The sequence below is a fragment of the Tateyamaria armeniaca genome (genome assembly GCF_045797845.1).
Classification (GTDB): domain Bacteria; phylum Pseudomonadota; class Alphaproteobacteria; order Rhodobacterales; family Rhodobacteraceae; genus Tateyamaria; species Tateyamaria armeniaca.
Genome location: NZ_JBHDIY010000002.1, coordinates 1,250,063 through 1,476,441 on the forward strand (window position 1 = coordinate 1,250,063; position 226,379 = coordinate 1,476,441).

A 226,379-nucleotide genomic window follows, 5' to 3' on the forward strand; every position below is an offset into this window, starting at 1 on the left:
TGAGGCCGATCTTGTCTCGGCAACCAAGTCCCGCTTCATTGACAACTGCTCCGTCCATGATCGAGTCCAATCCAACACTGTCATCGCCGACACCTGCATTGACTGGCGATGTGAGCAATTTGGCCTCCGACTTTCCAGACATTCCCATGAACAATGACAGTGGCGACTTTGGCGATTTGCCAGCTTTGGATTTTGCATCTGCATCAGATGACAAACCAGCAGTATCATCTGATCCGGTCGAACGACTGCGCGCGATGATTGGGGAACGCCAAGAAGAAACAGTCGAAATTCTCAGAACCTGGCTTGAAGACAGCGAAGAGAGAGCCTGATGTCGCTGACCCACCTTTTCCAGGATTTCGGTACGTTGAAGCCAGCCAATGTTGGCAAAAAATCAATGAGCACGGAAGAAATCGAGGATCTGAAACTCCAGGCTTTTGAAGGGGGTTTTCAGGCGGGCTGGGACGAGGCCGTCAAAGCGCAATCTGACACGGTCACGCATGTGTCTGCTGGGCTTGCGGCCAGTCTCCAATCCGCGTCTTTCGAATATCATGAATTGAGAGGGACGTTGCACGCATCCGTCCAAAGCATAATGACCGAAATAGTGGAAACCATTCTACCTGTGGCGGCACATGCAAGCCTAGGTTCACATATCAGAGATTTGGTCGGTTCCATCTCTCAGGATGCTCTCGACAGGTCGATCGAAATTGCAGTAGCACCCGGGCGGGACGAGGCAGTGCGTAACCTTTTGTCCGCAGAACTACCCGAACCATTTGAAGTGATCGTCGATCCGATGATGTCCCCAAACCAAGCGACCCTTCGCATGGGCGCGAAAGAGATCGACGTAAATCTTGACAAGACCGTGGCTGAAATCGCGTCAGCCCTGACAAACTTTTTCGAAACACAGAAATCAGAGGTGAACAATGGCGGAACTGCCTGACACACAGACATTGGCGTCTGACACACATAATCCGTTTACTGCTGTTCCAATTGAAATCACCGTGTCTGTCGGGCGCGCCCGGCCGTTGGTGCGTGATCTGGTTATGTTGGGATCCAATGCAGTTTTGACGCTGGACAAGAGTGTTGACGATCCTGTCGATCTGTTCGTTGGTGACAAGCTGATCGCGCGCGGTACGCTTGAAGAGGCGGAAGACAGCGATGATGGCCAGCTGGTGGTCCGGTTGACCGAAATCATTGATCTGGGTCCGGGCAACTAACGCCGTGTGCCCCAGACTTTTGCTTCTGTTATTGCTTTTCTTCGCGCCTCAACAGGCGTTTGCGCAGGACATCGCAATTTCATTTGGTGACGAAGGTTCCTTGAGCGCGCGCACACTGCAGTTGATTGCTCTTGTGACCGTTCTCAGCCTGGCACCGGGTCTGGCCATCATGGTGACCTGTTTTCCATTCCTGGTCACTGTCTTGTCGATTTTGCGCCAGGCGATTGGTCTTCAGCAGTCTCCTCCCAACATGCTTATCGTCAGCCTTGCGCTGTTTCTGACGTATTTTGTGATGGAGCCGGTTTTCACACAGGCGTGGACACAAGGTTTGCGACCTCTGACCAATGACTTGATTGATGCAGAGACTGCCTTTGTTCGAACTCTGGAACCATTCCGAGACTTTATGGCGGCACGGTTGGATTCCGATACTTTCAGCGCAATGGCGGACTTGCGCCCGGACACCCAAGGTCTGGACCTGAGCCCAGATGCGCCGCTCTCCGTTCTCATTCCCAGTTTTTTGTTGTCTGAGATCTCGCGTGCGTTTCAGATCGGGTTTCTGATCTTCTTGCCATTCCTGATCATCGATCTGGTGGCCGCCGCTGTCTTGATGAGTATGGGCATGATGATGGTGCCGCCAGCCATTGTGTCGCTACCGTTTAAACTTGCATTCTTTGTTGTTGCAGATGGGTGGAGCCTTATTGCTGGAAGCTTGGTTCGAAGTTACTTTTAGACGGCGACCAAATCTGGGGGTCGAATTCTGAGAAATACTATTGTGATTTATCCGCAGTATTCCGAATCATTAATCTTGCAGCGAGTCAAAATTGTAAGGCACGCAGGCTGTAGATTAAGATGACATTCAACAGTTGCTTATGATTTCTGATGCGTTCGTTTTCATACAAAGAATTGTTCGCTGTGCGCTTTTGCGAGACGCCAAAACTTCATTTATTTCCAGATATTTGGGCAATTTTGAATCAGTATTTATGAGGGTACCGTTTCCAAAAAAATTGCCACTTGATGCAGGTTTGGTGTGCGTATGAAGTTATATCTCTGAATTCTATTTTGCGAAAGAGTAAAAGCAGTATGCTTTTAACAAAAGTAGCCGCCGCCAATCTCATATGGTAGTTTGCTACATAGTCATATTTTATTTTCAGAAAACAATTGTTGTATTAAGGAATGAACTTCAAATGACATTGAGTTACCAAATCCATGGCAGAATTTTTCCAAATAGTATGTTTCTCTGCAAGGCCGTAGAAATCTGCTAATTTTATTTCAAGCAAGGTAAGTTTGAGACGCCAAATTGTTTTTACTACTAGCCAGGCCGGTCACGGAATATGGCCTTGGCTAATGCAAGATGTGCAATGGATCGTATTTCGAGGAGTTGCTCTCAATCGCGGTCGACATATGCGTTTCCGTATGATTGAAATTGCTCAAGTTTATAGTCTTTGGCATCCCTGCCAACTGCGCGGGCATTCAAGCCGCTGAACAGGTCAACGAACGACAAACTCTGCGTGCAATGCGCCAGCAGCCTTTATGCTTTTGAGAATGTCGATCATATCACGTGGAGCGACACCAAGAGCATTCAGACCAGCAATGACTTCTGACAAGGACGCGCCTTCAGGAACTTCGGCAAGACCGATGCCCTCGTCGTCCTGAATGTCGGCAGTTGTGCGAGGAACAACCACTGTACTGCCTTCCGCAAATGGATTTGGCTGTACGACCAGTGGCTGTTCCTGGATGCGCAGTGTCAGATTTCCTTGCGAAACCGCTACGCGCGAAATGCGCACGTCGTCACCCATCACGATTGTACCAGATCTTTGATCTACCACCACACGTGCTTTGCGCTCCGGTTCGACGGTAATGTTTTCCACTCGCCCGATTGCGTGAGCCACAGAGCGCATGCGAGATGCTGCAATGTTCATACTGACGGTTCCGGAATCGAGCATTGTTGCGATGCGCCGGCCAAAGTCTGCGTTGATTGCCTCTTCAATTCGGGCGGCGGTTGTGAAGTCCGCATTGCGCAGGGCAAGGCGCACATCGGTCAAACTGCTAAGATCGAATTCAATCTCGCGCTCAACGCGTGCGCCGGAAGGAATGACACCAGCCGTTGGCACGCCTTGGGTGACACGCGCACCGTCACCTTCAGCGACAGCCCCTCCGGCGATGATTGTACCTTGGGCGACAGCATAAATCTGGCCATCAGCCGCATTCAAGGGCGTCATGATCAACGTGCCACCCAAAAGGCTTTTGGCATCTCCGATGGCGGACACAGTGACATCGATCTGCGAACCGCTCCTTGAGAATTGAGGCAAAGTGGCTGTCACAAACACGGCAGCGACGTTTTTAGGCCGGAACTGTTCACCAGTGACGTTCACGCCAAGACGCTCAAGAATGTTGGTCATTATGTCTTCGGTGAAGGGCGCGTTTCGCAGGCCATCTCCTGTACCGTCCAGACCAACGACCAGCCCGTAACCGACAAGATCGTTGCCGCGAACCCCGTCGAATTCAACCAGATCCTTGATACGGACCGGACCAGCCACAGCACTTTGGGCCCAGAACGCGAGGCCGATGAGCATCATAAACCACCTCATCGGATAAAGTTCACAAATGACAAATCGGACATACGAGCGGTAACAGTGTATAGACTTTGAAGTTGAAACTGAACGGCTTCTAGTTCTGTTGCCGCTTCATAAGGATCGACCTGGAGCAGCGCGTTCTTGGCACTTAGCAATGCATTTTCCTCGGTGGCGTTTCGCGTTGCAACGGAGTCAATTCTGGCTTGAGATGATCCGACAGACGCGCGTACCGCGGTGAGGTCAGCTTGTGCTTGAAACAAGCTCTGGCCAGTTTCTTGTAACAGTTCTCGCCGGTCTGCGTCGCCGAAATTGAACGTTGCGTCTTTGCTGATCACGGCTACGGAAATATGCATCAGAAGATCCTGGAAGGTTTGATCATTGGCTGTCAGATTAAAATCGATGGTTTCATCCTTGCCCACGCGGACGGGTGCCAGCGCATCGTCAGATCCGTTGTAAGCAACTGCTGCAAAACCATTGGGATCATCAAACCACAGTTGAGCGGCCTGTTTTAGATCAGCCGTGTTTGTCACACCGACTGTCGCAGCGCGCAACCCATCCAGTATGGTCCCGGCGTCCTGCAACGCAGACTGATCTGTGGCGCGACCTGCAAACAGGCTGCGACCACCCGCAGTAGTGTTCAGGGCGTTAACAATGGCAGACATTTCCGCTTTTGCATCTTCAGAAAACTGGTCCAGAACGGGACCCAGAGCATTGGGAGCCAAAGCAAGGTGCATAGCGCTCAGGCTCTCAACCGTTATGCCTACGCGTTCCAGAGCAAACTGTGCAGCGTCTGTGAATTGCGCCGCCTCCGTAGTGGAGACCCCATACCCTTCTAGGGTCTTCAGGTCTTTTTCAATCTCGGACAAGTAGCTGGTATTGCCTGCCAGCACCGATTTGATGTCGCTGATCCGTCCTGTAACCAGTTCGTCACTGGCACGGTTCATATCCGCTTTCAATGCTGCCCCACGCCGCTGAAGCATAAATGACTGCGCAAGATCGCCAAGCGAAAAACTGTTCATCTTCAGATCCTTAGAAGTGTGTCAAACATTTGATCGACAGTTTCGATAACGCGTGCATTTGCCGCGTAGGCCTGCTCGATAATCATCAAATTCTGCAGCTCGACATCGGTGTCGACGCCGTTTGCCAATTCCAATTCGGTAAGTTCGTAAAACTGTGCGGAAGCAAAGCTGAGCTGCTCGTCTTCCCGCAGGCGACTTGCGCCAATTTGCGACGCAAGGCGCGCCGTCACGTCCGTGGCTGAAAGCGCAGCCGTTCCGAAAGACCCCGATGAGGTCAACCGTGTCTGCGTCAGCGTGTCAGAAAGCGCGTTGATCAGCGTAGCGTCGCCTGACAATCCCGGTAATGTTGCACCAAGACCATCCCGAATGCGCCAGGTTTCACCATCCCGAGCGGGATCCACCAGAGCATTCAGGGACAGCCGGTTGGCAAGACCAAGCTCGAATGCAGGATCAAGGACCGCACCGGCATCTGTGAACAACCCAGGCTGACCAGCCGCGAGTGTTGGATCGACAGTGTTTGATTCAAATCTTTCGATCATATCTCGTGCAAGCGCATCGATCTGCGTTTGCGCATCAGGTGCCAGCTCATCACGGATTTCGAATTGCGCGCCAAGCGTGCCCCCGTGCAGGCGACCAGATGTCGACGTCGTGTTGACAGAATATCCGTTGATGGTCAGGCCGGACAGCGATCCATCTGTAATAGACATAAAGGGCGTGACGACATTTGACGGTTCAAAGCCAATTTCGGCAGCGCGCCCGTCCAACAAGATCGCGCCACCCGTTGTATAGAGTGCAACTGCGCCACGATCCCTGTCCAGCATACGTACAGGTACCATTTCGCTGATACTGTCGATCAGCACCTGACGCTGGTCTTGCAGCCCCGATGTGTCATTGTGACGTCCATTGGCAGCTATGATTTGTGAATTCAGTTTCTGAACGGATTGCAGCGCATCATTAAGGCGCGTGACTTGATCAGCGATGCTGCGGTCCGCGCTGGTGCGCGAAGATTGGATGCCGTCTGCAATCGAGTTGATCGTATGGGCAAGGTCACGGGCGCCCAGTGCGGCACTGTCCAAACGCTCAATCGCATCAGGGCGGCTGCTTGCGACGATCAGATTGTTTTCGAAACCGGCAAGCCGGCCGGCGAGTGAGTCCTGCTGATCCGGGGTGCCAATTAGGTTCTCTATCCGGTTCATGTAGTCGGAAGTGGCCGCGCGATACCCGAATTCCGATCCCGCTAGCCGACGATCTGCGATGACCTGGGCGTCGATCTGTCGATTGATGCCATTGATCTGAACGCCGCCCGTGTTGCCAACAGTGCTTGAACCGATGGACAGGGTGCGGCGGGCATAGCCGGGCGACAGAGCATTCGCGATATTGTTCGAGACCAGCCCGGATGCACGGCTTGCGGCGTGCAGGCCGGACATGGCCGAGTTGAGAGCGCTGGAAATGGTCATGTGTCGACCTTTTTATTGTGGCCCAAGACTGGCCTTGAGCTTTGATTATCGTTTGATATTGGTGGTTTCCTGCAGCATTTCGTCGACTGTCTGGATGACCTTTGCATTCGACGAATAGGCGCGCTGTGTTTGAATCATCGCCGTCAATTCACCCGCAACATCAACTGCAGATTCTTCGCGTGCGTAAGAGACGATATCGCCTGTCGGTCCATCGCCTGCGTCCCACAGAAAGAAGCTGCCGCTTTCTGGTGAGGGCAGATACGTCTGCTGATCAAGCGCCACCATTCCGTTGGGGTTGGGCAGATCAACAAGCGGAATCTGGTAGATCGTGCGATTGATGCCGGTGTCAAAGAACGCTGTTACGAACCCGTTCGCGTCCACTTCGACATTCGTCATGTTCCCGACGGGAGAGCCATCTTTGGAAATGGAGACTGGCGCGAAACTGTCGGACAGTTGGGTGATACCATCATTGTCCCCGAGCGTGCCGATGTTGATCTCCAGCGGTCCACCCTCTGCGTTGACGATCAGGTTGCCAGTGGCAGGATCGTAAGTTCCGCCGCTCACTGTTGTCACACTCGCGAGCGTGCCACCCGATGTACGGCTGTTGTCAAAGGTCAGCACGTATTCACCGATGACGGCGTTATTGAGGGCCGAATCCGTCATCTGGATCGTCCATTCATTGGAAGAGCCGGTTGCGGGAACAGTCGGCACAAAACTGATGTTGATGTTTTCCGACGTTCCAAGGTTGTCAAAGTATTCGACCGACAGATACTGAGTCTCCCCCAGCGAGCCCGCGTCCGTGTCTGTCGCTGGCAGGTTGACCCCAAGCGACAGCGCCGTAGTTGGTTCGCCTGAAAACTGGTTGACGTTGATCTGGACAGGTTCAAGCCCATCGGACGTATCGCGTGGGAATGTTGGTACGGTGCCATCAGGCAGTGCAGGCCACCCAAGCAGCACAAGACCTGAGTCGGAACGCAAGAATCCCTCGGCATCTGTGCGGAATGACCCTGTGGTTGTGAGGTTCATCAGCGGTGCGCCATTTGACACCTCTATTTCGCTGGCTTGTGCGACCGGAAGCATACCGCGCCCGCGCACTGCCAGGTCCGTCGCATTGGATGTGGAAACGAGCGATCCGCTTTGGTCGATCAGGCGCGAGGTCGTTGCACGCACACCACCGGCCGAGTAGGTGCCGCCATTGGATGAGATCACCAGTGAATGGAAATCCGTCTGTACCCGCTTGTAGCCGTACGTGGATGAGTTTGCGATATTGTCCGAAATCGACGCAAGGCGCGTCGCATTCGATTGAAGGCCCGCAACACCTGCATTTAGCGACGAAGAGATGGTCATGGACACGCCTTTCTGCTGTATCAACCTGAGTTGAGTCACAGATAGGGACGGTCGCTTAACGTCAGGCTAACAGATAAAATTCAATCTATTCGCCCTCGCTTTGCCACTATCTCAGCAAAATGACTTCGAGGCGGTTGTTGCGGATCGACATGGGGTTGCGTGCGGTCGCAGGCTGGCGATCGGCATGACCCGTCACGCGCTTGATACGTTCCGGTTCAATCGCGGACTGTTCAAGCAAAACCCGCATCACACTGGCCTGATCCGCAGACCGATCCCATGTCAGGTTATTCGCCAGAACAATGGGTTCGGCCGCAACGTGACCTTCGACGGCGATACCGTTGGACACTGTGCGACTTGTTTCGGCAATCAAGGACGCAAGGCTGCGCAGCAACGCAGTGGGCGTGTTTGTCCTCGGTTCAAACAATTGCGCATCTTCGGTCGAAAACAGTTCGATCACCAATCCTTCATCGGTGAGCCGTGTCGTGACGTGGCGCAATTCGTTTTCCATGACCTTGGATTCACCGCCGTGACCGACCAGCAACGCCTCAAGCGATGAAAAAACCTCGTCCTGTGCTGCAATATCGCCTTCATCCGACATTCCGGAGTCTCCGCGTGCCTGTTGCGATTCCGTGGGGCGCTGGGCCGAAGCACCAGTGCCGTTTTGCGGCAAAGTGTCTTCGGAGAAGACGGTGCTTCCGCCAAAATTTCCGTCGCCGCCACCGGACGTCCGACTGATTGGAATCGTTGGTGAAAAGTAGTCCGAAAGCCCCTTACGCTGCTGTTCGGTTGTCGCATTCAACAGCCACATCAACATGAAAAAGGCCATCATCGCGGTTACAAAATCCGCATAGGCCACTTTCCAGGCACCACCGTGATGGCCACCGCCGCCGACGACTTTCTTGCGCTTGATAATGATTGGCCGCGCATTGGCTTGCACGCTCATGTCCCACACCTCGTTTTCACCCAAAACAGACATAGCGGGCATGCGTTTCTTCGCCCTTAACAGATACAATTTTCGTGATTTACCCTTCTGTCTTGCGCTGGTCGTGCGAACGCGCGCAGATATGGAAATGACGTCCGTTGATCATGACAGCGCTTATTCGTGGCTCAGGCTGGTCCTGACCCTTGCCATCGCCATGGTGGCGAATGTGGGCATGTGGGCGATCATCGTGATCATGCCTGCGGTTGAGGCTGAATTCGGCGTCGGTCGCGCCGAAGCAAGCCTGCCCTACACGCTCACCATGATCGGATTTGCCGTTGGTAACTTTGCTGTCGGGCGCGCCGTAGACATATGGGGGGTCACACGTGTGCTGGTCGTCTGCGCCTTTGGAATCGCGGCAGGTTACGGGTTCGCCATGGCGAGCGGATCAATCCTTGCCCTGTCGCTTGCGCAGCTTTTGGTGGGATTTGGGACGTCGGTTGGTTTTGGTCCGCTGATTGCAGATATCTCGCACTGGTTCATGAAACGTCGCGGAATTGCTGTCGCCTTGGTGGCCAGCGGAAATTACCTGTCGGGCGCGATCTGGCCCATCCTGCTGGCCGGTATTCTTGAGGACAGCGGCTGGCGCACGGCCTATGCGGTGCTGGCCATTGCGACACTGGTGACGGTGATCCCGCTGGCCTTTGCGCTGCGCCGCCAGGTCCCGCAAAGCGCACATGATCTGGCAGAAGCGGCCTCGGTCGCGAATGCGCAGTCCTCGGGTCTGTCGCCGCGTGCGTTGGCGTGGCTGCTGGGGCTGGCCGGAGTGGGATGCTGTGTGGCGATGTCGATGCCGCAGGTGCATATAGTCAGCTACTGTGTTGATCTTGGCTATGGTCCCGCTGTCGGGGCCGAGATGCTGGCGCTGATGCTGCTGGGCGGCGTGGGGTCGCGCATCGTTTCGGGGCTTTTGGCGGACCGGCTTGGCGGGGTGCGCACCCTACTCATCGGTTCGGTCCTTCAGGCCATCGCTCTGGTGCTGTACCTGCCCTCCGATGCGCTGATTTCCCTGTATGTGGTCAGCCTTGTCTTTGGGCTGAGCCAAGGAGGCATCGTGCCGAGCTATGCGCTGATCGTGCGTGAATACATGCCTGCGCGCGAGGCCGGTGCGCGGGTCGGTTTCGTGCTGATGGCGACCATCATGGGCATGGCGCTGGGCGGATGGATGTCGGGCTGGATCTATGACGTCACCGGCAGCTACGAAATGGCGTTCTGGAACGGGATTGCTTGGAACGGCCTGAACATCGCAATCATGCTGTGGCTTCTGGGGCGCAGCCGCCCGCGCCGCGTGTTGCAACCGGCCTGAAGGCGGCACAAAGCGCTGATGTCGCCACCATCAGCGCTCCGCTTTGTCCGGCACCATCTTTCCCGTCAGGTGATCGGTCCCGCGGGCGCGGGCGAGCGCGACTTGTTTCTGGCGTTCACGAAAGCGGGCCTTGTCGGCCTCTGATGTCTCGTGCGCGCAGTGATGACACGCCACGCCCTGTTCGTATTCCGGGCGATCACGATCTTCTGGCAAAACGGGGCGGCGGCAGGCATGGCACAAAAGGTGCGGCCCGACTTCCAACCCGTGACCCACGCTCACCCGTCCGTCAAAGACAAAGCATTCGCCGTCCCAGGTGCTGTCTGCCTTTGGCACCTCTTCTAGGTATTTCAGGATGCCGCCCTTGAGGTGATAGACATCCTCGACCCCTTGGCCGAGCAGGTAGTTGGTGGATTTTTCGCAGCGGATGCCGCCCGTGCAGAACATCGCCACCTTTTGCCCATGAAAACGATGCTTGTTGGCCTCCCACCACGCGGGAAACTCACCAAAGCTGGTGGTTTTCGGGTCAATCGCACCTTCGAACGTTCCGATGGCCACTTCGTAATCGTTGCGGGTGTCGATGACAGCGACGTCCTCACGCCCAATCAGGTCGTTCCAATCCGCAGCCTCGACATAGTGGCCGGTGCGCGCGGCTGGATCGACGTCAGGCTTGCCCATGGTCACGATCTCGCGTTTCAGGCGGACCTTCATCTTGCCAAAGGGGGTGTGGGGCTGTGGCTTTCCTTCCATTCCAGATCGGCGCAGCCGGGCAGGGCCCGGATATGGGCCAGCACGGCATCAATACCGGCGCGCGGGCCGGCGATGGTGCCGTTGATCCCCTCGGGCGCAAGCAACAGCGAGCCCGTCACGTCCCGCGCTTGACACAACGCAAGCAGCCGCGGTTTCAGCGCGGCGGGATCGGAAAAGCGCGTGAAGTGGTAGAGGGCGGCGATGGTGAACATGCGCGCTCAGATACGCCTGCGGGCTGCGTCCTGCAAGCCTTGCCCGTGCGCTCGGCATTCGAGCTGCGCCGGTTCAAAGCATCGTATACCCGGCCTGCCACCATCAGCGAGAAAGGACTGGTATTCCAGACTATGAAGGCAGTGCCAGACCTGTGATCGTCGGATAATTCAAAGAAGGTATTTTAAGTGATTGATTCAAAAACCCTACTTCTTCTGGCGACCATCGGCCTGCCCTTGGGGGCCTGCGCGCCGTCCCCGGACAACACCGCGATTGTTGCGCCACCATCGCTGCTGTCAGCGGAATCGACGAACCCGGAGCCGGAAAGCACGAAAGTGTTTGATATGAACGAAGATGGCTCTGTGAGCGCAGGCGAGGTGGCGGGCGGTGTTTTCGGCGCTGCGGCCTTGATCGCGGTGTGTCCGTTCTGCGTTCTGGGGATGTGAGCGGCCGCTGATCCTGAAGCCGACATGTTATCGGCATTTCGTTTGGCCTGAAGCGGGTCTAGTCTGGGGCAACAGTCTGAAACGGAGCCCCACATGACCCATGCGCTGATCGTGATTGACGTCCAGAACGACTTTTGCCCTGGTGGAGCGCTGGCGGTGCCCGAGGGCGACGTGATCGTGTCCGGCATCAACGCACTGATGAACGAGGCTGAGGCGGTGATCCTGACGCAGGACTGGCATCCGGGCGGACATTCGTCTTTTGCCAGCAGCCATGCGGGAGCCAGCCCTTACGAGGTGATCGACATGGATTATGGGCCGCAGGTGCTGTGGCCGGATCACTGCATTCAGGGCAGCGACGGTGCTGCCTTTCATCCCGACCTGCACGTGGACCGCGCAGATATGATCGTGCGCAAAGGGTACCGCCCAGCCATCGACAGCTATTCAGCCTTTTTCGAGAACGATCACACTACGCCCACTGGACTGGAAGGATATCTGCGCACGCGCAGCATCGAGAGGCTGACGCTGGTGGGGCTGGCCACGGATTTCTGCGTGAACTTTTCGGCTGTGGATGCGGCCAAGCTGGGCTTTGACGTCACCGTGCGCACGGATCTGTGCCGCGCCATCGATCTGGACGGATCACTGGCGGCGGCACGGGACGGCATGGCGGCGGCGGGTGTGAAACTCGGCTGACGACGGGTTTAGGCAGGCTTGAGCTTGTTGGCTTCCTTGACCATCTCGGTCACCTGCTTGGCCTCTGCCTTGAGCAGCTTGAAGGATTTCTTGATCAGAGCCTTGGCCTTTTTCACGCCGCTGGTGATGCCGCCGACCTGGGTGATCCAGCGGAACACCAATTGCAGCATCATCTTCATCGTGTCGATCAAGCGCAGAACCATTTCGATAGGATTGATCGCCACCATGATTTCCACCACCTTGGCCAGTATCGTGCGGAACAGTTTGGCCAGACGGGCGACCATGGCCTTGACCACTTTGAACGCTTTTTGAGGCTCCTTGGCGGCCTTCTTGATTACGCCAAGCACCTTGGCGGCGAAACGGATACCTTCAATCACAAGTTTTTCAACGAAAGCGATGACCTGGATCAGCTTGGTGCCCAGCTTGATCACGCTGTCGACGGCCGATTTGCCCACTGTCTTTGCGATTTCCTTGGCGGCCTTTTTGACGTTCACCAGAAAGCCCTGCAGTGACACGATCATCGGTTTGATCTTGACCAGGACATTGCGAAAGAAATCAAGCAGTCGTGAGTGTATACGCACGACCTTGTCCTGAATGGGGATGAGGGGATTTTCTGCCTGTGCCATCGTGTTTCCCTTGAAAAATGTCTTTGTCAAAATGCTGCGGACAACCGTCCATGGCAGTAAAGTGCAGCGAAACCGGAATTTATGCAAGTTTGGCAGCGTGCGGCCATGCCCTTGCCCCTCGCCTTGGGAGTTGGCACAACGGGCGCGCCGTCACCTTTGAAAGTGCACCCATGGTCGACATCGCCACCCGCGTCTGGAACCACAAGTGGAAGATCGACCCGATTGTCCGGTCTCTGATCGATACGGATTTCTACAAGTTGCTGATGTGCCAGTCGGTGTTTCGCAACAAGCCGGACACGCAGGTCACATTCTCGCTGATCAACCGTTCCAAACACGTGCCCTTGGCCCATCTCATCGACGAAGGTGAGTTGCGCGAACAGCTGGATCACATCCGCTCACTGTCTCTCAGCCGGGGAGAAAGCACGTGGATGCGTGGTAACACCTTTTATGGCAAGCGGCAGATGTTCACGCCCGAATTCATGGACTGGTTCGAGACGCTGCGCCTGCCGCCCTATCATCTGGAACGGCGCGGCGATCAGTATGAACTGACTTTTGAAGGCTCCTGGCCCGAGGTCATGCTGTGGGAAATTCCTGCCCTTGCTGTTCTGATGGAATTGCGGGGGCGCGCCGTGCTGAACAGCATGGGCCGGTTCGAACTCCAGGTATTATACGCCCGGGCCATGACCAAGCTGTGGGAAAAGATTGAGCGACTGCGGATGCATGACGGGCTGCGTGTCGCCGATTTCGGCACACGGCGGCGGCACAGCTTTTTGTGGCAGGATTGGTGCGTGCAGGCGATGGGCGAGGGGTTGGCCGGGGCTTTTGCCGGCACATCGAACTGCCTGATCGCCAAGAACCGGGATCTTGAGGCCATTGGCACCAACGCACACGAATTGCCCATGGTGTATTCCGCGCTTGCCACGGACGACAACGCCTTGGCCCAAGCCCCTTATGACGTACTGAGTGACTGGCAAGAGGAACATGACGGCAATTTGCGGGTCATTCTGCCGGACACCTACGGCACGCAAGGGTTCCTGGACAATGCGCCGGACTGGCTCGCGGGCTGGACCGGCATTCGGATCGACAGCGGTGATCCGGCAGCGGGGGCAGAAACAGCCATCGACTGGTGGAAGCAGCGCGGCGAGGATCCGCGCGACAAGCTGGTGATCTTCTCGGATGGGCTGGACGCAGACAAGATCATCGAGCTGCACACACAGTTCGCCGACCGCGTGCGGGTCTCGTTCGGCTGGGGCACCATGCTGACGAACGACTTCAAGGGTCTCACCAAAGATGACCGGCTGGCTCCGTTTTCGCTGGTCTGCAAGGCGGTATCAGCGGACGGGCGCGCAACGGTCAAACTGTCGGACAACCCGAACAAGGCCATGGGGCCAGACGACGAAATCGAGCGCTACAAACGCGTCTTTGGCGTCGGCGCGCAGGACGCTCAAGCTGTGATTGTTTGAACACAGTTTTTTCAAAGAAGGCAATTGTGGCAATTTATGGGCAATTTGCCTCAAAGTGGTCACAATTGCTTTTTACGCCTCAGACAACAAAACCATAAAAAATCTGAGGCAGAGCAAATGAAGCGTTTTTCAACACTGTGTTCGTCGTTGTCCGTTGTCGCAATTTTGGGGGCATGTGCCCCAGCCAATGAAATGACCACGCGGGCGGAACTGGATCCGCTGAATTTCCGCGACGGCCAAAGCCTGACAGTGGTTGAGGTTCAGGCTGATGCGCTGAACAACATGGCCGATCAGTTGGCGCGCGATACACGTGTCCGCCGCGCCTCCAACAGCGCCATCATCGCCTGCGGGCGCGCCATCTTTACCCCCGGCCGCAGCGCAGCCTGCGGGTTCGGAGCGGAGCGCCGCGGCCTTTTTGGGCAGGATCGCACAGAGCCAGTTGAACTTGTGCCCGCCGTCGCATTGGTCGACAGCATTCAGGACATGACCGGTCAGATGGACACATTGGAAACGGGCCTGCCCGCGATGATCGTGGAACAGGACGCCAAACTGGCCGAACTGAACCAGCGCCGCGCCGAAGGTGCCGTGTCGCAAGCCGAATTCGATATGGAAGTCGCGCAGATCAACCGGACCCGCGCGCGTATCGCCGACGCACTGGCCGTGACAGCAGCGCAGGCTGAACAGGCCAACATCAATATGCAAACTGCCAGCCGTCGCGGACAAGTTGGACTCGGTTGGCACTTGAGCGCCACAGCACAACTGGCGCAAGAGGCAAAGGTCGCCCGCGCGCAATTGGGTTTGCTAGAGGGACCCGCCCCAGCACCGCAGGACTATGTGGCGTCCAACCTGAATGCATATGCCTCGGATGCGGCCATCACTCATGTGCCGCGCTCGGGTGAATTCCGCTGATCCGACTGCGCTGTCGTTCGCGCCAGACGATCAACAAACCCCCGGCTGCGATCAACAACGCGCCGGGGAACAGAGCGTCCCAAGGTGTTTCGTCGAAAAACAGCCATCCCAGCAGGAATGCGAGCGGGATGCCGAAATAGCTGAACGGGGCAAGGTTGCTTTGCTCGGTCATGCGGTAGCTGATCACAAGGAACAGGACCGCTGTGCCGCCAAAGCCGCCCATTGCCACGATCCATGCTAAGTCGGTGCTGCTCTGGACCGGCGTGAAGCCGTCAAAAGCCAGCGCGATCAGGAACGCGCCGACCAGCGCAGTGCAGGATGAATAGAGATTGACCAGCGCGCTGGGCACATCGTCATCCATCATCCGCGCAGTGACCCCGACCAGCGCATAAATGGCCGCCGCACCCAAGGGCAAAAGCGCGACCGCGCTGAACGTGTCAGACCCCGGCTGCATCACCAGAACAACGCCGACAAAGCCGATGAGAACCGCGCTCCACCGCACCCAGCCGACCTTTTCGCCCAACAAAGGCACCGCCAGTGCCGTCATGAACAACGCGTTGGCGTACGTGATGGTCGAGGCGGTCGCGAACGCCATCTGCCCCAGAGCGAGATAAAAGCAAAGCTGCGCAAAGGTGACGAAAGCACCACGGGCCAACGCCAGCCTCCACTGCCTCATCCGTAAGCTGCGCCCCGCGCTGTGCCACTGCCGTGACAGCGCCAGTGCGATCACCGCTGGAATGATCCCGAACAGGTTGCGCCATGCCGACAGCTCTGCCGCACTATAGGTCACCGACAGGTGCTTGATCACCAGCCCCATCGCATCAAACAGGGTCAGCGCGACAAGGCTGAGAAGAATGGCCAGGCCGGTGCGATCAGTGGGGCGCAAGGGGGACTCAATTTGCAAGAAGGTGTACGGGGCGACGTTACGCTGTTTGCATCCCAAGTCACGCTGGAACTTGAGGGCGAACATGCCTCGCGCAGATACATTGTTGCCGATTTGCGGACAATCGCCCCATCTCTGCCACATTTCACCAGTATACGTCAGCGTATTGGGTGGGAGAAAACGTATTGGATTAAGACATGAAACGCATCATCATCCTTGCCTTGCTGAGCCTTGCAGCGGCCTGCGGCACATCGCAAGACAACGTCTCGCGCTCACAGGCCGCGCCGCTGGGCATCTTCGGGCCGGGCCCGGATCACAGCGGTGCAACATCGACGCGATCCTCGGTCGACCTTTTGTCACTCAGCTAATCGGTCGGATCAACGCGACCGCGCATCGCCTTGACCTCTCCGCGCACTTTCTTGGCCTTGAGCCTGCGTTTCTTGGACCCCAGTGTGGGGCGCGTCGCAATCCGCCGTTTCGGGGCAACCAGCGCTTTTTCGATAAGGTCTGCTAGCCGCTTGCGCGCAATGTCGCGGTTGCGGGCCTGTGATCGGGTTTCATCGCACTGGATGATCAATGCGCCGTCTTGCGTCCACCGCCGCCCCGCCAATCGTTTCAATCGTGTTTTGACCGGACCCGGAAGGTTGGGCGAACGCGCGGCCTCGAACCGCAATTCCACGGCAGTGGCGACCTTGTTCACATTCTGCCCACCGGGGCCCGAGGCGCGCACGAATTGTTCGCTCAGTTCCCAGTCTTCGATTGCGATGGTGTCATTGATCCGCAGCATGCACCTTAACTCCCACGGAACTTGGACCGGTGGAAGTGTGTTGGGGATGTGAACTGCAAAATATCATGGAGAATGACAATGTTGAAGACACAAGGCATTACCCAGATCGCAACAGACCGCACCGACCTTTTCGCATTTCGGATCAGCGGCAAGATCACCGACGACGCCATGGAGGATATGGCCGAGTACATGAACGACGTTTTTGACGCACATGCGGAGAAGGTCGACATGCTTATGATCTTTGACCATTTCGACGGCTCGGAATTTGGCGCGAGTTGGGATTGGGACGTGATCAAAAGCCGCTTCAAGGCGATCAGCAACGTGGATCGCTATGTGGTCGTCGGCGCGCCGGACAATGCTGAAAAGATGATCAGGTTCATGGACAGCATATTGCCGGTGAAGGCTGAAACCTTTGATGATGAGGCCGTCGCATGGCGGTCATTGCAGGCGCAAGCCACCGCTGCCTGATCTCGCAAATTGAAAAAAGGGCCGCCCATCATAGGCGGCCCTTTTCGAAATGTTTCGGAGGTTGTGTCGGTTAGGTCAACCGACCAACTTGGCGGTCCTCACCGCGCGGGGCTGCCCTAGCAGGCGACCTCCCAAGTTGTTCCGACACCTCGCTCCAATACCTTTCTTGACACTGGATCACCTCCTTTTCATTTGTTGAACTCATCTCCAGCTTTGCATAGCCGGGGAATATGTCAACGCATTTCAGCAGGTGCAGCCATGCGCGCGGTGATTGCGCGAAATGGTGCCAAAGCAATAAGCGCGAGGGTCAATTTGACCGCCCAGTCAGCGATAGCCAGCGACACCCAGAGCGGCGCCAACGGGCCAAAGCCGAGAACGGGCAGGATTTCCCCGGCCCAGGACACGTCATTGCCCGGTTCGATGAAGGCAAGGCTGGCCGAAAAGGCGATGGAAAAGAACAGGGCTGTGTCCACTGTGCTGCCGATCAGGGTCGAGACCAGCGGCGCCTTCCACCATGCGCTACGGCGCAGTGCGGCAAAGATACCAACGTCGAGCAGTTGTGCCGTCAGGAACGCAAGGCCCGAACCAATGGCGATGCGCAAAGTGACCGCCGGATAGGTGTAACCATCGCCCTGCAGCATGACCTGCGTTCCGATTAGCGAACAGATGACCCCGACAATGAAGCCCGCGAACACGACCTTGCGCGCCGCCTGCGCGCCGTAGACCCGGTTCATGATGTCCGTCACCAAGAACGCCAGCGGATAGGTGAACGCCCCCCATGTCAGCCAGTTGCCGAACAGGAATTGGACGAGGATGTTTGAGGCCACAACGATAATGGCCATGGCAATGATGCCGGGAAGATGCGCGCGTGTCATAATGTAATGCCCGTTTTTTGCAAGGTTGCGGCGACTTGGTTCAGATGTGAACTCGGGCGTCTTAGTCGCAGCGCGCCCCGCCCGCAAGCGTTTCCGTGAGGGCATATTCCACCAGTTCACTGCGCAGCACCGAAAGGAAATTGTCGTCAGACACCATGGTCAAGCAGGTGGCACCACTGTCCGATCGCCAGACCGACAGCCCTTCGAGGTTGTCATGCGTGCCGAGTTTTGTCTTGAGCAGGGTTTCCGCAACAGGCGGTTCCACGCCCAGATCGATGCGGCGAATGCGGGTACGGAAGCCCAGGGCCGAAAAGCTGCGTTCGAGAATGTAAAGCAGACCGTCAGGTCCAAAGTCCGCGCCGGTTGGCATGAAGCCGTCCGAGCGGGGCAGGTGTGCCGCCACGCTCCACCGCTTGTCCTGATAACGGTAGATCGGGATGGGCTGGCCCTTGTTGCGCGGGTTTTCGGGCAATGTGTACACCACGCCGTCCCGCGTGACCGCCAGTGCCTCAAGTGCACTGTTGGAGGGAAGGGCGTGGAATTCGCGTGGGCTGGGCAGGATTTGCCCACCCAGCGTGCTGATCTCGGCCGGGTCTTCGTAGCTGATGAAGGTCTTGCCGCCCAACACAGCCAACCCCTCGGTGTCACGGTCGGGAAAGGGTAGTTTCACGCGCGCCACATCCTCAATGCGACCCGTCTGCCCGTCACGAAGAATCGCAAAGCGGTGGGCGGTCCCTCGATCGGACAGAACAAGGGCGGCGTTGCCATCCGCCTCCACCTCGACTGCCGACACTCCGCCCAGACCTGCCAGCGGAACGCTGCGCAGGTAAGTGAGGGGGTCGGCCAGCGACGCGGAGGCGGACAGGATCAGCGCGAGGCTAAGACGCCAGCGCATTGTTGCGGCAAATCACCGACGCGCAATTCGCGACGGGGTTGTGGGGCCGGCGCGTTTGGGTCGCGCGGCTTGGGGGGCGGTGGATTGAGGATGTTGTTCACCCATTCCTGCGCATCTGCACACCCGTCGCCCGGCGGTGGAGCGGCCTGATCCGTGCACCCCCGCGCACTGCGCGGGCAGGCGAGGCGGACATGGAAATGGTAATGATGGCCGTACCACGGGCGGATCTTGTTCAGCCAGGCGCGGTCGCCTTTCTCGTCCTTGCACATCTGCACCTTGGCCCCGGGAAATACGAAAATCCGCGCCGTGCGTTTGTCCTGTGCCGCAGCCTTGATGATTTCGTGGTGCGCGCGCGTCCAGTTCGAGTTGGTGAAGGCGCCGCTTGCACGACGGGTCGAAATCGAGCTGATGTTTTCCCGTTCGCTCACCGAAAGGCCAAGGTTGCTGGCAGGCAGCATCCAGATGTCGGCGTCCAGCCCGATCTGGTGGCTGCGGTGCCCGGTCAGCATCGGACCCCCACGGGGTTGGCTCATGTCCCCGACATAGAGCCCGTTCCAGCCCGGTTGCTGTGCCGCTTTGACGCTGAGTTTTTGCACGAAGTCCACAAGCTCGGGATGACCCCAGTTGCGGTTGCGACTGAGGCGCATGGCCTGCCATGTCGGCCCGGTTTCAGCCAGTTGCTCGGCCCCAGCCAGACATCCACGTGCATAACCGCCTAACGGGGCCGGGTCCTGGATCGAGGCGCGGCGCTTGCCACCGAACTGACCCTTGGCAATGTTTTGCAAGGTGGCCGGGTCGACATCCGGGCGGGTCGTGCCGTCGATGTCGACTTCTGCTGTGCTGGCGCAGGCGACAATGAACAGGGCGGTCACGAGGCCAGTGATCAGGGCAAGGTTGCGCCGAACGAGGGTCATGTTCAAATCTCCCCTTTTGGATTGACCCAGCGTAGCATGATCAGCCCCAAAAGAAAGAGTGCCAACAGGGGAGATACGCCCAATTGCGTGCTGCCGGTGACAGTTGTGGCGACGCCAATCAGGAACGGGGCGACGAAGGCCGTCGCGCGACCGGTCAGACCATACAAGCCAAAACTCTCGGTGGGGGCAGCGGGATCGCAATGGCGCACCATCAGCGTCCGGCTGGCCGATTGCATCACACCGCCCATGCCGCCGATCAGCACACCGCAGATGTAGAATATGATGTCGGGTGCCATGGATCCTTCGGCCAGCGGGATACCGAACATGCTGTCACGCGACAGATTGACCAGCATGAAACAGACGCCCATCAGCACAAGGATCGTGGTGATGACAACCGGCTTGGGTCCAAAGCGTTTGTCTGCGTGTCCGCCCACATAGCTGAAGACCGAGGCCCCGATGGCCGCGATAATCCCGAACACACCAACTTCGACAACACTGAAATCCAGCACCAGCAGCGCAAAAGTACCGCCAAAGCTGTAAAGCCCGTTGAGCGCATCGCGGTACAGCATGGATGAGCCCAGATAGGTAAACAGACTGCGTTTAGCAGGCAGGTTGCGCACAGTGTTCCAGAGCCGGGACAGGGCGGCCGCCACGGATGTGCGCGTGCCGGTCGGGCGCACCTCACGCACCCAGAGGAAATAGGGGATCATGAACACCGAGAACCAGACCGCCACAAATGGACCGGCAAAGCGCGTGCCTTCGCGGCTTTCGGCATCAAGCAGGCCAAAGAACGGATCAAGCCCGATCAGGGTTTTGCCGTTCCCCTGTTCGGCAAACAACAGCAGGATCAGAAACAGGGACAGAACCCCGCCCGCATAGCCGAAACTGAAGGCAGAGCCGGAAATTTGCCCAATCTCTTCCTCGGTGCCTAGGGACGGGAGCTGGGCATTGATGAAGATCAGCGCGTATTCGGCACCGATGAATCCGAGGGCGAAGACCATCAGCATCCATGTCAGGTTGCTGCCGTCCGGTTCCGTGAACCACAGACCCCCGGCGCCTGCCGCCAGCATCAGCGAAAAAGCGATAATCCACGGCATCCGTCGCCCGCCCGTGTCGGCCATGGCGCCAAGGAAAGGGGCGCCAAAACCGATGATCAGACCGGTGATGGTCAACGTGAACGACCACATCGCCTGTGCGTTGGCCTTGGCCAGTTCCGTTTCGACCCCTTGCGACAGAAAGCTTTCGCTCGCAAGCGAGACGAAAAACGGCCCAAAAATGAAGGTCAGAAGGACGGTGTGATAAGGCTGGCTGGCCCAATCAAAAAAGAACCAGCCCCAGATACGCTTTTTCAGACTGACTTCGGCCATGCCCTGTCCCCCGCCTTCTTTTTGTTTGGGGGACCAAAGCAGGCTGCAGGCTATGTGGCAAGGAAAGGTTGTTGTATCAGGCGACTGCGCGCAGGCGGGACTGTGCGTGATCCTGCATCGGGGGCCATGGGCGCAGGGCCTCTGCATTGATCCAGGCGGCAATCCATTCGGGCGTTTCGGGCGATTGAACGCTTTCACCCAATGCATCCAGCAGCCGGTCTGTCGTCACGATCCCGTTCTTGTCCGTCACCGCGGCACGATAGAGGACGTGGCTGGCGCATTCGCCGTTCGATTTCCACATGGATTGTTCGATGTAAATGAACCTGTCATCCCAGCAGACCGCGCGGCTGCGCATCTCGAACCGCTCAAATGCATGCAACCGGCGACGATAGCGCACCGACGAACCGGCCATGGTCAGCCCCCATTTTTGGGCCTTGAGCGTTTCCATCAACCCGGCGCGCACGCCCATGCCCAATCGACCAAGATCATAAAGCGTCAGCGCACGTCCGTTGTTCAGTTCAAGGAACCCGTCCAGATCCCACGGCCACACGATGTGGTGCGAGATGTGCATTTCCGTCATCCCAAGCGCTGGCTGGCGGCTGGCAAGAAACAGGTCTTTGGCAAGGCGAACGAAAGGAAACATGGGTTTACACTCCTGTTCGGCTTAGATGCGTCGGCGGCACGAAAGTTCAATGGCCGTGATCATGTGACCTTGCGCCACTTCGCGCCGCACCCTAGGTCTGGGCAAACAAAAAGGACGCAGCATGCTGGCCATCTACGAATTGATCCAACTGATCCTGAGCGTTGTCTACATGATAATGATCGTGCACATCATCATGAGCTGGCTGATCAGCTTTCAGGTGCTGAACCTGCATCAGCCGATCGTGGGCCAGATCTGGCAGGGCTTGAACAAGCTTCTGGAACCGATCTATCGCCCGATCCGGCGTTTTATGCCGGACACGCATCCGCTCGACCTTGCTCCGCTTGTGGCCTTTGTCGCGCTCATCGCGCTTCGGTCGATCATTCTGCCTGCGATCTTTGGTCTTCGCTGATCTGAGGACTTGTTCACGGCCTGTTAAAATGTGAATCTGTATCAAACGAGCAGAACACATAAAATTTGACAGGGTTTTGAGACATGACCAGCGCTGCCACGCTGTTGCGGGACGTATTCGGTTTCGATGATTTCCGGCCCGGTCAGCAAGAGATCGTGGACGCCGTAACCGCAGGGGAAAATACCCTTGCGATTATGCCCACGGGTGGTGGTAAATCCCTGTGTTTTCAATTGCCTGCGCTGATGCGCGATGGGGTAACGGTTGTTATCTCTCCGCTGATTGCGTTGATGCGGGATCAGGTGCGTGCGCTGCAAGAGGCGGGCGTGAATGCGGGGGCGTTGACCTCAGGGAATACGCCTGAGGAAACGGATGCTGTCTGGACAGCGCTTGAACGGGGCGAGTTAAAGCTGCTCTACATGGCGCCCGAACGTCTTGGCGCCGGATCGGCGATTGGCATGTTGCGCCGGATCGGCGTCAGCCTAATTGCGGTCGACGAGGCGCATTGCGTCAGCCAGTGGGGCCATGATTTCCGCCCCGACTACCTGCGGATCGGAGAGTTGCGGCGCGCGCTGGACGTGCCCTTGGCGGCCTTCACCGCGACGGCAGATGCCGAAACGCAAGTCGAGATCGTGCAAAAGCTGTTCGACGGTACGCCGCCCCGCGCATTCCTGCGTGGCTTTGACCGGCCCAATATTCACCTCGCATTTGCCGCCAAAAACGGGCCACGCGCGCAGATCCTGAACTTTGCCGCCGCGCGCAAGGGACAGTCGGGCATCGTCTACTGTGGCACACGTGCCAAGACCGAAACGCTTGCTCACGCGCTGCGCGAGGCGGGGCACAGCGCGATCCATTACCATGGGGGGATGGAGGCTGAAGACCGGCGCATCGCCGAGCGCCGCTTTCAACAGGAAGACGGGCTGATCGTCGCCGCCACGGTTGCCTTCGGCATGGGTGTGGACAAACCCGACATCCGTTGGGTCGCTCATGCGGACCTGCCCAAGAGCATCGAGTCGTATTATCAGGAAATTGGCCGCGCCGGGCGTGACGGTGCGCCTGCTGAAACGCTGACCTTATTTGGCCCCGAAGACATCAAGCTGCGCCGGTCCCAGATCGATGAGGGCTTGGCCCCGCCCGAACGGCGCATGGCAGACCACGCGCGCCTAAACGCGCTGCTGGGACTGGCCGAAGCACTGGAATGTCGGCGCAAAACCTTGCTGGGTTATTTCGGTGAGGCCGAAGTGAGTTGCGGCACCTGCGATCTGTGTGACGCGCCCGCCGACGTGTTCGACGGCACGACGGCGGTGCGCAAGGCGCTTTCAGCGATGCTGCGCACCGATGAATGGTTCGGCGCGGGTCACCTGATCGACATTCTGCTCGGCGCGAAGACAGAAAAGATCAAGCAACGTGGGCATGACAGCCTGCCGACATACGGGGTCGGCAAAGAGTATTCCAAAGGACAATGGCAGGCCGTGTTCCGGCAGATGATGGGCCATGATCTTGTGCGGCCCGACCCGGACCGACACGGCGCGTTGCGCATGACCGATGCGGCGCTGCCGATCCTGCGGGATGAAGCCAAGATCACGCTGCGCCGTGACACGATTGCCGCAGCCGTGGAACGCAGACCCGCGATCAAGGAGATGGTCTCGGAAGAAAACGCGCCGCTGCTCAGTGCACTCAAGGCCAAGCGTCGTGGGCTGGCGGAGGCGGCACGGGTCCCGGCCTATGTGATTTTCCCGGACCGCACGCTGATCGAGATGGCCGAGAAGCGGCCCAACAATCTCGACCAGATGGCTCAGATCAGCGGAGTTGGTGCGAAGAAACTGGACAAGTTTGGTGATGCGTTCCTTGAGGTGATCAATGGCGAGGCGGCGGCCCTGCACCCGACGCGGCGCAAGCTGGCCGGAAAGGACGCGGGCGCGATTTACGATCAACTGCTTGCAGTACAGGCGGACCTGGCGCGCGGATCAGACGGGACGGACAAGCCGTTGAGCTGTTCGGCGTCTCAACTGGCAAAGGTCGCACAATTGCGCAACGGTGATGACGCCGCGCTGGAACGTCTGCTGGGCGATCGCAAGGCAGAGCGGTTTGGCCCTGCATTTCTGGACGTGTTGCGGGACGCGGGCTAAGTCTGCCTGAAACATATGGGGTGATGACATGTTGGTGGTGATTTCGCCGGCCAAGCGGCTGGATTGGGCAGAGCGGGATGTGGCGACGACCGCACCTGCGATGCAGGACGATGCGGTGCGTCTGGCGCGCACGGCCCGCAACCTGACACTGGGCAAGCTGAAGTCCCTGATGGACCTGAGCGACGATCTGGCTCGGCTGAACCGGGATCGGTTTCAGGCATTCGAAGATGCACCTGAAGCCGAAGTAACCCGTCCGGCCATGCTCGCCTTTGCAGGTGACACGTATCAGGGATTGGACGCGGCATCCCTTTCGGACGAAGACACGGCCTATGCGCAGGACCATCTGCGCATCCTTTCTGGTCTTTATGGCCTGTTGCGCCCGCTTGATGGGATCCAGCCCTACCGACTGGAAATGGGCAGCCGTTTGAAAACGCGTCGGGGCACGTCCCTGTATGATTACTGGCGCGGAGACATTGCCAAGGCACTGAACACACAAGCCGAGGCGACGGGCACCGACATGCTGGTGAACTGCGCCAGCCAGGAATACTTTGGCGCGGTGCCGGATAAGGTTTTGAAGCCGCGGATCATCACCCCCGTATTCATGGAAGACAAAGGGGCTGGCCCCAAGATTGTCAGTTTTTTGCCAAACGGGCGCGGGGCGCGATGGCGCGGCATATCGTTCAAAACCGGGTGCGCGATCTGGATGGATTGCGCGCCTTTGATGCGGATGGATACCGTTATCAGCCCGATGCATCTGACGATCAGCGGCTGGTTTTCGTGCGCCCTTACCCAGCCTGACGCGGCTCTTCATCGTCCGGGAGTGGGGGGCTCGCCTCGGGTGGGCAAAGCTCTCGCAGCTTGCCGTGAATTTCGGGTTTGCGCAGCGGTTTGGTGAGGTAGTGATCGATGCCGCTGGCTAGGATACCCTGATCGTCCCCATCCATCGCATGCGCGGTCAATGCGACAATGGGAATGTGGCCGCCACTCTTTTGCTCAATCTCGCGGATTTTCATGGTCGCTTCTTTGCCGTCCATCTTGGGCATTGAGATATCCATGAAGATCATGTCCGGCTCAAAGCTCTGGAATAGTTCCAGCGCCTCAAGACCGTTGGCGGCAAATTTGAGGTCAATGTCGGCATCCTTGACCATTTTGCGGAACACCAACTGGTTGGTTTTGTTGTCTTCTGCGGCCAGCACCCGCATTTTTCGCACGTCTCGGGTGCCGGACGTGTCAGTTTCGTCCTGCCGCGTGACCAGCGGGCCAACCGATTGCAACTGCGTGAACAAATCCGCGCGCGGCAAAGGTTTTTGCAAAATGGCGTGCAGATGCTTGGCCCCGGGGTCGTTTGCTGCAAAGCTGGTATTGGAGCTGAGCATGATGACAGGGGTTTGGCAGCCGTCGTTGCGAATGGTTTCAGCAAGCTCCAGACCGTCCATGCCCGGCATGTTGTGATCCGTCAGAACAAGGTCGATTCCTTCGAGTTGCTTCAGGGCGTCTTCACCGCTTGCGCAGGTTACGACGCCCAGACCGATCTGCTCCAATTGTCGTTGCAAGATCATGCGGTTGGCCTCGACATCATCGACAACAAGAACACGGCGCAGACCTTCGGGCACAGGCGGATGCGCTGGTAATTCGTCGGCCCCCATCGCCAGCGATATCTTGAACCCAAAGCAGGATCCGACACCGTCTTCGCTCGTGACCCACATTTCGCCTTCCATCATCTCGACCAGACGCTGCGAGATGGCAAGCCCCAGCCCCGTTCCGTCGAATTGCCGGTTGCGTTCATTTTCGACCTGATTGAATTCGCCGAATATGTGGTCGATCTTGTCATCCGGTATGCCGATGCCGGTGTCTTCGATGGCGATATTCACGGTCGCCCGCCCGTTTTCGATGTCCGGCACGCCGGTCACGCGGACCAGTACATGCCCTTCAGAGGTGAACTTGACCGCATTGCCCATCAGATTGGTCAGGACCTGCCGGATACGCCCCGGATCGCCGACATATACCGTTGGCAGGAACAGGTCGTAATCCACCAGCATGGTCAGTTTCTTGTCCCGCGCCGAAGGCTGCAACAGCATGATCACTTCGTGAATGCAGCGTTCAAGGTCAAAGGGTTCGGGGTGCAATTGCAGTTTCTTGGCTTCGATTTTGGAATAGTCGAGGACGTCATTGATGATGACGAGCAGCGCCTCGCCCGAATTCTTGATCGTATCGACATACAGTTGCTGTTCTTCGGTAAGGCCAGTGTCCCCCAGCAATTCGGCCATCCCCACGACACCGTTCATCGGGGTTCTGATTTCGTGACTCATGTTGGCAAGAAAGGCTGATTTGGCACGGCTTGCCGCTTCGGCTGCTGCCCGCGCGGCCTTCAGTTTCTGTTCATACTCGACGGATTCTGTGATGTTCAGTCCGAGTGAGACGATGTCACCCCCTTGCCCGCGCCGGTCCACCAACTTGATGTATTGATCGTTCCAAAGCCGGATCGTGATCGGTTCCGGCTGGGGCTGCATCCAGCGTTCCGTCATCATCTCGCGCCAGTCCTGCGCGGCCAATTTGCCGGTGTTCACGATCCCCTCATCCGTCAGAACCTGCAGGATTGTGACATAGTGCACGCCCGGGCGGATGAGTTCGAGTTTGTCAAAAATCGCGAGATAGCTGCTGTTGGCCGCGATCATCCGGTTGTCGGAATTGAAAAACGCAAAGCCGTCGGTGATGGTTTGAACAGAATGCCACAACCGGCGTTCTGCAATCTCGACCTTCTGGTTGGCTTGCCCGAGCTCTGTTTTGACACGTTCGTTTTCGGTTTTGACATTGGCCACTTCGGCCCGTGTTTCCACGATTTCGCCCTGTAGCGCCGCCGCATGTCGTCCAAGCTTGCGATTGGCTGCTGACAGTTCGGCCTGTTTGAGCTCCAACAGCCGTTCCGCTGCCAGTCGCCCACGCCGTTCCAGCGCCAGCTTGTTTGCCAGGCTCATTCCAGTGCTCCGCCAACATCTTGTTGTCCGGTTTATGTCACCGTGATGGTGAAGATCGACTTAATCCCGCCCGTCGAAAGGTTTGCACGGCCACCACCCGTCATGGCAGGCTGGACTCGCACCTGTTCCCTGTTGCCCGGAGTCTTGCCATGTACCGTTTCCTGCTGACCTGCCTTGTCGCCATCTGGTCGGGGGGCGCATTCGCCCAGCAGATTGTGCCGGATCAACGATATGTGCTGACGCAGGACATGGACTTTTTCGGCGCAGACCGAACCGCCCTTTTTGACACGACCTTTGAGGCCTGCCAGCGCGCCTGCAATGCGGATAGGCAATGCGTCGCTTTCACTTTCAACAGCCGGTCGAACGCGTGTTTCCCGAAATCCGCGATCACGGACCGCCAGCCCTTTATCGGCGCCCTCTCTGCCGAGCGTGTGCGCACGGATCAGGGTCTGCAACGGGCAGCGATGGACCGCGCCAATGCCCTTGGGATCAGTGACGATGACGCCCGCGCCGCGCGCGCATTGGCAGAGGCCATCGGACCGCGGCACGCCGTGAACGGCCAGACGGTCGAGGCATTGCTGGGCGCATCCCGCGCGGCATGGGATCGTGGGGATCGTGCTGCGGCCCTGAACTGGACGGGGGCAGCCGTTGCACTCAGCGACGCGCCCGATCTGTGGTCACGCTATGCCTATATCGCGCTGCGCCTCGGGGACAATGTCGCGTCGCGTTTGCGCAATTCAGCGCGCCGGGATGCGGTGCCTGCCGCCCTCAACGCCTATGTGCGCAGCGCAAATACAGGTGGACAAGCCAGCGCGTTGCAGGGCCTTGCCGAAGCGCTGGAGGCCAACAGGCGTGGTCGCGACATGATTCCTGCTTTGCGCATTGCGCAATCCTTGCAGCCGCGTGACGACATTGCTGCGGCTCTGGACGAAGCCATCGGAAAGTATGGTTTCCGGGTCGTTGATACGCGTGTGGACAGCGAGTCTGCCCAGCCACGCATCTGTGCAACATTCTCTGAACCGCTCGTTCAGGCTGGTGTGGACTACGAACCGTTCGTGCGCAGTGAGGCGTCGGGATTGGTTGTACAGGTCTCTGGCAGTGACTTGTGTCTGGACGGGGTGGCCCATGGGGAGCGGTATCGCGTGACCTTGCGTTCTGGCCTGCCGGGCGCGAGCGGTGAAGTTCTGCACAAGGACGTGCCGCTGACACTCTATGTGCGAGACCGCGCGCCCCTCGTTCGCTTTCCGGGCCGGGCCTATGTGTTGCCGCGCAGCGCAGGGGCCAGCATTCCGGTCGAAACGGTCAACCTCGACATCGTCGATCTGGTGCTGAGCAGGGTCAGCGACCGCAATCTGGTGCAGTCGCTCAAGGGAGATTTCTTTGGCCGGCCACTGTCGGGCTGGCAACAGGACCAGTTCAACGACGACATCGCGCAGGAAGTCTGGCGCGGTACCGGCGACGTTCAGATCGAATTGAACCGGGAAGTCACGACGCGCTTGCCATTGGGCGATATTCTGAAGGATCAGCCAACAGGTATCTACGTTCTGGGCGCGCGCGCACCGGGCAGTGACAGCTATGGCTCCCTGACCGCGTCGCAATGGTTTGTTCTGTCCGATCTCGGGATCAGCACGTGGCAGGGAAATGACGGATTGACAGCGGCGGTGCGCGCATTGGGCGATGCCAGCGCCGTTGCGGGCGCCCAAGTGCGCCTGATCTCGAACGCAAATGCCGTTCTGGGCACGGCAGTGACCGATGGCGAAGGGTTTGCGCGCTTTGATGCCGGACTGACGCGGGGGCGGGGGGCCGCAGCGCCCGCATTGGTGCAGGTCGAATCCGGGGATGATTTTGTCTTTTTGCCGCTCACTGATCCTGCCTTTGATCTGTCTGACCGCGGGGTCGAGGGGCGTCCGCCTGCGCCGCCGATCGACGTTTTCCTGACCACAGATCGCGGGGCCTATCGCCCCGGTGCGACGATCTTTGCAACCGCACTGGCCCGGGATGCGCGTGCGGGCGCGATTTCCGGTCTGCCAGTGACAGCGATCCTCAGCCGCCCGGACGGTGTGGAGTATTCCCGGGTCGTAAGCGCGCAAGGTCAGGCCGGTGGCCACGTCCTTGAGATACCGCTGGCCGCGAGTGCGCCGCGCGGAACGTGGCGGATTGCCGTGATGGGCGATCTGAACGCGCCACCGCTTGCCACCACAACAGTGCTGGTCGAGGATTTCATCCCCGACCGCATTGCTGTCGATCTTGAGATGAACGAGGGCCCGCTGTCACTGTCTGCACCCGGCCTTGTGCGGGTTGATGCGCAATACCTGTTCGGCGCGCCGGGAAGTGATCTGGTGGTCGAGGGCGATGTGCGCCTGCAGCGCCGCGACAGTATCGAAGGCTGGCCTGGTTATCGCTTTGGTCGCCATGACGCGCAGTTTTCGGCGCAAAGCAGCTACTTTGATGGTGGGCGTACAGATGCGGAAGGAAAGGCGCAGGTGATGCTGACCCTGCCAGACGTCGAGGCCGAAGGGGTTTTGCTTGAGGCGGTTGCCACTGTGCGGGTTTCTGACAGTGGCGGACGCCCCGTCGAACAGTCTGTGACCCGGCCCGTCGCGCCGACAGGTGCAGTGATCGGGATCAAGCCCGGCTTTGATGACGTCCTGCCCGAAGGTGGCACTGCTGCATTTGACCTGGTGGCTGTCGGGGCCGCGCCACTGCCCGTGCAATGGACCGTAAACAAGGTCGAAACGCGCTATCAGTGGTACCAGCTTTACGGCAACTGGAATTGGGAGCCTGTGACCCGGCGCATCCGCGTGGCTACAGGACAAATCGTGTTGAGCGAGACGCCACAAGCGCTCGAAGTCCCCACGGAATGGGGCGATTACGAATTGGTCATCGAGGCACAGGGCGGAGCCTACACCGCAAGCTCCGTCGGGTTTTCTGCGGGTTGGTATGGTGGCGTGGACAGCAGCGCCACACCGGATCGCCTTGAACTTTCGCTCGATGCCAAGAGTTATCGGGTTGGCGATACTGCCCAAGTGCGCCTCGTTGCGCCCCATGATGGCGTCGCCCTGGTGTCCGTCCTGTCCAGCGACGTGATCGCGCGGCAGGTTGTCTCGGTCACCGCGGGCGAGGCTGTCATACCCGTTGAGGTCAGCGGGTCGTGGGGGACGGGTGCGTATGTTACGGCATCTGTCTTGCGCAATGTCGCTGGCCAGCGCGGCCCGGCGCGCGTGCTGGGACTGGCCCATGCCAGCGTTGATCCCGAAGAAAAGGCATTGCAGGTCAGCATTGATGCGCCTGACACCAGCGATGGGCAGGCAGGCAGCACGGACGTGGTTGTTCGTGTCGATGGCCTTGGCGGTTCAGAGGGCTTTGTCACCTTGGCGTCTGTCGATGTGGGCATCCTGAACCTGACCCGGTTCGAGCCACCTGACCCGCAAGCCCACTATTTTGGCCAGCGTCGGTTGGGTGTCGAGTTGCGCGACATGTATGGACGTCTGATTGACGCCAGCAACGGCGCGATGGGTACCGTTCGCTCCGGCGGCGATGCACAACGGGGTATGGAGCGGGCAGGCCTGCCGCCGACCGAAGCAGTCATGGCGGCCTTTTCCGGCCCGGTTGCCGTTGGCCCCGATGGGATGGCGACGATCACTGTGCCGCGCCCAAATTTCAACGGCGCAATCCGGTTGATGGCTGTCGCGTGGTCGGACACTGGCGTCGGTCAAGCCTCACAAGACATGCAGGCGCGCGACCCGGTGGTGATCTCTGCCGCACTGCCACGGTTCCTTGCACCGGGCGACAGCACCCGCGTGATGCTGGAATTCGTACACGCGGCGGGGGCCGCAGGTGTCATGCCTCTGTCGGTCAGCGCTACGGGCCTCGATATGGGCGACGTACCGGACCAGATCGACATTGCCGAGGGCGCGACTGTGCGCCTTGTCGTGCCGGTCGACGCAGATGCAGTCGGGGATCACAGCATCGACGTGGTACTCAGAACACCGGACGGAACGGAGTTGCACAAGACACTCACACTCGGCGTGCGCGCCAACGATCCTGTCACCGCAACCACGCGCCGCTTTCAACTTGGCGCGGGCCAGGTGCTGACCTTTGACGACAACGTTTTGGCCAACTTGCGACCAGACACGGCGCGCGCAACGCTCGCCGCCGGTCCGCTCGCACGTTTCGACATGCCGGGACTGTTGCGTCAGCTTGACCGCTACCCCTATGGCTGCACGGAACAGGTCACTTCGGCCGCCTTGCCGCTGTTGTATGTGCCGCAAACCGCGTCTGCGGCAGGAATCGATGGGATCAGGGACCGGGTCGAGTCTGCCATCACGCAGGTTTTGACGCGACAGGCCAGCAATGGCGCCTTTGGTCTGTGGCAGGCACAATCGGGGGATTTCTGGCTTGATGCCTATGTGACCGATTTCCTGACGCGGGCGCAGACAGAAGGATATGATGTTCCGGACGCATCCGTACGCTCTGCCCTCGATAATCTGCGCAACCGTATCAATTACGCCCCCGACTTTGACAGCGGCGGCGAAGACATTGCCTATGCGCTCATGGTTCTTGCCCGCGCCGGTGCAGCGTCCATCGGCGACCTGCGCTATTACGCGGACACCAAGGCCGAAGCGTTTGCGACACCACTGGCGCGCGCGCAATTGGGCGCAGCACTTGCGAGTTACGGAGAGCAGGCGCGCGCGGACCGGATGTTTGGATTGGCGGAGAATCTGGTGCTGCGTGCCCCGGGTCGTGCGGCCGGATGGCGTGATGATTACGGGACCCCGTTGCGCGATGCCGCCGGTCTGTTGCACCTCGCCGCTGAGGCGGGCAGTCGCGCCGTCGATCAGGCGCAACTTGCCACAGGGATTGCGGGCCAATCTGGACGTTACTCGACGCAGGAGGCTGCGCAGCTTTTGATGGCGGCGCAGGCTTTGCGCAGTGGAGCGGGGCCCGCGGTGCTGAGTGTGAATGACGTGCCGGTTGCCGGACCACTCGTCCAGACACGGGCGACGGGCGATGCCGTGTCCACCATTCGCAACGTCTCTGGCGTGGCGCAGGACGTGACACTGACCAGCTATGGCGTGCCCCTGACTCCCGTCGAAGCGGGCGGCTATGGCTACAGCATCACACGCAATGCATACGATCTGGAGGGCAATCAGGTCACCGGACCATGGCGCGTCGGTGAACGCCGCGTGATCGTGCTGCGCGTCACTCCCTTTGAAGAGGTGGGCGCACGCTTGATGGTGGATGACCCGCTGCCTGCCGGGATCGAGATCGACAACCCCAACCTCCTCCGTTCCGGGGATGTGCGGGGCCTTGAATGGCTGAGCCCAGCCACGCCACAGCATGCGGAGTTCCGAAGTGATCGTTTTCTGGCGGCGGTCGATCACCGCAGTGCTGATCCGTTCGAACTGGCCTATATTGCCCGTGCGGTCAGCCCGGGCGACTTCCACCACCCAGCCGCTCTGGTCGAGGATATGTACCGCGCCGAATACCGCGCCGTTACCGACACCGGGCGCACCGTGGTGACCGAGTGAAGCGGCCACATCGCCCCTTTTTCTGGACGGCCATGTTGCTGTTCAGCGCTGGCCTGTTGCACGACAGTTGGGATGGGTGGGTGATCCGCACCGACGTTCCTTCCGTCTTGGCGACGGCGTCAGTGGAAATGCAGGATCGCAACGGGACGCTCATGCGCGCCTTTGCGGTTGAAGACGGGCGTGTGCGCTTGGCGGTCGCGCCGGGATCTGTGGATTCAACCCTGACGGACATGCTGATCCAATACGAAGACAAGCGGTTCTATCAGCACAATGGTGTGGATGGGCGCGCGATGGCACGCGCGGTTGCGCAGGCGCTGGCTTCGGGCCGTGTCGTTTCCGGCGGATCGACGCTGACGATGCAGGTAGCGCGGTTGCTGGAGAATTCGGGCACCGGATCGTTGTACGGCAAGCTGCGTCAGATCCGCCTCGCATGGGCGCTGGAACGGCAATTGAGCAAGGATGAGATCCTGCATCTCTACCTGCAACACGCCCCCTATGGTGGTCGGATCGAAGGCGTGCGCAGCGCCGCCTTTGTATGGTTCGGCAAAGAGCCAAAGCGCCTGTCACCTGCGCAGGCCGCGTTGCTTGTGGCCTTGCCGCAATCCCCCGAAACACGCCGCCCTGATCGCCATCCAGAAGCGGCCCGCGCTGCCCGTGATCGTGTTCTTGCGCGGGTTGGTGCCGCCCCAAGCGTGGCTGATGTCCCCCGTGCGATGCGCCCAATGCCACGGCTTGCGCCGCACCTTGCGGATGCCCTGCGTGCAGAAAATTCTGCAAAGCAAAGGTTTGTCACGACGCTAATCGCGCCGCTTCAAACCCGGATGGAGGGCTTGATCAGAACCCATGCGGCAGCTCAGGCCACGGGTGTGTCCATGGCGATGATTGTTGTGGATCACCACACGGGCGATGTTCTGGCGCGGGTTGGTGCGCCCAACTACTCAGATGCGGACGGGAACCTTGGCTTTGTTGATATGACACGTGCCAAACGCTCGCCCGGATCAACGCTGAAGCCGCTGATCTATGCACTGGCCTTTGATCGGGGGCTGGCCCATCCGGACACGATTTTTGCGGACCGTCCGACTCGATTTGACCGATACGCGCCGCAAAACTTTGATGGGCAGTTTCGAGGGGATGTGACTGCACGCACGGCCCTCGCCCAGTCGCTGAACATACCGCCCGTTGCGCTGACCGAAGCACTGGGACCATCGCGCCTGATGGCCAGCCTGCGCGCCTTTGGGGCAAAGCCGGTCCTCAAGGGTCAACCGGGACTGGCCGTGGCGCTTGGTGGCGTGGGGATGAGCCTTGAGGATATTGCACGCGTATATGCAGGGTTGGCGCAGTTGGGAAAGACTGTTCCGATCAGCGACCAGAGGCAAAAGGCACTGGCACCGCGACAGGTGATCGCCCCGCGCGCAGCTTGGCAGGTGGGGGACATCCTGCGCAGTATCGCGCCGCCTGCCGGTGCGCCAAGTGGCCTCGCCTACAAGACGGGCACCTCTTATGGCCACCGCGATGCATGGGCGTTTGGATATGACGGGCGGCATGTGATCGGGGTGTGGATCGGCCGCCCTGATGGCACACCAGTGCCGGGTGCCTTTGGCAGCGATCATGCAGCCCCTCTGTTGTTCGAGGCGTTTGGACGATTGAAGTCGAAACTTGACCATGCGCCCCCGCCCCCCGCAGATACGTTGATTTTGACGACGGCAGAGCTGCCCTTTCCCTTGCGCCGGTTTGGCCCGGCCAAGCCTGCCGCGTCCGGGCCGGCAGTGGCCTTCCCGCCAGACGGTGCGGTGCTGGAAAATGCGGATACCGTGATCAAGGTGGAGGGCGGCACGCTGCCACTGACTGTCCTGCTGAACGGTGCGCCGGTTGCGTCGAACCTGAGAAAGCGCCATGTTTCCGTCGGGCTGCGATCACGTGGATTTTCCGACATTTCGGTGATTGATGCGGCCGGTCGGTCTGCCCGTGTCGCGGTCGAACTCCGCCCCTAGCGGCGGCCCTCGCGCAGCCATGCACCAGTGATCAGACCCGCGGCCATCAACAATACCAGCCAGGGCGGCAGCAAGGCCATCTGACGCACATCCTGCGTTTCATATGCGCCGCGCGGCGTGATCCCGATCCAGCCGCGTCCGGCGGCGGGACGGCCCTCGCGCACCGTGCGGATACGGGGTGTGCCTTCTTCGATCCGCAAAACACCGCCACGCGTGCTTTCGACACGTTCCTCCAGAATGTCAGCCGTTGCGATGGTGGCCTCGAATTCCTTGGGGGCTGCTGGGCCAAGCCCGATCACCGCGCTTTGCTCACCGTTCTCAAGGCGGTACAGCCCAATTTCCGGTCCATCGAAGCGCGTTTCAAACTGGCCGGGGGCGACTTCGTTCAGCGTGAGTTCGGTGGTCGTGCCGTTTGGATCGGTAACGGTGACCGGTGGCACGCTGTCCGACAAGGTGCGTCGCTGAATGCGCATCGACTGGCCGGTGGCAATGGCGGTCAGCGCCTCTTCTTCCAGCTCGGGCTCTTTCATCATCCAATGTGCAAGGCGGCGCAGCAATTCGAGTTGCGGGCCGCCGCCCTCATAACCGCGGTTCCACAGCCATGCGTGGTCAGAGGCAAGCAGGGCGACACGGCCCTCTTCGACCCGCTCAAGGATCAGAAGAGGGCGGTTGTCTACGCCTTCCATCACAACCACGCTGTCGTCGCGCGCCGCGACATCCACCTGTCGCAGCCAGCGGCCCCAGTCGCCTGCACCCGGCATTTCTGTTGTGACGGGATGGCGGTTGCCGATTTCAGATACGGTCGGGCGATACGCTTCTTCCAGCACCCGCGCCGACGGCTCGGCTGGCATAACGGCACCAAGCGGTGAGCGATAAAGGCTGTCTGCACTGGCAAAGTCCGGGCCGGCCGCGACCAGCACAGCCCCTCCATCACGGATATAGCGCGCGACATTGTCGAGATAGAGCGACGGCAGGATGCCGCGTCGCTTGTATCTATCAAAGATGATCAGGTCGAAATCGTCGATCTTTTCCAGAAACAACTCGCGCGTGGGGAAGGCGATCAGGGACAGCTCGCCCACTGGCACGCCGTCTTGCTTTTCGGGTGGACGCAGAATGGTGAAGTGGACGAGATCGACGGAACTGTCCGATTTCAGCAGGTTGCGCCATGTGCGCCCGCCAGCATGCGGTTCTCCGGAGACCAGCAACACGCGCAACCTGTCCCGAACACCGTTTATCTGAATCAGGGCCGTGTTGTTGCGGTCAGTCAACTCACCCTCCGCTTCGGGAACGGTGAACTGGATCACATTGCGCCCGCCGTGGGGCAGCGTGACGGGCAGGTCGATATCCTCGCCAATGCGTACGTTGAAGCGTTGCGGTTCCGCCCCGTCCACCGAGATATCCAAGGGCGCAGTTCCGTTGTCGACAGGGGCCGCGCCGCTGTCTTCGATCCGCAAAGTCAGGGTCACCGGTTCTCCGATGATGGCAAAGGCAGGTGCGTTCTTGACCAACAGGCGGCGATCCCAGTCGGTCTCTTTTCCGGTCAGCAGCAGGTGCATCGGGGCAGGCAGGTCGAACGGCAGATCGGCGTCATGCACTTGCCCGTCACTGATGGCGATAAGGCCAGCGATGCGCGCGCGCGGCTCTTCGGCGAGTGCGTCGGACAATGCCGTCATCAAGCGCGTGCCGGTGTCTTCGTCGCCGTCCGGTACGGTGATGCGCCGCACTTCGGTGCCTTCGCGTGCGCTCAGCGATGCCTCGATTGCATCGGCAGCACTTGCCGTCTGGTCGGGCCGGTCGCGCAGACGCTGGCTTGCGCTTTGGTCTTCGGCAAGGATCACGATGTCGCTCAGCGGCGCGCGGTCTTCCTCCTGAAAGGCGGGACCTGACAGGGCCGCAAGGATCACGAGACCGGCAGCCCCCCGCAAGGCCCACCCATTGAGACCGCGCATCACGGCCAGAAGAACACCGCCCGCGACGACAACCGCCAGGACGGCCAGCACGGGCCAGGGCAGCAATGGGTCAAACAGAATGGTTCCGGTCATTGTCCCAGCCGATCCAGCAACGCAGGTACGTGGACCTGATCGCTTTTGTAGTTGCCCGTCAGCACATGCATCACAAGGTTCACGCCAAACCGGTAGGCCAGCTCACGCTGTCGCTCACCGCCAAAACCGCGCCCGACAGGCAGCATGGCCTGACCGCTTGGTGTCACGGCCCACGCAGCGGCCCAGTCATTGCCGCCAATGACCACCGGCGTGACCCCGTCATTCAGATTGCGAAAAGGCATACCCTCGACCTGCTCTGCGCCGGGTGGTGCGGCTTCGACCCAGACTTCTCCGTTCAGATGCCGCCCGGGGAAATCCTGCAGCAGGTAAAAGGTACGCGTCAGAACGTGATCGCGCGGGATCGGTTCAAGCGCGGGAATATCCAATGGTGCTGCAAGGTCTTGCAGCTTGCGCCCGTTGGGACTGGCCGTGCCAAAGCCCGCAATGTCACCGTCGCGCGTGTCAAACAGGATCAAGCCGCCCGAACGCAGGTAGTCGTTCAACTTGGCATAGGCTTCACGCGAAGGGCGTGGTTGATCGGGTGTGACGGGCCAATAGAGCACTGGAAAGAACGCCAATTCATCGACTTCCAGATCCACGCCGATGGGCGGTGCAGGCTCGACCGACGTGCGGAAAAACAGCGTGTCGGACAAGCCGCGCAAACCCGCCTCGGCCACTTCATCGACTTGGCGGTTGCCGGTGATGACATAAGCCAGAACAACCTCCGAGGCGGCGGAGATCTCATCCTCGGGGCTTTGCTGCGCCTCTGCCGGGCCATAGGGTGCCGCGGCAAAGAACAGCGCCGCAACGACCGCAGAGGTCCGGCTGGCACGCATCCCGCCCGTCAGGCGACCCGACAGGGCAAGGGACGCGATGACATCGGCAAGCAACAGCCCAATGGCGGCGGCCAGCAATATTCCCCCAAGCGGTTGTTCCGGAATAATGGCAAGGCCGGACACTTCGATGCGGGCCGGCCATTCTGCGGGTTCGAGCGTGGCATCCGCCGTCAGGACATTGCGCGCAAGGCTGCGATCCCCTGAGACATAGACACCGGGCAGCAGGTCAGGCCCTGCCGCGTCCGTCACCAGTCTCGGGCCGGGAACGCCGGGCATCGCGCCTGCATCCCGCAACGCACCAAAGCCGTCCATGACGATTTGCGGCGTCCAGATCGTGCCCTCAAGATCGTCTGCCGAGGGCGCAGAACTGGTGGAAGACACAGCAAGCCGTTCAAGCATTTCGACAAACAGGCCAGAGAGGGGCAGAGACGACCATTCAGCATTGGCAGTGACGTGAAACAGCACAATCTGTCCCTGTCCTAGCCGTTTCCGGGTCACCAGTGGTGTGCCGTCGCTCAGCTCCGCTATGACCCGCTCGGCAAGGGTCGGATCGGGCTGCGCCATGACCTGCGCGGTGATCGCCACATCATCCGGTACGGCAAGGCCAAAGAAGGGCGAGTTTTCCTTGAACGGCGCAAGCGTTTTGGGCGATCCCCAACTCATCGCACCACCCACGCTGCGCCCGCCAGAGCGCAGGCGCACAGGCATCAAGGGATCTTCGTCGATGCGCGAAATGTCACTGGCCGCAACGCGCGGACCGGCGAACCGCAACAGCAAACCACCCTGATCAATCCATTCCGAAATCGCCTCGGCTTCACCTTCGGACAGGGTGGCGACATCGGCCAGCACGATCACATCCGGGTTTGCAGGCAGAACATCGCTGAGTGCACCACTTAACAAGTCAGCCGTGGGTGCAAGCGCGCGTTCCAGGTAGTGCAGCGGCGACAGCAGTTCGAGCCCTTCGCGACCCTCCCGCCCCGCGATGAGCGCGATTTCGCGGCGGCGCAGGCTGTCATCGACCAATGTCACAGCACCCGAAGACTTCGCACCCTGCACCTCGAACCGGGTCACGCGGGCGCGCAGTTCGGCAGGCAGGGACAGGGCAGTGTCCGCCGTCGTGTCGCCGGGGCCAAAGACGGCATTGGCCGATGCCAGAATTGCTGCATTGCCTGCTGGATCGCGCCCCTGTGCCAGCACAGTCACACCGCGCTCGGACCCGGGGTTTACCCGCAGCGCCGTCAATTCGATCAATCCGTCTACATAGGCGGCAGGGGTCAGCGCGATCACGTCCGTGACCGCCTGGGTCACACGCACGGGGCCGCGCGCTTCCAGCGTTTCCAGCACGGCGTCGTGGCCCGGATAATCCAGACCGTCGCTGAACCAGACAGTTTCAAACGCGCCTTCGGGCAGGCTCTCAATGAGGGCTGATGTGTCACCGGGTTGCCACGGCGCGGGGGCGATGCCGGGCAGGCGTGTGGTGATTGTGTTGGCAGCCTGAAACACGGCTGGTTCCGGATCGGACAGGTGCAGCAGCGCCACTTGCCGGTTCTGCGCCCCGGCGCGGCGCAGCTCGCCCTCAACCGCTTCGATCTGGCGCGCCCATTGGGCCGCCCCCGCCCAGCTGCCATCCATGACGACCAGCAGTGGCCCATTCCCTGCCTGTCCGTCATCTTCTGGGTTCAGCACGGGTCCGGCCAGACCAATGATCATCGCCGCAACGGCCAACATGCGCAGCAACAGCAGCCACCAAGGGGTCCGGTCCGACACGGATTCGTCGTCCTGCAACCCCAGCAAAAGCGCCACACCGGGAAAGCGCTGGCGGATCGGCGCAGGCGGGATGGCCCGCAGGATCAGCCACAGGATGGGCAAAGCGATCAGCGAGACCAGCAACCATGGCGCAAGAAAACCTATCGGGCCAAAGACCGTCATGACCGTACCCTTCCGCCATCAAGCGCGCGCCAGATCCAGAGCAGGCCCGATTGGGCGGAGGTGTCAGTGTGGTGCAGGCCATATTGCCAGCCCGCCACAGAACACAGGTGCTGAAGCTCGGCCTTGCGCGCGGCGAGGCGGTCCAGATACCGGTCCTTCAGGTCGGACGCCTTGAGGGTTTCGTGTTCCAGCGTGCCGCCCATGCTTTGGAACACCGTGCGCCCGCGAAAGGGAAATGCCTCTTCTGCCGGGTCAAGTACGTGCAGCAGCACACCGCGCACGCCACGATCTGCCGCTTTGGTCAGGGCTGTGCGCACCGCCTCTATGTCGCCCATGAAATCCGAGATGAACAGCGCGCGCGCATGGGGCACCATGGCCCTGTGTTCGGGCGGGGCATAATCCTCTTCAGCGTCTTCGGAAAACATCTCTGCCAGACGCAGGATTTGCATATTGCCGCGGCGCGGGGGCAGGCTGGTGCCTGTCAGGCCGACGCGTTCACCACCACGCACCAGAAGGATAGCGGCGGCCAGACCCAGTACGCGGGCGCGTTCGGCCTTGGTCGTCAGGTCTTTGGTCGAGGCAAAACGCATCGATGCCCCCTGATCGATCCACAACATCACGGACTGTGCAATCTGCCATTCGCGTTCGCGCACGAACTGCACGTCCCCCATCGCGCTGCGGCGGTGATCGATCAAACGGCGGCTGTCCCCGATCTGGGCGGGGCGGTATTGCCAGAAATCATCGCCCATGCCTGCACGGCGACGCCCGTGATCGCCCAGCAGAACGGCGCCTGCCAGATGCTCTGCCCGCGCCAGCAGCGCAGGCAGGCGTGCGGCCTGGGATTCCGCCTTTTCGCGTAGGGCGAGGGGGTTGTCACGCGGCCGCCTCTTGGCGGCTGAGGGTTGCGGCGGTTTCCTCGATCAGGTCAGACAGGCTGTCGCCTCGGGCACGGGCGGCAAAGTTCAGCGCCATGCGGTGGGACAGAACAGGCCGGGCCATGTCTATGACGTCTTCGGCCGAAGGGGCAAGGCGGCCCTGCAACAGGGCACGTGCCCGCACCGCCAGCATAAGCGCCTGCGCTGCACGCGGGCCGGGGCCCCAAGCCACGGTTTCACGCACACGCGCAGATGCATCGGGTTCATCGGGTCGGAAGGCGCGGACGAGATCGAGAATCATTTCGACCACGCTGTCGCCCACCGGCATCCGGCGCAGCAGCGTTTGTGCCGCCAGCAATTCCCCATCCGAAAAGACCGGCTCGGATTGCGCATCCTCAACGCCAGTCGTGGCGAGCAGAATGTCCCGTTCGGTGCCACGGTCCGGATACAGCACATCGATCTGCACGAGGAATCGGTCAAGCTGCGCTTCGGGCAGCGGATATGTGCCTTCCTGTTCAATCGGGTTCTGGGTGGCAAGCACGTGGAAGGGCACGCCAAGCGGGCGATCCTGCCCGGCGACGGTCACCGTCTTTTCCTGCATCGCCTGCAGCAGCGCGGATTGGGTCCGCGGGCTGGCCCGGTTGATCTCGTCCGCCATCAGCAACTGGCAAAATACCGGCCCCGGCACAAAACGGAATGACCGGGTGCCGTCATCATCGGTGTCCAGCACTTCGGAACCCAGAATGTCGGCAGGCATCAGGTCAGGCGTGAACTGAATGCGGCTGCCATCAAGGCCCATCACCGTGCTGAGGGTTTCAACCAGCCGCGTCTTGCCCAGCCCCGGCAGACCGATCAGCAAACCATGCCCGCCGCACAAAAGAGCGGTTAGCGTCAAATCCACAACCCGTTCTTGCCCGATGAAGCGTTTGGTGATCGAGGCTTTGGCCTCGGCCAGTTTGCCTCCCAAGACTTCGATTTCGGCAACAAGATCCTCAGCGTCGGTCATGACTTCTCTTTCATTCGGAATATACTCTATCTGATAACCTATTGCCTCAGGATGGAATGGCAAAACATATGAGTGGACAAAAAACCGTGACACCGGATGCCGAAGGGCTGGTTGCATCGATCACTGCCGCAAAAACACGCGGTTTACCGCCAGTGCACCTGTGGAATCCCCCGTTTTGCGGGGATCTGGACATGCGGATCGCGCGGGACGGGACGTGGTTCTATCAGGGCACGCCCATCGGGCGGCCCGGTCTGGTCAAGTTGTTTTCATCGATTCTCAAGCGCGAGGACGGCAAATACTTCCTCGTCACCCCGGTGGAAAAGGTCGGGATCACCGTTGATGATGCCCCTTTCGTGGCCATCGACTTTGAACCGGATGGCGAGGGTGAGGATCAGAACCTGACCTTTACCACCCATGTGGGCGATGTGGCGGTGGCCGGGCCGGACCACCCGATCCGCGTGGAACGTGACCCGGAGACGGGCGAGCCGTCCCCCTATATCCTGATCCGCGCCAACCTTGAGGCGCTGATTGACCGCAAAAGCTTTTACCGGCTGGTCGATCTGTGCGTGCATGAGGGCGAGTGGTTCGGGGTCTGGTCGGGTGGTCAGTTCTTTGGCGTGATCCCGTCGGCCGATCTGCCCTGAGGACGGCGCACAGGATATGTGCGGGCACGCATCTAGGAAAAGTGCCTGTGTCGTGCAGTTCTATCAGCACTGAACCCCACACTATCTCATCGGAGGCGTCATCATGAGCAAAGGCACAGCAGTGATCATCGGCGCGGGCAGCGGGCTGTCCGCATCCCTTGCCCGGCAGTTGCATACGCGCGGCCACTCCATCGTGCTGGGTGCCCGGAGTACAGACAAACTGGCAGCACTCGCCGCCGAAACCAGCGCGCGCACCGTCGCGCTGGACGGAAGTGATCCGGCGGATGTGGACGCGCTGTTTGCCTCGATTGAGGGGCGTCTTGATGTGGCGATCTACAACCCGTCTGCACGCAGCCGCGGCCCGGTGGCCGAGCTTGATCCCGAACAGGTGCGGCGTGCAGTGGAAATCACCGCCTTCGGTTCATTTCTGACAGGGCGTGCGGCCGCCAACGTGATGCAGGCCCAAGCCGAACAGGACGGCAAGCGCGGGACAATCCTGTTCACCGGCGCATCGGCGGGGGTCAAGGGATTTGCCAACTCTGCACCTTTCGCGATGGGCAAGTTTGCGCAACGGGGCCTTGCCCAGTCCATGTCCAGAGAGCTGCATCCAAAAGGCGTGCATGTAGCGTGGGTCAATATTGATGGCGGGATTTCAAACACGGCGCGCGCCGAACGCACCGATGACGGTACAGACAGGATGCTGGACCCGGATGCGATTGCGACGGCCTATATGCAACTGATCGACCAGCACAGATCGGCCTGGTCCAACGAAATCACCCTGCGCCCCTGGGTCGAGACGTTTTGATGGCACTTGTTTTGCACGCGGGTTAGCCTGACCGGAATGCCGAAGTTTGCCGCCAATCTCACACATCTCTGGGCTGATTTGCCCTATCTGGACCGCTTCGATGCCGCCGCCGAAGCGGGGTTCAAGGCGGTCGAGGTGCTGTTTCCCTATGATGCCCCGGCCCCTGAAACGCAGGCGGCCCTGCAGCGCAACGGCTTGCAGATGGTCCTGCTGAATGCTCCGGGCCCGAATTACACCGGTGGCGCGCGCGGCTTTGCGGCGGTCCCGGGGGGCGAGGCGCGGTTTGATTATGACATGCGCCGGGCTGTGCGATATGCGCAGGCGCTTGGTGCCAGCATCATTCATGTGATGAGCGGGGTGGGCGAAGGTGCTGCCGCCAAAAAGACGATGATCGACAATCTGAAACGGGCCGCAGACACACTGCCCGAAGGATTGTGCCTGACGCTCGAACCGCTCAACCAGATGGCGCAACCGGGATACTTCCTGTCCAGCTTTGACCTCGCCGCCGACATCATCGAAACCGTGGGCGCGCCAAATGTCGCGCTGCAATATGACAGTTACCACGCACAGGTCATCACCGGCGATGCTTTGGCCACGTTTCAGGCCATGCACCGACTGATCCGCCACATCCAGATAGGGGACGCGCCCGGCAGGACGCCCCGGGCACTGGCGAGATCGATTTTACTGCGCTGTTCGCGGCGATTGATGCCAGTGGCTACGATGGTTGGGTCAGCGCCGAATACACGCCAAATGGGCGCACCGAGACCGGATTGGACTGGATGCCGTGACTGCTTTCATCCGGAATAAGAAATCTGCAGAAACCGAAAGGCACACACCATGATCCCCGCCCGCTACGCCCACATCGTCTTTGGCCTGCTGCTGAGCGGGATGATGTCGTTCATCGTATCAGGGATTTCGACATTTCTGGCCATCGGCATGGTATCCGGTTTTTTCAGCCAATGGATGGGGGGCTGGCTGCCCAGCTGGGCCGTGGCCTTTCCGGTCGTCCTGTTCGTGGCCCCATTGGCCCGCCGCATGGTTGCCGCGCTCACGATCAAAGAGGAGTGAGAGCTCAGCGATGCGCCAGCTTACGTCGCCCGTTTCCTTTTGCGGCCAAACAGCGCTGCAACGCCGAAGCCGGACAGCAACAGAATGCCCCCAGCAGGCAGTGGGACCGCTGGCGGGGGAGCATTGACCAGCGTCAGGAACGCATCCGGTGCCTTGAACAAGAGCAGATCAATCGCGTTGCCATCTTCCAGAAATCCGCTGAGGGATCTGGTGCCGCGATCAAAGACCAGATCGTATCCGCGAACGGTCAGCGATGCGTTGTCGGACAGGAAAAAGTCGCCGCCGAAGGTTCCCCCCGACACAGTCAGGTTTGCCATGGCGCTTATGCGCAGTGAATAGGCCATCGATCCGGACTGGCCTATGCCCCCCGCGACTGTGCCGCCAGAAATCGTCCCCACTGCTGTGTCAAAGATACCCAGACCCACACCACCTGTGGAACCGTTGCCACCGGTCAACGTGCCGCCAGTCATGGTGAACAGGTTTGTCCCGGTGATCGTCGCACCGCGCCCGCCATTGCCATTGATGATGCTGTCGCCGCCCGTGATCGTTCCGGCAGAGAATTCGAACACGCCGCCGTTGATACCCACGCCACTGCCGCCATTGTTTGTGTCACGGCCCTTCACGGTGCCACCGGCCACTTCCACATTCGATCCGCCGGTGCCAAAGATACCGTCCCGTCCCGGCTGTGTTCCGGTGTTGATGGCCGACCCGCCTGTGTTGATCACCGCGCTGGATGCATTGAACAAAACGATTTCATCCGTGCCATCCGCAGAGGCCGACCGTGTGAGTGTCGACCCATCGTCCAAAGTCGTGACAGCCTGTGCCTGCAGCGCTGGCATTACGGCGATCATGCCGGCGAAAAATATAGAATGCGGGAAGCGTAGAAACATGAATCGGTCCAATCAAAAAAGGTGATGGTGTAAGTCGGGCGTTACTATGCCCTGACGCTAACACGCATCTAAAGCTCAATTCAAATTATTGATACATCAAGCAGAGGCTGATCAGTGCGCTTCGGCCCAGTTTTGCCCCTGACCCGCATCCACCGTCAGTTTGACGTCCAGATGTACAACCGGGTCAGCCGCGCCTTCCATCACAGTGCGCGCCGCGTCGATCAGATCATCGACGGCACTGTCTTCGACCTCGAACAACAATTCATCGTGCACCTGCAACAGCATGGCAGCGGGCAAATCGGCAATCGCATCCGGCATGCGGATCATGGCGCGCCGGATCACGTCGGCCGCGGTGCCTTGGATCGGTGCGTTGATCGCGGCCCGTGCCGCAAAGCCTGCGTGCGGCCCCTTGGCCCCTATGTTTGGCGTGTGAATCTTGCGCCCGAACAGCGTCTGGACAAACCCATGTTCCTTGGCGAACGCCTTGGTGTCGTCCATATAGGTGCGGATGCCGGGGAAGCGTTCGAAATAGCGGTCGATGAACCCCTGCGCCTCGGCCCGCGGAATGCGCAGATTGCGCGCAAGGCCAAAGCCGGAGATGCCGTAGATGACCCCAAAATTGATCGCCTTGGCCTGACGTCTGATCTCTGGTGTCATCTCGTCCAGCGGCACGTCGAACATTTCCGAGGCCGTGAGCGCGTGGATGTCGATGCCATCGTCAAAGGCCTGCTTGAGTTCGGGAATCTTCGCGATATGCGCCAGAATGCGCAGTTCGATCTGTGAATAATCCAGCGCCACCAGCGTCTTGCCCGGCTCAGCAACAAAAGCCTCGCGGATGCGTCGCCCTTCCTCAGTCCGGATCGGGATGTTTTGCAGGTTCGGATCGGTCGAAGCGAGCCGCCCGGTGGACGCGCCCGCAATCGAATAAGACGTGTGGACCCGTCCCGTATCGGCGTTGATGTGATCTTGCAGCGCGTCAGTATAGGTCGATTTCAGCTTGCTGAGTTGCCGCCAGTCGAGGATGCGGCGTGGCAGTTCGTGCTCGGTCGCAAGATCTTCGAGCACATCGGCACCTGTGGCATAGGCCCCGGTCTTGCCTTTCTTGCCGCCCTCAATCCCCATCTCGTCAAACAGGATTTCGCCCAACTGCTTGGGCGAGCCGACGTTGAACTTGCGCCCCACCAGTTCGTAAATCTCATCCTCAAGCCCCGCCATTTTTTGCGCAAAGGCGTTGGACATGCGCGACAGCGTATCGCGGTCAACTTTGATGCCGGATCGCTCCATCGCTGCCAGTACTGGCACCATGGGTCGTTCGAGCGTTTCATAGACCTTTGTGACTTGCGCGCGGTGCAGTTGCGGCTTGAACTGCTGCCAGAGGCGCAGCGTGATATCCGCATCCTCAGACGCATATTTCACCGCATCCTCGATCGGAACCTGATCGAAGGTCTTGGCAGATTTGCCAGACCCCAACAACGGTTTGATCGGGATTGGGGTGTGGCCCAGATAGCGTTCGGACAGGGTATCCATGCCGTGATTGTGCAGCCCGCCATGCATCGCATAGCTCATCAACATGGTGTCATCGATGGGGGCGACGGTGATGCCGATCTGGGCAAAGATCTTGGCATCGTATTTCATGTTTTGCCCGATCTTGAGAATGCTGTCGTCCTCCAGCACAGGTTTCAGCATCTCAAGTGCAGTCTCCAGCGGCATCTGCCCATCGGACAGCGCGTCAGAGCCAAACAGATCATCCCCACCCTGTTTGTGGATCAACGGGATGTAACAGGCATGACCGGGATTCACGGCCAGCGAAATCCCAACCAGATCGGCGGTCATTTCATTGAGGCCGGTTGTTTCCGTATCCACGGCGACATAGCCGCGCTCGTAAATTAGGTCGATCCAGGTTTGCAGGGCCTTCGCGTCGCTGACGTGCTCATATGTGGCGGCCTCGAACTCCGGCGCATCGGGTGCATCCTCTGCTTCGGGCGCGGTCGGTTCCTTGATCTCGGGGGCTTCCACGCCAAGCTGGTCCGCAATCCGCTTGGTGAGGGTGCGAAATTCCATCTCGGCCAGAAACGGCATCAACTGATCGGGATGCGGGTCGCGCACCTCAAGATCGTCGAGGGTAAAGTCCAGCGGCGTCTCTTCATCAAGCAGGACCAGCTTGCGCGACAACCTGATTTGATCGGCATGTTCGATCAGCGTCTCACGGCGTTTGGGCTGTTTGATTTCTTCGGCCCGCTCCAAAAGCGAATCCAGATCGCCATATTCGTTGATCAGCAAGGCGGCGGTTTTGACGCCGATGCCGGGCGCGCCGGGTACGTTGTCAACGCTGTCCCCCGCCAGGGCCTGCACATCCACGACGCGGTCTGGATAGACACCGAATTTTTCGAACACGCCGTCGCGGTCGATCCGCTTGTTCTTCATTGCGTCCAGCATCTCGACCCCGTCGCCGACGAGTTGCATCAGATCCTTGTCCGACGAGATGATGGTGCAACGCCCCCCGGCGGCGCGGGCCTGCACCGCCAAAGTGGCAATGATGTCGTCGGCTTCGTAACCCTCTTTCTCCTTGCAGGCGATGTTGAACGCTTCGGTCGCCTGACGGGTCAGCGGAATTTGTGGGCGCAGGTCCTCGGGCATCGCATCGCGGTTGGCCTTGTACTGGTCGTACATGTCATTGCGGAAGGTGTGGCTGCCCTTGTCAAAGATCACAGCCACATGGGTGGGTGCATCCGGGCCAGTGTTCCCTTCGACGTACTTGTAAAGCATGTTGCAAAACCCGCTCACGGCCCCGATGGGCAGCCCATCGGATTTGCGGGTGAGGGGGGCAGGGCGTGGTAGGCGCGAAAAATAAAGGCCGACCCGTCGATCAGGTGCAGGTGACATCCCTTGCCGAAACTCATGTGCAAAACCCTCAAGTTCAAAAGCGCTGACCCATGATGTGCCACGAATCCGGTGGCGGGAAAAGCGGAAGGGTTTTTTAATCTGTTTGAGGCAAATGTGCGGTCATGAATGTGCAAATGCCGATCAGCGACATCACTGACATCCTTGGTCAGCAGGCGGATGCGACGGGCATCCCGGCGCGGGTGGAATTGCTGCGCGGGGTTGAGATGTTGCGCGCCAACTGCGCCCGCGTCGGACTTTATGCGGCATTGGGGATGCTGGTTGAGGGCGAAGCCGATTTTGACCACTGCACGAATGGTATCCGGCGGGCAATGCCGGGTGTTCACGCGGCGCTTGATTTGCTGATCGGTACGCAACCCGTGCCAGGAATTGATCCGTCGGCACTCGAATGGGTGCGCAGTGTCGGGGTTGAGATGAAGGAAAGCTGCGACACGATGCGCAGGTTTGTTGCCGCGACCTCCGATCTTGAACAGCGGCACCTCGACCGGTCCATGACGATGGAAATCGTGTTGCACTACACCCATTTCGCCGCTGGGGATTTCAATGCACATTTCGCCGCCCTGGTGAACCGTCTGGGCGCCGATCTGCGGTCGATCCGCGAGGCGCGCCAGAACGGAGCAGAGGCAACAGGGGAAACCGCCCGTGCCGCGCTGAAAGAGATCAGCGAGATTTCACGCCATGTCGGTCTGATCGCGATCAATGCCTCGATCGAGGCGGCGCATGTCGGCGATCAGGGCAAAGGATTTGCGATCATCGCATCCGAAATCCGCGAGTTGTCCTCAAAGATCGAAGAGGCCAATACGCGCGTTCAGGGACAGGTGGATGCGTTGATTCAGACCATCGAACAGTCCTGAGGCAACTTGTTTTCAGGCGTCTTCGCTTAGCACGTATTTGCAATCGCAATAAGGGCATTCAACCCACCCGGTATCTTCCGGAATTTGCAGCCAGACACGCGGATGCCCCAGCGCCCCTTCGCCGCCGTCGCAGGCAATGCGCCGGGTGTCGACAGTCTTGGTCTCGGGGGCGTCGATGGTCATGGTGTCGATCCTGTTTGCGGCGCATCTGCGCGAATGTTTATGCGCCAAGCCAAACAGGCAGGCAAGGGCTAAGCGTCGCGATCCACCCGTGCTTGATAACAGTTGTTGCGCGCCGAGCGGACGTGGATATAGGCCACGTCGGGATTTGCAAAAATGGCGTCCAGCCGGTCCTGCAGTTCTGGTGTCGGGCTGACCACGCCCGTGCCGTAGACGATGCGATCATCCTGCGAATACCCCTTGATCAGGTAGTCGGGCGAAGTGCGCAAAACTTCCGGCAAAATGTGGCCACCGCCACGCGCGCAATCCTCAGCACATAAGAAGATCGGGCCGACTTCGGCATACGGATGCGTGCCGACAAAGGGTTTATGGGCGAGAACCAGCATCTCGGCACCTTTCGGAATGTCGCGCAGGCAGTGTCGGCAGGGGTTGGCGGCCCCATCGCTGATCTTGCGTTCAGGCATGTTGCCAAAGGCATCCAGACCGCCTTTGCGATAGGCGGTGACAACGTCAGTGGGCAGTGCGGTGAATACGGGCATGATGGATCTCCGTTTCAGACAATTCTGTCGGATCACCGGTGCCCGTGCGACCCGAATGATGCGCAACCCTGTTTCTCTGATCAAGAAAGACCCCGGGGACGCGCGCCAGCGCGGGGCAGAGTCCCTCTGACACTTCAAATGAGAACAAAACAAGAATATAGTAGCCCTCTGCCACAGCCGAATCTGCAAAAATATGTTTGTCGAACTGTCTGCCACATCCAATTTTACCTTCCTCACCGGGGCGTCCCACCCCGAGGAATACATGGCCCGTGCGGCCCTTCTGGGGATGGAAGCGCTGGCAATTGCAGACGACAATTCGGTGGCCGGTATCGTCCGGGCGCACACGGAGGCGCGCAGCATCGCGCGCAGCGTGAAGGAGCGGCGGGATTTCGACGCGATCCACGGTCTTGTCGGCCCGCCGAAACCCGAACACCTTCCCGACCCGCCGCGCGCACCGGTCACGGCCACGCCACGTCTGATCCCGGGCGCGCGCCTTTTGTTCAGGGACGGGGCACCGGTCACGGCCATTCCAAAGAACCGGGCAGGTTGGCGCAGTCTCTGCCGCATCATCTCGCGCGGACGACTGGCGGCGGAAAAGGGGCACTGTGATCTCACCCTGCGCGACCTTGAGGATTTCGCGGACGGGCTTCACCTGCTCCTCTGGCCACAGGCGCAAACGATGACGGGCGGCGCGTGCGATTGGGTGACACAGGCGAAACGGCTGTCGCGCCGCTTTGCCGGGAACATGCATGTGCTGATGGTGCCGCGCTATGACGGGCGGGACACTGTGCACTTTGACCACATCACCGATCAGGCGCAGCGCCTCGGGTTGCAGACCGTCGCCTCGGCTGCGCCCCGCATGCACCATGGTGCCCGGCGCAAGCTGGCGGATGTGGTCACTGCTGTGCGCCTGAAATGCCGGGTCGACGATCTGGGTCGCAATGCCCTGGCCAATGGCGAAGGGCGCCTGCGCGGCGAGGCGGACATGCTGCGTATCTTTGCGGGCCACGAGGATGCGGTGCACCGCACGTCGGACCTGGCCAAAACGCTGACCTTTTCGCTGGACGAGCTGCGCTATGAATACCCTTCCGAAATCAGCGAGAATGAAACGCCGGGACAACGGCTTGAACGGCTTGCCTATGAGGGGCTCAAATGGCGTTACCCTGCAGGTGCCCCCGAAAAGGCACAGACCCTATTGCGCCATGAACTGACCCTGATCGGCAAGCTGAACTACGCGCCTTACTTCCTCACCGTGCGCGACATCGTTCATTTCGCCCGCTCCCGCAATATTCTGTGCCAGGGGCGCGGGTCGGCGGCCAATTCGGTGGTGTGTTACTGCCTTGGCATCACCTCTGTCAGCCCGGAAATGGGCACCATGGTGTTCGAACGCTTCGTCAGCGAGGCGCGCGACGAACCGCCCGATATCGACGTGGATTTCGAACATGAACGGCGCGAAGAGGTGATCCAGAACATCTATGAAACCTATGGTCGGGAACGCGCTGGCCTGTGTGCGACAGTTGTCCATTACCGGGGCAAGCGCGCCATCCGCGAGGTCGGCCGCGCCATGGGGCTCTCCGAGGACACGATTTCGGCGCTGTCCTCGCAGCTTTGGGGTTTCTTCTCGACCAAGGGGCTTGAGGCCGAGCGCATGGCCGAAATCGGCCTCGATTTCCGCGACAAGCGGCTGCGCCAGACGATCGAACTGGTCTATGAGATCAACGGCTTTCCCCGCCATCTCAGCCAGCATGTCGGCGGGTTCATCATCACCGAAGGGCGGCTGGATGAACTTGTTCCCATCGAGAATGCGACGATGGAAGACCGCACCGTCATCTGCTGGGACAAGGACGATATCGACAGCCTTGGCATCCTCAAGATCGACGTGCTGTCACTGGGCATGCTGACCTGCATCCGCAAGGCGTTTGATCTGCTCAAGATGCACCACCAGCGCGACTACACCCTCGCGACGCTGCCCCCTGAAGATCCGCGCGTCTATGACATGCTTTGCGAGGCCGACAGCATCGGCGTCTTTCAGGTGGAATCACGCGCACAGATGAACTTTCTGCCCCGGATGCGCCCGCGCAATTTCTACGATCTGGTGATCGAGGTGGCGATCATCCGACCGGGGCCCATTCAGGGCGACATGGTGCACCCCTATATCCGGCGCAGGAACGGAGAGGAGGAGGTGTCTTTCCCCTCGGACGAATTGGGCGCGGTGCTGGGCAAGACGCTGGGCGTACCGCTGTTTCAGGAACAGGCGATGCAGATCGCCATCGTGGGGGCCAATTTCACCCCTGATCAGGCAGATCGGCTGCGCCGCTCGCTTGCCACGTTCAAGAAACATGGGTCAGTCAGTGCATTCCGCGCCCTGTTCCTGCGCGGCATGCGCAAGAACGGGTACGAAGATGACTTTGCCGAGCGCTGCTTTTCCCAGATTGAGGGCTTTGGCTCTTACGGCTTCCCCGAAAGCCATGCGGCCTCGTTCGCGCTTCTGGTCTACGCCTCAAGCTGGATCAAATGCCACCATCCGGGCATCTTCGCCTGCGCGCTGCTCAATTCACAGCCCATGGGCTTTTATGCGCCCGCCCAGATCGTGCGGGATGCGCGTGAACACGGGGTGACGGTGCGCCCCATCTGCATCAATGCCAGCTTCTGGGACAACGTGATGGAACCCGACGGGCAGGGTGGGCTGGCCCTGCGCCTTGGCTTTCGCCAGATCAAGGGGTTAAGCGAGGAAGATGCCACATGGATCACAGCGGCGCGCGGCAACGGCTACCAGTCGGTGCGCGACGTGTGGCGGCGCGCAGGACTGGGGCCGCAGGTGCTGGTGCGGCTGGCCGAGGCGGATGCCTTTGGCACTGTGGGGATCAGCCGCCGCGACGCGTTGTGGGAGGCCAAGGCGCTGGCCCCGGGCGAGGCGTTGCCCCTGTTTGCGCGCGATATCGATGGTGAAGTCGTGGACGAACCCGCCGCGCTGCTGCCTGAAATGACATTGGGCGAGGAGGTGGTGGAGGATTACGTCGCAACCCGCCTGACCCTGCGCGCGCACCCCGTGGCCCTGCTGCGCCATGTCCTGACACCGGGGTCGGCAGAGGTGAAGGTTCTAACCACAGACGCCCGCGCACCGGACCTGTCCCGGATCAGCTTTACCCGCGGCAACCCGGATTGAGGTGAGATGAAAAGCGTTTACTTGAGAAGCTCTTGCAAAAGACGGATTTCCATCTCGATTTCTTCACGCACAGCATCTGCTACCTTTGATCCAGCTCGTCTGCGTTGTTTTACGGCTTCGCGAAAACTGTTTGTTGCCAATTCAATGTGCAAAAGAGTAGCAGCTTCGAGACTGTCCGCATCTTTGCCTTGAGATGCACTCGGTTCAAAACGCGGGGTATCTTTGCCCTCTGCAATGGCCTGACGTTCAGAGGTGTAAACATCCAACGCTTCATGCAATCGCTGGACAGTGCTTTCTCGCACCGAACCACCAGACATGTATGTTTTGATTGTGTTAACGCTCAGGCCGGTGCGACGGCTTAGTTCCGCGTTGCTCATCGCAACCTTAGACTTTCTAGCCGCAAATTGCGCAAGAGACCTGTCAAAAGACCTGTCAATATTAGGAGCCATGTTTGCCCTATGCCTCATTTTTTTTGCGCGTTTCGCGCTGTTTATATTCAAACATATAGAGGGTCAGCCGAATCGACATCCAGTCAAAAAGATGAATCTGGTGTAACTTTACTGCTGCTGTTGTCAAAATTCATCGCTGCGTCGTCTCTCTGGGCTACAATATGTAGTGATAAGCCATATGTAAACTGTATATTTGATACTGCAAAACAGAAAGTACTTTAAGTATCAGCAAAAAGAGGCCTATTTTTGCTGTACGGCCCAACGGTTCCACCTGCTAGGATTTTGCCGTCAGGCCGGCTGACGAAATCAGCGCTGACAGTGTAGCACGTTCCCTTTGATAAGGCACCTGCGTCGGCGCAAACCCGCGAAAGGGGTTTGACCATGAAACGAAATCGCTCACTCAATGCCTTAGCCTTTGGTGGTGCTGCCGCACTATTATTCCAAGCGGTGCAAAACTTGTTCCCTGAGTTGGTCAAGTACATACCGGTCAATGAAAGCTCCTTTGTCCAGTCGGCTGCTATCATGCTCGGGGCTTTGGCCATCAGCGTCATTGTCGAAACCATTTGGCCGCCAGCAGACGAAATGGACCAAGGCGATCAGGACGGCAAAAACGGCCATCCACCTGTCGTCTAAACAAGCAATTGGGGCGCCGTACAACTCGCGGGCGCCCCATCTTTTATTCCAAGTGCTCAACCTGGTGCAGGAAACCGCTGCCGCAGGCTGAACGCATCTGGCGACACCCCATTCCGACGCAGTCGCCCCAACCTGTCCCATGCCTCTTCCGGAGACACCCGTTCACCCCGGGGCACCCACCACAGGGCCAGCGTCGCTCCCTCTGAACGATCCACCCAGCCCTTGAGCTTGCGAATGCCCTCGGCATGCAGCGGCTCGCGATAGGCAAAGCGCTGCATCTCGGCCAGATCGCGCCACCCGGCCATGGTCATGATATGCAGATTGTCCTCGGTCGCGTGCGTCCGCTGCGCCAGAATGTCCGTCATCTCCAGATAGCGCCCATCGGGGCTGCGCGCGCCGTGGTTGTGCCAGAACATATCGCCGTCCAGCTTGGCCTGCGCGAACACCAATGGCAACAGGCCAAAGAAATACTGCGCATTGGGGTGATCCGCGCTGAACGGACCAATCGGGCGCACCACGTTCAGGTGTACCAGCATGTGTTCGCTCATCTGCACCCTCCTTGCTGCCGGGAAACTGTAAAGACCTTGCCTGATCGGGCAAGCGTTCTTCCCAAGCCTGATCCTGCACGCTAGAAGTCTGGCGATATGAAAAACAAAGGGCACTTTCGCATATGGCACCCCCGAAACCCGTCGTTTTGTGCATCCTTGATGGTTGGGGGCTGCGCGAAGAGACGTCTGGCAACGCCCCGGTGCTTGCCAACACGCCGACCTATGACGACATCATGGCAACCTGCCCCAACGCCACGCTGATCACCCACGGCCCCGATGTGGGCCTGCCCCGCGGGCAGATGGGCAATTCCGAGGTCGGGCACACCAACATCGGTGCAGGACGCGTCGTGGCCATGGACCTTGGCCAGATCGATCTGGCAATTGAGGACGGATCATTTTTTCACAACAAGCAACTGACCGCATGGATCGACTCGATCAAAGAGACGGACGGGCGCGCGCACCTGATGGGTGTGATGTCAGATGGTGGCGTGCACGGGCATATCGATCACATGGTTGCGGCGGCCAAGGCCTGCACGGATGCCGGGCTGACAGTGCTGATCCATGCCATCACGGATGGGCGCGACGTGCCCCCCAAGTCCGCGTTGAACTACCTTGAAGCGCTCAACACTGCCTTGCCCAAGGGCGCACGCATCGTCACCGTAACTGGGCGCTATTTCGCCATGGATCGTGACAATCGATGGGATCGCGTGGAAACGGCTTTTGCCGCGATGGTGCGCGCCAAGGGGACCGTCAAGGAAAGCGCGTCAGATGCGATTGAAGCGGCCTATGCCGACGACAAGACGGATGAATTCATCCCGGCGACGGTGATGGACGGCTACAAGGGGGCCAAGGACGGGGACGGCCTGTTTTGCCTGAATTTCCGCGCAGATCGGGCGCGAGAGATCATGGCCGCGCTGGGCGATCCGGGTTTTGACGCCTTTGATACGTCCGGACGCCCCGAATGGGCCGGATTGATGGGCATGGCGGATTACTCCGAAGCGCATCGGGCCTACATGACCACGGTTTATCCCAAGCCTGAAATCGTGAACACGCTGGGCGCTTGGGTCGCCAAGGCCGGTCTGCGCCAATTCCGCTTGGCCGAGACCGAGAAGTACCCACACGTCACCTTCTTTCTGAACGGGGGCGAGGAAACGCCCGAAGACGGGGAAGACCGCGCCATGCCCAAATCGCCGAGCGTGGCGACCTATGATATGCAACCCGAGATGTCGTCGGTTGAGGTCACGGACAGGTTCATCGACGCGATCAAGTCGGGGTATGATCTAATCGTGGTGAATTATGCCAACCCGGACATGGTCGGCCATACCGGTGATCTTGATGCCGCGATTGCCGCATGTGAGGCGGTGGATCAGGGGCTTGCCCGCGTCCTGCCGGTGCTGAAAGAGGCAGGTGGCGCGATGATCCTGACGGCCGATCATGGCAACTGCGAGGTGATGGTCGACCCGGACACCGGGGCGCCCCACACCGCCCACACCACCAATCTGGTGCCCGTCGCGCTGATTGGCGCTGAGGGAACGTTGAACGCAGGGCGGCTTGCCGATCTTGCGCCGACCCTGTTGCACCTGATGGGGCTGGAACAGCCTGTGGAAATGACAGGGCAAAACCTGATCGCATGAGACGCCTCGTTGTTCTTGCCGTCTGCTTGCTTGCCGCCCCTGTGTCCGCGCAGGACGAGGCGGGTGATCTTGCGCGTGCTGCGGGCAAATTGCTCGAAACGGCGTCGGTTCAGTTGGATGAGGCGACAAGTGCGCGGGACCGTGTGCGTGCCCTCACACAGACGGTTCAGGCCTACGAGGCGGGATTGTCCGCGATGCGCGCGGGTCTGCGCCGCGCCGCCATTCGCGAGGCGCAATTGCGCGGTCAGCTTGAATCGCGAGATGCGGAAATCGCGCAACTGCTTGCCGTTTTGCAGACCCTGACACCCGGGCAGGCACCCACTGCCTTCCTGCATCCCGATGGCCCAAACGGCACGGCGCGGGCAGGTATGTTGTTGGCTGAATTGACCCCTGCGCTCAACCAGCGGGCGGAACGCCTGCGCCGTGATCTGAGCGATGTCGAAGGGTTGCGCCTGTTGCAGCAGCAGGCTGCCGAGCAGTTGCAACTGGGGCTGAGCGACGTGCAATCCGCGCGTGCCGCCTTGAACCAGGCGATGGCCAACCGAACCGACCTGCCCCAGCGGTTTACCCAAGACCCGGTGCGCACCGCGATCCTGATCGACTCGTCCGAAACACTGGATGCATTTTCCAGCGGGCTTACCGAAATTGCGGCAGACGATGTCGGCTGGTCCCCACCCGATATCGACGATCAGATCGGATCATTGCCGCTGCCGGTGCGTGGGCTGGTCCTGCGCAGCGCAGGCGAGCCGGACGCCGCCGGGGTGACACGGCCCGGCATTTTGCTCGCCACGCGGCCCGGTGCGCTTGTCACGGCACCGACGGCGGCCACGTTGCGCTATGTCGGCCCGCTTCTGGATTTCGGATCGGTGACGATTCTCGAACCCCGACCCGGCACCCTGATCGTCCTTGCGGGCATGGGCGTCAGCTATGGTGAGGCGGGTCAAATCATCGCAGCGGGCACGCCTTTGGGCCTCATGAGTGGGCTTCCCGGGCAAGATGGCGCAGATGCATTGTCAACTCGTGGTGAAGGGGGTGGCGCTGACCGCTCGGAAACGCTCTATATAGAAGTCAGACAGGACGATGTGCCATTGGACCCTCAAACGTGGTTCAGCATTGACAAGGATGGATAAACGGGAATGAAAAAATTCGTTATGGCCGCAATGGGCGGTACGTTGGCAGGTGCCATCGCAACGACGCAGATTGCAGGACCATTGCTGGCCCAGGAAAGCAGCGCGAACGCCGGTGTCTACGAACAGCTTGATCTGTTCGGTGACATATTCGAGCGCATCCGCAGCCAATATGTCGAGGAAGTCGAGCCCGGCGAACTGATCGAAGCGGCGATTGACGGGATGCTGACATCGCTTGACCCGCATTCCAGCTACCTTTCCCCGGATGATGCAGCACAGATGCAGGTGCAGACCCGTGGCGAATTCGGCGGCCTCGGCATCGAAGTCACGCAGGAAGAAGGGTTCATCAAAGTCGTCTCACCCATCGACAGCACCCCTGCCGCGGAGGCGGGCATTGAGGCGGGCGATTTCATCACCCATGTGGACGGAGAGTCGATGTTGGGCTTTACCCTTGACGAAGCTGTCGAGCGGATGCGCGGCCCTGTCGGCTCCGAGATCATCATCACCGTCGTGCGTGAGGGCGAGACCGAACCGTTCGATGTGCCGATTGTGCGCGACACCATCGAACTGCAGGCCGTGCGCGCGCGCACCCAAGGCGAAACCGTTGTGCTGCGGATCACGACCTTCAACGACAAGACAACGCCCAACCTGATCTCCAAGCTTGAGGAAGAAGTCGAAAACCTCGGCGGCATGGACAATGTCGACGGCTTTGTCCTTGATCTGCGCAACAACCCCGGCGGATTGCTCACACAGGCGATCAGGGTGTCGGATGCGTTCCTTGAAAAGGGAGAGATCGTATCGACCCGTGGCCGTGCGCCCGAAGATGGCGACCGCTTTAACGCGACGCCGGGCGATCTGGCAATGGGCAAACCGATTGTCGTTTTGATCAACGGCGGGTCCGCGTCGGCCTCTGAAATTGTGGCTGGGGCATTGCAGGATCACCGCCGCGCCATCGTCGTAGGCACCAAGAGCTTTGGCAAAGGGTCCGTGCAGACGGTAATGCCGCTGCGCGGTGAAGGGGCGATGCGTCTGACCACGGCGCGCTATTACACGCCATCGGGCCGGTCGATCCAATCCCTTGGTGTCAGCCCGAACATCGTCGTCGAACAGCCACGTCGTGCTCCCAACACCGGGGAAGAGGATGAACCGGCAAGTGCCGTCGGCCAACGCTCCGAAGCGGACCTGCGCGGCAGCCTGAACAACGACAGTCTGAGCGAAGACGAAATTCGCCAGATCGAAGAGGACCGCGCCAAGGCCGAAGCTGCCGCCGCCCTGCGGGAAGAGGACTATCAACTGGCCTATGCCATCGACATCCTCAAAGGGCTGAATGCCCTTGGTCCGGAAGACTAGAGAGATCAACGGCGCGTCTTATCCGGGGCGCGCCGGGTTACAACGTGATCTCATGCGGGGTCAGTTGCGTCCAATCGAACTCCACCCCGATCCCCGGTATGTCCGGTGCGACCGCCATGTGATCCTCGATCACAAGAGGTCGTTTTGTGTAGCGGTCGATTGGAAAGCTGTGCACTTCCAGCCAACCGCCATGGGCTTGTGAGGACACCAGCGACACGTGCAGTTCCTGCATGCCATGGCTGCAGACCGGCACCCCTGCCTCTGCCGCCATCTCTGCTACCTTTAGCCATCCGGTGATCCCAAGGCAGTTGGACGCATCAGGCTGGATGAAATCCACATGCGGCAGGGCGCGCGCAAATTCGTGCATGGTGTGCAGGTTTTCGCCTTGTGACACCGGCACGCCGGTCGCCGCGCGGATCGTCGCGTACTCCCCGTAAGCGTCGGGGATGATGGGTTCCTCGAACCACGTGATGTCATAGGGTTTGAACGCCTGGGCCATCGCAATGGCCTGATCGACGGTCATTGAATAATTGGCATCGACCATGAACTTCACATCCGGACCAATCAGGTCGCGCACGGCTTTGATGCGTGTCAGGTCTTCTGCTTGCGTAGGCTGGCCGATCTTGATTTTGACCGCGTTGTGGCCGCGATCAAGGTAGCTTTGGATGCTGTCGAGTAGCTTGGGCAGGTCAAAGCCCAGATCAATCCCGCCTGCATAAGCACGGCAGCGATCCGACGCGCTGCCAGCGGCCTTGAGCAGCGACTGCCCTGCCCCTTTCAACCGCGCATCCCACAGCGCGATATCGACCGCTGAAAGCGCAAAGCTGAGGATGCCACCCCGGCCCACATAGTGCATGTGCCAGTCCATCGCTTCGGTCAACGCCTCGACGTTTTCAGCGTCCTGCCCGAGCAGAAATGGCGCAAGATCATGGGTGATCATCGCCGCCATCGCATGCCCGCCGCGCCCGCCATTATAAGTGTAGCCGGTGCCTGTGCGCCCGTCCGATAGGGTGACGGTCGCGGTCACCAGATGAAAATGGCTGTGGTCCCCGTGCTTTGCATCGACCAGGATTTCGTCCAGCGGCACCGCAAAAAGGCGCGCGGTGACGTCTGTGATCCTAGCCATTGAGATGCGCTGTTTCAGGCACCGGAGTGTGCACTTTATCAGTTGTCAAATGCGCGATCAGATTGTCCACGACCAGCGCGCCCATGGCCGCACGGGTTTCGTGTGTCGCAGACCCCACATGGGGCAACAGCACGACATTCGACATGGATTTGAGCGCGTCGGGTATCTTCGGCTCTGCCTCGAACACATCCAGCGCGGCATAGCCCAACCGCCCGTCTTGCAGCGCCTGCACCATGGCGGACTCGTCCACAACTGATCCGCGCGACACATTGATCAACGTGCCTTCAGGCCCCAGCGCATTCATCACCTCCTCATTGACGATCCGGTGGGTCGACGGACCTCCCGGCGTGATGCAGATCAGCACCTCGACTGCCGATGCCATTTCAGTCAGGCTGGCGTGATAGGTGTAGGGCACATCCTTCTTGGTGCGGGTGTGGTAGTGGATTTCGGCGTTGAACGCCTCCAGCTTGTCGGCAATCGCCTGCCCGATGCGGCCAAGCCCAAGGATACCAACACGCCGATTGTCCGCGCTGCGCGACAGCGGGGCACCACCCTTTTCCCAATCGCCCGAACGGGCGTGCGCCTCGTCATGCAGGAAATTGCGGAAACTGGCGAGCATTAAGAGGATTGTGGTGCTGGCCACTTCGGCGTTCAGCACATCGGGGGTGTGGGTGACCAGTATGCCGCACTCCGCCGCCGCCTTGGTGTCGATGGCGTCATAGCCAACACCATAACAGCTGACCATTTTAAGGTTAGGGCACGCTGCCATCACGTCTGCGGGCACCCCGTCATGGCCGTTTGTGGCGATATGAGTGATCGCATCCGCCGGATAGGCGCTTTCGCTCAGTTTGTGGATGGTGAAATGCTCGGCCAGACGGTCACGCATGGTATCGGTGATGCCACCGATTTGGAGAAGATCAGGCATCCATCTTCACTTCCTGGCGCTGGCGGCCCAGCCCCTCGATTTCCAACTCCATCACGTCGCCCACATTCAGGTAGGTCGGCGGCTTCATCCCCATGCCCACACCGGGGGGCGTCCCGGTGGTGATGATGTCGCCGGGATGCAGGGTCATCAGCCCGCTCAGATGTTCGATGATCTCAGCCACGGTAAAGATCATGGTGGCGGTGTTGCCGGTCTGCATCCGCTTGCCATTTACATCCAGCGACATGGCGAGGTTTTGCGGGTCGGACACCTCGTCACGGGTCACAAGATACGGACCCGTAGGGCCGAAGGTGTCGCAGGATTTTCCCTTGGTCCACTGACCTGTCAACTGGGTTTGGAAATGCCGCTCGGACACGTCATTGATGACACAATACCCCGCCACATAATCCAGCGCGTTTTCCTTGCTGACATATTTGGCCTCTGTGCCGATGACGACGCCCAGCTCGACTTCCCAATCGGTGTGAGTAGAGCCGCGCGGCTTCACGACATCATCGAACGCACCGACAACCGCCGAGTTAGCCTTGAAAAACAGGATCGGGTGTTCGGGGATCGCAGCGCCCGTTTCAGCGGCATGGTCGGAATAGTTCAGACCGATGCATAGGAACTTGCCGAAATGGCCAACGCAGGCACCAAGACGGGGATTGCCGCTGACCTCCGGCAAGGTGGTCGGATCAATGCTGCGCAACCGGTCAAGCGTTTCGTCATTCAGCGTATCGCCTGTGACGTCATCGATCACGCCGGACAGATCGCGCAGCGTGTCGCCGTCCATCATGCCCGGTCTTTCGCTCCCTACGTCACCGTATCTTACGAGTTTCATATGCGTGCCTTTCTAGTGATTGTCGCGCGGCATATGACGCCGCGATATGTCCTGATACTCCGCTGCTCCGCGCAGCGTCATGCCTTCGTCAAAGCGGCCAACGCGGTCGCGGAATATTTCCTGCCACGGGCTTTGATCAGCCGGAACCGGAAAGCCGCCTGCCGCGAGGATCGCTTCGGCGCGTGCCTGCAGCACTGTGTCATCAACAAGCATGTCAGCTGTGCATTTGCGCAAATCGATCCGCACAGTGTCGCCGGTCTGCAAAAGCGCAAGGCCGCCACCATCCGCCGCCTCGGGTGAGGCGTTGAGGATGGAAGGAGACCCGGATGTACCGGATTGCCGGCCATCGCCGACACAGGGCAGGGCCTTAATCCCTTTCTTGAGCAGATACGATGGCGGTCGCATATTCACCACTTCGGCGCCCCCGGGATAGCCCTTGGGGCCCGCACCGCGCATGAACAGGATGCAGGTGTCGTCGATATTCTCGGACGGATCGTCGATACGATGGTGGAAATCCTCGGGTCCGTCAAAAACGACGGCGCGCCCTTCGAACGCTTCGGGATCATCCGGGTTCGACAAATAGCGTTCGCGGAACGCGTCGCTGATCACGGAAGTTTTCATGATCGCGCTGTCAAACAGGTTGCCCTTGAGGTTGATAAAGCCTGCATACTCTTTCATCGGCTCGGACACGGGGCGGATCACGCGGGTGTCTTCGCTGCGCAGCGCGCCGCAATTTTCGCGCATCGTCTTGCCATTGACTGTCATCGCGTCTGGATAGGGCAGCACGTCAGCGGCGATCAGTTCGCCGATCACGGCAGGAACCCCGCCTGCGTGTTGATAGTCTTCGCCCAGATACTCGCCCGCAGGCTGCATATTGACGATCAGCGGCACCTTGTGCCCGACCTTTTGCCAGTCATCATTGTCGAGAGGGACGCCAAGGTGACGCGCAATACCATTGAGGTGGATGGGCGCGTTGGTCGAACCGCCGATGGCCGAGTTGATGACGATGGTATTCTCGAATGCCTCGCGCGTCATGATGTCGGACGGGCGCAGGTCTTCCCACACCATCTCGACCACGCGCCGCCCTGTTTCATAGGCCATCTGCCCACGCTCGCGATAGGGCGCGGGGATGGCAGCGGCACCGGGCAGTTGCATGCCAAGCGCTTCTGCAAGGCTGTTCATTGTCGTCGCGGTGCCCATGGTGTTGCAATATCCGACCGACGGAGCGGAAGAGGCGACAAGCTCCATGAAACCGTCATCGTCAATTTCGCCCGCGGCCAGCATTTCGCGCGCCTTCCAGACGATTGTGCCCGACCCTGTGCGTTCACCGCGGAACCAGCCGTTCAGCATCGGGCCGACTGACAGCGCGACGGCGGGGATGTTCACAGTCGCCGCGGCCATCAGCAGGGCGGGCGTGGTTTTGTCACAACCGATGTTCAGCACAACGCCGTCGAGCGGATAGCCAAACAGCGTCTCGACTAGGCTGAGATAAGCAAGGTTGCGGTCCAGCATGGCCGTCGGGCGCTTGCCCGTCTCCTGAATCGGGTGCACGGGCACCTCGATACACGTCCCTCCGGCGGCGATGATCCCATCGCGCACGCGCTTACTCAGTTCAAGGTGATGGCGATTACAGGGCGACAAATCACTGCCCGTCTGCGCGATGCCGATGATCGGTTTACCGGACTGCAGCTCCGCCCGCGTGAGGCCGTAGTTCAGATACCGCTCAAGATACAGTGCGGTCATTTCTGGATTGTCAGGGTTCATGAACCACTTGCGTGACCGCAGATCTTCGATTCCGATTTTCTTGCTCATTGGCCTGACCAACCTCCGTCGATGATGTGGGGATGCCCTGTGGTGAACCCGCTATCGTCACTGGCAAGGTAGACAACCAGCGCCGCGATCTCATCCGCCGTGGCGACGCGGCCCATCGGCTGACGCGATACGAATTGTTTCAGCGCTTCGTCGTAGCTGCCAAGCTCTTCACCCAGCGCCTTGACGCGATCATGCCAGCTGGGGCTTTCGACCGTGCCAGGGCAGATACAGTTGCAGCGGATGCCCTGATTGATGAAATCGAGGGCCACGGATTTGGTCATCCCGATCACGGCCGCCTTGGTGGTGCCATAGATGAACCGGTTGGGCGCGCCGATCACGGAAGAACAGGCGGACGACATGTTGATGATGGACCCTGCGCCGCGTTCGACCATGCCCGGCAGCGCGGCGCGTATCGTGCGCAGCATGGAGCGGACATTGAGGTCAAAGGCGAAATCCCATTCGGCGTCCGTGGCGTCTAGCACCGTGCCGTGGTGCACAAAACCGGCGCAGTTGAACAGAACGTCGGGTTTTGCCCGCGCCACTCCCTCTGCGACACTGGCGTCATCCAGCGCGTTAAGGGCAAATGACTCTACTCCGTCAGGCATGTCCGTTAGAAGATCGGCATTCACATCCGTGGCAAAGACTTTTGCGCCCTCTGCGGCCATTGCAATCGCGCTTGCGCGGCCAATGCCTTGCCCTGCGGCTGTCACAAGTGCGCGCTTTCCGTCCAAACGGCCCATAGTCTCCCCCATTCTCATCAGGTGTTGCGCATCGCCAATGGCTGCGTTTTGGTAGGACCGTAGGACAAGCCGTTCGCGTTGACCAGACGTCACGGCAAAATGGGAGGATGAAGGATGGCGACGCAAAAGGTGGCCCTGCTTGGGACCGGGTTGATGGGCTTTCCGATGGCGCGAAATCTGGCGCAGGCGGGCATCCCGCTGACTGTCTGGAACCGGACTCGGGCCAAGGCCGAACCGCTGAGCGCGTTTGGTGCAGAGGTCGTCGACACCACTTCCCAGGCCGTCACCGGGGCAGACGTCATCATCACGATGATGAGTGATGGGCCGACCGTTTTGTCCGTGATCGAAGAGGTGAAAGAGGCGCTGAGCGACGGTGCATTGTGGATCGACATGTCCTCGACCAAACCCGGCGAGGCCCGCGCGCAGGCCGAGGCACTGGCCGCCGCTGGCGTGGCGCATATCGATGCCCCTGTGTCGGGTGGCACCAAGGGGGCCGAGGCGGCAAGCCTTGCTATCATGGTGGGTGGTCCGGCAGATGCCGTGGCCCGCGCGACCCCTGTTCTGAGTGTGATGGGGCGCCCCGTCCATGTCGGTCCTTCCGGGACGGGTCAGCTGTCAAAGCTGTGCAACCAGACAATCGTCGCCGTGACCATCGGGGCCGTCGCCGAGGCGATGTTGCTGGCCGAGGAGGGGGCGCAGACCCTGCCGCCTTGCGCGCTGCCCTCAAGGGCGGCTTTGCCGACAGCACGATTTTGCAGCAGCATGGTGAGCGCATGACAACCGGAAATTTCGAACCTGGCGGACTTTCGAAATTTCAGCTCAAGGACCTCGACAATGTGCTGGTCGAAGCCGAATCAGCGAACCTGAAACTGCCGATGACCCAAGGGGTGCGCGACCGCTTTGCGCATTTCGTCGATAACATGGACGGTGCAGACAAGGACCATTCGGGCCTGTATCTCGAATTGCGTGCGCGCAACGGGATGGACACGTGATGCGCGTTCTCATTCTGGGTGGTGGCGGCATGGTGGGTCAGAAACTGGCTCACAAGCTTGAGGCCGAAGGGCTGGATGGAACCCCAGTGCAACTCACCTTGCACGACATCGCCTTTCCCGAAGGCGGCGCGGGTACTGACCGCCGTATGGGCAACCTTTCGGTGGCAGCGGAAGGGGCCGCGCTGGCCGCTGAACGCTTCGATTTGATCTATTTCCTCGCTTCCATCGTGTCGGGTGAAGCCGAGATAAACTTTGACCTTGGCTGGCAGACCAACCTCTGGCCGATGTGGCATTTCCTTGAGGCCTTGCGCGCCCAGCACCGCGCGACGAGGGGCGAGTATGTTCCGCGGGTTGTGTTTACCTCGTCCATCGCGGTGTTTGGCGGGCCGTACCCGGACAAGATCGGGGATGAGTTCCTAACCTCTCCCCAAACCAGCTATGGCGCCCAAAAAGCGTCCTGCGAATTGCTGGTGCAGGATTTCTCTCGCAAAGGGTTCATCGACGGGATGTCCCTGCGTCTGCCGACGATTTGCGTGCGACCGGGCAAGGCGAACCTTGCCGCATCGTCGTTTTTCTCGGCGATTATCCGCGAACCGTTGGACGGGATGGAGGCGGTGCTGCCCGTGCCGGATACCGTCCGTCACTGGCACGCTTCTCCAAAGTCGGCGGCGGGTTTTCTGACCCATGCGGCGGGCCTCGATACCGCCAAGCTGGACGGTCGGCGCGCACTGAACCTGCCGGGGATCAGTTGCACCGTGGCCGAACAGATCGAAGCGCTGCGCGATGTGGCAGGCAACAATGTGGTGGCCCTGATCAAGCCGCAACCGGACGCGGCCGTTGCCAAAATCGTGGAAGGCTGGCCGCGCAACTTCGCACCTGACCGGGCGAAGGCACTGGGATTCAAGGCGGAGAATACGTTCCGCGAAATCATAGATGTTTACGTGGCGGAGGATCTGCCGGGGCGCTGAGGGGCGCGCGAAGACAGTTGCCATCTGAGATCCAACATCTGGATCACCCGATCAAATGCCGTGCCAGATGATCGTGGATTTTCTCCCGTGTCCGCGCTTCGTCGCCGGACAGGGCGGCGTCCAGTATCTGCTGGTGGTGCCTTATGTTTTCCGAGATGAAGTCGAACGCCCGGTCTTCGACCATCAACTGTTGGCGGAAGCGGCAATAAATTCGGTGATGCGTGTCGCGTAACGTGTCCGACCCACAAGCCGAAATCAGGGTTTCGTGAAACTGACGTTCCGCCGCAAACCACAGATCGACAAACGGATCGATGTCCGTGGCTGTCTGCAATCGCATCTCAAGGTGGCTGAGTTGATGGTGGGCGGCGGTCAGCCGGGCCTCCCATGCCACGCCGCCAAGTCGGATCGACATGGCCGTCCCCTCGGCCTCAAGCAACACCCGCAAATGCGTCAGTTCTTTCACAACCTCCGCTGATTTTTCAGGGACGCGAAACCCGCGCTGTTCGCGAAACTCGACCAGACCCAGCGTCGACAGCCTGAACAGGATTTCGCGGATGGTGCTGGCCGAACACCCAAATTCCTGACGCAAATGCTCTGCGCGCACCTTCTGGCCGTGCGCAAATCCGTTCATCATCAGGCGACGCATCAAGGTGTCGTAGATGTCAGCGTTCTGAAGCATACCGCACCGTATTCCTGAATTCTGGGCACAATCAGTAAAACACAAAATCTCGAAATTACAATATAATCTCAAAAACTGCCCGAATTTCTCGTTTTTTGTTGTCGTGTGAGAAATCTCCGCTTAGCCTCACTCCTACAGAGCGTCAAAACGGGCTTAAGACCCATCCGTGCGCAATGGAAAATTTGTCTGGGAGGAAATTATGACATTCATGAAGAAGGCGACAACCGTCGCCGTCGCTGCCACGCTGGCAGCAGGCACCGCACTGACTGCGAGTGCGCAGGAAACCAAACTGCGGATTCAAACGCACTACGCCCCGGAAACCGTGTCCGGCAAGCTGGCCGCACAATATGTCGAGGACATTCAGACCATGTCTGGCGGCGGCATTCAGGTCGAAATGTTCTACAGCTCGTCTGTTGTGAAGTCGGTTGAAACATTCGACGCGGCTGCCACAGGCATTCTGGACTGTGACATGACGGGTGGCGGTTATCAGACCGGCAAAAACTCTGCGTTCCAGTTCGTCGGCGACATCATGGGCGGCTACGAAACCCCCTATCAACAGCTCAGCTGGCTGTACTTCGGCGGCGGCAAGGAAGCGGCTGCACCGCTTTACAACAAGTACGGCATGGAACTGATCGGCTGGTGGGTCTACGGCCAGGAATCCTTCGCGTCCTCGAAGCCAATCGAGAAGGTTGCCGACTTCAAGGACTGGAAATTCCGTTCGCCCCCGGCATGGAAACAAAGATCTTTGAAAAGCTGGGCGCCTCGCCCATCGTGATGGACTTCACCGAGATATTTACCGCGCTGGAAACAGGCATCATCGACGGCGCAGACGCATCTGGCCTCGCAAATAATGTGGGTCTTGGTCTGTATGACATCGTCAAATATGCAAACTTCCCGGGCTTCCACTCGATGCCTTCGGATCACCTGGCGTGCAACAAGGCCGTGTTCGACGCGATGCCCGAAGCGCACCAGACCATCATGAAGGTTGCCATGGAAGCGCTGGCACTGCGCACCGCCCTGACGTTCGAGAAGAAGAACGCCGAAGCGGCCGCACAACTGCGCGAGCAGGGTGTGACACTGTCCGCATGGGCGCCTGAAGAGCTGCAGAAGTTCCGTGACGCAGCACAGGCCACATGGCCCGAGTTCGCCGACACGCCAGAAGCCAAGGCCCTGGTTGACGCGCACCTCGCCTACCTCACTCAACTGGGCCTCGTGTCCGAATAAACGATCCTGGGGCCCTGTTCTTGCAGGGCCCCATCTTTGCCCAAGACTGACGGCAAGACCGGTCCGGGCATTTTCTTGAACAGGGGGACGAAAAGATGCAGGAGCGCTCTGGCACTCTGGTGGAATGGCTTGTGCCTTTGGCCTTTATCTTCGTCGCTGGCTGGGTCGTATGGCACATGCCCGCCTTCACCCTGTCTTTTTATCCACCAACTGACCCGTCCGAACACGATAAGCTGTCGGCATTGTTCGGGCGCGTCGATGTCACCCCCAATCTGGGTGGCCTGTTTGGCGGCACTGCCGATATTGCCGACTGGGCCGCACTGATCGCTATTCCCATCCTTGGATACATCGGCGTGCGCACGGTGCGCCGCGCCGGTATGGAGTTCGAAAGCTGGCGTCCGGCGGATCGCCTTGCTGTGTTTATCGGGCGCATCACCATGATGCTGATCGTCTGCCTGACCACAGTGATGCTCTACGAGGTGATGCTGCGCTATGTGTTCGAAGCGCCGACACTCTGGGCCAACGAAATGTCACTGTGGCTGGCCGGGTTCGTGTTCCTCTGCGCGGGCCTTTACGCCATGCAACAACGCAGCCACATCCGCATCGTGTTGCTATACGACGCTGTGCCACGCTGGTTGCAACGGGTGTTCGACACCATCTCGACCATCCTGATTGTCACCTTTGCCTTCTTCCTCATCTACGGCGGGTATGGAGAGGCGTTTGACAAGTTCTATCGCTGGGAAACCTTTGGCACAGCCTTTGACCCGCCGATTCCCGCCACGCTGAAACCGATGGTTCTGCTGGTCGTCGGACTGGTCGCCATTCAGTCTGTCGTGAACCTGATTTCCGACTGGAACGCCGAGGAAGTGCATTACGGCGGCGAGGACCTCGACGAAGAAGAAATCAAGCGCATCAAAGCGCAAGTGGCAGGGGACTGATCCATGGACATCGGTACGATTTCACTGGTCCTGATGCTGGGGTTGATGCTGTTGCTGGCCATTGGCATGCCGCTTGGGCTGGCCTCGGCCATCCTCGCCGTGCTGGTGCTGGTGATGAAGTTCGAGCCCGACCTGTTGCTGGCCCCATGGACCTTTGGCGATGGTATCCTGACCGGCAGGCCCGGATCGGGACCGCTGAACATTCTGGCGCAAAAAATCTACGGCCTCTTAACGGATTACGTCCTCATATCCATTCCGCTATTTATTTTTATGGCGGCCCTGCTGGAACGCTCGGGTATCGCCAAGGAGATGTATTCGTCCCTGAACGTCTGGCTGAACCGCACCCGCGGCGGCATTGCCATCGTAACCTCGATCATGGCGGTAATCATGGCCGCGATGTCGGGCATCATCGGGGGTGAGGTCGTTCTGCTGGGTCTGATCGCACTGCCGCAGATGCTGCGTCTTGGGTACAATCAGAACCTCGCCATCGGTGTCATCTGTGCGAGCGGCAGCCTTGGCACCATGATTCCGCCGTCCATCGTGCTGATCATCTACGGCCTGATCACCGAAACCTCGATCAAGGCGCTGTTCACCGCGTCCTTTATCCCGGGCTTCATGTTGGCCTCGTTCATCATCATCTACATCATCATCCGCACCCAGTTGAAACCCGAGGACGCGCCCCTGCCTGAACCGGTTGAAGGCGACCCGGCGGGCAGCGAAAAGGCGGGCCTGTTCTTTGCTTTCCTGAACCTACTGGTGGCCGGGTTCGGCACAGCCCTGTTCCTGCGCGCCTGCTTTTTCGAGTTCTCGGGGTCCAATGCGGCCAACACAGGCGCGGATGCGTTCTGGGGCACGTCCGAATTCATCTACATCTTTGGGATCATGGTGGCGGTCAGCCTCGGGCTGGCATTCTTCGTCTTTGGCAAAGAACGGACAGCGACGGGCTGGTCCATGGGCAAGGGGCTTGTGCCGCCCATCGTGGTGATCGGCGTCGTCATGGGGTCGATCTATGGCGGCATCACCGGCATCACCGAGGCGGCTGGTATGGGTGCATTTGCGGTCTTCGTGATCGCCCTGTTGCGCGGCGAGGCCTCGACCGAACTGGTCTGGGACGCGCTGATGCGGACGCTTAAGTCCACAGGCACGATCATCTGGGTCACCATCGGGGCGGCGACACTGGCCGGCGCCTATACCATCGCCGGCGGGCCAACTTACGTGGCCGACTTTATCGTCGGTTCCGAATTGCCCACGATGCTGGTGATCCTGCTGATGATGCTGATCCTGCTTTTCATGGGTGCCTTCATGGACTGGGTCGGGATCGTGCTGCTGATCATTCCGGTGTTCCTGCCGATCGTGCTGCGCCTGCCGCTGGACGAGATCGGACTGTTCGGAGAGTTGAACCCCCGCCACGTCGCGATCTGGTTTGGCGTTGTGTTCTGTATGAACATGCAGGTCAGCTTTTTGTCGCCACCGTTTGGGCCTGCGGCCTTCTATCTCAAATCCGTGGCCCCACCGCACATCACGCTGACTGATATTTTCAAAGGGTTCCTGCCCTTCATCGGGATTCAATTGATCGCGTTGTCGGTGCTTCTGATCTATCCTCCCATCATATCCATCCTGCTTTAGGAGCGGTCCAATGCTGACCGAGGCCCAAGTCACGCAGTTCTTTTCGGAGGGGTATCTGGTTGTCGAAAACGTCCTGCCCGGATCCGTTCTGGATGCGGTGCGGGCTGAATACAGCGATCTGATGGATGGGCTTTATGCCGGATGGCAGGCCGAGGGGCGCGTGCCGGATGGTGAGGGTCTCGATTTCTGGGGCAAACTGGGCGCGAGTTATGCTGCCGGATGCGATTGGTTCCAACCGATGGATATCAGTCTGCCCGGTGATCAGATTGCACCCGACACGCCCATGCACTTTGGCCCAGCAATCTTTGATCTGGTGATGCATGACGGCATCCTTGATCTGGCTGAGGCGTTGATCGGGCCGGAACTGACGCTCAATCCCATCCAGCATGTGCGGATCAAACCGCCCAGCCCGCAATTGGCACAGGATGAAACACGCGCACACATTACCCGCACCGATTGGCATCAGGACCGCGCCGTGGGGCTGGAAGAAGCAGACCAGACCGACATGGTCACTGTCTGGGTCGCCATCACCGATGCCACTGTGGAAAACGGATGTTTGCAGGTTGTGCCGGGGATCGAGGGCGGAATGCTGCCGCATTGTCCGCAGGTCCAGACGGCCATCGCGCCCGCGTTTCTGGACAAGGATCGCGCAGTGCCTTTGCCTGTGCGGGCCGGCGGCGTGGTGTTGTTTCATCCGCTGGTCCCGCACGCGTCATTGCCCAACACCTCAGATGGGTTCCGCTGGTCATTCGATCTGCGTTTTAGCAAAACCGGTCAGAACACCGGGCGTGAACACTTCCCCAGCTTTGTCGCCCGCAGTCCCAGCGCGCCGGAAAACGAGTTGCGCGATTGGCGTATGTGGCGCGACGGGTGGTTTGCGGCTCGCGACCGGCTTGCAAGCACACCGCATATCCCGATCCATCGGTGGGCCTCTGACGCGCCCTATTGTGCATAGAGGATACTATGGATTTCATTCGCCTTGATCCGACGGACACTGTTGTCACCGCCACCCGCGCCCTCGAAGTGGGCGTCGCGATTGAGGGTACGTCCACCCGTGCGCTGATCCCATCGGGGCACAAGATCGCCACCCGTGATCTCGCCCAAGGCGAGGCGATCCGCAAATACGCCCAAGTGATCGGATATGCGGCCGGTGCGATCAAGGCAGGCGATCACGTGCACACTCACAACGTCGAATTTCGCGCAACGGACGTGGAATATGAGTTCGGAACGAACCTGCGCCCGGTGCCACCCGCCAGCGGAGACACGTTCATGGGGTATCGCCGCGAAAACGGGCAGGTTGGTACCCGCAATTACATCGCAATCGTGACATCGGTGAATTGCTCGGCAACCGCCGCGCGCATGATCGCTGCGCATTTCACGCCTGACATTATGGCGGACTATCCCAACGTGGACGGGGTCGTCGCCTTTGTGCACGGCACAGGTTGCGGCATGGCGGATTCAGGCGATGGGTTCGAGGCGTTGCAACGGGTGATGTGGGGCTATGCCCGTCACCCAAACCACGCCGCCGTGCTGATGGTGGGCTTGGGGTGCGAGATGAACCAGATCGATTGGCTACTCGACGCGTGGGGGCTGAAACAGGGACCGACGTTCCAGACCATGAACATTCAGGCCGTGGCGGGCCTGCGTCAGACGATTGAAAAGGGAATTGAAAAGGTGGCCGCGATGCTGCCCATCGCCAATCAGGTGACGCGCAGCGAGTGCCCTGCCGCTGAACTGAAGGTCGCGCTGCAATGTGGTGGGTCTGACGCATGGTCGGGCATTACCGCCAACCCGGCGCTGGGCTATGCCACCGATTTGCTGGTGGCGCAGGGCGGCACTGGCGTTCTGGCCGAAACGCCCGAGATATACGGCGCCGAGCACCTGCTGACCGCGCGCGCCGCCGACCGCGTGACGGGCGAGCGGTTGATTGGCCTGATAAAGTGGTGGGAGGATTACACGGCCCGCAACAAGGGCAGCATGGACAACAACCCGTCGCCCGGAAACAAGGCGGGCGGGCTGACCACCATCCTTGAAAAGTCGCTGGGGGCCGCTGCCAAGGGGGCACAACCCCGCTAACCGGCGTCTACAAATACGCGGAAATCGTGAAGGCACGCGGTTTCACCTTTATGGACAGTCCCGGCTATGACCCGGCGAGCGTGACGGGGCAGATCGCGGGCGGGTGCAACCTTGTGTGCTTTACCACCGGGCGCGGCTCGGCCTTTGGCTCGAAACCCGCGCCGACAATCAAGGTGGCGACCAACACCGACATGTATAACCGCATGACCGAAGACATGGACGTGAACGCAGGCGCGATGCTGAGTGACGGCGTCAGCCTCGAAGAGAAAGGGCGCGAGATTTACGAGCTGTTTTTGCGTGTCGCCAGCGGAGAGCAGAGCAAATCCGAAGCCCAGGGCCTTGGTGATTATGAATTTGTCCCATGGCAGATCGGCGCGGTGATGTGATGGAATGTCTAAGCCAAGCGCAGAAAGACCATTTCGAAGAACACGGCTATCTTCTGGTCGAAAACCAGATCCCTGCTGACTGGCTGCAAAAGATCAGAGACGAGATCACCCGGTTCGAAGCTGAAGCGGCCACGATGACGGCCAGTAACGATCGCTTGGATCTTGAAGACAGTCACACGCCCGAAGCCCCCCGGCTGCGCCGGATCAAGCTGCCCCACACGATATCGGAAGTGATGCGGGACCTCATGTATTCTGACCATGTGCTTGCGCCTGCGCGTGACCTGATCGGGCCGAACCTGCGCCTGCACACAACCAAGCTGAACATGAAATCCGCAGGCTATGGCGCGGCGGTAGAGTGGCATCAGGACTATGCGTTCTATCCCCACACCAACGATGACATCCTGGCTATCGGCATCTGCATTGACGACATGGCCCCGGAAAACGGGCCGCTGATGGTCTATCCCGGCTCGCACAAGGGGCCAGTCTATGATCACCATGTCGATGGTGTGTTCGCTGGCGCGATGCTGCCGCAGGAAAACGGGCTGAACCCTGACGATGCGGTGCAACTGACGGGGCCAGCAGGCTCGATCAGCATTCATCACGGGCGGATCGTGCATGGCTCTGCGCTCAACACATCGGATCGCGCGCGGCGCATCCTGTTTTACGAGATGATGGCTGCGGACGCGTTCCCGATCATGGGCAGCATGACCAAGTGGGCGGGGATCGAGGATTACAACACCCGCATGCTTTGCGGTGAGCCGACGCTTACGCCGCGCCTCAAGGACATCCCGATCCGCATTCCGCAACCACAGCCGGATGTGCCGATCTCGATCTATGAAATCCAGAAGGGGCTGAAAAAACGCGCCTTCGATACCATTCCCCAGAAGGAGCAAGACACATGAGCAAACCAACAATCGGATTTATCGGCCTCGGGTTGATGGGTGGGGCCATGGTCGGGCGTTTGCAGGATCAGGGCTATGACCTCACCGTGATCGCAAACCGCAAGCGGACCTATGTTGATCAGGCTGTCGCGCGCGGCGCGTCCGAGGTCACAACCGCCAAGGCTGTCGCCGAAGCGTCTGACATCGTGATGTTGTGCATGGACACCTCGGCCAATGTCGAGGCGCGGATGCGCGGCGATGACGGGGTGATTGCCGGACTGAAAGACGGGGCGGTCGTAATCGATTTCGGCACATCGCTGCCCGCCTCTACACGCGCGCTGGGTGACGAAGTGGCGGCCGCCGGTGGGCAATACCTGGACGCGCCGCTGGGCCGCACGCCGTCCCATGCCAAGGACGGGTTGCTGAACATCATGGGGTCTGGCGACAAGGCCGCGTACGACAAGGTCAAACCGGTGCTCGACGATCTGGGCGAAAATGTCTTTCACCTCGGTGCGCTCGGGTCGGGACACACGATCAAGCTGATCAACAACTTCTTCGGGATGACTGTCGCCAACGCCATGTGCGAGGCGTTCGCCATGGCCGACGTTGCGGGTGTGCCGCGGCAGGACCTTTACAACGTGGTCGCCGCAGGGCCACTGAAATCCGGCATGATGGATTTTGTCAAAGGGTACGCCGTGGATGGCGATCCCAACCAACTGGCCTTTGCAATCAAGAACGCGGCCAAGGATGTCGGGTACTACGCCCAAATGGCATCCGATGCGGGGGTCGATTCAATCATGTCCAAATGCGCTTTGTCAGCTTTGAACGAGGCGCGCGATAATGGGCGCGCCGACGATATGGTTTCGCAAATGGTCGACTTTTACGCCGATCGGTTCAAAGGCTAACCCTTGGCGATAGCAGCCCGCGCACAGCAAGACCGCGCAGCCCTCGGTATCGTGATGACACTGGGGGCCTACGCGTTCTTTTCGCTGATCGACACGACAGTCAAATGGCTGGTGCTGGCGGGGCTGCCTGCGTTTCAACTGGCGTTCATGCGGTATCTGCCGCATTTTATCATCTCGACTCTGCTTGTGCTGCGTCAGGGCGCAAACTGGTCGAACTTCCAAACCGATCATCTAGGCCTCGTTATGCTGCGGGCGTTCCTGCTGGCCTCTGCCACATTGTTCAACTTCATCACGCTGAAATACCTGTCGCTGACGGTCACCGGGTCGATCATGTTTTCGGCCCCCATCATTGTCTGCGCGCTTTCATGGCCGCTGCTGGGGGAACGCGTGGGGCCTTGGCGCTGGGGGGCGATTGTTCTGGGTTTCGTCGGCGTGTTGGTGGTGATCCGCCCCTTTGACGCCGATTTTCACTGGATCGCGCTGCTTAATGTCTACAACGCCGTCTCACTGGCGCTTTACTCGATCATCACGCGCAAGATTTCGGGCGTGGTCGCGGCAGAGACGATGCAATTCTACATGGGCGCATTCGGTGCCATCATGCTGGCCCCTTTCGCACTCAGCGTTTGGGTGATGCCGGAAACCGGGTTTCAGTGGGCGCTGATGATCGGGCTTGGCATATGGGGCTGGGCCGGGCACGAAATCTTTTCACGTGCGCATGCCTACGCCCCTGCTAACACCCTCATGCCATACACCTACAGTTTCCTGCTGTATCTGGCCATTGCCAGCTATGTCGTGTTCAATGACGTTCCGGATGGCTGGACCCTTTTGGGGGCGGGCATCATTGTATGCTCTGGATTCATCGTGTGGTGGCGCACGAGCCGAAAGGAAATCACATGAAAGTCGCAGCAATTGGCGAGGCGATGATTGAACTCTCGATGGAGGGGGACACTGCCAAAGTTGGGGTCGCAGGCGATACCCTGAACACTGCGATCTATCTCAAGCGCAGCGCGCCTGACTTTGACGTGGACTATATCACACGGGTCGGCACCGATGCATTTTCTGATCGGATTGTCGATTTCATTGCATCCGAAGGGATCGGCACCCAGTCCATCCAACGAGACCCGGTAGGCACGCCCGGCCTTTACGCGATCACGACAGATGACAGTGGCGAACGGTCCTTTACATATTGGCGTGACAGCTCTGCCGCGCGCCTGACATTTGTGACGGACAAGGGCCCGGATTTTGTCGCGCTGGCACAGTACGATGTCATCTACCTGTCGGGGATCACGATGGCGATCCTGTCGCCCTCGACCCGTACAGCGCTGATGCGGTTCCTGCAGGCGTTCCGTAAATCGGGGGGCCGGGTTTGCTATGACAGCAACTATCGTCCGCGTCTTTGGCTCGATGCTGAAACGGCGCATACATTGAATGACGCGATGTGGGCCCTGACTGACATTGCCCTGCCGTCCATAGATGATGAGCATGAAATCACAGGCGAAAGCCCCACGGCCATCGCGCGTCGTTTCCTTGACACGAACCGGACCGGGGCGCTGAAGCGCGGGGCCAGTGGACCTTTGTGTTTGAAAACAGGGGCGACCTACAACTTTCCCCAGGCCGAAAAAGTGGTGGATACGACGGCGGCAGGAGACAGTTTCAACGGAGGGTATCTGGCCGCCTCGCTGACCGGCGCGTCACAGGCGAACGCCCTGCGCGCCGGGCACGATCTTGCGATGCAGGTGATCGGGCACAAGGGCGCGATTTTGCCCAAGTAGCTTGGGGCGCGTGGCAAAGGGGACTGAGGTCAGTATGGACGTGTTGCTGATAGGTGCGGGAATGGTGGCTCAGACCCATGTGCTTGCCTTGCGGGACAATACCGAGGATTTGCGTTTGGTGAGCGTTCTGGGACGTGATCAGACCCGGACCGCGGCGTTCTGCGCGCAGGCCAGCGAAACGATTGGCTCTCAGGTGGATGCGTTCATCGACCTGGATGATAGCCTTGCAACACGCCCCGACATGGCCATTCTGATCACCCCCCCGAATGCGCGGATCGACTATGCCAAAGCACTGGCGCAGGCAGGCATTCCGACCCTCATGGAAAAACCGCTTGAACGGACACTGCCTGCGGCCACGGAGGTTGTGGATGCCTTTGCCCGCGCCGAAGTACCTGCCGGGGTCTGCTTTCAGCACCGCACGCGGGCAGCATCGCAGGCGTTGAAGGCTCACCTCGATGCAGGCGATCTGGGGCAGATCGTGCACGTTGAAATCCGCGTGCCATGGTGGCGCGATCAGGCCTATTACGACGCACCAGGACGTGGGAGCTATGAGCGTGACGGTGGCGGTGTCATGATCAATCAGGCGATCCACAGCCTTGATCTGGCGCTTTGGCTGGCGGGACCGGTTGCACAGGTGCAAGCACAGATGCGAACGACGCCTTTGCACCAGATGGAAGCCGAAGACATCGCAACCGCCCTTTTGAAGTTTCGTTCCGGAGCAACCGGCGTGCTGAGCGCCAGTACCGCCGCCTATCCCGGTGGCCCGGAAAGCATCGCGCTGACAACCGCGCATGCACAGGTGCTGTTGCAGGGCGACACCCTGCAAATTGACTGGCACGACGGGCGACAGGACGTCATCGCGCCCGATGACAATACAGGCACGGGCGGAGGCGCCGACCCAATGGCCTTTTCACATGGCTGGCACCAATCGGTGATCGAGGATTTTGCCCGCAGTGTCAAAACCGGCACCTCCCCGCTCGCCCCGGCGCAAGAGGCGCTGCATGTCCATGCGGTCATTCACGCAATGGAACAGGCCACGCAGTCTGCCACGCTAACGAATGTGCCCACATGACCCTCAGCTTTGTCGCCCTCGGCCTTGATCATCGGCACATCTATGGCATGACCGAAAACATGATGCGCATCGGCGCGCGTTGCCTTGGGTACTGGACTGAAAGCGATCCGCAACCGCTGGCAGGGTACATCAAACGCTTTCCCGACCTGCAACGCTTTGGAACGCTCGACGAAGCGCTAGGGGCAGGGGCGGACCTTGCACTTGTGTCAGCAATTCCGGCTGAGCGGGCCTCGCTGTCCATTCGTGCCATGCAGACGGGCCATGACGTGATGACGGACAAGCCGGGATGCACGACGCTTGACCAACTGGAGCAGATCAAGACAGCAGTGGCCGAAACCGGTCGCATCTGGTCCATCAACTTTTCCGAACGGTTCGAGGTGCCGTGCGTCACGCTGGCGGACGAACTGGTCAAGAGCGGCGCGATTGGCCGCGTTGTGCACACTACCGGCCTTGGCCCGCATCGATTGAACCGCGACACGCGCCCGGGCTGGTTTTTCGATCGGGAAAGATACGGTGGCGTACTGACTGATATCGCATCTCATCAGATTGACCAGTTTTTGCATTTCACCGGTTCTGAAAGCGCAGATGTCACGATGGCCCATGTCGCAAATCATGCCAATCCGAACGACCCCGGCCTGCAGGATTTTGGAGAGATTGCGCTGCGCGCGCCCAATGCATCGGGATACATCCGCGTCGACTGGTACACGCCCGATGCCTTGCCCAATTGGGGCGATGGGCGGCTGACCCTGCTTGGGACAGACGGGTATATCGAACTGCGCAAATACGTTGACGTGGGTGGACGTGAAGGCACTGATCACCTGATCCTCGTGAATGGAACGGACTGTCGTTCGATTGACGCACACGACGCCGGTCTGCCCTATTTTGACCGCCTCACCCATGACATCGCGCACAGGACAGAAACGGCAATGACACAGGCGCATTGCTTTACGGTGATGGAACTTGCCCTGCAGGCGCAGGAAATGGCGGAAGGTGGGTCAACGTGATCCGGGTGGCTGTTCTGGGTGGGGGGATCGGTGCACAACACCTGGCGGCATACCGAACCCTTGATGCGTTCAAGGTCACGCATCTGGTTGATCAGGATGATCAACGGCGCGCCACTTTGTGCGGCGACACGATCACTGGCCTGACGGACTTCGAGGCGGCTTTGCGCGCGGATGTGGACGTCATCGACATTTGCTTGCCGCCGCACCTGCATGCAGAGGTGGCCATCCAGGCATTGCAGGCCGGCAAACATGTGATCTGTGAAAAACCACTTGCGACTTCGTTGGCGCAGGTCGATGCAGTCAGATCAGCGGCTGACGCGGCGGGCAAGCAGGTCTTTCCGGTGTTCCAGTACCGTTTCGGACCCGCCTTTGCGCAGCTTGCCGCGTTACATGACGCGGGGCTGACGGGCGCTCCACGCACGGCAGCACTTGAAACACATTGGAATCGTGGCGCGGATTACTACGCTGTGCCATGGCGCGGCACATGGGACGGTGAACAGGGTGGTGCGGTGCTTGGGCACGCGATCCACGCGCATGACCTGCTGTCCCACTTCACGGCCCCGATCACTGGGGTGACGGCACGTTTGGCCACCCTTGTGAACCCGATCGAGACGGAGGATACAGCCGCCTTGATCTTCGATCTTGCGGGGGGTGGCGTTGCGACAAGTTCTATCACGCTGGGCAATGCACATGACGAAACCCGGCTGCGGTTTGTGTACGAACACCTCACCGCGACGTCACATACGAATCCGTACGCTCCGGGGGAGGGAGAATGGGCGTTCATCGCACGCGATCCGGCGAAACAGGGAAAGTTGGATGAAGTGGTAAACAACGCGCCTCGATGTGCGTCGGGATTTGCCGGATTTCTGACCGAGGTTTCCAAAGCTCTGACTGGCGCACCGAATGCCGCTGTAACGCTCGAGGATGGAGCAGCCTCCATCGCGCTTGTCACGGCGATATACGCATCGCAGCGCAGCGGTATTCCTGTTGCGCTACCCCTGGGCGGCGACCACCCTCTTTACAACGGATGGCAGCCATGACGCGGATCGGAGTTGCCGGGGCGGGCCTGATCGGACGCCAGCATATCGCAGCCATCGCGCGCACGCCGGGTGTAACGCTGTCCGCCGTGCTTGACCCGGCGGCCGCTGATATCGAGGGGCCATCTGCGTGTGACTTGGCGGACCTTGCCGAGCAATCCGACGGCATCATCCTTGCGGTGCCAAATGCGCTGCACGCGCCCATGGCGCAGGAACTAATTGCTGTCAATTGCCCCATGCTGATCGAAAAACCCCTGACGGGCAGTGCTGTCGAAGGAAAAACGCTCGTCGATGCGGCCAAAGAGGCGGATGTACCCATTCTTGTCGGTCATCATCGCCGTCACAATCCACTTGTCGCCAAGGCAAAAGAGATTGTTGAAGGCGGCGGGCTGGGCACCTTGACGACAGTGCACGGCCAATGCTGGTTGCCCAAGCCCGACCATTACTACGATGCCGATTGGCGGCAGGGCGCAGGGGCGGGTCCGCTGTTCATCAACCTGATTCATGACGTTGATGTCCTCATGTATCTGTGTGGCCCAATCGCGCAGGTTCAGGCACTGGAAAGCAACCGGGTTCGCGGAACGGGTGCCGAAGAGGTCAGCGTTGCGATCCTGCGTTTTGCCAGCGGTGTGCTCGGCACACTGAACCTCGCCGACGTCGCGCTTGGACCGTGGAGTTGGGAGCTGACGGCTGGGGAAAACCCGGCCTATCCAAAGACCGATCAGTCGTCATACTTGATCGGCGGTACACATGGGTCTCTCGCCCTTCCAAACTTAACCGTATGGAGCCAGAAGGCAGGTCCGGACTGGTGGGCCCCAATCGACCAGACCCGCCTTCCAATTCCAGCAAGTGATCCACTATCAACGCAGATCGCCCACTTTGCAGATGTGATTGTGGGGCGTGCCACACCGTTGGTCAGCGCCGCTGACGGACTGCGTGCCGTGCAGGTGATTGAGGCGATCAAGCAAGCGGCGCAAACAGGCGTATCCGTCGACATCCCCGAAATTTAGGCCCTCGCCACGGCCAAAAGCTGTGCTAGCGTAAGGATGCGCGCGGTTGCGCGCCGCGATAGGGCAGGGGGTGTCTTTTGGACCTGCCCGGCGTCCGCGCCCGACGTGAAACCCCACCTGAAAACATGATGAGAAAAGGAGGCATCTGATGCCATCAGTGGGTGTTATTGGATTGGGAGACATGGGCAGCGGGTTGGCCAAGAACCTGATTGCAAACGGATTTGAAACATGGGGGCGTGACCTGAAGGACACGCGGCAACAGGCCTTTGGCGACATGGGCGGGCACTTGGCGACCTCCACCGCCGAAGTGGGGCGAAATGCGGACTACGTCTTTGTCATGGTCATGAAAGGTGCCGAAGCGCACGAGGTGATCCTTGGTGAAGGCGGGTTAGCCAGCAGCATGAAATCGGGCGGAACGATTCTGCTCACCTCCACCATCAAACCTGCCGAGGCGCGCGCCATCGGTGAAGGTCTGAAGGATACCGGGCTCAACCTGATCGACAGTCCGGTGTCGGGTGGCTATCCCGGCGCGCAGGCCGGTACGCTGACGCTGATGGCTGCGGCCCCCGACAATGTTCTGGGCGATGCAAGACCGGTGATGGAGGCGGTGTCGGCCTCCATCCATCAAGTCGGCACATCGCCGGGCGAAGGGCAGGTGGTCAAGGCCTGCCTGCAATCCCTGATCGGTTCGATCTTTTCAGCGACATTCGAAGCGGCAGTTCTTGCCGCCAAGGCCGGTGTGCCCGGTCAGGTGATTTTGGATGTGTTTTCGACGTCCTCCGCAGGGTCGGGCATCACCAACAACGCGCTGGAAAAGATTATTGATCGCCAGTTCGAAGGCACGGGCAGTCATATCAACACCATGCACAAGGATCTCACGATCTCTATGGCGCTTGGCGAAGAACTTGGTGTCCCGCTCCATACGGCAGCGTCTGCGATGCAGATTTTTCATGCCGGGCGAACGCGTTATCCACAGGGGGACAATTGGGTCGCCATCCGTGTGATAGAAGAGATCGTGGGTGCTGAACTGCACCGCGATGGCGCAAAGGCGACACGATGAAACTTGGGGTTATTACCGACGGAATCAGCCGCGATCTTGGCAATGCAATTGATGTGATGGATGAGTTCGGCCTTTCCTACGCCGAATTGCAATATATCGGTGAGACTGAAGTCGGCGATCATTCAGCCCATCAGATCAGGGATGTCGATACCCTTCTGCGTGACCGCGGCAAGCCTGTTTCGTGCCTGTCGCGCCACATCTTTGCAGGGATGACCACGGCCAACCGTGCTGGCGACCCCCTTCACACCCAGCACATGGATGCACTCAAACGCGTGATCGACATGGCGCATGTGGTTGACAGCCCGCTTGTGCGGATCATGACCCAGAAAAAAGAACAGATCCTGTGGGGCTCAGGCGGAGCTGAAAATTGGAATGTCGCCCATGGTGCGTGGGACACGATGGCCCCGATGATTGCGCCAGCCGTCGATCTTGCGCGCCGCGAAGGTATCACGCTGGTGGTCGAGACGGGCAATGGTACGATGGTCAACTCCAACTACACCGCCCGCCGGTTGATCGACGAACTGGATGCAAAGGACGTGCTGAAGGTGCTGTGGGATCCAGCCAACAATTGTTGGTGTCACGAACTGGCTTATCCGGACGGGTATGACGCGGTGAAAGATGGCTATCTTGGACACATCCATATCAAGGATGTTGTGGTCGATACACCGCGCGCGACGCTAGAAGTCAGGGAACTGGGGTATGGTCAACTTGGCCCGTTGTTCCAGCCGATGGCGGATGCGCTGCGCGCGGATGGATATGAGGGCGTGGTTTCTTTCGAAAGCGTCTATCACCCGGGAAACGGAGATTTCGAGGCCGGTTTTCGAGCCTGCGTGGAGCAGTTTAAAGCGATCTTCGGGCCTTAGCTGGCTGCACTGGAAGCAATTGAGACCGGCAACGAGAACTAGGGCGCGTTTCACTTGTCAGTGATTTGGCGCAAGTGCCCTTTCTTGACCCAAAGCCGCGCGCCATCCTTGCCTGCCGTCAGGTCAGACTTTGATCCGGGTGCGAGGCGCAACCAATCGCGTGGGCCCATCTTGTCCTCACCGGCGCAGATCGTGCCTTCCAATACGAGAATTTCGGCGCCGTCTTCGGCTGTAAACACGTGCCGTGTTCCACCTGTCCAGACCTCAAGGCGAACATGTTCGCGGGCGTCCTGAAACAGCGTGTAAGTCTCGACACCGGTCCGGGCGACATCGGGTGTCGTATCGACCGCGGTGGTATCGATGCGCACATGTTCGCGGTCTTCCGGATCGAATTGCCACAGCTTCACAAATATCGTCGCACCCGGTTCAGAGCGGGGCGTGTGGCGCGACGTGGGCGGATTGCGCACGTAGGTGCCGACGGGAAAGTCGCCGTCTTCATCCTGGAACACGCCATCGAGCACGATGTATTCCTCACCACCGTCATGGGTGTGTGCATCAAACGTGCTGCCGGGTGCGAACCGAACGATGGTCGTTGCGCGGGCCACCTCGTCACCGATGCGATCCAGCATCTTGCGTTCCACTCCGGCCCCGGGAGAAGCCCGCCACGGGTTGTCGTCATAAGCAACGCGCACATCTTCGGTAAAGTCGGCGTTCAGTTCCATGATGGGCTCCTTCAGTGTTGCCTACCAATAGGTAGATGTTTAGCGTAATTTGGCAAGCGGCAGTTCATGAGTTTTGCTTTGGGTGTACAATTTCCGGTCCATTGGGCGCAAACCAGTAAGTAGGCAAATAGAGTGGAAACGAAAACAAACCTCCTGATGTGTGCAGAGCATCTGGCCCGCAGTCGCGGATTCGACGGGTTCAGCTACAACGATCTTGCTGAAGAGGTTGGCATTCGCAAGGCCTCCATTCATCATCATTTCAAGACCAAAGGGGATCTGTCGCTGGCCCTTATCATCCGTTACCGGGATATGGTCGCCGATAGGTTGGCGGATATTGCAGCATGTCAACCGCGCGCCTCTGGTCGGCTACTGGCCTTTTTGAACCTGTACCGCGAAGCCATGGATGGCGGGCGCAGCCTGTGCCTGTGCGTGGCTTTGAGCGTAACGCAAAGCGCCCTGCCGGATGACACACGAGCGCAACTGGCTGGTTTTCACGCCGATGTCGCGCGATGGTTGGAGACAGTGTTCCGACTGGGCCTGCGCGATGGCAGCATCCGCTCTGTGGGCGCGCCAAGGGCCGAGGCCCACGCCGCGCTTGCCGTGGTGGAAGGCGCGCAAATCATGGCGCGCGCCGCCGGTGAAACGTCGCGTTTCGAAGCCGCCATCGACGTGCTGCGCGCCCGCACCATCTGACCCGGCCGCCCGAAAACAGCGCCCGAGAATTGTGATGTGCTTTGCCCACCCACCTGTGCAAGTCTGTCCGGGTGACTAACGGTGGGACGACAGAATGAAAAAAGAAATTGTGGCGCAGCTTTCAGAACTTGAGGATCGCAGCCCGGCTTATGCTCTGGTTGACGAAGTGGATCTGGTGGTTGTGCGTTTCGACGACGACATTTCAGTGTTCTATGGCCGGTGCCTTCACCGTGGCGCGCTGATGTCAGACGGGTTCGTACGTGGCAACAATCTGATCTGCGGCCTGCACGACTGGGACTACCGGCTCGACAGTGGCGTAAGCGAATACGCCAATGACGAGGCCCTGCCAAAGTTCAAAAGCTGGCTTGAAGGGGACAACATCTGCGTCGATGCGGACGAGATTTCAGCTTGGGCGCATGATAATCCGCAACCCTACAACCGTGATGCGTACCTTGGCCTTTATGCCGACACGTCCCACGGCACCGACGAAGAACCCTACACCGGCCTGATCCAGCAATATGCGCGCGATGGGCTGTCCAAGACGGGGCATCATGGCAAGGTCGATGCCATGGGCGTCCCGCGCCACACGCTTCCTGATTGGGATGACATCCAGATTCTGACGGCCCAACTGCACAAGCCCCCATTGCTGGACGATGATCCGGTGGGGACCGAAGTTGTCATCGGCCCGAACGCGCAAAAACCGCTGCGCCTGAACATCCCGCTGTTCGTATCTGACATGTCCTACGGCGCATTGTCCGAACCGGCCAAGGTCGCGTTGGCGCGCGGCGCGGAAATCGCGGGCACCGGTATTTGTTCAGGCGAAGGCGGCATGCTGCCCGAAGAACAGGAGGCAAACTCGAAATACTTCTACGAACTCGCCTCTGCCCGGTTCGGGTTCAGCTGGGACAAAGTGGCCAAGGTGCAGGCGTTCCACTTCAAAGGTGGCCAAGGTGCCAAGACCGGCACCGGCGGGCACCTGCCCGGCCACAAGGTCAACGGCAAAATCGCCGAGGTGCGAGGGTTGGACGAAGGCGACGATGCCATTTCCCCGGCACGCTTTCCCGACTGGACGGACCCTATCCAGATCAAGGACTTCGCGGACGAAGTCCGGGACCGCACTGGCGGCATTCCCATCGGCTACAAACTCAGTGCGCAACATATCGAAAAGGACATCGATGCCGCGCTGACCGTTGGTGTCGACTACGTCATACTTGATGGCCGTGGTGGGGGCACAGGGGCTGCACCCATCATTTTCCGTGACAACATCTCGGTGCCGACGATCCCTGCACTAGCGCGCGCCCGCGCACATCTTGATCGGCTTGAGCGGCACGATGTCTCTCTTGTCATCACGGGCGGACTGCGCAAACCGGCCGATTTCGTCAAGGCGCTTGCCTTGGGTGCGGACGCGGTTGCGCTCTCCAATTCGGCGATGCAAGCGATTGGATGTATCGCCATGCGCGCCTGCCACACCAACAACTGCCCCGTCGGGATCGCAAGCCAGAAACCACATCTGGTCAATCGACTGATCGTCGAAAAATCAGCCCGTCAGCTTGCCAACTTCTTTGAGGCCAGCACTGAACTTATGCAGGTCATGGCCCGCGCCTGCGGCCACGATCACCTGAACAAATTCAATGCGGGTGACCTCACCACATGGAAAAGGGACATGTCCGAGATCTCGGGTGTTCCGTTCGGAGGATTGACATGAGCGAGCAACTGGACTGGATCAGCGTCGGACACACAAGCGATCTGCCCGAAGGGCGGGTCAAGACCGTCACCGCGCGCACGACTTCAATCTGCCTGTCACATTTTGACGGGCAATGGGCGGCGATGAACAACCACTGCCCCCACCAGCGCGGGCCGCTGGGCGAGGGGTCGATCGAGCGTGGCGAAGGTGGAAAATGCTGGATCCGCTGCCCGTGGCACGGCTGGGATTTTGACCCGCTCACCGGTAAGCCGCCCGGCGGACACGAGGACAGCGGGCAGGACATCTACCCGGTCAAGGTCGAAGGGGACGAGATATTCGTCGGCCTTGAACCTGAACCACCGCATGAGCGCACTGTGAGTGATCAGATGGCCGAAAGCATGGTCAACTGGGGCATCAAGCACGTCTTTGGCATGGTAGGCCATTCCAACCTTGGTCTCGCGGACGCCATACGGATGCGTGTCGAAGCTGGGGAGATGAAGTACATCGGGATCCGTCATGAAGGGGCGGCGGCCTTTGCGGCCTCGGCCTATGGCAAGCTGACGGGCCATCCGGCGGCCTGCCTGACCATCGCGGGCCCCGGTGCCACGAACCTGCTGACAGGTCTGTGGGATGCAAAGGTTGATCGCGCGCCGGTGCTTGCGCTGACAGGTCAGGTGCAAACGCAGGTCTTTGGACCCGGCGCGTTTCAGGACATCGACCTCGCCTCGGCGTTTGCGGCTGTCAGCAAATTCAGCCAGACGGTCCTATCCACCTCAAACCATTCCGAACTTGTCTCGCTCGCGATGAAGAACGCGCTGGTGCAACAGGACGTCGCGCACCTGATCTTTCCGGATGATATGCAGACGAACCCGTCGGACAAACCCGCCAGCGCACCGGACGGGCGCATGGGACGCGCAGTTGTAAAGCCGTCGGATGATGACGTCGCGGATGCACTCAAAATGCTGAATGGCGCCAAGCGGCCCATTCTGGTCGTGGGCCATGGCGCGTGGGATCATATGGATGCGATCACGGCGCTGGCCGAAATCCTTGGCGCTCCGGTGTTGACCACGTTCAAGGGCAAGGGACTAATCGCCGACGATCACCCGAATGCGGCAGGTGTCTTGGGGCGCTCGGGCACGCCCATTGCAAGCTGGTTCATGAACGAGGCGGATTTGATCCTGACGCTTGGCACCTCGTTCTCCAATCACACTGGCATCGCGCCGAAAAAACCCATCATCCAGGTCGACTACGAACGGATGCAATTGGGCAAATTCCATTCGGTCGATCTGCCGATCTGGGCTGAAATCGGTGCGTTTTGCGAGGCGATCAGCGCCGATATCAACCGCCCTGCCGACGCGCCGGACCAAATCGGCGAACTGGCTGACCGTTGGCAAATCTGGCGCGACGAAAAGGAAACGCGATTGGGCGAGGCGGCTGGAAAAGGCATCCACTCGGCAGCGATCTTCAAGGTGCTGTCACGTATCGCCCCACCAGATGCGATCATCGCAGTGGATGTCGGCAACAACACCTATTCCTTCGGTCGCTACTTTGAAACCAAGGGTCAGCGGGTGCTGATGTCGGGCTATCTTGGCTCCATCGGTTTCGGCTTTCCTGCGGCCATGGGGGCGTGGGCGGCGACACAGGATTTCGATTGGTTGAAGGGTCGTAAAGTCATTTCAATCTCGGGCGACGGCGGATTTGGCCAGTACCCCATGGAACTGACCACGGCTGTTAAATACGGCATGGACATCACCCATGTGCTTTTGCACAACGGCGAGCTTGGCAAGATCTCGAAAGAGCAGCGGTCCGGCGAATGGCCAGTGTGGGAGACCAACCTGCACAACCCGTCCTTCGCTGCCTTCGCCAAGATCTGCGGCGCGCATGGGGAAAAGGTGGTGTCGCCAGACGCGATTGAGGCCGCGCTGCAAAAGGCACTGGATGTTGAGGGGCCTACACTGGTCGAAATTATGACTGACGCCGATTTGGTGTAAACGGGGTCAATCGCAGCACACAGATCGTTGTGCGGACGTTACCCGGTCCGCCCTTCGAACATTTTCACGCTGATCCCTTCGGCTTCGAGCGTCCGGCGGACAGAGGCTGCGATTTCCACCGCTTCTGGTGTGTCGCCATGGCAGCAGATGCTGTCGATGGGCGTGTCGATCCGAGTGCCGTCTTCGGTGATGATGGCCTGCGCTTTCACCATTTCGACCATTCGATTGCCTGCAAGATTGGCATCATGGATCACCGCACCCGGCTTGCGGCGGTCCACGAGAGTTGCATCGGCGTTATAGGCGCGGTCGGCAAATATTTCGCAGGCAAAGCGCGCGCCCAGACTGCGGGCAGCGCGTTCCTGAGCGGTGGCGGCCAGCACCATGATGATGGCGTCCGGATGGGCGGACAGCGCAGCCTCATAGCACCCGCGCGCCATTTCTTCGTTTTCTGACGTCATGTTTCCCAACGCCCCGTGCAGCTTGATATGGCGCACCTCTGCCCCCAACGCACGGGCCATGCCAAGGCTTGCACCCACCTGACAGCGGATCGAATTCTGAAGCGATTTCAGCGGTATATCGATGCGGCGACGGCCAAAGCCCTGAATGTCGGCAAAGCCGGGATGCGCCCCGATCCCAACGCCGCGTTCCAGCGCGATGCCCATCGTTTCCGCCATCACATCCGGATCACCTGCGTGTGCGCCGCAGGCAATGTTGGCAGAGGTTACTGTGTGCAACAGGGCTGCATCATCCCCCATGGTCCACGGGCCAAAGCTTTCGCCCATATCCGCGTTCAGATCGACTTGCATGTCACAACTCTCCTTCGTCCAGGGGGATTCCATGGCCGACACCATGCCACCAACCAGTTGATAACTCAGCAGGTTCTGCATCATGGCCGGATCACGCACCAGTGGTGTCACCGTGTTCGGCAGCTTGCCCAGTTCCGCAGTGGCGCGGGCCTGAATGGCCGCCCCTTCGTCGCGAGTCACAAAAGCAAAGCGCACGCCCGCCCCCGCTGGCGCTTGCGCTACACGCGGCAGATCGCAGGGCAAAACCGTACCGATGCGGGGGTATCCCCCGGTGGTCTGGCATTCGGCCATCAGCACAAATGGTGTTCCATCTCCGGTGATCTGTATGTCGCCGGGAACAATGACTTCGCTTACGACGCTCAGCGCTTTCGGGTTGGAAAATCCATCGCCGTCACTGTCCATCCGCACGCCTTGGCGGTTGGCACGCGGGTCGCGCCGAAACTCAGTGGCTTCAAAGCGGTCGCGGATATCGGGATCGAAATCCTCGGTCTGCATGCTTGGCACCACCCGCACGGTGCCGCCGTTCAGCCGCGCCTCGGGGGTGAGGGTCATGCCGGTTTCCCTGCCCTTGTCGGGACCGACCGGTAGTACATCACCCTTGCCGACCAATGTGCCCAATCCGCAGGACAGATGCGTGGCGCGAGATCCCAATACCGTGTCGGTGGCGAAACCACCGCCCACATGCAGATAGCCGTAAGTGCCCGACCGCGTCGGCCCAATGGTCAGTCGTGCGCCCTCGGGCACAACATGGCTGGCATTCCAGACCAGCGCGCGGCCATCGACCTGTGCGGTCATCACGGCCCCGGTCAACGCGATGCGCACGTCCTCGGTTGCCTCAAATGTGCCACCCGTCCCGACCATCTCAAGGACGCCAAGTTCCGGGTCTTGGCGCAAAAGGGCTGCACCCTCGTGGACCGCTGTTACATCCGCGGCCCCGCCGCGTGTCAGGCCTTTCGCCAGAAATCCCGGACGCCCAAGGTCTTGCAGCGCCATGGCCGGCCCGGCCTGATGCACGACCAGCCCTCTCATTCCAGTACCTCGCGCAGCGCGCCACCGGCACCGTCGGCATTGTGCACTTCGATACGGGCCAGCTCTTGCTCGGTGACGGCGGTGAACTGCACCTCGTCTCCGGGGGACAGGGGAAAGGGTGTATCGCTGCGGGGGCGGAAACAGGCAAACGCGGACTGCCCCACGTGGCGCCATCCGGTCGGTGTGTCCTTTGTAAACAGGCAAATCTGGCGGACGGCGGCGACCAAGGCACCTGCAGGGATGTTCGGGGACAGACCGACCTGCCTTGGGATATTCCATGCCTCGCCCAGAGTGCCGAGATAGGGCTGGCCCGGCGCAAACCCCAAGGTCAGAACGCGCAGTCGGGTGGAGGTCAAATCCGCCTCAGCCTGCGCGACGCTCAGGCCTGCCGCCTCTGCCGCCTCTGCGAGTTGCGGTGCGCGGTCGCCGCCAAAGACGGCCGGGATGGTCCAAAGGGTTCGGCCTGCAGGCAACTCGGCTGTCGTCCAGTCGTGCGCGGCCAACACGCCATCCAACTTGTCCTTGAGTCCATCAAAGCCGTACTCTGCAAGGTCCACGCGGAAAAAGGCGGACACCAATGTACTGCTGCTTTCGCTGACTTCCGGCCAATTCTGCGCATCAACGGCGCTGCGAAAGGCGATGGCGGCGCGGTTTGCCTCGTCCGAGGCTGTGTCGCCAAATGTGACAAGCAAGCCATTCAGACCAACGGATCGGATTGTCGGTATGAACGGTTCGTTTTGCATGGGCGCGACCCTAACGTGTCTGCATCTGTGCGCAATTGCTAAAGCGGGTCGCGCAGCCACCCATCTTCGAAGGCCAGTTGGGACACGCCCGCCAGCCGTTGCACACGTTCCAGTTCAGCCTCCAGGGCACGCTGCCGCCCCTTGCCCCAGCGCACCTTGCGTTCGGGCCACAGGGCACGCACCCGCAAGGTATCCTCGGCCCGGAACGCCTTCATATCAATGCGCCCGACAACCTTGTCGCCTTCCAGCAGAGGAAAGACATAGTAGCCGTATTTGCGCCTTGGCTCAGGCACGAAAATCTCGATCCGATAGGCAAATCCAAACAAACGCTCGGCCCGCTTGCGATCGCGCAAGGCCGGATCAAACGGGCTGAGAACCCGCAGGCGCGGCGTCGGATCAATGGTTTGTGTCGGGCAATTGGGCAGGTCCGGCCAGGCATAGGCGGGGCGTTCCGTTCCGTCCACACAGGTGACGCACACCTGAATGATCCGGCCTTCTGCAAGCGCACGCGAGCACCAGCCCTTGGCTTCGGCTGGGGTTATATGTGCCCAGAAGGCCGCCAACTCTCCGTGTGTGGCAAAGCCCAGACGGTTCAACGCCTCGCGACAGCACCAGTCTATCGTCTCTTCCTCGTCCGGTGCATTTCCAGCCGCGGTCTGGTCGATGACGCGTTCTGTCAGGTCATAGTATTTTTGAAACCCTTGCCGCTTGACCACACTCAAAGCGCCGGACCGCCACAGGTATTCGAGGGCCGTCTTGGACGGATGCCAGTCCCACCACCCACCTGACCCGCGCTTTTCACCCTCACCCACGTCGCCGGAACAGACTGGCCCACGTTCGCGGATCATGTCGAGCACGGTTTGAAACTGTGCCTCAAAGCCATCCCGCCGCCAGTTCTTCCACCGGCTGCGCAGCAGATCGGCGTCGCGCTGACGGCGCATGTGCCAATAGGGGTAAAAGGCAATCGGCACGATTGCGGCGTCATGGGTCCAGTGTTCAAAGAGCGCCCGGTCGCGTTCGTACAAAAGTTTGAGCGATTTCGGGCGATATCGCGGCCTGCGCGCAAACAGGATCAGATCGTGGGCGCGCGCCACAGTGTTGATGCTGTCAAGCTGCACAAAGCCCAGGCGCTCTATGAGGTGCAACAGATCGTGACCGCGCCCTGCACCTTGCGGTGTTTCCGACAAGGCGTGACGATCAAGGAAAACGCGCCGTGCCGCGTCATTCGTCAGGGTGAAATGGGTCAAGGCCGCCGTTGGCGACGCAATGTGTCGCCATAGGAAATCTTGGGTGAAAGGGTGATATGTTGCGGTTCTGTCGACCCGCCCAGACGTTCCAGAATGATGTTGGCCGCCGCACGCCCGATGTCGAGACGACAGGCATCCATCGTGGCAAGGCGGCGCGGCAAACCGTCCAGCAATTCAACGCCATTGAAACCCGCCAGACCAATCTGCCCCGGTATATCCACGCCTTGTTCGAACAGGTACAGAAGGCCACCAGCCCCGATCATGTCATTGGAGTAATACAGAAAATCGAGGTCTGGATTGGCATCCAGCATCGCTTTCGTCATCTCGCGCCCCTTGGCAAGGGCAGACCCACCAGAATAGAAATCGCGCGCCTCGATCTCGATGCCTGCCTTGGCCAGAACTTCGGTCAGACCTTCAAAGCGTTTGCGCGCCCTGTGATCGCGGGGCATGGACGTACCCATGAATCCGATCCGGCTATACCCTTGTTTCAGGATGGCGCGGGCCATCTGCTGACCCGCCGCGCGGTGGGAAATGCCGACCATGTTGTCGACTGGATTGCCATCGGTATCCATGATCTCGACGACCGGAATGGCTGCATTTTTCAGCATGGCCCGCGTTGCATCGGAATGCTCAAGCCCTGCGATAATCACGCCAGAAGGACGCCATGAAAGAATTTCGTAAAGAACGCGTTCTTCCTTGTCCCGCATGTAATCGGTGACGCCGAAAACCGGTTGCAAAGGGGTGTCTTCGAGCACTTGGTTGATGCCGGTCAGAACCTCGGGAAAGACCATGTTTCCGAGGGATGGGATGATCACGGCGACCAGATTGACCTGTTGCGAGGCAAGCGATCCGGCGATTTGGTTTGGCACATATCCCAGCGTTTTGGCCGCCTCCAGAACCTTGGCACGGGTGGCCTCGCTGACATCGCCCCGGTTGCGGAGAACCCGGCTGACAGTCATTTCGGAGACGCCTGATGCAGCAGAAACATCGCGCAGGGTCAGCGGGCGTGGGGCGCGATCAGTCAACGTCAATCCTTCGAATTAGCTGCGCTTCGAGTTATCGCCAAATGCCGAAGGAATTCAAGAGTCTCTGCACGCTTGTCCTGCCTGCTGCAGGTGACAAGGCGTCTGGGACGCAGTAATGGAAGGAACGCACGGCCCCGTGGCTCAACTGGATAGAGCAGCCCCCTCCTAAGGGGCAGGTTGCAGGTTCGAATCCTGCCGGGGTCGCCAGCGTGTTTGATTTTCCCCGTGATTTCTGCGCGGGCCAATGGCCAAAATCTCTTCGCGTCTTATCCATCACGACCACTAAATGAAACTCAGCCCAACCACGTACGATAGTCGCTGACCAAAAGATGAACTGGATCAACGTCTTCGTCCACATTCGCAAAACGGCCAATCGGTTCGCGAAAGATGTTGTCGGTTTCATCGTCGTTCACCGTTGAAACCTCCCCGATCAGAACGTCTCCGCCTTCGCCCCAGAAGGCGTGCCAGTCACCTGGCATCAACGTCACGCTTTCTCCGGGCGCGAGTTGCAGTTTCTCTCCGGGGGCAAAGTCGCGTTGGATGCCATCGCAAAAGACGGTGCCGCCCTGATCTTCGGCGAATTGGCCTTGTGCATCAGAACCAAACAACTCGATCACTAGAGTTGCGCCGCCGCGGTTGATGATATCTTCGGCCTTCAGGACATGCGTGTGCATCGGGCTAAGCTGATCCTGCTTGGAAATCAGCAGCTTTTCGGCATAGCACATCCCTCCTCCGCGCTGCAGATCGGCCAGTCGACCATTGCGCAAGGTGAACAGAAACAGCCCCATCGTGTCGAATTTACCAACGCCGTAATCGGTGATGTCCCAACCGCATCGGGCTTCAATCACGTTACGCGCGATGTCCTTGCGCGCCTTGAATTCGTCCGGGCTCCAATAGGCAAAGGGGGGCATGACGAACCCGAACGTACGCATGAAATCGTCGGATTCAGCGATGATGTCGTTGATGCGGGAGCGTTTCATTGGGTCAATCTCCGTAGTTAACGGTGCGTTGTTGGGCTCACGACATCCGAAGACAAGTGGAGACAGATCGCAATGGGCAAACTGCCGCTTGAGAGTGATTTTGGTCGGATGCGTTCTGGATCAGATGCCGAAATGCGGTTCGTCAGATCCGAGTGGCCGTTACATCAGGTGTAACCGAGATAAGCGCGTAACACGGCTCAAAACCCCAATTGCCGCCCTTGTTGGTTACAAAAACAACTATTACCGATGGCTGCAACGCAACGCCGGTGCCCTTTTGATGTCTTCATCCCAGATCAAGCTCTACAGCTATTGGCGCTCCACCACGTCCTACCGCGTGCGTGCCGCGCTGAACCTTAAGGGTGTAGGGTACGAAACAGTGCCCGTTGATCTATTGGCAGGTGATCAGCGCAGCGATGACTACGCCGCACTCAACCCCGGCAAAGGTGTTCCGACGCTGGTTTTGGCCGACGGTACCGTGCTCACGCAATCGCTGGCGATCCTTGACTACATTGAAGAAACCTGGCCGACCCCGCCTTTGCTGCCGGCGGACAAGCGGTTGCGCGCGCGGGTTCTGGCGGCAGCACACACGATGGCGGTGGATGTGCATCCGGTGAACAATCTGCGAGTGGTCACACATCTGCGCGATGCCTACGGAGTCGATACGGACGGTGCGATGGCGTGGATGCGGCACTGGATGGATCAGGGATTTGCTGCCTTTGAAACCCTTGTTGACGACACGACCGAATTTGCCTTTGGCGACACGCCGGACCTTGCCGATCTGTGCCTTGTGGCCCAAGCCTATAACGCGCGGCGCTGGGGCGTAGATCTGACCCCCTATCCCAACGTTGCGCGGATCGAAGCTGCGTGCCTTGCCGTTCCGGAAATTGCCGCCGCACATCCAGACCAACAACCCGACGCCCAGTAAGGAAACGATTACCATGGCCAAAGCCTTTGCCTCTCAGGGCGACTTGACTGAAAAAACGATCACCTTTGACGAGATTGGTGAGGGTCTGTGGGCCTTTACCGCCGAGGGTGATCCGAATTCCGGCGTCATCATTGGCGATGACAGCGTGATGATCGTCGAGGCGCAGGCGACCCCCCGCCTGGCCGCCAAGGTCATCGAAAAGGTACGTGAGGTGACGGATAAGCCGATCAGCCACGTGGTGTTGACCCATTATCATGCCGTGCGCGTGCTGGGGGCGTCTGCCTACGGCGCCGATCAGATCATCATGTCCGACACCGCCCGCGCCATGGTCGCCGAACGCGGGCAAGAAGACTGGGACAGCGAATTCCAACGCTTCCCCCGTCTGTTCGAAGGCCACGAGAGCATTCCCGGCCTCACATGGCCAACCACGACCTTTTCCCGAGGGATGACCGTCTACCTGGGCAACCGTCGCGTTGACATCAAACATGTGGGCCGCGCGCATACTGCGGGTGACGCAGTGATCCATGTGCCGGATCAGAATGTGATGTTCACCGGCGACATCGTCGAATACCACTCGGCCTGCTATTGCGGCGACGGACACTTTGCCGATTGGGGCACAACGCTCGACGCGATCAAGGCTCATGACGTTGATGCCATCGCCCCGGGGCGTGGGGATGCGCTGATGGGCAAGGATATGGTGAACAAAGCCATCGAAAGCACCCGCGACTTTGTTCAAAGCACCTACCGTCCCGCCGCCCGTGTGGCTGCGCGCAACGGAACACTGAAAGAGGCATGGGATGCGGTGCGGGCCGAATGCGATCCCAAGTTCCACGACTACGCCATCTATGAACATTGCCTGCCGTTTAACGTGGCCCGCGCCTATGACGAGGCGCGGGGCATCGCGCATCCACGCATCTGGACCGACAAGCGGGACATCGAGATGTGGGAACAGCTTCAGGGGTAAACAGATGGTCGATGTCCGCTACGATCTGGCGTTCAAGCTTTACCCATACGCACCCGTGCCGGCGCAATCACAGCCCACACAGCGCCATCCGGTTGTGATCGTCGGTGGCGGTCCCATCGGCATGGCAACCGCGCTTGATCTGGGGCGCAAGGGCACGCCTGTGCTTGTGCTAGACGATCACGAGGGGGTCGGGCAAGGCAGTCGCGCGATCTGTTTTGCCAAGCGCACGCTTGAGATCGCCGACCGTCTGGGTCCAGGTCAACGGATGCGAGAAAAGGGTGTCGTGTGGAACGTCGGCAAGGTGTTTCACGGCCCTGACAAGGTGTTTGAATTCAATCTGCAACCCGAAGACGGCCACAAGAACCCGGCCTTCATCAATCTGCAGCAACCCTATTTCGAAAAGTTTCTGGTGGATGAAATCCGCAGCGCGCAAGACGGCGGCGCACCCATCGAAATCCGCGGACGCAATGCGCTGACGGGCATGACTGTTCAGGATGATCACGTTGTGCTGGACATCGACACACCGGACGGCCCCTATCAGATCGAAGCAGACTGGCTGATTGCCTGCGATGGCGCTCGCTCGCCCATCCGCGACATGATGGGCCTCAGCTTTGATGGCCGTGTGTTCGAGGACAATTTCCTGATCGCCGACGTCAAGATGACAGCCGATTTCCCGACGGAACGCTGGTTCTGGTTCGAACCGCCGTTCAAGAACTCCGGCCAATCTGCGCTGCTGCACAAACAGCCTGATGACATCTGGCGCATCGACTTCCAACTGGGCTGGGACATTGACCGCAAGCTGGAACTAGACCCCGACCGCGTGCGCGCCCGCGTCGATGCAATGCTGGGCGAGGGGGCGGAATACGAGCTGGAATGGACCTCGATCTACACCTTCCAGTGCCGCCGGATGGAGTCCTTCCGCCATGGGCGCGTCCTGTTTGCAGGGGACAGCGCGCATCAGGTATCGCCCTTTGGTGCGCGGGGTGCCAATTCCGGAATACAGGACGCCGAGAACCTTGCGTGGAAACTGGACCTTGTCGTGCGCGGTCTTGCACCCGATGCGCTGCTCGACACCTATTCGACGGAACGCTCTTTTGCAGCGGACGAGAATATTCTCAACTCAACCCGCGCAACAGATTTCCTGACACCGAAAAGTGAGATCAGCAAAACCTTTCGCAACGCCGTGCTTGAACTGGCCGCGGATCATGCTTTTGCCCGACCACTGGTCAACTCAGGGCGTCTGTCGGTGCCATGTGTGTATGACGGCCATCTGCTCAACGGCCCGGACGTACTGGACGGCCCTGCACGCACTCGCGTCGGGGCACCTTGTGTAGACGCAGAGCTGGCCGACGGATTCCTGCTGGACCGGTTGAAGGGGTCATTTGCCATCCTTGCGATATGCACCGATCCCCCGGACATCGACAGCCTTGACGGCGTTCCGGTGCACCACGTGACGCTGAGCGCTGCGGATGACCCCAAGGGGATGGTGCGGGACCGCTATCTTGGCAGTGCCACGCAGGCGGTGTATCTGCTGCGCCCCGATCAACACGTGGTCGCGCGCTGGCCGTCTGCCACGGTTGAAGATATTCAAAGCGCACTGCGCATCGCACTTGGTAAGGAGGTGCGCTGATGGCGCTAAATCTTGAGCCCAACATCGCTGACCCGGATGGATTTTACGACGAGTTGCTGGGCGTCCATGACGGATTGTCCAAAGCAGACAGCGATGCACTGAACGCGCGTCTGATCCTGGTCCTCGCCAATCATATCGGAGATCGGGACGTGCTGCGCGCTGCCCTTGCGGCGGCCAAACGGGCTTAGGATGTTTCCGTGCAGTGACGGCGAAAGGCGCGTTTCAGCATGTCGAGTTCGGCGCGCAACAATTCGACCTCGGCGCGCAGATCATCGCCCAAAACCTCGCCCGCGATCAAAGTGAACTGACCTAGCGTTTCGTCGTTCAGTGCATCCGAGATCACAAAGACCTGCACGCCCTCGGAAATGGCGGACATCGGAATCGGCACCTCAAGCAGCCATTCGCCCGCGGTGCCGGTTTCGGTCAGGTCGATTTCAGGCACGGTCACGTCCAGATGGGTCACCCGGATTTGCGGAACGCCGCTGCCGGTCTGTTTGATCACCCCTTCCCAGATGCCTTGCCGCATTTTGGTGGGCGTCAGTACCAGAGTGCTCATCGCGCTTCCTCTCTCACAATGCGGCGCGCGGGCGGCGCGAGAACGTCAGATCGCGCAGTGTGATCTGGTTCATTTCCGGCCCTTCAAAGATCAGATCGATCCACGCTTTTTCGATCCGCTTTTCGTTCAGTTTGGAATAGGCGAGGTCGAATTCGACGGTCACATCCTGCTCATTCAGCGGCAATTCACGCACGATCTGTTCGGTGTTGGGCCCGTGCCGGATGTTGAGTCGCCCGAAGATTTCCAAGGGGTTTTCCATTTCGACGATGGTGTTCATGCCCAAAAGATGTGTTTTGCGCAGCCCCTGCACCGCGTCGGGGGGCAGGTCGATTACCAGCGAAAGAAAGGAACCATCAAACTTGAAAACATCCATGCGCAGACCGTAGGGGGCAATGTCACGCTCGCGCTGGTTGCGGATCTGGCGCAGGGTCAATTCGCTCAGGGCGCAGTCGTGAAAAACGGTCACTTCGCTGCCGAACATGGATTTCGTTTGCACGGATGACGCGCCCGCTTCGGGCAAAGACCCGCGCCACAACTCCGGACGCCACGCCCAGTCCGCGTTGTGCGGGCGGGCAAAGTTCGTCGACCCGATGGCAGGCAATGCCAGCCGTTCGTCGCCCACATGGATCAGACCGTCAAGGTGGCTGCGCAACAGACGCGCGGAACTGCGCAGGGCACGCAATTCGCCAAGGTCGGTTTCCTTTGCAGTGCGCGCCGCCCGCGCCCAACGACGCATTGCACGCCTATGCGCAAGTCTTTCGATATACCTGATCGTTTTACCTGCCATTTGCCCTGCGCCGTCTCTGGCTGCCCCTGCATGTGGGCTTTCTTATCTATGCCAAAGGTTTCTTTGAAATAAACCGGGCAAATGTCAGTTCTGAGCCGGTTTTGCCGGTGTCGTTGCAGAATTGTCCTGAGCGCTGGCGGCCAGCGCGGCCGTTTGCGCCCGGGTGCGGCGCATGGTTTGGGTCAGCAATTCTGGCGCGCGTTCGCCCAGTTCCGCGCTTTCGGCGGCCTCGTAAACGGCCAGGCCGACAACCTGATTGCCCACCTGACCGATCGCGCGCCAGAACACGTCACGCATTTCGGCGCTGGGGGTGTGCCCCTGACCTGCAACAGAGTCAGCGTGCCGGACTGGCGGCGGGTCAGGACGGTTTCGGTTTCTGGGCCTGCCAGTGACGCGCCACTGCTCTGTGCGACAGTCGCGGCGGTGATCAGGGCAAGGGGCGCGCCGAATGTCGCGGTACCGCCAAGCGTGTCGCAGCGTGCCATCAACGCAAAACTTGTGCGCAAGCTGCGTTTGTCGACGCAATACCCGAAAGGGGGCACCAGCGTGACGGCCCCACGCGCCAGCTTGGCAAAGGGCAACCCGCTGCCCTGTCCGCTGCCGCCCGTACCGGCCAACTCGTCACAACTGGCAAGGGCCAAGCACATGGCCCCTGCCGCGAGCGCCTTAGAGATCCATGTAATCATGGCGTTCGGCCTTGGCACCGGGATGAGTCACCGCCCCAAGATAGGTTGAGCCGACAAGCTGGGCGTATTTCCACAACGCGCCAGCACCATAAAGCGTCTCACGCGGTCCGGACCATGCGGCCTTGCGCGTCGCAAGCTCCTCGTCCGAAAGGGCGACATTGATTGACCCTTCGATAGCGTTGATGGTGATCACGTCGCCGTCCTTGAGCAGCGCAATCGGCCCGCCATGCGCCGCCTCGGGGCCGACGTGACCGACGCAGAATCCGCGTGTCGCGCCAGAGAAACGGCCATCGGTGATCAGCGCGACTTTCTTGCCCATGCCCTGACCGGACAGGGCGGCAGTGGTCGCCAGCATCTCGCGCATGCCGGGGCCGCCTGCGGGGCCTTCGTTGCGGATGACAAAGACATCGCCTTCGGAGTAGGTGCGGTTCTGCACCGCTTCAAACGCGTCCTGTTCACATTCAAAGATCAGCGCAGGGCCGGTGAAAATCTGGTGCTGAGGTTCGATCCCCGCCACCTTCACGATAGCCCCTTCAGGAGCCACATTGCCCTTGAGGCCGACGACGCCGCCAGTCTTGGTAATGGGCGTTTCGACGGGGTAGATGACCTTGCCGTCCGCCTCCAGCGTGTTCTTGTCCAGTTCTTCGCCGATGGAATAGCCGGTGGCGGTCATGCAATCCTCGTGCAGCAGACCGGCCTTGCGCAGCTCCTTCATGACCACAGGTACGCCGCCGACTTCGTAGAGGTCCTTGGCGACGTACTGGCCGCCCGGTTTCAGGTCGACGAAATAGGGGGTGTCGCGGAAGATTTCGCATACGTCCTCAAGGAAAAAGTCGATACCGGCTTCATGCGCCATGGCGGGCAGGTGAAGGCCCGCGTTGGTGGAGCCTCCGGTACAAGCAACGATGCGCGCGGCGTTCTCGAACGCTTCGCGGGTGCAGATATCGCGGGCACGGATGTTCTTTTCGATCAGATTCATCACCGCAGCACCCGACGCCTTGGCGTATTCGTCGCGGCTCTCGTAAGGCGCGGGCGCGCCGGAGGAGTTGGGCAGCGCAAGGCCGATAGCCTCGGACACGCAGGCCATTGTGTTCGCGGTGAATTGCCCACCACAGGCCCCGGCAGAGGGGCAGGCAACCCGTTCCAGGATTTCCAGCTCGGCTTCGGTCATGGTGCCGTTTTGCTGATGCCCCACGGCCTCGAACATGTCCTGCACGGTCAGGTCGCGGTCGAGATACTCGGCGGGTACGGCGGCGTTCTTGGCCACGCGGCCCGGCAAGATCGACCCGCCATAAAGAAACACGGACGGCACGTTCAGACGGATCATCGCCATCATCATCCCCGGCAGGGATTTGTCGCAACCGGCAAGGCCGACAATGGCGTCATAGCAGTGGCCGCGCATGGTCAACTCGACCGTGTCGGCAATCGCTTCGCGGCTGGCAAGGGACGAACGCATGCCCTCATGACCCATCGCGATGCCATCGGTGACGGTGATCGTAGTGAATTCGCGCGGCGAGCCATGGGCCGCCTTGACCCCGACCTTGACGGACTGTGCCTGACGGTTGAGGGCGATGTTGCAGGGGGCGGCCTCGTTCCAGCAGGTGGCGACTCCGACCAGAGGCTGGTGAATCTCCTCTTCGGTCATGCCCATGGCGTAGTAATAGGACCGGTGTGGCGCGCGTGCGGGGCCTTCGGTCACATGACGGCTGGGCAGTTTGGATTTGTCGAATTTGCCGTTTGGCATCGGGCCTCTCCCTCAAGACATTTGCACCGGAATAGCCATTGGTCCGCATCCCTGCAAGCGTCAGACGCGGTTGCATTGCACTGTGGGTGCCACTAGGTAAACCGAACGGTTCAGGCGGGGGCGCGGTATGTGCTAGACCACCGGGCACAGCCGATCAGGACAGACCAATGGATTCCAGCCTTTTCGCTTTCATCTGGAAGCATTCCAAAAGAGACCAACTGCTGTTGCTGGCGCTGACCGTTGTGACGTTCCCGTTTCTTTATGCGACGCTGGAATTGCCCAAGCGGATCATCAACGACGCCATCGGGGCGTCGAGCAATGTCATCGATCTTTGGGGCATTGAGCTGACCCAGATTCAGTTCCTTCTGGCCTTGTGTTTTGGATATCTCGGGGCGGTCGTGGCGCACGGGCTGCTGAAAATGCGCCTGAACACGATGAAGGGGGTGACGGCGGAACGTCTGCTGCGCCGGTTTCGTTATTCGCTGATCGCACGCATGCTGCGCTTTCCGCGCAGCTATTTCCGTTCCACCTCTCAGGGCGAACTGGTCAGCATGGTCACCTCAGAGGCCGAGCCGATGGGCGGGCTGATGGGCGATATGGTGGCCCAGCCTGTTTTCCAGGCCGGTCAGATGCTGATCATTCTGGTGTTCCTTTTCATTCAGTCTTTCTGGTTCGGGCTGGCGGGCATCGCACTGATCCCGTTGCAGGCTTGGCTGATCCCGATGCTGCAACGCCGGATCAACCTGCTGAACAAGGAACGGATCAAGGAAATGCGCGCCTTTTCGTCCGAGATCGGCGAAAGCGCGGCAGGGATTTCAGATCTGCGGACCAATGGCGGCCTGCGCTACCGTCTGGCGCAGTTCACCGACCGTCTGGGTCGCTTGTTTGGTATCCGCTTCCAGATCTACCAGAAGAAATTCTTCATGAAGTTCCTCAACAACTTCATCACGCAGCTGACCCCGTTCTTTTTCTATGCCGTTGGCGGCTATCTGGCCATTCAGGGCGAAATCACGGTCGGCGCGCTTGTCGCGGCTTTGGCGGCCTACAAGGACCTGTCGAGCCCGTGGAAAGAGCTGTTGATGTATTACAACCAGACACAGGACATGGCTGTGCGCTGGGAGGTCGTGACTGAACGGTTCGGCCCAAATGGCATGATCGACGAAGAGCTGTTTGACGGCGAACCCGAAGAGATCCCTCACCTGCAAGGCGATATCGTTGTTAAGGACGTCACCGTGCGCGCCGCTGACAACAACCCGATCCTTGAAAACATCGATCTGACGATCCCGAAGGGCGCGCGTGTGGCCATTCAGGCGCGCAATCAGACTGAACGCACAGCGCTGGCCGAATTGCTGACGCGTGAAGTGTTGCCGACGCGTGGCAAAATCGAGATGGCCGGATATGATCTGTCCAAGATGCATCAGGCGGTGATCGCGGCGCGGATCGGGTATGCCCACTCGCGCCCCTATTTGTTTGACGGCACGCTGGGGTCCAACCTGCTGATGCCGCTCATGACCAGCCCGCGAACGGTGGACTGGGTGCGCGACAAAAAGGATCGCGACCAGAACGAAGCGATCCGTTCCGGCAACAGTGGCGACAAGGTTGATGCGGATTGGGTTGATCCGTCTCTTGCCGGGCTGAACAACGCGGATGACATCCGCCAGTGGTGGTTCGAACTGGTGCAGGCGATGGGCATTGATGATTTCATGTTCCGTCGCATGCTGACCAGCCGGATTGACCCGGACATGCACCCGGAGCTTGCCAAGGCCATCGTGGCCATGCGCCCCGCGGTCGAAGAGTGCCTGCGTGAAAAGGAGCTGATCGACGAAGTCTACCGTTTTGATCCGGAGGCGTTTAACCCCGCCGTGCCTCTGGGAGGCAACCTGCTGTTTGCCTCGCCCAAGCGCGAAATCAGTCAGGAAGGGCTTGCCGCCAATACGGTGTTCATGAACCTGATCTTTGAACATGGGCTTGCGGAACAGGGCATCGCGATCTCTCAGACACTGATCGAAACGCTGCACCAGACATTTGGCCGGGACGGGACCAGTCACCCGCTGTTCACCGCTTTGAACATTGATGATGCTTTGTATGAACGGCTGGTTGATATTTCGCAGCGCCGCCGTGAGCGCGGTGATATTGCGCTGACCGATGATGAATTCGCGCTGCTGCTGACTGTGCCTTTTGCCTTTACCGCAGAACAGATCGGACCCGCCTTTCCCGAAAGTTTCAAGAAAGAGATCGTGGAAATCCGCAAGGCCAGCGGTGTCGCGTTGCGCACGCAGACCGAAGACTTCTTTGTTCCCATTGATCCGGAAAACTACCTGCCCCGCCTGACGTTGCTGGAAAACGCGCTTTATGGGCGGATATCCATGGTTGCAGGCCTCAAAGGTGAATTGATCGAAGACCTCGTGGCCGACCTGATCAAGGACGAAGGGTTACGCCGTTTGGTGGCTGAGACCGCCTTTGACATTCCAACCGGCCTTGGCGGGACAAACCTGCCGGCAGTGTTCCACGAACGCGCTGCGTTTTCGCGTGCCGGGATCAAGCGGCCTGATGTTTTGGTTCTTGACCGTGCCCTTGCGTCCCACAGCGCCGAGGAACGTCGCAAGACACGCAATGCCCTGCGCGGCCTGCTGCCCGATGCGACCCTGATCTTTCTCGAAGAGAAATTTGAAAACCCCGACGCTTACGATCTGTTTGTCGAAATCAAGGATGGCCGCATCGATGGTGTCCAGAAAAATGATGAAGAAGAAGGTGACGACCTAAGCCGGAAACTGCGGGTGATCGCCCGGACCGAGCTTTTTGCCGGGTTGAGCAACAGGAACCAGCGCCTGCTTGCCTTTGCTGCGAACTGGTACGAAGCCAAGAAAGATCAACGCATCTTTTCGATGAACGAAAAACCTGATGCGGCCTACCTGTGCATATCCGGCTCTGCCGTCATGACCTACAACACGGATGAAGGCGAAAGGCCTGTGACCACTGTGGAGCCGGGACGACTGATCGGTGATCTCGCGATCATTTCCAACGAACCGCGCCAGTTGAACCTGACGGCGACAACCAAGTCGACGTTTCTGCGGATTGGTGCGACCGAATTCCGCGCCGTCGTGGAAAACGACTCCACCGTTTTGCTCAGCCTGTTGCAAACCGTTGCAGGGCACCTGACGGGGGCAGCCGAGCTGTTGCGTCAGGCCAATATCGCCATTCCCCAGGACGAGGGGCCGCCTCCGCCGCCACTGGATGAATGAGCGTCTGGTCCTTTGACTATCACCCACACGACCGGTTTGTTGCGCCCGCCAAGGGCACGGCGCAGGTCTGGCGGCTGTGTTTTGGCATCGTTCTGGCAGCGGGACTGTTCCTTGTTCTGAGCCAGATGCTATTCGGCACGCTGTTTCAGGTGATGCCTCCGCACATAGTGAATGCGATCATCGCAGATGCGCAGTCAGGCCAGACAGTGGCGGGTATGCTGATCCTGCTATCCCAACTGGGTTTTCTGGCGGTGTCTGCCGCACTTGTGGTGATCATGGTGCACAAGCGCCGCCCGGTGACGTTGCTTGGTGAACCCGGTCTGGCGGGGCGACAGTTTATCGTCGTCTTCGTCGCCATGATGATCCTGACCGCAGTGATCTGGATATTGCCGCCCTACGGGATGGGCGAGCCGTTGCAGCGCAATATGGAATTGGGGCGCTGGCTGCTCTTGCTGCCTGTCGCCCTTATTGCGGTGTTGATCCAGTCGGGCGCCGAAGAAGTCTTCTTTCGCGGTTACATCCAGCAGCAACTGGCGGCCCGTTTCAGATCGCCCCTGATCTGGATGATTGCACCTGCCGCCCTGTTCGGGATCGCCCACTATCTGCCCGACAGCGCGGGCAGCAATGCGTGGACGATTGTCGCCTGGGCCACGATGTTCGGCGTTTTGATGGCGGACCTAACGGCCCGGTCGGGCACGCTTGGCCCTGCCATCGCCGTGCACTTTGCCAATAACCTGTCAGCCATGGTGCTGACCAGTGTGCCGGACGAGATGTCGGGCCTTGCGCTTTATGTCCTGCCCTTTGGTCTGTCGGATGAGGCGCAAATGGCGGCGTGGCTGCCTGTCGACTTTGGCTTTATGCTGGTCAGCTGGCTTGTGGCGCGTCTTGCGATCAGGGCTTGATTGCATTTGCGCCTTGGCCGGATTATCTGACAGTCAACGTCGCAGCAGGAAGACCTCATGAACTGGATCAGCAACTACGTCCGGCCCCGGATCAACTCGATCTTTTCGCGCCGCGAAACGCCGGACAATCTGTGGACCAAGTGTGACGAATGCGGCACGATGCTGTTTCACCGCGAGTTAAGCGACAACCTGAACGTCTGCACCAACTGCAATCACCACATGGCGATCACCCCACGCGACCGGTTCGGCGCGCTGTTTGACGGCGGCATCTATTCCGAAGTCGCGGTGCCTGCCCCCATCGCCGATCCGCTGCAATTCCGCGATCAAAAGAAATACCCCGACCGCATGCGCGCCGCCCAAAAGGCGACCGGAGAGACGGAGGCCATGCTGGTGGCCGCAGGCGAGATCGGGCGCACCCCCATCATCGCCGCCGCGCAGGATTTTTCCTTTATGGGCGGTTCGATGGGCATGTATGTCGGCAATGCCATTATCGCTGCTGCCCAGGAGGCCGTGAAGTTCAAGCGCCCGCTTATCCTGTTCTCTGCAGCCGGTGGCGCGCGGATGCAGGAAGGTATCCTGAGTCTGATGCAGATGCCCCGCAGCACGGTCGCCGTGCAGATGCTGAAAGAGGCGGGGCTGCCTTACATCGTCGTCCTCACGCACCCAACGACCGGGGGCGTCACGGCCAGCTATGCAATGCTGGGCGATGTGCATATCGCTGAACCCAACGCCCTGATCTGCTTTGCCGGGCCGCGCGTGATCGAACAGACCATCCGTGAAAAGTTGCCCGAAGGGTTCCAGCGCGCCGAATACCTGCTGGACCACGGCATGCTTGATCGGGTGACCAATCGCACAGAAATGCGCGCCGAACTGATCACGATAACCCGCATGTTGATGGGGCTCCCGCCTGCTGTGATGGGGGATTTGCCAGCACCGACCACGCCAGTCTCGGCGGCTGAGGCTGAAATCGACGGCGATCCTGCCAAGCCATGACGGCCCCGACATCCGACGCCATCCTTGCCCGGATGATGGCGCTGCACCCCAAGATCATTGACCTGACCCTGGATCGTGTCTGGCGCTTGCTGGAAGCATTGGGCAATCCCCAAAACGATCTGCCGCCCGTGATCCATATCGCAGGGACAAACGGCAAAGGCTCGACGCAGGCGATGATCCGCGCCGGGCTTGAGGCGGCGGGGCACCGTGTGCACGCCTACACCTCGCCACATCTGGCACGCTTTCACGAACGTATCCGCCTCGCGGGCACCCTGATCACCGAGGAGGCATTGACCGCGCTGCTGGATGAATGCTACGCCGCCAACGGTGGCGCCGACATCACCTATTTCGAGATCACGACCTGTGCCGCCCTCCTCGCCTTTGCCCGCACACCTGCGGATTACACGCTGCTCGAGGTGGGCCTTGGTGGGCGACTGGATGCGACCAATGTGATCGATGCACCCGCCCTGACAATCATTACGCCCGTGTCCATGGACCACGAGGCGTTCCTTGGCGATACGATCGAGGCGATTGCAGGCGAAAAGGCCGGGATCATCAAGCGGCGCGTGCCGGTCATTATCGGTCAGCAGGACGAAGCTGGACTTGAGGTGATCGAGGCACGTGCCAACAAGCTCGGCGCTCCAATCCTCGCCTATGGGCAGCATTGGCATGCCAGTCCCGAACGGGACGGGATGATTTTTCAGGATGAGACAGGCCTGTTGGATCTGCCGCGCCCGGTTTTGCCCGGCGACCACCAGATCCAGAATGCAGGGATGGCGCTGGCAGCGCTGCGCCATCTGGGCTGTGACGACGCGGCCTGCCACGCCGCCGTCACCGAGGTGACATGGCCCGCCCGCATGCAACGGTTGCGCAGCGGACCGCTGGCGGAACAGGCGGCGACGTCCGGCGCGGAGTTGTGGCTGGACGGGGGGCACAACCCGGCTGCGGGCAACGCGCTTGCATCAGTGATCCGCAGCCTGCCCAAACGGTCGACGCACATAATCTGCGGCATGCTCAACACCAAGGACGTGCGCGGATACCTTGCCCCATTGGCGGATGTTGCCGACAGCCTCACCGCCCTGTCGATTCCGGGCGAAGTGGCGACTCTGCCCGCTGTCGAGACCGCTCGGGCGGCGCGGGATGTCGGGCTGAAAGCATCCGACGCGCCCGATCTTTGCGCAGCGCTCACCGCGATCCTCAATCACAGCCCCCAAGCGCGCGTTCTGATCTGCGGCTCACTTTACCTGGCCGGAGCCGTGCTGCGCGAAAACGGTTAGGTCGCCCAACCGTCGCTTTGCATTTCGCGCAGGCGCGAGGCAGTGCGTTCGAATTCGAAGGTGCCTTCGCCTTCGAGGTAGAGCATTTCGGGGCTTGCCGCAGCCGAGCAGATCAGCCGCACGTGGGCCTCGTAAAGCGCATCGACCAGAGTAACAAAGCGCTTGGCCTCATTGAAGTTGCTGCGCGACAGGCACGGGATATCGTCGATCATCAGCACTTTGCAGGCCTCTGCGATGGCCAGAAAATCACCTGGGCCCAGTGGTTTGGCACACAGATCGAAAAAGCTGGCGCGCCCGACAGCATTTCGAAAGTGCGGGATTGTGACCGTGCGCCCCGTTACGGTGATGTCGAGCGCTTGCGCCTCCCCGCCGGACAGGTCGGACCAGATGTCATCCATCTGACGCCGCGCTTCTCCGCCCAGAGGTGTGAAGTAGGTCGGGCTTCCGGTCAGCCGGTCCTGCCGGTAGTCGGTGGGCGAGGCCAGTTCCCAGACCACCATCTTTTCTTTCAGCAACTCGATGAACGGCACGAACAACTGCCGGTTCAACCCGTCCTTGTAAAGCTCGTCTGGAACGCGGTTCGACGTGGTCACCACCACAACCCCTGCGGCAAACAGCGCCTCGAACAGACGGCCGACGATCATTGCGTCTGTGATGTCGCTGATCTGCATTTCGTCAAATGCGAGCAACCGGACCGAGTCGGCGACATCTGCAGCGACCGGCGCAATCGCATCGTCGACTCCAGTCTTGCGGGCTTCGTGCATTGCGGCGTGGACTTCCTGCATGAAGGCGTGGAAATGGACGCGCCTGGCCGGGGCCTCGACATGCGAGACAAAGAAGTCCATGAGCATGGATTTCCCGCGCCCGACGCCGCCCCATAAATAGAGGCCCTTGGGCGGTTCCGGGGCCTTGCGGAACAGCCCGCGTTTGACAGGTTCGGCAAGTGCAGCGCGGATACGTTCAAATTCCGGCAGGACCGCTTCCTGCGCGTCATCGCGTTTCAAATCACCTGCGGCCACAAGGGCCTGATATTCTGTCATCAAATCGGTCATACCATCCCGTGGTAACGCGCCACTGCCCGCCTGAAAAGCCAGCACAGTTCAGAGATTGTGATGCGACGGCAAAATATCCTGATTTGACGCGCCCGATTGGCGCGGTCACTCTGACCGGACGTTCCGGAGACATCTATGCAAACCCGTACACCCCTGTTCACCCCCGTCCTGATCGTCGGCTGCGTCATCATCATCGTCAGCTTTGCGGTGCGTGCGTCTTTCGGCGTGTTCCAGATCCCGATTGCGGATCAGTTCAGTTGGGCGCGGGCCGAATTTTCGATGGCGATTGCGATCCAGAACTTGGCGTGGGGCGTGGGACAGCCGATTTTTGGCGCGCTTGCCGAGAAAATCGGGGACCGCAAGGCGATTGTCCTTGGCGCACTGGTCTATGCTTTGGGGCTGGTGTTGTCAGCCTGGTCGGTGACGCCGCTTGAACACCAGCTTTACGCCTGGCTTGTGGGCTTCGGGATCGCAGGAACAGGGTTTGGCGTGATCCTGGCCGTTGTGGGCCGCGCCTCAAGCGAAGAAAACCGCTCGATGAGCCTTGCTATCGCCGCCGCTGCAGGGTCGGGCGGACAGATCTTTGGACCCCCCGTTGCGGAATGGCTGCTTGGCATCACCACCTGGCCCAGTGTCTTCATGATCTTTGCCGCGGCCATTCTGGCGACTTTGCTGACCCTGCCGATGATGCGCGTGCCGACCCCCGCGACCAAAGCGGAATTGGAAGAAAGCATGGGTGAAATCCTGTTGAGGGCGTTCCGCGATCCATCTTATTTCCTGATTTTCATAGGCTTTTTCTCGTGCGGCTATCAGATCGCCTTCATCACCGCGCACTTCCCGGCCTTTGTCACCGAACTGTGCGGCCCGATCCTGCCGGGCGGCACGCTCGACAGCATGGGCATATCGACAACATCTGCGCTAGGCGCTGTGGCGATTTCGCTGATCGGTCTCGCCAACATCGCCGGAACCCTACTGGCCGGGTGGGCAGGCAAGCGGTATTCAAAGAAGTATCTGCTGGCGGGCATCTACGCCGGGCGCACAGTTGTGGCGTCCCTGTTCATCCTGTTCCCGATCACGCCGACCTCTGTGATCATCTTTTCAGTGGCCATGGGCACCTTGTGGCTGGCCACGATCCCACTGACCAGCGGCCTTGTCGCGCATATCTACGGCGTGCGCTATATGGGGACGCTCTATGGCATCGTGTTCTTTTCCCACCAGTTGGGGTCGTTCCTGGGTGTGTGGCTGGGCGGTCGGCTTTACGACCTTTACGGAACCTATACGCAGGTCTGGTGGATCGGCGTCGCCATCGGAGCGTTCAGCGCCATCGTGCACCTGCCAATCCGTGAAAAACCCATGGGTCGGGCGGTTCCGGCCTAAGAGCCCCAAGCCCGGATAGCCTCAAGAACCTCATCGGTGTGCGTGTAGGTCACCCCGTGGCCTGCACCCGCAATGACAGACTGGCGCGCCTGCGGGTTCCATTCGGCCAGCTTGTCCTTGGCGGACAGCGGGATCAGCGCATCCGCTTCGGCCCAGATACTCAGAACCGGTATTCCTGCTGCGGCAATGGCGCGGTGCTGTTCCTGGGTCGTGTGGCGCAGCACACCGCGAAAGCTAGACAGGACGGCCGGAAAGTACCCACGCCGGTCCGTTTCAGCCCGCTGCATGGCGTTGATGTTCTCGGCGCTGCCGGGCAGGCCCGCCTCTGCCTCAAGCCCTTTGCGCAGGGTGAAGGGATAGAGCAGCAAAAACAGCCAATCCCCGATCACGGGCCAGTCGCGCAGAACCCTGACACGCGGGCCCGAGATGTCCTGCATGCCCGCAGAGGCCAGCAGGATCAGTCGCTTGATCCTGTCCGGTTGAGAGGCTGCAAAATGTGTCGCAACCGCCCCGCCCATGGAATATCCCAGCACGCTCACCGGTTCGTCGATGCGTTCATGGTCCAGCAGGTCCGTCAGTTGGCGCAGGAAAAACGCAGCATCCTGTTTGCCGCGCACCGTGTCTGACAATCCGCGACCGTAATGATCATAGATCAGCACCCGGAACCCCATCAGCGCCAGACCCTTGGCCATGCCCCGCCAGACATAGGACGATGTGGTCAGGCCGTGGATGCACACCGCTACGGGTCCACGTTCCGGCCCCAGCCACGCATAGTGGGTCGTGCCTTGGGACAGCAGGGCAAACTTGCCCGGTGCCTCGCGGCGCTGTTTGTCCGAGATGGGATTGCGCATCCATTCGATGGTCAGCGGTATCGCGAGAACCCCGAGCAGGATGATCACGGCCCACATCACCGGGCGCGCCACCGATCAAGGATGTAGCGGCTGGTCATCAGGTCCAGATGCGCGCCACCCCGTTCTTGAACAGTGTGATGTCATCGGGGTCGCGACGAAATGCGGCAAGGTCATAGTAGTCGGCCTGCAGGTGATCCCGGGCTATCGTTCCGGCCTCAAGCGGTATCTTGATCTCTCCGATATGGCCCACGGTCGTGTCGAAACTGTCCACGAAAACGCGGGATTTGAGCAGGGCTGCGTCGTCCACTTCGCGCATGTCGGGGCGGTACGCGCCGATCAGGTCGACGTGTTGGCCGGGGCGCAACCATGCGCCCTTGATCAGCGGGTCAGTGGACATGGTGGCGGATGTGATGATGTCGGCACTCTGCACTGCGTCTTCGAGACTGTTGGCGACAGCAAGGCCGGGGCGCTCGGCGGCCATCGCCTCGGCACTGGACCGCGTGCGGTTCCAGACGGTGAAATGCGCTCCGGGAAAGGCGGCGGAATAGGCATCGTGCAGCGCGCGGCCCACCGTGCCTGCCCCCACGATCAAGATGCTGCGGGTGCCGGGATGCGCAAGGCGACGTGCGGCCAGCAGGCTGTCCCCCGCAGTCTTCCACTTGGTCACAAGGTGAAAGTCGATGATGGCCTCAAGCGTGCCATCCGTGTCAGAGTAGAGGTTCACACCGCCATTGATCATCGGCGCGCCCTTGCCCGGATTGCCCGGAAAGACAGTCGCCGTTTTGACCGCCATACCCATGCCGTCGATCCATGCGGCCCGCGACAGCAATGTGTCCGGGTCACGGTAAAGGAACGTATCCCCGATCTCTGCCTTCGGCAGGTCATGCCCGGCGGCCAGCGCGTCCGTAAGGCCGATCCAGTCCAGCAGCGCCTCGCCTTCGTCAAAGCGAATGAACGGGATGCTCATGCCGCTTCATCCGCGCTCAGCAGCCCTTCGGCAACCAGACGATCTGCCCAGCCTTGCGGACCTTCAAACAGATGTGTGCGCCAACCGCGCGAGGCGGCCATGGCGATATTGTCGATACGGTCATCGGTAAAGATCAGGTCAGCCCCGCTGTGCCCGCTTTCCTCTTCGAGCATCTGGTAAATCCTGGTCGCGGGTTTGATCACCTGCATGTGGCCAGAGATGAAGTCACGGTCAAAGCTGCGCAAAAATGGATAGTGCGTGGCGGCGTAATCATAGCTCTGGATGCCGAAATTCGTGAGGGAGAACACAGGCACCCCCTTGGCCTGCAAGGCCCCCATCAGGCGCACCGAATGGTCGATCACGGGTGCTGCCATCTCGATCCAGCGATCGTGCCACATGCGGATTTCGGCGCGCCAGTCGGGGTATTCCTCGGCTGCGGCATAGATCGTTTCGGTAAAGTGGTGGCCCATATCGACCTTGTCGTTCATCGCATGCAAATCGACTGCGGCGAACATCTCGCGGCGGCGCTCCTCACCGATGACGGAGTCATAGAACCGCTCGGGTTGCCATTCGATCAGCACGTTGCCGATGTCGAAAACCACTGCCTTGATGCTCATCGTTTTGCCGCCCTCAGTTCCCGTTCCAATGCGTCCAGAAAACGCGATCTGTCTGCTTTGGTAAACCCTTTGCCCCCGCCCTGCCGGAACGGGTCGGCCGCGCGCAGATCAGCCATCAGGTCGCGCGTCGCCAATACGTTGCCGATATTGGCTGCTGTCAGCGCCGCGCCATTGTGTTTCAGCACGCGCGCGCCTGCCTCAACACATTTGGCGGCCAGTGGGATGTCGCCGGTGATCACGACATCACCCGGACCAGCCCGATCCGCGATCCACATATCAGCCACGTCGGGGCCATCGGGCACGATCACATGTTCGACCAGCGGGTTTTGCGAGGGGCGCAGGCCGCCGTTGGAAACAACTTTCATCGCGATCTTGTGCCGTGTGGCAACCCGCTCGGCCTCCGCCTTGACCGGACAGGCGTCGGCATCGATGTAGAGCGTGGTCACGCCCACGCCACTTTCCTGTGCGGGCTCATGCCCACAACGCCTCGGCATGGAACGCCACGTGGTCCTCCATGAAGGTCGAGATGAAGAAATAGGAGTGGTCGTAACCGGGCTGCATCCGGAAAGTCATTTGCTGGCGGCGCGCGGCGGCGGCCTCGGCCAGCGCTTCGGGTTTCAGCAGGTCGAGGAACTGATCGGACGTGCCCGTGTCGATCAGAACAGGGCCATCAAACCCATTGGCGCGCATCAACATGGTGGCGTCATGGGGTGACCAAGCCTCTTCATCACTGCCAAGGTAGGCGGTCAGCTGCTTGCGTCCCCAGTCGCTGGCGCATGGATCTCGCAATGGGCGCAAAGGCCGACACGGACTTGAATCGCCCCGGCGCGGACATCGCCATCGTCAGCGCGCCGTGCCCACCCATCGAGTGCCCGGTGATGGCCTGCCGCTCGATATCCAGATCAAAGTTGCGTTCAAGCAGTGTGGGCAACTCGTCCATCACATAGTCCCACATGCGATAGTGCTTGGCCCAAGGCTCTTCGGTTGCATTGACGTAGAAACCGGCCCCCTTGCCCAGATCATAGCCGTCATCGTCCGCCACGTCCTCGCCGCGCGGCGAGGTGTCGGGAAAGACCAGCGCGATTCCATGTTCAGCGGCCCAGGCCTGCGCACCCGCTTTGGTCATCGCGTTTTCGTGGGTGCAGGTCAGCCCGGACAAGTACCACAGCAGGGGCACCGGGCCCTCCTTGGCTTCGGCGGGCATGAACAGGCCAAAGGTCATGTCGCACGCGCAGGATGTCGAACTGTGGGAATAGACCCCTTGCGTGCCACCAAAACAGGCGTTCTCGGATTCGGTTTTCATGCGCGTGTTCCTTTCGTTTGTTCATCGCTAGCGGGCGCAGGCGCGTGCGGCAAGATTGAGGGGCCTCCGGCGGTAGTATTTCTGGTCAGAAGAAATCTAGCTGATCCACGCAATGACGGCCGTGAGGGTGACAACGCTGAGGGCGGTCGACACAAGGATGGCGGCAGAGACGCGCTGGGGCGCCACGCCGTAGTGCTGTGCCAGCATATAGATATTGCCGGCCACGGGCATGGCGGCACAGGCGATGATCATCGCCGCGCCAAACGCCTCGACCTCGAACAGGTAGAGGGCGCATATCGCAACGGCGACCGGATGCAGGATCAGTTTGCAAAAGCTGAGCCAGCCCGCGATCTCGATCCGTTCCGTGGATTTGCTGGCCAGTGACGCACCGATGGCGAACAGCGCCCCGGGTGTCGCAGCGCCACCAAGGATGCTGAGAAAGTCGTTCATCGGCGTCGGGATCGGTATTTGCAGGCCCGACCATGTGAGGCCAAGGGCCATCGCCACAATCATCGGATTCTTTATCAGCCCGCTGCCGATGGTGCGCAGGATCGACCATGACATGCGTCCGTCCCGGCCCGCAGTGATCAGGATCACGATCAGGCTGGAAAACACGATCAGGTCTGTGGCAAGCACCAGCATCACTGGCCCAATTGCCTGCGCCCCGAACAACAGCGCCAGCATGGGCAGGCCCAGAAAACCCGCATTGCCGATCACCGCGCATTGCGCCTCGACCGCCGTCGTGGGGGTATCAAGCCCGCGCATCCATCCGACACCCGTCGCGATCAGGTAGACCAACACTGTGCCGGACAGATAGGCCAGCACAAGCTGCGTATCCCAGACTTCGGCCAGTTCGAGGTTGGCGGCAAAGCGAAAAATCATTGCCGTGAGCGCAAAGTAGAACACGAACTTGGTCAGATATGCCGTCGCCTCTTCGGTAAAGAAGCGGGTGCGCCCGGCCCAGTAGCCCAAACCGATCAGAGCAAAAAAGGGCAGGGTTTTGAACAGGATCGCCAGCATGGATCAACCCATAGCGCGCACGCGCGCTGCTAGCCACTGCCGATCAGCACCCCGGCGGCAAAAACCAGCGCCCCTCCGACGACAACCTGCAAAGTTGCCCGCCAAAACGGCGTATCCATGTATTTATTCTGGATCCACGCAATGGCCCACAATTCAATGAACACCACGATGATGGCCGTGACAGTCGCCGTCCAGAAGTCGGCGATCAGATAGGGCAGGGCGTGACCCAACCCGCCCACCGTAGTCATGATGCCAGAGGCAAAGCCGCGCTTGATCGGTGAGCCACGCCCAGACAACTGTCCATCGTCGGACGCAGCCTCGGTAAAGCCCATCGAGATGCCTGCACCGACAGAGGCGGCGAGGCCGACAAGAAAGGTCGTCCATGTGTCCTGTGTGGCAAAGGCGACGGCAAAGATCGGCGCGAGGGTCGATACCGACCCGTCCATCAGGCCGGCAAGGCCGGGCTGCACATATGTCAGGATGAACTGACGGCGGTCTTTTTCGTCCTCGCTTGCCCTGGTCTCATCATCAAGGTGTTTGTCCTCAAGCTGGCCCGCCTTGCGTTCATGCCCCGCCTCTGCCGCGGCCAGATCACCCAGCAATTTGCGCGTCGCGGCATCAGATGTGCGCGCCGCGGCGGCAGTATAGAATCGCTCTGCATCCCGCTCCATCGCCTCGGCTTCGGACCGGATACGCTCAAGGCTGAGGTTTTTCATCAACCAGACGGGGCGGCGGGCATAATAGCCTGACACATGTTCGCGCCGGATCAGCGGAATGACCTCGCCAAACCGGGCGCGGTGCAACTCGATCAGGCGCTGGCGGTGGGAATCCTCTTCGGTCGCCATATCGTCGAAGATGGCGGCACTGGCCGGATACTCGGCGCGCAGACGCTCGCCATAGCCTCGATATATGCTGGCATCGTCCTCTTCCGAAGAAATGGCAAGGGCCAGAACCTCCTGCTCGCTCAAGTCACTGAACCGTTTGCGTTGTGTTGAAAATCGCATCTGTCTGCCATCAGTTTAGAATCGTTCCAAACTATGATGGTGTGGCTGGCACAACTTGCAACAGGGGAAAGGCGGATTTTTCTGTCAGAACTGAACAGATCGGTTTATAAAGCCTTCTGTCTTGGAGTGAAGGATGCCCATGAACGACGCCACACCCGTGGTCCGAAAGGGCCGGAAGTTCGATCAGGTCCTTGAGGGCGCGCGCAAAGTGTTCATGGCAGACGGATTCGAAGGGGCCAGTGTCGACGACATCGCCCGCGAGGCAGAGGTGAGCAAGGCGACCCTTTACAGCTATTTCCCCGACAAGCGCTTGCTGTTCATGGAGGTGGCCAACCAGGAATGCGCCCGTCAAAGCCAGTCTGCCATCGACAATATCGATATGAACGCACCCCCACGTGCCGTTCTGGCGCAGGCTGGGCGACATTTCGTGCGCTTCATCACCTCGAAATTCGGCCAACAGGTGTTTCGCATCTGCGTGGCGGAATCGGATCGCTTTCCCGAGATCGGACGCGCCTTTTATCAGTCCGGCCCGGCGCGAATGCGGGCCGAGATGGCAGAGTACTTTACCGAAGCGATGCGCCGGGGCGAGTTGCGCATTGACGATTTGACCCTTGCGGCGGATCAGTTTGGCGAGCTGTGCAAGGCCGATATCTGGCCGCGTTTGATGTTTGGGGTGATCGACAGCGTCGATGCGTCGGACATCGACCGGGTCGTTGACGGGGCGGTTGAGACGTTTATGGCCCGCTACGGCACCTGACACCGAAATTCACATTGCGACTGCCTCGACTCCGGGACGCGACTCATCGTATTTATGATGAGAACAAAATGTGAACAATCTGTCATGTCTGACCGCCGCATCCTGTCCCTGTGGTTTCCCCGACTGGGGGCCGAACGTCTGATCCGGCGCCAACCGGTGCTGGGCGATCAGCCGCTGGCGGTGGTGCAGGAACAGCAGAACATGCAAGTCATAACCGCTCTGAACGCTGTGGCACAGGCGCAGGGTTTGCAGGTTGGTCAGCCCGTGCGCGATGCCCATGCGATGTGCCCCGGTCTGCTCACCCATCCGCGCAGTGTTGTGGGCGAGGCGCGGTTTCTCGAAGCTTTGCAGCGCTGGGCGGGCAAGTTCAGCCCGTGGGTCGCACCCGAAGGGGGGACGCGCTGGTCGTGGATCTGACAGGCTGTGCGCATCTGTTCGGGGGCGAGGCGCAGTTGATGCAGGTGGTCGAAGACGATTGTACCGATCTGGGTCTGAGTGTCCTGATGGGGCTGGCGGACACGCGCGGTGCGGCCCGGGCGCTGGCGCGTTATGCGGGGCGGGCGACGGGGTCGGACCGGACTGGCGACGCGATTGATCAAGAGGCACGGGCCACACGCTCGCGTGCAGGCAAACGGCGGCACTGGACGCGCGGCGGGGTGGCCCCGGCGGTGCGCACCCAAAGGGGCAACACAGAGCGCATTGCACCCCCGGGCCAGACCTATGGCGCGCTCAGCCCCCTGCCCATCGCCGCCCTGCGTCTGGAACCGGAGATCACGGCCCAGCTGGGCCGCCTTGGCCTGCGGCGGGTGGGGGACCTTTTGGGCCAGCCCCGCGCAGGCCTTGCCCGTCGGTTCGGGCGGGGGCTGGTGATGCGCATGGATCAGGCGATGGGCAGCGCCCCCGAACCTGTCTCGCCCGCCAAACCGCCCGACCACTTTGCCGTGCGCATGACCCTGCCGGACCCCATCGGTTTGGCCGAGGACGTGATGGCGGGTATTGACCGCCTGTTGCCACGTTTGTGCAAGGCTTTGGAAGACAAGGGAAAAGGGGTGCGCCGCGTTGCCCTGCAGGCCTATCGCAGTGACCACGGGGTCGAGGTGATCGAGGTGGGCCTTGCCCGCCCCAGCTTTGATCCACACCGCATTCGCCCGCTGCTAGAATTGAAGATCGAAGAGATCGACGCAGGCTTTGGCATCGACATGCTGCGCCTTGTCGCTGTGCAGGTCGAACCCTTGCACGACGCAGTGGTGGTGGGCCATCTGCAGGCCGGGGATGCGGTGCAGGCACGGTTGAACAAAAGCAATGCGCTGGACGATCTTGTGGGACGGCTGGGCGCGCGGGTCGGGCTGGACGCGATCCGCCGCTATCACCCGGCAGACAGCCACATCCCTGAAAAATCACATCAAATTCTGGCTGCTGCATGGTCCAAACCGCATGAGGGGCCCCGGCCTGCCCCCACCAATCCGCGCCCACTTCTGCTGTGGCCACCCGAGCCGGTGCATGCACCCGCCGTGCCGCACCTGCCCGACACGTTCCGCTGGCGCGGGCGCGACCTGACCCGGATGCGCGCCATCGGTCCCGAGCGACTGGCCCCGGAATGGTGGCTGGACGATCCCAACTGGCGCTCGGGCACGCGGGATTACTGGGTCACTGACACAGCCTGCGGCGCGCGGCTGTGGCTGTTTTATGGCCACGGCGGAGCGATGTCGGCGGGGTGGTTCTGTCAGGGCAGTTTCGGTTGAGCTGGGCAACGGGTGCGCACGGGCGCTGGCCGTTTGCGGTGAAAGGGCAGGTTCACGCCATGAAAAAAGGCAAATCGGCGAGCGACTTCCCGTCACACGGCACAGTCAGCGCCCTGCAAAAGCAGCCTGAGTTTTGGCAACGAACGCCTCTACTGTCCGGCGGCTGTCACGTTCCTTTTCGTCCAGCATGTCGCCGACCTGGTCTTGGGTTGCGCGGGCATGATCCAGATCGTCGAGGCCGTAAGCGACGCCGTAACGCCCCATGGGGTGGGCCGCGACCCAGTCGGCGCGGGAGGCGTAAAGGCCGGGCACGATCACGCTCAGGCAACCGCAGATGGCAGCGAATTGCGAATACATCGTTGCCTCGTCATAGCTGTAGAACACGTCGCAGCGGTTAAAGACCTCAGCCACCTCGGCGTGGGACATTCCGTCGATGCAGATGGCATTTTCGGTTTCCGGAATGCGCGGTTTTTCGTGGCCCTTGCGCACCATGTAGCACGCGCCTGCGCGGTCGGCGCGTTGTTCGTTCCGGTAGACCCTGTTGCGATTCCAGACATAAAGGTCAGGCGCGCCGCCGGTCAGGTCTGGCAGGTCGGACATTTCGCCAGCGCGAAAAAACATCTCGTTTTCGGTGAACGCATAGGGGTCTTTCAAGCCGGGTCGGTACAACAGCCAGCGCACTACGTTGCGTGCGTGCAGCGGGTTGCCAAGGGTCACCTCGGGGTAGACGACGATGCTGTCGGGCCGCAGGTCGCTTGGCCGGGCGATGCGCGTGTTCAAGTCGGGGTTCAGATCGAACTTTGGATTTTTCCAGAGGGAGCTGGGCTTGCGCGACAGCTTTTTCAGCCATGCAGGCGCGCTGAGCTTTTCCATTGTCCAGGGCCACAGCCGCACATCCTCGCCCAGACTGTCCAGCACATGGGCGAGTTGATGCAGAAAGATCGCGCCGCCGCTGTCTGGGTCATAGGACGGAGCGTAGATCAGGTAATTGGGCCGCTTGTTCACGGGTCAGCTTTCTTGCTGGTCGAGGTATTTGCGTTCCAGGTCCAGCAAGTCCTTTTTGCGCGTTTTGATGCGCTTGGCGGGTGTGCCTGCGACGATAGTCCACGGTTCGGTTGAGTGCAGCACAACCGAGCCCGCCCCGACGGCTGAACCATCGCCAAGATCGACGCCTGGCCCGACCACCGCGTTGGCCCCGATAATCACATGCCGTCCCAGACGCACTGCCGCCATATGTTCGGTTTTGAAACCATCCGGTACCGTCGGGTTGGTCAGGCTCGCACCAGAATAGTCGTCTGATTGCGAAAAAACCTTGGCACCATAGGCCATGCCCGCGAAATCATCGAGGGTCACTCCGGGCGATCCACCCGCGACCAGACAAAGGGCTGCGACATGCACATTGCGCCCCATCGTGACACGCCCCGAAATGACGCAGAAATCGTCGATCCGTGTGTGATCACCCAGCCGCATCTTTTTCGGTTCATAGATCGACGCTTTTTCGCTGATGCGTACGTTTTGGCCCAGGGCGGCAAAGCCCATCCGCGCCAGATCATCCTCGCTGAGATATGCCATCGCCTACACCTGCCTGAACCAGTCGAGCACAACCGCGATGACCTCTTCGATGTCCTGATCCAGCGAAAAGAACATCGGCAGTCGCACAAGGCGGGCTGAGATATCGTCGGTGACGTTCATCGTGCCTGCAGTGCGCCCAAATTTCAGCCCCGCCGGAGCCGAATGCAGCGGCACGTAGTGGAACGGCGCCGTGATGCCGCGCGATTTCAGGTAGGCGATGAACGCGTCGCGCTGGTCGATGTCGTGCATCAATAGGTAGAACATGTGCCCGTTGCCCGTCGTCTCGGGCGGCACTTTTGGCAGTTGCACACAGCCCTCTGCAGCAAGCGGCGCGAAGGCGTCGTGGTAGCGGCTGTATTGGGCCAGACGGCGTCTGCGGATTTCGCCCTCTTCGGCGAGTTGGCCAAAGAGAAAGGCCGCGATTAGTTCGCCCGGGAGAAAGGACGAGCCGAGGTCGACCCATGTGTATTTGTCCACCTGTCCGCGAAAGAAGCGGGCGCGGTTGGTGCCTTTTTCGCGAATGATTTCGGCGCGCTCCACCAGATCTGCGCGGTTGACAGTCAGTGCGCCGCCTTCGCCGCTGATGATGTTCTTGGTCTCGTGAAAGCTGAAGGCGGCCATGTCACCCAGCGACCCAGCGGGGCGGCCCTTGTAGGTCGAACCATAGGCTTGGGCCGCGTCCTCGATCAGCACCAGATTGTGGTCTTTGGCGATGGCGGCAAGAGCGTCCATGTCGGCGGGAAAGCCTGCATAATGCACGGCGATGATGGCGCGCGTGTGCGGAGTGACCGCAGCGGCGACAGCGGCAGGGTCAATGTTGAGCGTGTCGGGGTCGATATCGGCAAACACCGGTGTTGCCCCGCGCAGGGCCACGGCATTGGCGGTCGACACGAACGTGAACGAGGGCAGGATCACCTCGTCCCCGACCGCGAGATCACACAGGATTGCCGACATTTCGAGCGCGGCAGTGCAAGAATGGGTCAGCAGAGCCGCTTTGGCCCCGGTTGTGCGGGCGATTTCGGCGTTGCAGGCCTTGGTATAATGCCCGTCGCCAGACAGTTGACCGCGCGCGATCGCGTCTTCGATATAGGCCAGTTCGCGGCCCACAAGGGACGGTCGGTTGAAAGGGATTTTGGGCTGTGCCACCAGAGGCTCGATTTCGGTTGCTTATGACTGGCGGTATTTAAGGGTATCACTATCAGAATGACCAGTGCCGTCATCGATCGCGGCGATCCAGAATGCGCACGGCCTTACCTTCGGATCGGGCGACACCGCCGACTTTGGCCACGTCCACGCGGACGGATATCCCGATGGTCTGCTTGATCTGTGCGGCCAGTGCCTGACCTGCCGCGTCGCGGTCGGCACTGCTGTCTGCGGCCTCACATAGCACGCGCATCTGGTCCATACGCTCCGGTCTGGTCAATTCGATCTGGAAATGGGGCGCAAGGCCGGGGGTGGCCATGATCGCCTCTTCGATCTGTGTGGGAAAGACGTTGACGCCGCGCAGGATGATCATGTCGTCGCTGCGCCCCGTGACCTTTTCCATCCGCCGCATCGACCGCGCCGTGCCGGGCAGCAGGCGTGTGAGGTCGCGGGTGCGGTAGCGGATGATCGGGAACGCCTCTTTGGTGAGGGAAGTGAACACGAGTTCGCCCAACTCTCCGTCGGCGACAGATGCGCCGGTTTCGGGATTGATGATTTCGGGAAAAAAGTGGTCTTCCCAGATGTGAAGGCCGTCCTTGGTCTCGACGCATTCCATCGACACACCGGGGCCGATCACCTCACTCAGACCGTAGATATCAACGGCGTGCATGTCGAACGCGTCTTCGATTTCGCGCCGCATCGCATTGGTCCACGGCTCTGCACCAAAGATGCCGACCTGAAGGGAGCTGTCGCGCGGATCGATGCCTTGCACATTGTATTCGTCCAGAATGGACAAAGCATAAGAGGGTGTGACCGTGATCCCCTTGGGTTGAAAATCGGTGATCAGGCGCACCTGTCGCGGGGTCATGCCGCCCGAAATCGGGATGGTCGTCAGCCCCAGCGCGTCCGCCCCCAAGTGAATGCCAAGCCCGCCGGTGAACAGCCCATAACCGTAGGCGTTGTGCAGCAGATCACCGGGCTGCATACCCGCCGCGCGCAAAGAGCGGGCCACGACCGTGCCCCAATGTTTCAGGTCATTTTCGGTATAGCCGACCACCGTTGGCTGCCCGGTTGTACCTGACGAGGCATGGATGCGCGCCACCTGATTGCGGGGCACTGCGAACATGCCGAACGGGTAATTGTCGCGCAGATCCTGTTTGGTGGTGAACGGGAATTTGGCCAGATCAGCGAGAGATTTGAGGTCATCGGGGTGCACGCCTGCACTGTCAAACGCCGTGCGATAATGAGGCACATTTGCGTAGGCGTGGGCGAGTGACCATTGCATCCGTTTAAGTTGCAGCGCCTCGATCTCGTCGCGGCTGGCGATCTCGATAGGATCGAGGGTGGTGCGATCCGGGGTAAGGTTCTTCATAAGGCGTCCTCGTCGAAATGCTGGCCTTGAATGGTGCGTGACAGGCCCCTGAACAGCGCAATTTGATCACCGGCAGAGGTCATAACGATGACGTCATAAGTGCCCGAGCGCCCGGCGCGCGCAACTTCATGCGCTGTGGCGGTCAGAGTCTCGCCAGCAGGACCCGGGGAGAGATATGTGATCTGGTTGGACTGCGCCACGGTCAGCGCATTGTAGGTGTTGCAGGCAAAGGCAAAGGCGCTGTCGGCCAAGGTGAAGATCATGCCGCCATGGCAAATACCATGTCCGTTCAGCATGTCATCACGCACGGGCATGGTCAGCGTTGCGGTGCCAGGCCCGATCGCGGCGATGGACATGCCAAGCGCCTGACTGGCGCGGTCTTTTGACCACATCAGGTCTGCGCATCTGCGGGCCCGTTCCTGGGGCGTCATCCGAGCCTCTTTTTTATCCCGATTTTGAGCAGTGTTGCCCGGATTTGTGAGCACGTTCAACCACACAACCCAAGTGGGCCTTGAATTTGGATCGCGCCCGCGCAACTGTGAGGTCAATGACGTTGCACACACCGCCCCCCTCAAACTCGGCACAAATGCCCAGCCCTCAGGTGGCGTTCCACCGCACAGAGCTGTCCGTGATCCTGTCTCTTTACGGGCGCATGGTGGCGGCCGGAGAATGGCGCGACTATGGCATTTCATGTTTGCGCGAGGTTGCGGTGTTTTCGGTGTTTCGCCGCACGGCGGAAAACCCGTTATACCGGATCGAGAAGCGGCCCAAACTGCGCGACCGGCAGGGTATGTACGCGGTTATCGGGATCGATGGTCAGATTCTGCGACGTGGGCATGACCTGAAAACTGTACTGCGGGTGCTGGAACGCAAGCTGATCCGCGCGGTGGAATGATCTGATTGTCCGCTGACGCGGGCGATATTTTTGCTGATGAAGGGGCTGTCTGCCCCTTCAAACTTCCCCGATGGTATTTCTGGTTAGAAGAAGATCACAGGCGTTTGTGGCTGGTGACTGGCCCGCCGCCGGTTTCGGAAATGCGTGCGAGCGCTGGTGCAATGTCTTCTTCGACCACGGACATGTGAAACGCGTTGGCGTGGATCATTGTGGTGGCGCTGGTAACCAGTGCCACATGCCCTTTCCAGAACAGCAGGTCACCTGTTTCATACGCGCTGGCCTCTGGCCGCGTTTTTCCCACATCATTTTCCTGCATATCGCTGTCGCCGGGGCAGTCGTGACCTGCACCAAGCAGTGCAACCTGGATCAGGCCGGAACAGTCGATCCCCGCCCGTGTGTTTCCGCCCCAAAGATAAGGCGTGCCCAGAAACAGACGGGCGGTCGCAACCGGGTCCGCAATGGGTGCGGGATGGGGGAAAGCTGTGCCTTTGGAACGTGGCCCAATTCAGTCTCGATGAAATCATCGCTTTCGCGTCGGGCAACGAGTTTGGCCCCAAAGCTGAGCGCCGCAGTCTCGGGCGCTTTGATCGAGGCCTGACGGTAGGCATGTGCCGCGGCCCGGCTGACGCAGTGGGTCGGGGTGGCCGGGCTGCCGACACTGCGCGCCGGGACAAACCCGATATATCCGTCATGTTCAGCGCGGACATAGGCATGCGTGTCGTCCTCGCCCATCACGGTGACATCTGCGCCTGCCAGCAATTGCCGGTCCCGCGCCCCGGATGGTGTGCGGCACAGATCGACATGAGGCCAGATGATCCGCCCCGGCCTATCGACGCCAAGGTAGTCGGTGTTGGGGGTGAGGCGCGGATCACTCACAGGTCAAGCGCGCGGGGCAGGGCGGCAAACAGGGCGCGGGTGGCCTGGCCAACCCCGCCCTTGGCGCGCGCGGGCGCATCGCTGGGCTGCCAGCCGTAAATGTCGAAATGCATGTACGGGCTGTGTTCGACAAAGCGGCGCAGAAACAGCGCGGCGGTGATGGTGCCCGCAAAGCCGCCCTTGGGCGCGTTGTCGAGATCGGCAATGCCCGGTTCAATCATCGACTCGTAAGGCGCATGGAACGGCAGGCGCCAGACCGGATCCGCCTGTGTCTGTGCGCTGTCTTCCAGTGCCGTCGCTACGCTCGCGTCATCGGTAAAATAGGGGGCAATGTCCGGCCCAACGGCGACACGCGCTGCCCCGGTCAGCGTGGCCATAGAGATGATGAGATCGGGTTTGCCCTCATCTGCCAGTGCCAGCGCATCGGCCAAAACCAATCGCCCTTCGGCGTCCGTGTTGTTGATTTCAACCGTCAGGCCCTTGCGCGAGGTGAGGATATCCTGCGGGCGGAATGCGTTGCCCGCGACACTGTTTTCCACCGCCGGGATCAACACGCGCAGACGAATCGGCATGCCTGTGGCCATGATCATGTGCGCCAGACCCAAAACAGCCGCTGACCCGCCCATATCCTTTTTCATCAACCCCATGGATGCGCCGGGTTTGAGGTTGAGGCCGCCTGTGTCGAAACACACGCCCTTGCCGACAAGGGTCAGTTGTGGTCCCGCATTGCCCCATGTCATGTCGATCAGGCGCGGCGCACGGTCCGACGCGCGGCCAACGGTGTGAATCATGGGAAAATTTGCGGCCAACAGGCCGTCACCCGTGATCACTGTAATCAACGCGCCGAATTGGTCAGCGAGAACCCGCGCGGCGGCTTCAAGGTCTGGAGGCCCCATGTCCGATGCCGGGGTGTTGATCAGGGTGCGCGTCAGCGCCTCGCCATGTGCCTGTGCCTCGACGCGGGTGGCGTCGATGCCTTCAGGGGCAACAAGGCGTGCACCCATGGCCGATTGGTCTTTGTAACGATCATAGCGGTAGCCTGCCAGAAGCCAGCCGAGTGCCTCGACCTCAAGCGTTTGTGGATCGAGATCGGCATGAAGCGCATAGGTGCCCGCAGGCAGCCGCGCCGCGCCGGCGGCCAGATGAAAACGGGCCCGACTGCGTGATTTGGGGGTGCCGTAACCGACAGCGGCCATCGCAACGCCGCCGTCACGCGGAAAGGTGAGGGCCTGTCCGATGGCGCCGGTAAACCGATGCGCCTTCGCCCATTTCCGCACTGCCTCGTCTTGCGTATCGAGCCAGCTTTGCACCACGTCTTCGGCCAGCAGATGGACCGGGATTGCGTCAGGATCGTGTGCGGCAAAGGCAAGCGTCATCAGGGGGCACCCAGTTCATGATGTGATGCCCGCGACCCTACCCGCTTTGCCTGCCGCTGCAAGGGCGGGATGGGCCCGCCCTGCGACCTGAACCTAAATCGTGACGTCCTGCAAATCCCAGATGGCGGTCAGCGATTCCTCGCCTGTCCGCATCAGCCGTGACAGGGTTGCAGCCAGGGCGACCGGGTCTTGCGGCCCTGCACAATCGGCCACATCGCGGGCCACACGGGCCATCATCGTCATCCCAATCTGATCGGCGATGGCCACAAGGGACCGGCTTGATTTTCGCAATTCGTCGAAATCGGCCGCCCGGTACAAACGGTCGCAATGCGCCATGCGCAGTGCCAATTCTTCCATTGCGCGGCATACCATGTCCTCGGCAGCGGCATGATCCATCTCTGAATAGAGCGAATCCAGACGGTCGTGATCGACCTGCACGTGTTCTGACAGCCGAAGCTGTGTGATGTTTGACACTTTACTCACCTCTTCTCACCCAATGTGGTGGACCCCCACGGTCCATCACTGGATCGCATAGGAGAGTTCCCAAATCGTTATGCCGGGACAGTCTTTTCGCTCGAATTTGCAGACAATTCCGGGTAATCACGGCCCCTAAAGCCACTGAATGAACAGGCAGACCTGCGCCATGCACCGGATCAAACCCCTTCCGACCTTCCTTTTGCAGCGATATCAGGGGTGGAAAGCCACGACCTATGCCGAAAACAGCGCGTGGTATCGCCGACTTGCCACCGAGGGGCAACGGCCGCGCGCGATGGTCATTTCCTGTTGCGACAGCCGGGTCCACGTCACATCGATCTTTGGAGCCGATCAGGGTGAATTTTTCATCCACCGCAACATCGCCAATCTTGTCCCGCCGTTTGAGCCGGATGGCGATCATCACGGCACATCGGCGGCGGTCGAGTATGCAGTCAACGTGCTGCAGGTCGCCCATATTGTCGTGCTTGGGCATTCCCGGTGCGGGGGCGTGCAGGGGTGTATAGACATGTGCGAGGGCCGCGCGCCGGAACTTGAGGAAAAGTCCAGCTTTGTGGGGCGCTGGATGGATATTCTGCGCCCGAAATACGATCAGGTGGCCGACATAAAGGCGGACGAGGACAAATCACAGCGCCTTGAACAGCTTGCCGTTGTGACCTCGATGGAGAACCTGATGACCTTCCCATTTGTCGAAAGCCGCGTGAACGACGGTTCGCTGTCCATTCACGGGCTGTGGACGGACATTGCCGAAGGTGGCATGAGCCAGTTCATGGGCAAGACGCTTGATTTTCAGCCCGTGTAACGCAGCACTTTGCCCGGCATTCCACGAGGAACATGAGTGATGGACCAGATCCTTGACCTTGCGGCGACAAACCTTTTGTCGCCCATCATCCTCAGTTTTGCGTTGGGGGTCGCAGCCGCGCTGGCCCGGTCTGATCTGAACATCCCCGAGGCGGTGGCCAAGGGCATGTCGATTTACCTGCTGTTCGCCATTGGCTTCAAAGGTGGGGTGAGCGTGGCAGATCACGGTATCGATGCGACGCTGGCCCTGTCATTGCTGGCCGGTATCGCGCTTTCTGCCGCGCTGCCCCTGATCGCGTTTGCGCTGTTGCAGGTGATGGGCAACCTCAGCCGTCTGGATGCGGCGGCAGTGGCGGCGCATTACGGCTCAATCTCTATCGTGACATTCGTGGCCGCGACATCGGTTCTGACCGGCAGCGGGATCACGTCCGAAGGGTACATGGTGGCCGTGGCCGCCGCGATGGAGGCCCCGGCCATCCTATCTGCCCTCTGGCTGATTTCGCGTGGCGGGGATGCGCGCCGCATGGACAACGATCTATTGCGTGAAATCCTGCTGAACGGATCCATTGTGCTGCTGGTCGGCAGCTTTTTCATCGGATGGATCACGGGTGTGGACGGGCTGGTCAAGATCGAGGCGTTCATCGTTTCCCCGTTTCAGGGTGTCTTGTGCCTGTTCCTGCTCGATATGGGGCTGGTCGCCGGGCGCGGCCTGCGCAGCAGTTCCGGAGTGTTGACCCCAGGCGTGTTGGCCTTTGGCGTGGTCATGCCGGTGGTCGGGGCCACATTCGGCCTTGTGACCGGTCTTCTCTTGGGCGTCAGCACCGGCGGTGTCGCGCTGTTCATGGTTCTGTCGGCCTCGGCAAGCTACATCGCCGTGCCCGCCGCCATGCGCGTGGCCTTGCCCGAAGCGAACCCGTCAATCTACCTGACCCTGTCCCTTGGGGTCACCTTTCCCTTCAACCTGACGCTTGGCATCCCGATCTATGTGGCCGTAGCCAGCGCCCTTACCGGAGGTCAGCCCTGATGAAGACCCACAAGGCCAAACGCGTGGCCATCATCATTGAACAAGTCATGCAAAGCCGTCTGACGGATGCGATGTCGAAGGCGGGTGTTACCGGATGGTCCGTTCTGCCCGTTTTGGGCGGGTCCGGCAGTTCCGGAGCATGGAGCCGGGAGGGTCAGGTCACGCGCGGTGCAGGAATGGTACAAGTGATCTGCGTCGTGCGTCCTGACCGCATCGATGCGCTGCTCGAAGAGGCGTTCAGCGTGGTCGAGCGTCACATCGGCATCGTGACAATCGGTGATTGCGAAGTGTTGCGGGCGGAACGATTCTAGGACCCCTCACGCGAAGTTGCGAAAAAAAGGGTGGCATGCCATTGCTGGCACACCACCCTGTCCACTCGTTACCGCACACATATCCGGCCACTCAAATCACTCAACTTACTGGTGAAACGCAGCGTTCGGATATTCCGACACCCTGCTGTTCAACGCAGATAGGGGTCGGCTGTTCCCTCATATGTGCGATTTGGCTTCCCTATGGTCCCTCGACCACTGCCTTCTTTGAGACAGAGAGGCATTCCGCCGGCACTCGCCGCTGGCGGCTGCCAACCTTGCGCGCTGTTCCTTACGTTACGCGGCACACAGGTAGCGGCCTGCCGTCAGGCGGCGCGGCTGTTTGCGTATGACCCGAGGACGCTTGCGCAGCGCAGGGCGTGCCAGATCGTCAGCAAACAACTGGGTCATTTCCTGACGCGACAGCACTGGCTTTTCCGAAGTGCTGTTCGCGTCTTCGTCCCGTACAGATCCATTGATCAGCGTTTTTACCCAATTCATCATCCCACTCACCTCATCTAAGTTGTCCAGCCCCCCGGCTGGTGTGTCTTGTCCGATCCCCCGATCGGTTGATGAGACAGTTATGAGGGCGACAAATTACTAATTTCTTGCTGCGAAAGCGGGGATTGTTCATACCTCTGTTAACCGCCGCACAAGACCTATAATATCAATGGGTTAGGCCGAAAAAATACATTGATAAAACTGTCTTGAACGCAGAAGCGGGGCCGCCAAACGTGTCGCGACCCCGATTCTGTTAGGGAGTTGGAAACCAGTTTTGGCCCAAAAACCTTACCGCAGGACCATACCATCAGGCCAGGTGAGGGTGGTTTCCAGCTCGATGATCTCGGATTCGCCTGCAGGCAGCGTGATTTGCCACTCCAGGATGCCGCGTTGGTCATCCACCGCCGTTACATCCGGTGCGGGTGTGGCTTCCCAGTCGATAACAAGGTCTTCCTGCTCGGAATAGGGCACCGCGTCCTGCAAGGTGACATCCCACGCCCGGTCAGTGATATTCTCGATCTCGATGCGCACCGCTTCACGCTCTTCGTTTGAACGGGTGATGATCCCGCGATCCCCTTCGTTGCGGTCAAGTACGGTACGGGTCAGGCGCAGCCCTTCGATCGGCCCAAAGAAGATCTCGGCCTCGGCGTTGGGCGGAAGGGTTTGCAGGGCGGTTTCCCCGACCAACTGCCCGTCCACGTACAGGACAGCCTGTCCCGGCAGCAGGATTTCGGGCGACGTGTTGTCAAACTCGACCAGTCGAAAGGCGGTCTGGTTGCGTGCAGGCACCGCGCGGGCCGATAGAGCGGCTTCAAATTCAATTGTGTCGAGCGCGATGCGCACCACGTCCTCGCCCGTGCGCACAGTGACCTTTCCGGGAAGGGCGTAAGAGACACCGATGCCGGACAGGTCGGAAGAGGCAGTGGCGGTTTCTTCGACGATCACCGGCGCTTCCATCGACATGGCCGAATCCGCCAATCCGCTTTGCGAGCGCAGGAGTGATGGCGAGGGCGCAGGTTTCACCGGGTCTTCGATCCGGCGCAGCAGCGGCCAAAGCGTGCCCGGTTCCGATCCTGCAAAGGGCGAAAGGGTCGAGAGCGTCAGATCGACATTGACCCAATCCTCGCTGGTATTTTGCGCGACATAAGCCCCGCGTTCGATACGCAAGGTGTCGTCTGCTTGAAGGAACACCTCATAGGTCGGTGCCCATTGCGCGTTGAAGTTCGGATAGCGCAGAGTCAGAGTCACAGGCCCTGCCTGTGCGGCTTCCACAATCAGGGTCAGTGCGGCCGGGTTGGTATTGGGGGGCGTCACCTCCTCAAGCGCTGCTGCGGCCTCCTGCATGGCAAAGGCCAGATCGTCGCGGCCTTGGCGCAAACTGCGCGCTTCGGCCTCGGCCGCGCGCATGGCCGACCGGGCGGCGGTGCCGTCGCTGGCGATCAACTGGCCGATGGCGCGCAGGGTGTCCACGTCTGTCGCGGCCTCGTCCGGCAGGCTGATGCCGTTCAGAAAGTCGATCTGGTCCTGTGCCGCCTGTGCCTTGGCCAGTGCCAGCGCAATCGCATCATCACGCTGTGCCAGCGCTTCGGTCGCCTGATCAAAGGCCGCCTTTGCCGCCAGCCACTCGGGCGTGCGCGGTGCGCGGTAGGGTCCGCTGCCATCACGATCCCAGCTGCGCGTGAACAGGGTCGCGCCGGACAGGGCGATGTCGATCATCGCCGCATTGAGGTTGCTGTCCATGTCCGCAATGCGCAGATCGTGCTGGCCCGTGGGTATGTCAAAGGTAACGGTGCGGGTCACGATGGCCCCTTGCGCATAGGCGGTCACGGCCACCGGTGGGGCGTTGAGCGTGATAACATCTGCAAGGGCGGGAAGGGGAAACAGGGCTGCGGCAAGGGCAAGGGAACGCATGGAACTACCTTTCTGACAGGACAGCCACAGTGTGCACCCACCCGCCCAAAAGAAAAGGGGCCAATTGGCCCCTTGTTCCCTGCTGGCGTGTAAGGCGGAGGTGCCCTCCGCCCCGCCGTCAGCCTTTTTTCAGCACCCGGTTGCCCAGCAGCTCGGCGATCTGCACCGCATTGAGCGCGGCACCTTTGCGCAGGTTGTCCGACACACACCAGAAGTTCAGCCCGTTCTCGATGGTCGAATCCTGACGGATGCGGCTGATGAAGGTCGCATAATCCCCCACGCACTCGACCGGAGAGACGTAGCCGCCCGCCTCGCGCTTGTCGATCACCATGATGCCGGGCGACTCGCGCAGGATGTCGCGGGCCTCGTCCTCGTCCAGAAACTCTTCGAACTCGACATTGACCGCTTCGGAATGGCCGACAAAGACCGGAACGCGCACGCACGTGGCCGTGACCTTGATCTTGGGGTCGACGATCTTTTTCGTCTCGACGACCATCTTCCACTCTTCCTTGGTCGATCCGTCTTCCATGAAGACGTCGATCTGAGGGATCACGTTGAAGGCGATCTGCTTCTGGAATTTTGCCGGGGGCACTTCGTTGATGGGGTTGTAGACCGCCTTGGTCTGATCCCACAGCTCGTCCATCCCCTCTTTGCCTGCGCCGGACACGGATTGATAGGTGCTGACGACGACGCGTTTGATCGTCGCGCGGTCATGCAATGGTTTCAGGGCCACAACCATCTGCGCGGTCGAGCAGTTGGGGTTGGCGATGATGTTCTTCTTGGCATAGCCCTCGATCGCCTCCGGGTTCACCTCGGGCACGATCAGCGGAACGTCCGGGTCATAGCGATAGAGCGACGAGTTATCGATGACCACGCAACCGGCCTTGGCCGCGGCAGGCGCGTATTTCTTGGTCGCGTCCGATCCGATGGCAAACAGCGCCATGTCCCAGCCCGTGAAATCGAACGTATCAAGGTCCTTCGTCTTCAGCGTCTTATCCCCGAACGACACTTCTGTCCCAAGCGAACGGCGGCTTGCCAGAACGGCCAGCTCGTCCACCGGGAACCCGCGTTCCTCAAGGATGTTCAGCATTTCGCGGCCCACGTTACCGGTGGCGCCCGCGACGACGACACGATACCCCATGATAGTCTCCTTTTTCGGGTAGGTGCGTGGCCTTTATACCCAAAGATTGCTGGGGGAAAGGGGCGTCTCAGCCCGTTGTGTCACGGCTGCGTGCGTAGATGGCGAGCCCGATGGCGAGGGCCACGGCGAGAAAGGCAAAGATCGCCACATATGGCGCGTCTGCCGCCCCACCCGACCAGTTGGTGTGAATGCGCCCCGAGGCGAATTGCATCACCCCGACGCCGCCGATGCCAAAGAGGTTCATCAAGGTCACGCCGCGCCCGGTCAGGTGGTCCGGAAAGAACCCGCGGGCATGGGCGATGATGACCGGAAAACTGGCCCCAAAGAACCCGATGCCCGCCATGATGGCCACTGACAGCCACGGGTTTGTGGCGCTGAACACGATCAGCAGGACCAACAGGGCTGTTGTCATCACATTGCCGCCAAAGACCACCCATTTGCGCGTGCCGAGGATGCGGTCAAGCGGCCCGTAGGCCAGTGTACCCGCGATCATCGCAAGGCTCATCACCAGTGTCGCGATGCCGACCTGCGACACAGTCAGGGCAAAGACATCCGTAAGGTAAGGCCCGATCCACAGACCCCGCACGGCCCCGATGGGCGCGTAGTTCACAAACATGATGGGCAACAGCAGCCACAGGACGGGCATGCGCAGCAAGTCGAGCAGCGATCCTTTGGCCTCGTCCTCGGGCTTGGCAGGGTCACGCACACTGATCAGGATGCCAAGAGCCACAACCGCGCACGCCGCCGCGAGAACCCACATCGCCGCGCGCCAGCCGATGGTATCCGCGGCCAAAGCCATGGGGTAAGACGAGATAAGATTGCCCACTGTCCCGATCCCGATCATCAGCGCAGCAAGTGTCGCAAAGCGTTCAGGCGGAAAGGTGCGGGCAAAGATGTAGAAACTGGCCATCAGAACCGGCGAGCAGCCGATGCCGATCAGTAACATAGCCGCATGTATATATAGCGGGCCCTGCGCCACCGCGAACAGTGCCGCACCCCCGGCCCCACCAATCAGCAGCAGCCACCCTGCCGTGCGCCGTGGCCCGATGGTGTCCAGCGCCCAGCCTACAGGGATCTGCATGGCTGCAAAGGACAGAAACCACAGGCCCGACGCGGTTGCCAACACGTCCGCGCCCACGCCAAGGTCGGCCCCCAGCGGGGCGGTCAGAACGGCCAGAAAGGCACGAAAAAACTGGCTGAGCACATAGGCGAGGCCCAGCAGGAACAATCCGATTTGCATGGGTCCTCCATCCTTGCCGCCTGCGTGACACGGGTGCGTGTGGACGCGCAAGTGTGATTGTTGCTTGGGGAGGCTGTGCTAGGGTCACATCAGTACGAAGGGGTATTTTATGTTTTATGATGCGATGCCACGGCGCGTGGCTTTTGAAGATATGGCGCAGCCTGCACACTATACTCCGTTGCCCGACGATTGGGTCGTGGGCACGTCTGACATCACTGGATCGACTGCGGCGATTGCTGCGGGCAAGTACAAAGTCATCAACATGATTGGGGCGGCCGTGATTTCGGCCCAGATCAATGCGGCTGGTGGCCGTGCCTTTCCTTATGTGTTCGGCGGGGACGGGGCGGCCTTTGCCCACCCGGCAGAGTTTGCCGAAGAAGCGCGGGCTGCTCTTGCCGCAGTTCAGGTATGGGCGCGCGAAGAGTTCGACATGGGCCTGCGTGTCGGTCTGTTTTCGGTCGCGGACATCCGCGCGGCAGGTCACGAGGTGGCTGTGGCGCGCTATCAGGTCTCGGACGGTGTCGATTATGCCATGTTCACCGGCGGTGGTGTGCTGTGGGCCGAGGCGCAGATGAAGGGCGGCGTTGAAACTGTGCCTGCCGCCCCTCCGGCACCCAGCCCGATCTGACCGGCCTCAGTTGCCGTTGGAGCCATATGAAAACGCGCAACGGAACCATCCTGTCGCTGTTGGTGCAACCCGGCAAAGGGGTGTCGGACGACGCCTTTGCCAAAGTGACAGGCGATGTGCTGCACGCCGTCAGCCATCTGGAACGAGACGGCCACCCAGCCCCCGAAGAAGGCCCCGGAACCGGCTGGCCACCCCCGGCGCAATCCTTGAGGCCCATGCCAGCCGTGGCGCCATGCCCGTGGCCAAGCGCAAGCGGCAGATCCTGTTTGAGACGGCCATTGCGTGGGTTCTGCTGAAGACCAAGATCAAGCTGGGTGGTTTCGACCCGGCCCACTATCAGCGGACAGTTGGTGGCAACGCCGACTTCCGCAAATTCGATGACGGGCTGAAGATGACGCTGGATTGCGATCCCGAGACAGTGGCGCGGCTCACGGACCTGCTGGACGCTGCGCAGGCCAAAGGCATCATCAGTTACGGTATGCACACGCAGGATGAGGCGATGATGACATGTATCGTGCCGTCCATCATGGACGACACACATGTGCACTTCATCGACGGGGCCGCGGGTGGCTACACCCAGGCGGCGATGGCGATCAAGGGTACTTAGCGTCCCTTGGGCACCCACGTGGCTGCCAGTGAGCGCAACGCTTTGGTCAGGATCAGCAGATCGAGCCCGGTGGCCACGAAGCGCGCGCCCCAGTCGAGACAATCCTGCGTGAACTCGGGTGTAGTGGCGAGAACGCCGGGGGCTTTGCCTGCCGCCTCGATCCGCTCGAAGGCGCCCTTGATCGTAGCCTGCACCTCGGGATGGGTGAGTTGGCCCATGAACCCCATATCGGCCGACAGATCAGCGGGGCCAATGAACACGCCGTCGATGCCATCCACTGCGAGGATGTCGTCAAGATTTGCGATGCCTGCGCGGTTTTCGACCTGAATGAGCAGGCAAATCTGGTCATCCGCAGTTTGCCCATAGTCGGTGATCGCCCCAAAGCGCGAACACCGTGCACCTGAATATCCCACGCCTCGGCCACCTGTCGGGGGGTAACGTACATCATGCACCAACTGGCGCGCCTGATCTGCAGTTTCGACCATCGGCACCAGTACCGTTTGGGCCCCTGCATCAAGGACCTGTTTCAAAATCCAGGTCTCGCCTACGGGCACGCGCACGGCGGCGTGGCTGTCCGAAGACTCAAGCGCCATCAACTGCATCCGAATGCGGGTGATGTCGTAGGGTGTGTGTTCGCTGTCGATCAGCAGCCAGTCAAAGCCTGCAGTGCCTGCAATTTCGGTGGACAGCGGATCGCCAAGGCTGAGCCAGCAGCCAATGACGGTTTCTCCGTTTTTGAGGGCGGCCTTGAACGGGTTATGGGGTGCGGGCATGGGGGACTCCTTTGATCTGATCGCACCCTAAACGCGGTTTTGCCCGGATTGCCACTGGCGAATTGCGGCGCTGACGCGCCACGCGATGTTTTGCAGTCGCGTCCCGCAGCTGCGTCCATGCGCTCTGCTCGGTGATATTTCTGGTCAGAAGAAGATCAGAGAACTTTGATCACATCCTTTTCAACGGCCAGCATATAGCCGCGTCGCGCGATGTTCTTGACCAAAAGCTCGCTGACGATCTGATTTCCCAGCGTGTCGCGCAAGCGCTTGATGCGGGTGGCCCCCGCGGCCTCGTCACAATCCGCCGAACTGCGCCCGGATATGACCCCTTCGATTTCTGAGCCGGACAGGACGTCGTCATCCATCCGCGCCTCTGCCAGAACGGACATCGTTTCCATGGCCGCGGCTGTTAGTTTGAAGCCAAGGTTGTTGAGATAGACCGTGTTTTCCTCGCGGCTGATCAGCAGGGAATTGACCTGAATGCCGACCCGTTCAATCTGCGCCATGCGGCGGTTGAAGCTGACCAGCAGCACGAGAAAGACGAGGGCGGCGATCATCATTGCGGTGGCAAAGACCAACAGAACGAAAATCACTACGCGGTAGCTCGCCAGTGTATCCGAAAAGGCGGTGCCCGATTGGGCTAGGATTTCCAGCAGTTTGATTTCGGCAGGGCTGGTGAGGTCGGAGTTTTCGATGAAGATCCGTTCGACGCGCGCATCAAAAGCGCCCGCATCGGGCAGCGCCAGAAACAGCAGCAACGCAGCCACGACCAGCAACAGTACGATCCCGGCAATGCCGAAAGTCACCAGCCGCCCGCCGGCGCGCCGCATTTCAGAAGCGGAGGTAGAATTGTCCTGCACTGGCTTTCCTTTGGTCGAGGCCTTCGGGGCCGAATACGGATTGGATTTGCAGCAGAGTCCAGCCGCTTGCAGCAAGGCGCGCCCCAAGTTGCTGTCTGGCGTTGCCTGCGCTGCAATTGCCCGAAATCTGCGCGACACCATAATGCAGACGCAGCGGGTTGTCCTGTTTGGCCTTGTAATCGGCATAGCACTGGGCCTGCGCCGCACTGGCGAGCGCAAGGATCAGGATGAGGGAAAGCGTGATCTGTTTCATGCGCCCAACCTGCGCTGATCGTGCGGGATATTCAATAACATCAGGCGCCTGACAGCGATGATATCCGATAACCGGGGGGCGATATTGCCTGTCTTGAGGGGGAGCCGCCAGATTGTTTGCATCACCACGACCTGTTGGTCCGCTCAGACAAAAGGAAGACGCCCATGACACTTCGTATTCACCGCCAGTTCATAGCAACAATTGCTGCTGTTGCCATTGCCATCACCGGTTTTTCCGCCGCGCCTGCCCGTGCAGGGGACGACGAACTTGCCGCGGCTCTTGCCGTCATTCTTGGGCTGGCTGTTGTGGGCACTGCCATAAACAAGCGTAACGATGAAAAGAAAGCGCGCCAGCAGGTTCACAATCCGCATGCAAAGCCGCGTCATATTCAGCGCAAACACGGCTATGTTCAGCCGCGCCCTCTGCCACGCCAGGTGAACCGCAAGCTGTTGCCGCAGCGCTGCCTTTACAACCTGCAAACGCAGAACGGGCGCAACATTCAGGGGTTTGGTCAGCGCTGTCTGAACCGGCACTATCATTTTACCAACTCGCTGCCCCAACAATGTGGTCGCCGGGTCTGGACCCGGAACGGGACAGGTTATGCCTATGCGGCGCGCTGCCTGAACAAACACGGATACCAATTGGCCCGTCGCTAAGAGCGGGGCAAGCGGCCACCCTTCCCCTTTCGGGTGGCCAGACTGAAAGGGCGGTGTTCGGGCACCGCCCTTTTTTATGTGCGGACTGTTGGCCGCACATGGCGTTTGCACTTTCCTGCGGAAAATGCGTTTTTCGCCTCCGGCAGTGGTATTTCCGGTCAGAAGAAGAGTGTGGCGTGCCTGATTTTGAATTCGAGACGCGCATCGGCGGACGGATTGCCGGTGTGGACGAGGTCGGTCGTGGCCCTCTGGCCGGGCCGGTGACGGCGGCGGCCGTGGTGCTGGATGTGGCACGGATACCGCCTGGTCTGGACGATTCAAAGAAACTGTCGTTGAAAAAGCGCGAGGCGCTGTGGGCTGACGTCATTGCCTCTGCCGATGTGTCCGTTGCCCATGCGACCGTGCGTGAAATCGAAGAGTTGAACATTTTGCGGGCGGCCCACCTTGCGATGGTGCGTGCAGTGCGTGGTTTGCGTCTGCCGCCCGATCACGTGCTTGTCGACGGCACCATGTTGCCGCGCGATCTGAACCTTCCGGCGACCCCGATCGTGCGTGGCGATGCGCGATCCCTGTCCATCGCAGCGGCCTCAATTGTGGCCAAAATATGTCGCGACCGGATCATGGTGGATTTGGCGCAACAGCATCCGGGCTATGGCTGGGAAACGAACATGGGATACCCGTCAAAAAGCCACAGGTTAGCGCTGCAAAATCTCGGGGTGAGCCCACACCATAGACGTACCTTCAAGCCCGTCCACAACATGTTGTGACAAGGATTTTTCTTAAGCACTTGATTCAAAAAGAATTTGACCGCGAATCGCCAATGACTCATCTTGGTCTCAACCAACGAGTGCACAAGCACCGGGGACAGAGGCAGATAGATGACGAAACACGTAAAGGGCGCCGAGGCGCTTCCCTTGAACCAAATCCTTGCGGGTGACTGCATTGACGTGATGAACAGCCTGCCCGAGAGCACTGTTGATCTGATCTTTGCCGACCCGCCCTATAATCTGCAGCTCAAAGGCGATTTGCACCGCCCTGACAACTCCAAGGTCGATGCGGTCGATGATCACTGGGATCAGTTCAATTCCTTCCGTGCCTATGACGAATTCACGACGGCCTGGCTCAAGGCGGCGCGCCGTCTCCTGAAGCCCAACGGCGCGATCTGGGTCATTGGCAGCTATCACAACATTTTCCGCGTCGGTGCCTCGCTGCAGAACGAAGGGTTCTGGATTCTGAACGACGTGGTCTGGCGCAAGTCCAACCCGATGCCCAACTTCCGTGGCAAGCGGTTTACCAATGCCCACGAGACGATGATCTGGGCAGGCAAGTCCGAAGACAGCAAGTATACGTTCAATTACGAGGCGCTGAAGGCCCTGAACGAAGGCATTCAGATGCGCAGCGACTGGGTTTTGCCGATCTGCACCGGGCACGAGCGTCTGAAAGATGATCAGGGCGACAAGGCGCACCCAACCCAGAAACCCGAAAGCTTGCTGCACCGTGTGCTGGTTGGATCGACCAATCCCGGTGATGTGGTGCTTGATCCGTTCTTTGGCACCGGCACGACGGGCGCTGTCGCCAAGATGCTGGGCCGTGAATTCATCGGGATCGAACGCGAAGCCGCCTATCGCAAGGTCGCCGAGAAACGCATCGCATCCGTGCGCAAGTTTGATCGCGAGGCGCTGAGTGTGTCCGCCTCAAAACGTGCGGAGCCGCGCGTGCCTTTCGGCCAGCTGGTCGAACGCGGCATGCTGCGTCCGGGCGAAGAGCTTTATTCGATGAACAAGCGTCACAAGGCCAAGGTCCGTGCGGATGGCACGTTGATCGGCGACGATATCAAGGGGTCAATCCATCAGGTCGGGGCCCATCTGGAAGGCGCGCCAAGCTGCAATGGCTGGACCTACTGGTGCTTCAAACGCGACGGGCAGGTGGTTCCCATCGACGTGTTGCGCCAGCAGATCCGGGCAGAGATGCACGACTAGAATTTCACCAACACCGCCAGGTGCCTGCGGCCTTTTCGGGCTGACATCGGCACTTCAACTATGCCCCGCCACTTTTGGCGGGGCTTTTTTGTTAATGGGCGTTACATTGAGCGGAGCACAGTCGAGGGGTGCCTGCGAGATGGTTGAAATCAGCAGTATAAGTCCGGTGGATGCACGCGGGTCAGACGAGCGGTCACAGCCCAAACACCGCCACGCCCAAGAGGCATTGGCCCGTAACAAGCGCGAAGGCATGGACCTTGCCGTCAAGGCGCGGGTTGCAGCGCTTTCGGTGACAGCCATCCTTCTGATATTTCTCAACCCCGACTGGGATGTGCTGTGGTACCTGTTTCTGCTCTTTTGCCTTGTTCTGGTGGGTCTTGCGCAGCGCCGTGTCGGGCGCGTGGGACAGTCGCGGGCCGAGCTGGCGCTGTTGTTCGTCGATCTGTCGTTGATGACGCTTGCGTTGCTCGTGCCCAACCCACTGGCCGATGAACGCGTGCCAACCACGCTGATCTACCAATTCGAGGTGTTCCAGTATTTCTACGTCATACTGGCGGCGGGGGTGCTGAGCTATTCCTGGCGCACCATCGTTGCGATCGGCAACTGGACAACGGTGCTTTGGTTGCTCGGAGCGCTCTTTGTCGGATGGTTCGGGTGGCAGGATCCGCGCGTGAGCGAAGGGGCCGCGCTGATGTTTCCCGACAACCCCGATCTTGGCACCCAGATGAACCCGAACCTTGTCCACTGGGATCTGCGCATTCAGGAAGTCGTCGTATTTCTGCTGGTCGCGGGCATTCTGGCGGTCACGGTCCGGCGTTATCAGAACCTCGTGCTCGACAGTGCCGAGATGGCGCGCGAGCGCGCAAACCTGTCACGCTATTTCTCGCCCACTGTGGTCGAGGAGTTGTCGCAAAAGGATGAACCACTGGGGCAGGTGCGCACCCACGAAGCAGCCATCCTGTTCGTCGATATCGTGGGGTTCACAACCTATGCCGATGGTCGCTCTGCCCAAGAGGTGATCGACACTTTGCGCGCCTTTCATCGCGAAATGGAAAGCGAAGTGTTTGAACATGGCGGGACGCTGGACAAGTACCTTGGCGACGGCCTGATGGCGAGTTTTGGGACACCACTGCCCAAGGCTGATGACGCGACCCGCGCACTGGCTTGCGTCGGGGCCATGGTGGGCCGGATGCAGTCGCTGAATGCCAGCCGCCGCGCAGATCACTTGCCCGAAATCGACGCGCGTTTTGGGCTGCATTACGGGCAAGTGGTGCTGGGGGATATCGGTGCGAACCGGCTGGAATTTGCAGTCCTTGGCGACACGGTGAACCTTGCCAGCCGCCTTGAGGCGCTGACCCGCGCTTTGGACGTTCAGGTGGTGGCCAGCGACGTGATTGTGCGTGCGGCAGGGGGCTCAAACGATATGCAGCGCGGCCCGGATCAGAAGGTGCGTGGCGTTGCACAGCCCGTTGCCATTTGGGTCCGCACCTAGCGGATTTGCGGGCATGAGCATGGCGGCATACGTGAATCCAACAAGTGATTCGGCGACAAATGATCAAAAAGCCTGCTACCTGTGATTGAGGATAACGCGCCGCGCCCAGTCGCGATTGTTGCGCTCGCGTAAACAGCCAAATGGGCGCCATCGGCGGAATATGGCCTGACAATGGATGATTTTTTGCATCACTTTCAGTGCAATCGCCATTCTGAATGGACGCCACAAGATGACTTGGCCCGTCATATGGGCTAATTCTTGCGCAATCATGCATCGCCATAAGTGGGAATTCACAGTTCCCCCAAGAGAAGAGTGAATAAGTATTATGTCTCACACATTTTTTGCAGCTGCCGTCGCAACCGCAATCGCACTTCCAACGCTTTCAATGGCCGGGGCCGGCATGGCGCCGGTCACCACGACCACCTTCGCCGAGCGCAGCGATACGGCCCTGTTTGCAGGCTTCGCTCTGACGCTTGGACCGGGCGGTGATGGTGCCGAAGCCATCCTTGGTGTGGCCCATGGTGAAATCGATCTGGACGGCGACGTCACAGGTGCCAAGGCCACACTGCATTTCGGTATTCTGGAAGGTTTCGAGATCAACAAGATCAAGCTGACCGGCCTGTTCGGCAATGACTCGGTTCAAGCCGAAGTCGGCGGTGGCTACAGCTTCAAGAACTCTTCTCCCTTTGCTGTCGTGGGCACAAACGGCGAGTACTTTGCCGCCGGGTCCGACATCTACTTTAACGGCACGTTTGAAGGGTATCTTGGCGTCCACACAATCGGTCAGATTTCGCTGGATACAATGACCACCACAACAACCGCACCCGTGATGAGTCCGGTTATCGTGTCGCCCGTAGCCGAATAAGGTTCGAACTGGTTGCACATGATCCAAGTCGCGTCAGCCAGGCCGACGCCCACGGGGTTTTGATGCTTTCGATGTCGCGCAGGCGCGTTTTGATCAGCGCGCTTGCTGCCAGTCTGTCAAGTCCCGCCATCGCACAGCAGACCGCTGCGACGGTCGGCCAGATCGACGCACAGACTCTCGCTGCCTATCTGGATGTGTTGTTGCCCGCGGATGAACATTCTCCGGCGGCCAGCACATTGGGCATCGAGGCGGATATCATCGACTTTGCCAAGCAGGTGCCGCAGTTTCAGCAATTGCTGGCGATTGGCACAGATTGGTTGAACACCACCGGGCGCGGCCCGTTTCACACCCTGTCCCTTGTCGATCAGCAGCGTGTGGTTGAATGGATGCGCACGGCAGACCGCAAATATGTGCCCGGTCGGTTCTATCTGCTGGTGCGACTGACCGGGGTGGAGTTTTACTATGCCCACGCCGAGGCGACGGGCGGGTTTGATCTGAACCCCGCACCGCAACCCGCCGGATATCCCCCGCCATGGCAATAGACGCACCGTTTGACGCAGTGATCGTCGGTGCAGGTGCGGGTGGGGCCGCCGCCGCGTGGCGGTTGTGCAGTCATGGTCTGAATGTCCTGATCCTTGAAGCAGGCCCGCGCTTTGACCCCGCGACAGACTATCCGCTGACGAACGCCGATTGGGAACGGCAGGGGCTTTCCCGTCAAGCCGGGATCGACGGGGGCCGTGTCCTATGGCGATCTTGGAACACTCGACCCCAAGGACGGCGATCTTGCTTCGTGGAATACGGTCAGCGGCAAGCGTGTCAACAGCCCGACGCGCGTGCCAAGTCCGGCGGGGTATTCCCATGTGCAGGGTGTGGGCGGCAGCACGCTGCACTATGTCGGCGAAGCGCATCGGCTGAACCCGGCCGCGATGCGATTGCGCACCGAACATCCGGCTGGGGCGGATTGGCCTCTGTCTTTCGCGGATCTTGAGTCGTTCTATGTGATATGTGAATCCGAGATCGGAGTGGCAGGTGCGCCACGCGCCGGACCGCGCTGGCCGTCCTCGACCCACCTGCAACCCGCACATCCGCTGAGCACGTCAGCGCAGGTTCTTTCGAATGCAGGCGCGCGCTTGGGCATGGATTGGGAAACAAACACCCGCGCTGCCCTATCCGAACCCAAGGACGGTCGGCCCAACTGCAACTATTGCGGCAACTGCTCGCGCGGCTGCCCGTTGGGTGACAAGGGGTCGGCAGATGTCACGTTCATTCGCAAGGCAGAGGCGACAGGCCGGTTGACCATACACACTGGCGCGCAGGTCACCGCCCTGATTATGGGCGCGAGCGGAGGGGTGCGTGCCATCAGCGGTGTCCGCGACGGCGCGGCGTTCGAGCACGAGACGCCGATTCTGATCTTGGCCGGTGGAGCTGTTCAAACTCCGCGCCTGTTGCTGGCCAGCGATATGGCGGCCGAGGGCTTGGCCAACAGTTCAGGCCAAGTGGGGCGGAATTTCATGGAAACGCTCGCCTGGACCAGTGCTGGCCTGCTGCCGGGCCTCACCAATTCTCACAAGGGGCTGCCTGCGGATGCGGTGTCGTGGTCGTACAATGCGCCGGGTGTTGTCGACGGTGTGGTCGGGGGTTGCCGCTTTACCTGCTCGACGCAAGAAACTGGCCTGCTTGGCCCGGTGGCCTATGCCAGCCGGATCGTGGATGGGTACGGGCCTGCCTTCAAAGCGCAGTTGCGTGATGTCTTGGGATCGGCCATCGCCGTGTCCGGCACGGGTGAGACGATCCCGGATGAGCGCAGCTTTGTCGCTCTGGACCCCGACCGCGTCGATGCAGTGGGGGTTCCGTTTGCGCAGATCAATGCTGTTCTGACCGAGAATTCGATCAATCTGTTGCGGTTCATGGCCAACACGTGCCGCGCGCTTCTGGCCGAGGCAGGTGTGAGCGAACTGGCCGAGGAAAGCAGCGTCTGGGACAGCTTCGCCTCGACCCATGTGTTTGGCACCTGTCGGATGGGTACGGACCCGGCCCAATCGGTGGTTAATGCCTTTGGACGGGCGCATGACGTCGACAACCTTTACATCGCCGATGCCAGCGTGTTCCCCAGCAGCGGCGGAGGCGAGGCCCCGGCGATGACAATTCAGGCCCTTGCCCTGCGCATGGCGGATCATTTGATCCTTTAATCACTTGGCAATTTCCCGACGCGATTTGACACGGATCAGGGTGCGTCCGCGCGCACCCCTTTAAACTGCGGTCATCAGTCAAAAAAAGGGAGACATCTGATGACAAGATGGTTTGCGATATTTGTCGCAGTCGGCGCCACGGCGGGCGCAGTATCCGCCGACGATGCGGAAAACGGGGCGGAACTCTACCGGACCCATTGTGCAGTGTGCCACGGCCTTGAAGCCTATGGCGACGGGCCGATGGCCGCTGCGATGGTCGTGCAACCACCGGACCTGACCCAGATGACCGCGCGCAATGGCGGTGTGTTTCCTGTCGCGCGCATCGTGATGCGCATCGACGGGCGCGATCCGCTTGTCAGCCACGGGTCTTCCATGCCGGTCTATGGCGAATTCTTCGATGTCGACTCCGTTCCGCTCAAGGCCGAAACCGGTCAGCCGATCATTACCAGCTCCCCGGTTGTCGACCTTGTGGAATACCTGCGGCAGTTGCAGGAGTAGCGCTTAGCGCGGCAGAGGATTGGCGGCCTTGTTATAGGCCGACCAGTCCGTGATCTCGGGGTAATACATGCCCCGCCATTTGCGCACGCGCGGGTTCATGACCCGCCGCCAGATGTTGGGCATCATCGCCGCGATGGTCATCACTGGATAGCCATAGGGCAGTTGTGGTGCGTCCGCCTCGGTATAGGTCTGGAGCACCGGAAAGCGGCGGTCGGGCTTGTAGTGATGATCCGAATGCCGTTGCAGGTTGATCAGCAGCCAGTTGGACGCCCTGTGCGCCGCATTCCATGAATGGCGCGGCTGGACATGCTCGTATTTGCCATCGCCAAGGTGTTTGCGGGTTAGTCCGTAATGTTCGATGTAGTTGACCAGCTCCAACTGCCAGATAGCGACGCCCGCCTGCAAGGCGAACAGGCCCACCCCGGCCCAGCCGCCGAGAGCAAAGGCCAGCACGACACAGAACAGTTGCAGACCGGCATATTTCCAGAACGGATTGCTCAGGTCGGTCGCGGGCAGGTTCTTGCGCGCCAGCATCGCCTTTTCGGCGTTCCATGCAGAATGAAAACACTGTTTCAGCACGCGCGGATAAAACCGGTAAAAGCTTTCGCCCATGCGCGCCGTCACCGGATCGCGCGGCGTCGCGACATAGCGGTGATGCACCAGCAGGTGTTCCGAACGAAAATGCGAATAAAGCACCATGGCCAGCAGGGCATCGGCCAGCCAGCGTTCGATCTTGTTCTTCTGGTGCATCAATTCATGGCTGTAGTTGATGCCGACCGTGCCGGTGACCACGCCCACGCCAAAGAACACGCCGATCTTTTCCCATGTGGCCAGATGCGTCGCAGGGGCGACATAGGCGATCAGGCCAAACAGCATCAAGAATTGCACCGGCGCCCAAGCGGTCGTGATCATGCGATACCAGAACATGTCGTCATCAGAGGTTTCCAGATCGGCATTGTCGGTGTTCAGACCCACCGCCAGATCAAGCAGCGAAAACAGGTACCACGTGACAACCGGCAACAGGATCACGGTCCAGCCGCCATAGGTCGCGGTGATGACGGCCAGCGGGACCAGCAGGAACGACATGGCAAAGGGCAGGGCGTTCGCCTGTTTGGCCACGGTTTTGGGGGGCAGGGTCATAGATCATCCTTGTTGCGCGCGCCGCAGATCATAAGGGTCGGGGACAGGCCATGCCAAGCGTGACGCTGCGCCCAACCCCTATTTGTGCACCAGATCGTAGGCTTTGCGCATCACCGTGGGCAGATCGGACGGGCGAAAGCGGTCGTGGGGCAGGAAGGTGCCGGTCGCATCATTGGCGACACGTGCAGTCATCACATCCAGCATCAGGTGGAAATGCGTAAAGGTGTGGCGCACCTCTCCGTCCACTTTGACCCAAGGGGCGTGTATGGGCGGCGCAACCGGGCGGGGTTCTCCAATATCGACCCAGTCCGAGCCCGGCCAGCCCAGCATCCCGCCCAGCAGACCCTTTTCGGCACGGGTTTCCAGCAACCACGCCCCATCTTCGCGCTGCGCAAGGTAGACAGTGCCATGGCGCACGGGTTTCGGCTTTTTGGCCGTTTTCTTGGGCAATTCTGCCGCAGTCCCGGCCAGACGGGCGGCACAGGGATCGCGCCATGGGCAGATACCGCAGGCGGGGGATTTGGGCGAACAAATGGTGGCTCCCAAATCCATCACGGCCTGAGCATAGTCCCCGGGGCGCTGATCGGGTGTCAATCGCTCTGCATGGTCCGTCAGGATCGGTTTGGCGGCAGGCAAGGGCGTGTGCTCGTCAAACATCCGCGCCATCACCCGCTCGACATTTCCATCGACAACAACATGGCGCAGATCAAACGCAATCGAGGATATGGCCGCCGCCGTATAAGGCCCGATGCCCGGTAGTTTCAGCAAGGCAGCGTGGTCGGCGGGAAACTGGCCACCATGATCCGCGACAACCGCCCGGGCGCATTTCAAAAGGTTGCGGGCGCGGGCATAATACCCAAGGCCAGCCCATTCGCCCATCACCTCGCTGTCTTCCGCCGCTGCCAGATCAGCGACAGTGGGCCAGCGGGCCATGAACCGTTGGAAATAGGCGGTGACGGCGGCCACGGTCGTCTGCTGCAGCATAATTTCCGACATCCAGACGGCATATGGGTCCGGGCGCGCGCCTGCCTTCTTGGCGCCAGGTGACACGCGCCACGGCATCGCACGGGCATGCACGTCGTACCACTCCAGCAGATCGTCGCTCAGGTCACGCAAGATTTATATGCCTCTGCACGGTCACGGCTGGTTGCTCACGCTGTCATCCTCTATGCTCACGCCCAAGTGAAAAGGAACATAGTCATGGCCCCGCGCCGCGCCAGTACAAAAGGGTTCAAACGGACAGCATCCTTGCTGACCGGCAGGATTCGTGCGGCCAGCGAAAGCCGGGGCTTTGCCCAAAGCCGCCTTTTGACAGACTGGGCCGAAGTGGCTGGCGAAGACATCGCAGCCGTGTCGCGCCCCGTTGAAGTCAGCTATGGGCGCGGCGGCATGGGGGCGACGCTGACGTTGCTGACCACGGGCGCGCAGGCCCCGATGCTGGAAATGCAAAAGGACCAGCTGCGTGTGAAGGTCAACGCGGTCTATGGCTACAACGCCATCGCGCGCATCCGCATCACGCAGACAGCGGCCACAGGGTTTGCCGAGGGCCGCGTCGCCTTTGATCACAAACCCAAGGACACAACTCCGAAAGATCCCAGCCCCGACATGCAGGCAGCGGCAAGCACGGTTGTGGCCCCCGTGGCCGACGACGGTTTGCGCAGCGCACTTGAGCGGCTGGGCGCACATATCCTCACAAAAGACAAACAAGGAACACGCACATGAATCGCATCATCCCCGTGCTGGCCGTGGTCATCGGTGTGGCCGGTTACTTCTGGTACGCCTCGACCACCGGCGGCGGTCAGACGCCCCAGCAGCAGGCACAGGCCGAACGCCTGCTGGGCGCGGCCAATGCCCAGTCGGCGGACGCAGAGATCGACACTTCCGGCGTTGTCGAAATGCAGCTTGGGAACCCGGATGCGCCTGTCACGGTCATCGAATATGCAAGCTACACCTGCCCGCATTGTGCGACATTCCATTCCGGCAACTACAAACAGCTCAAGGCCGACTATATCGACACCGGCAAGATCAACTTCATCTACCGCGAAGTCTATTTTGACCGGTTCGGTCTGTGGGCATCGGCCATCGCACGCTGTGCAGGCACGCCCGAGGCATTCTTTGGCATCACCGACATGCTTTATGCCTCGCAAAGCGAATGGGCCCGTGCCGGTGGCGGCGATCCTGCGGCCATCGCGGATGAGTTGCGCAAGATCGGACGCCTTGCAGGTCTGAGCGGCGATGCAATCGAATCCTGCCTGACGGATGCAGAGGCCCTGCGCACGCTGGTGGCGTGGTATCAGGAAAACGCGGCCGAGGACGGCATCCAGTCCACGCCCAGCTTTGTGATTGACGGACGGACATATAACAACATGGCCTATCCCGAGATGGTGCGCCTGATCGACGAAGCGGCTGGCAGCTGATGGCACAGGCGGCGGGCCCGCTTGTCGGGCTGCGCGTGATCGAACTGGCACGGGTTCTGGCGGGCCCCTGGGCGGGTCAGACCCTCGCCGATCTGGGGGCAGACGTCACCAAAGTCGAGGCTCCGCGCGGCGATGATACGCGGCAATGGGGCCCGCCCTTTGTGACGCGCGGCGAGGATGTTTCGGCGGCCTATTTCCACTCCACCAATCGCGGCAAGGCGTCGGTCACCATCGACTTTCGGGAAGATGCAGGCAAGGCGCGGCTGTTTGATCTGTTGGCGGACGCCGACATTCTGATCGAGAATTTCAAGGTCGGGGGCCTTGCCAAATACGGGCTGGACTATGCCAGCCTCAAGGACCGGTTCCCGCGCCTCATCTACTGCTCGATCACCGGATTTGGCCAAACCGGCCCTTATGCGCTACGCGCGGGATATGATTTCATCGTGCAGGGCATATCGGGGCTGATGTCGGTCACCGGCGATCCCGAGGGGCAGCCACAAAAGTCCGGAGTTGCCATCACGGACCTGTTCACTGGCGTCTATGCGACCACGGCCATTCTGGCGGCGGTGCATGAACGCAGCCGGACGGGCAAAGGTCAGCAGATCGATATGTCGCTTCTGGATGTGGCCGTGGCGATGACGTCGAACCAGGGGATGAACTACCTGACCAGTGGCAAAGTGCCGGGCCGCATGGGCAATGCCCACGTGAACCTCACACCCTATCAGGTGTTTGATTGCGCGGACGGTCATATCATCATCGCGACAGGCAATGATCGGCAGTACCAGCGGCTGTGTCATCTGCTTGGGCTGGATGACATGGCCGAGGTACCGGAGTTTCTGCGCAATTCCGACAGGATCAGGAACCGCGCTGAAATGACCCGCCTTTTGACAGAAGCGACGCTGTTGCGCACCCGCGCCGATTTGCTTGCCGCCTGTGAGGCCAGCGGTGTGCCTGCGGGGCCAATCAACGATATGGCCGAAGTCATGGCCGATCCGCAGGTGCAGGCACGCGGTTTGCAGATCGACACGGACGGTGTGCCGGGCATCCGCACGCCGATACGGTTTTCGGACACGGAACTGCGTTTTGACAAACCTGCGCCCAAACTGGGCGAGGATGATCCCTGATCTATCTGGCGGATTGAAGCGCGTGCGCGCCGCGTGATGTTTTGCCGCCGCCTCCGGCAGCGGCGTATGTCCCTCCGGTGGGACTTTTTCAAATCACAGAAGGTCAGGGTTTGGGCAGGGTGGCGAGTGCCGCGTCCAGTCCCGACGCATCTTCGAACTGCAAGCGCACTGGCAGGGTAATGACCTTGGGCCGGAAGGTGGGCGGCAGGCGCACAGCATCTTTTTCCGTCGTGACCAGTTGCGCGCCTCTGAGCTTCGCCTCACCCTCAAGCCGTGTCAGGAAAGCGGGCGACAGCGGCTGATGATCTGCAAGCGCCTCGGCCCGGATCACAGTCGCGCCAAGGCTGTGCAATGTGTCAAAGAATTTCTGTGGCCGTCCGATCCCGGCAAAGGCGATGATGGGCGCAGCGGTCCAGTCCATGCCGGTTTGCAGCGGTGCAAGATGGGCGCGAAGCCTTGGCAGAGCGTCCGGCAGCGGAGTTGCATCGAACCTTTTTGCGCATCCGGCGGCCCGATGGACAGCAACAGATCGGCCCGTGCCAGCCCGACCGCAGCCGGTTCGCGCAAAGGTCCGGCAGGCAGGCACAATCCGTTGCCAAAGCCTGTTTCCGCATCCACCACCACAATCGAAAGAGATTGGGCAAGGGCCGGATTCTGGAACCCGTCATCCAGCACGATCACACTGGCCCCGGCCTCCCGGGCCGCCGCCGCCCCCGCCGCCCGGTCACGCGCAACCCACGTGTGCGCAAAAGCGGCCAGCAACAATGGTTCGTCGCCCACCTCGGCGGCACTGTGTCTGGCGGGGTCGACTTCGATAGGGCCGACAAGGCTGCCGCCATAGCCTCGACTGACGATGTGGGGCGTGTGGAACGCGCCCTGCAACCGCTCGATCAGCGCGATGACAGTTGGGGTCTTGCCCGTGCCACCGGCGTTGATGTTGCCGACGCAGATGACCGGAATGCCGGGATCATGCCGCGGCCCTTTGGTCAGACGGCGGGCGGTGGCCTGCCCGTACAAATTGCCCAGCGGGGAAAGCAAGCGGGCGCGCCAGTCGCGTGCCCCCTTGTCAGAGGACCAGAAACCCGGCGCGCGCATCAGGCCGCACCGCCATCGATGGCGTCCAGATGCGACTGGGTGAGGTCGATGACCCGATCAAGGCTCATTGCCGCTTGCGTTACGACATCCCATCCGGCGGTTGCCATCAGTGCGGCCTGATCCGGTGCAGTCATCTGGCTTACCGCGCGCGAAAGCGTTTTCTTGTCATTCACGATGCGGGCGGCGCGGGCGTTGACAAGGCGGGTAAAGGCATCGGCATGTTTGCCCACATGCGGCCCATAGATCAGGGCAGTGCCGTGGTTCGCCGCGACATAGGGATCACAAACGCTGTTGCCGGGGTGCAGCGAGCCGCCAAGGAAGGTCACGGGCGCGATGCGCATCCACAAGCCCAACTCGTCATCGGCATCTGCAACCAGCACCTGACAATTGTCGTCTGGCAACTGCCCCGCGCCCCAATAAACGGCGCGCATTCCGGCGGCACGAGCCAGATCCATCGAATGCGCACTGTCCGCGGGCGAGGTTGCATGCAGGATCAACAAAAGGCGATGCGATGTGCTGACGGCCAGCTTGTGTGCACCCAGCAAAACCCGCCCCTCGGCGCGGGTGCTGCGCGCGGCAAGCCATGTCGGGCGACCCGCAAGGGCTTCGGTCACGTCTGCAATATCGCTGTCGTTGGCAGGCAGCATCTGACCGCAGGGGTACAACGGGGCCGCCAGTTCAACCTGACGGGCGGAACGGCCAAGGTGCACCAACCGGTCCTGCGCATCTGCATCCCTTGCAATCACATGATCGAAGGCGGCCAGCAGGCGCTTGGGCACTTCGGGCAGCCAGCGATCCCGCCGCCCGTCAAACCCGTCACTCGCGGTATCAACCAGCAACATGTAAGCGCCGCTTTTGTTGGCTTCGAGGATCAGGTTGGGCTGCAAGCCACCCCATGCCCAGATCACGACATCGGGCCGCCAATGGCCCAGAAATGCTCTGGCGACGTCCGGGTGATCTTCGGGGGCGGCGTCGATCTTGAGGCCGTCAATGTCGTCCGTGTCAAAGCCGCCATGCGCCGCAGTCAGCACCACATGGGTGCCATGACGCACTGCGATCAGGCGTTGTGCCAAGTCGGCAATGGCGCGGTTGTTGCCCTCTTCGGCGGCGTGAATCCACACGACTTCGCCAGCGGGGCGGGCATGCGCGGGCTTGTAATCCGGGGCGGCACGCCGACCGGACAGTGTCCGATATGCGGCCAACCCGATGGAGTCGCGCATGTGTGTGCTCAGCCCAGTTCTTCGGTCGGTGTGGCCGCATTCTCTTCGTCGCGCAGGCGATGCAGGTGGGCGATGAAGTAGCGCATATGGGCATTGTCCACCGTGCGCTGGGCCTCGGACTTCCACGCATTGTAAGCGGTGTCGTAGTCGGGGAAAATTCCGACGATGTGCAGCGCATCCACATCCTTGAAAACGTTTTTTGACGGGTCCACCAATTCGCCGCCAAAGACGAGGTGCAGGCGCTGGGTCATGGGATTTTCCTTTGATGACAGGGGTTGAGGCCGACAGGCGACAGTTTGCGCATCTGGCAGTTAGGGTCAAGCGGACTGCTGCTCAAGCCGACCCAGCAAGGCACTGTGAAGGCTGTCACCAGCCGCGACGACGCCGTTCAGGGTCGGATGCGGATTGTTGAACAAAAGCGGCGCGCCGGTGCGGTCGGTGATGGTGCCCCCGGCTTCGGATACGATCAGTGCGCCTGCGGCGATGTCCCATTCCCAGCTTGGGCGCAGGGTCAGCATACCGTCAAAGCGCCCCTCGCCCACCAGTGACAGGCGATAGGCCAGTGAGGGGCGATAGTGCCGGTCCACCTGCGGGGCGGCCCCCTGCCAGTTCGCGGGCTCGAAATTCGGGCGGGCGGCAAGGACTTTGCTGGCAGGTGACATTGGCGCAGCACATGCCCGCAGGCTTGCCCCGTTCAGCGTCGCCCCGGTGCCCAGCCCGGCGGCATACAGTTTGTCGCGAAGGGGCAGGTACACTGCTGCCGCTGTCACGCGCCCCTGATGCGCCACGGCGATAGAGATGGCCCAGGTTCTGGACCCTTCAACAAAGCTGCGCGTGCCGTCTATGGGATCGATGATGAACACCGTGTCCCGATCAAGGCGATGCGTCGAATCCTCGGTCTCTTCGGACAGCCAGCCATAGTCCGGGCGCGCCGTGCGCAATGTCGACATCAGCACGTCGTTCACGGCCAGATCAGCCTCGGTCACAGGGCCCGCACCCCCCGGTTTGTCCCAGGCGCGCGCCACAGGCCCGGCAAAGCTGGTCGCCACACGGCCCGCAATGCGTGCGGCATCCGTCAAAAGGGGCAGGTCAGCTGCCGGCAAGGGTCATTCCCGAAACAAGCAGCGATGGCACCACGCGGCTGAGATGGGTGCGTGCATCATTGGCGGGCACAAGGCCACGCAGCATGTCCGGCAAACTGCCGGCAATGGTGCATTCGTTCACCGGATAGGCGATCTCGCCATTTTCGACCCAGAGGCCCGCAGCCCCGCGTGAATAATCGCCGGTGTTCGGGTTGATGGTCGACCCGATCATCGACGTCACCAGCAGCCCGGTGCCCATATCGCGGATCAGGTCGTCGCGGCTGGCCGTGCCCTGATCCAGTGCCACGTTCCATGTGGACGGGCTGGGCGGTGATGATGTGCCGCGCGCTGCATTCCCGGTCGAGGCCATGCCCAGTTTTCGGCCGGTCGCCAGATCGAGGGTCCAGCCGGTCAGCACACCGTCCTGCACGATGGCGCGCCGCTGTGTCGGCAATCCTTCGGCGTCGAACGGGCGCGACCCGGTTGATCGGGGGCGGTGGGGGTCTTCGATCAGGCTCAGACCCGCGGGCAGCACCTGCGCGCCCAGACTGTCGCGCAACCATGAGGCCCCGCGCGCAACGCTGCTGCCATTGGCGGCCACCAGAAGGTGACCGATCAGCGACGCGGCGATGCGTTCATCAAAGAGAACCGGATAGGCCCCGGTGGGCGGTTTGCGTGCACCGATCCGCGCGATGGCTCGGTTTCCTGCACTCTGACCGATGTCTTGGGCACTGCGCAGATCGGACTGAAAAATGCGGCTGTCACCGTCGTAATCGCGTTCCATCGCGGCACCGGTGCCTGCAATGGCCACGCAACTGACCGCCCGGTCAGTCCGCCGGTATCCACCCGAAAACCCGTTCGAGGCAGCCAGCCAGATGTCACGCGCCCCGTAAGCGCCGGTTGCCTGTTGTACCTGTTCGACGCCTGAAACGGCCAATGCGGCGGCCTCAGCCTCCAGCGCGTCCTGTTGCAGATCGGCTGGCAAGGGTTCGGGAGTTGCGTCAGACAGTTCCAGCGCGGCGACATCCCATGCAGTGGCCAGTTGATCCGGATCGGCCAGACCCGCATTGGGATCATCAGGCGCCTCGCGCGCCATGGCCACAGCACGGGCGGCCATTTCGCTCACCGTGCGCTCAGACGCATCCGAGGATGACACATTGGCCTGTTTCTGGCCCACAAACACGCGCAGACCCAGATCGATCCCTTCGGAGCGTTCGGCCTGTTCCAGCGCGCCCGCCCGCACATCCACCGACACGGAGGTGCCCTGCATCGCAATGGCGTCGGATGCATCCGCGCCAGCGGACCGGGCCGCCGCGATCAGGCGTGCCGTAAGCTCGGAAAGGTCGGAAGGGGTCATATCAAGGCTGCTCCGCGCGATTACGCCCTCAGGTAGCGGCGCGGGCAGGGCAGTGCAAGGGCGGGTCCGGCTGGCCCGCCCCCGAAAGGCAGATCAGCGGATGCGCTGCCCGTTGGCAAGCACATGGCCCTGTTCGTTGACCTCGATGCGCGAGTTCAGCGTATCGGGGCTCTCTCCCGGCACGGCAAACAGACCCATCATCATGCGGGCACCCATGGCCTGATCCTCGGGCACGAGGCCCATGCCGACCAGTTTGTCGAGCAGACCGTTGCCCCCGACCAGCTTGAGGTCGATGCCACCCTCGGGCCGCGGCATGCCGTCAAAAGTGACCATGTCGCTGTTGTCGAACGAAAAATCACCCTTGCCGGTCAGACGTGCGCCTGCGGCGTCCAGCTCCAGCGAATTCAGGGTCAGCGCGTTCAGTTCACCGGGGGCGGCACCAGTCTGTTCAAGGATGGCCGCCTGTGCGGGATCAAGGAAGTTGAACAACACCTTGGCCTGTCCGCTCAGATCAACGACCAGCGTGGCCGGGTCGCGCGGCAACTGGCCTGTCGGGTCAAACAGGCCCCAGATCATGTCGGACATCGTGAAATCATTAAGCGACACGCCAAGGCCAAATTCCTGTGCGTCGGGCGATTTCTGCACCGGCATCAGGATGCGCGTCCCCATCTCGGCGGCGGAAATGGACAGGGGCAGGGGGAATTCAGTGATCAGCATGTTAAAGTCGACATTGCGCTGCACCACGTCATAAAGCAGGCCCGCCGTATCAATCGCAAAGCTGATCGCCCCGCCTTCCGAGGTGCTGTTGGCCGTGCCGCTGCCATCGGGGCCACTGAAGGTCAGCTCGTAATTGCCACCTGTCGATGTGAATTCACCTGTCAGGTCCAGCCCGGCGTTCAGCATGGCGTTCATGTCCTGCGGATCGCTGTCCAGCGGCAATTCGCCCGTACCGTCCATGTCAATACCCTGCATGGCACCAACCAGCTTGAACGATCCTTCGCCTTCGGGGTCGGTAAAGGCGATGTCATAGCTCAGACCCGCGATGCTCATATCCTGTTGAATGCTGCGCATTGTGCCAACGGCGGTTTGCACCACATAGGCCATGTTTGTCATCGTCATGTCGAATTTCGCGATATCCTCGGTGATGGCCAGACCATTCACCGTCAGGTTCGACATCTCCAACTTGGCCGCATCGGCGCTATAGTTATATGTCAAATCGCCCGGCTCGCCCGTTGCGGTCATCACCGGATCCGTCTGGTCAAACCGGATGGTCAGGTCCGCCTGCTCACCGCTTTCGGGCACAAGGGTCACGTCGATCATGGTCTGCGCAGGCAATTCGATCGAGACCGAGCCATCGCCTTCTTCCACGAACCGCAAACTCTCCATGACGATGCGGGCAGTGCCGTCGCGCTCTTCTTCGCCCAGATCCATCGCCATGTTCAGGTTCGTGACAGTCAGCGTGCCGCCATTTGTGATCTCGGATGCGCTGACGTCGTAGCCTGCCGTTGTCATGTAATCCTTCCAGTCCGACCAGACATCGGCGCTGGTCAGATCGGCGAACGCGGCAGACCCGGGCAGGCACAATGCAATGGCAGTGCTGCGGGTCAAAAGAGAAAGGCGGGGCATGACAGAATCCTTCGGGTCAGAATAGGCGTGTATCGTCCGGCAGGCCGCAAGACGCGTCAAGGGCTTGTGCTGAACTGTAGGTATCTGCGAATGACGATCATGCAAGACAGATCATCGTGAAAGGGGCGCATAATGCACGACATGACAGGACAAACGGTGCTGATCACCGGGGCAAGCCGCGGCATCGGCGCGGACACCGCGCGGGTTTTCGCCCAAGCCGGGGCCAACGTCGCATTGCTGGCGCGCGGGGCAGATGCGATCTCCGCACTGGCCGCAGAGATCGGGGATTGCGCCATCGCACTTCCCTGTGATGTCAGCGACTATGATGCGGTCGCCGCCGCTGTGGATCAGACCGTTGACCGCTTTGGCAGTCTGGATGTGCTGATCGGCAATGCAGGTGTGATCGAACCCATTTCTCACCTCGGCGCGGCAGACCCCGCCGAATGGGGCAAGGTCATCGATATCAACCTCAAGGGTGTCTTTTACGGCATGCGCGCCGCCTTGCCGGTGATGCTGGCCGCAGGGCGGGGCAGCATCCTGACGATCAGTTCGGGTGCGGCCCATGGCCCAGTTGAGGCATGGTCGCATTACTGCGCCTCAAAGGCTGGGGCCGCCATGCTGACGGCCTGCGTGCACAAGGAAAACAGGGCGGCAGGTATCCGCGCCATGGGCCTCAGCCCCGGCACCGTGGCCACGCAGATGCAAAAGGAAATCAAGGCAAGCGGCATCAACCCGGTTAGCCAACTGGACTGGTCTGATCATATCCCAGCGGACTGGCCCGCACGGGCCTTGCTGTGGATGTGTTCAGAACAGGCCGATCCATGGGTGGGGCAGGAAATATCGTTGCGCGATCCTGACATCCGCAGCGCCGTGGGACTGATATGATCCGCGTTGAAACGGCAGATCGCACAACGACCCTGACGCTGGATCGCCCCGACAAGGTCAACGCACTGACCGAGGCGATGCTGCGCGATCTGGTGACGGCGGTCCACGATGCCCGCGATGCCGCCGCCCTGATCTTGACGGGTACGGGCAAGGTGTTTAGCGCCGGGGCCGATCTGGATGCCGCGCGGGCGGGCCTTGCGACGTCGCCCTTGTGGGAAGAGCTGTCAGCGGCCATCGCCGCACATCCCGGCCTGACCCTCGCGGCGCTTAACGGCACGGTGGCGGGCGGGGCCAACGGTATGGTTCTGGCCTGCGATCTGCGGATCGGTGTGCCGTGGGCCAAATTCTTCTACCCGGTGATGAAACTGGGCTATCTGCCCCAGCCCAGCGATCCAGTGCGCATGGCGGCACTGATCGGACCGGCGCGCACCAAATGGATGCTGCTGGCGGGGCAGAAAATGGATACGGATCAGGCCCTGAACTGCGGGCTGATCGACGAGATCGTCGACGGTGATGCCCTGATGGAGCGAGCCCACGCCCTGTGTGCCGATTGCGTCGCTGCCGATCCGGGGACGGCGCAGGCGATCAAGGGGCTGTGTCAGTGACGGCGCCCCCCGATAACCCTTAATAGAATCGCTGAGCCATGATATGATTTTGCAGTAACATGGCGCGCGACAATCACATCAATCGACCTGATCGTCTGCCTCAATCATCCAGGGCGCCGGTTCAGGTTTTAACCCGTCAACAACGGGTCTATTTGCTTGCGTGCCATGTCCTGCCGGATGTCTGTGCCGCACTCGACGCCAAAAAGCAGACGCCCCCTCACAAAGCCAAACGCTAGCGCTTGCGGCGCTTGCCCGGAATCTTTGACGCAAACCCTGGCGGGCGCTTTGCGATCCATGCGGCAAACTTGGCAAGGCGGGGATGGGCCCTGAGTTGCTCGGGTGTGTGAAAGTCACGGGCAAGCTCTGCCTCACTTAGTGTCGCATGGATTTCGCGGTGGCAGATATGGTGCATCAAAACGGTTGGCCCGCCCTTGCCGCCCTTCAGCTTGGGGATCAGGTGATGCAGGCTTTGCGGTGCATCGACGGGGATCGGACGGTCACATAACGGGCAAATCGGATCGGGCATATGGCGTCCTCTCTTGCGCAACGTGGTGCGCTCATGACAATTGAGCCGCAGCGGAACCGAGGCAAGGGGCGCCATGGAATTTGATCTGGAAAGCCAACCGGAGATTGTGCAGACAATCGCCGGCTATGCCATCCAAGGCTACGAACTTGCGCTGACATGGCTGCTGAGCCCGGCGGCATGGTCGCAGTTTGGGTTGCTGATTGTCGCCTATCTGGCCGCGGTTCTGGTCACCCGGCGGCTGCGCCCGACACTGGCGAACCTGCTTGATCCGGGCGAAAGTGACAGCATCATTGCCCAGGCCCGGCGGTTTGTCGCGCAATTCCTGCCCCTGCTTTTGCCGCTTCTGGCCTATGCCTTCACCGGGATCGGTGAAAGCGTCGTCCGCTCGATCTTTGACAGCGGCGCGGTCATTGCATTCGGCAAGCGGGTGTTCCTGTTCTTGGCCGCACGCGCGCTGGTGCGCGACATCATCCACGATCCGTTCCTCAAGTTGCTTGGGCGGTTCGTGCTGGTGCCGATTGCGGCGATCTATGCGCTTGGGTTGCTCGATACCTTGTCCGCCACCCTGACCGAAACGGTTGTGGGCGTTGGCAACATCCGCTTTTCTCTGATGACCATCGTGCGCGGGGTGATCGCGGGATCGCTGCTGTTCTGGCTTGGTCAATGGTCGAACAAGCAGACGGCCACCATCATCGCCCAACAGAAAGAGATGCGGCCCTCGATCCGCCAGTTGCTGATCAAGACCATCGAATTCACCATCTTTGCCGTCGCCTTCCTGCTGCTGATGAACATCATGGGCATCAACCTGTCGGCCCTCGCGGTGATCGGGGGTGCGATCGGTGTCGGCCTTGGCTTTGGCCTGCAAAAGATCGCGTCGAACTTTATCTCCGGCGTCATCCTGCTGGTCGAAGGGCAGGCGACCGTCGGCGATTACGTCGAACTCGACGGGGGCGAGGCCGGGATCATCGTCAAGATGACAGCGCGCGCGGCGATCCTTGAAACCTATGACGGGCGCTGGATCGTAGTCCCGAACGAGGATTTCATCACGACCCGCGTGGTCAACTATTCCGATTCCGGCTCGGCCAACCGCTATGAGGCGCCGTTTTCCGTCAGCTACGACACTGACATCAACACCGTCCCGGCCATCATCGAGGCGGCAGTGGCCACGCACCCTGACGTGCTGGACGAACCCTATCCCCCCGATTGCGAGCTGCGCGGGTTTGGCGACAGCGGCATTGATTTCGCCGTGGAATTCTGGGTCAACGGCGTCGATGACGGCCCGAACAAATACACCTCCGACGTGCTGTTCTTGATCTGGAACGCGCTCAAGGACAACGACATCACCATCCCCTATCCGCACCGCACCATCGAGGTGTCGGGCGAACTGCGTACGCGGCCTGAATGAAAAACGTCGCAGTCATCGGGGGCGGCCCGGCAGGATTGGCCGCAGCCGAAGTGATGGCCGAGGCCGGGGTGAAGGTGCGGGTCTACGAGGCCAAGCCATCGCTGGGCCGCAAGTTTCTCATGGCAGGCAAGTCCGGGCTGAACCTGACCAATGCAGGCGACATGGCACATGTGATGGCCCAGTATCGGGAGGCAGCATCTTGGCTGGCCCCCGCCATCGAGGGCTTTGACAACGAGGCCATTGTCGATTGGGCGACCGGTCTGGGACAGGACATGTTCATCGGCACCACCGATCGCGTCTTTCCCCGCGCGATGAAAGCCTCGCCACTGTTGCGCGCGTGGCTGGCACGGTTGGAGGCCCTGGGCGTTGAGCGGCGGACCAGATGGCGTTGGACCGGATGGAGCGCAGATAAGTTGCACTTTGAGACGCCAGACGTCCCCGCGACAGAATCCTGCGATTCAGTTGTTCTTGCGCTGGGCGGAGCAAGCTGGGCGCGACTGGGTTCAGACGGCGCGTGGGCGCAGATATTGTCGGATGCCGGTGTGACCCTTGCGCCATTTGCCCCTGCCAATGCGGGTTTGTCGGTTGAATGGTCGGAACACATGTTCCGCCTGCTGGGGCAGCCGCTGAAAGGCGTCGCGTGGCGGGCGGGCGACCACCGGTCGCGCGGCGAGGCGGTTCTGTCGCGGCGCGGGCTGGAAGGGGGCGGCATCTATTCCGTGTCGCGTGGCGTGCGCGAGGGGGCGACGCTGTATATCGATCTGCTGCCTGATCTCAGCGTGGACGACGTGGCCACACGCCTTGCTCGGCCACGGGGCAAGAACAGTTTTGCCAACCACTTGCGCAAAGTGCTGAAACTCGACCCACTGCGCCTTGCGCTGGCGCAGGAATGGGGACGGCCCTGGCCCGAAGACAGCAAGGCAATTGCACGGCGTCTCAAAAAGCTGGCGGTGCGGCATGACGGGCTGCGGCCCTTGGACGAGGCAATCTCGACCGCTGGGGGCGTGCCCGCAAGCGCGCTTGATCCCAACCTCATGCTGCGTGCGAGGCCGGGGGTGTTTTGCGCAGGCGAAATGCTGGATTGGGAGGCACCGACCGGTGGCTACCTGCTCACCGCCTGTCTTGCGACGGGGCGGCACGCGGGCCGCGGCGCTGTTGAATGGCTGGGACGCGGGGCGGGGTGAACCCCGCCTTACGGTCTAGTGATCCTGTGCGGCGCGGAATTGCGGGCGCGCGCGCAGTCGCTTGGTATAGGCTTTGACCGCCTCGGGGATCGCAGGGAATTGCGCACCAAAGGCCCAGCCGAAACAGTGCACCGCCAGAATATCAGGCAGACTGATCTGATCCCCCATGATGAAGTCGCCGCCCGCCGCCTCCAGCATCCCCGCAAACGTCTCGATATTGCGCGAAAATTCCTTGTGCAGCGTGGGGGTCAGGCCCGACACACGCAGTTTTTCCGGAAGAACGAATGTATGTTTCGCATTGACCCAAAGGGCGGCGTCCAGTTCGTCGATCAGCCACAGGGTCATCGCATCCTGCCGCGCACGTGCAGGTGTTCCGGCCGGGGCAGTGACGGCACTATGCTTGTCAGCCAGATAGGTCATGATCGCGACGCTGTCGGTCAGCACATCGTCGCCATCGACAAGGGCCGGAATCTTGCCCAGCGGGTTGTATTTCCGGGCTTCTTCCGAGCGCGGCGCGGCAGGCATCACGTTGTATGGCACCCCCAGCTCTTCAAGCATCCACATCACGCGGAAGGCGCGGCTTTTGACGGTTCCGATGACACGGTACATGATGGCTCCTGAAAACGGGTTGGACCAAGGATTACAGCCTGCGTGGCCACCCGCAACGGCCAACTGCACTGCTGACAGAAATTGTCACGCGCTTGTGGCATACTGCAGGCGATTACAGACCCAAGGGAGATTTGCCATGTCACACACCGGATCCTGCATGTGTGGAGCCGTATCCTTCACGATCACCACACCCATCACAGAAACCGGGGCCTGCCATTGTGGCATGTGCCGCAAGTGGTCCGGCGGCGTATTCATGAGCGTGGCCGTTCCCAAGGATGGTATGGAGATCACGGGTGAGGACAATCTGAGTGCCTTCACCTCGTCGCCCTGGGCTGAACGGGTGTTCTGCAAGACCTGCGGAAGCAGCGTGTTCTACCGGGTCACCGCCGAAGGTCCGTTGCAGGGCCAGATGCATGTGGGCTTTGGCACGCTGGACGATGTGGCGGGCATCCCGTTCAACGGCGAGATGTATATCGACCTCAAACCCGATGTGTATGCCTTTGCCGGTCAGGGACGGCATCAGATGACTGAGGCACAGGTGCTTGAGATGTTTGCGGAATACGCGCCCGACGGGTCGTGAAGGCGCTTGCGTGAGGGGGGCTTTGCCCTCCGTCGCCATGCGGCGACTCCCCAGATTTTTTAAGTCGGAGAATTTGACCCCGTGCTCAGCGCTGCGCAAGCATGGCGAGCCTGATGAACGTGCGCTCGACAAGAGCAAGGGCCGGGGCATGCTGACCGGCTGAGCGCAATTTCAGATCGGTGTCCGTCAACTCGGTAAGGGCCTGTTCGAGTTTGACCGGCCCCCATTTGCGCGCCTGCGCCACCATCTTGTCCCGGTTCGGCCCCCAGATCTGGGGGCGCCCACTTGTGTCGACGGCAGCGCGGTGGAGGGTGCGAAAGTGGCGCATGGCGCCGATGCACAAGGTCACGGCATTCACCCCTTGGGCCGACAGACGTTGCATGACCGGACCGATTTCGCCGGCTTGCCCGTCACCGACCACCAACAGCACATCGTCCACAGCCGCCTCGATCGAGGCCGGGGCGCATGCGGCAATGTCTTCGGCAGACAGCGGCGCGGGATCGTTCAGCTTGAACAGCCCGACCTTTGTCAGGGTCTGGCGGAAATCACCCGGTTCCAGGTCGCGCGCAAGGCTAAGCAGAAGCTGCATCGCCTCTTGCGGCGGCGCCTCGATCCCGGCGGCCTTCAGGTCACGCTCGATCTCTTCGCGGGTGGGGGGCGTGTCATAGATCGCGGCGGCGTAGGCCTTAGTGTGTGCCTCGAACGCCTTGCGCAGCTTTGATGTGGGTTTGAGGTTGCCTGCCGTCACCACGATCTGCGCATCGCCCGGGTTCCACGCGCCAAGCGCGTCGAGCAGAGTTGCCGTAACCGTTTCATTGGCGTCTTCGATCAGCGCAACGCGCGGGCCGGGGAAAAAGCCCATGGCCTTGACCGCATCGAGGGCCAGCGCCGGTTCCTTGCGCAAGTCCGCGGCGGCGATGCGGGTCAGCCGCATTTCTTCCTCGCCCTGCGGTCCGATCAGGGCGCTGACAACCTGCTGGCGCTTGAGGGCGATGCGCATCCCGTCCGCGCCATAGATCAGCACCCCGGCGGCATCCGGATCAGGTTTGGCGAAATAGGCATTGGCCTGTCCCGTCGACAGTTTCACAGCGCACTGCCCTGCAACTGCAACACGATCTGGTCGGCAAGGATGACCATCAGCCGTTCCTGTGCATCGCGCCGCGCGGCGAGTGTGGCAACAGTTGTACCGGTGGCCGAATAACCGACGAATGTATCGACCACATCCGTGCGCATCACCGTGCCGGTGCCTGCTTCACTCAGCGAGTAGGTGGCCGACCCGATCAGATGAAAGCGGCGGATGTCGCCGTCAGGGTCGATGGCCCGCGCTTCTTCGCGCAGGGCGAGGTCAACGGCCAGACGGAAGGCGGGCGCGTTTGGGCGGCCCAGACGTTCTTCGAGGCGCTGAACCAGAAGAAAGCCGACACGATCATCAGGCTGATCCACCAGCACACGGTTTTGCAGAACCGTACCCGCACCGCTTGGCCCGTAGACCGGCGTGAATCCGCACGCGCTGAGCGTAAGGCACAAAAGCAGCGCGCAGATGCGGGTCATGTCACTATACCACCACGTTGACGATGCGCCCGGGCACGACGATCACCTTCTTGGGTGTGCCGCCGTCCAGCGCCTTTTGCACAGCTTCGGTTGCAAGCGCCAGTTTTTCAACCTCTGCCTTGTCCAGATCCGCCGGGACGGTGATTTCGCCACGTCGCTTGCCGTTGATCTGGATAGGCAGCGTGACGGTGTCGGACACCAGCATGGCCGCGTCCGCCACAGGCCAGGGTGCGTCGATGATCAGCCCCTCACCGCCCTGATGCGCCCAGATGTCTTCGGACAAATGCGGCGTCATGGGGGCCATGAGCTGTGCCAGTGTCATCACGGCGGCGCGCTGGGCTGCATGGCTTGCCTTGGACTTTTGCAGCGTGGCGGTAAATCCATAGAGCTTGGCAATGGCCGCGTTGAAGCCAAAGGATTCGACGCCCATGGTCACGTCATGGATGGTCTTGTGCATCGCGCGCAGCAGGTCATCGTCGCCAGTGCCCGGCGCATCCTTGTCCATCTCGCCGATACGGTCGCAAATGTTCCAAACGCGCGACAGGTGTTTGAACGCGGCTTCGGCCCCGCTGGCGGTCCATTCCACGTCCCGCTCGGGCGGCGAATCAGACAGCACGAACCAGCGCGCGGTGTCCGCACCGTACGAGGCGATGATACCAAGTGGGTCGACCACGTTTTTCTTGGACTTCGACATCTTGGCTGACGGGATCACATCCACCGGCTCTCCGGTCGCACCAAGGCGGGCCCCTGACTCAGTCCACTCGATATCTTCGGGCAGGTGATAAACGGGCCGGTCCTTTTCATCGCGCGTGACGTAAATCTCGTGTGTGACCATCCCTTGGGTGAACAGCGCATCGAAGGGCTCTTCGCAGCCCTGCGGCAGATGCCCCGTGATCCGCATCGCCCGCGCAAAGAAGCGCGAATAAAGAAGGTGCAGAATCGCATGCTCGATCCCGCCAATGTACTGATCGACATTCATCCAGTAGGCGGCGTCGTCCAGATCGGTGGGCGTCGCCGCATGTGGCGCGGTGAAGCGGGCAAAATACCAGGACGGATCCACGAACGTGTCCATCGTGTCCGTTTCGCGCCGCGCCGCGTTGCCACAGGACGGGCAAGGCACATCGCGCCATGTCGGGTGGCGATCCAGCGGGTTGCCCGGGATGTCGAAACTGACGTCATCGGGCAATTCGATGGGCAGGTTTTCCTTTTTCTCGGGCACCACGCCGCAGTCGTCGCAATGGACAACCGGAATCGGACACCCCCAATAGCGCTGGCGGGACAGGCCCCAGTCACGCAGGCGGTACTGCGTCTGACCTTTGCCAAGGCCATGTGCCTCGAAATGGTCGATGGTGGCGTCGATACCGTCCTGGCTGGTCGCTTCCGCAATGCCTGCGAAGTGGTCGATATAGACGACCTGTTCGGTCTTGGCGGGCACCAGCGCTTCGTCTGCGACCTCGGTTTCATTGCCGGGCATGTAGAATGCGTTCTGAACCGGCAGGTCATATTTGCGTGCAAAATCAAGGTCGCGCTGATCATGCGCCGGACAGCCAAAGACAGCCCCGGTGCCATATTCCATAAGAACAAAGTTTCCGATCCAGACAGGCAGTTCGACGTCCGGGTAAACCGGATGCCGCACCCGCAAACCAGTGTCGATCCCTTTCTTTTCGGCCTTTTCCATGGCCGCTTCGGTCGTGTCCATCTTGCGGCACTCATCGATAAAGGCGGCAAGGTCAGGATTTTCGGCCTCAAGCGCCTTTGCGACGGGATGATCCGGCGAGACGGCGACAAAAGACGCACCGCGCATCGTGTCGGGGCGGGTCGAGTAGCACAGGATCGTGCCTGCACCGTCCGTCCGGACAAACGGAATATCGATGCCGCGCGACTCGCCAATCCAGTTGTCCTGCATCAGGCGCACCTTGGCGGGCCAGTTTTCAAGGCCATCAAGCGCCGATTTCAGCTCTCCGGCCATGTCGGAGATCTTGAAGAACCACTGCGTCAGCTCGCGCCGCTCAACCTCGGCGCCCGAGCGCCAGCCTTTGCCGTCGATCACCTGTTCATTGGCCAACACAGTCATGTCGACCGGATCCCAGTTCACCTGCGCGTTCTTGCGGTAGACAAGGCCCGCTTCAAGGAAATCAAGGAACAGCGCTTGCTGCTGACCGTAATATTCCGGATCACACGTCGCGAATTCACGGCTCCAGTCGATGGACAGGCCCAGCGGCTTCATCTGGGCGCGCATGTCGGCGATATTGTCGTAGGTCCATGTCTTGGGGTGCCCCCCGATGGCCATGGCCGCGTTTTCGGCAGGCATTCCAAAGGCATCCCAGCCCATCGGATGCAGCACATTATGCCCCGTCGCCATCTTGTAGCGCGCAATGACGTCACCCATCGTGTAGTTGCGCACGTGCCCCATGTGGATGCGGCCCGACGGGTAGGGGAACATCTCAAGCACATAGTATTTGGGTTTGTCGCCCGTGCGCGTGGCGGTAAACGTGCCCGCCTTTTCCCAGGCCGCCTGCCAGCGGGCTTCGATTTCGTCAGGTGTATAGGTGGCCATGATGGGGAAAGATCCTGGTCTTTGACATGAAAACGCCGGGCACGGGGCCCGGCGCTTGTCTTAATGGGGAATGGCCCGGCCCGAAAGGGGCTTAGAGACGGTTGTCGGCAATGCGCAACTGGCGGGCACGGGTCAGGATCGCGTCCTCGACGGCACGCACGGTGGCGGCACTGGCCGGACCGCTGTTGGTTTGCAAAGCAACGTTCAGCGACCGGGCGTCAAGGGACGGATCCTGGATCAACACGGTCGCGCGATACGCGCGCCCACCGCCGGGTGGGGTGCCAAAGCCGGTGACAATCACGCCGGTGAACGGATCGACCGACTGGATGGGCAGGAAATCCAGAACCTGCAGCGAGGCCGACCAGATATAGCGGTTGACCTGAACGATTGATTCCTGATTCCGGCGGGCACGCAGCGCCTCGCCCAGGGTTGTCGCGGCAGGACCTTCGCGGCTGCGTTGAAGATCGGGATCAACTTCGGCAGGGCCGGACGCTCTGTTGCCGAACCCAAGCCCACATCCCGTCAGCAAAACTGCGCAGGCCAACAGGGCCGCAAACCCCCTAAACCGCCCTGACGACTGAGAAATGCCCATTATACTGCCCCAACGTGTCCAATTCTTCACCTCTGATAGACAAGTTGAATTAACCCCGCAAGGCGCAGGTACCGCGGGCAGGCGCTGAGGGGGCAAAAACGGGAGTGTGGCAAAGCTGCACCAACCATGTCGGAATTGCGGCACACCGGCATGCGCGGCTTGAGTAGATCGAGCAAATGAACGAAACACCTCTCATCCCCTCACTGGATTGGCTGGTTAGGGTATTGAATAGAAACCCGAGGGAAAACTCATGAAAAAAGTTCTCTTTGCTACAACCGCACTGGTCGCCACAGCTGGCATGGCCGCAGCGGAAGTAAGCTTTGGCGGCTTCGGCCGTTTTGGTCTGTACCACCAAGAAAACGCAACCGGTAACGACGAAACACGCATCGAACAGCGTTTCCGTCTGACCATCACAGGTCAAACAACTTCCGACAACGGTCTGGAGTTTGAAGGCCGCATTCGTTTCCAAACAGACGAAAACGGCAGTGGCGCTTCCAGCGTTGCCAAGTCTTCGGCTGCTGGTTTCGCAGTATCGACAGGCGGCTTCCGTCTGGACGTAGGTAGCGTTTCCAACGTGATCGACTCCGGTGACGTGGTGAACTACTTCGGTTACGGCGTTGGTCTGACATCGTTCGCTGAACAGTCGAGCGAATTCAGCAACACAGCTGTTGGCTTCGGCACAAAAGGTTCCGATCTCGACACAGTCGCTCCAACCGTGAAACTGCGTTACACCGTTGGTGACTTCACAGTCTCCGCATCGGTTACAGACGACGCCGACACAATCGCCGTTGATCCAGCGACAAACGTCCTGACAACAACAACCGGCAACAGCTCGTACCAGATCGGTGCTGGCTACTCGTTCGGCAACTACGCAGTTGGCGCAGTCTTCGGTAGCACCGAAAACACCGGCCCCGGCGGCTCGGACAACGACGAATGGCTTCTGGGCTTCACCGGTGACATCGGCGCACTCGCGTTCGCGATCATCGTTGGTGACTCCGACGCACAATCCGACGTCTCTTACGGTTTCTCCGTCAAGTATGACGTAGGTGCGGCGACAGAAATCCGCTTCGTCTTCTCCGACTCCGGTGCACCCGGCAACTCCGACACCATCGCGCTTGGCTTCCGCCACAGCCTGGGTGGCGGCGTGTCCCTGCAAGGTGGTATCGGCGACGATCAAGGCACAACCAAAGCCGACCTGGGTGTGATCTTCAACTTCTAAGTTGAACCGCATCTGACAGATTTGGGGCGGTCCTTCGGGGCCGCCCCTTTTCATTCGGGCCTGCCTGATGTTTTGTGCGACCTTAAGCGCACAGATCAAGGTGGCCCGCCATGTCCCTGACAGACATCTCCGAACAGATCGCCAAGGCCGAAGCAGACGCAGGCCGCACTGCCGGCTCAGTCAAGCTGATCGCCGTCAGCAAAGTGCAGCCCAACGAACGCGTCACTGCCGTTCTCGATCAGGGACACCGCCTGTTTGGTGAAAACCGGGTGCAGGAGGCGAGTGACAAATGGCCCGCCTTCCGTGAAACCTATGGCGACATCGACGTCCACCTGATCGGCCCCTTGCAAACCAACAAGGCGCGTCAGGCGATGGAGCTGTTCAACGCCATCCACACGGTCGACCGACCCAAACTGGCCAAGACCATCGCGCGCCTGTCTCAGGAAATGGGCCACTGCCCCGACCTCTTCATTCAGGTGAACACCGGGGAAGAGCCGCAAAAGGCAGGGATCATGCCGGCTGAAACGGACGCGTTTGTCCAAAGCTGCCGCGCACTCGATCTCACAATCTCCGGTCTCATGTGTATCCCGCCGATCGACGAAGAACCCGCACTGCATTTCGCACTCCTGAAAAAACTGGCCGACCGGAACGATCTGACAGGCCTCTCCATGGGGATGAGCAGCGATTTCAAATCGGCTATCGCGCTGGGGGCAACACATGTGCGCATCGGTTCCGCGATTTTTGGTGAACGAAAGGCCACCTGATGCGCCCCCTCATCTTTCTCGCGATCTTCTGGCCGACACTCGCCCTTGCGCAAGAGATCAAGCCCGGGCCAATCACACCAGATGCCTGGGACGACTACGCCCGCGCCGCCGAACTGTTCAACGCCGGGAAAAGAGTGCAGGCCGGGTGTGTCATGTATCGCGGTCAATTCCGGGCCCGCCTCCTGCTGCTGGCCAATCCGGGCCAGGCACCCGACGGGGGGCCTGCGCTTTTTGCATCGCTCAACGAAACCGTGGCACGCCCGATCAACCAGTGGCTGGGCGGGGACAGGGATGACTGGATCGCCGCCATGCAATGCGCGCGCAATTGGGCTGCCGAAAACGACGATCCCGACTATCCGCGCCGCCGCTATGGCGCGATATATGCAGATATTCTGGCCGGGCTGGATGAATTGATTGCCGCGATTCCGTCCCGGCGCGAATTGCGCGCACAGCGCCGCGCATCTGGTCTGCCCAACCGCTAGCGCACGATCAAACGGGTTCCGAACCCGATCCGGGGCGCGATCCAGCGCAAATCTTGGGCTCGCAGCCCAATGCAGCCTTCGGTCGGATATCCGGGCCTGCGCCAGCGATGAATGAAAATCGCCGACCCACGGCCTGGCACGGAATAGGGCCAGTTCCAGTCCGTCAGGATCACCAGATCATATAGGGCATCAGCACGCCGCAGCACTTCATGACTGAAGGGGTAGGGCGCACGCACCATGTGATTGTACGCTTCGGACTTCGGATCATCCGACCACAGATCGCCCGGACGGATCGGCACAGCCCAATCCGTCGGACGGACCATACGGTCTGGTCTGTAAAGCACACCAACGATGCGATGGTCCCCAACCGGGGTTGCGCCATCACCTTCCCGCTTGCGAGACGTGATGCCACCCCGCCCGACCGTGCAGGGAAAACGACGTCCCCTGAACCGCAGGCCCAAAGGACAAACAACCAGATCAGATGGCTTCATATTCACCTTGCCAGATAAACTCTGGGGGAGTCCGAAGGACGGGGGCAAAGCCCCCTAAAATATGGCGTCGCGCAAGCGGCCATTGTCTCACAGCAGATGCCCCGACTTCGCAGCCTTTGTCGCCAGATAGTCGCGGTTGAACCGGTTCTCCCCAACCTTCAATGCCACGCGTTCCGGCACCGCAATCCCGCTCGCCTCCATCATCGCAACTTTCGCCGGGTTGTTGGTCAGCAACCGGACGGCACCAAATCCCAGCGACTTCAGTATGTCCGAACCCAACCGAAAATCACGCTCATCATCCTCAAACCCAAGCCGGTGATTGGCCTCAACCGTGTCAAAGCCCTGATCCTGCAGGCTGTAGGCCCGCATCTTGTTGGCAAGGCCGATGCCGCGCCCTTCCTGATTGAGGTAGAGCAAGACACCCGCCCCCTCAGCCCCCATCTGGGCAAGGGCCGCACGCAGTTGCGGGCCGCAATCGCATTTCAGACTGCCCATCAGATCACCGGTGAAACAGGCCGAATGCAGGCGGGCCAGAACCGGGGCACTGCGATCCGGGCGCCCGATTTCGATGGCATAATGCTCCTCGCCTCCATCTTCCGGGCGAAACACATGCAGACGCCCTGCCTCTGACACGTCCATGGGCAGGCGGGCCGACACAACTGAATGCAAAGGGCTTTGTGCGCCCAATAGCGGCGCGGCAAGGGCCAACGGCACCGCCGTCAAACCCGTCTCGGCGGCAAAGGCTAGACCATTGGCAACCTCAGTGCACACTGCCGCAGGCAACAGGCGGGCAGATTTGCACAAATGCACCGCGACACGATGTGGGTCTGCATTACCGCCGCGCACCGATGTCAGCGGCCCCTTCATCGGTGTGGACAGATCGTCCGCCGGATCCGCCAGCGCCTGCAACCAACCCAAGGCCACCTCATCCGGCACGGTGATGCGCGCCACATCCCCGTCATAGGCGCGGGCCTTCAAAGTCTGGGCGCGCCATCCGGTCAAAACCAGCACGATATCGCGCCCAAGGGCACGCAGTGCGGCCAGGCGATCTGTCGACAACGTCTCGACGGCGACGGCGATTACAGACGTCTCTCCCGTCAGGACGATGGGCACCCCCATCCGCAGGTCCGCGCGCGCCCGCGCCAGTGTCTCAACGATATCCGGCGCTAGGCCCATGTTACAAAATCCAAGCAGTGTTCCGCCCGACATACGCAAATCAGCCCGGAATTGAAACAATTGCCGCACTCCCCACACATGGGCGTGAAACAAAACCGGGAAAACTTGCCCGTGGGCTCCGTTGGCCACATCTATGCTTCAACAAAAGGGAGATGACCCATGGCACAACTCAAGAAAATCCTGCTGGTCGACGATGACGAAGACCTGCGCGAAGCGCTCAGCGAACAGCTGATCATGACCGAAGATTTCGACGTCTTCGAGGCTGGCAATGGCGGCGATGCGCTTGTCAAAGCCAAGGAGGCGATCTACGACCTTGTCATCCTCGACGTGGGCCTGCCGGACACGGACGGGCGCGAATTGTGCCGGGTCATGCGCAAACAGGGGGTCAAGTCCCCGATCCTGATGCTGACCGGGCACGATACGGACGCCGACACCATCCTTGGTCTCGATGCAGGTGCCAATGATTACGTCAGCAAGCCCTTCAAATTCCCCGTTCTTCTGGCCCGCATCCGCGCCCAGCTGCGCCAGCACGAACAGTCCGAAGACGCGGTGTTCACCCTCGGGCCCTACACGTTCAAACCGAGCGTCAAGATGCTGATCACCGAGGACGACAAGAAAATCCGCCTGACCGAGAAAGAGACGAACATCCTCAAGTTCCTCTACCGCTCGACCGATGGCGTGGTGGCACGCGACGTACTGCTGCACGAGGTCTGGGGCTACAATGCGGGTGTCACGACCCACACGCTGGAAACCCACATCTATCGCCTGCGTCAAAAGATCGAGCCCGATCCCTCTAACGCCCGCCTGCTGGTGACCGAATCCGGCGGCTACCGACTGGTGGCCTGAGTTTGACTTGCATCAAGGCGGGAACCAATCGCCACGATGTACATTAACTCAACAGCCCGCGCATGTCGGGGTCAGCAATGGCACAACATGCACCTCCCTGTTGGACTTGCCCGGGCCGCGCGCCCGGGTTTTTTTTGGTTAGAGGGGTGTGGGTGTTTTGCGGTGGTTTGACCGCGGCACGCAATTGCTGAGTTGCAGCAAAGGGCGGCTTCGAGCCCTAACTGTTGAATGCTGCGGCTGGCACGAATGTCGGCTTGGTGGTGTGCCCATCACGTTCCTTGTGCATCATCCTTCCGCCAGAGAAACCCAACAAAGAACATCGGTCGTTGCGACAATTGGTGTTAGCCTTTGGGAGAATCAGGGAGAAAGTAAAATGAATGACCAGACACCAGCCCGTCGATTGACGGCAGCAGATTTTGATCAGGATCTTCTCGACCTTTACGACTACTTTGCTCATGGCAAAATCTCGAAAAGAGAGTTCCTTGACCGCGCCGGAAAGTGGGCGGTCGGCGGTCTTACCGCTGCGGCGATCCTCAGCACGCTCTCACCGAACTATGCGCTGGCCCAACAGGTTGCCGAGGACGATCCAGACATCGAAGGCGAAGACATTGTCTATTCAAGCCCGAACGGCACCGGCGACATCACGGCCTATCTCGTCCGTCCATCCGAGATTGATCCCGACAGGCCGCCTGCAGCAGTCCTCGTGGTTCATGAAAACCGAGGTCTCAATCCGTACATCCGCGACGTGGTGCGTCGTCTCGGCAAGGCTGGTTTCATTGCAATGGGACCTGACGGCCTGTCCTCGCTCGGGGGGTACCCGGGCACCGATGACGAAGGCCGTGAAATGCAGCGCACCCTCGATCAGGGCCAACTGCTCAATGACTTCTTTGCCGGCTTTGAATACCTTCAGGCGCTCGATGGGACGAATGGCAAGGTTGGCGCGACGGGGTTCTGCTATGGTGGCGGAGTAGTCAGCAGACTGGCCGCTGCTTATCCTGAGATGGCGGCAGGCGTTCCGTTCTACGGTTCATTCCCGGACGCAGAGCAGGTTCCGGGCATTGAAGCACCGCTTATGGTCCAACTCGCGGCGCTCGATCAACGCATCAATGCCATGTGGCCGCCGTTTCAAAAGGCCATGGAGGTAAACGACAAGGTCTATGAAGCGCACATCTACCCGGGCGTGAACCATGGTTTCCACAATGATACGACGCCGCGCTACGATGAGGCAGCGGCGATGCTTGCAGAGGAGCGAATGGTCGCCTGGTTCCGCACCTACCTCGCTTGATGCGCAATAGCGCGCCCGCCCGGCCCGGTGGGCGCGACGAATTCTGAGTAGCGGTTGTTCAGTTCAAGTGTGAGAAGGTCCGCTAGTTCCGCGTTACTGTCGTTTCCTGTTTCGCGGGTCAGTACCCAACCCATGATTCATCACTGCCAAACCCGCCCCCGCACGACCAACGCCACGTCCCACAAACGCAAAAAAAGCCCACCGTCACCGATGGGCCCTTCTCAAAATTCCGTTCGCTTCGCCCCGAAAGGCGCAGGCTTATGCCAGTGCGATGTTGGCAGCGCTTTCGCGGCCGTCGCGACCTGCTTCGATGTCGAAGGTCACTTTCTGGTTGTCGGCCAGACCGGTCAGGCCTGCGCGCTCAACGGCAGAGATGTGCACGAACACGTCTTTGCTGCCACCGTCGGGTGCGATAAAGCCGAAGCCTTTAGTAGTGTTGAACCATTTGACTGTGCCTGTGGCCATGTCATTTTCTCCTAGGTATGCTGCCCGCAGGATGCGGCAGGTCGGCTAAGTCAGTGCAAGATCGAGAGACTGTGCCGTTAGGAGCAGTAAGGCCGATAGAGGTAACGTCGCACGCTCCCTCTACGCGCGAGTCGCAATAATAGCAAGCACTTGGCCGAAGGGCGGCGAAAGGTCGCTTATTGGGGCTGGTCGCCACACAGGCCCGCGTCTAGGGTTTGCGCGCTTGATACAGGAACTGTGCCTATGCCCTTCACACTTGCCACCTGGAACATCAACTCGGTCCGTCTGCGCGAACCCATCGTGCTGAAACTGCTGAAAGAGCAGGGGCCAGACGTGCTGTGCCTGCAGGAATGCAAAAGCCCGGTCGACAAGATCCCGCGCGAGGGGTTTGCGGCGATGGGTTATCCCCACATGGTTGCACGCGGAGATAAGGGCTATAACGGCGTTGCCATCCTGTCGCGCCTGCCCATCGAAGAGGCCGGGGCCGAAGATTTCGCAGATCTTGGCCACGCCCGCCACATCGCGGGACGGCTGGAAAATGGTGTGACTATTCACAATTTCTACGTCCCTGCAGGCGGCGACATCCCCGACAGCGAGAAAAACGAGAAATTCGGTCAGAAACTCGACTACCTGACCGACATGCGCGACCACTTTCACAAAGCATCGCCTGAAAAATCCATCCTCGTTGGTGACCTCAACATCGCCCCGCGCGAGGATGATGTGTGGTCTCACAAGCAACTGCTGAAGATCGTGAGCCACACCCCCATCGAGGTCGATCACCTCGCGCAGGTGCAGGATGCAGGCAAATGGGTCGACATCACCCGGCAGGACATTCCCGAAGGGTTGCTCTATTCCTGGTGGTCCTACCGGGCCAAGGATTGGGACGCCGCCGACAAAGGCCGCCGCCTCGACCACATCTGGGCCACATCGGACATCTCGAACGCAGGCCACAGCAGCCGCATCCTGCGCGACGTGCGCGGCTGGGAAAAACCGAGCGACCACGCACCTGTGTTTGCGACATTTGACGTTTAATGCGCTGCGCTCACACGCTGTCCAATGTCTTTTGTGCGGGGCGTAACTGAAAAAGGTTTCGCATTTCGCTGCCCTACGCCGCGCATTGCGTCGGGCGCGTTCCAGCGAAACAGGGTGATGTGGCACGGACCGGGCCTGCGCCGGAAATCGATCACGTTCTCCCCGCTTCACATGCACGCATGGTGCCAACCGTTCCGCGAACACATCGCTGGTGCAATTGGCACAATAGATTGATCCGACGCTGATCTTCCTGTTTCCTCCGGCTGTGTCCATCTGCAAAGGGGAAAATCATGGCGCAGCCCAGGGTCGCCCTGCTTGGGGCAGTTCTTGAATCCAACCGCTTCGCGCCGCCCGCGCAAAAGAGCGATTTCACGTCACTGACATGGCTTGCTGGCGCAGATCTGATGGACGAGGCCAGATCGGCTACACCGAAACTGGCGACTGAGTTTGCAGCCTTTGTCCGCGCCATGGATGCAACGGGGCACTGGACGCCCGTGCCCTGCCTGCTGGCCGCCAGTCACCCTGCGGGGCCAGTTCGCGAGGCGGTGATCGACGAGATTGTCGCGACCTGCGAAGAGATGCTGCGCGCTGCCGGCCCGGTGGACGCCGTCTACATCTGCAATCACGGCGCCATGGTCGCCGAGCACGACCACGATCCCGACGGTCTGTTGATGGCGCGCGTGCGCGACGTCGTCGGCAAAGGGGTTCCGATCATCGCGACGCTCGATCTGCACGCGAACATCTCTCAGCGCATGGTCGATGCCTGTGACTTGATTGTGGGATACCGCACAAATCCGCACGTGGATCAGATCGAGCGCGGCGAGGAAGCGGCCTTTTCCCTGCGCCGGATTCTGGCGACAGGCATCCGACCGAAAGTCGCGCATATCAAGCTGCCGCTGGTCCCTGCCTCGGTCACGCTTCTGAGTGCCGAACACCCCTATGGCACGTTGATCGATCACGGGCAGCGCAGACAGGCCGAGTATCGAAGCGAGATCATCAACGTCTCCGTTTTCGGCAATTTCCTGTTTTCAGACACACCCGACAACGGGCTGAGCATTGTCGTGACCGCGCGCGACGACGCGCAATGTGCCAAGGCTCTGGCCATTGAACTGGCGGATATGGCCTGGTCCTTGCGCACGGATTTCGTGCGGCAATTGACATCCCTGAGCGATGCAGTGGCGATTGCGACGGGGCACGAACGAACGCCAGTGATCTTCTCCGACGCGGGCGACAATCCCGGCGGCGGCGGCAGCGGTCTCACGACAGAGTTGTTGGCGGCACTTTGCAAAGCGGACGTCAACGACTGCCTCTACGGGGCTTTCTGTGACCCCGAGCTTGCGCACGAAGCTCATAAAATTGGCGTTGGCAACCGGTTCAGGGCACGCTTCAATCGGTCCTGTGACAGGGCTGTCCCTTGGGCGAAATGGGACAAGCCGTTTGAGGCAGATGCGGAGGTTCTGGCGCTGCATGACGGAAATGTCGTTGGCGAAAAAGGCATGACCGCCGGTCGGAAATTGACCCTGGGACCATCCGCAGCGCTGCGCATTGGCGGCATAACCGTTGTGGTGATTTCGGATCGCACGCAAACGGCCGACCCTGTGTTCTTTCACGTGTTCGGCCTTGATATCGCTGCGGCGCGCACGGTGGTCGTAAAATCCCGAGGTCACTTTCGCGCCGGTTTCTCAGGCTGGTTTACGCCCGATCAGGTGTACGAGGTCGACACAGCAGGGCTGACGTCTCCGGTGCATGACCGCTGGCCGTTTGCGCATCTGCCGCGCCCGAATTACCCGATGGATGCGCATACCGAGTGGTCGGCGAACCCACCGCGCTAGACGGGCTGAGAATACCTGTCCTTTGGCGTCGTCAGTTTCACAAACCGCATGAATTGGCGCGCAAGTTGTGACGGGGGTCTTCCGGATGGAAGAACGAAACTGGTGTCATAAAAAATCGCCGCATCAAAGGGGCGCACGACAATGCCCTCAAGGCCAGAGGACAACAGCGGGAACGGGTTGATGAGCGTCACCCCCAAGCCCTCCCGCACAAGCTCCAGCGCTGCCATGTTCGTCGCCGTTTCAGCCACCTGTTTCGGACGCACACCCGCCCGCGCAAAGATTTGTTCGGTGATGGCCCGCGTGCCCAGCCTGCGCAGGAACTCGACCAAAGCAACGCCTTCAAGGTCTTGCGGGGTCACGATGCGCTTTTGCGAAAGCGGGTGATCCGTGGGCATCGCGCAAACAACCTGACTGCGCCGCCACGGCACAAGCTGCACACCGGATCGCTGGATCATCGCGCTGGTCAGTCCCAGATCGTAACGCAGATCAAGGATACCAGCCACAAGCACGTCCGTTGCCTGAATATCCAGTTGCAGTTGGGTGCTCGGGTTCTTTTTCAGAAAGCTGGCGACCCGGGAAATGACAAAGTGGTGGGCGAGCGTCGGAGGCACGATCAGGCGCAGGGGCGCGTCATCGGGCGTGGCCCAATCCGCACCTTCGATGTCGGCAAGTGTCTCGAAAATAGGGTCCAGTTTTTCATTCAGCCGCAGCGCCTCGTCTGTCGGCTCAATACGCCCGGACCGCCGCAGGAACAGGGATCGACCGACCCTCGCTTCCAATTGCGACAGGGACCGGCTCACAGCAGATTGGGAAATCCCGAGCCGTCGGGCGGCCCCGATGGTGGTGCCTGTCGTGATGACGGCCCTGAGAGATTCAAATTCACGCAACCTGTGCCGGTGTTCCGTCATGATGCAGCTTTCCCCCTTGTAAGTGCCTCAGCCAAGCCACCGACTTGGGTTGGTCTATGCAGGATTGCATAGAAATGAGTATTGGCAATGATTTTTGCGGTAGCTAGCCTTTTTGGATAGGGCGCAGGATCGGCCAAAAGATTCGGCTGTTCGCAAGCGCCAGGCAAACAGGGAGTCTTTTTGATGAGGAAACTCACAGCAGCGACAGCTGTCGCACTCGGCGTTCTGGCGATTGGAGCCGGTGCCGTATCTGCAGAGAAACTGACGATCGGCCTCGCATCGGAGCCGACGTCTTTGGACCCGCATTTCCACAACCTTGGCCCGAACAACGCAATGTCGGTGCACATCTTTGACCGCCTGATCGCGCAGGATGAAAAGCAGCGCCTGTCGCCGGGTCTGGCGGTGTCTTGGGAACCCATTGACGATCTGACATGGGAATTCAAATTGCGCGAGGGCGTGAAGTTCCACGATGGCAGCGATTTCAACGCCGACGATGTGGTCTGCACCATGGCCCGTGCGCCGGACGTTCCAAATTCGCCTTCGGGCTATGGCACCTATCTGAAGGGCAAGGAGGTCATCAAGATCGATGACTACACCGTGCATTTCAAAACCGCCGCACCTTATCCCCTAATGGGCAACGACATCTCGACCATCCCCGTGATCTCGGAAATTGGCTGTGACGCGGCGACCGAGGATTTCAACGCAGGCACTGCCGCCATCGGCACGGGCCCGTTCAAGTTCCAGAGCTACACACCGGGCGAAAGCATCGTGCTGGTGCGCAACGACGACTACTGGGGTGAAGCGCCCATCTGGTCCGAAGTCGAATTTCGCCCGATCACGTCCGGTCCCAGCCGCGTGGCATCCCTTCTTGCCGGTGACGTCGACATGATCTCGGGCGTGCCGACAACCGACATCACGACGCTGGAGGGCAACGACGACATCCAGCTCAGCCAGTGGTGTGTCCAACCGCGTGATCTACCTGCACATGGACCAGTTCCGCGAGGATTCGCCCTTTGTGAAGGCCAATGGCGGTGGTGACATCAAGAACCCGTTGATGGATGTTCGCGTGCGCAAGGCCATCAGCATGGCCATCAGCCGTGACGCCATCGTGGACCGGGTCATGGAAGGCGTCGCCCTGCCAGCGGGACAGCTCTTGCCCGAAGGGTTCTTCGGCGTCTCCGACAAACTTGACGTGGTGGCCTATGACCCGGACGGCGCAAAGGCGCTTCTGGCCGAAGCCGGCTATCCCGACGGGTTTGAGCTGACGATCCACGGGCCGAACGACCGCTACATCAACGACGCCAAGATCGCCGAAGCCATCGCACAGATGCTGACGCGCGTCGGTATCAAGACGGCTGTCGAAACGATGCCGCGTTCGGTTTACTTCGGGCGCGCATCCAAAGGTTCGCCCGAGGGTCTGCCTGAATTCAGCTTCATCCTGGTGGGCTGGGGTGCGGGATCGGGCGAGGCGTCTTCGCCGCTGAAATCGCTGATCCACACCTTTGATGCGGATGCCGGGTTTGGCTCGTCCAACCGCGGGCGCCATTCCGACCCAGAAACCGACGCGCTGATCGAAGAAGCGCTGCGCACGGTGGATGACGCCAAGCGCCAAGAGCTTCTGGCCCAAGCAACGGAGCGGGCGATTGAGAACGTGGCGATCATTCCGACCCACTTCCAGGTCAACACCTGGGCGGCCAAAAAGGGTCTGAGCTACATCGCGCGCACCGACGAGTACACGCTCGCGACAGGCGTCGTGAAAGAGTAACCGCCAAGCGTCCGGGCCGCCCGCGCGGCGGCCCGGACCCCTTTCCCGTGGAATGATCCCATGACCGTTTTCATCATCCGCAGATTGCTGCAGGCCCTGCTGGTCGTCTTCATGATGTCGGTCATCGTCTTCTTTGGGGTCAATATCGTCGGCGACCCGGTCTACATGCTGGTCAGCCCCGATGCGGATCAGGCCGATATCGAGGCTGCGATCAGCAGGCTTGGCCTGGACCGGCCGATCCTCGAACAATACTGGCTGTTCCTCAAAGGGGCCGCACAGGGCGACCTCGGCAACAGCTTCATCTTTGGCGAACCCGCCCTCAAACTGATCCTGCACCATATGCCCGCCACGATGGAGCTCGCGTTCTCGGCCCTCATTCTGGCCATTGTCGTGGGTATCCCGCTGGGACTTTACGCCGGACTTTACCCAGACAGCAGACTGTCCAAGGGCATCATGGCCGCCTCAATCTTTGGCTTTTCGCTGCCGACATTCTGGGTCGGCCTCATGCTCATCATGCTCTTCGCCGTTGAACTTCGATGGGTTCCGGCGACAGGGCGCGGCGATCTCGGCAGCTTTCTCGGCATCCAAAGCAGCCTTTTCACCCTGGACGGGCTCAGCCACATCTTCCTCCCCGCGCTCAACCTCGCACTCCTGAAAATCTCGCTCGCCATCCGGCTGACACGCGCAGGCGTGCGCGAGGCCATGGGACTGGACTATGTGAAATACGCGCGGGCCAAGGGGCTATCGACCCGGCGCATCATTCTCGTGCACGTGATGAAGAACATCATGATCCCGGTCGTCACCGTGATGGGTCTCGAATTCGGCAGCCTGATCGGGTTTTCGGTCGTGACCGAGACGATCTTTGCGTGGCCCGGCATGGGCAAACTCCTGATCGACGCGATCCTGCAACTCGATCGCCCCGTCGTTGTCGCCTACCTCATGATCATCGTGCTGTTCTTTGTCCTGATCAATCTGATCGTAGACATCCTGTATTCCATCCTCGACCCTAGGGTCCGTCTACAGGATCAGGGCGCATGAGCGACGCAACAGCACATCCCGCGCTCAGCGCTGGCATACCTGCCAAGGTCGAGACTCCGTTCCAGCGCTTTCGCGCCGAGTTTTTCGAAAGCAAGATCGCGACCGTGGCGCTGGCCGTGTTTGGGTCCATCGTGCTACTCGCCGTTCTCGCGCCGTGGATCACGCCGCAGAACCCGTACGACCTTGCGCAAGTCAGCGTCATGGACGGGCGCCTGCCGCCGGGGTCCGAGGCCTTTGACGGCTACACCATGTGGCTTGGCTCGGACGGCTCTGGGCGCGACCTCTATTCCGCGATCCTCTATGGCTTACGCATCTCGCTGACCGTCGGTCTAGCCTCGGGTGTCATCGCGCTTTTGATCGGCATGGCAATCGGCCTTGTCGCCGCCTACGCGGGTGGCCGGATCGAGGCGATCATCATGCGCATCGTCGATTTGCAACTGTCGTTCCCGGCGTCGCTGGTGGCACTCATGATGGTCGCGGCCCTCGGCAAAGGCGTCGACAAGATCATCCTGGCACTGGTGATCGCGCAGTGGGCCTACTACGCCAGAACGGTGCGCGCGACCGCATTGGTCGAACGAGGCAAGGAATATGTCGAGGCCGCGCAATGCCTTGGCATTTCACGCTTCAGGATCGTCTTTCGGCACATCCTGCCCAACTGCATGGCGCCCCTGATCGTTGTCGGCACGGTGCAGACGGCCAGCGCAATCTCGCTGGAGGCGACGCTGTCTTTCCTTGGCGTTGGCCTACCACAGACCGAACCGTCGATTGGGGTGCTGATCGCCAACGGGTTCGAATACATGCTGTCGGGGCGCTACTGGATTTCGGTCTTCCCCGGCCTGGCCCTGCTGCTGACGGTCGTGTCGATCAATCTTGTCGGCGACCATCTGCGCGACGTGTTGAACCCGAGGCTGAAGAAATGAGTGCGGTTCTCGACGTACATGGGCTCAAGACCCACTTTTTCACGCATGCGGGCGTGGTCAAGGCTGTGGACGGCGTGGACTTCACCGTCGCCAAAGGCGAGATCATGGGGCTTGTCGGCGAATCCGGTTCGGGCAAGTCCATCACCGGCTTCTCCATTCTCGGCCTGATCGACCCGCCGGGGCGCATTGTCGAAGGCTCGATCAAGTTCAACGGTGAAGAGATCGCAAACGCAAAAGAGGATCGTCTGCAAAGTCTGCGGGGCAACCGCATTTCGATGATCTTTCAGGATCCGATGATGACCCTCAATCCGGTGCTGCGGGTCGACACGCAGATGATCGAGGCGATCCTCGCCCATGAAGCTGTCTCCAAACAGACCGCGTGGGAGAGGAGCCGCGACGCACTTGGTCTCGTCGGCATTCCCTCCCCGGAAGAACGCTTGCGGGCCTATCCGCACCAGTTGTCAGGTGGGATGCGCCAGCGGGTTGCGATTGCGACGGCCTTCCTGAACAAGCCCGACCTGATCATTGCCGATGAACCCACCACAGCGCTTGATGTCACCATTCAGGCCCAGATCATTCACGAGGCGCAGAAACTGACGAAACAGACCGGCACGGCGATGATCTGGATCACCCACGATTTGGCCGTAGTCGCCGGGCTCGCGGACCGCATTTCGGTCATGTATGCGGGCCGTATCGTCGAACAGGGCGGCATCGACGATGTGATCGACCGCCCGCTGCATCCCTACACCGTCGGCCTTCTTGGGTCTGTCCCCACGGCGAACCGTCGCGGCAAACGCCTGTTCCAGATCGAGGGGATGACGCCGAATATGCTGGCCCTTCCCGAGGGGTGCGCCTTCGCGCCACGCTGCCATGCCCGGACTGACGCCTGTCATTTGCAGCCACCGATTGAAGACATCGATGGCCGGCGGTTGCGCTGCTTCAACCCGCAGCGCGCGGCAGAGGTCGTGACATGACGGAACCATTGGTCGAAATTCGCGGCGTTTCGAAACGGTTCACCAAGCGGCTGGACGTCGCGGGCAAGATTGCCCAGAAACTCGGCGCCAACATCCGCGAAGAAACGGTCCACGCCGTCGATGACGTCAACCTGTCGATCATAAAAGGCGAAGTTCTTGGGCTGGTCGGCGAATCCGGGTGCGGCAAGTCCACATTGGGCCGCGTCGTCGCAGGCATTCACGCGGCAAGCGACGGGCAGATGTTCTACGAAGGCAAGGATGTCGCCACGCTGACCGGCGCGGACAAACGCGCGGCCACACTGGCGATCCAAATGATATTCCAAGACCCCTTTGCCAGCCTGAACCCACGGATGCGGGTCGAGGACATCATCGGCGAAGCGCCCCGGATGCATGGCATCGTCGACAAGGCGGACATCCCCGATTACGTGGATGAAGTGATGCGCAAGGTCGGCCTCGACCCGTCACTCAAGAAACGCTACGCGCACCAGTTTTCCGGCGGCCAGCGCCAGCGGATCGGCATCGCCCGGGCACTGGCCGTGAAGCCAAAGTTCCTTGTGTGTGACGAGGCCATCGCCGCACTTGACGTCTCGATCCAGGCGCAGGTCATCAACCTCTTCATGGACCTGCGCGAAGAACTGGGGCTCACCTACCTGTTCATCAGCCACGATCTGAGCGTCGTCGAACATATCGCCGACCGCGTGGCGATCATGTATCTGGGCCGGATCGTTGAAAGCGCGACAACCGAAGAAATCTTCTCCGATCCGCGCCACCCCTACACCAAGGCGCTTCTGGCCGAAGCCCCGCGTCTTGACCAGCGCCGCCGCGCGTTCGAGCCGATCAAGGGCGAGATCCCCTCACCGCTGGACCCGCCGCCGGGATGCACCTTTCACCCGCGCTGCCCTGTCGCCACCGCAGAATGCCGCACCACCGTGCCCGCCCTCAAACGCGGGCGCGACGGGCGCGAAACGGCCTGCCTGCTGGAACACGCCGAAACCGTTTGAACGAGAAGCTGGAGAGCCCCTTGAAAAACGCCGACCCGATCTGGGACCATGTCGACCGCCACCGCGATGATTTCATCGCATTGTCAGACCAAGTCTTCGACACACCCGAAACGCTCTACGCCGAATTCGAGTCTGTGGCTGAGCACAAGCGGATGCTGCAATCACAAGGCTTCAAGCTGACTGAAAACGCCGCCGGCATCCCGACTGCCGTGATCGGCGAGGCCGGGGATGAGGGCCCCGTCATCGCCATCCTCGGCGAATTCGACGCACTCCCTTACCTCAGCCAGGCCCCCGGCGTGGCCGAGCACCAGCCACTTGCGGAAGGCGGCAATGGCCATGGGTGCGGGCACAATCTTCTTGGCGCAGCCGCCCTGCTCGCCGCCACCGCCGTCAAGGACTGGATGGCCGAAAACGGCATCAAGGGGCGCGTCCGCTACTATGGCTGCCCTGCCGAAGAGGGCGGCGCGGCCAAGACCTACATGGTGCGCGAAGGGTTGTTCGATGACGTGGACGCCGCGATCTCGTGGCACCCGGCCACCTTCACCGGCGTGAACGAGGCCAGATCGCTCGCCAACACCCGGATCGATTTCACCTTCCATGGCAAGGCCGCGCACGCGGCAGGGGCACCTGAACTGGGCCGCTCTGCGCTTGACGCTGTGGAACTGATGAACATCGGCGTCAACTACCTGCGCGAACACATGCCCGACAGCGCGCGGGTGCACTACGCCTATCTCGACGCGGGCGGGGTCGCCCCGAACGTGGTGCAGGCCAAGGCCACCGTACGACAACTCGTCCGCGCGAGTTCCCTGCCCGAGCTGGCAGACCTTGTTGCGCGCGTGCGCAACATTGCCGACGGCGCGGCGCTGATGACCGGAACGCAGGTCACAAGCCAGGTGTTTTCCGGTGTCTCCAACCTCCTCGGCAACCGCCCCTTGGAAGAAGCGATGCAGCACGAACTTGAAAAACTCGGCCCCGTTGCCTTTGATGACGCCGACCAGACCTTTGCCCGCGACATCCAGACGACCCTGACTGCCGCCGACATCGCCACGACGTTCAAGCGGATCGGGGCCAAACCGGTGAAAGACCTCGCGCTTTGCGATTTCATCGCGCCGCTCGACCGCCACAGCGATGGGGGCGAGGGGTCAACGGATGTGGGTGACGTCAGCTGGGCTGTGCCCACTGTGCAGGCGCGGGTCGCCACCTGCGCCATCGGAACGCCCTTCCACACTTGGCAAACCGTGGCACAAGGCAAAGCCCCCGCCGCACACAAGGGCATGATCTATGCGGCCAAGGCGATGGCCGCGACGGCCTGCCGATTGGTCGAAAACCAACCCCTGATCGCCGCTGCACGCGACACGCATCAGGAACATTTGGAGCAGACGCCCTATACCTGTCCGATCCCGGACGATGTGCGCCCGCCGGTCTGACAGCACCCCATGACACGCGCCTCCGCCCTCAACACCGCTGCCCGGTATTTTGACACAGGCAGCTTTGCCCGCGATCTGGGCGAACTGGTCGCGCACGAAACCGAAAGCCAGACGCCCGACAAGGCGGCAGAACTTCCGCGCTATCTGGAACAGGCGCTGATACCGCGCCTGAACGCGCTCGGATTCACCTGCAACATCCACCCGAACCCGGCACAGGACGCAGGGCCGTTCCTTGTGGCCGAACGTATCGAGGATGACACCCTGCCCACTGTCCTCACATATGGCCATGGCGACGTGATCCGCGCGCAAACCGACCAGTGGCGCGACGGTCTGCACCCGTTCCGCCTCGTCGATGAAGGCGACCGGCTTTATGGACGCGGCACCGCCGACAACAAGGTGCAACATCTGATCAACATCCTGGCGTTGCAGGCCGTCATCGATACGCGCGGATCGCTCGGTTTCAACAGCCGTTTCCTGATCGAGATGGGCGAGGAAATGGGATCTCCCGGCCTGTCTGAGTTCTGTGCGGCAAACCGGGGCGTTTTGGCTGCAGACGTCTTGATTGCCTCCGATGGCCCCCGTCTTCAGTCCGACACGCCCACGATGTTCATGGGCGCGCGCGGCGGCATTTCCTTCGACCTGATCGTGGATCTGCGCGAGGGCGCGCACCATTCGGGCAATTGGGGCGGCCTGCTTGCCGATCCTGCGATGATCCTTGCGCAGGCCTTGTCGACAATCACCGACGCGCGCGGCCAGATACAGGTGCCCGAATGGCAGACCACCAGCCTGACGGACGACATCCGCCTCGCTTTGCGCGATCTGCCGCTCAAGGGGGACGGTGGGCCAGAGATTGACGAGGATTGGGGGCAAGCCGACCTGACACCAGCCGAACGCGTCTTCGGCTGGAACAGCTTTGCGGTGCTCGCCATGAAAAGCGGCGTGCCCGAAGCGCCGGTTAACGCGATCTCGGGCCATGCCAAAGCGGCCTGCCAGCTTCGCTTTGTCGTCGGAACGGATTTGGACGACATCCTGCCCGCGCTGCGTCGGCATCTTGATGCGCACGGGTTCGAGGCAGTTCAGATCGTCCCCCACAAACGCGCGTTTTTCAGCGCCACGCGACTGTCGCCGGATCATTCATGGGTGCGGTTTGTCGCCCACTCGCTCGAAGAAACGTCCGGCAAAGTGCCGCATATCCTGCCCAACCTGGCCGGGTCGCTGCCCAACGAAGTCTTCGCCGACATCCTCGGCCTGCCGACCGTCTGGGTGCCGCATTCCTATCGCGGTTGTTCCCAGCACGCGCCGAACGAGCATGTCTTGAAAAGCGTCTGTCGCGATGCGCTGACGCTGATGACGGGTCTGTTCTGGGATATCGGTCACACTGGCGGGCCTGCCTGATCCAACCGCTGTGTTGCGTCACCGCATTTTTTGCGCCGTCTTTCTGACGTGCGCGCAGGTGTTGTTTTCCTCTGGTGGCCCGACCAGCAATCAGCGTGCGAAAGCCTCACTCATCACGGAACCACCGCCCGTCGACGGTGCAACCCGGCACTTATATCCTTAACAAATCCCTAAAGCGCCTCTGTAAGCCATTGATTTTACACAGGCCACAAGCTGTCCCAGCGTGGGACACCTCCAGACCCCCTTGGCAGTCCCGCCATTCCAATCCATATAACGCCCAAAGCCAGATGGAAGGATCACGATGATGGATCTCGGACTCTCCGCCGCCGCCCCCGCCGACCTGATCAAGGACAGCACCGAAGCCACCTTTATGGCCGACGTGGTCGAAACCAGCCAGACCACGCCGGTGATCGTCGATTTCTGGGCCTCGTGGTGCGGCCCCTGCAAGACCCTTGGCCCCATGCTCGAAGAGGCGGTCACCGCCGCCAAGGGCGCGGTCAAGATGGTCAAGGTCAACGTGGACGAAGCCCAGATGATCGCCGGTCAACTCCAGATCCAGTCGATCCCCACTGTGTACGCCTTCTGGCAGGGCCAGCCCGTCGACGGCTTTCAGGGCGCGCAATCCAAATCCGAAATCACCGCCTTTATCGACCGGGTGATCAAGGCATCCGGTGGTGAGTCTCCCGAGGACGGATTGAACGAGGCGGTCGCCGCCGCCGAAGAAATGCTGAGCGAAGGCGCGGCCGCAGACGCCGCCCAGACCTTGGCGGCCATCCTTGAGGAACAACCCGACCACGCAGCGGCCTATGGCGGCCTCGTGCGGGCGCACATCGCCATGGATGATCTGGAACAGGCCGAGGCGATCCTGAACGGTGCCCCCGTCGAAATCTCGAAATCGCCCGAACTAGACGCCGCACACGCGCAACTGGAACTGGCCAAGCAGGCGGCAGATGCAGGCCCGGTTGCGGACCTGCGTGCCGCGGTTGAAGCGGATGGCGACAACCACGAGGCCCGCCTGGAACTCGCCAAAGCGCTGCATGCCAGCGGTGAGACCGAGGCAGCGGTCGACGAATTGCTGGAGCTGTTCCGTCGGGATCGTGAGTGGAATGACAGCGCCGCCAAGACGCAACTGTTCACAATCTTCGATGCACTCAAGGCCAATGACCCCATCGTTCTGAACGGCCGCCGTCGCCTCAGCTCAATGATATTTGCCTGATGGCATCGGCGGGCTAGCTGGCAGTGTATGATAAAGGTGACTGACCTTCCCGGCACAATCCCGGTATTTCCATTGCCAGGGGCGTTGCTGTTGCCACGCTCCCGGCTGCCCCTTCACATATTTGAACCGCGTTACCTGCAGATGCTGGATGATGCGCTGAAAACGCCGGGGCGACTGATCGGCATGGTGCAGCCAAACGAGGTCGCGGGGCGCGCCGGAAACGGCCTGCACGCCATCGGATGTGCAGGCCGCGTCACCCAGTTTTCCGAAACCGAGGACAACCGTTACCTGATCACACTCAGTGGCATTTCGCGTTTCCGGGTTCTGAAAGAAGTCGAAGGGTTCACACCCTATCGCCGCTGCGATGTGGCATGGGACGGCTTCGAACGCGATCAGGGCAAAACCGAAGAAGATGTCGCCTTTGATCGCCACAATTTTCTGGATTTGCTGGGCCGCTATTTCGAAGCCCGTTCGCTGTCTGCGGATTGGGAGACTTTGAAAGAGGCGGACGACGAGTTGCTGATCAACTCGCTGTCGATGATGCTGGATTTCGATCCCGAGGACAAACAGGCGCTGCTGGAGGCTCCGTCGCTGAGCACACGCCGTGAAACGCTGGTCACGTTGATCGAATTTGATCTGCGCGGTGGTGAAGGAGACATGCTGCAATGAACACCAATGCAGATCGTCGTATGCTTGAGGCCCTGATTTGCCCACAAACCCACGCCACCCTGCGTTATGACGCCGAGGCGCAGGAGTTGATTTCGGAAAACGCCGGATTGGCCTATCCCATTCGCAATGGCATTCCCGTGATGCTGGTCGATGAGGCGCGCAAAATCGACTAGAGCGGTGCGCCGCGCATCAGCCGTGGCAACTCACCCGTCAATCCCGCCGCCTCGCGGATGAACGTGCGACGCAGCCCGGGCATCTTGTTGACGAGACCCATGCCAAGGTCGCGCACGCCCCGCACCACTGCGTTGTCATTCGAAAACAGCCGGTTAAAGCTGTCCGTCGCCAGCGCCAGCGCCGTGTTGTCGAACCGGCGCCATTCCTCGTAACGGGTCAGGACGGCGGCACTGCCGGGGTCTTCACCGCGCCGGGTTGCATCGGTAATCACCTCGGCCAGTGCTGCGATATCGCGCATGCCCGCATTCAATCCCTGACCTGCGATGGGGTGCACGCCATGGGCGGCATCTCCGATCAGCGCCGTGCGATCGGTAACCAGGCGCGCCGCCAAGGACAGCGACAGCGGGTAGGTGAAACGACTGCCCGTCAGACTGATCTCGCCCAGAAAATCACCAAAACGGGGGCGGAGCATGGTCAGGTACTCATCATCAGGCAAAGCGTGAAAGGCGGCGGCAGTCTGGGCCTGCTCGCTCCACACGATCGAACTGACATTTCCGGGCAGTGGCAGGATCGCCAGAGGTCCGGGGGGCATGAAGAACTGGTGGGCTATGCCATGATGCGGCTTTTCGTGGGCGATGGCGCAGACAAGGGCCGTTTGGGCATAGTCCCAGCCCGTGCGCTTGATGCCAGCGCGGGTGGCTGTGCCGCTGCCGCGCCCATCGGCGCCAACCAGCAGCGCGCCGCTCAGGGTCTTGCCTGAGGCGAGGGTCACGGTAACGCCAGCGGGGGTGGGTTCTTGCGCGGTCACCGTCTCTCCGGCCAGATGGGTGACGCCAGCAGTTGCCGCCATTGCATCGAGCAGCGCGCGGCGCAGGTGGCGGTCCTGCACCATGTGACCCATTGGGCCTTCCTCGATCTCGGCGTGATCGAAATGCATGAAGAACGGCGATGGGCCTTCGCCTGCGCGCCCGTCTGACACCTTGATCTCAAGGATCGGCTGGCTGCGGTCGGCCACCGCATCCCAGACACCGATCCCGTTCAGAAGGCGCTGCGAGGTCAGCGCCACCGCATAGCTGCGTCCGTCAAACTCGGCGTTCTTGCGTATCTTTTCGCTCAACGCGTCGATCACCGTAACGCTGTGCCCGCTTTGGGCCAGCGCAAGGGCGAGGATCGGGCCGGACAACCCGCCGCCGACGATGAGGATATCGCTGTCACTGCTCATGATGCGCAATATGGCGGGTGCCTTGGGATTGTCCATGCGTTGCGACGTCGCTACCGTCACGCAACGGGCAGCGGAGAGGCGATGATGCAGGACTGGTTGAGCAAGAGTGCGGGCGATCTGGGACGGGCCATTGGTGCAGGCGAAATTGACCCGGTCAATCTGGTGCACGCGTTTTTCGACCGGATCGAGGCGCATGCGCTCAAGGATCAAATCTATGCCCGCCTGACAAGGGACCGTGCCATGGCCGAGGCCAGCGCCGCCTCTGATCGGGCCAAGGCGGGGCAGCGCCTGTCGCTGCTGGACGGGGTGCCGATCAGTTGGAAGGACCTGTTCGATACTGCCGGTACGGGGACCGAGGCTGGATCCAAGCTGCTGAACGGTCGTGTGCCGGATATGGATGCGGCTGTGGTGCAGAACGCCAGTGCTGCCGGGCTTGTCTGTCTGGGCAAGACCCATATGAGCGAACTGGCGTTTTCTGGTCTCGGGTACAATCCATCCACGGCGACGCCCCCATGTGTTAATGACGCCGATGCTGTGCCGGGGGGGTCATCCTCGGGCGCTGCGGCCTCGGTTGCGTACGGTCTTGCCCCTGCGGCCATCGGGTCGGACACGGGCGGGTCGGTGCGGATTCCGGCGGCGTGGAACGATCTTGTTGGCCTCAAGACAACCCATGGGCGCCTGTCACTGGAAGGCTGCGTGCCCCTCAGTCTCAAATTCGATACGGTCGGGCCGCTGACGCGCACGGTGGAGGATGCGGCATTGCTGACAGCCCTGATGCAGGGTGCGCCGATCCCGGATTTGCGCGGCGCATCCTTGTACGGGCGCAGGTTTGCCGCGCTGCAAACATCGGTGCTGGAAGATGTTCGCGACGCACCGCTCGCCGCCTATGAAACGGCGATTGAGCGACTGCGCGACGCCGGTGCGCTGATCGAGGAACTGGAGGTGCCTGCCGTGGCTGATGCGCTGGCGCTGGCGGGGCCACTGCTGCCGGGCGAAGTCTACGGTCTATGGCGGGACGTGATTGAGGCCAATCCGGACGCCATGTATGTCGAAATCCTCGAACGGTTCCGGCTGGGCAAGACCTTTAGCGCGCCGGATTACAGTGCCGCATGGGCCAAGCTGGATGGAGCCCGCGCAGAGTGGGATGCAGCAACAGCCAGTTACGATGCGGTTCTGGCACCCACAGCCCCGATTCTGCCGCCCAATTTGCAACGGCTGAATGAGGACGGGGATTACTACAAGACCGAAAACCTGCTGGCCCTGCGCAACACACGGATTGGCAATCTGTTGGGCATCTGTGCGCTGACCCTGCCTACGGGCGTGGCAAGCTGCGGGATCATGCTGATGGGCGCGCGGGACTGTGATGCCGCTCTGTTGCGGATCGGCGCGGCGGCAGAGGCGGCACTGGCGTAATCCAAGGGCCGCCTTGCGGCGACACCATGTTTCAGGGGGCTTCGCCCCCGTCCTTCGGACTCCCCGATGGTACTTTTTGTCAGAAGAAACACGCGGGCTGGCCGAATTGCCACGACCAGTGACCTTTCGGCGTGGTTTTTCTGGACGTGGGAGTCCCGCTTGGGGTAACTTGATGGAAACGGGGCATGAATGATCCCGAACCTGAGGCAGTTTGATGAAGTTTCCCGAGCGGTTTTCGAACCTTCCGGCTTATGCATTCCCGCGTCTGCGCGCCCTGCTCGATCATCATCCTGCAGGCGGTGACGTGGTGCACATGACCATCGGAGAGCCCAAACACGCCTTTCCGGCGTGGGTGACGGATGTGATTGCAGAGCACGCGGCCGGGTTCAACAACTACCCACCTAACGAGGGCATCCCCGAGCTGCGCGGGGCCTTTTGCGATTGGCTGACCCGCCGCTATGGCGTGTCGATGGACCCCGATGTGCACGTGATGCCGCTCAACGGCACGCGCGAGGGGCTTTACAATGCTGGCATGGCCCTGTGCCCCGAGGACAAGAACGGCCAGCGCCCCGTAGTGTTGATGCCTAACCCATTTTACCAAGTCTACATGCTGGCTGCGATTTCAGCAGGGGCTGAACCTGTGCTGGTGCCCGCCACGGCTGAGACAGGGCATTTACCGGATTTTGCCGCGGTGGAACCCGCGATCCTGAACCGGGCGGTGGCCTGCTACATGTGCTCGCCCGCCAACCCGCAAGGGGCAGTTGCCGCCGCCTCCTATTGGGGCGACCTCATTGCGCTGGCCGAACGCTACGATTTCCAGGTATTCGCGGACGAATGCTATTCCGAGATTTATCGCGACACACCCCCGACGGGCATCCTGCAATGCATGGACGGCGTCGATCCTGAACGGGTTGTTGCGTTCCACTCGCTCTCCAAACGCTCGAACCTGCCGGGGCTGCGATCCGGGTTCATCGTTGGGGGGCCAAAGACGATGCGCGAGGTGCGCCAATTGCGCACCTATGCGGGCACGCCGCTGCCCATGCCGCTGCAACATGCCGCTGCCGCCGTCTGGGCGGACGAGGATCACGTGGTCGAAAACCGCGCGCTCTATCATGAAAAATACGAGGCCGCTGACCGCATCCTTGGGAACGTGCCGGGATATGTTGCGCCCGAGGCCGGGTTTTTCCTTTGGCTGCCGGTCGAAAGCGGTGAGGCAGCAGCGCTGAAGCTGTGGCAGGCGACGGGCGTGCGGGTGCTGCCCGGTGCCTATCTGGCGCGCGAAATCGACGGGTTGAACCCCGGTGACACATACATTCGGGTGGCCCTGGTCGCCCCAAGGGCAGAGACGGAGCGGGGGCTGACGGCCATTCGCGACACGCTCTATGCCGCATAAGTAAAGAAGGACGAGGCATGGCATACCAGACACGGCGTGACCCACTTTTTGACAGAGATGTGCAGGCCGCGATTGAAAAGCGCAGCCGCGAATTGATTGGCATTGCGCTGCTGATCGTGGGTGCGATGGCGGCGGCAATGATGCTCAGCTATACGCCGCATGATCCGAACTGGATGGCGTCGACCGATGCGCCGGTGCAGAACTGGATGGGGCGCACGGGCGCTTCGCTGGCGGCACCGATGTTCATGATCGCGGGCTGGGGCGTGTTTGGCATTGCCATCGTACTGATCGTATGGGGCGTGCGGTTCACGCTGCATATGGGACGCGAACGGGCACTTGGGCGGCTGATCTTTGCCCCGATTGCCATCGCGTTTGGGTCGATCTATGCGGCAACGCTGCAACCCGGCACGGACTGGGCGGCGACACATGGCTTTGGCCTTGGGGGTCTGTTCGGGGATACGGTCATGGCGTTCCTGCTGACGGCCCTGCCAATCGGATCTACCTTCACCGTCAAGCTGATGTCGCTTGCCATGGGCATCGGAATTGTTGTGTTCGGGGCCTTTGTCCTTGGCTTCACCAAGGCGGAAGTGTCGCGCATTGGACGGTTCCTGCTGGTCGGGCTGGTGATGGCCTATGCCGGGCTGATGACCCTTCTGGGGCGCGGGGCAAGCGGCGCCGTGCAGGCCGCACGTGCCATGCAGGATCGACAGGCCGAGCGGCGCGCACAGCGCGAACTGGCCTCGCAAGAGGCGGATGCCTATGCCATTTCGATTCCGGCCGAATCCGAAATGATGCCTGATTACGATGATGACTTTGAGGCTCCGAAACCCAGCCTGCTGTCGCGGATGCCGTCCCTGATCAAACGGGCAGAGCCTGCGGTACAGACCATGCCGGATATGGAGCTGGTTGAGACCTATAGCGATGTAGATGTGGGCGATGGCCCGGGTGATGCGCGGATCAGGAACAAGATTGCGGACGTGATCAAATCCCGTTTGCGCGCCGCTCCTGCAGGGCAGACCAACCCCAATGCCCCACTGACCAAGGGGCGCGGACGTGGCCCAGACCCGCTGCTGCTGAACGGTGCGCCACATCATGCCCTCCCACCCGAACCGCCCCTGACGTCCGGCCTTGTTGCACGTCGCGCCGAACCACCGCTGACAGCGCATGCCGCCGACGCATACGAGGATGATCTGGTTGAACCGGTCATGCCGGACACACCCATGCCGGACCCGATTGTTGCAGCGCCCGCACCAGAAGCGCGCCGTGTCGTGCAGCAACCTGTTCGCAAGCCGGTGCAACCGAGTACGCGCGCGCAGGCCGAGGCACAGCCCAAGCTGGCCTTCGAGGACACGCATCCCGGTTTCGAACTGCCCCCACTCAACCTGCTGGAAACCCCGACCGAGGTGAAACGTCACCACCTGAGTGACGAAGCGCTGGAAGAGAACGCGCGGATGCTGGAATCTGTGCTGGATGACTACGGCGTGAAGGGAGAGATTGTTTCGGTCCGCCCCGGCCCCGTGGTCACCATGTACGAGCTTGAACCCGCGCCGGGCCTCAAGGCCTCGCGCGTGATCGGGTTGGCAGACGATATCGCACGCTCCATGGCCGCATTGTCGGCGCGGGTTTCCACCGTGCCCGGCCGTTCGGTCATCGGGATCGAACTGCCCAACGAAAACCGTGAAAAAGTGGTCTTGCGCGAAATCCTCGCCAGCCGCGACTTTGGCGACAGCAACATGCGCCTGCCGCTTGCGCTGGGCAAGGATATCGGCGGTGACAGCATGGTCGCCAACCTGGCCAAGATGCCTCACCTGCTGATCGCGGGGACGACGGGCTCGGGCAAATCCGTGGCGATCAACACGATGATCCTGTCGCTGCTGTACAAGCTGACGCCCGAGGAATGCCGCCTGATCATGATCGACCCCAAGATGCTGGAACTGTCGGTTTATGACGGCATCCCGCACCTGCTCTCCCCCGTTGTGACCGACCCGAAAAAGGCGGTTGTGGCCCTGAAATGGACCGTTGGTGAGATGGAGGAACGCTATCGCAAGATGTCCAAGATGGGCGTGCGCAATATCGAAGGGTACAATGGCCGCGTCCGCGAAGCACTGGCCAAGGACGAGATGTTCTCCCGCACCGTGCAGACCGGGTTTGACGACGACACGGGCGAGCCAATCTTTGAAACTGAGGAATTCGCACCCGAGGCGCTGCCTTACATCGTGGTGATCGTCGACGAGATGGCCGACCTGATGATGGTCGCCGGCAAAGAAATCGAGGCGTGCATCCAGCGCCTTGCGCAGATGGCGCGGGCCTCCGGTATCCACCTGATCATGGCGACACAGCGCCCCTCGGTCGATGTGATCACCGGTACAATCAAGGCGAACTTCCCCACCCGGATTTCCTTCCGGGTGACGTCCAAAATCGACAGCCGCACTATTCTGGGCGAGATGGGCGCCGAACAATTGCTGGGCATGGGCGATATGCTTTACATGGCAGGCGGGGCCAAGATCACGCGCTGCCACGGCCCCTTCGTGTCGGACGAAGAGGTAGAAGAGGTCGTGAACCACCTCAAGGCGTTCGGGCAGCCCGACTATGTCAGCGGTGTTCTGGACGGCCCGGACGAAGACAAGGAAAGCAATATTGACGCCGTCCTTGGCCTTGGCGGCAACACGGATGGCGAAGACGCGCTTTACGATACCGCCGTCGCCATCGTGATCAAGGATCGCAAATGCTCGACCTCGTACATCCAGCGCAAGCTGGCCATCGGCTATAACAAGGCCGCGCGGCTGGTGGAGCAGATGGAAGACGAGGGCGTGGTGAGCAGTGCAAACCATGTTGGCAAGCGTGAAATTCTGGTGCCCGAACACGGTTAGGCAGGATTTGTGGCGCACAGCGTATCCCTGTGTCGTGCGCCGCAACCTGCGTATTTTGAAACCGGCGGATCCCCTCAGGGTCAGTGGATCAGCGCCCTTTTGCCGGGTTTGAACGCCCCTGCTATCGCATAACACCACCCCCCGCTCTATATCAGGATCGAAGACACTGATCCTGAAGGACGTAACCCACTCATGATCCGCATGACACGTATCGCAACCCTCGCATTGGCCCTTGTGGCCGGGCAATCGGCATTGGCCGACAAACTGCCGCTGGGCCAGATTTCGGCCTATCTGAACGACCTCAAAACCCTCGAAGGGACGTTCACGCAAATCAACGATGACGGCTCTGTCAGCACCGGCAATATCTATATCAAACGCCCCGGCAAGATGCGGTTCGAATATAATGCGCCGGACACCGCGCTGGTGGTCGCATCGGCCAACGCGGTTTACATCGCGGATTCCAAATCGAACCAACCGCCCGAAACCTATCCACTGCGGCGCACGCCGCTTTCGCTGATCCTTGCGCGCAACGTGAACCTTGGACGCGCAAACATGGTGGTCGGGCACGAATTTGACGGCACAGCCACTGTCGTGACGGCGCAAGACCCTGAGAACCCGGAATTCGGAAACATCCAGATGAAGTTCACGGACAACCCGGTGCAACTGCGCCAATGGGTCGTCAATGACGACGGAGGCGGACAGACGACTGTGGTTCTGGGCGAAATGAAAACAGGCGGATCACTGTCGAACCGCCTGTTCGACGCCCCGCGTCGCAACAACAACTAGGGCGCTGGCCTTACGTGCAGGACCGGAGTTGAACGGCGTACATGTTAGCGCGCTGATCAACCTCTCCGGCGACGCGAACAAGCCAGGGCTTGGAGTTGTATGATCCGCGCCGAAACCCGGTGCGCCCCTCGTGATAGGCAAGGTACTGGTTGCGCGCGTCCGTGACGGGCACGCCCAGTCGGGATTGGGTTTCCAGCATATACCAGCCCATGAAGTCCGTCGCATCGCGGATGCGGTCACGCCGGGCGGAGCGTTTGCCCGTCTCATCAAGGTATTCTTCCCACGTGCCATCCAGAGCCTGCGAATAGCCAAAGGCGCTCGATTGACGGCCCAGCGGGATCACGCCCGCCGCATAGCGGTAGGGGTGCGGGCGTTCGATATGAATTTGCTTTCCTGATAGATGGTTGCCATCTGGACGTGCACCGGCACGCCGTACCTGCGTTCCACCGTGCGGAATGCTTTCAGGTATTCGGGGCGCTCTGCGACAATGGAACAGGCGTTGTCCAGCTGATTGGGGGCCGTACCCGACCCACCGCCACAGCTGGCAGCCAATAGAACCAATGCCAAAGCGCGAAAGAGTCTGCTCATCTGCCTCACTCGCTTTTGTTTTTTATTTTGTCGGTACCATAGCGAAAAAACTGCCTCGTGGAAATCACGAATTGTTAAAGGACAGCAGCAAGGATCAACGGCAATGCGGCGACCGACATCAGCGTCGAGGCAACCACGAGTCCGGCAACCGACGGGGCATCGGCACCATACTTTTCTGCGAGCAAGTACGAGGTGACGGCTACGGGCGTGGCAACCTGCAAAACCAGCACGCCGAAGGCAATGGGTTCGAGGTTGAAGAACGCACCCACGCCCCAGGCAATCCCGACGCATAGGCATAGTTTGACAAGCGACAGGCCGATGGCGCGGACCATGCCCTTGGCCGACAGGCGAGCGACTGCCACCCCCAGTGTGATCAGCATCATCGGGATCGCCATCTGACCCACAAGGCTCAGCGTGTTGGTCAGGAATTCAGGCGTCTCCCATCCCTGCCATAGGAACAGTGCGCCGAGCAGAGTGCCCCAGACCAGAGGTTCGCGCAGCACCTTGCCCAGCGAACCGGCCCCCGCGACCAGCCAGATGCCGTAGGTGTAAGACCACATCGCCATGATCACGAACACGATGATCGCATAGCTGAGGCCCACGTCACCAAACGCAAACAGCGCCAGTGGCAGCCCAAGATTGCCGGTATTCCCAAAGATCAGCGGCGCGGTGTAGGTCCGCCTTTCAAGGCCCAGCATCTTGACCAGCGCCAGAAAGACCAGCGTCACAAAGCCATAGGCCATTATCGAGGCGAGCGACAAAGCAGTCAGCGCGCTTGGATCGATTTGCGTCTGCATCAGCGAGACAAAGATCAGGCAGGGCAGCGACAGCGTCATCGCCAATTGGGTCACGAACTGGATCCGGTACTCCAGCCCGACTTTCACCCAAACAAAGCCGATGCTGGCCAGAAGGAAAACAGGGGCAACGATTTGAAGGACTGTTACTGTCAGGTTCACAGACTGTTTCCAGCAAAAATGCGCTCAATTATTGGACAAATGTCCCTTGCACCGTGTAGTCACGGACGGTAGGGGGCGCAACGCCATGCTTAGAACTCGCGCAAAATACCACTTGGGCCAGATTGTCCGCCACAAAAAACACCCCTTCCGGGGCGTGGTCTTTGACGTGGACCCCGAATTTTCCAATACGGACGAGTGGTACGAGGCCATCCCCGAAGACAGCCGCCCCAAGAAAGCACAGCCGTTTTACCACCTGCTGGCCGAGAACGATCAAAGCTATTACGTGGCTTATGTGTCCGAACAGAACCTCGTCGCCGACTATTCGGGTGAACCGGTGGATCACCCGGACATCCCGGACCTGTTTGGCCCGTTTCAGGACGGCACGTATCCGCTGCACTTTCAGCTGAACTGAGCGGTTTGGGCGGACGATGCGTCCGCCTTACGGGCGGGTTTGCATCCCGAGCGTTTCAGTACCCCAATGCGCATCCGTCCTTGCGTGCATCACTCGCACCTTCCAGAACGCCGGACTCGTGTATCTTGATCGCCTGCGCGCCGCCAATGGCAGTGTCGGGGATGATGACGTTGTGGCCCATCTCGGACAGCTCTTCGCGCACGGCATCGCTGTACCCGCGCTCGACCTTCAGCTCACCCTTATCGCTGAACGCGCGCGGGGCATCGATGGCGGTCTGGGGGTCCATCCCGAAATCAACCATGTTGGTCACGAAACGGGCATGCCCGTTTGGCTGATACGCGCCACCCATCACCCCGAACGGCATGAATGGCTTCCCATCCTTGGCCAGCATCCCCGGAATGATCGTGTGCATCGGGCGCTTGCCGCCCTTCAACTCGTTTGGGTGTCCTTCTTCGAGGGTAAAGCCCGCGCCGCGGTTTTGCAGCAGGATACCGTATTTTTCGCTCGCGATGCCTGACCCGAACCCGTGGAAGATCGAATAGATCAGCGACACGGCCATGCCGTCGCGGTCAACGACGGTGATATAGATCGTGTCCTTGTGCACCTGTTCGGACAATGCGGTCGCGTTTGGCATCGCACGGTTCGGATCGACCAAGGCCGCCAGTGCCGCCGCCGTTTCCGGGGCCATCATATGGTCAAGCCGCGTCGTATAGTCCGGATCGGCCAGAAAGCGATTGCGCGTATCATAGGCGAGCTTCGCCACTTCGGCCTCTATGTGGGCGCGCTGGGTGCCAAATGGATCCATGTCGGCAATGTCGAAATGTTTCAGCATGTTCAGCATCAGGTTGGCCGTCGCACCGTGGCCGTTTGGCGGATGCTCGAAAAGGTCTATGCCTTTGTAGGTGCTGCTGATCGGAATCGTGTCCGTACAGGCGACGGATGCGAAATCGTCCGCCGTCTGTTTGCCCCCGAGGGCCGAAACGGCAGCAAGCATGTCATCCATGACGTCGCCGGAATAGAACCCGTCCCGCCCCTCAGTCGCGATCTTGCGCAGGGCGTCCGCCTGCCCGGGCGCGGCGAACATCTGTCCGGGCGTGGGCACGTGGCCGTTCACCAGATAATGATCGCGCGCGACGCCCTGCAAAACCTCAGCGTCGCGCTGCCAGTCAAATGCAACGCGATCGGACACAGGCACCCCGTGCTCTGCGTAGTGGATCGCTGGCGCTAGAATCCGGTCGAGGCCAAGTTTGCCGACACGTTCCGACAAGGTGCAGAAGGCATCAATCGCGCCGGGAATGGTCACGGCGTGAGGGCTTTGCGCCGGCACAACCGTTTCACCAGCCGCGCGCAGGTCCGCGGCGTCCAGTGCCGCAGGCGCTCGACCAGACCCGTTGAGGGCGTTGATCTTGCCGCTGGCATCGGACCACAAGACGAAACAGTCGCCACCGATCCCGGTCATCTGCGGTTCGCAAATGCCAAGCAACACAGCCCCCGCGATGGCGGCATCCATGGCGTTGCCGCCCGCCTTGAGCGTCTCGACGGCTGTCTGTGCGGCAAGGGGATGGGACGTCGCACACATGCCCGACGTGGCCAGAACCGGCGAACGGCCTGGAAAGTGAAAGTCACGCATGTCTGAATGCCCCTTTGATCTGCACAGTGCATCGCAACCTAGCTGTGCCGGTGGCGGTGTCTACTGGATTGTTTGGGGGTAAGTTCCTCGGTGCCGCGCACTGGGTGGGGGCAATTAAACGCGACACCGAGGGAAGCCATATGCAGCTACAGGTGACGGTATGTCGCTTGATCAAGGCAGTATTGTGGTCGCTGCGCGGCACTTTTGGGAAATGTGAAAGGGGCGCGCATGCGCAAGGTGTTTGTCGCGTTCAAGGACTGAAGTTGGGTGCTGCGGGCATGATCGCATCCGAACTGTCATCTCGACATGCATGGGGCGCCAGCAATGCTGTCTGTATCAATCTTGAGGATTTGGATACGCTGATCTTGCCATGTGCCGCTTGGTAGGTGTCAGCCGATTGCGACGGCAAGACGCAAGCTCAGATGGTTCTCGGACTCGACCCGATCATAGCGAACATCCTTGGCCAGATCCTTGATCAGGAACCAACCGAACCCGCCTTCGGGCATGTCGTTCAACGCCACATCCGTTTCCACAGGTGCCCCAAGCGGCGTGCGACCGTCAGGCATCGCGCGGCCATTGTCCACGACGGTCATGTGCAGTCCATCGCGCGCGTGGCTGCAGGTGATGTTGATGGGGCCATCCGGGTCACCTTCCGGATATGCATGTTCGACGATATTATTGAGCGCTTCCGCCATCACCAGTTCCACCGTTCCGGCCTCTTCAACGTCCAGCGACAGGGGTTTCAGCCCATCCATCAATTTCTTCAAGGCGTCACGGACTGCCATGCCACCACTTTGAATGGATATCTGGAAGGCGGGCAGGTTGGAAACGAGGGACATCGCGCGGTCTTTCATAAGGAACGGCAAATCAGGTCTTCAACTCTTCAAGGGCGCCATCAAGGGTCGTGAAAACACTGAAGACACTGTCCATGCGTGTGAGGCGAAACACTTTTTCCACCGTCGGTGTCAGTCCGGCCAGGGCCAGCTTTCGAGAGGCACCCATATGTTTCATCGAGGCGACAATGGCGCCCAGCCCGCTTGAATCGATAAACTGCACTTCGCTGAGGTCCAGAACCACGGTGTCACTGCCACCTTCGGTCGATGCCCGCATGGCATCCTTGAACTCGATGGCAACAGCGGCGTCGATCCGATTGTCGAGTACAGAAACCACTTGCAGGTTGTCTTCTGATCGGGTGCGAAGATCCATGTCTGCCCTCATACAGATTTCAGCTTACGTTGCGTGTCTAAGAGGCAATCCTTACTATTGTGTTTCTACCTGTACGCAAAGGATTCCGAACTCATGAAACCAGTTATCATCGCCGGTGCCGCACGCACGCCCATGGGTGGATTTCAGGGCGCATTGTCGACCATGCCCGCCGCACATCTGGGCGGGATCGCCATTAAGGCCGCCATGCAGAATGCGGGCGCGTCGACAGTCGATGAAGTTCTGATGGGCTGCGTGTTGCCTGCTGGTCAAGGCCAGGCCCCCGCGCGCCAGGCGGGGTTCGCCGCTGGCCTTGGTGAAGATGTGCCTGCCACGACCCTCAACAAGATGTGCGGTTCGGGCATGAAAGCGGCGATGATGGCCTTTGACCAGATCGCTCTGGGCCACGCCGAGACCATGATCGCAGGCGGAATGGAAAGCATGTCGGGCGCACCCTATTTGCTGCCCAAGATGCGCGGCGGGGCGCGGTTGGGCCACGGGCAGGTCATTGATCACATGTTTCTCGACGGGCTTGAGGATGCTTATGACAAGGGGCGCCTGATGGGCACGTTTGCAGAGGATTGCGCCGAAACCTACCAATTCACCCGCGACATTCAGGACAAATTCGCGCTGACGTCTCTGTCGCGCGCGCAGTCTGCCATCGCCGATGGCGCGTTCGACGCCGAAGTCGCGCCCGTAGACGTGCCATCCCGCAAGGGTGCGACGACAGTGGCGGCAGACGAACAACCCGGCTCCGCACGCCCGGACAAGGTTCCGCATCTCAAGCCTGCGTTTCGGGACGGTGGCACGGTGACGGCGGCCAATTCTTCGTCGATCTCTGACGGGGCAGCCGCGCTTGTGCTTGCATCCGAAGAGGCCGCCGAGGCGCAGGGTTTGACCGTCCGTGCGCGCATCCTTGGCCATGCCAGCCACGCGCAGGCGCCTGCGCTCTTTACCACGGCGCCCGTGCCGGCGGCACAAAAGCTGCTGACGCGGATCGGCTGGTCAAAAGAAGACGTCGACCTGTGGGAGGTGAATGAGGCCTTTGCCGTTGTCCCACTGGCCTTCATCCGCGAGATGGGGCTGAGCCACGATGTGGTCAACGTGAACGGCGGTGCCTGCGCGCTTGGTCACCCCATCGGGGCGTCAGGTGCGCGGATCATGGTGACCCTCTTGAATGCGCTTGAAAAACGGGGACTGAAACGGGGGTTGCCGCCATCTGCATCGGCGGCGGCGAAGGGACGGCTATTGCGATCGAACGGGTTTGATCCTCTCCAACACCCGCGAAAAGAACCAGAAACATGCCTGACTACACCCACCTCACTAAAACCATTGCCGCGCTGACCGCTGGCGAAGACGACGCCATCGCGCTTATGGCGACCGTCGCCTGCGAAGTGCATCACAGCGATGATCGCTTTGACTGGACGGGTTTTTATCGCGTCACTGCGCCCGAGATGCTCAAGATCGGGCCCTATCAGGGTGGGCATGGTTGCCTGCAGATTCCGTTCTCGCGCGGCGTGTGCGGCGCGGCGGCGCGGATGGGAGAAGTGCAATTGGTGCGCGACGTTGATGCCTTTCCCGGTCACATCGCCTGCGCATCCTCGACCCGATCCGAACTGGTTCTGCCGGTGCGCAACGGGGCTGGCGACCTCATCGCGGTTTTCGACATCGACAGCGATCAACCGGATGCTTTCACCACCGAAGACGCGGACAGCTTGAGCCAAATTCTCGCGGACGTGTTCCAAGCTACGTGAAAAAATGAATTGATTTTTCATGCAAGGTCGATTTACGTGAAATTTGACGAAGGAATTTCACGAAGCGATGCTGCAAACCCATCCCAACTCCCGGCCAAGCCTTGGCGCTGATCTGCGCGCATTGCGCAAAGCGCGCGGGATGACGTTGCAGGACATGGGGGCGGCGCTGGGGCGGTCTGTCGGTTGGCTTAGCCAGGTTGAACGTGACCTGTCCGAACCCTCGATCACCGATCTGCGCCACATTGCCTCCACTCTCGACATCGCGGTGTCGACCCTGTTTCGCCACGGCGCAGCCCCCGCCGAAGAGGAAGGGTACGTGGTGCGCAGCACGGCACGTCGCCCCATCGGATCACGCACCGCCGGTCTGGTCGAAGAACTGCTGTCCCCCGACCTCACGGACGACTTCGAAATGGTGCACTCGACCTTCGAGCCCCATAGCGAAATCACAAAACCGGTCAGCCGCCCCACGCAGGAAGTCGGGTACCTGATCTCGGGGCGTCTCGACCTTGATATCGCGGGGCAGGTGTTCACGCTTGGCCCGGGTGACAGTTTTCGCATCCGGGGCGAGTCATTTCGCTGGATGAACCCTTACGACACCCCCGCCGTTGCGATCTGGGTGATCGCGCCACCGGTGTACTGATGTCATTTGAAGGGTGGGTCATATTCGCGCTGTTCTGGGTGGTGTTCGTGACAACGCCGGGGCCCAACGCGGTCAATTGCATTGCCAACGGGATGACCATCGGGTTTCGCCGATCACTGATCGGGGTGCTGGCGATCCTGACGCAAGCCAGTCTGTTCCTCTTCCTGTCTGCACTGGGGGTCACCGCGCTGATTGCGGCCTCGCCCACGGCGTTCTGGGTGGCGAAACTGATCGGGGCGGGGTTTCTGGTGTATCTCGGTGTGCGCGGCTGGATCAACGCAACCAAGCCGCCGCAGGTCGTCACCGCATCGGGCAAATCCGTCTATCTGCGCGCCTTTGCCATCGCCACAATCAATCCCAAAAGCGTCGCTGGCTATCTGGCCGCCTTTTCTCAATTCGTACAGCCCGATGTGCCCGTGTGGGACCAGATGTGGCTGATCGTGCCCACGGCACTCACGATCACGGCTCTCAGCTACATCGGGTTCACGGCGCTTGGCGCAGGGATCGGCAGGGCGGCACTTGGCGCGGTTTTCAACATCTGGGTGCGGCGGGTCATGGCAGTCTGTTTCATCGTGTACGGCGCCCTGCTTGGCGCCGCCACAACGCCGGGGAGGACATGATGGTCAAGGGAAGTTGCCTGTGCGGAGGCGTCACGTTTGAACTGACCGGGGACTTGCGCCCATCTGTAGGGTGCCACTGTATTCAATGTCGCAAGACCAGCGGCCACTACGTGTCAGCCACGCAGGTTGGTCCGGACCAACTGCACATCACGAAGGACGAGACACTGGCGTGGTACCAGTCTTCGCCAGAAGCGGAGCGTGGGTTCTGCAAGGTCTGCGGATCGTCGCTGTTCTGGCGCTGTGACGCCGACAACGGGGCGACTTCGGTCATGTCAGGCACGCTGGATGGGCCGACCGGGATCAAGACGGGCAAACACATCTTCACCGCCTTCAAGGGCGATTACTACGACATAGAGGCGGGCGTCCCGCAGCGAGAGGACTGATCATGAGCGATTTCCCGACAACGGCCCGCGTGGTCATCATCGGCGGCGGCGCGGTGGGCACTTCCACCCTTTACCATCTGGCCAAGGCGGGTTGGAAAGACTGCGTTCTGCTGGAAAAGAACGAGTTGACGGCGGGCAGCACGTGGCACGCAGCGGGCAACTGCCCCAACTTCTCGGGGTCCTGGGCGATCCTGAACATGCAGCGTTACGGGCTCGAAATGTATCGGACGCTGGCGACGGATGTGGATTATCCGATGAACTACCATGTCACCGGGTCACTGCGCCTCGCGCATTCCAAAGAGCGGATGCAGGAATTTGAACGGGTGGCGGGCATGGGCCGTTATCAGGGCCTCGACATGCCGATCCTCACGCCGAAAGAGATGCAGGAACATCACCCGTTCATGGAAACCCACGACATCATGGGTGGGATGTGGGATCCGCTGGATGGGGACATCGACCCGGCGCAACTGACCCAGGCCATGGCCAAGGGCGCGCGGGATGCAGGTGCGCGGATCGAACGGTTCTGCCCCGCAACGGGCATCGATCGGGACGGCGACGAGTGGATTGTGAAAACGGACAAGGGCGACATCCGCTGCGAATTCGTGGTGAACTGCGCGGGCTACTACGCGCAACGCGTGGGCGAGATGTTCAAACCCTTTGGCGGGCGCACCGTGCCGATGGTCGTCATGTCTCACCAGTATTTCCTGACGGATGAGATTGCCGAAATCGCTGCATGGACCAAGGAAAAAGGCCACAAGCTGCCCATCATCCGCGACGTGGACATCAGCTATTACCTGCGGCAGGACAAGAACGGCCTGAACCTCGGACCCTATGAACGCAATTGCAAGGCGCACTGGATCACGCCGGACGATCCAATGCCCGAGGACTTCAGTTTCCAGCTTTACCCCGACGATCTGGAGCGGCTTGAGTTCTACATCGAGGACGCGATGGAACGTGTGCCGGCACTTGGCACCGCCGGTGTAGGGCGCAACATCAACGGCCCGATCCCCTACGCACCCGACGGCTTGCCCCTGCTGGGGCCGATGCCAGGGGTCAAAAACGCGTTCGAAGGGCACTGCTTTACCTTCGGCATCGCGCAGGGCGGCGGTGCAGGCAAGGTGCTGTCGGAATGGATCATGCACGGCGAAACCGAGTGGGACATGTGGGCCGTCGATCCGCGCCGCTATACGGATTATGCCGATCACGACTATTCCCTGGCCAAGGCGCTGGAAACCTACGGCCACGAATATGCCATGCACTTCCCGCATCACGAATGGCCTGCCGGGCGGAACAAGAAACTGTCGCCCGTCCACGACAAGGTGCTCGAACTGGGCGGGGTCATGGGGGCCTATAACGGTTGGGAACGGGCCAACTGGTTCGCCAAGGACGGCGATGACACGTCCGAAGAGGCAACGCACACATGGGATCGTCAGGGGCCGTGGACGCAGCGCGTCAAGGAAGAATGCGAAGCGGTGCGCGACAGCATCGGTGTTCTGGACCTGCCCGGCTTTTCACGCTTCAAACTGACAGGTACAGGGGCCGCAGAACACCTGCGTGGCCGTATCACCGGTGGTCTGCCCAAGGCCGGGCGCATGAACCTTGGCTATTTCGCAGACAGCCGGGGCCGTATCCTGACCGAGATGTCGCTGATCCGGCACGACGAAGATGACTTTACCCTGATCACGGCGGCCAATGCGCAATGGCACGATTTCGAAGTGCTGAAAGCGGGCCTGCCAGAGGGGCTGAGCCTCACGGACCATACAACTGAATTCAGCACCCTGATTGTCTGCGGCCCGGATTCGCGCAACGCGTTTCAGGCCATGGGAACCGAGTCTGACCTGCACGCCACATGGCTCAGCCACCAAAGTGCGACAGTCGCAGGCGTGCCCTGCATGCTGGCGCGGGTCAGTTTTGCAGGTGAATTGGGCTGGGAGATACATGCCAAGAACGCCGACATCCCCGCGCTCTATGAAGCGGTGCGCGCAGCAGGGGCGATCCCGTTCGGGATGTATGCGCTCAACGCGTTGCGCATCGAAAAAGGGTACCGCGCGTGGAAGGGGGATCTGTCCACCGACTACACCCTGTTCGAGGGCGGGTTGGACCGTTTCGTCAAACTGGACAAACCGCAGGATTTCCCGGGCAAGGCCGCCCTGATGAACGAGAAACAGCAGGGATCAAAGAAACGGTTTGTCACGCTGCTGGTCGACGCCGGGGATCAGGACGCGCCTTACATGTCGACGATCTGGAACGGGGACACGGTTGTGGGGGAAACGACATCGGGGGCATGGGGTTACCGCATCGGGGCATCAGTTGCCTTGGGCGTGGTCAAGACAGAACTGGCAAAACCGGGTCAAAAACTCGAAGTCGAGATTTTTGGCGAACGGCGCACGGCAACTGTCCAGCCCGATCAGCCGCTCTGGGATCCTGAAAATGCGCGCTTGCGAGCGTGATCGAATTCCGACACGGACAGCGCACCGGACATCACGTTGGTTTCCGGCAGCGTAAGGAAGCGGATCAATGGCAGATATAACCCTCTTGGATGGCGGCATGGGGCAGGAACTTGTGCGGCGCTCCGGCGACACCCCGACGGCCATGTGGTCAACGCGGGTGATGCAGGACCACCCTGGACTGGTCCAGGCCATTCATGCCGATTTCTTTGCTGCCGGGGCAACAGTGGCCACTGCCAACACCTACGCGCTGCATCACGACAGGATCGAGGGGTCCGACCTTGAAGGGCACCTGCCTGATCTTTACGGCAAGGCGCTTGCCGAGGCAGAGGCGGCGCGCGATTCACATGGATCAGGGCGGATCGCCGGGGCCATCGGCCCGCTGCGCGCCAGCTACCGGCCCGACCTGCATCCCGATCCCGAAACCGCAGTTGCGATCTTCAGCGAAGTGACACAACTGTTGGCGCAAGGCTGCGATCTCGTGATCTGCGAAACGGTCGCGTCGCTGGCCCACGCCCGTGACGTTCTGGCAGCGGCGGTGACGTCCGGCAAACCGGTCTGGCTGGCCATGACCGTCAAGGATACGGACGGAACGCACCTGCGCTCGGGCGAACTGGTGGCAGACGTCCTGCCCATCGCCGAAGAAAAAGCCGCCGCGCTGCTGATCAACTGCGCGGCACCCGAGGCAATCACAACCGCAATTCACGAGATCAAGAGCACGACGCTTCCGTTCGGGGCCTACGCCAATGGGTTCGAACAGATTGCGCCCGGGTTTTTGAAAGACAAACCAACCGTCGATGCACTTCGCACGCGCCGCGACTTTACCCCTGCCGCATATGCCGATCACGTCATGGGTTGGGTCGATGCCGGGGCCACCATCGTGGGGGGCTGCTGCGAGGTTGGCCCCGCCCACATTGCCGAAATCGCCACCCGCCTGCGTGCCGCGGGTCACATCATCGTCTGAGGATTTCCACCATGCCTGATCTGCCGTCCCAAGCCCGCGTTGTCATCATCGGTGGTGGTGTGATCGGATGTTCCGTCGCCTATCACCTGACGAAACTCGGGTGGAAAGATGTGGTGCTGCTCGAACGCAAGCAGTTGACCTCGGGCACCACATGGCATGCTGCGGGCCTCATCGCGCAACTGCGTGCCACGGCCAATATGACCAAGCTCGCCAAGTACAGCCAGGAGCTTTACGGCAACCTCGAAGCGGAAACCGGCGTGGCCACAGGCTTCAAACGCGTAGGGTCGATCACCGCGGCCCTCACCTCCGAACGGCTTGAGGAACTGCGCAGGCAGGCCGCCATGGCGCGCGCCTTCGGGGTCGAGGTCGAGGAAGCCTCGCCCGACGAAATCAAGGGCCGCTACGAACATCTCAATATCGAGGACGTGACCGGGGGCGTCTACCTTCCGCTCGACGGACAGGGTGATCCGGCAAACATCGCGCTGGCATTGGCCAAGGGTGCACGGCAAGGCGGGGCGAAGGTGCAGGAGCGGGTCGCAGTCACGCATATCGCGCGGGATGTCCGCCGCGTCACCGGCGTCGACTGGCAGGGAGAGGACGGCTCAAGCGGTCACATCGCCTGCGACCACGTGGTCAACTGTGCAGGCATGTGGGGGCACGAAGTCGGGCGCATGGCGGGCGTGAACGTGCCGCTGCAAGCCTGCGAGCATTTTTACATCGTGACGGAGGCGATCACTGGCCTGCAACAATTGCCCGTCCTGCGGGTGCCCGACGAATGCGCCTATTACAAGGAAGATGCAGGGAAAATGCTGCTGGGAGCGTTCGAGCCGAACGCCAAGCCTTGGGCGGTGGATGGCATCCCGAAGGATTTTGAATTCGACCAACTGCCCGAAGATTTCGATCACTTTGAACCGATCCTCGAAGCGGCGGTGAACCGGATGCCGATGCTGGCAGAGGCCGGGATTCACACGTTCTTCAACGGGCCCGAGTCCTTCACACCCGACGACGCCTACCACCTTGGCCTTGCACCCGAGATGGACAATGTCTGGGTCGCCTGCGGCTTCAATTCCATCGGCATCCAGTCGGCGGGGGGCGCGGGGATGGCACTGGCGCAATGGATGCAGGACGGGGCGAAACCGTTCGACCTGGGCGATGTCGACATCAGTCGCATGCAGCCGTTCATGGGCAACAAAACCTACCTTGCTGCGCGCTCTACCGAGACTCTTGGCCTGCTCTATGCTGACCACTTCCCCTACCGCCAAAAGGCGACCGCGCGCGGCGTGCGGCGCACGCCCTTCCACAGCCATCTGATCGAACGCGGTGCGGTGATGGGTGAACTTGCAGGTTGGGAACGCGCCAACTGGTTCGCCCGCGCGGGCCAGACACCGGAATACGAATACAGCTGGTCACGTCAGAACTTTTTCGACAACGTGCGCGAGGAACACATGGCCGTGCGCGAGAACGTGGGCATGTACGATATGTCGTCCTTCGGCAAAATCCGCGTCGAGGGGCGCGATGCCGAGGCGTTCCTGAACTATGTGGGTGGTGGCAACTATTCGGTGCCGAATGGCAAGATCGTCTATACCCAGTTCCTGAACGACCGTGGCGGGATCGAAGCGGACGTGACCGTCACCCGTTTGACCGAAACTGCTTATCTGGTGGTGACCCCAGCGGCGACGCGTCTGGCGGATCAGACGTGGATGCAGCGCAATGTGGGCGACTTCAACGTGGTGATCACCGACGTAACGGCTGGCGAAGGCGTGCTGGCCGTTATGGGCCCCCGCGCCCGCGATCTGCTCAATGCCGTGTCGCCCGCGGACCTGTCCAATGAGGTGAACCCCTTTGGCACAGCCCAAGAGATCGAGATTGGCATGGGACAAGCCCGCATCCACCGCGTGACATACGTGGGTGAGTTGGGGTGGGAAGTCTATGTCAGCGCCGACCAATGCGGTCACGTGTTCGAGACGCTTCACGACGCAGGGCAGGGCATGGGCCTCAAGCTGTGCGGCATGCACATGATGGACACCTGCCGGATCGAAAAAGGGTTCCGCCACTTCGGGCACGACATCACCTGTGAGGATCATGTGCTTGAGGCAGGCCTCGGCTTTGCCGTGAAAAAGGACAAGCCATCCTTTATCGGGCGTGACGCAGTGCTGCGCAAACAGGACGAGGGGTTGGACACCCGCATGGTGCAGTTCAAGCTGACGGACCCCGAGCCATTGCTGTATCACAACGAACCGATTGTGCGGGATGGGCAGATTGTCGGCTATCTGAGTTCGGGCGCCTATGGGCACGCCCTGGGCGGTGCGATGGGCCTCGGATACGTACCTTGCAAGGGCCAGACGGCGGCGGATGTTCTGGCATCGGGTTACGAGATCGACGTGGCGGGCACACGGGTAAAGGCCGAGGTTTCCCTCAAACCCATGTACGATCCGAAATCGGATCGCGTGAAGGCGTGACGCTGCCCGCATCGGGTGCTAGGGGTGATCCGAAAGGACGCCCCACATGTCGCAAGCAGATGGAGATACCCCACGCGGATTGATGTTCGCGGTCAGCGCTTATGTGTTCTGGGGGTTCCTCCCGCTGTACATGAAGATGCTCAGCCACATCAGCGCCGCCGAAGTCGTTGCGCATCGCATTATCTGGTCTGTGCCGATTGCGGCTGGTTTGCTGATCATATTGGGGCGGACAGGCGATCTGCGCGCGGCCCTGCGCAGCCCGCGCACGCTTGCGATGGGCTGTGTGACGGCCGCCCTGATTACGGTCAACTGGGGCATTTATGTCTGGGCGATCACGTCGGATCGGGCGCTGGAGGCAGCCCTTGGCTACTACATCAACCCATTGTTCTTGGTGGCGCTCGGCGCGCTGTTGCTGCGCGAGCGTCTGACGCGCGCGCAACTGGTGGCCATCGCGCTTGCAGCGTGCGCCGTGGCCGTGCTGACGATCTCGGCAGGCACCGTGCCATGGGCCGCCCTTGGCCTGACAGTCTCGTGGGGGTTTTATGCCCTTGCGAAAAAACAGCTTCCCATCGGCCCGAACCAGGGCTTCCTGCTTGAGGTGCTGATCCTGTTCGTTCCCGCGGTCGCCTATGTCACATGGCTGGGCCTGAACGGGCAGGGGCAGTTTATGATCGGGGATGCAGGTACCACGTGGCTGCTGCTGGGCTGCGGGGCGGTGACGGCCATCCCGCTCATCTGCTATGCAAACGGGGCCAAGGGGCTGCGGCTGACCACCATCGCGATCCTGCAATACATCGCACCCACGATGATCTTTCTGTGCGCCGTTCTGGTGTTCAAGGAGCCCTTTGGACAGGCGCGCATGATCGCGTTTCCGATGATCTGGGCTGCGCTGGTGATCTATTCCGTGTCGATGTTTCGCCAGATGCGGCCACAGCGCAGACCTGCCGTCTAACCTGCCTCGAACCAATCGCGCGCCAGCATGGTCCAACCGCGGGGCAGCCCGTGGCCGCCATCATGTTCACAGAATTTGATCGCACCGGCGCCGCAACTGTCATTCCAGTCTCGGCAGCGAAACCGCGCGCCGACGTCGATGGTGTCAGGATGGCTGCGACACTGGTTGGCGGTGCGGGCAAGGCGCAGACTGTCCCACACGCTGCCCTGATGCCAGTCCCGGATGGTACGCCCTTCGAACGGCACCTGATTGTCGCCAAAGCCATGGATATGCAGAAACCGCACCGGCGTGGACGGGCAGTCGGTCGTGTCGTTCGGTTGGCGCAGCGCGCCAGAGACGGAGGCGAAGCCCGCAAACTGTTCTGCCGCCTTGCAGGCCATGAGCCACGCCATCGAACCGCCTGCGGAAAATCCGGCGACATAGATGCGCGCGGGGTCGATCGAGGCCCTGGTTTGCGCATCTTCGATCACATTGAGGACAAAATCGACATCATCACGCTCGCCGCCCTCCCGACCAGCCCAGCGGCGGGTTTGTCGCCCGTCAATGGGCGTGCCGTTGGGCGCAATGACGACATAGCCCGTATCGGCGAAATCAGCCTTGATGCCGCCCCGGAAAATCATCTGGCCGGTGGCGTTGTGCCCGTGAAGAAAGACAAGCGCCGGCTTGCCCACCTTCCCGCCGTCCGCGTCAATCATGTGATAGCTGCCACCATCGATTTCACAGGGCGCATCGGGTCCGCATTCGGCGGACGCAAGAGTGGGCAGGGTCAGAAGCAGGACAATCAAAAATTTCATAACGTCCAGAGAACATGGGGGATTTGACCGCGCAACAGATCATCGGGCACATCGCCGGAACGTGATAGGGCTTGCCTTGGCATCGCACATTTGACAGGCGAAGGCATGAGCGACGACTACGCCCCCCGCAGGACCCGCTGGACGTGCTGCACGAGGACGCCGAGATGCTGGTGGTGAACAAACCATCCGGCCTGCTGAGCGTGCCGGGCAAGGGCGAACATCTGGCTGATTGCCTGATTGCACGGGTGCAGGCGGTGTGGCCGCAGGCGCTGCTGGTGCATCGGCTGGACAGGGACACAAGCGGGGTGATGGTGTTCGGGTTGACGCCGCATGCCCAGCGATTCCTGTCCAAACAATTCGAACTGCGTGCGGCGAAAAAGACATATGTCGCAAGGGTCTGGGGGCGGCTGACCCCCAAGACCGGACGGGTTGATCTGCCCCTGATCGTGGACTGGCCAAACCGGCCCAAACAACATGTGGACCCAGAAAACGGCAAACCGGCGGTGACTGACTGGCGGGTGCTGCGCGACAGTGAAACCGAAACCCGTGTGCGGCTGATGCCGAAAACGGGGCGCAGCCACCAGCTTCGGGTTCATATGCAAGCGCTGGGCCATCCCATACTCGGCGATCCCTTCTATGCGACGGGACCTGCGCAGGACTTTGACCGACTGATGCTGCATTCCGAAGAGTTGCGGATCAAACACCCGGATTCCGCGCGCATGATGAAATTCCGCGTGACAGCACCGTTCTGAACCCGCAACAATCTGTTGTGCAAATGGCCGTGTCCCAATAGATTCCGCTCAAACAACAAGAAAAGGGTCGCCACAATCTGCGCGGCCAAAGGTCACGAGGCGACGGTCCAAGCCGCAAAAAACGGAGCAGAACACTGTTTATGCAATCCACCGCTCAAAAGATGCCGGGATCCAGCCGCATCGACAGTCTGGATACATCCGCATTCTCGCGTGATGATGCCCTTAACCTCGTGCTGCAAAGATCGCAGATCATCGACAGCAAGAGTGCCCGAAACCGCTCGATCAGCGCGTGGGTCGAAGGCGAGCACCAGCCGCTTCTGGATCTGATCGACAGCATCGGCACCGAGGAACTGGTGAAGCGTGCGGCCGGGCTCATCTACTCCGAATACGAAGCCCTGCGTCCGATTTTGGATGCGAAACCACCAGCCGAAATTTCCGATATCGGCTGCGGATATGGCTTTTTCGATCTTTTTCTGGCGCAGGACTACGACTGCAAGGTCAACCTGATCGATCTGGAATCCTCGGACAATCGCCACTTCGGTTTCGAAGACAGCGGTGCCGCCTATTCCAACCTCGACACAGCACGCGCGTTCCTCGCCTCCAACGGCATTGCCAAGAAGCGGATCAAGACGTTCAACCCGTCCAAGAACAAACTGACACGGATCACCAAGACCGATCTGGCCGTCAGTTTCCTGTCCTGCGGCTTTCACTATCCCTGGTCCACTTACGCTGTCTTTTTCAGGGATGCGGTCGTGCCCGGCGGGCGCATCCTACTCGACATCCGCAAACGCAAAAGTGCAGAGGCGGTCGCGCAATTGGCCGCTTATGGCGATGTGCAGGTGCTGCCCAACATCAATGAGTTGAAGGCCAACACGGTTCTGGTCGAAAAGCTAGGCTAAGCCACGCAACGAACGAGGTGGGCGGGGCTGTCCCCGCCCGACCACCTTACTCCGCCGCCCAGCCGGACACGGCTTTGACTTCGAGGAAATCCTCGATCCCCCAAACACCGCCCTCGCGCCCGTTGCCGGACTGCTTCATGCCACCGAACGGTGATCCTGCGGCGCGGGATGTCCCGTTCATCTCCACCATGCCCGAACGCAGTTGCGTCGCCAGTCGATTGGCGCGCGCATGGTCCTGCGTCTGGACGTAATTGGTGAGGCCGTAGGCCGTGTCATTGGCGATCTCGACGGCTTCTTCCTCGGTCTCAAACGGGATGATTGACAGGACGGGGCCAAAGATTTCCTCGCGTGCGATGGTCATTTCGTTGTTCACATCCGCAAACACCGTGGGGCGCACGTAAAAGCCCTTGTTGAACCCCTCGGGACGTCCCGGACCACCGGCGACAAGCCGCGCGCCTTCGCTGATGCCCTTTTCGATCAGTCCCTGGATCTTGTTCCACTGCGCCTCGTTCACGACTGGGCCGATGTGACGCCCCTCTTCGCTGGCGGGGCCGACGGTGACCTTGTCTGCGACAGCCGCCGCTTCGTCCACAACGCGGTCATAGATGCCGCGCTGCACCAGCATCCGGGACGGCGCATTGCAGGATTGGCCGGTGTTGTTCATCATGTGCAGCACACCGCGTTTCACCGCCTTTTCATCAGCATCTTCAAAGATCAGGTTCGCGCCTTTACCGCCAAGTTCGAGATGCACGCGTTTCAGCGTGTCAGCGGCGTTTTTCGAAATCAGCGTGCCCGCGCGTGACGAGCCGGTAAAGCTGACCATGTCGACATCCTTGTGCCCCGAAAGGGCCGTGCCGACGCCCGCGCCATCCCCGTTCACAAGGTTGAAGACACCGGGAGGAAAGCCGGCCTCGTCCATCAACTCGGCAAAAACCATCGCGTTGAGCGGGGATTCTTCGGACGGTTTGAGGACCATGGTGCAGCCCGCAATTGCCGCGGCCCCGACTTTGAGCGTGACCTGGTTCATTGGCCAGTTCCACGGTGTGATCAGGGCGGCGACACCGACGGGTTCGTAAATGATCCGGTCATTTGGCGCATGAGCGCCAAGAGGGCGGTTGAACTGAAATTCCTTCGCTGCCCTGATGAAATTCTTGAGGTGCCACGTGCCCGCACCGACCTGAGAGGAGCGCGACATATCGATGGGCGCACCCATTTCCGTCGCCATGGCCTGTGCAAGATCTTCGGCATGGGCCTCGTAGGCGGCAATCAGCTTTTCCACCAGCGCAATCCGCTCGGACGGGTCGGTGTGCATCCAGGCGGGCAAGGCCGCCTTGGCCGCAGCAACGGCGGCATCCGCATCTTCTGCCCCGCCCAGCGAGATGGTCGCGCAGGGTTCTTCGCTCGAAGGGTTGATCACATGATGGTCGCTGCCGTTCAGTGGGGCGACCCATTGGCCGTTGATGTAGAAATCGCGTTTGACAAGCATGGTGATCCCTTTTGGATAAACGTTTCGCACCGGACTGTGACACCGGTTGTGAGCGGCGGCAAGACAGGGGATGAAACTGCGCCCGACATCGACTAGATGTAGCCCAAGGACAATGAACACGACGAAAGGACCACCATGGCTTTGCGCATCAACGACACGATCCCAGATCTGACTGTCACAACCGATCAGGGCACGTTTTCTCTGCATGAATGGATCGGCGACAGCTGGGCCATCCTGTTTTCCCACCCCAAGGATTTCACGCCGGTCTGCACCACCGAGTTCGGTGCCGTGGCGCAACTGGCCGATGAATGGGCCAAGCGGGGCACAAAGGTGCTGGGCGTCTCCGTGGACGGGGTCGAAGACCACAAGAAATGGAAGGGCGACATCGAAAAGGTCGGCGGTGCGCCTGCCGGTTTCCCGATTATCGCCGATGACGGGCTGGAAATCTCCAAAGCCTTCGACATGCTGCCTGCTGAGGCCTACCTGCCCGATGGCCGCACGCCCGCCGACAGCGCCACAGTGCGTTCGGTGTTCATCATCGGCCCGGACAAGCAGCTCAAGCTGTCCATGACCTATCCCATGACTGTCGGGCGCAACTTTGCCGAAGTGCTGCGCGCGCTGGACGGGCTGCAGATGTCGACGGGCAACGGGGTGGCGACGCCAGCGAACTGGAACGTCGGCGACGATGTGATCATCCCCGCGACTGTGTCGGACGAGGATGCCAAGGCGAAGTTTGGTGAGTTCACGAAGGTACTGCCGTACCTGCGAACGACGAAGGCACCGGGTTAGGCAGAAACCTTTGACGCTGGTGTACCCCTGAACACGAGGGTGCACCAAAGCCCATAGCTGCGGCAGTTTCTGTCAGCCGCCTTTTTTGGGCGGGCCGGTCATCTTGGGCGGTGGTGCGGCGCGCGGATTGTAGATCGCCTTGGCCTCGGCCACGATGTCGTCGATATCCGGACCGGACATCTTGGCAAGGATGCGCAAGGTGGTGTCCGCACCGTCCTTGCTCAGCCGCAGGGGTGACTTTTTCAAAAACGGATAGTCTTTTTCAAGGATCGTGAGGTCAGGCAACGCATAGGACGCGCCCTGCAGCGACGTGCATGTCAGGATGAACTTGGTAAAGACGGTGCGCCGCTCGGGGTCTGTCGGCGAAATCTCCAGCACCTTGTGCTTGGCGTCGATGGCGCGGAAATGCTCGGGCAGGATGATGTCATTGGTCAGTTCGGCAAGGCGGTCATCAGACAGCGCATCCAGCGCGGTTTCGAGGGTTGCCGGGTCAAAAATGCACTGGTGCGTATAGCCGCGCTGCACCACCCATTGCGACATCGCGATCTCGCCGCGCCGCACCACGCGTTTCTTGTTGTTGTCCAGCCGCATCCGTTTCCAGAAGCTGAAAAAGGCAGGGTCTTTCAGGATCTTCGGTCCAAAGCTGAGCGCAAAGGAGCCGTAGTGAAAGTTGCGATGGTCAACGGAATAACTCCATTCGATATCCATGAAGTCGGCGATATCGTGGCGCGGCGTTCCGTAGTTCGACGTCGCGCCAACCAGATCATGGCCCATCTCTTCGGCGGCGTGCAGCCAGTTGCGTTTGTCGGGCAGCGGGTACCACGCGGAATCGTTCAACAGCGCAAGGCGGGTGAGGTCGGCAAAGCGGTCACTGACAGACAGCACGCCATCCCGATAGGCGCCGAAATCATAGCCGAAATTCGGACGCTCGATATAGGACACGCACAGGTCCAGCACCTGCTGCCGGTCGCTGTCGGACAGGGGCAGGTTGGACACGACCACAGTCGCATAGCCGCTCGCGGCCACATGGCGCAGGGTGGTCAGATGCGTGGCCAGCAATCCGTCCGAGGGATAGATCACATACACCGCGACCCGATCAGACCAGGACTGCGCGCCGTCCCAGACCCGGCGTTTGCGCGACAACACGCGGTCATAATAGATCGTGCTGAACAGAAAGGTCGCCGCCGTGACGGGTGCGGCCTTGATCGACCGCCCAATGCGAAAGATCTCTCGCTTCACTTTCCACAGGGGGGCAGTTTCATGGGAAATCTACTTTTCGTTGGGGCTGATGGGCCGCAGGGCGCCTTGCAGGAACCCCATGTTCTTGGCCCGTTTGCGCGCCGATAGCAGGGTGAGGGGCGAGGCCAGTTGCAGCAGCGCCCAGCCGATGATCTGCGCGCGGGCAAAGGGCCGTTCGTGTTTTCGCATCGTATAGACCGCCGATTGGGCCATATGGCGGGCCTTGAACGCGGCGGTGGCAGGCGTGCGCGCAGTGCTATGCCCTTCGGCATGGGTGACGGTGGCGCCGTGGACATGGCGGATAGGGCCGAACTTAGCCTTGAGCCGCAGGCTCAGGTCATCATCCTCGTGATAAAGGAATATCTGTTCATCAAAGCCGCCCACAGCCTCGAAATGCGCGCGGGCCACAAAGACCGCCGCACCATTCAGCAACGGCACCTCGGCATCCGCCTCAGGTGGCGGGCCGGACCAGTATTCGGCCTTAGGTAGCAAACGCGAGCGGCGGCGAAACGCAGGTCGACCGCGCCGGTCCAACACGCGCGGCGAAAAAGAAGATGCCTCCGGATACGCTTCGGCAGCGGCCAGCAGACCTTCAAGGCAGCCGGGCTGCATCTGCGCATCAGGATTGAGGAAAAACAGGAATTGGCTGTCGCCGACGGCGGCCCCGATATTGCAGGCCACGCCAAAGCCGCGATTGGTGTCATTGGTGACAACGCGCGCGCCATGGGCTTGGGCCAGTGCGTGCAGGGCCTCTGCATCAGTGCTGGCATTGTCCACGATCACGACCTCGACCCCGGCGGGCACGCTGGCCAGCATGTCGCCGATCACAGCGGTGCTGTTATAGGCAACCGTGATGATCTGGATGTCAGATGGGTCAGGCATCGTGGACCTTGCATTGGATGGGGGTCTGAAATCACAGGTCGGCCCTGGAAACAAGAAGGCCCCGGCGTTTCCACCGGAGCCCTCATCTCGCGCGCGGAAAAGGGCTTAGCCTTCCGCCGCTTCTTCTTTCTTGATCTCTTCACCCGTCTCCTGATCGACGACTTTCATCGACAGGCGGACCTTGCCGCGATCATCAAAGCCGAGCAGCTTGACTTTGACCTCCTGGCCTTCCTTCAACACGTCCGAAGGATGGTTCAGGCGGCGGTTTTCGATCTGGCTGACGTGCACGAGACCGTCGCGCTTGCCAAAGAAGTTCACGAAGGCACCGAAATCCACGATCTTGACGACTGTCCCGGTATACACCGCGCCCTCTTCGGGCTCGGCGACGATGGACCAGATCATGTCGTAGGCTTTCTTGATCGACTCGCCATTAGGCGATGCGATCTTGATGATGCCGTCATCGTTGATGTCGACCTTGGCGCCCGACACTTCGACGATTTCGCGGATCACTTTACCGCCCGACCCGATGACTTCGCGGATTTTATCCGTTGGCACCTGCATGGTTTCGATCCGTGGCGCGTGTTCAGAGAACTCGGCCGCACCCGTGATGGATTTCGCCATCTCGCCCGGGATGTGCATCCGCCCGTCCTTGGCCTGTGCCAGTGCTTTTTCCATGATCTCGGGTGTGATCCCTGCAACCTTGATGTCCATCTGCAGCGACGTGATCCCGTTTTCGGTCCCCGCCACTTTGAAGTCCATGTCGCCAAGGTGGTCTTCGTCACCCAGGATGTCCGACAGGATCGCGTAGGACCCGTCGTCTTCCAGGATCAGACCCATGGCCACACCGGCCACTGCCGATTTCAGCGGCACACCGGCGTCCATCATCGACAGCGAACCGCCGCAGACAGAAGCCATCGAGGACGAGCCGTTGGATTCGGTGATTTCTGAAACCAGACGCACGGTGTAGGGGAAGTCGGTGCTGGCTGGCAGCACGGCTTGCAATGCGCGCCATGCCAGTTTGCCGTGACCGATTTCGCGACGGCCGGGAGGGCCCACGCGACCCGCTTCGCCCACCGAATAGGGGGGAAATTGTAGTGCAGCAGGAAGTTGGATTTGAAGTTGCCGTGCAGGGCGTCGATGAACTGTTCATCATCACCGGTGCCAAGCGTGGTCACGACGAGGCCTTGTGTTTCACCACGGGTGAACAGGGCCGAGCCGTGTGTGCGGGGCAGGAGGCCCGTCTGGCACACGATGTCACGGATTTCATCCGTTTTACGACCGTCGATGCGGGTGCCGGTTTTGACAACGTCACCGCGCAGGATCGACGCCTCAAGACCTTTGAGGGCGGAACCGAGGTTGGGGTCTTCGACCTGCTCTTCGGTCAACGCCTCAAGGATCGCGGTACGCGCCTCTGCCACGGCTGTGGTACGCTCTTGCTTGTCGGAGATTGCGAATGCGGCCCGCATCTGCTCTTCGCCAGCGGCTTTGACGGCTGCGGACAGGTCAGAATAGTCAGGTGCCTGGAAGTCGAACGGCTCTTTCGCGGAATCTTCGGCCAGCGCGATGATCAGGTCGATCACGGGCTGGATTTGCTCGTGGGCGAATTTCACCGCACCAAGCATTTCTGCTTCGGACAGTTCGTAGGCTTCGGATTCAACCATCATCACGGCGTCTTTGGTGCCCGCAACAACCAGATCAAGGCGCTGTTCGGGGTTCAGGCGCAGGTCCTGCATGTCGTCGACGGTTGGGTTCAGAACGTATTCGCCATCCTCGAAACCAACGCGGCAGCCACCGATCGGACCCATGAAGGGGGCACCCGAGATGGTCAGGGCCGCAGAGGCCGCGATCATCGCAACCATGTCGGGATCGTTGACCAGATCGTGGGACAGAACAGTACACATCACCAGCACTTCGTGTTTGAAGCCGGAGACGAACAGGGGCCGGATCGGACGGTCAATCAGACGGGCGGTCAGGGTTTCTTTCTCGGTGGGCCGCGCCTCACGCTTGAAGAAGCCGCCGGGGATCTTGCCCGCGGCATAGTATTTTTCCTGATAGTGGACAGTCAGGGGAAAGAAGTCCTGACCGGGCTTGGGTTTTTTCGCGAACGTCACGTTCGCCATGACGCTGGTTTCGCCCAGCGTGGCAATGACTGACCCGTCTGCCTGACGGGCGACCTTGCCTGTTTCCAGTGTGAGCGTTTCTTCGCCCCACTGCATCGATTTTTTCACTTCGTTGAACATCTATGTTTCCTGTGTTGGCCCGTTGGCCATTTGCATAGGGGGCGTATTCCCCCTGACCCCTGTATCTTCTTTTGCGGGCGCTGAGGTCCGGGCGCCATGCTTTCAGATTGTGCGCGCATACAGCAGTTTGCACTCAATTGAAAGCGCAGTGACGTGTGGCGTATGCGCGCTTAGCCCCATGGTTTTTGCGGAGGTTTGGCAAAGGCAATCGGGGCGTCGGGAAACATGTCATCCGTCCCGGCACCGCTGCTTGGTGCACCCCAGTTCAGCATCCATTTGGCCGGAGTGGCGAGGGTACCCCCCGGTGCCCACTCGAAATACCCAAGCGCGCCGGGGCAGGGGATTGGATCGCAGGGCATTGGGTCTTTCAGGGTCAGCCCCGCCTGCCCACCGAACCATTCGCTGCGCGATTCAGTGATGATGCCCGTCACCTCGACCGAGCCGATGATGCAGCCACGTGGCAACTCCAACGGGTGCGGGCATTGCACACCATGCTTGCCCAGACGCCAGTAAAGATATCGGAACTCTTCTTCTTTCAGCCCTGCCGCCGCATGCAGTGCAATGCGGCCCGGCCCCATCCGCCCGGCGCGGATCGATCCCAATGTGCGGTTTTCGATTGGTTTGTGCCCAGCGATGATGGCCCAGGCCGATGGCTGGCGCACTGACAGGGCAAGGCGGGGAAGATCACTCATACGTGCGAAATTAGCGCGCGCGCCGGGGTGGTCCATGGGCGCGTGCGCTGTATGTTCGCGCAAACGAAAGGGGTGACATATGCGTATTTTGTTTACGGGTGGGTCGGGCAAGGCCGGGCGGCACGCCTGCGCCTATTTGCGGGATCAGGGACACCGGGTGGTGAATTTTGACCGCGTGCCGCTGGGTATGGAAGGCGTCGATGATCGCCTTGGCGATATGACCGACCTTGGCCAAGTCTATGATGTCATGAACAGTTATGCGGGATTTGACGAGCTGGTGCCGGGCACCGGTGTGCCGTCATTTGATGCCGTTGTGCATTTCGCCGCCGTCCCGCGCATCCTCGTGACGGGGGATGCGGAATGCTACCGCACCAACACGTTGGGCACTTACAACGTGATTGATGCGGCCCTGAAAATGGGCGTGCGCAAGATCATCTTTGCCTCGTCCGAAACCACCTATGGCATCTGTTTCGCGGACGGAGAGCGCAAGCCCGACTACCTGCCGCTGGATGAAGAGCATCCGGTGATCCCCGAAGACAGCTATGCCATGTCCAAAGTGTGCAACGAGGTGACGGCGCGCAGTTTCCAGCGCCGCTCGGGCGCGGACATCTATGGCTTGCGGATCAACAACGTGATTGAGCCGCACGAATACGAAACGGACTTCCCGGCCTATATCTACAACCCGGACCTGCGCCTGCGAAACTTCTTTGCCTATATCGATGCGCGCGATCTGGGGCAGATGGTGCAATGTTGCCTCGATACTGACGGGCTGGGGTTCGAAGTGTTCAACGTCGCCAATGACGATCATTCGGTGGCGCTGGATACGGATGCGCTGGTCGCGCGGTACTACGACGGAGTGCCAGTGGCCGACATGGGCGTGCGTGAGACGTTCTATTCCAACGCCAAGGCCAAGCAGTTGGTTGGCTTTGCGCCCCAGCACAATTGGGGCATGTACCTGAAAAGGTAATGCCGGACCCGGGCAGGTGGCTATGACTGTGATCCGAAGGACGGCCACGTGTCGGTCAGGCGATAGCCTTGGGGCCAGGGATCGTCGGGGTCCAGCATGTGCTGGTGCGTGCCGGTGATCCACGCGCGGCCCGTGATTTCGGGGATGATTGCGGGGCGTTCGCCCACCGTCGTGGTGCCGCAAATCCGGCCATGAAACTGCGATCCGATAATCGAATGCGCCGTCAACCTATCACCGACTTGCATCTGACCCGATGCATGCAACAGCGCCATGCGCGCCGACAATGCCGTCCCTGTAGGTGAACGATCCACCTTGCCCGGCTGGATCGACACAGCCGCGCTCGTGTGCAGGTGATCATCCTTCCGTTCGAGAGGACCGGCGAACAGGCAGAACGAAAAATGGCTCCATTCCGCATTCTCCGGGTGGTGAAACCGCAGTTGCGTGTTGGCGGCATTGGTGATGCGCACGCCCAGTTCAGCGATCTGCCTGGCCTCATGCGCTGTCAGCCCAAAGCCGAGAGCGGCGGCGTCCACAACCACGAAACTGTCGCCGCCATAGGCAGTATCGACTACCAGTTTGCCCAGACCCGGCACATCCAGTTCACAGTCAAGTTCGCCCGCGAAGGATGGCAGGTTCTGCACTGTGATGCTCTGGGCCTTACCATCGCGGCAGTCCGCGCGCACCCGGATCAACCCGCCGGGCGCTTCAAGCACCATCTCGGTCACCGGTTCGACCATGGGAATTATGCCGCTGTCCAGCAGCACGGTGGAAACACAAATCGAATTGGAACCGGACATGGGCGGTGTGTCTTCCGGCTCCATAATGATCCAGCCCATTTGCGCGTCGGGATGTTTGGGGGGCACCAGCAGGTTCACGTGCCGAAAGACGCCGCCGCGCGGTTCGTTCAGGACGAAATTGCGCAGGGTCTGGTCCTGTGCGATCCAGTTGCGCTGCTCCCAGAGCGTGCCGCCGGGTGGCGGGGCGACACCGCCGACGATGACATCACCCACCTCGCCCTCGGCATGGCAGGACACGACGTGAATGGTCTTGGTGCTGCGCATTGGGGGTATGTCCTGATGGGAAGTTGAGTGGGGCAAGCATGGCCGCAGAGTGGATTGAAAACAATGCTGCCAATCTCAATGTGCGACTGTCACAAAAAAACCGCGCTCTAGGGCGCGGTTTTTTCAGGGTTTGTTTTAGGGTACGTGCGCTTAGCGGCGCAGGCCCAGACGTTTGATCAGGTCCTGATAGCGCGCTTCGTCCTTGGCTTTGGTGTAGTCCAGAAGCTTGCGGCGCAGGGCAACCATTTTCAGCAGGCCGCGGCGGCCATGGTTGTCTTTCTTATGTGTCTTGAAGTGCTCTGTCAGCGTTGCGATACGCGAGGACAGGATTGCAACCTGAACTTCGGGCGAGCCTGTGTCGCCTTCTTTGGTTGCGAATTCTTTCATGACGCGTGCTTTTTCTTCAGCAGTAATCGACATCGGGTTCTCCTTTGTGCGTTAGAGTGAGACGCCGCCGGCCGGGATGTCGTCCAGCACGGGGCCAAATACCGGCGCAAGCCGGGGATGCGCGCGTATAGGAAAGAATCAGATGGATGGCAAAGCCTAATTTCAACGGGCTTAGCGGCAAACGCTGCAGTATCAGGCCGGTGCCATCCCGGCCGATTGCGCAAGGCTGAGCGGCATGATTGAAATATCCTCGATCGAGATATGTGCGCCGTCCAGTACGTTGGCCACGACCACCCCGTCCATGAACACCTGCATCACCTGCGGATCATCAGGGTTCGCCTGCAGGCTGATGTCGGGCACCTCGGCGTCGTCTTCGTAGATTAGCAGGATGTTGTCGTCGGCTGCATCGAAATCGATGATGTCCATCGCGTGCCCTTCAGTGATCCAGCTGCCTCCGACGATCGTATCCGCGCCGTCACCGGATGTGACCGTGTCGTCATTGCCGGCGATGATCACATCGTCGCCGCCACCGCCGTTCAGGTAGTCACCTTCGTCCGTATCATCGACTGCTTCTGTTTCCGGGTCGTCTTCGACCCCGTTCAGCAGATCATTGCCCCAGCCGCCAAACAGCGTGTCCTCGCCCGCGCCGCCTGACAAGCTGTCCGACCCCAGACCGCCATGCACTGCGTCGTCACCGTCGCCGCCAAGGGCGACGTCATCACCTGCAGACCCATGCAAGGAGTCGTCGCCCGCGCCACCCGTCAGCGAGTCGTCACCGCTGCCGCCATAGATTGTGTCGTTGCCCTCGTCTCCGGCCAATGTGTCATCGCCATCGACGCCCTGAATGCTGTCATTGCCCTCGCCACCTTGGATCACATCGTTGGTTTCGGACCCGTAGAGCAGGTCATTTGCATCGGTGCCCACATTTGCGGGGTCAGGTGTTACGAGGGTTTGTACGGGGGTCGGGGCGACGTCATCGTCGTCTGTATCCTCGTCACCTGCATCTTCGGTTTCGGTGTCTGGCGTGTCCCTCGCCTCATCCTCTTGCGCTTCATCCTTGGAATCGCCGTCCATGTCGATCACACCGAGTGCACCAACCGCCAACAATCCCATCAATCCCGCAAGCCACAGCATGGCATCATCCCATCCAAGGGCGAATTGCCCGGAGGGACATATAGGCCTATGCGCGACCTCAAATCAAAGCGTTTCATATCAACTGGTTAACGCCCAATTAAGGCGTCACTGCCGCTTCTGACCAACGCTCCGGAGACTGAGAGTACGGCAGGTAAAGGGGATGTTTCGGGTGCCCGGCTTTGGACAGCCCCAGATGAAACAGCGGGCGCGCCGTACTGTGCAGCAGTGTTGCAACCTGCGCGCCGCGATCCAGATGCGCGCCATGTGTGCCCCACGCGGCAATTACTTCGTCTGCCCATGCGGCGCGTTCCAGAATGGCCGCGTCATTGTCCGGGCCAATCGGGTCCGCCGCGGCGCGCATGGCCTTAGGATCGGTGTCGCGCCAGGCAAAGATGTTGGTCACCGCAAAGCTGCCAAACCCGAGTGTCCGCGCCCGCCTTTCGCAGCGCTCGACCGTGGGGTCGTTCTGAACTTCTGTAGCGGTTGACGGGTTGAGCATGACGAAGTTCACCCGGCGCCCCGACGCATCCCAGACCCGGGTCAGGCTGTAGCGGTAGTTTTCGCAATCCGAATAGATCGCAGTGGATGGCGCGTCGCCTTTGGTATGTGTGCGGGTGATCATGCGCGCGTTGTGCCAGCGTGACGAAAGCTGCGCAACGCAAAGAAAAGGCCGCCCCGACGATGGAGCGGCCTTTTGTGGCGCGACTTGGTCGTTATTCCGCGGGAATGGCGTGTGCTTCCCTGCGCAGGTCAAGGACAGCGCCTTTGGCTTCCATGATTGCGGCAGCGACAAGGGCGTAGACGATGTGACCCCACAGCGCGACCCACGTAATGCCAGTCCAGCCGAGGAAGGGTTTGTTGCCGGTCACAAGGTGCGCCATGACGTACAACGCAAAGACCCAAAGGGCGACACCGTAGGCTACGGCCGTGACGGACCAGTGTAGGCGCGGTGCGACCGTCAATTGGATGGGGCGTGCAATCGCAAAGTACCCAACAGCATAGAAAACGAGACCGGTGAGCGTGTGCAGCAAATGTGCAGCCCCTGATGGGTTCGCCCCGAAGATCGCCTTGAGCGATGCACCGGCGAGGCCGACAGGCGCAAGTTTCGCATAGCCAAAGAGCGGGCTGAGCGCCTGCCCGAAGGCGTCAAAGGCGATGGTAGCGAACGCGCCTGCGGTGAGGACGGTGCCAATGGTGCGGAGTGTGACTTGGGTCATTTTGGTGTCTCCCTGAAGGGTGTGGTGTGTCTGATAGGTCGAATATGGACCATGTGGTTCCAAATCGAAAGACACCTCACGCAGGGCTGATCGAAGGCCGTTTTTTGTAACAATTGGCGGCGAGGCCGAAGGGCAACGTCAGAGATTGAACACGCGAGACGGGTGCAATTCTCCGGCCTTGTAGCGGCCCACGGCAACAGGAACGCCGTCAAGTGAGGCCCAGGCCTCGTCTCCGTATTCAACGTCCGAGGCCAGGACCATGCCGGGGTTGCCGTTGCGCATCCGTGTGGCGCCTTCCGTTGTGGCTTTGAGCTCGGGCAGATCGACGAGCCCCTCGGCCACGGGGCGCAAATGGGCGTCAAGATCGGGCGTGTGCGCCAGCGCCTCGACCTGTTCCATGCTCACGCCCTCGTCTGCATCGAAAGGCCCCGACCAGATGCGTCGCAATTCCCGCACATGGCCAAAACAACCCAACGCAGCGCCCAGATCGCGGGCGATGGAGCGCACATACCCACCCTTGCCGCAGGTCATTTCAAGGGTGACATGATCTGCGTCCGGGCGGTCTGTCATGATCAGTTCCTCGACCCAAAGCGGGCGTGCGGCGATGTCTACATCTTCGCCGCTGCGGGCCAGTTTGTAGGCGCGCTCACCATCGATCTTGACGGCTGAGAATTTGGGCGGCACTTGCATGATATCGCCGACAAAAGCGCCAAGCGCGGCCTTGATCTGTTCGTCTGTCGGGCGGGTGTCGGATGTGTCCAGCACTTCGCCTTCGGCATCGTCTGTGTTGGTGGATTGACCCAGGCGCACAGTGAATCTGTATGCTTTGAGCGCATCGGTGATGTAGGGCACAGTCTTGGTCGCTTCACCAAGGGCGACGGCCAAAACGCCCGTGGCGTCCGGATCAAGGGTGCCCGCATGGCCCGCCTTTTTGGCTCCCAGCGCCCAGCGAACCTTGTTCACCACCGCCGTGGATGTCGGCCCGGCAGGTTTGTCGATGACCAGCCAGCCCGAGATATCGCGCCCTTTGCGTGTGCGGCCCATATGCGCCTGCCCTCAATCTATGTCCTTGCGAGAGGTGTCGCCTAGCTGACGCACAGACGCTTTGTCAATCGCCGGAGGCTGCCGCGCGGGCCGCCTTGGCCGGGCCGCCAATTCCGGGGGCATCGCTGCCCAACAGGCCGACCGCACGACAGGCCACCACGGCCCCCCACGCCCCCAGAACGTTGGCAAGCACCGCGGCCGCAATTATGCCCGTGTAACCAAACACAAGCACACCAACCCATGCGAACGGGATATAGATCAGCGTGATGCGCGCCGCGCTCAGCCCCATCGACCACATGGCCCGGTCGCGCGCATTCATGGCAGCGTTGCCGGTGATCAGAACGCCATAGCCGAAAAACGACAAGCCGACGAAACGCAGGTAATGCGCGCCATATTCTGCCGCGGCATCGTTGTCGGCGACCAGCGCGGCAATGGGCTTGGCAAAGAACAACAGAACGATCCCGAGGGCGACGCCATAGACCACGCAGGCGATGAACGTCAGGCGCACTGATTTCTGCGCCCTCTCGGTTTTGTCTGCCCCCCATGCTTGTCCGACCACCGGGCCGATGCCTGCTGACAGGGCAAGCATGGGCAGGAACAGCAGTGATTGCACCCGGGTGGCTGCGCCAAATCCCGCAACGGCAGTATCACCCACAACGGCAACGGCGGCGGTTACGGCGGCCATACCACCGGGATTGATGGCGTTTGACAGGGACGCAGGTGCCGCAACGCGACCGATTTTTCGGGCGGATGTCCCAAACCCTTTGAACGGGTTCAGATCAAGGCAGATGTCGCGATGCCACGTTGCGTAGGCGATTACCCCGACAAAGCCGATGACGCGGGCAAGAAATGTGGCCATGCCCGCCCCCGCAACGCCCAGTTCAGGCACAAAACCCCAGCCGAAGATGAGCAGAGGCGTCAGTGCGATATTGATGATTGCCTGCCCGACCATCGTGATTGCGGTGACTTCAGATCGACCTGCGGCGCGAAACACCGAATTGAGGGACTGTGCGACGACCAGACAGGGAAAGCTGAGGCTCCACCACAGGATGTAAGCCATCACGGCGTCCAGCACTTTGCCAGAGGCACCCATGAGCCCGAACAACCACGGCGCTGCGGCGTAAAACAACACTGCCACGGTCGTTGACAGGCCAAGCCCCAGCATCATCGCGTGTAGCGTCATGCGCTGCTTGCCCTCGTCCTCACCCCGGCCCAGAGCCTGGGCGACCACCGAACTGGTCCCCGCGCTCAGCCCGATGGACAGTGACGTCAGCGTCATGATGACCGGATAGATGAACCCGACCGCCGTCAGCGCAAAATCCCCATAGCGCGCCAGAAAGAAGGCGTCAGCCAGCCCCACCAGCAGCACTCCGAAGATGCCGATGCTCATCGGGGCAGAGACGCGGAACAGGGCGCGGCCCACGGATTGATCGTTCAGGGATTGGGACATCAGGCAGCCTTAGCATTGCGGCGGGATATCCCCGCGATGCGTTTAACGCGCCAAAGGCTCGACGGTTCCGATGATCGGTCCGAGGGAAAACCCGATATCGCTGCGATTGAGGTCGGGCGCATAAAGCCGCGAGATGTTTCCATCAAGAAACAGCGCGTTGGGTAGCTTGAGATGATCACGATAAAGGCGACCGAATTCATGGAATGTCACCGGGCTGTCTGAGATCGCAAAGATCGCAGTCTTTCCGTCCGCGCTGGTGCCCACGCCATTGCGGATGTAGCGCGACGTGCTGTCAGGCAGGAAACGCGGATGCAGCGCGCCGTCGATCACCAGCATCGGGCCAGATTGCGTGGCGTAGGTACACTCCGGTGCCTGATCCACATAGCGCAAAGTCTCGAACACATCCGCACGCCCCGGTCGGATGCACAGGATCCCGTTGGGCAGCAGCCCAAAGTTGCCCGGGCCTGCATTGGGGATCACGCGCATGACCTCCTGGCCGTCTTCGACATAATGGCCCACAGGCGCGCGATCGTCGTGATACATGCCCGCGTTCATCGCAAAGCCAAGGCGCAAACCTTCGGTCTGCAAGTGCCGTTCAACAGCGCTGAATTGCCGAAAGGGCGCGCCGCTGTCGGTATAAAGAAAAAGGCGCAGGTCCTCGGAATGCAGATCGACCGTGCAGATCGTGTAGCCGATCTCGTCGTGGCGAATGTCTTCACATGCCACCGCCCACGCCGGTGCTGCCCAGATCAGCAGCGCCAACAGGGCGGCACGTATCATGCGTCGGTGTCCCGGCGCACGTCGTCCTGTTCCAGCATGCGGCGCGTATCATCCATCCGGTCGAACGTCTCATCCAGCTGAAAGCGCAAATCGGGTGCAAACTTCAACGCCAGCTTTTTGGACACCGCGCGGCGCAATTCGCCTTTGTTGCGGGCCAGCAGCTTGAGCACGTCGTCCTGACCCTGCCCGCCAAGTGGCAGGACATAGGCCGTCGC

At 60.6% G+C, this 226,379-nt stretch carries 206 protein-coding genes, 1 tRNA gene and 16 pseudogenes (2 of these 223 running past the window's edge); 118 read left to right on the forward strand and 105 right to left on the reverse strand.

The window, feature by feature from the left end; translation table 11 throughout:
- The 4 genes in view from fliF to fliP are tightly spaced (at most 19 nt apart) and all read left to right on the forward strand, a layout consistent with a single transcriptional unit that may run on beyond the window.
- A protein-coding gene (fliF, locus tag ACERZ8_RS06235; RefSeq protein ID WP_407591331.1) for a flagellar basal-body MS-ring/collar protein FliF crosses the window boundary here: on the forward strand, positions 1–329 show its 3' portion. The gene continues 1,315 nt to the left of window position 1, outside the view; 329 of the gene's 1,644 nt are visible here — the last part of the coding sequence; its start codon lies off the left edge, out of view; it ends in the stop codon at positions 327–329.
- The gene (locus ACERZ8_RS06240; protein WP_407591332.1) at positions 329–937 is read left to right on the forward strand and encodes a FliH/SctL family protein; all 609 of its coding nucleotides are present in this window, start codon (positions 329–331) and stop codon (positions 935–937) included. Before fliF ends, ACERZ8_RS06240 begins: the two co-directional genes overlap by 1 nt.
- Positions 921–1,214: a FliM/FliN family flagellar motor switch protein gene (locus ACERZ8_RS06245; protein ID WP_407591333.1), complete on the forward strand. Its 294-nt coding sequence runs from the start codon at positions 921–923 to the stop codon at positions 1,212–1,214. The genes ACERZ8_RS06240 and ACERZ8_RS06245 overlap by 17 nt, the downstream gene beginning before the upstream one ends.
- A gap of 19 nt (positions 1,215–1,233) precedes the next feature.
- Positions 1,234–1,944 carry a flagellar type III secretion system pore protein FliP gene (fliP, locus tag ACERZ8_RS06250; protein ID WP_407591334.1) on the forward strand — a complete coding sequence of 237 codons (711 nt, stop codon included), beginning with the start codon at positions 1,234–1,236 and terminating at the stop codon, positions 1,942–1,944.
- Between the two features lie 757 nt (positions 1,945–2,701).
- Here fliP and ACERZ8_RS06255 read toward each other — a convergent pair.
- The 5 genes from ACERZ8_RS06255 to ACERZ8_RS06275 all read right to left on the reverse strand — a co-directional run bounded on the left by ACERZ8_RS06255 (position 2,702) and on the right by ACERZ8_RS06275 (position 8,553).
- A complete protein-coding gene (locus tag ACERZ8_RS06255; RefSeq protein WP_407591335.1) occupies positions 2,702–3,790 on the reverse strand; it encodes a flagellar basal body P-ring protein FlgI in 1,089 nt (362 codons plus the stop codon).
- Positions 3,791–3,798: 8 nt separating this feature from the next.
- The gene (locus ACERZ8_RS06260) at positions 3,799–4,806 is read right to left on the reverse strand and encodes a flagellin (protein ID WP_407591336.1); all 1,008 of its coding nucleotides are present in this window, start codon (positions 4,804–4,806) and stop codon (positions 3,799–3,801) included.
- A 2-nt stretch (positions 4,807–4,808) separates the two neighbouring features.
- Positions 4,809–6,263 (reverse strand): flagellar hook-associated protein FlgK, encoded by a 1,455-nt coding sequence (gene flgK / locus ACERZ8_RS06265; protein ID WP_407591338.1) that lies wholly within the window; start codon positions 6,261–6,263, stop codon positions 4,809–4,811.
- A 45-nt stretch (positions 6,264–6,308) separates the two neighbouring features.
- Complete coding sequence (locus tag ACERZ8_RS06270; protein ID WP_407591340.1) at positions 6,309–7,610, reverse strand: flagellar hook protein FlgE; 1,302 nt, start codon at positions 7,608–7,610, stop codon at positions 6,309–6,311.
- A gap of 106 nt (positions 7,611–7,716) precedes the next feature.
- Complete coding sequence (locus ACERZ8_RS06275) at positions 7,717–8,553, reverse strand: flagellar motor protein MotB (RefSeq protein WP_407591341.1); 837 nt, start codon at positions 8,551–8,553, stop codon at positions 7,717–7,719.
- A gap of 127 nt (positions 8,554–8,680) precedes the next feature.
- Here ACERZ8_RS06275 and ACERZ8_RS06280 point away from each other — a divergent pair, with 127 nt between their 5' ends.
- Positions 8,681–9,895, forward strand: coding sequence for an MFS transporter (locus ACERZ8_RS06280; RefSeq protein WP_407591343.1), 1,215 nt, complete (start codon positions 8,681–8,683; stop codon positions 9,893–9,895).
- A 30-nt stretch (positions 9,896–9,925) separates the two neighbouring features.
- On the opposite strand, the pseudogene trhO reads toward ACERZ8_RS06280, so the two are convergent.
- Positions 9,926–10,854: pseudogene (gene trhO / locus ACERZ8_RS06285) on the reverse strand (oxygen-dependent tRNA uridine(34) hydroxylase TrhO).
- Positions 10,855–11,040: 186 nt separating this feature from the next.
- On the opposite strand from trhO, the gene ACERZ8_RS06290 reads away from it, so the two are divergent.
- Together ACERZ8_RS06290 and pncA are read left to right on the forward strand one after the other, a co-directional pair.
- The gene (locus ACERZ8_RS06290) at positions 11,041–11,298 is read left to right on the forward strand and encodes a hypothetical protein (RefSeq protein ID WP_407591344.1); all 258 of its coding nucleotides are present in this window, start codon (positions 11,041–11,043) and stop codon (positions 11,296–11,298) included.
- 93 nt (positions 11,299–11,391) lie between these two features.
- Positions 11,392–11,988: a bifunctional nicotinamidase/pyrazinamidase gene (pncA, locus tag ACERZ8_RS06295; RefSeq protein WP_407591345.1), complete on the forward strand. Its 597-nt coding sequence runs from the start codon at positions 11,392–11,394 to the stop codon at positions 11,986–11,988.
- 8 nt (positions 11,989–11,996) lie between these two features.
- Here pncA and ACERZ8_RS06300 read toward each other — a convergent pair whose 3' ends face one another.
- Positions 11,997–12,614, reverse strand: coding sequence for a hypothetical protein (locus ACERZ8_RS06300; protein WP_407591346.1), 618 nt, complete (start codon positions 12,612–12,614; stop codon positions 11,997–11,999).
- A gap of 170 nt (positions 12,615–12,784) precedes the next feature.
- Between ACERZ8_RS06300 and pncB the strand changes: the two genes are divergently transcribed.
- Together pncB and ACERZ8_RS06310 are read left to right on the forward strand one after the other, a co-directional pair.
- The gene (gene pncB / locus ACERZ8_RS06305) at positions 12,785–14,077 is read left to right on the forward strand and encodes a nicotinate phosphoribosyltransferase (RefSeq protein ID WP_407591347.1); all 1,293 of its coding nucleotides are present in this window, start codon (positions 12,785–12,787) and stop codon (positions 14,075–14,077) included.
- Positions 14,078–14,269: 192 nt separating this feature from the next.
- Positions 14,270–14,986, forward strand: coding sequence for a hypothetical protein (locus ACERZ8_RS06310; RefSeq protein ID WP_407591348.1), 717 nt, complete (start codon positions 14,270–14,272; stop codon positions 14,984–14,986).
- On the opposite strand, the gene ACERZ8_RS06315 is transcribed toward ACERZ8_RS06310, so the two are convergent.
- Positions 14,952–15,872 carry a DMT family transporter gene (locus tag ACERZ8_RS06315; RefSeq protein WP_407591349.1) on the reverse strand — a complete coding sequence of 307 codons (921 nt, stop codon included), beginning with the start codon at positions 15,870–15,872 and terminating at the stop codon, positions 14,952–14,954. The two genes, ACERZ8_RS06310 and ACERZ8_RS06315, sit on opposite strands and share 35 nt — an antisense overlap.
- Positions 15,873–16,066: 194 nt before the next feature.
- Between ACERZ8_RS06315 and ACERZ8_RS06320 the strand changes: the two genes are divergently transcribed.
- Positions 16,067–16,237 carry a hypothetical protein gene (locus ACERZ8_RS06320; protein ID WP_407591350.1) on the forward strand — a complete coding sequence of 57 codons (171 nt, stop codon included), beginning with the start codon at positions 16,067–16,069 and terminating at the stop codon, positions 16,235–16,237.
- On the opposite strand, the gene arfB is transcribed toward ACERZ8_RS06320, so the two are convergent.
- Positions 16,234–16,656 (reverse strand): alternative ribosome rescue aminoacyl-tRNA hydrolase ArfB, encoded by a 423-nt coding sequence (arfB, locus tag ACERZ8_RS06325; RefSeq protein ID WP_407591351.1) that lies wholly within the window; start codon positions 16,654–16,656, stop codon positions 16,234–16,236. The genes ACERZ8_RS06320 and arfB overlap by 4 nt on opposite strands.
- Before the next feature lie 78 nt (positions 16,657–16,734).
- Here arfB and ACERZ8_RS06330 point away from each other — a divergent pair, with 78 nt between their 5' ends.
- Positions 16,735–17,124 (forward strand): SpoIIAA family protein, encoded by a 390-nt coding sequence (locus ACERZ8_RS06330; protein WP_407591353.1) that lies wholly within the window; start codon positions 16,735–16,737, stop codon positions 17,122–17,124.
- A gap of 233 nt (positions 17,125–17,357) precedes the next feature.
- Here the strand turns inward: ACERZ8_RS06330 and ACERZ8_RS06335 are convergent, their stop codons facing one another.
- The 5 genes from ACERZ8_RS06335 to ACERZ8_RS06355 all read right to left on the reverse strand — a co-directional run bounded on the left by ACERZ8_RS06335 (position 17,358) and on the right by ACERZ8_RS06355 (position 21,818).
- Entirely contained in the window at positions 17,358–17,999 is a 642-nt protein-coding gene (locus ACERZ8_RS06335; protein ID WP_407591354.1) for a queuosine precursor transporter, read from the reverse strand.
- Positions 18,000–18,060: 61 nt separating this feature from the next.
- On the reverse strand, positions 18,061–18,894 hold the full coding sequence (locus tag ACERZ8_RS06340; RefSeq protein WP_407591355.1) for an esterase-like activity of phytase family protein: 834 nt from the start codon (positions 18,892–18,894) through the stop codon (positions 18,061–18,063).
- Positions 18,867–19,808: a penicillin-insensitive murein endopeptidase gene (gene mepA / locus ACERZ8_RS06345; protein WP_407591356.1), complete on the reverse strand. Its 942-nt coding sequence runs from the start codon at positions 19,806–19,808 to the stop codon at positions 18,867–18,869. The genes ACERZ8_RS06340 and mepA overlap by 28 nt, the downstream gene beginning before the upstream one ends.
- 2 nt (positions 19,809–19,810) lie before the next feature.
- The gene (locus tag ACERZ8_RS06350) at positions 19,811–21,175 is read right to left on the reverse strand and encodes an MFS transporter (RefSeq protein WP_407591358.1); all 1,365 of its coding nucleotides are present in this window, start codon (positions 21,173–21,175) and stop codon (positions 19,811–19,813) included.
- 76 nt (positions 21,176–21,251) lie between these two features.
- Positions 21,252–21,818 carry an acyl-CoA thioesterase gene (locus ACERZ8_RS06355; protein WP_407591359.1) on the reverse strand — a complete coding sequence of 189 codons (567 nt, stop codon included), beginning with the start codon at positions 21,816–21,818 and terminating at the stop codon, positions 21,252–21,254.
- A gap of 121 nt (positions 21,819–21,939) precedes the next feature.
- On the opposite strand from ACERZ8_RS06355, the gene ACERZ8_RS06360 reads away from it, so the two are divergent.
- The 3 genes and pseudogenes from ACERZ8_RS06360 to yaaA all read left to right on the forward strand — a co-directional run.
- Positions 21,940–22,227, forward strand: coding sequence for a YggT family protein (locus ACERZ8_RS06360; RefSeq protein WP_407591360.1), 288 nt, complete (start codon positions 21,940–21,942; stop codon positions 22,225–22,227).
- Positions 22,228–22,310: 83 nt separating this feature from the next.
- The gene (gene recQ / locus ACERZ8_RS06365) at positions 22,311–24,353 is read left to right on the forward strand and encodes a DNA helicase RecQ (RefSeq protein WP_407591361.1); all 2,043 of its coding nucleotides are present in this window, start codon (positions 22,311–22,313) and stop codon (positions 24,351–24,353) included.
- A gap of 28 nt (positions 24,354–24,381) precedes the next feature.
- Positions 24,382–25,043 (forward strand): annotated as a pseudogene (gene yaaA / locus ACERZ8_RS06370) (peroxide stress protein YaaA); the annotation flags it as partial.
- A gap of 95 nt (positions 25,044–25,138) precedes the next feature.
- Here yaaA and ACERZ8_RS06375 read toward each other — a convergent pair.
- Positions 25,139–27,328 (reverse strand): response regulator, encoded by a 2,190-nt coding sequence (locus ACERZ8_RS06375; protein ID WP_407591362.1) that lies wholly within the window; start codon positions 27,326–27,328, stop codon positions 25,139–25,141.
- Between the two features lie 149 nt (positions 27,329–27,477).
- On the opposite strand from ACERZ8_RS06375, the gene ACERZ8_RS06380 reads away from it, so the two are divergent.
- Both ACERZ8_RS06380 and pbpC read left to right on the forward strand, forming a co-directional pair.
- Positions 27,478–32,859, forward strand: a complete 5,382-nt coding sequence (locus tag ACERZ8_RS06380; protein ID WP_407591363.1) for an alpha-2-macroglobulin family protein — start codon at positions 27,478–27,480, stop codon at positions 32,857–32,859.
- A 32-nt stretch (positions 32,860–32,891) separates the two neighbouring features.
- Entirely contained in the window at positions 32,892–34,850 is a 1,959-nt protein-coding gene (pbpC, locus tag ACERZ8_RS06385) for a penicillin-binding protein 1C (RefSeq protein ID WP_407591364.1), read from the forward strand.
- On the opposite strand, the gene ACERZ8_RS06390 is transcribed toward pbpC, so the two are convergent.
- The 4 genes from ACERZ8_RS06390 to ACERZ8_RS06405 form a co-directional block, all read right to left on the reverse strand.
- Complete coding sequence (locus tag ACERZ8_RS06390; protein ID WP_407591365.1) at positions 34,847–36,892, reverse strand: hypothetical protein; 2,046 nt, start codon at positions 36,890–36,892, stop codon at positions 34,847–34,849. The two genes, pbpC and ACERZ8_RS06390, sit on opposite strands and share 4 nt — an antisense overlap.
- Entirely contained in the window at positions 36,889–39,657 is a 2,769-nt protein-coding gene (locus tag ACERZ8_RS06395; protein ID WP_407591366.1) for a DUF4159 domain-containing protein, read from the reverse strand. Before ACERZ8_RS06395 ends, ACERZ8_RS06390 begins: the two co-directional genes overlap by 4 nt.
- Positions 39,654–40,406 (reverse strand): DUF58 domain-containing protein, encoded by a 753-nt coding sequence (locus tag ACERZ8_RS06400; RefSeq protein ID WP_407591367.1) that lies wholly within the window; start codon positions 40,404–40,406, stop codon positions 39,654–39,656. Before ACERZ8_RS06400 ends, ACERZ8_RS06395 begins: the two co-directional genes overlap by 4 nt.
- A 124-nt stretch (positions 40,407–40,530) precedes the next feature.
- The gene (locus ACERZ8_RS06405) at positions 40,531–41,538 is read right to left on the reverse strand and encodes an AAA family ATPase (RefSeq protein ID WP_407591368.1); all 1,008 of its coding nucleotides are present in this window, start codon (positions 41,536–41,538) and stop codon (positions 40,531–40,533) included.
- A gap of 68 nt (positions 41,539–41,606) precedes the next feature.
- Between ACERZ8_RS06405 and ACERZ8_RS06410 the strand changes: the two genes are divergently transcribed.
- From ACERZ8_RS06410 to ACERZ8_RS06425, 4 genes and pseudogenes are all read left to right on the forward strand, one after another.
- Positions 41,607–42,182 carry a DUF1285 domain-containing protein gene (locus tag ACERZ8_RS06410; protein ID WP_407591370.1) on the forward strand — a complete coding sequence of 192 codons (576 nt, stop codon included), beginning with the start codon at positions 41,607–41,609 and terminating at the stop codon, positions 42,180–42,182.
- Between the two features lie 103 nt (positions 42,183–42,285).
- Positions 42,286–42,987: an SDR family NAD(P)-dependent oxidoreductase gene (locus ACERZ8_RS06415; protein WP_407591371.1), complete on the forward strand. Its 702-nt coding sequence runs from the start codon at positions 42,286–42,288 to the stop codon at positions 42,985–42,987.
- A gap of 36 nt (positions 42,988–43,023) precedes the next feature.
- Positions 43,024–43,775 (forward strand): annotated as a pseudogene (locus tag ACERZ8_RS06420) (hydroxypyruvate isomerase family protein).
- A gap of 49 nt (positions 43,776–43,824) precedes the next feature.
- Complete coding sequence (locus tag ACERZ8_RS06425; RefSeq protein WP_407591372.1) at positions 43,825–44,055, forward strand: DUF2798 domain-containing protein; 231 nt, start codon at positions 43,825–43,827, stop codon at positions 44,053–44,055.
- 20 nt (positions 44,056–44,075) lie between these two features.
- Here the strand turns inward: ACERZ8_RS06425 and ACERZ8_RS06430 are convergent, their stop codons facing one another.
- Positions 44,076–44,894, reverse strand: a complete 819-nt coding sequence (locus ACERZ8_RS06430) for a VPLPA-CTERM sorting domain-containing protein (RefSeq protein WP_407591373.1) — start codon at positions 44,892–44,894, stop codon at positions 44,076–44,078.
- A 162-nt stretch (positions 44,895–45,056) separates the two neighbouring features.
- Positions 45,057–47,845, reverse strand: a pseudogene (polA, locus tag ACERZ8_RS06435) (DNA polymerase I).
- Positions 47,846–47,950: 105 nt separating this feature from the next.
- On the opposite strand from polA, the gene ACERZ8_RS06440 reads away from it, so the two are divergent.
- Entirely contained in the window at positions 47,951–48,700 is a 750-nt protein-coding gene (locus ACERZ8_RS06440) for a methyl-accepting chemotaxis protein (RefSeq protein WP_407591374.1), read from the forward strand.
- A gap of 12 nt (positions 48,701–48,712) precedes the next feature.
- Here ACERZ8_RS06440 and ACERZ8_RS06445 read toward each other — a convergent pair whose 3' ends face one another.
- Positions 48,713–48,883, reverse strand: a complete 171-nt coding sequence (locus ACERZ8_RS06445) for a zinc-finger domain-containing protein (protein WP_407591375.1) — start codon at positions 48,881–48,883, stop codon at positions 48,713–48,715.
- A gap of 68 nt (positions 48,884–48,951) precedes the next feature.
- The gene (locus ACERZ8_RS06450) at positions 48,952–49,419 is read right to left on the reverse strand and encodes a DUF1203 domain-containing protein (protein WP_407591376.1); all 468 of its coding nucleotides are present in this window, start codon (positions 49,417–49,419) and stop codon (positions 48,952–48,954) included.
- A 193-nt stretch (positions 49,420–49,612) separates the two neighbouring features.
- Here ACERZ8_RS06450 and ACERZ8_RS06455 point away from each other — a divergent pair, with 193 nt between their 5' ends.
- Positions 49,613–52,585, forward strand: a complete 2,973-nt coding sequence (locus ACERZ8_RS06455; protein ID WP_407591378.1) for an error-prone DNA polymerase — start codon at positions 49,613–49,615, stop codon at positions 52,583–52,585.
- A gap of 17 nt (positions 52,586–52,602) precedes the next feature.
- Here the strand turns inward: ACERZ8_RS06455 and ACERZ8_RS06460 are convergent, their stop codons facing one another.
- A complete protein-coding gene (locus tag ACERZ8_RS06460) occupies positions 52,603–53,052 on the reverse strand; it encodes a helix-turn-helix domain-containing protein (RefSeq protein WP_407594185.1) in 450 nt (149 codons plus the stop codon).
- Between the two features lie 363 nt (positions 53,053–53,415).
- On the opposite strand from ACERZ8_RS06460, the gene ACERZ8_RS06465 reads away from it, so the two are divergent.
- A complete protein-coding gene (locus ACERZ8_RS06465) occupies positions 53,416–53,667 on the forward strand; it encodes a hypothetical protein (protein WP_407591379.1) in 252 nt (83 codons plus the stop codon).
- Between the two features lie 56 nt (positions 53,668–53,723).
- Here the strand turns inward: ACERZ8_RS06465 and ACERZ8_RS06470 are convergent, their stop codons facing one another.
- The gene (locus ACERZ8_RS06470) at positions 53,724–54,215 is read right to left on the reverse strand and encodes a DUF3291 domain-containing protein (protein WP_407591380.1); all 492 of its coding nucleotides are present in this window, start codon (positions 54,213–54,215) and stop codon (positions 53,724–53,726) included.
- A 122-nt stretch (positions 54,216–54,337) separates the two neighbouring features.
- Here ACERZ8_RS06470 and gpmI point away from each other — a divergent pair, with 122 nt between their 5' ends.
- The 3 genes from gpmI to ACERZ8_RS06485 are packed head-to-tail and all read left to right on the forward strand — an operon-like array spanning position 54,338 to position 58,326.
- Positions 54,338–55,849 (forward strand): 2,3-bisphosphoglycerate-independent phosphoglycerate mutase, encoded by a 1,512-nt coding sequence (gpmI, locus tag ACERZ8_RS06475; RefSeq protein ID WP_407591381.1) that lies wholly within the window; start codon positions 54,338–54,340, stop codon positions 55,847–55,849.
- A complete protein-coding gene (locus ACERZ8_RS06480; RefSeq protein WP_407591382.1) occupies positions 55,846–56,979 on the forward strand; it encodes a murein hydrolase activator EnvC family protein in 1,134 nt (377 codons plus the stop codon). The genes gpmI and ACERZ8_RS06480 overlap by 4 nt, the downstream gene beginning before the upstream one ends.
- Before the next feature lie 6 nt (positions 56,980–56,985).
- Positions 56,986–58,326 carry a S41 family peptidase gene (locus ACERZ8_RS06485; RefSeq protein ID WP_407591384.1) on the forward strand — a complete coding sequence of 447 codons (1,341 nt, stop codon included), beginning with the start codon at positions 56,986–56,988 and terminating at the stop codon, positions 58,324–58,326.
- A gap of 37 nt (positions 58,327–58,363) precedes the next feature.
- Here the strand turns inward: ACERZ8_RS06485 and ACERZ8_RS06490 are convergent, their stop codons facing one another.
- From ACERZ8_RS06490 to ACERZ8_RS06510, 5 genes are read right to left on the reverse strand one after another with little or no spacing between them, the layout of a single operon-like run.
- The gene (locus ACERZ8_RS06490) at positions 58,364–59,452 is read right to left on the reverse strand and encodes a mandelate racemase/muconate lactonizing enzyme family protein (protein WP_407591385.1); all 1,089 of its coding nucleotides are present in this window, start codon (positions 59,450–59,452) and stop codon (positions 58,364–58,366) included.
- The gene (locus tag ACERZ8_RS06495; RefSeq protein WP_407591386.1) at positions 59,445–60,377 is read right to left on the reverse strand and encodes a 2-hydroxyacid dehydrogenase; all 933 of its coding nucleotides are present in this window, start codon (positions 60,375–60,377) and stop codon (positions 59,445–59,447) included. The genes ACERZ8_RS06490 and ACERZ8_RS06495 overlap by 8 nt, the downstream gene beginning before the upstream one ends.
- A complete protein-coding gene (locus ACERZ8_RS06500; protein ID WP_407591387.1) occupies positions 60,370–61,212 on the reverse strand; it encodes a fumarylacetoacetate hydrolase family protein in 843 nt (280 codons plus the stop codon). The genes ACERZ8_RS06495 and ACERZ8_RS06500 overlap by 8 nt, the downstream gene beginning before the upstream one ends.
- Before the next feature lie 12 nt (positions 61,213–61,224).
- Positions 61,225–63,024, reverse strand: a complete 1,800-nt coding sequence (locus tag ACERZ8_RS06505) for an IlvD/Edd family dehydratase (RefSeq protein WP_407591389.1) — start codon at positions 63,022–63,024, stop codon at positions 61,225–61,227.
- Positions 63,021–63,764 carry an SDR family oxidoreductase gene (locus ACERZ8_RS06510; protein ID WP_407591391.1) on the reverse strand — a complete coding sequence of 248 codons (744 nt, stop codon included), beginning with the start codon at positions 63,762–63,764 and terminating at the stop codon, positions 63,021–63,023. The genes ACERZ8_RS06505 and ACERZ8_RS06510 overlap by 4 nt, the downstream gene beginning before the upstream one ends.
- A 114-nt stretch (positions 63,765–63,878) precedes the next feature.
- Between ACERZ8_RS06510 and ACERZ8_RS06515 the strand changes: the two genes are divergently transcribed.
- From ACERZ8_RS06515 to denD, 3 genes are read left to right on the forward strand one after another with little or no spacing between them, the layout of a single operon-like run.
- Positions 63,879–64,541, forward strand: a complete 663-nt coding sequence (locus ACERZ8_RS06515; protein ID WP_407591392.1) for an NAD(P)-dependent oxidoreductase — start codon at positions 63,879–63,881, stop codon at positions 64,539–64,541.
- Positions 64,475–64,756 (forward strand): NAD-binding protein, encoded by a 282-nt coding sequence (locus tag ACERZ8_RS06520; protein WP_407591393.1) that lies wholly within the window; start codon positions 64,475–64,477, stop codon positions 64,754–64,756. The genes ACERZ8_RS06515 and ACERZ8_RS06520 overlap by 67 nt, the downstream gene beginning before the upstream one ends.
- Positions 64,756–65,724 carry a D-erythronate dehydrogenase gene (denD, locus tag ACERZ8_RS06525; protein WP_407591394.1) on the forward strand — a complete coding sequence of 323 codons (969 nt, stop codon included), beginning with the start codon at positions 64,756–64,758 and terminating at the stop codon, positions 65,722–65,724. The genes ACERZ8_RS06520 and denD overlap by 1 nt, the downstream gene beginning before the upstream one ends.
- A gap of 43 nt (positions 65,725–65,767) precedes the next feature.
- Here the strand turns inward: denD and ACERZ8_RS06530 are convergent, their stop codons facing one another.
- Positions 65,768–66,403 (reverse strand): GntR family transcriptional regulator, encoded by a 636-nt coding sequence (locus ACERZ8_RS06530; RefSeq protein WP_407591396.1) that lies wholly within the window; start codon positions 66,401–66,403, stop codon positions 65,768–65,770.
- 199 nt (positions 66,404–66,602) lie between these two features.
- Between ACERZ8_RS06530 and ACERZ8_RS06535 the strand changes: the two are divergent.
- The 15 genes and pseudogenes from ACERZ8_RS06535 (at position 66,603) to ACERZ8_RS06605 (ending at position 82,257) form a co-directional block, all read left to right on the forward strand.
- Positions 66,603–67,627, forward strand: a pseudogene (locus tag ACERZ8_RS06535) (TRAP transporter substrate-binding protein).
- A 95-nt stretch (positions 67,628–67,722) separates the two neighbouring features.
- Entirely contained in the window at positions 67,723–68,565 is an 843-nt protein-coding gene (locus ACERZ8_RS06540; RefSeq protein ID WP_407591397.1) for a TRAP transporter small permease subunit, read from the forward strand.
- A gap of 3 nt (positions 68,566–68,568) precedes the next feature.
- Positions 68,569–70,191, forward strand: coding sequence for a TRAP transporter large permease (locus ACERZ8_RS06545; RefSeq protein WP_407591399.1), 1,623 nt, complete (start codon positions 68,569–68,571; stop codon positions 70,189–70,191).
- 10 nt (positions 70,192–70,201) lie between these two features.
- The gene (locus ACERZ8_RS06550) at positions 70,202–71,146 is read left to right on the forward strand and encodes a phytanoyl-CoA dioxygenase family protein (protein ID WP_407591400.1); all 945 of its coding nucleotides are present in this window, start codon (positions 70,202–70,204) and stop codon (positions 71,144–71,146) included.
- Positions 71,147–71,154: 8 nt separating this feature from the next.
- Positions 71,155–72,653: pseudogene (locus ACERZ8_RS06555) on the forward strand (UxaA family hydrolase).
- A complete protein-coding gene (locus ACERZ8_RS06560) occupies positions 72,629–73,555 on the forward strand; it encodes a phytanoyl-CoA dioxygenase family protein (RefSeq protein WP_407591401.1) in 927 nt (308 codons plus the stop codon). The pseudogene ACERZ8_RS06555 and the gene ACERZ8_RS06560 overlap by 25 nt, the downstream one beginning before the upstream one ends.
- A complete protein-coding gene (locus ACERZ8_RS06565) occupies positions 73,552–74,439 on the forward strand; it encodes an NAD(P)-dependent oxidoreductase (RefSeq protein WP_407591403.1) in 888 nt (295 codons plus the stop codon). Before ACERZ8_RS06560 ends, ACERZ8_RS06565 begins: the two co-directional genes overlap by 4 nt.
- A gap of 3 nt (positions 74,440–74,442) precedes the next feature.
- The gene (locus tag ACERZ8_RS06570) at positions 74,443–75,336 is read left to right on the forward strand and encodes a DMT family transporter (protein ID WP_407591404.1); all 894 of its coding nucleotides are present in this window, start codon (positions 74,443–74,445) and stop codon (positions 75,334–75,336) included.
- A complete protein-coding gene (locus tag ACERZ8_RS06575; protein ID WP_407591405.1) occupies positions 75,333–76,211 on the forward strand; it encodes a sugar kinase in 879 nt (292 codons plus the stop codon). The genes ACERZ8_RS06570 and ACERZ8_RS06575 overlap by 4 nt, the downstream gene beginning before the upstream one ends.
- Before the next feature lie 10 nt (positions 76,212–76,221).
- The gene (locus ACERZ8_RS06580) at positions 76,222–77,283 is read left to right on the forward strand and encodes a Gfo/Idh/MocA family protein (protein WP_407591406.1); all 1,062 of its coding nucleotides are present in this window, start codon (positions 76,222–76,224) and stop codon (positions 77,281–77,283) included.
- Positions 77,280–78,287: a Gfo/Idh/MocA family protein gene (locus tag ACERZ8_RS06585; protein ID WP_407591407.1), complete on the forward strand. Its 1,008-nt coding sequence runs from the start codon at positions 77,280–77,282 to the stop codon at positions 78,285–78,287. Before ACERZ8_RS06580 ends, ACERZ8_RS06585 begins: the two co-directional genes overlap by 4 nt.
- Positions 78,284–79,327 carry a Gfo/Idh/MocA family protein gene (locus ACERZ8_RS06590; RefSeq protein WP_407591408.1) on the forward strand — a complete coding sequence of 348 codons (1,044 nt, stop codon included), beginning with the start codon at positions 78,284–78,286 and terminating at the stop codon, positions 79,325–79,327. The genes ACERZ8_RS06585 and ACERZ8_RS06590 overlap by 4 nt, the downstream gene beginning before the upstream one ends.
- Entirely contained in the window at positions 79,324–80,334 is a 1,011-nt protein-coding gene (locus tag ACERZ8_RS06595; RefSeq protein ID WP_407591409.1) for a Gfo/Idh/MocA family protein, read from the forward strand. Before ACERZ8_RS06590 ends, ACERZ8_RS06595 begins: the two co-directional genes overlap by 4 nt.
- Before the next feature lie 148 nt (positions 80,335–80,482).
- Positions 80,483–81,394, forward strand: a complete 912-nt coding sequence (locus ACERZ8_RS06600) for an NAD(P)-dependent oxidoreductase (protein WP_407591410.1) — start codon at positions 80,483–80,485, stop codon at positions 81,392–81,394.
- Positions 81,391–82,257 carry a sugar phosphate isomerase/epimerase family protein gene (locus tag ACERZ8_RS06605; protein WP_407591411.1) on the forward strand — a complete coding sequence of 289 codons (867 nt, stop codon included), beginning with the start codon at positions 81,391–81,393 and terminating at the stop codon, positions 82,255–82,257. Before ACERZ8_RS06600 ends, ACERZ8_RS06605 begins: the two co-directional genes overlap by 4 nt.
- Before the next feature lie 50 nt (positions 82,258–82,307).
- On the opposite strand, the gene ACERZ8_RS06610 is transcribed toward ACERZ8_RS06605, so the two are convergent.
- On the reverse strand, positions 82,308–82,979 hold the full coding sequence (locus tag ACERZ8_RS06610) for a cupin domain-containing protein (RefSeq protein WP_407591412.1): 672 nt from the start codon (positions 82,977–82,979) through the stop codon (positions 82,308–82,310).
- Between the two features lie 132 nt (positions 82,980–83,111).
- On the opposite strand from ACERZ8_RS06610, the gene ACERZ8_RS06615 reads away from it, so the two are divergent.
- The 3 genes from ACERZ8_RS06615 to ACERZ8_RS06625 all read left to right on the forward strand — a co-directional run bounded on the left by ACERZ8_RS06615 (position 83,112) and on the right by ACERZ8_RS06625 (position 87,347).
- A complete protein-coding gene (locus ACERZ8_RS06615) occupies positions 83,112–83,672 on the forward strand; it encodes a TetR/AcrR family transcriptional regulator (protein WP_407591413.1) in 561 nt (186 codons plus the stop codon).
- A gap of 94 nt (positions 83,673–83,766) precedes the next feature.
- Positions 83,767–85,377, forward strand: a complete 1,611-nt coding sequence (locus tag ACERZ8_RS06620) for a glutamate synthase-related protein (protein WP_407591414.1) — start codon at positions 83,767–83,769, stop codon at positions 85,375–85,377.
- Positions 85,374–87,347, forward strand: coding sequence for a thiamine pyrophosphate-binding protein (locus ACERZ8_RS06625; RefSeq protein WP_407591416.1), 1,974 nt, complete (start codon positions 85,374–85,376; stop codon positions 87,345–87,347). Before ACERZ8_RS06620 ends, ACERZ8_RS06625 begins: the two co-directional genes overlap by 4 nt.
- A 38-nt stretch (positions 87,348–87,385) precedes the next feature.
- Here the strand turns inward: ACERZ8_RS06625 and ACERZ8_RS06630 are convergent, their stop codons facing one another.
- The 5 genes and pseudogenes from ACERZ8_RS06630 to ACERZ8_RS06650 all read right to left on the reverse strand — a co-directional run bounded on the left by ACERZ8_RS06630 (position 87,386) and on the right by ACERZ8_RS06650 (position 92,197).
- On the reverse strand, positions 87,386–88,153 hold the full coding sequence (locus ACERZ8_RS06630; RefSeq protein ID WP_407594186.1) for a LamB/YcsF family protein: 768 nt from the start codon (positions 88,151–88,153) through the stop codon (positions 87,386–87,388).
- Between the two features lie 195 nt (positions 88,154–88,348).
- Positions 88,349–89,182 (reverse strand): annotated as a pseudogene (locus ACERZ8_RS06635) (5-oxoprolinase subunit C family protein); the annotation flags it as partial.
- The gene (locus ACERZ8_RS06640) at positions 89,179–89,925 is read right to left on the reverse strand and encodes a 5-oxoprolinase subunit B family protein (protein WP_407591418.1); all 747 of its coding nucleotides are present in this window, start codon (positions 89,923–89,925) and stop codon (positions 89,179–89,181) included. The pseudogene ACERZ8_RS06635 and the gene ACERZ8_RS06640, both read right to left, overlap by 4 nt.
- A 38-nt stretch (positions 89,926–89,963) precedes the next feature.
- Complete coding sequence (locus tag ACERZ8_RS06645) at positions 89,964–91,172, reverse strand: winged helix-turn-helix domain-containing protein (protein ID WP_407591420.1); 1,209 nt, start codon at positions 91,170–91,172, stop codon at positions 89,964–89,966.
- On the reverse strand, positions 91,169–92,197 hold the full coding sequence (locus ACERZ8_RS06650; RefSeq protein WP_407591422.1) for a LacI family DNA-binding transcriptional regulator: 1,029 nt from the start codon (positions 92,195–92,197) through the stop codon (positions 91,169–91,171). Before ACERZ8_RS06650 ends, ACERZ8_RS06645 begins: the two co-directional genes overlap by 4 nt.
- A 130-nt stretch (positions 92,198–92,327) precedes the next feature.
- On the opposite strand from ACERZ8_RS06650, the gene ACERZ8_RS06655 reads away from it, so the two are divergent.
- A tRNA-Arg gene (locus ACERZ8_RS06655) sits at positions 92,328–92,404 on the forward strand.
- Positions 92,405–92,490: 86 nt separating this feature from the next.
- On the opposite strand, the gene ACERZ8_RS06660 is transcribed toward ACERZ8_RS06655, so the two are convergent.
- A complete protein-coding gene (locus tag ACERZ8_RS06660) occupies positions 92,491–93,177 on the reverse strand; it encodes a D-lyxose/D-mannose family sugar isomerase (protein ID WP_407591423.1) in 687 nt (228 codons plus the stop codon).
- A gap of 277 nt (positions 93,178–93,454) precedes the next feature.
- Here ACERZ8_RS06660 and maiA point away from each other — a divergent pair, with 277 nt between their 5' ends.
- The 4 genes from maiA to ACERZ8_RS06680 are packed head-to-tail and all read left to right on the forward strand — an operon-like array spanning position 93,455 to position 96,884.
- Positions 93,455–94,102: a maleylacetoacetate isomerase gene (gene maiA / locus ACERZ8_RS06665; RefSeq protein ID WP_407591425.1), complete on the forward strand. Its 648-nt coding sequence runs from the start codon at positions 93,455–93,457 to the stop codon at positions 94,100–94,102.
- Positions 94,103–94,115: 13 nt separating this feature from the next.
- On the forward strand, positions 94,116–95,066 hold the full coding sequence (locus ACERZ8_RS06670) for an MBL fold metallo-hydrolase (protein ID WP_407591427.1): 951 nt from the start codon (positions 94,116–94,118) through the stop codon (positions 95,064–95,066).
- A gap of 4 nt (positions 95,067–95,070) precedes the next feature.
- Positions 95,071–96,696 carry an FAD-dependent oxidoreductase gene (locus tag ACERZ8_RS06675; protein ID WP_407591428.1) on the forward strand — a complete coding sequence of 542 codons (1,626 nt, stop codon included), beginning with the start codon at positions 95,071–95,073 and terminating at the stop codon, positions 96,694–96,696.
- Complete coding sequence (locus ACERZ8_RS06680) at positions 96,696–96,884, forward strand: DUF2783 domain-containing protein (protein ID WP_407591429.1); 189 nt, start codon at positions 96,696–96,698, stop codon at positions 96,882–96,884. Before ACERZ8_RS06675 ends, ACERZ8_RS06680 begins: the two co-directional genes overlap by 1 nt.
- On the opposite strand, the gene ACERZ8_RS06685 is transcribed toward ACERZ8_RS06680, so the two are convergent.
- The 4 genes from ACERZ8_RS06685 to ilvD all read right to left on the reverse strand — a co-directional run bounded on the left by ACERZ8_RS06685 (position 96,881) and on the right by ilvD (position 100,469).
- Positions 96,881–97,252: a hypothetical protein gene (locus tag ACERZ8_RS06685; protein WP_407591430.1), complete on the reverse strand. Its 372-nt coding sequence runs from the start codon at positions 97,250–97,252 to the stop codon at positions 96,881–96,883. The two genes, ACERZ8_RS06680 and ACERZ8_RS06685, sit on opposite strands and share 4 nt — an antisense overlap.
- Before the next feature lie 13 nt (positions 97,253–97,265).
- Positions 97,266–98,039, reverse strand: coding sequence for a DUF6478 family protein (locus ACERZ8_RS06690; RefSeq protein WP_407591431.1), 774 nt, complete (start codon positions 98,037–98,039; stop codon positions 97,266–97,268).
- Between the two features lie 84 nt (positions 98,040–98,123).
- Positions 98,124–98,336, reverse strand: coding sequence for a hypothetical protein (locus tag ACERZ8_RS06695; protein ID WP_407591433.1), 213 nt, complete (start codon positions 98,334–98,336; stop codon positions 98,124–98,126).
- 369 nt (positions 98,337–98,705) lie between these two features.
- The gene (ilvD, locus tag ACERZ8_RS06700; protein ID WP_407591434.1) at positions 98,706–100,469 is read right to left on the reverse strand and encodes a dihydroxy-acid dehydratase; all 1,764 of its coding nucleotides are present in this window, start codon (positions 100,467–100,469) and stop codon (positions 98,706–98,708) included.
- 167 nt (positions 100,470–100,636) lie between these two features.
- Between ilvD and ACERZ8_RS06705 the strand changes: the two genes are divergently transcribed.
- From ACERZ8_RS06705 to ACERZ8_RS06720, 4 genes are read left to right on the forward strand one after another with little or no spacing between them, the layout of a single operon-like run.
- Complete coding sequence (locus ACERZ8_RS06705; RefSeq protein WP_407591435.1) at positions 100,637–103,711, forward strand: ABC transporter transmembrane domain-containing protein; 3,075 nt, start codon at positions 100,637–100,639, stop codon at positions 103,709–103,711.
- Entirely contained in the window at positions 103,708–104,613 is a 906-nt protein-coding gene (locus tag ACERZ8_RS06710) for a CPBP family intramembrane glutamic endopeptidase (RefSeq protein WP_407591436.1), read from the forward strand. Before ACERZ8_RS06705 ends, ACERZ8_RS06710 begins: the two co-directional genes overlap by 4 nt.
- A 57-nt stretch (positions 104,614–104,670) precedes the next feature.
- The gene (accD, locus tag ACERZ8_RS06715; protein ID WP_407591437.1) at positions 104,671–105,606 is read left to right on the forward strand and encodes an acetyl-CoA carboxylase, carboxyltransferase subunit beta; all 936 of its coding nucleotides are present in this window, start codon (positions 104,671–104,673) and stop codon (positions 105,604–105,606) included.
- Positions 105,603–106,883 (forward strand): bifunctional folylpolyglutamate synthase/dihydrofolate synthase, encoded by a 1,281-nt coding sequence (locus ACERZ8_RS06720; protein ID WP_407591438.1) that lies wholly within the window; start codon positions 105,603–105,605, stop codon positions 106,881–106,883. The genes accD and ACERZ8_RS06720 overlap by 4 nt, the downstream gene beginning before the upstream one ends.
- Here the strand turns inward: ACERZ8_RS06720 and zapE are convergent.
- Positions 106,880–107,935, reverse strand: coding sequence for a cell division protein ZapE (gene zapE, locus ACERZ8_RS06725; protein ID WP_407591440.1), 1,056 nt, complete (start codon positions 107,933–107,935; stop codon positions 106,880–106,882). The two genes, ACERZ8_RS06720 and zapE, sit on opposite strands and share 4 nt — an antisense overlap.
- A gap of 135 nt (positions 107,936–108,070) precedes the next feature.
- On the opposite strand from zapE, the gene ACERZ8_RS06730 reads away from it, so the two are divergent.
- Positions 108,071–109,312 carry an MFS transporter gene (locus ACERZ8_RS06730; protein ID WP_407591441.1) on the forward strand — a complete coding sequence of 414 codons (1,242 nt, stop codon included), beginning with the start codon at positions 108,071–108,073 and terminating at the stop codon, positions 109,310–109,312.
- On the opposite strand, the gene ACERZ8_RS06735 is transcribed toward ACERZ8_RS06730, so the two are convergent.
- The 7 genes and pseudogenes from ACERZ8_RS06735 to mbfA all read right to left on the reverse strand — a co-directional run bounded on the left by ACERZ8_RS06735 (position 109,309) and on the right by mbfA (position 115,074).
- Complete coding sequence (locus ACERZ8_RS06735; RefSeq protein ID WP_407591442.1) at positions 109,309–110,235, reverse strand: alpha/beta fold hydrolase; 927 nt, start codon at positions 110,233–110,235, stop codon at positions 109,309–109,311. The two genes, ACERZ8_RS06730 and ACERZ8_RS06735, sit on opposite strands and share 4 nt — an antisense overlap.
- Positions 110,220–111,130: pseudogene (locus ACERZ8_RS06740) on the reverse strand (ornithine cyclodeaminase family protein). Before ACERZ8_RS06740 ends, ACERZ8_RS06735 begins: the two are co-directional and overlap by 16 nt.
- Positions 111,127–111,747, reverse strand: coding sequence for an HAD-IA family hydrolase (locus ACERZ8_RS06745; RefSeq protein WP_407591443.1), 621 nt, complete (start codon positions 111,745–111,747; stop codon positions 111,127–111,129). Before ACERZ8_RS06745 ends, ACERZ8_RS06740 begins: the two are co-directional and overlap by 4 nt.
- Positions 111,744–112,193, reverse strand: coding sequence for a YaiI/YqxD family protein (locus tag ACERZ8_RS06750; RefSeq protein WP_407594188.1), 450 nt, complete (start codon positions 112,191–112,193; stop codon positions 111,744–111,746). Before ACERZ8_RS06750 ends, ACERZ8_RS06745 begins: the two co-directional genes overlap by 4 nt.
- Before the next feature lie 25 nt (positions 112,194–112,218).
- Positions 112,219–113,050 (reverse strand): annotated as a pseudogene (gene fghA / locus ACERZ8_RS06755) (S-formylglutathione hydrolase).
- Between the two features lie 96 nt (positions 113,051–113,146).
- A complete protein-coding gene (locus ACERZ8_RS06760) occupies positions 113,147–114,070 on the reverse strand; it encodes an AEC family transporter (protein ID WP_407591444.1) in 924 nt (307 codons plus the stop codon).
- A gap of 29 nt (positions 114,071–114,099) precedes the next feature.
- On the reverse strand, positions 114,100–115,074 hold the full coding sequence (gene mbfA / locus ACERZ8_RS06765; RefSeq protein WP_407591445.1) for an iron exporter MbfA: 975 nt from the start codon (positions 115,072–115,074) through the stop codon (positions 114,100–114,102).
- Between the two features lie 139 nt (positions 115,075–115,213).
- On the opposite strand from mbfA, the gene ACERZ8_RS06770 reads away from it, so the two are divergent.
- Positions 115,214–115,831 carry a TetR/AcrR family transcriptional regulator gene (locus tag ACERZ8_RS06770; RefSeq protein ID WP_407591446.1) on the forward strand — a complete coding sequence of 206 codons (618 nt, stop codon included), beginning with the start codon at positions 115,214–115,216 and terminating at the stop codon, positions 115,829–115,831.
- A gap of 84 nt (positions 115,832–115,915) precedes the next feature.
- A pseudogene (locus ACERZ8_RS06775) lies at positions 115,916–117,573 on the forward strand (Y-family DNA polymerase).
- A 105-nt stretch (positions 117,574–117,678) separates the two neighbouring features.
- On the opposite strand, the gene ACERZ8_RS06780 reads toward ACERZ8_RS06775, so the two are convergent.
- The 5 genes from ACERZ8_RS06780 to paaI all read right to left on the reverse strand — a co-directional run bounded on the left by ACERZ8_RS06780 (position 117,679) and on the right by paaI (position 122,091).
- On the reverse strand, positions 117,679–118,578 hold the full coding sequence (locus tag ACERZ8_RS06780; RefSeq protein WP_407591447.1) for a hypothetical protein: 900 nt from the start codon (positions 118,576–118,578) through the stop codon (positions 117,679–117,681).
- Positions 118,579–118,581: 3 nt separating this feature from the next.
- A complete protein-coding gene (locus ACERZ8_RS06785) occupies positions 118,582–119,145 on the reverse strand; it encodes an acyltransferase (protein WP_407591449.1) in 564 nt (187 codons plus the stop codon).
- 3 nt (positions 119,146–119,148) lie between these two features.
- The gene (gene rffA, locus ACERZ8_RS06790) at positions 119,149–120,291 is read right to left on the reverse strand and encodes a dTDP-4-amino-4,6-dideoxygalactose transaminase (RefSeq protein ID WP_407591450.1); all 1,143 of its coding nucleotides are present in this window, start codon (positions 120,289–120,291) and stop codon (positions 119,149–119,151) included.
- A gap of 70 nt (positions 120,292–120,361) precedes the next feature.
- On the reverse strand, positions 120,362–121,660 hold the full coding sequence (gene paaK / locus ACERZ8_RS06795; RefSeq protein ID WP_407591451.1) for a phenylacetate--CoA ligase PaaK: 1,299 nt from the start codon (positions 121,658–121,660) through the stop codon (positions 120,362–120,364).
- Entirely contained in the window at positions 121,657–122,091 is a 435-nt protein-coding gene (gene paaI / locus ACERZ8_RS06800; RefSeq protein WP_407591452.1) for a hydroxyphenylacetyl-CoA thioesterase PaaI, read from the reverse strand. The genes paaK and paaI overlap by 4 nt, the downstream gene beginning before the upstream one ends.
- A gap of 116 nt (positions 122,092–122,207) precedes the next feature.
- Between paaI and ACERZ8_RS06805 the strand changes: the two genes are divergently transcribed.
- The gene (locus ACERZ8_RS06805; RefSeq protein ID WP_407591453.1) at positions 122,208–122,555 is read left to right on the forward strand and encodes a DUF2794 domain-containing protein; all 348 of its coding nucleotides are present in this window, start codon (positions 122,208–122,210) and stop codon (positions 122,553–122,555) included.
- A 94-nt stretch (positions 122,556–122,649) separates the two neighbouring features.
- On the opposite strand, the gene ACERZ8_RS06810 is transcribed toward ACERZ8_RS06805, so the two are convergent.
- The 4 genes from ACERZ8_RS06810 to ACERZ8_RS06825 all read right to left on the reverse strand — a co-directional run bounded on the left by ACERZ8_RS06810 (position 122,650) and on the right by ACERZ8_RS06825 (position 125,281).
- Complete coding sequence (locus ACERZ8_RS06810; protein ID WP_407594189.1) at positions 122,650–123,015, reverse strand: C40 family peptidase; 366 nt, start codon at positions 123,013–123,015, stop codon at positions 122,650–122,652.
- Positions 122,922–123,431 (reverse strand): hypothetical protein, encoded by a 510-nt coding sequence (locus ACERZ8_RS06815; protein WP_407591454.1) that lies wholly within the window; start codon positions 123,429–123,431, stop codon positions 122,922–122,924. Before ACERZ8_RS06815 ends, ACERZ8_RS06810 begins: the two co-directional genes overlap by 94 nt.
- Positions 123,428–124,807 (reverse strand): leucyl aminopeptidase family protein, encoded by a 1,380-nt coding sequence (locus ACERZ8_RS06820; protein ID WP_407591455.1) that lies wholly within the window; start codon positions 124,805–124,807, stop codon positions 123,428–123,430. Before ACERZ8_RS06820 ends, ACERZ8_RS06815 begins: the two co-directional genes overlap by 4 nt.
- A 93-nt stretch (positions 124,808–124,900) precedes the next feature.
- Entirely contained in the window at positions 124,901–125,281 is a 381-nt protein-coding gene (locus ACERZ8_RS06825) for a hypothetical protein (protein ID WP_407591456.1), read from the reverse strand.
- A gap of 169 nt (positions 125,282–125,450) precedes the next feature.
- Between ACERZ8_RS06825 and ACERZ8_RS06830 the strand changes: the two genes are divergently transcribed.
- Genes ACERZ8_RS06830 through ACERZ8_RS06840 form a run of 3 tightly spaced genes read left to right on the forward strand, consistent with a single transcriptional unit; the run spans position 125,451 to position 127,435 of the window.
- The gene (locus ACERZ8_RS06830) at positions 125,451–126,101 is read left to right on the forward strand and encodes a carbonic anhydrase (RefSeq protein WP_407594190.1); all 651 of its coding nucleotides are present in this window, start codon (positions 125,451–125,453) and stop codon (positions 126,099–126,101) included.
- A gap of 39 nt (positions 126,102–126,140) precedes the next feature.
- Complete coding sequence (locus tag ACERZ8_RS06835) at positions 126,141–127,124, forward strand: sodium-dependent bicarbonate transport family permease (RefSeq protein ID WP_407591457.1); 984 nt, start codon at positions 126,141–126,143, stop codon at positions 127,122–127,124.
- Positions 127,124–127,435: a P-II family nitrogen regulator gene (locus ACERZ8_RS06840; protein WP_407591458.1), complete on the forward strand. Its 312-nt coding sequence runs from the start codon at positions 127,124–127,126 to the stop codon at positions 127,433–127,435. The genes ACERZ8_RS06835 and ACERZ8_RS06840 overlap by 1 nt, the downstream gene beginning before the upstream one ends.
- A 294-nt stretch (positions 127,436–127,729) precedes the next feature.
- On the opposite strand, the gene ACERZ8_RS06845 is transcribed toward ACERZ8_RS06840, so the two are convergent.
- The 4 genes from ACERZ8_RS06845 to ACERZ8_RS06860 form a co-directional block, all read right to left on the reverse strand.
- Positions 127,730–127,936, reverse strand: a complete 207-nt coding sequence (locus ACERZ8_RS06845) for a hypothetical protein (protein WP_407591460.1) — start codon at positions 127,934–127,936, stop codon at positions 127,730–127,732.
- A 285-nt stretch (positions 127,937–128,221) separates the two neighbouring features.
- The gene (locus ACERZ8_RS06850) at positions 128,222–129,844 is read right to left on the reverse strand and encodes a mucoidy inhibitor MuiA family protein (protein ID WP_407591461.1); all 1,623 of its coding nucleotides are present in this window, start codon (positions 129,842–129,844) and stop codon (positions 128,222–128,224) included.
- 118 nt (positions 129,845–129,962) lie between these two features.
- Complete coding sequence (locus ACERZ8_RS06855; protein WP_407591463.1) at positions 129,963–130,985, reverse strand: aspartate-semialdehyde dehydrogenase; 1,023 nt, start codon at positions 130,983–130,985, stop codon at positions 129,963–129,965.
- Between the two features lie 67 nt (positions 130,986–131,052).
- Positions 131,053–132,225 (reverse strand): MFS transporter, encoded by a 1,173-nt coding sequence (locus tag ACERZ8_RS06860; RefSeq protein WP_407591465.1) that lies wholly within the window; start codon positions 132,223–132,225, stop codon positions 131,053–131,055.
- Positions 132,226–132,376: 151 nt separating this feature from the next.
- On the opposite strand from ACERZ8_RS06860, the pseudogene ACERZ8_RS06865 reads away from it, so the two are divergent.
- Positions 132,377–133,460 (forward strand): annotated as a pseudogene (locus ACERZ8_RS06865) (DUF3095 domain-containing protein).
- Here the strand turns inward: ACERZ8_RS06865 and ACERZ8_RS06870 are convergent.
- The 3 genes from ACERZ8_RS06870 to ACERZ8_RS06880 all read right to left on the reverse strand — a co-directional run bounded on the left by ACERZ8_RS06870 (position 133,457) and on the right by ACERZ8_RS06880 (position 135,346).
- Positions 133,457–134,233 carry an HpcH/HpaI aldolase family protein gene (locus ACERZ8_RS06870; RefSeq protein WP_407591466.1) on the reverse strand — a complete coding sequence of 259 codons (777 nt, stop codon included), beginning with the start codon at positions 134,231–134,233 and terminating at the stop codon, positions 133,457–133,459. The pseudogene ACERZ8_RS06865 and the gene ACERZ8_RS06870 sit on opposite strands and share 4 nt — an antisense overlap.
- A 155-nt stretch (positions 134,234–134,388) precedes the next feature.
- On the reverse strand, positions 134,389–135,063 hold the full coding sequence (locus ACERZ8_RS06875; protein WP_407594192.1) for a winged helix-turn-helix domain-containing protein: 675 nt from the start codon (positions 135,061–135,063) through the stop codon (positions 134,389–134,391).
- Position 135,064: 1 nt separating this feature from the next.
- Positions 135,065–135,346: a hypothetical protein gene (locus tag ACERZ8_RS06880; RefSeq protein WP_407591468.1), complete on the reverse strand. Its 282-nt coding sequence runs from the start codon at positions 135,344–135,346 to the stop codon at positions 135,065–135,067.
- A gap of 164 nt (positions 135,347–135,510) precedes the next feature.
- Here ACERZ8_RS06880 and ACERZ8_RS06885 point away from each other — a divergent pair, with 164 nt between their 5' ends.
- The 9 genes and pseudogenes from ACERZ8_RS06885 to ACERZ8_RS06925 all read left to right on the forward strand — a co-directional run bounded on the left by ACERZ8_RS06885 (position 135,511) and on the right by ACERZ8_RS06925 (position 143,025).
- Positions 135,511–136,002, forward strand: coding sequence for a hypothetical protein (locus ACERZ8_RS06885; RefSeq protein ID WP_407591469.1), 492 nt, complete (start codon positions 135,511–135,513; stop codon positions 136,000–136,002).
- Between the two features lie 176 nt (positions 136,003–136,178).
- Positions 136,179–136,769 (forward strand): ribonuclease HII, encoded by a 591-nt coding sequence (locus tag ACERZ8_RS06890; RefSeq protein WP_407591470.1) that lies wholly within the window; start codon positions 136,179–136,181, stop codon positions 136,767–136,769.
- 111 nt (positions 136,770–136,880) lie between these two features.
- Entirely contained in the window at positions 136,881–137,981 is a 1,101-nt protein-coding gene (locus ACERZ8_RS06895; RefSeq protein ID WP_407591472.1) for a site-specific DNA-methyltransferase, read from the forward strand.
- A 139-nt stretch (positions 137,982–138,120) separates the two neighbouring features.
- Complete coding sequence (locus ACERZ8_RS06900) at positions 138,121–139,473, forward strand: adenylate/guanylate cyclase domain-containing protein (RefSeq protein WP_407591473.1); 1,353 nt, start codon at positions 138,121–138,123, stop codon at positions 139,471–139,473.
- A gap of 400 nt (positions 139,474–139,873) precedes the next feature.
- Positions 139,874–140,338 (forward strand): hypothetical protein, encoded by a 465-nt coding sequence (locus tag ACERZ8_RS06905; protein WP_407591474.1) that lies wholly within the window; start codon positions 139,874–139,876, stop codon positions 140,336–140,338.
- A 71-nt stretch (positions 140,339–140,409) separates the two neighbouring features.
- Positions 140,410–140,880: a gluconate 2-dehydrogenase subunit 3 family protein gene (locus tag ACERZ8_RS06910; protein ID WP_407591475.1), complete on the forward strand. Its 471-nt coding sequence runs from the start codon at positions 140,410–140,412 to the stop codon at positions 140,878–140,880.
- Positions 140,871–140,954 (forward strand): annotated as a pseudogene (locus ACERZ8_RS06915) (hypothetical protein); the annotation flags it as partial. The gene ACERZ8_RS06910 and the pseudogene ACERZ8_RS06915, both read left to right, overlap by 10 nt.
- A 121-nt stretch (positions 140,955–141,075) precedes the next feature.
- Complete coding sequence (locus ACERZ8_RS06920; protein WP_407591476.1) at positions 141,076–142,527, forward strand: GMC oxidoreductase; 1,452 nt, start codon at positions 141,076–141,078, stop codon at positions 142,525–142,527.
- Positions 142,528–142,626: 99 nt separating this feature from the next.
- On the forward strand, positions 142,627–143,025 hold the full coding sequence (locus ACERZ8_RS06925) for a c-type cytochrome (protein WP_407591477.1): 399 nt from the start codon (positions 142,627–142,629) through the stop codon (positions 143,023–143,025).
- A 3-nt stretch (positions 143,026–143,028) separates the two neighbouring features.
- On the opposite strand, the gene ACERZ8_RS06930 is transcribed toward ACERZ8_RS06925, so the two are convergent.
- The gene (locus tag ACERZ8_RS06930) at positions 143,029–144,165 is read right to left on the reverse strand and encodes an alkane 1-monooxygenase (RefSeq protein WP_407591478.1); all 1,137 of its coding nucleotides are present in this window, start codon (positions 144,163–144,165) and stop codon (positions 143,029–143,031) included.
- A 78-nt stretch (positions 144,166–144,243) separates the two neighbouring features.
- Positions 144,244–145,281: an A/G-specific adenine glycosylase gene (gene mutY / locus ACERZ8_RS06935; protein WP_407591479.1), complete on the reverse strand. Its 1,038-nt coding sequence runs from the start codon at positions 145,279–145,281 to the stop codon at positions 144,244–144,246.
- A gap of 84 nt (positions 145,282–145,365) precedes the next feature.
- On the opposite strand from mutY, the gene ACERZ8_RS06940 reads away from it, so the two are divergent.
- From ACERZ8_RS06940 to ACERZ8_RS06950, 3 genes are read left to right on the forward strand one after another with little or no spacing between them, the layout of a single operon-like run.
- Complete coding sequence (locus ACERZ8_RS06940) at positions 145,366–145,887, forward strand: DUF721 domain-containing protein (protein ID WP_407591481.1); 522 nt, start codon at positions 145,366–145,368, stop codon at positions 145,885–145,887.
- On the forward strand, positions 145,884–146,582 hold the full coding sequence (locus ACERZ8_RS06945) for a DsbA family protein (RefSeq protein WP_407591482.1): 699 nt from the start codon (positions 145,884–145,886) through the stop codon (positions 146,580–146,582). Before ACERZ8_RS06940 ends, ACERZ8_RS06945 begins: the two co-directional genes overlap by 4 nt.
- A complete protein-coding gene (locus ACERZ8_RS06950) occupies positions 146,582–147,706 on the forward strand; it encodes a CaiB/BaiF CoA transferase family protein (RefSeq protein WP_407591483.1) in 1,125 nt (374 codons plus the stop codon). The genes ACERZ8_RS06945 and ACERZ8_RS06950 overlap by 1 nt, the downstream gene beginning before the upstream one ends.
- 103 nt (positions 147,707–147,809) lie before the next feature.
- On the opposite strand, the pseudogene lpxK reads toward ACERZ8_RS06950, so the two are convergent.
- The 6 genes and pseudogenes from lpxK to ACERZ8_RS06980 form a co-directional block, all read right to left on the reverse strand.
- Positions 147,810–148,801, reverse strand: a pseudogene (lpxK, locus tag ACERZ8_RS06955) (tetraacyldisaccharide 4'-kinase).
- Positions 148,801–150,021: a 3-deoxy-D-manno-octulosonic acid transferase gene (locus ACERZ8_RS06960; RefSeq protein WP_407591484.1), complete on the reverse strand. Its 1,221-nt coding sequence runs from the start codon at positions 150,019–150,021 to the stop codon at positions 148,801–148,803. Before ACERZ8_RS06960 ends, lpxK begins: the two are co-directional and overlap by 1 nt.
- A gap of 8 nt (positions 150,022–150,029) precedes the next feature.
- On the reverse strand, positions 150,030–150,272 hold the full coding sequence (locus tag ACERZ8_RS06965) for a DUF4170 domain-containing protein (protein WP_407591486.1): 243 nt from the start codon (positions 150,270–150,272) through the stop codon (positions 150,030–150,032).
- 66 nt (positions 150,273–150,338) lie between these two features.
- Positions 150,339–151,124: a 3'(2'),5'-bisphosphate nucleotidase CysQ gene (locus ACERZ8_RS06970; RefSeq protein ID WP_407591488.1), complete on the reverse strand. Its 786-nt coding sequence runs from the start codon at positions 151,122–151,124 to the stop codon at positions 150,339–150,341.
- Positions 151,111–152,460 carry a TldD/PmbA family protein gene (locus tag ACERZ8_RS06975; protein ID WP_407591489.1) on the reverse strand — a complete coding sequence of 450 codons (1,350 nt, stop codon included), beginning with the start codon at positions 152,458–152,460 and terminating at the stop codon, positions 151,111–151,113. The genes ACERZ8_RS06970 and ACERZ8_RS06975 overlap by 14 nt, the downstream gene beginning before the upstream one ends.
- 93 nt (positions 152,461–152,553) lie before the next feature.
- The gene (locus tag ACERZ8_RS06980; protein ID WP_407591490.1) at positions 152,554–154,086 is read right to left on the reverse strand and encodes a DUF2125 domain-containing protein; all 1,533 of its coding nucleotides are present in this window, start codon (positions 154,084–154,086) and stop codon (positions 152,554–152,556) included.
- Positions 154,087–154,218: 132 nt separating this feature from the next.
- Between ACERZ8_RS06980 and ACERZ8_RS06985 the strand changes: the two genes are divergently transcribed.
- Both ACERZ8_RS06985 and ACERZ8_RS06990 read left to right on the forward strand, forming a co-directional pair.
- Entirely contained in the window at positions 154,219–154,971 is a 753-nt protein-coding gene (locus tag ACERZ8_RS06985; RefSeq protein WP_407591491.1) for an SDR family oxidoreductase, read from the forward strand.
- Positions 154,968–155,576, forward strand: a complete 609-nt coding sequence (locus tag ACERZ8_RS06990; RefSeq protein WP_407591492.1) for an enoyl-CoA hydratase/isomerase family protein — start codon at positions 154,968–154,970, stop codon at positions 155,574–155,576. Before ACERZ8_RS06985 ends, ACERZ8_RS06990 begins: the two co-directional genes overlap by 4 nt.
- Before the next feature lie 232 nt (positions 155,577–155,808).
- Here ACERZ8_RS06990 and ACERZ8_RS06995 read toward each other — a convergent pair whose 3' ends face one another.
- A complete protein-coding gene (locus ACERZ8_RS06995; RefSeq protein WP_407591493.1) occupies positions 155,809–156,102 on the reverse strand; it encodes an HNH endonuclease in 294 nt (97 codons plus the stop codon).
- A gap of 73 nt (positions 156,103–156,175) precedes the next feature.
- Between ACERZ8_RS06995 and ACERZ8_RS07000 the strand changes: the two genes are divergently transcribed.
- Positions 156,176–157,507, forward strand: a complete 1,332-nt coding sequence (locus tag ACERZ8_RS07000) for a mechanosensitive ion channel family protein (RefSeq protein ID WP_407591495.1) — start codon at positions 156,176–156,178, stop codon at positions 157,505–157,507.
- The gene (locus ACERZ8_RS07005) at positions 157,504–158,691 is read left to right on the forward strand and encodes a TIGR03862 family flavoprotein (protein ID WP_407591497.1); all 1,188 of its coding nucleotides are present in this window, start codon (positions 157,504–157,506) and stop codon (positions 158,689–158,691) included. Before ACERZ8_RS07000 ends, ACERZ8_RS07005 begins: the two co-directional genes overlap by 4 nt.
- 15 nt (positions 158,692–158,706) lie before the next feature.
- Here ACERZ8_RS07005 and ACERZ8_RS07010 read toward each other — a convergent pair whose 3' ends face one another.
- A complete protein-coding gene (locus tag ACERZ8_RS07010; RefSeq protein ID WP_407591498.1) occupies positions 158,707–159,300 on the reverse strand; it encodes a glutathione S-transferase family protein in 594 nt (197 codons plus the stop codon).
- A gap of 136 nt (positions 159,301–159,436) precedes the next feature.
- On the opposite strand from ACERZ8_RS07010, the gene ACERZ8_RS07015 reads away from it, so the two are divergent.
- A complete protein-coding gene (locus ACERZ8_RS07015; RefSeq protein ID WP_407591499.1) occupies positions 159,437–159,880 on the forward strand; it encodes a GFA family protein in 444 nt (147 codons plus the stop codon).
- Between the two features lie 85 nt (positions 159,881–159,965).
- Here ACERZ8_RS07015 and holA read toward each other — a convergent pair whose 3' ends face one another.
- The 4 genes from holA to ACERZ8_RS07035 form a co-directional block, all read right to left on the reverse strand.
- Positions 159,966–160,967, reverse strand: coding sequence for a DNA polymerase III subunit delta (gene holA / locus ACERZ8_RS07020; RefSeq protein ID WP_407591501.1), 1,002 nt, complete (start codon positions 160,965–160,967; stop codon positions 159,966–159,968).
- Entirely contained in the window at positions 160,964–161,431 is a 468-nt protein-coding gene (lptE, locus tag ACERZ8_RS07025; protein WP_407591503.1) for an LPS assembly lipoprotein LptE, read from the reverse strand. The genes holA and lptE overlap by 4 nt, the downstream gene beginning before the upstream one ends.
- A 4-nt stretch (positions 161,432–161,435) precedes the next feature.
- Positions 161,436–163,988, reverse strand: coding sequence for a leucine--tRNA ligase (gene leuS, locus ACERZ8_RS07030; protein ID WP_407591504.1), 2,553 nt, complete (start codon positions 163,986–163,988; stop codon positions 161,436–161,438).
- 91 nt (positions 163,989–164,079) lie between these two features.
- Entirely contained in the window at positions 164,080–164,580 is a 501-nt protein-coding gene (locus tag ACERZ8_RS07035; protein WP_407591506.1) for a DUF3576 domain-containing protein, read from the reverse strand.
- 250 nt (positions 164,581–164,830) lie between these two features.
- Here ACERZ8_RS07035 and ACERZ8_RS07040 point away from each other — a divergent pair, with 250 nt between their 5' ends.
- The 3 genes from ACERZ8_RS07040 to ACERZ8_RS07050 all read left to right on the forward strand — a co-directional run bounded on the left by ACERZ8_RS07040 (position 164,831) and on the right by ACERZ8_RS07050 (position 167,045).
- The gene (locus tag ACERZ8_RS07040; RefSeq protein WP_407591507.1) at positions 164,831–165,799 is read left to right on the forward strand and encodes a porin; all 969 of its coding nucleotides are present in this window, start codon (positions 164,831–164,833) and stop codon (positions 165,797–165,799) included.
- A gap of 110 nt (positions 165,800–165,909) precedes the next feature.
- Positions 165,910–166,563 carry a YggS family pyridoxal phosphate-dependent enzyme gene (locus ACERZ8_RS07045; protein WP_407591508.1) on the forward strand — a complete coding sequence of 218 codons (654 nt, stop codon included), beginning with the start codon at positions 165,910–165,912 and terminating at the stop codon, positions 166,561–166,563.
- Positions 166,563–167,045, forward strand: coding sequence for a hypothetical protein (locus tag ACERZ8_RS07050; protein ID WP_407591509.1), 483 nt, complete (start codon positions 166,563–166,565; stop codon positions 167,043–167,045). Before ACERZ8_RS07045 ends, ACERZ8_RS07050 begins: the two co-directional genes overlap by 1 nt.
- Here the strand turns inward: ACERZ8_RS07050 and ACERZ8_RS07055 are convergent.
- Positions 167,042–167,536, reverse strand: a complete 495-nt coding sequence (locus ACERZ8_RS07055; protein ID WP_407591510.1) for a L,D-transpeptidase family protein — start codon at positions 167,534–167,536, stop codon at positions 167,042–167,044. The two genes, ACERZ8_RS07050 and ACERZ8_RS07055, sit on opposite strands and share 4 nt — an antisense overlap.
- An 87-nt stretch (positions 167,537–167,623) precedes the next feature.
- On the reverse strand, positions 167,624–168,712 hold the full coding sequence (ribA, locus tag ACERZ8_RS07060) for a GTP cyclohydrolase II (protein ID WP_407591511.1): 1,089 nt from the start codon (positions 168,710–168,712) through the stop codon (positions 167,624–167,626).
- A 159-nt stretch (positions 168,713–168,871) separates the two neighbouring features.
- On the opposite strand from ribA, the gene ACERZ8_RS07065 reads away from it, so the two are divergent.
- Together ACERZ8_RS07065 and yghX are read left to right on the forward strand one after the other, a co-directional pair.
- Complete coding sequence (locus ACERZ8_RS07065) at positions 168,872–169,558, forward strand: response regulator transcription factor (RefSeq protein WP_299722112.1); 687 nt, start codon at positions 168,872–168,874, stop codon at positions 169,556–169,558.
- Between the two features lie 373 nt (positions 169,559–169,931).
- The gene (gene yghX / locus ACERZ8_RS07070; RefSeq protein WP_407591513.1) at positions 169,932–170,843 is read left to right on the forward strand and encodes a YghX family hydrolase; all 912 of its coding nucleotides are present in this window, start codon (positions 169,932–169,934) and stop codon (positions 170,841–170,843) included.
- A 258-nt stretch (positions 170,844–171,101) separates the two neighbouring features.
- Here the strand turns inward: yghX and ACERZ8_RS07075 are convergent, their stop codons facing one another.
- Complete coding sequence (locus tag ACERZ8_RS07075) at positions 171,102–171,308, reverse strand: cold-shock protein (RefSeq protein ID WP_108836582.1); 207 nt, start codon at positions 171,306–171,308, stop codon at positions 171,102–171,104.
- Positions 171,309–171,551: 243 nt separating this feature from the next.
- On the opposite strand from ACERZ8_RS07075, the gene ACERZ8_RS07080 reads away from it, so the two are divergent.
- Positions 171,552–172,340, forward strand: a complete 789-nt coding sequence (locus tag ACERZ8_RS07080) for an exodeoxyribonuclease III (protein ID WP_407591514.1) — start codon at positions 171,552–171,554, stop codon at positions 172,338–172,340.
- 290 nt (positions 172,341–172,630) lie between these two features.
- Positions 172,631–174,172 (forward strand): M81 family metallopeptidase, encoded by a 1,542-nt coding sequence (locus ACERZ8_RS07085; RefSeq protein ID WP_407591515.1) that lies wholly within the window; start codon positions 172,631–172,633, stop codon positions 174,170–174,172.
- Here ACERZ8_RS07085 and ACERZ8_RS07090 read toward each other — a convergent pair.
- Positions 174,169–175,080 (reverse strand): LysR family transcriptional regulator, encoded by a 912-nt coding sequence (locus ACERZ8_RS07090; protein ID WP_407591516.1) that lies wholly within the window; start codon positions 175,078–175,080, stop codon positions 174,169–174,171. The genes ACERZ8_RS07085 and ACERZ8_RS07090 overlap by 4 nt on opposite strands.
- A 183-nt stretch (positions 175,081–175,263) precedes the next feature.
- Between ACERZ8_RS07090 and ACERZ8_RS07095 the strand changes: the two genes are divergently transcribed.
- The 11 genes from ACERZ8_RS07095 to ACERZ8_RS07145 all read left to right on the forward strand — a co-directional run bounded on the left by ACERZ8_RS07095 (position 175,264) and on the right by ACERZ8_RS07145 (position 185,658).
- Positions 175,264–176,118, forward strand: a complete 855-nt coding sequence (locus ACERZ8_RS07095; RefSeq protein WP_407591517.1) for an ABC transporter substrate-binding protein — start codon at positions 175,264–175,266, stop codon at positions 176,116–176,118.
- Positions 176,066–176,845, forward strand: coding sequence for an ABC transporter substrate-binding protein (locus ACERZ8_RS07100; protein ID WP_407591518.1), 780 nt, complete (start codon positions 176,066–176,068; stop codon positions 176,843–176,845). The genes ACERZ8_RS07095 and ACERZ8_RS07100 overlap by 53 nt, the downstream gene beginning before the upstream one ends.
- Positions 176,846–176,905: 60 nt before the next feature.
- Entirely contained in the window at positions 176,906–177,883 is a 978-nt protein-coding gene (locus ACERZ8_RS07105) for an ABC transporter permease (protein ID WP_407591519.1), read from the forward strand.
- Complete coding sequence (locus ACERZ8_RS07110) at positions 177,880–178,803, forward strand: ABC transporter permease (protein ID WP_407591520.1); 924 nt, start codon at positions 177,880–177,882, stop codon at positions 178,801–178,803. The genes ACERZ8_RS07105 and ACERZ8_RS07110 overlap by 4 nt, the downstream gene beginning before the upstream one ends.
- Positions 178,800–179,777: an ABC transporter ATP-binding protein gene (locus ACERZ8_RS07115; protein ID WP_407591521.1), complete on the forward strand. Its 978-nt coding sequence runs from the start codon at positions 178,800–178,802 to the stop codon at positions 179,775–179,777. Before ACERZ8_RS07110 ends, ACERZ8_RS07115 begins: the two co-directional genes overlap by 4 nt.
- Positions 179,774–180,778: an ABC transporter ATP-binding protein gene (locus ACERZ8_RS07120; protein WP_407591523.1), complete on the forward strand. Its 1,005-nt coding sequence runs from the start codon at positions 179,774–179,776 to the stop codon at positions 180,776–180,778. The genes ACERZ8_RS07115 and ACERZ8_RS07120 overlap by 4 nt, the downstream gene beginning before the upstream one ends.
- Positions 180,779–180,798: 20 nt before the next feature.
- The gene (locus ACERZ8_RS07125; protein ID WP_407591524.1) at positions 180,799–182,205 is read left to right on the forward strand and encodes an amidohydrolase; all 1,407 of its coding nucleotides are present in this window, start codon (positions 180,799–180,801) and stop codon (positions 182,203–182,205) included.
- A gap of 9 nt (positions 182,206–182,214) precedes the next feature.
- Complete coding sequence (locus ACERZ8_RS07130; protein WP_407591525.1) at positions 182,215–183,600, forward strand: M20 family metallopeptidase; 1,386 nt, start codon at positions 182,215–182,217, stop codon at positions 183,598–183,600.
- 301 nt (positions 183,601–183,901) lie between these two features.
- Entirely contained in the window at positions 183,902–184,816 is a 915-nt protein-coding gene (gene trxA, locus ACERZ8_RS07135; protein ID WP_407591526.1) for a thioredoxin, read from the forward strand.
- 27 nt (positions 184,817–184,843) lie between these two features.
- Complete coding sequence (locus tag ACERZ8_RS07140) at positions 184,844–185,485, forward strand: LON peptidase substrate-binding domain-containing protein (protein WP_407591528.1); 642 nt, start codon at positions 184,844–184,846, stop codon at positions 185,483–185,485.
- Entirely contained in the window at positions 185,482–185,658 is a 177-nt protein-coding gene (locus ACERZ8_RS07145) for a Trm112 family protein (protein WP_407591530.1), read from the forward strand. The genes ACERZ8_RS07140 and ACERZ8_RS07145 overlap by 4 nt, the downstream gene beginning before the upstream one ends.
- On the opposite strand, the gene ACERZ8_RS07150 is transcribed toward ACERZ8_RS07145, so the two are convergent.
- The gene (locus ACERZ8_RS07150; RefSeq protein ID WP_407591531.1) at positions 185,655–186,917 is read right to left on the reverse strand and encodes an FAD-dependent monooxygenase; all 1,263 of its coding nucleotides are present in this window, start codon (positions 186,915–186,917) and stop codon (positions 185,655–185,657) included. The two genes, ACERZ8_RS07145 and ACERZ8_RS07150, sit on opposite strands and share 4 nt — an antisense overlap.
- A 48-nt stretch (positions 186,918–186,965) precedes the next feature.
- On the opposite strand from ACERZ8_RS07150, the gene ACERZ8_RS07155 reads away from it, so the two are divergent.
- From ACERZ8_RS07155 to ACERZ8_RS07170, 4 genes are all read left to right on the forward strand, one after another.
- Positions 186,966–188,294, forward strand: a complete 1,329-nt coding sequence (locus ACERZ8_RS07155) for an amidase (RefSeq protein WP_407594194.1) — start codon at positions 186,966–186,968, stop codon at positions 188,292–188,294.
- A 214-nt stretch (positions 188,295–188,508) separates the two neighbouring features.
- Positions 188,509–189,687: an aminotransferase class I/II-fold pyridoxal phosphate-dependent enzyme gene (locus ACERZ8_RS07160; protein ID WP_407591532.1), complete on the forward strand. Its 1,179-nt coding sequence runs from the start codon at positions 188,509–188,511 to the stop codon at positions 189,685–189,687.
- A 17-nt stretch (positions 189,688–189,704) separates the two neighbouring features.
- Positions 189,705–192,557: a DNA translocase FtsK gene (locus tag ACERZ8_RS07165; RefSeq protein WP_407591533.1), complete on the forward strand. Its 2,853-nt coding sequence runs from the start codon at positions 189,705–189,707 to the stop codon at positions 192,555–192,557.
- A 201-nt stretch (positions 192,558–192,758) separates the two neighbouring features.
- On the forward strand, positions 192,759–193,343 hold the full coding sequence (locus ACERZ8_RS07170; RefSeq protein WP_407594196.1) for a LolA family protein: 585 nt from the start codon (positions 192,759–192,761) through the stop codon (positions 193,341–193,343).
- A gap of 10 nt (positions 193,344–193,353) precedes the next feature.
- Here the strand turns inward: ACERZ8_RS07170 and ACERZ8_RS07175 are convergent.
- Both ACERZ8_RS07175 and ACERZ8_RS07180 read right to left on the reverse strand, forming a co-directional pair.
- A pseudogene (locus tag ACERZ8_RS07175) lies at positions 193,354–193,931 on the reverse strand (transglycosylase SLT domain-containing protein).
- 74 nt (positions 193,932–194,005) lie between these two features.
- The gene (locus ACERZ8_RS07180) at positions 194,006–194,887 is read right to left on the reverse strand and encodes an AEC family transporter (RefSeq protein WP_407591535.1); all 882 of its coding nucleotides are present in this window, start codon (positions 194,885–194,887) and stop codon (positions 194,006–194,008) included.
- Positions 194,888–194,972: 85 nt separating this feature from the next.
- Between ACERZ8_RS07180 and hspQ the strand changes: the two genes are divergently transcribed.
- A complete protein-coding gene (gene hspQ / locus ACERZ8_RS07185) occupies positions 194,973–195,299 on the forward strand; it encodes a heat shock protein HspQ (RefSeq protein ID WP_407591537.1) in 327 nt (108 codons plus the stop codon).
- A gap of 55 nt (positions 195,300–195,354) precedes the next feature.
- On the opposite strand, the gene ACERZ8_RS07190 is transcribed toward hspQ, so the two are convergent.
- Positions 195,355–196,929, reverse strand: coding sequence for a gamma-glutamyltransferase family protein (locus ACERZ8_RS07190; RefSeq protein WP_407591539.1), 1,575 nt, complete (start codon positions 196,927–196,929; stop codon positions 195,355–195,357).
- A gap of 14 nt (positions 196,930–196,943) precedes the next feature.
- On the opposite strand from ACERZ8_RS07190, the gene ACERZ8_RS07195 reads away from it, so the two are divergent.
- The gene (locus tag ACERZ8_RS07195) at positions 196,944–197,315 is read left to right on the forward strand and encodes a hypothetical protein (RefSeq protein ID WP_407591540.1); all 372 of its coding nucleotides are present in this window, start codon (positions 196,944–196,946) and stop codon (positions 197,313–197,315) included.
- 3 nt (positions 197,316–197,318) lie between these two features.
- On the opposite strand, the gene ACERZ8_RS07200 is transcribed toward ACERZ8_RS07195, so the two are convergent.
- Both ACERZ8_RS07200 and ACERZ8_RS07205 read right to left on the reverse strand, forming a co-directional pair.
- Complete coding sequence (locus tag ACERZ8_RS07200) at positions 197,319–197,768, reverse strand: ATP-binding protein (RefSeq protein ID WP_407591541.1); 450 nt, start codon at positions 197,766–197,768, stop codon at positions 197,319–197,321.
- 28 nt (positions 197,769–197,796) lie between these two features.
- Positions 197,797–198,135 carry an STAS domain-containing protein gene (locus tag ACERZ8_RS07205; protein ID WP_407591542.1) on the reverse strand — a complete coding sequence of 113 codons (339 nt, stop codon included), beginning with the start codon at positions 198,133–198,135 and terminating at the stop codon, positions 197,797–197,799.
- A gap of 93 nt (positions 198,136–198,228) precedes the next feature.
- Between ACERZ8_RS07205 and ACERZ8_RS07210 the strand changes: the two are divergent.
- The 9 genes and pseudogenes from ACERZ8_RS07210 to rarD all read left to right on the forward strand — a co-directional run bounded on the left by ACERZ8_RS07210 (position 198,229) and on the right by rarD (position 208,351).
- Positions 198,229–199,400: pseudogene (locus ACERZ8_RS07210) on the forward strand (thiolase family protein).
- A gap of 33 nt (positions 199,401–199,433) precedes the next feature.
- The gene (locus ACERZ8_RS07215; protein WP_407591544.1) at positions 199,434–199,886 is read left to right on the forward strand and encodes a GAF domain-containing protein; all 453 of its coding nucleotides are present in this window, start codon (positions 199,434–199,436) and stop codon (positions 199,884–199,886) included.
- Between the two features lie 67 nt (positions 199,887–199,953).
- Positions 199,954–200,526 (forward strand): helix-turn-helix domain-containing protein, encoded by a 573-nt coding sequence (locus ACERZ8_RS07220; protein WP_407594198.1) that lies wholly within the window; start codon positions 199,954–199,956, stop codon positions 200,524–200,526.
- Positions 200,526–201,146, forward strand: a complete 621-nt coding sequence (locus ACERZ8_RS07225; RefSeq protein WP_407591546.1) for a LysE family translocator — start codon at positions 200,526–200,528, stop codon at positions 201,144–201,146. The genes ACERZ8_RS07220 and ACERZ8_RS07225 overlap by 1 nt, the downstream gene beginning before the upstream one ends.
- A complete protein-coding gene (locus tag ACERZ8_RS07230; RefSeq protein ID WP_407594199.1) occupies positions 201,146–201,529 on the forward strand; it encodes a GFA family protein in 384 nt (127 codons plus the stop codon). The genes ACERZ8_RS07225 and ACERZ8_RS07230 overlap by 1 nt, the downstream gene beginning before the upstream one ends.
- Positions 201,530–201,531: 2 nt before the next feature.
- Positions 201,532–203,979 carry a GcvT family protein gene (locus ACERZ8_RS07235; protein ID WP_407591547.1) on the forward strand — a complete coding sequence of 816 codons (2,448 nt, stop codon included), beginning with the start codon at positions 201,532–201,534 and terminating at the stop codon, positions 203,977–203,979.
- Positions 203,980–204,046: 67 nt separating this feature from the next.
- On the forward strand, positions 204,047–204,940 hold the full coding sequence (locus tag ACERZ8_RS07240) for a homocysteine S-methyltransferase family protein (protein ID WP_407591548.1): 894 nt from the start codon (positions 204,047–204,049) through the stop codon (positions 204,938–204,940).
- An 11-nt stretch (positions 204,941–204,951) separates the two neighbouring features.
- Positions 204,952–207,399 (forward strand): GcvT family protein, encoded by a 2,448-nt coding sequence (locus ACERZ8_RS07245; protein WP_407591549.1) that lies wholly within the window; start codon positions 204,952–204,954, stop codon positions 207,397–207,399.
- Between the two features lie 46 nt (positions 207,400–207,445).
- Complete coding sequence (gene rarD / locus ACERZ8_RS07250) at positions 207,446–208,351, forward strand: EamA family transporter RarD (protein ID WP_407591551.1); 906 nt, start codon at positions 207,446–207,448, stop codon at positions 208,349–208,351.
- On the opposite strand, the gene ACERZ8_RS07255 is transcribed toward rarD, so the two are convergent.
- Complete coding sequence (locus tag ACERZ8_RS07255; protein WP_407591552.1) at positions 208,348–209,145, reverse strand: alpha/beta hydrolase family esterase; 798 nt, start codon at positions 209,143–209,145, stop codon at positions 208,348–208,350. The genes rarD and ACERZ8_RS07255 overlap by 4 nt on opposite strands.
- Positions 209,146–209,309: 164 nt before the next feature.
- On the opposite strand from ACERZ8_RS07255, the gene ACERZ8_RS07260 reads away from it, so the two are divergent.
- Positions 209,310–209,897, forward strand: coding sequence for an RluA family pseudouridine synthase (locus tag ACERZ8_RS07260; RefSeq protein WP_407594201.1), 588 nt, complete (start codon positions 209,310–209,312; stop codon positions 209,895–209,897).
- A 140-nt stretch (positions 209,898–210,037) separates the two neighbouring features.
- On the forward strand, positions 210,038–210,796 hold the full coding sequence (locus ACERZ8_RS07265; RefSeq protein ID WP_407591554.1) for a class I SAM-dependent methyltransferase: 759 nt from the start codon (positions 210,038–210,040) through the stop codon (positions 210,794–210,796).
- Positions 210,797–210,842: 46 nt separating this feature from the next.
- Here ACERZ8_RS07265 and ACERZ8_RS07270 read toward each other — a convergent pair whose 3' ends face one another.
- The gene (locus tag ACERZ8_RS07270; protein ID WP_407591556.1) at positions 210,843–212,282 is read right to left on the reverse strand and encodes an aldehyde dehydrogenase family protein; all 1,440 of its coding nucleotides are present in this window, start codon (positions 212,280–212,282) and stop codon (positions 210,843–210,845) included.
- Between the two features lie 135 nt (positions 212,283–212,417).
- Here ACERZ8_RS07270 and ACERZ8_RS07275 point away from each other — a divergent pair, with 135 nt between their 5' ends.
- On the forward strand, positions 212,418–213,071 hold the full coding sequence (locus tag ACERZ8_RS07275) for a peroxiredoxin (protein ID WP_407591557.1): 654 nt from the start codon (positions 212,418–212,420) through the stop codon (positions 213,069–213,071).
- 72 nt (positions 213,072–213,143) lie between these two features.
- Here ACERZ8_RS07275 and ACERZ8_RS07280 read toward each other — a convergent pair whose 3' ends face one another.
- The 4 genes and pseudogenes from ACERZ8_RS07280 to ACERZ8_RS07295 form a co-directional block, all read right to left on the reverse strand.
- On the reverse strand, positions 213,144–214,310 hold the full coding sequence (locus ACERZ8_RS07280) for a rhamnan synthesis F family protein (protein ID WP_407591559.1): 1,167 nt from the start codon (positions 214,308–214,310) through the stop codon (positions 213,144–213,146).
- A gap of 30 nt (positions 214,311–214,340) precedes the next feature.
- Complete coding sequence (locus ACERZ8_RS07285) at positions 214,341–215,192, reverse strand: glycosyltransferase family 2 protein (protein ID WP_407591561.1); 852 nt, start codon at positions 215,190–215,192, stop codon at positions 214,341–214,343.
- 105 nt (positions 215,193–215,297) lie between these two features.
- A pseudogene (gene pnp, locus ACERZ8_RS07290) lies at positions 215,298–217,432 on the reverse strand (polyribonucleotide nucleotidyltransferase).
- Between the two features lie 170 nt (positions 217,433–217,602).
- Positions 217,603–218,124 (reverse strand): ASCH domain-containing protein, encoded by a 522-nt coding sequence (locus ACERZ8_RS07295; protein ID WP_407591563.1) that lies wholly within the window; start codon positions 218,122–218,124, stop codon positions 217,603–217,605.
- Between the two features lie 79 nt (positions 218,125–218,203).
- Between ACERZ8_RS07295 and ACERZ8_RS07300 the strand changes: the two genes are divergently transcribed.
- Positions 218,204–219,091, forward strand: a complete 888-nt coding sequence (locus tag ACERZ8_RS07300) for an NAD-dependent epimerase/dehydratase family protein (RefSeq protein WP_407591565.1) — start codon at positions 218,204–218,206, stop codon at positions 219,089–219,091.
- A gap of 20 nt (positions 219,092–219,111) precedes the next feature.
- On the opposite strand, the gene ACERZ8_RS07305 is transcribed toward ACERZ8_RS07300, so the two are convergent.
- The 9 genes from ACERZ8_RS07305 to rbfA all read right to left on the reverse strand — a co-directional run.
- A complete protein-coding gene (locus tag ACERZ8_RS07305) occupies positions 219,112–220,152 on the reverse strand; it encodes a trans-3-hydroxy-L-proline dehydratase (protein WP_407591567.1) in 1,041 nt (346 codons plus the stop codon).
- Between the two features lie 150 nt (positions 220,153–220,302).
- The gene (gene rpsO, locus ACERZ8_RS07310) at positions 220,303–220,572 is read right to left on the reverse strand and encodes a 30S ribosomal protein S15 (RefSeq protein WP_108839422.1); all 270 of its coding nucleotides are present in this window, start codon (positions 220,570–220,572) and stop codon (positions 220,303–220,305) included.
- A 159-nt stretch (positions 220,573–220,731) separates the two neighbouring features.
- A complete protein-coding gene (locus tag ACERZ8_RS07315; protein ID WP_407591568.1) occupies positions 220,732–221,673 on the reverse strand; it encodes a calcium-binding protein in 942 nt (313 codons plus the stop codon).
- Between the two features lie 97 nt (positions 221,674–221,770).
- Positions 221,771–222,295 carry a DUF1643 domain-containing protein gene (locus ACERZ8_RS07320; protein ID WP_407591570.1) on the reverse strand — a complete coding sequence of 175 codons (525 nt, stop codon included), beginning with the start codon at positions 222,293–222,295 and terminating at the stop codon, positions 221,771–221,773.
- Positions 222,296–222,386: 91 nt separating this feature from the next.
- Complete coding sequence (locus ACERZ8_RS07325; RefSeq protein WP_407591571.1) at positions 222,387–222,890, reverse strand: hypothetical protein; 504 nt, start codon at positions 222,888–222,890, stop codon at positions 222,387–222,389.
- A gap of 138 nt (positions 222,891–223,028) precedes the next feature.
- Positions 223,029–223,934: a tRNA pseudouridine(55) synthase TruB gene (gene truB / locus ACERZ8_RS07330; protein WP_407591573.1), complete on the reverse strand. Its 906-nt coding sequence runs from the start codon at positions 223,932–223,934 to the stop codon at positions 223,029–223,031.
- A 64-nt stretch (positions 223,935–223,998) separates the two neighbouring features.
- The gene (locus ACERZ8_RS07335; RefSeq protein WP_407591575.1) at positions 223,999–225,384 is read right to left on the reverse strand and encodes an MATE family efflux transporter; all 1,386 of its coding nucleotides are present in this window, start codon (positions 225,382–225,384) and stop codon (positions 223,999–224,001) included.
- A 42-nt stretch (positions 225,385–225,426) separates the two neighbouring features.
- Positions 225,427–226,164 carry a phosphodiester glycosidase family protein gene (locus tag ACERZ8_RS07340; RefSeq protein WP_407591577.1) on the reverse strand — a complete coding sequence of 246 codons (738 nt, stop codon included), beginning with the start codon at positions 226,162–226,164 and terminating at the stop codon, positions 225,427–225,429.
- On the reverse strand, positions 226,161–226,379 hold the 3' portion of the coding sequence (gene rbfA, locus ACERZ8_RS07345; RefSeq protein ID WP_407591578.1) for a 30S ribosome-binding factor RbfA. Its footprint extends 177 nt past the window's final position; only the last 219 of its 396 coding nucleotides appear in the window; its start codon lies off the right edge, out of view — the gene reads right to left on this strand; it ends in the stop codon at positions 226,161–226,163. The genes ACERZ8_RS07340 and rbfA overlap by 4 nt, the downstream gene beginning before the upstream one ends.

Bases quoted from the DNA above. Each gene is read 5' to 3' on its own strand.
- ACERZ8_RS06240 (WP_407591332.1), top strand. From the start codon at position 329: ATGTCGCTGACCCACCTTTTCCAGGATTTCGGTACGTTGAAGCCAGCC.
- ACERZ8_RS06245 (WP_407591333.1), top strand. From the start codon at position 921: ATGGCGGAACTGCCTGACACACAGACATTGGCGTCTGACACACATAAT.
- ACERZ8_RS06255 (WP_407591335.1), bottom strand. From the start codon at position 3,790: ATGATGCTCATCGGCCTCGCGTTCTGGGCCCAAAGTGCTGTGGCTGGT.
- ACERZ8_RS06260 (WP_407591336.1), bottom strand. From the start codon at position 4,806: ATGAACAGTTTTTCGCTTGGCGATCTTGCGCAGTCATTTATGCTTCAG.
- flgK (WP_407591338.1), bottom strand. From the start codon at position 6,263: ATGACCATTTCCAGCGCTCTCAACTCGGCCATGTCCGGCCTGCACGCC.
- ACERZ8_RS06270 (WP_407591340.1), bottom strand. From the start codon at position 7,610: ATGACCATCTCTTCGTCGCTAAATGCAGGTGTTGCGGGCCTTCAATCG.
- ACERZ8_RS06275 (WP_407591341.1), bottom strand. From the start codon at position 8,553: ATGAGCGTGCAAGCCAATGCGCGGCCAATCATTATCAAGCGCAAGAAA.
- ACERZ8_RS06280 (WP_407591343.1), top strand. From the start codon at position 8,681: ATGACGTCCGTTGATCATGACAGCGCTTATTCGTGGCTCAGGCTGGTC.
- pncA (WP_407591345.1), top strand. From the start codon at position 11,392: ATGACCCATGCGCTGATCGTGATTGACGTCCAGAACGACTTTTGCCCT.
- ACERZ8_RS06300 (WP_407591346.1), bottom strand. From the start codon at position 12,614: ATGGCACAGGCAGAAAATCCCCTCATCCCCATTCAGGACAAGGTCGTG.
- pncB (WP_407591347.1), top strand. From the start codon at position 12,785: ATGGTCGACATCGCCACCCGCGTCTGGAACCACAAGTGGAAGATCGAC.
- ACERZ8_RS06310 (WP_407591348.1), top strand. From the start codon at position 14,270: ATGACCACGCGGGCGGAACTGGATCCGCTGAATTTCCGCGACGGCCAA.
- ACERZ8_RS06320 (WP_407591350.1), top strand. From the start codon at position 16,067: ATGAAACGCATCATCATCCTTGCCTTGCTGAGCCTTGCAGCGGCCTGC.
- arfB (WP_407591351.1), bottom strand. From the start codon at position 16,656: ATGCTGCGGATCAATGACACCATCGCAATCGAAGACTGGGAACTGAGC.
- ACERZ8_RS06330 (WP_407591353.1), top strand. From the start codon at position 16,735: ATGTTGAAGACACAAGGCATTACCCAGATCGCAACAGACCGCACCGAC.
- ACERZ8_RS06335 (WP_407591354.1), bottom strand. From the start codon at position 17,999: ATGACACGCGCGCATCTTCCCGGCATCATTGCCATGGCCATTATCGTT.
- ACERZ8_RS06340 (WP_407591355.1), bottom strand. From the start codon at position 18,894: ATGCGCTGGCGTCTTAGCCTCGCGCTGATCCTGTCCGCCTCCGCGTCG.
- mepA (WP_407591356.1), bottom strand. From the start codon at position 19,808: ATGACCCTCGTTCGGCGCAACCTTGCCCTGATCACTGGCCTCGTGACC.
- ACERZ8_RS06350 (WP_407591358.1), bottom strand. From the start codon at position 21,175: ATGGCCGAAGTCAGTCTGAAAAAGCGTATCTGGGGCTGGTTCTTTTTT.
- ACERZ8_RS06355 (WP_407591359.1), bottom strand. From the start codon at position 21,818: ATGTTTCCTTTCGTTCGCCTTGCCAAAGACCTGTTTCTTGCCAGCCGC.
- ACERZ8_RS06360 (WP_407591360.1), top strand. From the start codon at position 21,940: ATGCTGGCCATCTACGAATTGATCCAACTGATCCTGAGCGTTGTCTAC.
- recQ (WP_407591361.1), top strand. From the start codon at position 22,311: ATGACCAGCGCTGCCACGCTGTTGCGGGACGTATTCGGTTTCGATGAT.
- ACERZ8_RS06375 (WP_407591362.1), bottom strand. From the start codon at position 27,328: ATGAGCCTGGCAAACAAGCTGGCGCTGGAACGGCGTGGGCGACTGGCA.
- ACERZ8_RS06380 (WP_407591363.1), top strand. From the start codon at position 27,478: ATGTACCGTTTCCTGCTGACCTGCCTTGTCGCCATCTGGTCGGGGGGC.
- pbpC (WP_407591364.1), top strand. From the start codon at position 32,892: ATGTTGCTGTTCAGCGCTGGCCTGTTGCACGACAGTTGGGATGGGTGG.
- ACERZ8_RS06390 (WP_407591365.1), bottom strand. From the start codon at position 36,892: ATGACCGGAACCATTCTGTTTGACCCATTGCTGCCCTGGCCCGTGCTG.
- ACERZ8_RS06395 (WP_407591366.1), bottom strand. From the start codon at position 39,657: ATGACGGTCTTTGGCCCGATAGGTTTTCTTGCGCCATGGTTGCTGGTC.
- ACERZ8_RS06400 (WP_407591367.1), bottom strand. From the start codon at position 40,406: ATGGGCGATGATTTCTGGCAATACCGCCCCGCCCAGATCGGGGACAGC.
- ACERZ8_RS06405 (WP_407591368.1), bottom strand. From the start codon at position 41,538: ATGACCGACGCTGAGGATCTTGTTGCCGAAATCGAAGTCTTGGGAGGC.
- ACERZ8_RS06410 (WP_407591370.1), top strand. From the start codon at position 41,607: ATGAGTGGACAAAAAACCGTGACACCGGATGCCGAAGGGCTGGTTGCA.
- ACERZ8_RS06415 (WP_407591371.1), top strand. From the start codon at position 42,286: ATGAGCAAAGGCACAGCAGTGATCATCGGCGCGGGCAGCGGGCTGTCC.
- ACERZ8_RS06425 (WP_407591372.1), top strand. From the start codon at position 43,825: ATGATCCCCGCCCGCTACGCCCACATCGTCTTTGGCCTGCTGCTGAGC.
- ACERZ8_RS06430 (WP_407591373.1), bottom strand. From the start codon at position 44,894: ATGCCAGCGCTGCAGGCACAGGCTGTCACGACTTTGGACGATGGGTCG.
- ACERZ8_RS06440 (WP_407591374.1), top strand. From the start codon at position 47,951: ATGAATGTGCAAATGCCGATCAGCGACATCACTGACATCCTTGGTCAG.
- ACERZ8_RS06445 (WP_407591375.1), bottom strand. From the start codon at position 48,883: ATGACCATCGACGCCCCCGAGACCAAGACTGTCGACACCCGGCGCATT.
- ACERZ8_RS06450 (WP_407591376.1), bottom strand. From the start codon at position 49,419: ATGCCCGTATTCACCGCACTGCCCACTGACGTTGTCACCGCCTATCGC.
- ACERZ8_RS06455 (WP_407591378.1), top strand. From the start codon at position 49,613: ATGTTTGTCGAACTGTCTGCCACATCCAATTTTACCTTCCTCACCGGG.
- ACERZ8_RS06460 (WP_407594185.1), bottom strand. From the start codon at position 53,052: ATGAGGCATAGGGCAAACATGGCTCCTAATATTGACAGGTCTTTTGAC.
- ACERZ8_RS06465 (WP_407591379.1), top strand. From the start codon at position 53,416: ATGAAACGAAATCGCTCACTCAATGCCTTAGCCTTTGGTGGTGCTGCC.
- ACERZ8_RS06470 (WP_407591380.1), bottom strand. From the start codon at position 54,215: ATGAGCGAACACATGCTGGTACACCTGAACGTGGTGCGCCCGATTGGT.
- gpmI (WP_407591381.1), top strand. From the start codon at position 54,338: ATGGCACCCCCGAAACCCGTCGTTTTGTGCATCCTTGATGGTTGGGGG.
- ACERZ8_RS06480 (WP_407591382.1), top strand. From the start codon at position 55,846: ATGAGACGCCTCGTTGTTCTTGCCGTCTGCTTGCTTGCCGCCCCTGTG.
- ACERZ8_RS06485 (WP_407591384.1), top strand. From the start codon at position 56,986: ATGAAAAAATTCGTTATGGCCGCAATGGGCGGTACGTTGGCAGGTGCC.
- ACERZ8_RS06490 (WP_407591385.1), bottom strand. From the start codon at position 59,452: ATGGCTAGGATCACAGACGTCACCGCGCGCCTTTTTGCGGTGCCGCTG.
- ACERZ8_RS06495 (WP_407591386.1), bottom strand. From the start codon at position 60,377: ATGCCTGATCTTCTCCAAATCGGTGGCATCACCGATACCATGCGTGAC.
- ACERZ8_RS06500 (WP_407591387.1), bottom strand. From the start codon at position 61,212: ATGAAACTCGTAAGATACGGTGACGTAGGGAGCGAAAGACCGGGCATG.
- ACERZ8_RS06505 (WP_407591389.1), bottom strand. From the start codon at position 63,024: ATGAGCAAGAAAATCGGAATCGAAGATCTGCGGTCACGCAAGTGGTTC.
- ACERZ8_RS06510 (WP_407591391.1), bottom strand. From the start codon at position 63,764: ATGGGCCGTTTGGACGGAAAGCGCGCACTTGTGACAGCCGCAGGGCAA.
- ACERZ8_RS06515 (WP_407591392.1), top strand. From the start codon at position 63,879: ATGGCGACGCAAAAGGTGGCCCTGCTTGGGACCGGGTTGATGGGCTTT.
- denD (WP_407591394.1), top strand. From the start codon at position 64,756: ATGCGCGTTCTCATTCTGGGTGGTGGCGGCATGGTGGGTCAGAAACTG.
- ACERZ8_RS06530 (WP_407591396.1), bottom strand. From the start codon at position 66,403: ATGCTTCAGAACGCTGACATCTACGACACCTTGATGCGTCGCCTGATG.
- ACERZ8_RS06540 (WP_407591397.1), top strand. From the start codon at position 67,723: ATGCAGGAGCGCTCTGGCACTCTGGTGGAATGGCTTGTGCCTTTGGCC.
- ACERZ8_RS06545 (WP_407591399.1), top strand. From the start codon at position 68,569: ATGGACATCGGTACGATTTCACTGGTCCTGATGCTGGGGTTGATGCTG.
- ACERZ8_RS06550 (WP_407591400.1), top strand. From the start codon at position 70,202: ATGCTGACCGAGGCCCAAGTCACGCAGTTCTTTTCGGAGGGGTATCTG.
- ACERZ8_RS06560 (WP_407591401.1), top strand. From the start codon at position 72,629: ATGGCAGATCGGCGCGGTGATGTGATGGAATGTCTAAGCCAAGCGCAG.
- ACERZ8_RS06565 (WP_407591403.1), top strand. From the start codon at position 73,552: ATGAGCAAACCAACAATCGGATTTATCGGCCTCGGGTTGATGGGTGGG.
- ACERZ8_RS06575 (WP_407591405.1), top strand. From the start codon at position 75,333: ATGAAAGTCGCAGCAATTGGCGAGGCGATGATTGAACTCTCGATGGAG.
- ACERZ8_RS06585 (WP_407591407.1), top strand. From the start codon at position 77,280: ATGACCCTCAGCTTTGTCGCCCTCGGCCTTGATCATCGGCACATCTAT.
- ACERZ8_RS06595 (WP_407591409.1), top strand. From the start codon at position 79,324: ATGACGCGGATCGGAGTTGCCGGGGCGGGCCTGATCGGACGCCAGCAT.
- ACERZ8_RS06600 (WP_407591410.1), top strand. From the start codon at position 80,483: ATGCCATCAGTGGGTGTTATTGGATTGGGAGACATGGGCAGCGGGTTG.
- ACERZ8_RS06605 (WP_407591411.1), top strand. From the start codon at position 81,391: ATGAAACTTGGGGTTATTACCGACGGAATCAGCCGCGATCTTGGCAAT.
- ACERZ8_RS06610 (WP_407591412.1), bottom strand. From the start codon at position 82,979: ATGGAACTGAACGCCGACTTTACCGAAGATGTGCGCGTTGCTTATGAC.
- ACERZ8_RS06620 (WP_407591414.1), top strand. From the start codon at position 83,767: ATGAAAAAAGAAATTGTGGCGCAGCTTTCAGAACTTGAGGATCGCAGC.
- ACERZ8_RS06625 (WP_407591416.1), top strand. From the start codon at position 85,374: ATGAGCGAGCAACTGGACTGGATCAGCGTCGGACACACAAGCGATCTG.
- ACERZ8_RS06630 (WP_407594186.1), bottom strand. From the start codon at position 88,153: ATGCAAGTCGATCTGAACGCGGATATGGGCGAAAGCTTTGGCCCGTGG.
- ACERZ8_RS06640 (WP_407591418.1), bottom strand. From the start codon at position 89,925: ATGCAAAACGAACCGTTCATACCGACAATCCGATCCGTTGGTCTGAAT.
- ACERZ8_RS06660 (WP_407591423.1), bottom strand. From the start codon at position 93,177: ATGAAACGCTCCCGCATCAACGACATCATCGCTGAATCCGACGATTTC.
- maiA (WP_407591425.1), top strand. From the start codon at position 93,455: ATGTCTTCATCCCAGATCAAGCTCTACAGCTATTGGCGCTCCACCACG.
- ACERZ8_RS06670 (WP_407591427.1), top strand. From the start codon at position 94,116: ATGGCCAAAGCCTTTGCCTCTCAGGGCGACTTGACTGAAAAAACGATC.
- ACERZ8_RS06675 (WP_407591428.1), top strand. From the start codon at position 95,071: ATGGTCGATGTCCGCTACGATCTGGCGTTCAAGCTTTACCCATACGCA.
- ACERZ8_RS06680 (WP_407591429.1), top strand. From the start codon at position 96,696: ATGGCGCTAAATCTTGAGCCCAACATCGCTGACCCGGATGGATTTTAC.
- ACERZ8_RS06685 (WP_407591430.1), bottom strand. From the start codon at position 97,252: ATGAGCACTCTGGTACTGACGCCCACCAAAATGCGGCAAGGCATCTGG.
- ACERZ8_RS06690 (WP_407591431.1), bottom strand. From the start codon at position 98,039: ATGGCAGGTAAAACGATCAGGTATATCGAAAGACTTGCGCATAGGCGT.
- ACERZ8_RS06695 (WP_407591433.1), bottom strand. From the start codon at position 98,336: ATGCGTGACGTGTTCTGGCGCGCGATCGGTCAGGTGGGCAATCAGGTT.
- ilvD (WP_407591434.1), bottom strand. From the start codon at position 100,469: ATGCCAAACGGCAAATTCGACAAATCCAAACTGCCCAGCCGTCATGTG.
- ACERZ8_RS06705 (WP_407591435.1), top strand. From the start codon at position 100,637: ATGGATTCCAGCCTTTTCGCTTTCATCTGGAAGCATTCCAAAAGAGAC.
- ACERZ8_RS06710 (WP_407591436.1), top strand. From the start codon at position 103,708: ATGAGCGTCTGGTCCTTTGACTATCACCCACACGACCGGTTTGTTGCG.
- accD (WP_407591437.1), top strand. From the start codon at position 104,671: ATGAACTGGATCAGCAACTACGTCCGGCCCCGGATCAACTCGATCTTT.
- ACERZ8_RS06720 (WP_407591438.1), top strand. From the start codon at position 105,603: ATGACGGCCCCGACATCCGACGCCATCCTTGCCCGGATGATGGCGCTG.
- zapE (WP_407591440.1), bottom strand. From the start codon at position 107,935: ATGACCGATTTGATGACAGAATATCAGGCCCTTGTGGCCGCAGGTGAT.
- ACERZ8_RS06730 (WP_407591441.1), top strand. From the start codon at position 108,071: ATGCAAACCCGTACACCCCTGTTCACCCCCGTCCTGATCGTCGGCTGC.
- ACERZ8_RS06745 (WP_407591443.1), bottom strand. From the start codon at position 111,747: ATGAGCATCAAGGCAGTGGTTTTCGACATCGGCAACGTGCTGATCGAA.
- ACERZ8_RS06760 (WP_407591444.1), bottom strand. From the start codon at position 114,070: ATGCTGGCGATCCTGTTCAAAACCCTGCCCTTTTTTGCTCTGATCGGT.
- mbfA (WP_407591445.1), bottom strand. From the start codon at position 115,074: ATGCGATTTTCAACACAACGCAAACGGTTCAGTGACTTGAGCGAGCAG.
- ACERZ8_RS06770 (WP_407591446.1), top strand. From the start codon at position 115,214: ATGAACGACGCCACACCCGTGGTCCGAAAGGGCCGGAAGTTCGATCAG.
- ACERZ8_RS06785 (WP_407591449.1), bottom strand. From the start codon at position 119,145: ATGGCATATCTCAGCGAGGATGATCTGGCGCGGATGGGCTTTGCCGCC.
- paaK (WP_407591451.1), bottom strand. From the start codon at position 121,660: ATGAAGAACCTTACCCCGGATCGCACCACCCTCGATCCTATCGAGATC.
- paaI (WP_407591452.1), bottom strand. From the start codon at position 122,091: ATGACGCCCCAGGAACGGGCCCGCAGATGCGCAGACCTGATGTGGTCA.
- ACERZ8_RS06805 (WP_407591453.1), top strand. From the start codon at position 122,208: ATGACGTTGCACACACCGCCCCCCTCAAACTCGGCACAAATGCCCAGC.
- ACERZ8_RS06820 (WP_407591455.1), bottom strand. From the start codon at position 124,807: ATGACGCTTGCCTTTGCCGCACACGATCCTGACGCAATCCCGGTCCAT.
- ACERZ8_RS06830 (WP_407594190.1), top strand. From the start codon at position 125,451: ATGCACCGGATCAAACCCCTTCCGACCTTCCTTTTGCAGCGATATCAG.
- ACERZ8_RS06835 (WP_407591457.1), top strand. From the start codon at position 126,141: ATGGACCAGATCCTTGACCTTGCGGCGACAAACCTTTTGTCGCCCATC.
- ACERZ8_RS06840 (WP_407591458.1), top strand. From the start codon at position 127,124: ATGAAGACCCACAAGGCCAAACGCGTGGCCATCATCATTGAACAAGTC.
- ACERZ8_RS06845 (WP_407591460.1), bottom strand. From the start codon at position 127,936: ATGATGAATTGGGTAAAAACGCTGATCAATGGATCTGTACGGGACGAA.
- ACERZ8_RS06850 (WP_407591461.1), bottom strand. From the start codon at position 129,844: ATGCGTTCCCTTGCCCTTGCCGCAGCCCTGTTTCCCCTTCCCGCCCTT.
- ACERZ8_RS06855 (WP_407591463.1), bottom strand. From the start codon at position 130,985: ATGGGGTATCGTGTCGTCGTCGCGGGCGCCACCGGTAACGTGGGCCGC.
- ACERZ8_RS06860 (WP_407591465.1), bottom strand. From the start codon at position 132,225: ATGCAAATCGGATTGTTCCTGCTGGGCCTCGCCTATGTGCTCAGCCAG.
- ACERZ8_RS06870 (WP_407591466.1), bottom strand. From the start codon at position 134,233: ATGCCCGCACCCCATAACCCGTTCAAGGCCGCCCTCAAAAACGGAGAA.
- ACERZ8_RS06875 (WP_407594192.1), bottom strand. From the start codon at position 135,063: ATGCGGCGCGCCGGCGGGCGGCTGGTGACTTTCGGCATTGCCGGGATC.
- ACERZ8_RS06880 (WP_407591468.1), bottom strand. From the start codon at position 135,346: ATGAAACAGATCACGCTTTCCCTCATCCTGATCCTTGCGCTCGCCAGT.
- ACERZ8_RS06885 (WP_407591469.1), top strand. From the start codon at position 135,511: ATGACACTTCGTATTCACCGCCAGTTCATAGCAACAATTGCTGCTGTT.
- ACERZ8_RS06895 (WP_407591472.1), top strand. From the start codon at position 136,881: ATGACGAAACACGTAAAGGGCGCCGAGGCGCTTCCCTTGAACCAAATC.
- ACERZ8_RS06900 (WP_407591473.1), top strand. From the start codon at position 138,121: ATGGTTGAAATCAGCAGTATAAGTCCGGTGGATGCACGCGGGTCAGAC.
- ACERZ8_RS06905 (WP_407591474.1), top strand. From the start codon at position 139,874: ATGGCGCCGGTCACCACGACCACCTTCGCCGAGCGCAGCGATACGGCC.
- ACERZ8_RS06910 (WP_407591475.1), top strand. From the start codon at position 140,410: ATGTCGCGCAGGCGCGTTTTGATCAGCGCGCTTGCTGCCAGTCTGTCA.
- ACERZ8_RS06925 (WP_407591477.1), top strand. From the start codon at position 142,627: ATGACAAGATGGTTTGCGATATTTGTCGCAGTCGGCGCCACGGCGGGC.
- ACERZ8_RS06930 (WP_407591478.1), bottom strand. From the start codon at position 144,165: ATGACCCTGCCCCCCAAAACCGTGGCCAAACAGGCGAACGCCCTGCCC.
- ACERZ8_RS06940 (WP_407591481.1), top strand. From the start codon at position 145,366: ATGGCCCCGCGCCGCGCCAGTACAAAAGGGTTCAAACGGACAGCATCC.
- ACERZ8_RS06945 (WP_407591482.1), top strand. From the start codon at position 145,884: ATGAATCGCATCATCCCCGTGCTGGCCGTGGTCATCGGTGTGGCCGGT.
- ACERZ8_RS06950 (WP_407591483.1), top strand. From the start codon at position 146,582: ATGGCACAGGCGGCGGGCCCGCTTGTCGGGCTGCGCGTGATCGAACTG.
- ACERZ8_RS06960 (WP_407591484.1), bottom strand. From the start codon at position 150,021: ATGCGCGACTCCATCGGGTTGGCCGCATATCGGACACTGTCCGGTCGG.
- ACERZ8_RS06965 (WP_407591486.1), bottom strand. From the start codon at position 150,272: ATGACCCAGCGCCTGCACCTCGTCTTTGGCGGCGAATTGGTGGACCCG.
- ACERZ8_RS06975 (WP_407591489.1), bottom strand. From the start codon at position 152,460: ATGACCCCTTCCGACCTTTCCGAGCTTACGGCACGCCTGATCGCGGCG.
- ACERZ8_RS06980 (WP_407591490.1), bottom strand. From the start codon at position 154,086: ATGCCCCGCCTTTCTCTTTTGACCCGCAGCACTGCCATTGCATTGTGC.
- ACERZ8_RS06985 (WP_407591491.1), top strand. From the start codon at position 154,219: ATGCACGACATGACAGGACAAACGGTGCTGATCACCGGGGCAAGCCGC.
- ACERZ8_RS06990 (WP_407591492.1), top strand. From the start codon at position 154,968: ATGATCCGCGTTGAAACGGCAGATCGCACAACGACCCTGACGCTGGAT.
- ACERZ8_RS06995 (WP_407591493.1), bottom strand. From the start codon at position 156,102: ATGCCCGATCCGATTTGCCCGTTATGTGACCGTCCGATCCCCGTCGAT.
- ACERZ8_RS07000 (WP_407591495.1), top strand. From the start codon at position 156,176: ATGGAATTTGATCTGGAAAGCCAACCGGAGATTGTGCAGACAATCGCC.
- ACERZ8_RS07005 (WP_407591497.1), top strand. From the start codon at position 157,504: ATGAAAAACGTCGCAGTCATCGGGGGCGGCCCGGCAGGATTGGCCGCA.
- ACERZ8_RS07010 (WP_407591498.1), bottom strand. From the start codon at position 159,300: ATGTACCGTGTCATCGGAACCGTCAAAAGCCGCGCCTTCCGCGTGATG.
- ACERZ8_RS07015 (WP_407591499.1), top strand. From the start codon at position 159,437: ATGTCACACACCGGATCCTGCATGTGTGGAGCCGTATCCTTCACGATC.
- lptE (WP_407591503.1), bottom strand. From the start codon at position 161,431: ATGACCCGCATCTGCGCGCTGCTTTTGTGCCTTACGCTCAGCGCGTGC.
- leuS (WP_407591504.1), bottom strand. From the start codon at position 163,988: ATGGCCACCTATACACCTGACGAAATCGAAGCCCGCTGGCAGGCGGCC.
- ACERZ8_RS07035 (WP_407591506.1), bottom strand. From the start codon at position 164,580: ATGGGCATTTCTCAGTCGTCAGGGCGGTTTAGGGGGTTTGCGGCCCTG.
- ACERZ8_RS07040 (WP_407591507.1), top strand. From the start codon at position 164,831: ATGAAAAAAGTTCTCTTTGCTACAACCGCACTGGTCGCCACAGCTGGC.
- ACERZ8_RS07045 (WP_407591508.1), top strand. From the start codon at position 165,910: ATGTCCCTGACAGACATCTCCGAACAGATCGCCAAGGCCGAAGCAGAC.
- ACERZ8_RS07050 (WP_407591509.1), top strand. From the start codon at position 166,563: ATGCGCCCCCTCATCTTTCTCGCGATCTTCTGGCCGACACTCGCCCTT.
- ACERZ8_RS07055 (WP_407591510.1), bottom strand. From the start codon at position 167,536: ATGAAGCCATCTGATCTGGTTGTTTGTCCTTTGGGCCTGCGGTTCAGG.
- ribA (WP_407591511.1), bottom strand. From the start codon at position 168,712: ATGGGCCTAGCGCCGGATATCGTTGAGACACTGGCGCGGGCGCGCGCG.
- ACERZ8_RS07065 (WP_299722112.1), top strand. From the start codon at position 168,872: ATGGCACAACTCAAGAAAATCCTGCTGGTCGACGATGACGAAGACCTG.
- yghX (WP_407591513.1), top strand. From the start codon at position 169,932: ATGAATGACCAGACACCAGCCCGTCGATTGACGGCAGCAGATTTTGAT.
- ACERZ8_RS07075 (WP_108836582.1), bottom strand. From the start codon at position 171,308: ATGGCCACAGGCACAGTCAAATGGTTCAACACTACTAAAGGCTTCGGC.
- ACERZ8_RS07080 (WP_407591514.1), top strand. From the start codon at position 171,552: ATGCCCTTCACACTTGCCACCTGGAACATCAACTCGGTCCGTCTGCGC.
- ACERZ8_RS07085 (WP_407591515.1), top strand. From the start codon at position 172,631: ATGGCGCAGCCCAGGGTCGCCCTGCTTGGGGCAGTTCTTGAATCCAAC.
- ACERZ8_RS07090 (WP_407591516.1), bottom strand. From the start codon at position 175,080: ATGACGGAACACCGGCACAGGTTGCGTGAATTTGAATCTCTCAGGGCC.
- ACERZ8_RS07095 (WP_407591517.1), top strand. From the start codon at position 175,264: ATGAGGAAACTCACAGCAGCGACAGCTGTCGCACTCGGCGTTCTGGCG.
- ACERZ8_RS07100 (WP_407591518.1), top strand. From the start codon at position 176,066: ATGGACCAGTTCCGCGAGGATTCGCCCTTTGTGAAGGCCAATGGCGGT.
- ACERZ8_RS07105 (WP_407591519.1), top strand. From the start codon at position 176,906: ATGACCGTTTTCATCATCCGCAGATTGCTGCAGGCCCTGCTGGTCGTC.
- ACERZ8_RS07110 (WP_407591520.1), top strand. From the start codon at position 177,880: ATGAGCGACGCAACAGCACATCCCGCGCTCAGCGCTGGCATACCTGCC.
- ACERZ8_RS07115 (WP_407591521.1), top strand. From the start codon at position 178,800: ATGAGTGCGGTTCTCGACGTACATGGGCTCAAGACCCACTTTTTCACG.
- ACERZ8_RS07120 (WP_407591523.1), top strand. From the start codon at position 179,774: ATGACGGAACCATTGGTCGAAATTCGCGGCGTTTCGAAACGGTTCACC.
- ACERZ8_RS07130 (WP_407591525.1), top strand. From the start codon at position 182,215: ATGACACGCGCCTCCGCCCTCAACACCGCTGCCCGGTATTTTGACACA.
- trxA (WP_407591526.1), top strand. From the start codon at position 183,902: ATGATGGATCTCGGACTCTCCGCCGCCGCCCCCGCCGACCTGATCAAG.
- ACERZ8_RS07140 (WP_407591528.1), top strand. From the start codon at position 184,844: ATGATAAAGGTGACTGACCTTCCCGGCACAATCCCGGTATTTCCATTG.
- ACERZ8_RS07145 (WP_407591530.1), top strand. From the start codon at position 185,482: ATGAACACCAATGCAGATCGTCGTATGCTTGAGGCCCTGATTTGCCCA.
- ACERZ8_RS07150 (WP_407591531.1), bottom strand. From the start codon at position 186,917: ATGGACAATCCCAAGGCACCCGCCATATTGCGCATCATGAGCAGTGAC.
- ACERZ8_RS07155 (WP_407594194.1), top strand. From the start codon at position 186,966: ATGCAGGACTGGTTGAGCAAGAGTGCGGGCGATCTGGGACGGGCCATT.
- ACERZ8_RS07160 (WP_407591532.1), top strand. From the start codon at position 188,509: ATGAAGTTTCCCGAGCGGTTTTCGAACCTTCCGGCTTATGCATTCCCG.
- ACERZ8_RS07165 (WP_407591533.1), top strand. From the start codon at position 189,705: ATGGCATACCAGACACGGCGTGACCCACTTTTTGACAGAGATGTGCAG.
- ACERZ8_RS07170 (WP_407594196.1), top strand. From the start codon at position 192,759: ATGACACGTATCGCAACCCTCGCATTGGCCCTTGTGGCCGGGCAATCG.
- hspQ (WP_407591537.1), top strand. From the start codon at position 194,973: ATGCTTAGAACTCGCGCAAAATACCACTTGGGCCAGATTGTCCGCCAC.
- ACERZ8_RS07190 (WP_407591539.1), bottom strand. From the start codon at position 196,929: ATGCGTGACTTTCACTTTCCAGGCCGTTCGCCGGTTCTGGCCACGTCG.
- ACERZ8_RS07200 (WP_407591541.1), bottom strand. From the start codon at position 197,768: ATGTCCCTCGTTTCCAACCTGCCCGCCTTCCAGATATCCATTCAAAGT.
- ACERZ8_RS07205 (WP_407591542.1), bottom strand. From the start codon at position 198,135: ATGGATCTTCGCACCCGATCAGAAGACAACCTGCAAGTGGTTTCTGTA.
- ACERZ8_RS07215 (WP_407591544.1), top strand. From the start codon at position 199,434: ATGCCTGACTACACCCACCTCACTAAAACCATTGCCGCGCTGACCGCT.
- ACERZ8_RS07220 (WP_407594198.1), top strand. From the start codon at position 199,954: ATGCTGCAAACCCATCCCAACTCCCGGCCAAGCCTTGGCGCTGATCTG.
- ACERZ8_RS07225 (WP_407591546.1), top strand. From the start codon at position 200,526: ATGTCATTTGAAGGGTGGGTCATATTCGCGCTGTTCTGGGTGGTGTTC.
- ACERZ8_RS07230 (WP_407594199.1), top strand. From the start codon at position 201,146: ATGGTCAAGGGAAGTTGCCTGTGCGGAGGCGTCACGTTTGAACTGACC.
- ACERZ8_RS07235 (WP_407591547.1), top strand. From the start codon at position 201,532: ATGAGCGATTTCCCGACAACGGCCCGCGTGGTCATCATCGGCGGCGGC.
- ACERZ8_RS07240 (WP_407591548.1), top strand. From the start codon at position 204,047: ATGGCAGATATAACCCTCTTGGATGGCGGCATGGGGCAGGAACTTGTG.
- ACERZ8_RS07245 (WP_407591549.1), top strand. From the start codon at position 204,952: ATGCCTGATCTGCCGTCCCAAGCCCGCGTTGTCATCATCGGTGGTGGT.
- rarD (WP_407591551.1), top strand. From the start codon at position 207,446: ATGTCGCAAGCAGATGGAGATACCCCACGCGGATTGATGTTCGCGGTC.
- ACERZ8_RS07255 (WP_407591552.1), bottom strand. From the start codon at position 209,145: ATGAAATTTTTGATTGTCCTGCTTCTGACCCTGCCCACTCTTGCGTCC.
- ACERZ8_RS07260 (WP_407594201.1), top strand. From the start codon at position 209,310: ATGCTGGTGGTGAACAAACCATCCGGCCTGCTGAGCGTGCCGGGCAAG.
- ACERZ8_RS07265 (WP_407591554.1), top strand. From the start codon at position 210,038: ATGCAATCCACCGCTCAAAAGATGCCGGGATCCAGCCGCATCGACAGT.
- ACERZ8_RS07270 (WP_407591556.1), bottom strand. From the start codon at position 212,282: ATGCTTGTCAAACGCGATTTCTACATCAACGGCCAATGGGTCGCCCCA.
- ACERZ8_RS07275 (WP_407591557.1), top strand. From the start codon at position 212,418: ATGGCTTTGCGCATCAACGACACGATCCCAGATCTGACTGTCACAACC.
- ACERZ8_RS07285 (WP_407591561.1), bottom strand. From the start codon at position 215,192: ATGCCTGACCCATCTGACATCCAGATCATCACGGTTGCCTATAACAGC.
- ACERZ8_RS07295 (WP_407591563.1), bottom strand. From the start codon at position 218,124: ATGAGTGATCTTCCCCGCCTTGCCCTGTCAGTGCGCCAGCCATCGGCC.
- ACERZ8_RS07300 (WP_407591565.1), top strand. From the start codon at position 218,204: ATGCGTATTTTGTTTACGGGTGGGTCGGGCAAGGCCGGGCGGCACGCC.
- ACERZ8_RS07305 (WP_407591567.1), bottom strand. From the start codon at position 220,152: ATGCGCAGCACCAAGACCATTCACGTCGTGTCCTGCCATGCCGAGGGC.
- rpsO (WP_108839422.1), bottom strand. From the start codon at position 220,572: ATGTCGATTACTGCTGAAGAAAAAGCACGCGTCATGAAAGAATTCGCA.
- ACERZ8_RS07315 (WP_407591568.1), bottom strand. From the start codon at position 221,673: ATGCTGTGGCTTGCGGGATTGATGGGATTGTTGGCGGTTGGTGCACTC.
- ACERZ8_RS07320 (WP_407591570.1), bottom strand. From the start codon at position 222,295: ATGATCACCCGCACACATACCAAAGGCGACGCGCCATCCACTGCGATC.
- ACERZ8_RS07325 (WP_407591571.1), bottom strand. From the start codon at position 222,890: ATGACCCAAGTCACACTCCGCACCATTGGCACCGTCCTCACCGCAGGC.
- truB (WP_407591573.1), bottom strand. From the start codon at position 223,934: ATGGGCCGCACACGCAAAGGGCGCGATATCTCGGGCTGGCTGGTCATC.
- ACERZ8_RS07335 (WP_407591575.1), bottom strand. From the start codon at position 225,384: ATGTCCCAATCCCTGAACGATCAATCCGTGGGCCGCGCCCTGTTCCGC.
- ACERZ8_RS07340 (WP_407591577.1), bottom strand. From the start codon at position 226,164: ATGATACGTGCCGCCCTGTTGGCGCTGCTGATCTGGGCAGCACCGGCG.